This is a genomic window from Spirosoma arboris, assembly GCF_009754945.1.
GTDB lineage: Bacteria > Bacteroidota > Bacteroidia > Cytophagales > Spirosomataceae > Spirosoma > Spirosoma arboris.
The window spans coordinates 573364-804049 of record NZ_WPIN01000001.1 but is presented as its reverse complement, the minus strand read 5'-3'; the positions used below and the strand labels follow the sequence as shown (position 1 = coordinate 804049).

175 protein-coding genes and 2 pseudogenes (2 of these 177 running past the window's edge) are annotated in these 230686 nt (G+C 47.8%); 86 read left to right on the top strand and 91 right to left on the bottom strand.

The features are described from left to right. The 12 genes and pseudogenes from GO755_RS03230 to GO755_RS03175 form a co-directional block, all read left to right on the top strand. Positions 1-414: the 3' portion of a serine hydrolase gene (locus GO755_RS03230; protein WP_157583115.1), read on the top strand. It extends 960 nt beyond the left edge of the window; the window shows 414 of its 1374 coding nt (coding positions 961-1374); its start codon lies off the left edge, out of view; its stop codon occupies positions 412-414. A 29-nt stretch (positions 415-443) separates the two neighbouring features. Then, positions 444-614: a hypothetical protein gene (locus tag GO755_RS03225; RefSeq protein ID WP_157583114.1), complete on the top strand. Its 171-nt coding sequence runs from the start codon at positions 444-446 to the stop codon at positions 612-614. A gap of 9 nt (positions 615-623) precedes the next feature. Further along, on the top strand, positions 624-1805 hold the full coding sequence (locus GO755_RS03220) for a dipeptidase (RefSeq protein WP_157583113.1): 1182 nt from the start codon (positions 624-626) through the stop codon (positions 1803-1805). 186 nt (positions 1806-1991) lie between these two features. After that, positions 1992-5267, top strand: a complete 3276-nt coding sequence (locus GO755_RS03215; protein WP_157583112.1) for a S41 family peptidase — start codon at positions 1992-1994, stop codon at positions 5265-5267. Positions 5268-5287: 20 nt separating this feature from the next. Next, a complete protein-coding gene (locus GO755_RS03210; RefSeq protein WP_157583111.1) occupies positions 5288-6994 on the top strand; it encodes an N-acyl-D-amino-acid deacylase family protein in 1707 nt (568 codons plus the stop codon). A 16-nt stretch (positions 6995-7010) separates the two neighbouring features. Further along, positions 7011-8540, top strand: a complete 1530-nt coding sequence (locus tag GO755_RS03205) for a serine hydrolase (protein ID WP_157583110.1) — start codon at positions 7011-7013, stop codon at positions 8538-8540. Positions 8541-8597: 57 nt separating this feature from the next. Beyond that, on the top strand, positions 8598-10589 hold the full coding sequence (locus GO755_RS03200; protein WP_198174737.1) for an amidohydrolase family protein: 1992 nt from the start codon (positions 8598-8600) through the stop codon (positions 10587-10589). Between the two features lie 44 nt (positions 10590-10633). After that, the gene (locus GO755_RS03195) at positions 10634-12364 is read left to right on the top strand and encodes a serine hydrolase domain-containing protein (RefSeq protein WP_157583108.1); all 1731 of its coding nucleotides are present in this window, start codon (positions 10634-10636) and stop codon (positions 12362-12364) included. 39 nt (positions 12365-12403) lie between these two features. Next, positions 12404-14230: a CocE/NonD family hydrolase gene (locus GO755_RS03190; protein WP_157583107.1), complete on the top strand. Its 1827-nt coding sequence runs from the start codon at positions 12404-12406 to the stop codon at positions 14228-14230. Positions 14231-14475: 245 nt separating this feature from the next. Next, positions 14476-16623, top strand: coding sequence for an ATP-binding protein (locus GO755_RS03185; RefSeq protein WP_157583106.1), 2148 nt, complete (start codon positions 14476-14478; stop codon positions 16621-16623). A gap of 144 nt (positions 16624-16767) precedes the next feature. Then, on the top strand, positions 16768-18768 hold the full coding sequence (locus GO755_RS03180) for a response regulator (RefSeq protein ID WP_157583105.1): 2001 nt from the start codon (positions 16768-16770) through the stop codon (positions 18766-18768). Between the two features lie 31 nt (positions 18769-18799). Next, positions 18800-19240 (top strand): annotated as a pseudogene (locus GO755_RS03175) (VOC family protein). A 133-nt stretch (positions 19241-19373) separates the two neighbouring features. On the opposite strand, the gene GO755_RS03170 reads toward GO755_RS03175, so the two are convergent. After that, the gene (locus GO755_RS03170) at positions 19374-20129 is read right to left on the bottom strand and encodes an SDR family NAD(P)-dependent oxidoreductase (RefSeq protein ID WP_157583103.1); all 756 of its coding nucleotides are present in this window, start codon (positions 20127-20129) and stop codon (positions 19374-19376) included. A gap of 311 nt (positions 20130-20440) precedes the next feature. On the opposite strand from GO755_RS03170, the gene pta reads away from it, so the two are divergent. The 8 genes from pta to GO755_RS03130 all read left to right on the top strand — a co-directional run bounded on the left by pta (position 20441) and on the right by GO755_RS03130 (position 27756). After that, the gene (gene pta, locus GO755_RS03165) at positions 20441-22537 is read left to right on the top strand and encodes a phosphate acetyltransferase (protein WP_157583102.1); all 2097 of its coding nucleotides are present in this window, start codon (positions 20441-20443) and stop codon (positions 22535-22537) included. 22 nt (positions 22538-22559) lie between these two features. After that, the gene (locus GO755_RS03160) at positions 22560-23759 is read left to right on the top strand and encodes an acetate/propionate family kinase (protein WP_157583101.1); all 1200 of its coding nucleotides are present in this window, start codon (positions 22560-22562) and stop codon (positions 23757-23759) included. 159 nt (positions 23760-23918) lie between these two features. After that, positions 23919-24197, top strand: a complete 279-nt coding sequence (locus GO755_RS03155; RefSeq protein WP_157583100.1) for a type II toxin-antitoxin system RelE/ParE family toxin — start codon at positions 23919-23921, stop codon at positions 24195-24197. 14 nt (positions 24198-24211) lie between these two features. Continuing rightward, positions 24212-24541 (top strand): HigA family addiction module antitoxin, encoded by a 330-nt coding sequence (locus tag GO755_RS03150; RefSeq protein WP_157583099.1) that lies wholly within the window; start codon positions 24212-24214, stop codon positions 24539-24541. Positions 24542-24625: 84 nt separating this feature from the next. Beyond that, complete coding sequence (locus GO755_RS03145) at positions 24626-24919, top strand: hypothetical protein (RefSeq protein ID WP_157583098.1); 294 nt, start codon at positions 24626-24628, stop codon at positions 24917-24919. Positions 24920-24981: 62 nt separating this feature from the next. Next, on the top strand, positions 24982-25773 hold the full coding sequence (locus tag GO755_RS03140; RefSeq protein WP_157583097.1) for a polysaccharide deacetylase family protein: 792 nt from the start codon (positions 24982-24984) through the stop codon (positions 25771-25773). 154 nt (positions 25774-25927) lie between these two features. Further along, the gene (locus GO755_RS03135) at positions 25928-26965 is read left to right on the top strand and encodes an SDR family oxidoreductase (RefSeq protein ID WP_157583096.1); all 1038 of its coding nucleotides are present in this window, start codon (positions 25928-25930) and stop codon (positions 26963-26965) included. Continuing rightward, positions 26962-27756, top strand: a complete 795-nt coding sequence (locus tag GO755_RS03130; RefSeq protein WP_157583095.1) for a helix-turn-helix domain-containing protein — start codon at positions 26962-26964, stop codon at positions 27754-27756. The genes GO755_RS03135 and GO755_RS03130 overlap by 4 nt, the downstream gene beginning before the upstream one ends. A gap of 87 nt (positions 27757-27843) precedes the next feature. Here GO755_RS03130 and GO755_RS03125 read toward each other — a convergent pair whose 3' ends face one another. The 4 genes from GO755_RS03125 to GO755_RS03110 are packed head-to-tail and all read right to left on the bottom strand — an operon-like array spanning position 27844 to position 33330. Further along, positions 27844-28905, bottom strand: coding sequence for a glycoside hydrolase family 43 protein (locus GO755_RS03125; RefSeq protein ID WP_157583094.1), 1062 nt, complete (start codon positions 28903-28905; stop codon positions 27844-27846). A gap of 9 nt (positions 28906-28914) precedes the next feature. Then, complete coding sequence (locus tag GO755_RS03120) at positions 28915-30276, bottom strand: glucuronyl esterase domain-containing protein (protein WP_157583093.1); 1362 nt, start codon at positions 30274-30276, stop codon at positions 28915-28917. A 43-nt stretch (positions 30277-30319) separates the two neighbouring features. Continuing rightward, positions 30320-32287, bottom strand: coding sequence for a sialate O-acetylesterase (locus tag GO755_RS03115; protein WP_157583092.1), 1968 nt, complete (start codon positions 32285-32287; stop codon positions 30320-30322). Between the two features lie 14 nt (positions 32288-32301). After that, positions 32302-33330, bottom strand: a complete 1029-nt coding sequence (locus tag GO755_RS03110) for a LacI family DNA-binding transcriptional regulator (RefSeq protein WP_157583091.1) — start codon at positions 33328-33330, stop codon at positions 32302-32304. Between the two features lie 458 nt (positions 33331-33788). Here GO755_RS03110 and GO755_RS03105 point away from each other — a divergent pair, with 458 nt between their 5' ends. The 10 genes from GO755_RS03105 to GO755_RS03060 all read left to right on the top strand — a co-directional run bounded on the left by GO755_RS03105 (position 33789) and on the right by GO755_RS03060 (position 47405). After that, entirely contained in the window at positions 33789-35411 is a 1623-nt protein-coding gene (locus GO755_RS03105; protein WP_157583090.1) for a GH35 family beta-galactosidase, read from the top strand. 173 nt (positions 35412-35584) lie between these two features. Next, entirely contained in the window at positions 35585-36190 is a 606-nt protein-coding gene (locus GO755_RS03100) for an RNA polymerase sigma factor (RefSeq protein ID WP_157583089.1), read from the top strand. Between the two features lie 123 nt (positions 36191-36313). Then, on the top strand, positions 36314-37435 hold the full coding sequence (locus tag GO755_RS03095) for a FecR family protein (protein WP_157583088.1): 1122 nt from the start codon (positions 36314-36316) through the stop codon (positions 37433-37435). Between the two features lie 224 nt (positions 37436-37659). Next, on the top strand, positions 37660-41025 hold the full coding sequence (locus GO755_RS03090) for a TonB-dependent receptor (protein WP_157583087.1): 3366 nt from the start codon (positions 37660-37662) through the stop codon (positions 41023-41025). An 18-nt stretch (positions 41026-41043) separates the two neighbouring features. Further along, complete coding sequence (locus GO755_RS03085) at positions 41044-42540, top strand: RagB/SusD family nutrient uptake outer membrane protein (protein ID WP_157583086.1); 1497 nt, start codon at positions 41044-41046, stop codon at positions 42538-42540. Beyond that, positions 42537-43871 (top strand): hypothetical protein, encoded by a 1335-nt coding sequence (locus GO755_RS03080; protein ID WP_198174736.1) that lies wholly within the window; start codon positions 42537-42539, stop codon positions 43869-43871. The genes GO755_RS03085 and GO755_RS03080 overlap by 4 nt, the downstream gene beginning before the upstream one ends. Then, positions 43868-45286 carry a hypothetical protein gene (locus tag GO755_RS03075; protein ID WP_157583085.1) on the top strand — a complete coding sequence of 473 codons (1419 nt, stop codon included), beginning with the start codon at positions 43868-43870 and terminating at the stop codon, positions 45284-45286. Before GO755_RS03080 ends, GO755_RS03075 begins: the two co-directional genes overlap by 4 nt. A gap of 166 nt (positions 45287-45452) precedes the next feature. Next, positions 45453-46055 carry a TetR/AcrR family transcriptional regulator gene (locus GO755_RS03070; protein WP_157583084.1) on the top strand — a complete coding sequence of 201 codons (603 nt, stop codon included), beginning with the start codon at positions 45453-45455 and terminating at the stop codon, positions 46053-46055. Between the two features lie 97 nt (positions 46056-46152). Further along, a complete protein-coding gene (locus GO755_RS03065; protein WP_157583083.1) occupies positions 46153-46686 on the top strand; it encodes a YceI family protein in 534 nt (177 codons plus the stop codon). Positions 46687-46703: 17 nt separating this feature from the next. Continuing rightward, a complete protein-coding gene (locus GO755_RS03060) occupies positions 46704-47405 on the top strand; it encodes a DsbA family oxidoreductase (protein WP_157583082.1) in 702 nt (233 codons plus the stop codon). Positions 47406-47495: 90 nt separating this feature from the next. On the opposite strand, the gene GO755_RS03055 is transcribed toward GO755_RS03060, so the two are convergent. Further along, positions 47496-48173 (bottom strand): outer membrane beta-barrel protein, encoded by a 678-nt coding sequence (locus GO755_RS03055; RefSeq protein WP_157583081.1) that lies wholly within the window; start codon positions 48171-48173, stop codon positions 47496-47498. A 356-nt stretch (positions 48174-48529) separates the two neighbouring features. Here GO755_RS03055 and GO755_RS03050 point away from each other — a divergent pair, with 356 nt between their 5' ends. The 5 genes from GO755_RS03050 to GO755_RS03030 all read left to right on the top strand — a co-directional run bounded on the left by GO755_RS03050 (position 48530) and on the right by GO755_RS03030 (position 56400). Beyond that, positions 48530-51712: a SusC/RagA family TonB-linked outer membrane protein gene (locus GO755_RS03050; RefSeq protein WP_157583080.1), complete on the top strand. Its 3183-nt coding sequence runs from the start codon at positions 48530-48532 to the stop codon at positions 51710-51712. Between the two features lie 22 nt (positions 51713-51734). Then, entirely contained in the window at positions 51735-53198 is a 1464-nt protein-coding gene (locus GO755_RS03045) for a SusD/RagB family nutrient-binding outer membrane lipoprotein (RefSeq protein WP_157583079.1), read from the top strand. 28 nt (positions 53199-53226) lie between these two features. Next, entirely contained in the window at positions 53227-53742 is a 516-nt protein-coding gene (locus GO755_RS03040; protein WP_157583078.1) for a hypothetical protein, read from the top strand. A 923-nt stretch (positions 53743-54665) separates the two neighbouring features. Then, positions 54666-55070, top strand: a complete 405-nt coding sequence (locus GO755_RS03035) for a hypothetical protein (protein WP_157583077.1) — start codon at positions 54666-54668, stop codon at positions 55068-55070. A 97-nt stretch (positions 55071-55167) separates the two neighbouring features. After that, entirely contained in the window at positions 55168-56400 is a 1233-nt protein-coding gene (locus GO755_RS03030; RefSeq protein ID WP_157583076.1) for a helix-turn-helix domain-containing protein, read from the top strand. 22 nt (positions 56401-56422) lie between these two features. On the opposite strand, the gene GO755_RS03025 is transcribed toward GO755_RS03030, so the two are convergent. From GO755_RS03025 to GO755_RS03010, 4 genes are all read right to left on the bottom strand, one after another. Continuing rightward, positions 56423-57097: a DUF1963 domain-containing protein gene (locus GO755_RS03025; protein WP_198174735.1), complete on the bottom strand. Its 675-nt coding sequence runs from the start codon at positions 57095-57097 to the stop codon at positions 56423-56425. Between the two features lie 8 nt (positions 57098-57105). After that, on the bottom strand, positions 57106-58107 hold the full coding sequence (locus GO755_RS03020) for an ankyrin repeat domain-containing protein (RefSeq protein ID WP_157583075.1): 1002 nt from the start codon (positions 58105-58107) through the stop codon (positions 57106-57108). 9 nt (positions 58108-58116) lie between these two features. Further along, on the bottom strand, positions 58117-58479 hold the full coding sequence (locus GO755_RS03015) for a hypothetical protein (RefSeq protein ID WP_157583074.1): 363 nt from the start codon (positions 58477-58479) through the stop codon (positions 58117-58119). Between the two features lie 539 nt (positions 58480-59018). Beyond that, positions 59019-59669, bottom strand: coding sequence for a deoxynucleoside kinase (locus GO755_RS03010; RefSeq protein WP_157583073.1), 651 nt, complete (start codon positions 59667-59669; stop codon positions 59019-59021). 178 nt (positions 59670-59847) lie between these two features. Between GO755_RS03010 and trhO the strand changes: the two genes are divergently transcribed. Continuing rightward, positions 59848-60828 (top strand): oxygen-dependent tRNA uridine(34) hydroxylase TrhO, encoded by a 981-nt coding sequence (trhO, locus tag GO755_RS03005; RefSeq protein WP_157583072.1) that lies wholly within the window; start codon positions 59848-59850, stop codon positions 60826-60828. Positions 60829-60990: 162 nt separating this feature from the next. Here trhO and GO755_RS03000 read toward each other — a convergent pair whose 3' ends face one another. The 12 genes from GO755_RS03000 to GO755_RS02945 all read right to left on the bottom strand — a co-directional run bounded on the left by GO755_RS03000 (position 60991) and on the right by GO755_RS02945 (position 80183). Continuing rightward, a complete protein-coding gene (locus GO755_RS03000) occupies positions 60991-61950 on the bottom strand; it encodes a D-2-hydroxyacid dehydrogenase (protein WP_157583071.1) in 960 nt (319 codons plus the stop codon). A 139-nt stretch (positions 61951-62089) separates the two neighbouring features. Further along, positions 62090-63001, bottom strand: a complete 912-nt coding sequence (locus GO755_RS02995) for a sugar phosphate isomerase/epimerase family protein (protein WP_157583070.1) — start codon at positions 62999-63001, stop codon at positions 62090-62092. A gap of 19 nt (positions 63002-63020) precedes the next feature. Further along, positions 63021-64790: an L-lactate permease gene (locus GO755_RS02990; RefSeq protein ID WP_157583069.1), complete on the bottom strand. Its 1770-nt coding sequence runs from the start codon at positions 64788-64790 to the stop codon at positions 63021-63023. 79 nt (positions 64791-64869) lie between these two features. After that, the gene (locus tag GO755_RS02985; RefSeq protein ID WP_157583068.1) at positions 64870-67047 is read right to left on the bottom strand and encodes an alpha-amylase family protein; all 2178 of its coding nucleotides are present in this window, start codon (positions 67045-67047) and stop codon (positions 64870-64872) included. Between the two features lie 12 nt (positions 67048-67059). Next, a complete protein-coding gene (locus GO755_RS02980) occupies positions 67060-69246 on the bottom strand; it encodes a beta-N-acetylhexosaminidase family protein (protein WP_157583067.1) in 2187 nt (728 codons plus the stop codon). A 174-nt stretch (positions 69247-69420) separates the two neighbouring features. Then, positions 69421-71130, bottom strand: coding sequence for a GMC oxidoreductase (locus GO755_RS02975; protein ID WP_157583066.1), 1710 nt, complete (start codon positions 71128-71130; stop codon positions 69421-69423). A 162-nt stretch (positions 71131-71292) separates the two neighbouring features. Continuing rightward, a complete protein-coding gene (locus tag GO755_RS02970) occupies positions 71293-71853 on the bottom strand; it encodes a gluconate 2-dehydrogenase subunit 3 family protein (protein WP_157583065.1) in 561 nt (186 codons plus the stop codon). Positions 71854-71990: 137 nt separating this feature from the next. Then, positions 71991-73442, bottom strand: a complete 1452-nt coding sequence (locus GO755_RS02965; protein ID WP_157583064.1) for a RagB/SusD family nutrient uptake outer membrane protein — start codon at positions 73440-73442, stop codon at positions 71991-71993. A gap of 152 nt (positions 73443-73594) precedes the next feature. Next, positions 73595-77053 carry a TonB-dependent receptor gene (locus tag GO755_RS02960; protein WP_157583063.1) on the bottom strand — a complete coding sequence of 1153 codons (3459 nt, stop codon included), beginning with the start codon at positions 77051-77053 and terminating at the stop codon, positions 73595-73597. Between the two features lie 251 nt (positions 77054-77304). Then, entirely contained in the window at positions 77305-78435 is a 1131-nt protein-coding gene (locus GO755_RS02955) for a FecR family protein (RefSeq protein WP_157583062.1), read from the bottom strand. A gap of 115 nt (positions 78436-78550) precedes the next feature. Continuing rightward, on the bottom strand, positions 78551-79168 hold the full coding sequence (locus GO755_RS02950; RefSeq protein ID WP_317165781.1) for an RNA polymerase sigma factor: 618 nt from the start codon (positions 79166-79168) through the stop codon (positions 78551-78553). Between the two features lie 148 nt (positions 79169-79316). Beyond that, a complete protein-coding gene (locus tag GO755_RS02945) occupies positions 79317-80183 on the bottom strand; it encodes a tetratricopeptide repeat protein (RefSeq protein ID WP_157583061.1) in 867 nt (288 codons plus the stop codon). A 231-nt stretch (positions 80184-80414) separates the two neighbouring features. On the opposite strand from GO755_RS02945, the gene GO755_RS02940 reads away from it, so the two are divergent. Further along, positions 80415-81068, top strand: coding sequence for an NAD-dependent epimerase/dehydratase family protein (locus GO755_RS02940; RefSeq protein ID WP_157583060.1), 654 nt, complete (start codon positions 80415-80417; stop codon positions 81066-81068). A gap of 48 nt (positions 81069-81116) precedes the next feature. Here the strand turns inward: GO755_RS02940 and GO755_RS02935 are convergent, their stop codons facing one another. The 4 genes from GO755_RS02935 to GO755_RS02920 all read right to left on the bottom strand — a co-directional run bounded on the left by GO755_RS02935 (position 81117) and on the right by GO755_RS02920 (position 85709). Beyond that, positions 81117-82370 (bottom strand): threonine synthase, encoded by a 1254-nt coding sequence (locus tag GO755_RS02935; RefSeq protein ID WP_227686843.1) that lies wholly within the window; start codon positions 82368-82370, stop codon positions 81117-81119. 3 nt (positions 82371-82373) lie between these two features. Beyond that, on the bottom strand, positions 82374-83279 hold the full coding sequence (locus GO755_RS02930; RefSeq protein WP_157583059.1) for a LysR substrate-binding domain-containing protein: 906 nt from the start codon (positions 83277-83279) through the stop codon (positions 82374-82376). Between the two features lie 81 nt (positions 83280-83360). Then, a complete protein-coding gene (locus tag GO755_RS02925; RefSeq protein ID WP_157583058.1) occupies positions 83361-84506 on the bottom strand; it encodes an esterase in 1146 nt (381 codons plus the stop codon). A gap of 216 nt (positions 84507-84722) precedes the next feature. Next, positions 84723-85709, bottom strand: a complete 987-nt coding sequence (locus GO755_RS02920) for a phytanoyl-CoA dioxygenase family protein (RefSeq protein WP_227686842.1) — start codon at positions 85707-85709, stop codon at positions 84723-84725. A gap of 233 nt (positions 85710-85942) precedes the next feature. On the opposite strand from GO755_RS02920, the gene GO755_RS02915 reads away from it, so the two are divergent. The 3 genes from GO755_RS02915 to GO755_RS02905 all read left to right on the top strand — a co-directional run bounded on the left by GO755_RS02915 (position 85943) and on the right by GO755_RS02905 (position 89328). After that, positions 85943-86788, top strand: a complete 846-nt coding sequence (locus GO755_RS02915; protein ID WP_157583057.1) for an AraC family transcriptional regulator — start codon at positions 85943-85945, stop codon at positions 86786-86788. A gap of 137 nt (positions 86789-86925) precedes the next feature. Further along, positions 86926-87702 carry a 5'/3'-nucleotidase SurE gene (gene surE / locus GO755_RS02910; RefSeq protein WP_157583056.1) on the top strand — a complete coding sequence of 259 codons (777 nt, stop codon included), beginning with the start codon at positions 86926-86928 and terminating at the stop codon, positions 87700-87702. Between the two features lie 81 nt (positions 87703-87783). Then, positions 87784-89328 (top strand): GH3 family domain-containing protein, encoded by a 1545-nt coding sequence (locus GO755_RS02905; protein ID WP_157583055.1) that lies wholly within the window; start codon positions 87784-87786, stop codon positions 89326-89328. Between the two features lie 80 nt (positions 89329-89408). Here the strand turns inward: GO755_RS02905 and GO755_RS02900 are convergent, their stop codons facing one another. After that, positions 89409-90047: a LysE family translocator gene (locus tag GO755_RS02900; protein ID WP_157583054.1), complete on the bottom strand. Its 639-nt coding sequence runs from the start codon at positions 90045-90047 to the stop codon at positions 89409-89411. 132 nt (positions 90048-90179) lie between these two features. Beyond that, a complete protein-coding gene (locus tag GO755_RS02895) occupies positions 90180-90728 on the bottom strand; it encodes an NUDIX domain-containing protein (protein WP_157583053.1) in 549 nt (182 codons plus the stop codon). A gap of 250 nt (positions 90729-90978) precedes the next feature. On the opposite strand from GO755_RS02895, the gene GO755_RS02890 reads away from it, so the two are divergent. From GO755_RS02890 to GO755_RS02875, 4 genes are all read left to right on the top strand, one after another. Then, entirely contained in the window at positions 90979-92541 is a 1563-nt protein-coding gene (locus GO755_RS02890) for a M28 family metallopeptidase (RefSeq protein ID WP_157583052.1), read from the top strand. Positions 92542-92742: 201 nt separating this feature from the next. Continuing rightward, entirely contained in the window at positions 92743-93522 is a 780-nt protein-coding gene (locus GO755_RS02885; RefSeq protein WP_227686841.1) for an alpha/beta hydrolase, read from the top strand. 528 nt (positions 93523-94050) lie between these two features. Next, positions 94051-95799, top strand: coding sequence for a tetratricopeptide repeat-containing sensor histidine kinase (locus GO755_RS02880; RefSeq protein ID WP_157583051.1), 1749 nt, complete (start codon positions 94051-94053; stop codon positions 95797-95799). A 10-nt stretch (positions 95800-95809) separates the two neighbouring features. Further along, a complete protein-coding gene (locus tag GO755_RS02875; protein ID WP_157583050.1) occupies positions 95810-96589 on the top strand; it encodes a response regulator in 780 nt (259 codons plus the stop codon). Positions 96590-96767: 178 nt separating this feature from the next. On the opposite strand, the gene GO755_RS02870 is transcribed toward GO755_RS02875, so the two are convergent. Further along, positions 96768-97760, bottom strand: a complete 993-nt coding sequence (locus GO755_RS02870) for an amidohydrolase family protein (RefSeq protein ID WP_157583049.1) — start codon at positions 97758-97760, stop codon at positions 96768-96770. Between the two features lie 225 nt (positions 97761-97985). Between GO755_RS02870 and GO755_RS02865 the strand changes: the two genes are divergently transcribed. Further along, positions 97986-98993: a cation diffusion facilitator family transporter gene (locus GO755_RS02865; protein ID WP_157583048.1), complete on the top strand. Its 1008-nt coding sequence runs from the start codon at positions 97986-97988 to the stop codon at positions 98991-98993. Here GO755_RS02865 and GO755_RS02860 read toward each other — a convergent pair. From GO755_RS02860 to GO755_RS02840, 5 genes are all read right to left on the bottom strand, one after another. Next, positions 98990-99661 (bottom strand): Uma2 family endonuclease, encoded by a 672-nt coding sequence (locus GO755_RS02860; protein ID WP_157583047.1) that lies wholly within the window; start codon positions 99659-99661, stop codon positions 98990-98992. The two genes, GO755_RS02865 and GO755_RS02860, sit on opposite strands and share 4 nt — an antisense overlap. Positions 99662-99730: 69 nt before the next feature. Further along, positions 99731-102103, bottom strand: a complete 2373-nt coding sequence (locus tag GO755_RS02855) for a TonB-dependent receptor (protein WP_157583046.1) — start codon at positions 102101-102103, stop codon at positions 99731-99733. Positions 102104-102170: 67 nt separating this feature from the next. Next, positions 102171-103160 (bottom strand): DUF4249 domain-containing protein, encoded by a 990-nt coding sequence (locus tag GO755_RS02850; RefSeq protein ID WP_317165779.1) that lies wholly within the window; start codon positions 103158-103160, stop codon positions 102171-102173. Between the two features lie 128 nt (positions 103161-103288). Continuing rightward, positions 103289-104590: a Kelch repeat-containing protein gene (locus tag GO755_RS02845; RefSeq protein WP_157583045.1), complete on the bottom strand. Its 1302-nt coding sequence runs from the start codon at positions 104588-104590 to the stop codon at positions 103289-103291. 45 nt (positions 104591-104635) lie between these two features. Continuing rightward, a complete protein-coding gene (locus GO755_RS02840) occupies positions 104636-105619 on the bottom strand; it encodes a DUF4249 domain-containing protein (RefSeq protein ID WP_227686839.1) in 984 nt (327 codons plus the stop codon). Positions 105620-105623: 4 nt separating this feature from the next. Between GO755_RS02840 and GO755_RS41315 the strand changes: the two genes are divergently transcribed. After that, complete coding sequence (locus tag GO755_RS41315) at positions 105624-105776, top strand: hypothetical protein (protein ID WP_227686838.1); 153 nt, start codon at positions 105624-105626, stop codon at positions 105774-105776. On the opposite strand, the gene GO755_RS02835 is transcribed toward GO755_RS41315, so the two are convergent. The 6 genes from GO755_RS02835 to GO755_RS02810 all read right to left on the bottom strand — a co-directional run bounded on the left by GO755_RS02835 (position 105766) and on the right by GO755_RS02810 (position 113236). Further along, positions 105766-107070 carry a Kelch repeat-containing protein gene (locus GO755_RS02835; RefSeq protein WP_157583044.1) on the bottom strand — a complete coding sequence of 435 codons (1305 nt, stop codon included), beginning with the start codon at positions 107068-107070 and terminating at the stop codon, positions 105766-105768. The two genes, GO755_RS41315 and GO755_RS02835, sit on opposite strands and share 11 nt — an antisense overlap. Positions 107071-107255: 185 nt before the next feature. Beyond that, entirely contained in the window at positions 107256-108431 is a 1176-nt protein-coding gene (locus GO755_RS02830; protein ID WP_198174734.1) for a carboxypeptidase-like regulatory domain-containing protein, read from the bottom strand. 39 nt (positions 108432-108470) lie between these two features. Beyond that, on the bottom strand, positions 108471-109727 hold the full coding sequence (locus tag GO755_RS02825) for a DUF4249 domain-containing protein (protein ID WP_157583042.1): 1257 nt from the start codon (positions 109725-109727) through the stop codon (positions 108471-108473). Between the two features lie 19 nt (positions 109728-109746). Then, positions 109747-110775, bottom strand: coding sequence for a DUF4249 domain-containing protein (locus tag GO755_RS02820; RefSeq protein ID WP_157583041.1), 1029 nt, complete (start codon positions 110773-110775; stop codon positions 109747-109749). A 20-nt stretch (positions 110776-110795) separates the two neighbouring features. Beyond that, complete coding sequence (locus tag GO755_RS02815) at positions 110796-111788, bottom strand: DUF4249 domain-containing protein (RefSeq protein ID WP_317165778.1); 993 nt, start codon at positions 111786-111788, stop codon at positions 110796-110798. Between the two features lie 128 nt (positions 111789-111916). Then, positions 111917-113236, bottom strand: coding sequence for a Kelch repeat-containing protein (locus GO755_RS02810; RefSeq protein ID WP_157583040.1), 1320 nt, complete (start codon positions 113234-113236; stop codon positions 111917-111919). Positions 113237-113517: 281 nt separating this feature from the next. On the opposite strand from GO755_RS02810, the gene GO755_RS02805 reads away from it, so the two are divergent. From GO755_RS02805 to GO755_RS02795, 3 genes are all read left to right on the top strand, one after another. Further along, positions 113518-114567 carry a YheT family hydrolase gene (locus GO755_RS02805; protein ID WP_157583039.1) on the top strand — a complete coding sequence of 350 codons (1050 nt, stop codon included), beginning with the start codon at positions 113518-113520 and terminating at the stop codon, positions 114565-114567. Positions 114568-114604: 37 nt separating this feature from the next. After that, a complete protein-coding gene (serA, locus tag GO755_RS02800; RefSeq protein WP_157583038.1) occupies positions 114605-116524 on the top strand; it encodes a phosphoglycerate dehydrogenase in 1920 nt (639 codons plus the stop codon). A 94-nt stretch (positions 116525-116618) separates the two neighbouring features. Continuing rightward, positions 116619-117692 (top strand): aminotransferase class V-fold PLP-dependent enzyme, encoded by a 1074-nt coding sequence (locus tag GO755_RS02795; RefSeq protein ID WP_157583037.1) that lies wholly within the window; start codon positions 116619-116621, stop codon positions 117690-117692. Positions 117693-117786: 94 nt separating this feature from the next. Here the strand turns inward: GO755_RS02795 and GO755_RS02790 are convergent, their stop codons facing one another. From GO755_RS02790 to GO755_RS02780, 3 genes are read right to left on the bottom strand one after another with little or no spacing between them, the layout of a single operon-like run. Beyond that, positions 117787-118461 (bottom strand): hypothetical protein, encoded by a 675-nt coding sequence (locus GO755_RS02790; protein ID WP_157583036.1) that lies wholly within the window; start codon positions 118459-118461, stop codon positions 117787-117789. Positions 118462-118510: 49 nt separating this feature from the next. After that, positions 118511-119101, bottom strand: coding sequence for a hypothetical protein (locus GO755_RS02785; RefSeq protein WP_157583035.1), 591 nt, complete (start codon positions 119099-119101; stop codon positions 118511-118513). A 4-nt stretch (positions 119102-119105) separates the two neighbouring features. Then, on the bottom strand, positions 119106-120008 hold the full coding sequence (locus GO755_RS02780; protein ID WP_157583034.1) for a DUF6588 family protein: 903 nt from the start codon (positions 120006-120008) through the stop codon (positions 119106-119108). 128 nt (positions 120009-120136) lie between these two features. Between GO755_RS02780 and GO755_RS02775 the strand changes: the two genes are divergently transcribed. Then, positions 120137-122056: a sensor histidine kinase gene (locus GO755_RS02775; RefSeq protein WP_157583033.1), complete on the top strand. Its 1920-nt coding sequence runs from the start codon at positions 120137-120139 to the stop codon at positions 122054-122056. Here GO755_RS02775 and GO755_RS02770 read toward each other — a convergent pair. Next, positions 122035-122673, bottom strand: coding sequence for a response regulator (locus tag GO755_RS02770; RefSeq protein ID WP_157583032.1), 639 nt, complete (start codon positions 122671-122673; stop codon positions 122035-122037). The two genes, GO755_RS02775 and GO755_RS02770, sit on opposite strands and share 22 nt — an antisense overlap. Positions 122674-122799: 126 nt before the next feature. Here GO755_RS02770 and GO755_RS02765 point away from each other — a divergent pair, with 126 nt between their 5' ends. Continuing rightward, entirely contained in the window at positions 122800-123495 is a 696-nt protein-coding gene (locus tag GO755_RS02765) for a hypothetical protein (protein ID WP_157583031.1), read from the top strand. A 106-nt stretch (positions 123496-123601) separates the two neighbouring features. On the opposite strand, the gene GO755_RS02760 is transcribed toward GO755_RS02765, so the two are convergent. Next, positions 123602-124132 (bottom strand): DinB family protein, encoded by a 531-nt coding sequence (locus tag GO755_RS02760; protein ID WP_157583030.1) that lies wholly within the window; start codon positions 124130-124132, stop codon positions 123602-123604. Positions 124133-124191: 59 nt separating this feature from the next. Further along, the gene (locus tag GO755_RS02755) at positions 124192-124521 is read right to left on the bottom strand and encodes an endonuclease domain-containing protein (protein ID WP_157583029.1); all 330 of its coding nucleotides are present in this window, start codon (positions 124519-124521) and stop codon (positions 124192-124194) included. A gap of 201 nt (positions 124522-124722) precedes the next feature. Between GO755_RS02755 and GO755_RS02750 the strand changes: the two genes are divergently transcribed. The 3 genes from GO755_RS02750 (at position 124723) to GO755_RS02740 (ending at position 127029) form a co-directional block, all read left to right on the top strand. Continuing rightward, positions 124723-125178, top strand: a complete 456-nt coding sequence (locus tag GO755_RS02750; RefSeq protein ID WP_157583028.1) for a DUF4920 domain-containing protein — start codon at positions 124723-124725, stop codon at positions 125176-125178. A 62-nt stretch (positions 125179-125240) separates the two neighbouring features. Next, a complete protein-coding gene (locus tag GO755_RS02745) occupies positions 125241-125672 on the top strand; it encodes a hypothetical protein (protein ID WP_157583027.1) in 432 nt (143 codons plus the stop codon). Between the two features lie 79 nt (positions 125673-125751). Continuing rightward, complete coding sequence (locus tag GO755_RS02740; RefSeq protein WP_157583026.1) at positions 125752-127029, top strand: metal-dependent hydrolase family protein; 1278 nt, start codon at positions 125752-125754, stop codon at positions 127027-127029. Positions 127030-127072: 43 nt separating this feature from the next. Here the strand turns inward: GO755_RS02740 and GO755_RS02735 are convergent, their stop codons facing one another. From GO755_RS02735 to uxuA, 3 genes are all read right to left on the bottom strand, one after another. Continuing rightward, positions 127073-127939: an alpha/beta fold hydrolase gene (locus tag GO755_RS02735; RefSeq protein WP_317165777.1), complete on the bottom strand. Its 867-nt coding sequence runs from the start codon at positions 127937-127939 to the stop codon at positions 127073-127075. A gap of 9 nt (positions 127940-127948) precedes the next feature. Further along, complete coding sequence (uxaC, locus tag GO755_RS02730) at positions 127949-129361, bottom strand: glucuronate isomerase (RefSeq protein WP_157583025.1); 1413 nt, start codon at positions 129359-129361, stop codon at positions 127949-127951. Positions 129362-129443: 82 nt separating this feature from the next. Continuing rightward, on the bottom strand, positions 129444-130631 hold the full coding sequence (gene uxuA, locus GO755_RS02725; protein WP_157583024.1) for a mannonate dehydratase: 1188 nt from the start codon (positions 130629-130631) through the stop codon (positions 129444-129446). Positions 130632-130776: 145 nt separating this feature from the next. Between uxuA and GO755_RS02720 the strand changes: the two genes are divergently transcribed. From GO755_RS02720 to GO755_RS02695, 6 genes are all read left to right on the top strand, one after another. Further along, positions 130777-132153, top strand: coding sequence for an MFS transporter (locus GO755_RS02720; protein WP_157583023.1), 1377 nt, complete (start codon positions 130777-130779; stop codon positions 132151-132153). A gap of 19 nt (positions 132154-132172) precedes the next feature. Next, entirely contained in the window at positions 132173-133165 is a 993-nt protein-coding gene (locus GO755_RS02715; RefSeq protein ID WP_157583022.1) for a sugar kinase, read from the top strand. A 169-nt stretch (positions 133166-133334) separates the two neighbouring features. Then, on the top strand, positions 133335-134873 hold the full coding sequence (locus GO755_RS02710; protein ID WP_227686837.1) for a tagaturonate reductase: 1539 nt from the start codon (positions 133335-133337) through the stop codon (positions 134871-134873). A gap of 305 nt (positions 134874-135178) precedes the next feature. Beyond that, positions 135179-135787 carry a hypothetical protein gene (locus GO755_RS02705; protein ID WP_157583021.1) on the top strand — a complete coding sequence of 203 codons (609 nt, stop codon included), beginning with the start codon at positions 135179-135181 and terminating at the stop codon, positions 135785-135787. A gap of 198 nt (positions 135788-135985) precedes the next feature. Further along, on the top strand, positions 135986-138019 hold the full coding sequence (locus GO755_RS02700; RefSeq protein ID WP_157583020.1) for a gluzincin family metallopeptidase: 2034 nt from the start codon (positions 135986-135988) through the stop codon (positions 138017-138019). Positions 138020-138030: 11 nt separating this feature from the next. Then, positions 138031-139578, top strand: coding sequence for an MBL fold metallo-hydrolase (locus GO755_RS02695; protein WP_157583019.1), 1548 nt, complete (start codon positions 138031-138033; stop codon positions 139576-139578). Between the two features lie 171 nt (positions 139579-139749). On the opposite strand, the gene GO755_RS02690 is transcribed toward GO755_RS02695, so the two are convergent. Beyond that, complete coding sequence (locus GO755_RS02690) at positions 139750-140139, bottom strand: HIT family protein (RefSeq protein ID WP_157583018.1); 390 nt, start codon at positions 140137-140139, stop codon at positions 139750-139752. 85 nt (positions 140140-140224) lie between these two features. After that, positions 140225-140698 carry a transcription elongation factor GreA gene (gene greA / locus GO755_RS02685; protein ID WP_157583017.1) on the bottom strand — a complete coding sequence of 158 codons (474 nt, stop codon included), beginning with the start codon at positions 140696-140698 and terminating at the stop codon, positions 140225-140227. 307 nt (positions 140699-141005) lie between these two features. On the opposite strand from greA, the gene fmt reads away from it, so the two are divergent. The 3 genes from fmt (at position 141006) to GO755_RS02670 (ending at position 143593) form a co-directional block, all read left to right on the top strand. After that, entirely contained in the window at positions 141006-141929 is a 924-nt protein-coding gene (fmt, locus tag GO755_RS02680) for a methionyl-tRNA formyltransferase (protein ID WP_227686836.1), read from the top strand. Between the two features lie 83 nt (positions 141930-142012). Further along, entirely contained in the window at positions 142013-143002 is a 990-nt protein-coding gene (locus GO755_RS02675) for a polysaccharide deacetylase family protein (protein WP_157583016.1), read from the top strand. A gap of 90 nt (positions 143003-143092) precedes the next feature. Then, positions 143093-143593 carry a dihydrofolate reductase gene (locus GO755_RS02670; protein WP_157583015.1) on the top strand — a complete coding sequence of 167 codons (501 nt, stop codon included), beginning with the start codon at positions 143093-143095 and terminating at the stop codon, positions 143591-143593. A 118-nt stretch (positions 143594-143711) separates the two neighbouring features. On the opposite strand, the gene GO755_RS02665 is transcribed toward GO755_RS02670, so the two are convergent. The 7 genes from GO755_RS02665 to GO755_RS02635 form a co-directional block, all read right to left on the bottom strand. Beyond that, positions 143712-145811, bottom strand: coding sequence for a beta-galactosidase (locus GO755_RS02665; protein ID WP_198174733.1), 2100 nt, complete (start codon positions 145809-145811; stop codon positions 143712-143714). An 85-nt stretch (positions 145812-145896) separates the two neighbouring features. Further along, the gene (locus GO755_RS02660) at positions 145897-146826 is read right to left on the bottom strand and encodes a sugar phosphate isomerase/epimerase family protein (RefSeq protein WP_157583014.1); all 930 of its coding nucleotides are present in this window, start codon (positions 146824-146826) and stop codon (positions 145897-145899) included. 132 nt (positions 146827-146958) lie between these two features. After that, positions 146959-149298, bottom strand: a complete 2340-nt coding sequence (locus GO755_RS02655) for a glycoside hydrolase family 3 protein (protein WP_157583013.1) — start codon at positions 149296-149298, stop codon at positions 146959-146961. 194 nt (positions 149299-149492) lie between these two features. Then, complete coding sequence (locus GO755_RS02650) at positions 149493-151034, bottom strand: carboxylesterase/lipase family protein (RefSeq protein ID WP_157583012.1); 1542 nt, start codon at positions 151032-151034, stop codon at positions 149493-149495. Between the two features lie 13 nt (positions 151035-151047). Further along, positions 151048-151923 carry an alpha/beta hydrolase gene (locus tag GO755_RS02645; protein WP_157583011.1) on the bottom strand — a complete coding sequence of 292 codons (876 nt, stop codon included), beginning with the start codon at positions 151921-151923 and terminating at the stop codon, positions 151048-151050. A 105-nt stretch (positions 151924-152028) separates the two neighbouring features. Next, positions 152029-153189: an esterase gene (locus GO755_RS02640; RefSeq protein WP_157583010.1), complete on the bottom strand. Its 1161-nt coding sequence runs from the start codon at positions 153187-153189 to the stop codon at positions 152029-152031. Positions 153190-153256: 67 nt separating this feature from the next. Continuing rightward, positions 153257-154441 carry an esterase gene (locus tag GO755_RS02635; RefSeq protein WP_157583009.1) on the bottom strand — a complete coding sequence of 395 codons (1185 nt, stop codon included), beginning with the start codon at positions 154439-154441 and terminating at the stop codon, positions 153257-153259. A 369-nt stretch (positions 154442-154810) separates the two neighbouring features. Between GO755_RS02635 and GO755_RS02630 the strand changes: the two genes are divergently transcribed. Further along, the gene (locus tag GO755_RS02630) at positions 154811-156442 is read left to right on the top strand and encodes a glycoside hydrolase family 28 protein (protein ID WP_157583008.1); all 1632 of its coding nucleotides are present in this window, start codon (positions 154811-154813) and stop codon (positions 156440-156442) included. Positions 156443-156478: 36 nt separating this feature from the next. On the opposite strand, the gene GO755_RS02625 is transcribed toward GO755_RS02630, so the two are convergent. Beyond that, positions 156479-157288, bottom strand: coding sequence for a methyltransferase domain-containing protein (locus tag GO755_RS02625; protein ID WP_157583007.1), 810 nt, complete (start codon positions 157286-157288; stop codon positions 156479-156481). A gap of 260 nt (positions 157289-157548) precedes the next feature. Here GO755_RS02625 and GO755_RS02620 point away from each other — a divergent pair, with 260 nt between their 5' ends. The 5 genes from GO755_RS02620 to GO755_RS02600 all read left to right on the top strand — a co-directional run bounded on the left by GO755_RS02620 (position 157549) and on the right by GO755_RS02600 (position 164206). Beyond that, entirely contained in the window at positions 157549-159084 is a 1536-nt protein-coding gene (locus GO755_RS02620; protein WP_157583006.1) for a hypothetical protein, read from the top strand. 70 nt (positions 159085-159154) lie between these two features. Next, the gene (locus GO755_RS02615; protein WP_157583005.1) at positions 159155-159892 is read left to right on the top strand and encodes a hypothetical protein; all 738 of its coding nucleotides are present in this window, start codon (positions 159155-159157) and stop codon (positions 159890-159892) included. Between the two features lie 9 nt (positions 159893-159901). Next, a complete protein-coding gene (locus GO755_RS02610; protein ID WP_157583004.1) occupies positions 159902-161923 on the top strand; it encodes a CHAT domain-containing protein in 2022 nt (673 codons plus the stop codon). Between the two features lie 46 nt (positions 161924-161969). Continuing rightward, positions 161970-163391 carry a tetratricopeptide repeat-containing protein gene (locus GO755_RS02605; RefSeq protein ID WP_198174732.1) on the top strand — a complete coding sequence of 474 codons (1422 nt, stop codon included), beginning with the start codon at positions 161970-161972 and terminating at the stop codon, positions 163389-163391. 29 nt (positions 163392-163420) lie between these two features. Then, a complete protein-coding gene (locus GO755_RS02600) occupies positions 163421-164206 on the top strand; it encodes a toll/interleukin-1 receptor domain-containing protein (protein WP_157583003.1) in 786 nt (261 codons plus the stop codon). On the opposite strand, the gene GO755_RS02595 is transcribed toward GO755_RS02600, so the two are convergent. The 18 genes from GO755_RS02595 to GO755_RS02510 form a co-directional block, all read right to left on the bottom strand. Then, entirely contained in the window at positions 164179-165339 is a 1161-nt protein-coding gene (locus GO755_RS02595; RefSeq protein WP_157583002.1) for an aldose epimerase family protein, read from the bottom strand. The two genes, GO755_RS02600 and GO755_RS02595, sit on opposite strands and share 28 nt — an antisense overlap. Before the next feature lie 116 nt (positions 165340-165455). Next, entirely contained in the window at positions 165456-166154 is a 699-nt protein-coding gene (locus GO755_RS02590) for an L-ribulose-5-phosphate 4-epimerase (RefSeq protein ID WP_157583001.1), read from the bottom strand. Between the two features lie 90 nt (positions 166155-166244). Next, positions 166245-167786 (bottom strand): alpha-N-arabinofuranosidase, encoded by a 1542-nt coding sequence (locus GO755_RS02585; RefSeq protein ID WP_157583000.1) that lies wholly within the window; start codon positions 167784-167786, stop codon positions 166245-166247. A 135-nt stretch (positions 167787-167921) separates the two neighbouring features. Further along, positions 167922-169406 carry an L-arabinose isomerase gene (gene araA / locus GO755_RS02580; RefSeq protein WP_157582999.1) on the bottom strand — a complete coding sequence of 495 codons (1485 nt, stop codon included), beginning with the start codon at positions 169404-169406 and terminating at the stop codon, positions 167922-167924. 138 nt (positions 169407-169544) lie between these two features. After that, a complete protein-coding gene (locus tag GO755_RS02575) occupies positions 169545-171179 on the bottom strand; it encodes a ribulokinase (protein WP_157582998.1) in 1635 nt (544 codons plus the stop codon). Positions 171180-171431: 252 nt separating this feature from the next. After that, positions 171432-172133 (bottom strand): NUDIX hydrolase, encoded by a 702-nt coding sequence (locus GO755_RS02570; protein WP_157582997.1) that lies wholly within the window; start codon positions 172131-172133, stop codon positions 171432-171434. A 177-nt stretch (positions 172134-172310) separates the two neighbouring features. Continuing rightward, positions 172311-173333 carry a pectinesterase family protein gene (locus tag GO755_RS02565; RefSeq protein ID WP_157582996.1) on the bottom strand — a complete coding sequence of 341 codons (1023 nt, stop codon included), beginning with the start codon at positions 173331-173333 and terminating at the stop codon, positions 172311-172313. A gap of 62 nt (positions 173334-173395) precedes the next feature. After that, entirely contained in the window at positions 173396-174769 is a 1374-nt protein-coding gene (locus tag GO755_RS02560; protein WP_157582995.1) for a pectate lyase, read from the bottom strand. A gap of 122 nt (positions 174770-174891) precedes the next feature. Then, on the bottom strand, positions 174892-175314 hold the full coding sequence (locus GO755_RS02555; protein WP_157582994.1) for an OsmC family protein: 423 nt from the start codon (positions 175312-175314) through the stop codon (positions 174892-174894). A gap of 139 nt (positions 175315-175453) precedes the next feature. Further along, positions 175454-176038, bottom strand: a complete 585-nt coding sequence (locus GO755_RS02550) for a hypothetical protein (protein ID WP_157582993.1) — start codon at positions 176036-176038, stop codon at positions 175454-175456. A gap of 66 nt (positions 176039-176104) precedes the next feature. Then, positions 176105-178186, bottom strand: coding sequence for a glycoside hydrolase family 97 protein (locus GO755_RS02545; protein WP_157582992.1), 2082 nt, complete (start codon positions 178184-178186; stop codon positions 176105-176107). A 118-nt stretch (positions 178187-178304) separates the two neighbouring features. After that, entirely contained in the window at positions 178305-179321 is a 1017-nt protein-coding gene (gene fbp, locus GO755_RS02540) for a class 1 fructose-bisphosphatase (protein ID WP_157582991.1), read from the bottom strand. 207 nt (positions 179322-179528) lie between these two features. Then, positions 179529-180848, bottom strand: coding sequence for an MFS transporter (locus GO755_RS02535; RefSeq protein WP_157582990.1), 1320 nt, complete (start codon positions 180846-180848; stop codon positions 179529-179531). Beyond that, a complete protein-coding gene (locus tag GO755_RS02530; protein WP_157582989.1) occupies positions 180845-181513 on the bottom strand; it encodes a beta/alpha barrel domain-containing protein in 669 nt (222 codons plus the stop codon). Before GO755_RS02530 ends, GO755_RS02535 begins: the two co-directional genes overlap by 4 nt. Before the next feature lie 7 nt (positions 181514-181520). Then, the gene (locus tag GO755_RS02525) at positions 181521-182549 is read right to left on the bottom strand and encodes a sugar kinase (RefSeq protein ID WP_157582988.1); all 1029 of its coding nucleotides are present in this window, start codon (positions 182547-182549) and stop codon (positions 181521-181523) included. A gap of 12 nt (positions 182550-182561) precedes the next feature. Continuing rightward, entirely contained in the window at positions 182562-183992 is a 1431-nt protein-coding gene (gene uxaC / locus GO755_RS02520; RefSeq protein WP_157582987.1) for a glucuronate isomerase, read from the bottom strand. Positions 183993-184104: 112 nt separating this feature from the next. Continuing rightward, positions 184105-185760, bottom strand: a complete 1656-nt coding sequence (locus GO755_RS02515) for a UxaA family hydrolase (RefSeq protein WP_157582986.1) — start codon at positions 185758-185760, stop codon at positions 184105-184107. Then, a complete protein-coding gene (locus GO755_RS02510; RefSeq protein WP_157582985.1) occupies positions 185761-187290 on the bottom strand; it encodes a tagaturonate reductase in 1530 nt (509 codons plus the stop codon). It lies immediately after the preceding gene. A 278-nt stretch (positions 187291-187568) separates the two neighbouring features. Here GO755_RS02510 and GO755_RS02505 point away from each other — a divergent pair, with 278 nt between their 5' ends. Next, the gene (locus tag GO755_RS02505; protein WP_157582984.1) at positions 187569-188597 is read left to right on the top strand and encodes a LacI family DNA-binding transcriptional regulator; all 1029 of its coding nucleotides are present in this window, start codon (positions 187569-187571) and stop codon (positions 188595-188597) included. Here the strand turns inward: GO755_RS02505 and GO755_RS02500 are convergent. The 5 genes from GO755_RS02500 to GO755_RS02480 form a co-directional block, all read right to left on the bottom strand. Continuing rightward, a complete protein-coding gene (locus tag GO755_RS02500; protein WP_157582983.1) occupies positions 188594-189667 on the bottom strand; it encodes a dipeptidase in 1074 nt (357 codons plus the stop codon). The genes GO755_RS02505 and GO755_RS02500 overlap by 4 nt on opposite strands. A gap of 62 nt (positions 189668-189729) precedes the next feature. Then, positions 189730-190353, bottom strand: a complete 624-nt coding sequence (locus GO755_RS02495; RefSeq protein WP_157582982.1) for a hypothetical protein — start codon at positions 190351-190353, stop codon at positions 189730-189732. Between the two features lie 115 nt (positions 190354-190468). Beyond that, positions 190469-190894 (bottom strand): DMP19 family protein, encoded by a 426-nt coding sequence (locus GO755_RS02490; RefSeq protein WP_157582981.1) that lies wholly within the window; start codon positions 190892-190894, stop codon positions 190469-190471. Between the two features lie 54 nt (positions 190895-190948). Further along, entirely contained in the window at positions 190949-192064 is a 1116-nt protein-coding gene (locus GO755_RS02485; RefSeq protein ID WP_157582980.1) for a D-TA family PLP-dependent enzyme, read from the bottom strand. Between the two features lie 3 nt (positions 192065-192067). Beyond that, the gene (locus tag GO755_RS02480) at positions 192068-192544 is read right to left on the bottom strand and encodes a RidA family protein (protein ID WP_157582979.1); all 477 of its coding nucleotides are present in this window, start codon (positions 192542-192544) and stop codon (positions 192068-192070) included. 114 nt (positions 192545-192658) lie between these two features. Here GO755_RS02480 and GO755_RS02475 point away from each other — a divergent pair, with 114 nt between their 5' ends. Then, positions 192659-193057, top strand: a complete 399-nt coding sequence (locus GO755_RS02475; RefSeq protein WP_157582978.1) for a VOC family protein — start codon at positions 192659-192661, stop codon at positions 193055-193057. A gap of 35 nt (positions 193058-193092) precedes the next feature. Here GO755_RS02475 and GO755_RS02470 read toward each other — a convergent pair whose 3' ends face one another. Then, positions 193093-193752 carry a CoA transferase subunit B gene (locus tag GO755_RS02470; RefSeq protein ID WP_157582977.1) on the bottom strand — a complete coding sequence of 220 codons (660 nt, stop codon included), beginning with the start codon at positions 193750-193752 and terminating at the stop codon, positions 193093-193095. Positions 193753-193797: 45 nt separating this feature from the next. Continuing rightward, positions 193798-194496, bottom strand: coding sequence for a CoA transferase subunit A (locus GO755_RS02465; RefSeq protein ID WP_157582976.1), 699 nt, complete (start codon positions 194494-194496; stop codon positions 193798-193800). Positions 194497-194648: 152 nt separating this feature from the next. Between GO755_RS02465 and GO755_RS42130 the strand changes: the two are divergent. The 10 genes and pseudogenes from GO755_RS42130 to GO755_RS02415 form a co-directional block, all read left to right on the top strand. Beyond that, a pseudogene (locus GO755_RS42130) lies at positions 194649-194804 on the top strand (ATP-binding protein); the annotation flags it as partial. Between the two features lie 223 nt (positions 194805-195027). Further along, positions 195028-195753, top strand: coding sequence for a hypothetical protein (locus GO755_RS02455; protein ID WP_157582975.1), 726 nt, complete (start codon positions 195028-195030; stop codon positions 195751-195753). 2 nt (positions 195754-195755) lie between these two features. Next, the gene (locus GO755_RS02450; protein ID WP_157582974.1) at positions 195756-198527 is read left to right on the top strand and encodes a TonB-dependent receptor; all 2772 of its coding nucleotides are present in this window, start codon (positions 195756-195758) and stop codon (positions 198525-198527) included. A 114-nt stretch (positions 198528-198641) separates the two neighbouring features. After that, the gene (locus GO755_RS02445; protein ID WP_157582973.1) at positions 198642-199757 is read left to right on the top strand and encodes a DUF4249 domain-containing protein; all 1116 of its coding nucleotides are present in this window, start codon (positions 198642-198644) and stop codon (positions 199755-199757) included. A gap of 38 nt (positions 199758-199795) precedes the next feature. Next, positions 199796-200914, top strand: coding sequence for a DUF4249 domain-containing protein (locus tag GO755_RS02440; RefSeq protein ID WP_157582972.1), 1119 nt, complete (start codon positions 199796-199798; stop codon positions 200912-200914). 31 nt (positions 200915-200945) lie between these two features. Next, positions 200946-203399, top strand: coding sequence for a hypothetical protein (locus GO755_RS02435; protein ID WP_227686835.1), 2454 nt, complete (start codon positions 200946-200948; stop codon positions 203397-203399). A gap of 13 nt (positions 203400-203412) precedes the next feature. Beyond that, positions 203413-206001 carry a glycosyl hydrolase gene (locus tag GO755_RS02430; protein ID WP_157582971.1) on the top strand — a complete coding sequence of 863 codons (2589 nt, stop codon included), beginning with the start codon at positions 203413-203415 and terminating at the stop codon, positions 205999-206001. A gap of 185 nt (positions 206002-206186) precedes the next feature. After that, positions 206187-208334 (top strand): outer membrane protein assembly factor BamB family protein, encoded by a 2148-nt coding sequence (locus tag GO755_RS02425; RefSeq protein WP_157582970.1) that lies wholly within the window; start codon positions 206187-206189, stop codon positions 208332-208334. 14 nt (positions 208335-208348) lie between these two features. Continuing rightward, positions 208349-209236, top strand: coding sequence for an ROK family protein (locus GO755_RS02420; RefSeq protein ID WP_157582969.1), 888 nt, complete (start codon positions 208349-208351; stop codon positions 209234-209236). A gap of 68 nt (positions 209237-209304) precedes the next feature. Then, entirely contained in the window at positions 209305-210114 is an 810-nt protein-coding gene (locus GO755_RS02415; RefSeq protein ID WP_157582968.1) for a sugar isomerase domain-containing protein, read from the top strand. A 327-nt stretch (positions 210115-210441) separates the two neighbouring features. On the opposite strand, the gene GO755_RS02410 is transcribed toward GO755_RS02415, so the two are convergent. From GO755_RS02410 to GO755_RS02380, 7 genes are all read right to left on the bottom strand, one after another. Further along, entirely contained in the window at positions 210442-211980 is a 1539-nt protein-coding gene (locus tag GO755_RS02410) for a sodium:solute symporter family protein (RefSeq protein ID WP_227686834.1), read from the bottom strand. A 119-nt stretch (positions 211981-212099) separates the two neighbouring features. After that, positions 212100-213575: an acyl-CoA synthetase gene (locus GO755_RS02405; protein ID WP_157582967.1), complete on the bottom strand. Its 1476-nt coding sequence runs from the start codon at positions 213573-213575 to the stop codon at positions 212100-212102. 217 nt (positions 213576-213792) lie between these two features. Further along, the gene (locus tag GO755_RS02400; RefSeq protein WP_157582966.1) at positions 213793-216051 is read right to left on the bottom strand and encodes a TonB-dependent receptor; all 2259 of its coding nucleotides are present in this window, start codon (positions 216049-216051) and stop codon (positions 213793-213795) included. A 63-nt stretch (positions 216052-216114) separates the two neighbouring features. Further along, positions 216115-217437 (bottom strand): tetratricopeptide repeat protein, encoded by a 1323-nt coding sequence (locus tag GO755_RS02395; protein ID WP_157582965.1) that lies wholly within the window; start codon positions 217435-217437, stop codon positions 216115-216117. A gap of 129 nt (positions 217438-217566) precedes the next feature. Beyond that, complete coding sequence (locus GO755_RS02390; RefSeq protein WP_157582964.1) at positions 217567-219852, bottom strand: DUF4331 family protein; 2286 nt, start codon at positions 219850-219852, stop codon at positions 217567-217569. 25 nt (positions 219853-219877) lie between these two features. Continuing rightward, the gene (locus GO755_RS02385; RefSeq protein ID WP_157582963.1) at positions 219878-221629 is read right to left on the bottom strand and encodes a DUF4331 domain-containing protein; all 1752 of its coding nucleotides are present in this window, start codon (positions 221627-221629) and stop codon (positions 219878-219880) included. A 663-nt stretch (positions 221630-222292) separates the two neighbouring features. After that, complete coding sequence (locus GO755_RS02380; RefSeq protein ID WP_198174731.1) at positions 222293-222853, bottom strand: DoxX family protein; 561 nt, start codon at positions 222851-222853, stop codon at positions 222293-222295. A gap of 543 nt (positions 222854-223396) precedes the next feature. Between GO755_RS02380 and GO755_RS02375 the strand changes: the two genes are divergently transcribed. From GO755_RS02375 to GO755_RS41310, 5 genes are all read left to right on the top strand, one after another. Beyond that, the gene (locus GO755_RS02375) at positions 223397-224041 is read left to right on the top strand and encodes a TetR/AcrR family transcriptional regulator (RefSeq protein WP_157582962.1); all 645 of its coding nucleotides are present in this window, start codon (positions 223397-223399) and stop codon (positions 224039-224041) included. 324 nt (positions 224042-224365) lie between these two features. Then, on the top strand, positions 224366-227191 hold the full coding sequence (locus tag GO755_RS02370; protein ID WP_157582961.1) for a M14 family metallopeptidase: 2826 nt from the start codon (positions 224366-224368) through the stop codon (positions 227189-227191). Positions 227192-227461: 270 nt separating this feature from the next. Beyond that, positions 227462-227782 carry an ArsR/SmtB family transcription factor gene (locus GO755_RS02365; protein ID WP_157582960.1) on the top strand — a complete coding sequence of 107 codons (321 nt, stop codon included), beginning with the start codon at positions 227462-227464 and terminating at the stop codon, positions 227780-227782. Next, entirely contained in the window at positions 227779-228282 is a 504-nt protein-coding gene (locus tag GO755_RS02360) for an SRPBCC family protein (RefSeq protein ID WP_157582959.1), read from the top strand. The genes GO755_RS02365 and GO755_RS02360 overlap by 4 nt, the downstream gene beginning before the upstream one ends. 320 nt (positions 228283-228602) lie before the next feature. Then, positions 228603-230686: the 5' portion of a PAS domain-containing protein gene (locus tag GO755_RS41310; RefSeq protein WP_157582958.1), read on the top strand. It continues 886 nt past the right edge of the window; the window shows 2084 of its 2970 coding nt (coding positions 1-2084); its start codon is at positions 228603-228605; the stop codon falls past the right edge of the window.

The window sequence follows — 230686 nt, the reverse complement described above, 5'->3', positions numbered from 1 at the left end:
TTAACCAGTGGTACGTACCTGCCCCGGGAGGATGTATTTGTAGCTGTTTTTTCGAATTCGACAGCTAAAGATCCTGGTGAGATAGCCGAACGAATCGCTGCGTTAGCGTTGGGGAAACCGTTTCCGGCTGAAAGGAAGGTAGCTAGTAACGTGCTGGACGACTATGTGGGCGTGTACGAAGGGCCGTTTGGCGCTAACCCCAAGACTACGTTTACCATCACCAAAGAAGATAACCAACTGTTTGAGGAACTGACGGGCGGCATAAAAATGCCTATTTACCCGGAAACCGAAACGAAGTTCTTTTTCAAAGCGATGGATAGCCAGCTCGAATTTATCCGGGATGCATCGGGTAAGGTTGTGAAGCGAACGCTAACTTATGGTGGACAACTATCAGAAGCGAAAAAGATCAAGTAGTTAGTTCTATAGTTAACTATAGCTCACCCATGCAAACCCTGAAAACCGTTCGATTTCCCATGCCTACAGCGGGTAGCAAACACGTTGGGGATCAATTGCTCCTGCTATCTCAGAAAAAACTTAGAACGGCCCTATTCACCCAGGAGGCCGTACTGAAACATCTGGAAGAACGGGAGCAGGTACCCATTAATAGAAAGTAATTTACCACTATGATAACTCGCCGTGATGTAATCAAATCCAGTGTGGCCGCTACGGCCAGTGTACTGGGCATGCCCATGATCAATAAAGGATGGTTCCGGCTGTTTGCCCATTCCCCACAGCAGTATTCCGAACGAGCCATCCGACTGGTGGAGGAATCGACCGTAATCGACCTGCTGAATCAGTTTAGAGGGTATTTAAAAACACCCGCCGAACTGGGTAATCGCTGGCTCTCTAAGCCCGGTGCTTTTACGGAAGCCGATGCCCGAACGTATCTGGAATCGGGGATAAACGTATTTGCTCTGGGACATGGGGCCAAAGACTACGAAACGGGCCTTCAGTTCTTCGCCCGCTGGAACGGGTTCATTGCCGGATACCCGCAGTGGCTGCTGCGCATTGATTCGGCAAAATCGCTGGACCAGATTAACACGACCCATAAGATTGGCATCTTACTCAGTTTACAAACGTCGAGTCATTTTCGGTCGCCCGACGACGTCGACACCTTTCTGGGACTAGGCCAGCGGATTTCGCAACTGACCTACAGCGAGGCCAACCTGATTGGCAGTGGTTTTTTTGAACCACGCGACGGTGGGCTTACAGACTTTGGGGTAAGCATTGTTGAGCGCATGAACAAAGTGGGCATGGGTATCGATATCTCTCACTGTGGCGACCAGACAACCCTGGATGCACTGGAGCTATCTAAACAGCCTGTGCTTATTACCCACGCGGGCTGTCGGGCACTGGTTCCAAAATCCGCTCGTGCCAAAACCGATGAGATGATTCGCAAACTAGCCGCCAAAGGGGGTGTAATGGGGATTCCCTTTCTCCGATTTATGGTGCATGATCAGGAACCCGTAACGATAGAACACCTGCTGAACCACTTCGATCACGTGGCCCGACTGGTCGGTGTGGAGCACGTAGGCATGGGCAGCGATCAGGCACTGGATACCGACGACGAGTATCCGGAGGAGAATAAAGCCGTGGTTGCTCACATAAAAGGCCTCGACAAACGGGATCGCTACAGTCTACACCTAAGCGATAAGGGCCAGATTGGCATCGAGGCTGTAGACCACCCCAAACGGGTCTATGATCTTACTGAAGGACTAATCCGGCGCAAGTACAGTGATGCCAATATCCGGCTTATGCTGGGCGAAAATGCTAAACGAATACTGACGACCATCTGGTCGGTTTAGTAAGCTAATCCTTTATCGTCGTCTTTCTTTTTCAAGGCGATCAATGCTCAACTCGACTTCATTAAAGATGCATCAGATAACCTATGCAAACCAGACAACGGAAGCGAAGAAAACAAAATAGTGTATCTTTCTAATCATCAGCCCAATAGTTAATATAACCCTACTCATCTCCCAACTACATACACCATGTTAACCGTACAAAAAAGCATACTCGTCTGCCTAAGCTGGCTTCTATTCCAGACGTATGGGACCGCTCAGGCGCAGGGGACGCGCCTGTTAAGACAACCTACCATCAGTGCCACACAAATTGCGTTTGAATACGGTGGAGATATCTGGGTAACGCCTAAAAGTGGTGGCGATGCCAGACGAATAACCAGCACACCCGCTACGGAAGAAAATCCCCACTTTTCGCCGGATGGTCAATGGCTTGCCTTTAGTTCAAACCGGTCGGGTACGGCCCAGGTGTATATCGTATCCGCCCAGGGAGGCAGCCCTACCCGGCTTACCTGGTACCCGGCAGCATCGTATCCGCGTGGCTGGACATCAGATGGCAAACAGGTCCTCTACGCATCCAGCCGGGAGACTGCGCCTACGGGCTACAATCGAATGTGGACCGTTTCGGTTAACGGTGGCCCATCTGCCCTATTACCCGCTCCGTGGGGATTCGATGGTCGGTATGCGCCCGACGGTACTAAGCTAATTGTTGACCGGGTAAGCCGCTGGGATAGCGAATGGCGGCATTATCGGGGAGGGCAGAATACGCCCCTTCAGGTATTGGATCTGAAGACATTAGCCGAACAATCCATACCTACCGAAGGAAGTATTGACATTCATCCGATTTGGTTGAACGATGAGATCTATTTCCTCTCCGACCGTGACTTTATCATGAACGTGTGGGCGTATAATCCCGCTACATCCGCCGTGCGTCAGGTAACCAAGCTAACCAACGGTGACATCAAGTGGCTGGAAGGCAACGGCAACGAATTAGTGTATGAACACAATGGATATTTGCACCTGCTCGACCCCAAAACGGGGAAAAGCAATCAACTGGCTATTTCCGTAATCGGCGATTTCCCCTGGACCGAAACGCATTCCGAAGCGGTGACAAAATCAGCTTCGAATGCGTCTCTGTCACCAACGGGCAAACGTATTTTACTGGAAGCCAGGGGCGATATATTTACAGTACCCGTTGAAAACGGCGATCCCAGAAACCTGACCCGAAGCTCGGGTGCCGCCGACCGTAGACCCGTCTGGTCGCCCGATGGCAAATCCATTGCCTGGTTTTCGGATAAAGACGGGCAGGGTTATGCACTCTATGTTGCCGATCAGGAAGGCGTCAAAGAGGCCAAAAAGATTTCTATCGGTGAGAGTAAACTGGGCTGGAATCCAACCTGGTCGCCCAATGGTAAGTTTATTGCGTTCACCGATAATGCGGTACGAGTCAAGATACTCGACTTATCGACGAGTGCCATTATGACGATCGATACCGGTGGCAGTAACTTGGACCGGGATAACATGGGGCTGACCTGGGCGCCCGATAGCAAATGGCTGGCCTATGCTAAATCCGCTTCCAATAATTTCAGAAGTATTATGGTCTGGTCGGCAGACAGTAAAAAAACGCGGCCATTGAGTGATCCTATGGCCGATGCCATGTCGCCAGCCTGGGATTTGAACGGGCGCTACCTCTATTTTTTGGCTAGCACAAACACGGCCCTGGGTTCTGGCTGGGCCAATACCAGTTCGCAGCAGGCCAAACCAACCTTTGGCGCTTACATTACCCTGCTACGCCAGGATGAACCCAATCCGTTTCCGCTTAAAACCGATGAAGAGCCCGATAGCACCAGTAAGCCCGCTCTGCTTAGCCAATCTATAGAGACCGGCAAGCCCAAAACGCCTAAAAAGCCTGCGGCAAAGGACTCAACAGCGCTTAAAGCCAAAGACGTACGGATCGACTGGAAGTATCTGGATCGGCGAATCATTGCCATGCCAATTCCGGTTGGTAGCTATGATGCGTTACTGGCAGGGCCTAAAGGAACGCTGCTTATTTCCACAGGCAAATCGCTCAGCAAATACACCGTTGCCGACAAGAAGCTGGATGACCTGGTAAAAGCGGGCTCTGACTATGCTGTATCGGCTAATGGTGAAAAGCTGCTGTTTAAAGCGGGTACAAACTGGCGGGTCGTGTCGACGACGAAACCGCCAAGTACCACGGAGGGAACGGTGGCCATGAACCTACAGATGGAACTGAACCGGCTTGACGAGTGGAAACAAATCTTCACGGAGGCATGGCGGTACCAGCGCGACTATTTTTATGACCGAAACATGCACGGCAGAGACTGGCAGGCCGTCTGGAACGACTATTCACCGTTAATTCCTTATATCCGACATCGCGCTGATCTGACGTATCTGCTCGACCAACTAGGTGGCGAAACATCAGTAGGACATAGTTTTGTGTTTGGGGGTAATTATCCAGACCTGGACACCTCACGGGTTGGCGTACTGGGTGCCGATCTGATTGCCCTGGAGGGTCGCTGGAAGATCAAACGCATTTATACCACCGAAAGCTGGAACCCCGGCCTGGTAGCCCCGCTGGCTCAGCCAAACCTGAAAGTAGAAGAAGGCCACTATATTCTGGCGGTCAATGGACAACCCCTGACGGCCGATAAAGATCCGTATGAACTGCTGAACGGAACGGCTAATTTACAGACCATCCTGACGGTGAATACCAAGCCAACGCCCGAGGGGGCCTGGACGATCCGGGTGCAACCTACCACCCGGGAAAATGCCCTGCGGCAGCTTGCCTGGATCGAAGATAACCGGCGGAAAGTGGATGAATTATCCAAAGGGAAATTAGGCTACGTCTGGGTGCCCAATACGTCCGGAGCGGGCTTCAACAGCTTCAACCGCTATTATTTTGCTCAACAGGATAAGGAGGGGGCTGTCATTGATGAACGCTTCAACGGCGGTGGACTACTGGATGATTATATGGTTGATTTAATGGTACGTCGGCTACGGGCCTCCATCACGAATGAGGTCCCTGCCGGGAAAGCCATGCGGTTACCCGCCGGTATACTTGGCCCCAAAGTACTGTTGGTCAATGAACTGGCCGGCTCGGGTGGTGATTTCTTCCCCTGGATCTTCCGTCAACAGAAGGTAGGTCCACTCATCGGCACGCGTACCTGGGGTGGTCTGGTGAAATCGTCGGTTCACTACTCGTTTGTGGATGGCGGCTCTATGACGGCGCCCGACAACGCCATTTTTGATCCGATGGCGAAAAAATGGGTTGCGGAGAACACGGGAGTATCACCTGATATTGAGCAGAAAATTTCCGCCATCGCCGTCTCGAAAGGTCAGGATCTGCAACTCGAAAAAGCCGTTGACGAAGCGCTGAAATTACTACAGAAAGAACCCTGGCCGTCCGTCGTCAATCCACCCTACTCTACCCCTGCCAAGAAGCCATAAACTTATTCATACGCCTTTCTATGAATTCCAAAATACTCGCCCTCCTTAGTCTTGTTTTTTCATTCTCGCTGAACTGTCTGGGGCAAAATCGACCTTCTTCATCAACCACTTATGATGTACTCATTCGTAACGGGCTGATTTACGATGGTTCGGGCCAGAAACCCTACCGGGGTGATGTGGGCATCCGCGCCGACCGTGTCGTGGCTATTGGAAAATTGACTAGCGCCAAAGCTACTACTGTCATCGACGCCAATGGTATGGCTGTGGCACCCGGATTTATTAATGTGCTCTCCCACGCAGGGTTATCGCTACTAAAAGATGGGCGATCCATGAGTGATCTAAAGCAGGGAGTAACCACTGAAGTGTTCGGCGAAATATCCTGGGGACCATTCCGCCCCAACAACATACCCTTCCTGCAAAGTAGTTGGTTCAAGGAGTTTGGCCTAACGTGCGACTGGACAACCCTGGCGGAGTTTATGCACAAACTCGAACGTAAAGGCGTAACACCAAACTTTGCTTCCTATGTGGGTGCGGGCGAGGTGCGGATGATGGTTCTGGGTGAAAACGACGTAAAACCTAATCCAGCCCAACTGGTGCAAATGCAGACGCTGGTCCGGGAAGCGATGGAAGGTGGCGCGTTGGGCGTAACAACCATGCTTATCTATCCACCCAATACCTTTGCCGATACCGACGAACTGATTGCCTTGTGCCGCGAAGCCGCCCGGTATAAAGGCCGCTATATTGTGCATATGCGTAGCGAAGGTGACCGACTCGAAGAAGGTATTGAGGAGCTGATTCGGATTGGGAAGGAAGCGAAGTTACCCGTCGAACTGTATCACTTCAAAGCCAGTGGAGTACGAAACTGGCCCAAAGTCGATAAGGCCATTGCGCTCATTGAGCAGGCCCGAAAACAGGGGCAGGATGTAACCGCCAATATGTATACCTACACAGCAGGTGGTACGGGCTTAACCTCCTGCCTGCCTCCTTATGTGTTCAACGGTGGGTTTATGGCTGGCTGGAAACGCCTACAAGACCCCAGCGAACGCAGCAAGATCGCTCAGGAAGTACGCCATCAAACGCAGAAATGGGAGAATATGTTTGCCCTCGCCGGATCGCCCGACAACATTGTGCCGGCTGGTTTTGAGCAGGACTCACTCAAAAAATATGAAGGCAAAACCTTAGGGGAGATAGCCAAGATACGGGGAAAAGATCCCGTTGAAACCGTTATGGACCTGATTGTGCAGGACAAAAGCCGAGTTGGAACGCTCTACTTCCTGATGTCGGAGGAGAATATCAAGAAACAGATTCGCCAGCCCTGGGTCAGTTTTGGGTCAGATGCAGGTTCGGTGGCCGATACGGTGTCGGGCAAAGGGCATCCGCGTGAGTTTGGCAACTTCGCCCGGTTGCTGGGCAAATATGTCCGTGAGGAGAAGGTGATCCCGCTCGAAGAAGCCATCCGACGGCTTTCCAGCCTACCCGCTACCAATCACAAGCTGGCCAACCGGGGTTTCCTGAAACCTGGTTACTTCGCCGACGTGGTGATCTTTGATCCAGCCACCATCGCCGATAAAGCCACGTTCGAGAATTCCTTTCAGTATGCCGTTGGCGTACAGCACGTATTCATCAACGGCAAACAGGTGCTGAATAATGGCGAACATACCGGCGTGTTACCGGGACGGGCACTGTGGGGGCCTAGCTGGAAACCGGAAGCCAAAAAGATAAAGTAACGCCAAACCCAAAACTATGAATTGCGCTGAAATCAGCCAGTTACCAACCCAAATCAGTTCGTCAATTTTCATGAATAAACCCCTTACGCTCCTGCTCGTTTTCTGGCTAACCGGCTGCGTCACCCTTGTTGCCCAACCCACTCAGTATTCCAAAGACGTACTGTCAAAAATCCAGCAGGTTGAACAGCATTTAGCCCGTTACGTCAACCGCACACCAGACGACAAAGACTGGACACTGCAAGAGCGTATGAGCTATTACAAGATTCATGGCCTCAGCATAGCCGTTGTCCACAACTACCAGATTGAGTGGGCCAAAGCCTACGGCTGGGCCGATACGAGCCAATCGGACCGCCGAACCGCTCGCCCGGTTACGACCGAGACCCGTTTTCAGGCTGGTTCTATCAGTAAGTCGCTGAATGGCGTGGGGGTGCTGGCCTTAGTCCAGGATAAAAAAATTGATCTATATGCCAACATCAACAACTACCTGACCACCTGGAAATTCCCCTACGATTCGGTTTCCAAAGGCAAGATAATCAACACGGCCAACCTATTGAGTCACACAGCGGGACTGACGATTCACGGCTTCCCCGGTTATGGGATCACTAAAGATATTCCTTCCCTGACGGCGGTGCTTGATGGACAAAAACCAGCTAATACCCAAGCCGTTCGTTCTGCCTTTGAACCAGGACTGAAGTATCAATATTCGGGTGGCGGCACAACCATCTCTCAACTGCTGGTTATGGATGTAATCCATCAACCTTACGACCAGTATATGTGGGAGCGGGTGCTGAAGCCGATGGGTATGGTTAACAGTTCGTACACGCAGCCACCAATCGATGAAAGTCAGCTGGCAACGGGCTACTGGGCATCCGGAAGTGAAGTTCCTGGGAAGCATCATATCTACCCCGAACAGGCAGCCGCTGGACTCTGGACAACGCCAACCGATTTATGCCGCTATATTATCGAAACACAGTTGGCCTACCAGGGCAAATCCAGTAAGGTACTCTCGCAGAAAACAACCCGGTTGCGGCTTACGCCCTACGTGGATAGTTCGGCAGCGTTGGGGGTATTCATTGTCAAAAAAGGAGCGGATACCTATTTCTCGCATGACGGGTCCGATATGGGGTTTCTGAGCCTGTATTATGGAAGCCTGACCGGTGGCAATGGAGTAGCCATTATGGTCAACTCTCAAAACGGGGCTATTCTCGAAGAACTAGCGAATAGTGTGTCCACTGTTTATAACTGGAACGGTTTCTATAAGCCTATCATCAAGCAAACGGTGGCCGTCCCGGAAACTGTTCTCGACGCTTATGTGGGTGAATATCAGGGGACATTGGGAAAAAATATCGTCACCCGCACTGGCAATCAGTTGTTTTACCGGTGGACAAATGGAAATACGATGAAAATTTTCCCTGAAACCGAAACCCGGTTTTTCTTTAAAGATTCAGATGGTCAACTCGAATTTATCCGCGACGCGTCGGGTAAAGTTGTCGGTCGAAACATGATAGCGGGCGGGAAGGCAACTGAAGCAAAGAAGATTAAGTGACGCTACCCCGAAATGGATTCGAATATGCGATTTTTCAATACTCCAGACTATCCCTTTATGAAAGCCATCTTTACTCTCTTCCTCTTGTTGTCGATACCCTATTGCTTAGCAGCCCAGGCACCCACCGATACGCTACGCTATGTTGTACTGACGAACGGACAGTTGTCCGGTAAAGCTTGGCTACTACCACAAGGACACGACGTAACAGGATTTCTTACGTATAACGACCGGGGACGAGGCCCCAAACTGACAACACACTACACGTTGAACGACCAGCACATCCCACTAACACTTAACGTATCAGGAAACGATTATTATAAAAACGAGGTACACGAGACGTTTCGGCTGGCAGACGGGGTAGCCCACTGGAAAAATGCTGATGAAAAGAAAGACATACCCATAACGAAACCTGCCGTTTACGTCAGTAATGTCAGTGGCATGGACGCTATGCTGACTCAGGCGCTCTTTGCCGCCCCAAATCACACGGTTAATCTATTGCCGACAGGTCAGTCCGTTATGACCCAGATCCTGACACACTCGCTCAAAAATGGTCAACCCGTAACGCTCTGGGCCATTCGTGGTATTAACTATACGCCTACCTTGACCTGGCTCGACAGTAAGGGGTATCCGCTCGGCTCTATCGGTGATTTTTTTGTCACGATACGGGAAGGACTGGAAGCGGATATTCCTGAACTACGTCGACTGCAAAAAGCCGAAGATGGTAAATTTTACCGTCAGTTGGCCCGTACACTTCCTGAACCCATACCCCAAGGGTTGGTGGTCCAAAACGTAAACCTATTCGATGCGGAGAAAGCCCAACTGGTTCCTGCACAGACTATAGTGGTCAAAAACGGTCGCATTGAGCAGGTAGGTTCGGCAGCCTCCGTAAAAATTCCGGCAGGCTATCGGCTCATCAATGGCGCTGGTAAAACCGTACTGCCCGGACTATGGGATATGCACGTCCATTTCACCAACCCTACCGATGGTATTATCGAGGTAGCACTGGGGATAACGGAGGTTCGCGATATGGGCAATACCGACGCCTTGCTAACGCTTCGCAATCAGATTGACAGCATGCAGCTGATTGCTCCCCGGATTGCTGTCATGAGTGGTTTCATTGATGGGAAAGGGCCGTTCAGTGGTCCCGGCTTACGGGTTACTTCTGTAGAAGAAGGTATTCAGGCCGTTCGTGACTACAAAGCCAAAGGCTATCAGTCCATTAAGCTATACAGTTCCATCAAGCCCGAATGGGTAGCGCCTATGGCTGCGGAAGCACATCGGCTGGGGATGCACGTCATCGGGCACATTCCGTCCTACATGACTGCCGAACAAGCCATTGCCGCTGGGTATGACGAAATTACCCATGCCAACATGGTCATGCTGAATTTTCTGGGTGATACGTTGGATACCCGTTCGATGGGTCGGTTTACGAACGTAGCGCAGCGAGCGGCTGGCCTTGATTTAAGCGGTCCAGCCTTTGCCCGTTTTGTCCAGCTGATGCAGCAGAAGCACATTGCCTTCGATCCGACAGCGTCCGTTTTTGAGCAAATGTTCACGTCCGAATCCGGCCAATTTGACCCGACCATGGCGAGTGTTGCCAACCGATTACCTGGCCCTGTACAACGTACGTTATATGGTCAGGGTTTACCGGTACCAATGGGCATGGCAGCCACCTACAAAAAATCATTTGCTACCTTACTGGATGCCATCAAACGACTGCATGACGCCGGTATCCTGATGGTTGCCGGAACGGATAACTATGCTGGCTATGCCCTCCACCGCGAACTTGAATTGTATGTCCAGGCGGGTATTTCGGCCGCGCAGGCGCTGCAAATGGCCACCTACAATCCTGCCAAATTGAGTAATCGATTAGGGGATCTTGGTACCCTAACACCCGGCAAACGCGCCGATTTTATCCTGGTTAACGGCAACCCCACGCAACGCATCAGCGATATCCGCCGAGTGGATTATACGATAAAAGACGGAGTACTTTACGATAGTAAAAAACTACTAAACAGCTTGTCGATTCACCATTATTCAGAGCCGTAAAATAGGCAATGGTATAACTATTTATTCTTTAACCACTAACCTTCATGAAATCACTTATCCCCATTCTCTACACGCTTGCGCTCGTTTCCTACAGCGTTATTACACAGGCCCAATCCCCCAAGCTAGCTGCGAAAGCTGATTCGCTATTTGCGGAATGGAATAAACCCGGCAGCCCCGGCGCTGCTGTTGGGGTAGTATCCAAAGGGAAACTTATCTACGCCAAAGGCTTCGGTGAAGCGGACGTAGAAACGGGTGCGCCGATTGGTCCGGAAACCATTTTCCATGTAGCTTCGGTGTCGAAGCAGTTTACGGCTTATGCGATTGTGCTGCTGGCACAGGAAGGTAAACTATCCCTGGACGATGATATCCATAAATACCTGCCAGAAGTGCCTGACTTTGGCAAGACCATTACCATCCGGCACCTGATTCACCATATCAGCGGCATGCGCGACCAGTGGAATCTGCTGACAATGGCGGGCTGGCAGATGGACGATGTGATTACCAAAGAACACATCTTCAATATTGTGAAACGGCAACGGGAACTGAATTTTGATCCGGGTGCGGAGTTTTCGTATTCCAATACGGGCTATACACTCCTGGCCGAAATTGTGTCAAGAGTTGGCAAACAGCCGTTTCGGGACTGGATGGAGCAACGGATTTTCAAACCCTTAGGAATGACGAAAAGCTTATTTTACGATGACCATGAGCGCATTGTAAAAGGTCGATCCTACTCGTTCTATAAGCCTGACTCATCGAATACCTACAAGAAGAGTGTCCTAAGCTACGCTAATGCAGGCGCAACCAGTTTGTTCACAACCGTAAATGATTTGGCCCGCTGGATAGGCAACTTCCGCTCGCCTACCGTTGGCGATAAGGCCACTATGACGCAAATGCTGGAGCGGGGCCGCTTAACGAAAGGAGATACGCTGCCTTATGCCTTTGCTTTGTCGCACGGAAAGCACAAAGGGCTTGATTATTACGGCCATAGCGGGGGCGATGCGGGTTTTCGGTCGTTCATCTGCTATTTCCCCAAAGAGGATTATGGGTTCATTATCCTGAGCAATCTGGGTGAGTTCAATCCGGTTAAAAAGAGTTTGGATCTGGCCAGTATTTACCTGGCACCTTATATAAAAGAGGACAAACCGGTAGTTAAAGCATCTGCTCCGGCATCGACAACGGGCACCTATGCATTCAATCCAACACGCTTTGATCCGTACATTGGCGAATATGCCCTGACCGAGGATGCCGGTTTTACATTAACCTTTTCCCGAACGGACAACCATTACTTTGTGCGGCCGACCGGTCAGCCACAGTCAGAAATATTTCCGCTGAACGACTCCACATTCATGTCTAAAATAGTGGATGCACAGGTAATCTTTCACCACCCAACCTCAGATAAGGTAAACCAAATCACATTGGTACAAAATGGCAGGCATCCTGGTACACGGGTGAAACCTTCCTCAATATCCGCTGCTGACAAACAACAACTCATTGGCAAATACTACAGCCCGGAATTAGAGACATTTTACGCCATTACCTTACAGGCGGATACCCTAAAAATGGTTCATATCCATCATGGCGAAGCTACCGTAAGCATGGACGTCAAAAACCATTTGAAAGTACCCTGGTGGTTTATGTCGTCGGTAGATATTGTACGCGACTCAGCCGATCAGGTTATCGGCTTCCGAGCCTCAAACGGGCGGGTTCGTAACCTATGGTTCAGACGGTTGCCAACTGATTTTGGCACTGAAAAGGCGCCAACAGCTGCTAAATAATCAACTATGATTTTTCCTAAAAACAGGTCATTCTTCACCATGCGTTTACTTATTCTAACCCTGATTCTGTGCGGGCTAACCAGCGTTGTTACCTACGCCCAAGCTACTTCGGAAACGCGATATAATCGCCAGGAAGTGCTTATAACAATGCGCGATGGCATTCGGCTAAACACGGTCATTTTTACGCCCAAAACCGCCGACGAGCCGTTGCCATTTCTGTTTAGCCGGACGCCCTATGGCGTTGAGGGTGCGCCCTTCCCCGACCAGTCGCCATACACTAAAATCATGGCCGATCAGGGGTATATATTCGTAGCGCAGGACATTCGTGGGCGCTACAAATCAGAGGGAAAGTTTGAAATGCAGCGATTTTCGCGCAATCCGGAAAACCCCAAAGCTATCGACGAAAGTACCGATACCTATGACACGATTGAGTGGCTGCTTAAAAACATACCCAACAATAACGGGAAGGCTGGTATGTACGGCACCTCCTACGACGGCTGGACGAGCGTGATGGGGGCAATTGATCCGCACCCGGCACTGAAAGCAATTTCGGAACATGCCACGCCAGCCGATATGTGGATGGGTGATGATTTTCACCATCAGGGCGCGTTTCGGCTGAGTTATGGTTTTGAATATGCGTTTATGGAAGAAGCGGCAAAAACCGATACATTGTTTCCCTTCAATACCTATGATACCTACGACTGGTATCTGAAACTGGGACCGTTGGCCAACGTCAATAAAAAGTACTTTTTGGGGAAACTACCAACCTGGAATGACTTTGCCAGCCATCCTAATTACGATCAGTTCTGGCAAAAACAGGCCCTTGCCGGTCGCCTTGGCAGCCCGAAAGTAGCCATCCAGCACGTAGCAGGCTGGTGGGATCAGGAGGATTTTTACGGGCCAGTCAAAGCCTATCAAACCTGGGAGAAAAAAGATGATAAGCATCAAAATTATCTCATCGTTGGTCCCTGGAATCATGGCGGCTGGGCTTGGGGTGAAGGCCGTAAACTGGGTAACATCAGTTTCGATACAACTGCGTCCAGTACGTTTCGCCAGACCATGTTTGCGCCCTGGTTTGCCTATCACCTGAAAGGCAAGGGCGATGGCAAATTTCCCGAAGTGACCACCTTTCAAACAGGCCGGAACCAATGGAAAACCTATACCCAATGGCCCCCTGCCGGGTCAGTTAAGCGTAACCTGTATTTGCGGGCCAACGGGCAGCTTTCGTTCGATAAACCAACCGATGCCGCCGGTGTCGACCAGTACCTCTCCGATCCGGCCCATCCGGTACCGTACCGCTCCCGACCTATTGAACAAACCTACGGTCCCGGCTCACGCTGGTTCACCTGGCTGACCGAGGACCAGCGATTTGTCCAGAATCGACCCGATGTCCTTAGCTGGCAAACCGAGCCCCTAACCGAAGAAGTAACCGTGACCGGTACGTTGCTGGCCCAACTCTTTGCGGCTACGACGGGCAGCGATGCCGACTGGGTGGTCAAACTCATAGATGTCTATCCTGAAAGTTATCCAAAAGAGCCGAAGATGGCAGGCTATCAGTTCATGGTCGCTAACGACATCCTGCGGGGACGTTTCCATAAGAGTTTCGAAAAACCTCAGCCATTGCAGCCTAATAAAGTGGAAACCTTTACCGTCGATCTGCATTCGCTGGACCATGTATTTCAGAAAGGCCATCGCATCATGGTGCAGATACAGAGTACATGGTTTCCTCTGATCGACCGCAATCCCCAACGATACGTACCCAACATCTTTGAAGCCAAGGAAACGGACTACCAAAAAGCGATGCACTCGATTTCCCGATCCGCGACCTATCCCTCCCATTTGGAATTAAGCGTAATGCCGCATTAAGTATTTCGTAGGGTTACCGCTTTTGTTGTAACCTGGAATGTCTCAAACGGTATAGTTTTTGTCCCAAACGACATAGCCCCTCTATGCATAAGCCACTTATTTTGGAGTGGCTTTTTGCGTTCACCCTATCATTGAGTTACTGTCTTATCACCAAAGGTCATAGTGGCAAACTGACTGTGGAAAGTACAGAAAGACAAGGGACTGAATTTTGTATTACCCTACCCACTCGCGCTTAACTTTTTATTATGAAACCAACCTTACTCGTCAGCTTGCTATGTCTACTTTCCCTGATCGCTTTAGGGCAACCCGCCTTTCGTATCGACAACCTGATTAAGGATGGATTTTTTTTGGACAAAGGCTGGAAATTCCATGTAGGAGACAACCCCGTCTGGGCCAAGCCCAATTTCGATGACTCTCGCTGGGATACACTTAACCCAACTGCCCCATTCTCGAAACTACCTCAATTGACTCAAGCGGAACTGGGCTGGTTTCGTTTGCACCTGCGAGTCGATAGTTCATTACTTAATCAACCCTTAGCAATCGATGTTACGCCAATTGGTGCTACAGAAATTTATCTCAATGGCAAGTTAGTCCACATGGCTGGCCGAGTCAGTAAAAATCCAAACATTGAACGAACAGTTGCCGGGGACATCAGGCCGATCCATTTTGTCTTATCACAGCCGACCAATACCATCGCTGTTCGCTATTCACTTACCAGTAGCAATATTTATATTCAGGATTTGTCGCCCTTCTATTTACGGCTTCTTAGACCCGAAAGTTTTATTGATATTTTGTTTCATAATGGGTTTCCTGATGCTATCAAGTTTAGCTGCATTGGTGGGCTTGTTTTGATGTTATCGCTCATTCATCTATGCTTTTACTACTTCTACCGACAACACAAAGCGAACCTGCTGTTTAGTATAGCTCTACTGGTATTAGCCATTTCCCGTTTAATGTTTCCGTTGACCGGTCCAATAGTACTCTCCGTAACCTGGAGGACTATTACTTCTTTTGTTGTTAGCAATTTTCATATAACTGTATTTCCAATTCTCTTACTCCTGGCCGTTTATCACTACTTACAGCGACCTCACCAGCTCTTCTTCTGGCTACTTACCATTTCATACGCGCTCTACTGGGTCGCTATCATCGGGGGAATACGCTACTATAACCAACTGGCTCCTATCGGATTCGCCCTGGCCTTTGTGTCATTTCTGAATTACTTAGTTGTTAGTTATCAAGCCATTATTGCCTACAATCGACAAGCATACTTCCTGTTTTATGGTGGACTAGCTTTCCTGACAACAGCCATACTATTTTTGTCTATATCAGCCTTGTTTCCTGTTAACTTTGCCGATTTAACCCTGGAAGAGCAATATGGAAACAGTCTGATTGCGACACTAATGATGGTTTTAGAGGGTCTGCTCTATATAACCATTCCTGTTTCGGTTTCTCTGGCCTTAGCCAGCGATTTTGCGCAAACCAGTTTTTCGCTTCAACGAAAACTGGGTGAGGTAAATCAGCTTTCGCAGGAAAAACAGCAGATTCTGGCAACTCAAAATGAACGGCTTGAACAACAAGTCGAAACCCGCACGGCTGAGCTCAAAGCTTCTCAGGTTCAGCTCATTCAAAAAGAGAAACTCGCCAGTCTGGGCGAACTAACCGCTGGCATCGCCCACGAGATTCAGAACCCGCTCAACTTCGTCAACAATTTCTCAGAGGTAAGTGTAGAACTTATCGATGAATTGAAAGATGGCCCTTTTCGGCAGTTGCCGGAAGCAGATAAAGAATATGCCGAGGAAATTTTAGGCGACCTGACCAGTAACCTTCAGAAGATCCATCGACACGGCGACCGGGCCAGCAGCATCGTCAAAGGTATGCTCGAACACTCCCGTACTGAATCGGGTGAAAAACGACCCACCGACCTCAATAGCTTAGCTGATGAGTACCTTAAGATCGCCTATCATGGCCTCAGGGCTAAGGATAAATCCTTCAACTGTGAATTAATTACCGAATTTGAACCCACTCTGGAGCCAGTAGAAGTGGCCCCTCAGGAGATAGGCCGGGTGTTGTTGAACCTCTACAACAATGCCTTCTACGCTGTTGTCCAGCGACAGTATTTAGCCGAGGATAGTTATCAGCCAATGGTTCAAGTACAGACAAAACGGCTGGCAAACTACATAGAGATCCGTGTTTCGGACAATGGCACCGGCATTCCCGACTCGGTAAAAGCCAAAATCTTCCAGCCGTTTTTCACCACCAAACCTACCGGAGAGGGTACTGGGTTGGGTCTATCGTTGAGTTACGATATTATCACCAAAGGACATGGTGGAACCCTCACCGTAGAAAGCGCAGAAGGACAAGGGACAACCTTTGTGATTCAACTACCAATCTAGCCCAACCTCAGTCAACAGACACTCGATTAAGAAGCTACGCAAAGTCACACTCCAAAATTTTCGATGTTGTCCATGAAGTTGTTGTCATGTTAATAAACTCGATTATTTTTGTTAACCTTCCTCAAACCGTGACTTTGCTCCTTAATGACGACCAAAATTCTACTGGCTGATGACGAAAAAGATCTGGAAGATCTGTTCCGGCAACAGTTTCGCCAACAAATTCAGAATAAAACCTACGAATTCCTGTTTGCCCACGATGGTCAGCAGGCACTGACTATTCTGGAACAGCACCCCGACATCGATGTCTTACTCAGTGACATTAACATGCCTGGCATTGATGGGTTAACTTTACTCGCCAAAGTCCCTCTCGTTAATTCTGTTCTACGCACGGTTATTGTCACCGCCTATGGCGACATGCTCAATATCCGGACCGCTATGAATGAAGGGGCTTTCGACTTTTTGACCAAGCCCATTAAGTTCACCGACCTCAAAAAAACGCTGGAAAAAGCGATTCACTCGGCGGCTCAACAACGCGAAATGATTGAACTGAAGGTGATGGACGATATGAAAGCGCGTTTTTTTGCCAACATCACTCATGAGCTTCGTACGCCCCTTTCGCTGATTGTTTCTCCTGTAGACAACCTGCTCGAAACCGCCGAACTGCCTCCTTCTCATCAATATCAGTTAGCCATCGTTCAGCGCAACGCCCGTCAGCTATTACGGTTGTTCAATCAACTGCTGGATATTAACAAACTCGAAGCCAGGCAGATGGAACTTGTCAACGAGGTAGGTGATTTGCCCGAATTTGTGAGTCAAATCGTTGAGCTGTTCCGTCCCTCTACAGATATTAAACAACTGTCCTTAACGTATCAGACAGACCTGCCAGCTGGCAACTACCTCTTCGATTCGGATAAGTGGGAGAAAATTCTTTACAATCTGCTATCAAACGCCATTAAGTTTACGGAGACAGGAGGTATTACGGTCAGTCTAACCAAAACGCCAACGGCTGTTCAGCTAGTTGTCAGCGATACAGGTATTGGTATTATTCCAGAAAAACTTCCCCATATCTTCAACCGCTTTTACCAGGTCGGTGGTTCGGATGCTGGGCCACGTCAGGCTAATCAAGCCCTTCATCGAATCCACATAGGCATAGGTATTGGTCTGGCCTTAGTACATGAACTGGTGACCCGGCTGGGAGGCAGTATTCAGGTTTACCCACAGGAAACGGGTTCAGGAACCCACTTTTTAGTGGAGCTTCCGGTGCAACTGGCAACACCCGAACAGGAATATTACCCATTGACTCCGCCCTCTTTACTCCAATCCGCTCTGGCAGCCCCATTCACATCTCCCGGATTAGCCTATGAGTCTGAACTTAGTGAGTCAGACACAACACCCTTGCTGCTCATTGTGGAAGATAATACTGAACTTCGCGAGTTCATGACGACGGAGTTGATTACTACTTTCCGCATACGATCGGCATCCAATGGATATGACGGCTGGCAACTAGCCAAAGAAGAAATGCCCGACATTATCGTTACCGACCTGATGATGCCGCGCATGGATGGGTATGAATTGATTGAACAACTCAAGCTAAATCCTGAAACAGATCACATTCCGGTCATATTACTGACGGCAAGTTATGACCCCGCGAAGCGCTTAAAAGGGTTGACGTCGGGAGTCGATGATTACCTGACCAAGCCCTTTAGCATGAGTGAACTTCGACTTCGCTTACGAAACATGTTGAACCGGCAGGAAAAACTTCGGGAAACCTTCCGCAAACAGCTCGCTCAGCCCCAACAACCCCAGTCACCAGAGCCGTTAGATACTGTTCAGGAGCAGTTCCTAAGTCGCCTATATCAGTCGTTGGAAGGTCGACTCGATGATTCAACGTTGAGCGTCGAATGGTTGGCCGATGAGTTGGCGATGAGCCGGCGAAAGTTGTACCGTAAACTTCAGAGTTTATTGCAGTTGTCTCCTCACGATGTGATCCGTCAGTACCGACTCCGACGGGCTGTTGATCTGTTGCGGGCAGGGAACAATGTGTCAGAAACAGCGTATAAAGTCGGATTTGAGTCTCCCTCGTATTTCACCAAGCTCTTTAAGGAGTTTTATCAGCAGACTCCCACAGATTATGTGCAGCACTAAGTGAGTATACAACACGTAAACTGACAACAAAATGAATCAGAGACTGAGTGTTATTACTTTAGGCACAGATGATTTAGCCGCTATGAAGCGGTTTTACTCCGAAAAGCTAGGCTGGCAACCGGTGGCAGAAAATAAAGACATTGTCTTTTAAAAGATGAATGGGTTTCTGTTTAGTCTCTTCGACCGAAAAAGTCTGGCTGCTGGTGCTGGTGTATCGGCGAGTGAACATGGTTTCCGCTCATTCACATTCGCTTATAATGTTAGTTCGAAACAAGAGGTTGATCTATTATTTGACGAACTAAAAGAGAAGGGAGTAAATATGCTGAATGAACCGCAAGACACGCCTTTTGGCGGCTATTTCTTTTGTTTTGCGGATGTGGAAGACAATGTACTTGAAGTGGCCTATAACCCATACATTCCACTGGATGAAAGCGGTAATGCCATCTCTCACAATAACATTGATAATCTGTGAGTCTCAGTTAGATACGGCACTGAGTTTACTTACAGAAGTTGTCAAGAAAAGTACTTAGGAAGAAGGGGAAGTTGTTTTAGCTACCGAACTGGCTCTGGGTCAACAATAAATACGCCGTCAATAAAAGTGTTAATTACTGAGCCAGATAGCCGCCATCGATAGGGTAATACGAACTGGTCACGAATGAGGCCTTATCGGAGGATAGCCAGATTACCAATTCAGCTACTTCTTCGGCCCTTCCCAACCGGCCGATGGGGTGCAGACCGATCAGCATCTTCCTGACGTCATCGGACAATACGTTCAGCAAAGGCGTGTCGATATAGGCGGGTCCTACCGCATTGATACGAATGCCCCTGGCTGCGTACTCGATAGCGGCTGTCTGGGTCAGCCCCAGTATACCATGTTTGGCGGCTACATATCCCGGCGAATGAGCGGTACCAACCTGCCCCAAAATCGACGCCATATTGATGATTGAGCCAGGGGTGTTCTGGCGGAGCATGGCTTCCAGTTCGTATTTCAGGCAGTAAAAAACACTGTTGAGGTTTACGTTAATAATCTTCTGCCAGCCTTCCAGCGAATAGTCTGCAGTTAGGTTCAACTCACCGCCAATACCGGCATTATTGCAGGCTATATCGAGCTGACCAAATGACGAAACCGTCTCCTCAACCAGTTGCTGGCACTGTACCGGGTCGCCCACGTCGGCTTTGAAAAAACGGGCATTAACCCCTGCGGTTTTCAACTGCTCGGCCACCTGCTGTCCCTGAGCCTCGTCAATATCTGATAGCATTACATTCGCTCCGTGCTGACCATAAAGCAGCGCAACGGCTTTACCAATTCCAGAAGCAGCTCCGGTTACCAGAGCGGTCTTCCCTTGCAAGTCCTTATCCATAAAAAATTAGATTATCGTTTTCCTGAGCCCGCCTAAGTAAAACTGGCGTCTTAGCAAGTCAAAATAAGCCGTTTATCCAGCCATTCACTATGAGCAATTACAGGTATGGAATTGACAATAATCAGTCAAAGGCAACTGATTGTCAGTCATCTTTGCAACTTATTGAACACATTTCAATAGGTCTGTATAGGATATGGAGTGGAAGTCGAAGTAGTTATCCAGAACAGCCTTTGGCTTATTGTTTACTGAACATAAACCAATAATCTTTGCTTTTTATGGAATGCCTAGTGATTGTGATACTATAGAACGTTATGACAAAAGCAATTTTTATCGCTTCGGTGGAGCCCTACACCGGCAAATCATTATTGGCATTGGGCCTGGTCAACCGGCTGCTGGGTAAAACAAAGAATATTGGCTATTTTAAACCTATCATCGCCCAACAAACGCCCGGTCAGAAAGAAGTTCATATTGAAGCAATTCTGGACTACTTCGCCCTGCCTATCAGTTACGAGGATACCTACGCGTTCACCCGGCAGGAAGCCCTGCAACAAATGGAGTCGGAAGGCCGGAGCGACATGCTCAATACGATCATCAGCAAGTATAAAAAGCTCGAAGAAAGCTGTGACTTTACCGTCATAGAAGGCAGCGATTTTCTGGGTGAGGGAGTCGCATTTGAGTTTGAATCCAATGCCGCTATTGCCAAAAACCTGGGTGCTCCTGTGCTCATTGTCATCACGGGGGAGGGCAAATCAACGGCTCAGCTAGTCAGTTCTGCTCTGAGTACTCTGCAAGGGTTTGAAGGCCGGGAGGTGCAGGTGCTGGGTATTGTTGCCAATCGGGTCAAGGCGGAGCAGGTTGACGACGTTCGGGCGTTACTCCAGATGCAATTACCTACCGACATCCTGATTTCGGTAGTCCCCTGGGAAAAAGGATTGCAAAGTCCGACCATGAACGAAATCAGGAACGCACTGAATGCCAAGGTGCTTATCGGCGAAAGCCTCCTGTCCAATCAGGTCGATAATTTTGTTACCGGAGCCATGATGCTGCCCAACTTCCTGAATTACATCAAAGAAAATGTACTGATTGTAACGCCGGGTGACCGGGGCGACATCATCATTGGTGCCTTACAGGCGAATCTGTCGACCAATTACCCCAAAGTGGCGGGTATTGTCCTGACGGCAGGCACCGAGCCCGATGAACCTGTGACCCGACTCATTTCGGGACTTCAGACGGTTATTCCGATCCTGACCGTGCAGAAGGGGACCTTTGAAACCACGACCGCTATCGGCGGCATCCATTCACGCATAACGGCCGATAATCGAAAGAAAATCGAGCTGGCCATTACCGTGTTTGAAAAATATGTGGATACGAAGTCGCTGGACGATAAGCTCGTTACGTTTCAGTCGGAAGGCATAACGCCACACATGTTTCAGTATCAACTCGTTAAGGCCGCCAAGAGTCAGAAGAAACACATCGTTCTACCAGAAGGCAATGATGACCGTATCCTGAAAGCAGCTGCCCGCCTGATTGCCCAACATGTGGTTGAGTTGACCATTCTGGGCGATCCGACTGAAATTATGGCTTCCATCAAGCGGCTTGGCTTACAACTGGATACGAGTATGATCAACATCATTAATCCAGCCACATCCGAGTATTACGAATCGTATGCCGATACGCTTTATGAACTGCGCAAAACGAAACAGGTGAATCTCGATATGGCGCGGGACATGTTGCTGGACGTCTCGTATTTTGGCACCATGATGGTGTATAAGGGCCATGCCGATGGGATGGTTTCGGGTGCAGTTCATACCACGCAGCACACGATCCGGCCCGCCCTACAATTTATCAAAACCAAACCGGGTGTTTCGCTGGTATCATCGGTGTTCTTTATGTGCCTGCCCGAGCGCGTCGCTGTCTTTGGCGACTGCGCAGTAAATCCAAATCCAACCGCTCCGCAACTAGCCGAAATTGCCATTTCCTCCGCCGAGAGCAGCGCTCGTTTTGGCATTGAACCCCGTATTGCCATGCTTTCTTACTCTTCGGGTACCTCGGGCGAAGGGGAAGATGTAGAAAAGGTGAGGCAGGCCACGGCTATTGTCCGGCAAAAACGGCCGGATTTAAACATTGAAGGCCCTATTCAATACGACGCAGCCGTAGATCCGCTGGTGGGTCGCCAGAAACTGCCGGATTCAACCGTAGCGGGCCGTGCGAGCGTATTAATTTTTCCGGATTTGAATACGGGCAACAATACCTACAAAGCCGTGCAGCGGGAAACCGGAGCGCTGGCCATCGGCCCGATGTTACAAGGTCTTAACAAGCCCATCAACGACCTGAGTCGGGGGTGCACAGTCGATGATATTTTTAATACCGTCGTTATTACGGCCATCCAGGCCCAGGATAACCAATAATAATCGAAAGAGAATCTAGAGTATGCATATTCTTGTGATCAATTCGGGGAGCAGTTCGTTAAAATACCAGCTCTTCGCCATGCCTGCCGAACAACCACTATGTTCAGGACTGATTGAACGAATTGGTACGGAGGATTCGGTAATTCGCCACAAGATTTTAACCGGACAGTCTCCTCAAACTATTGAGCGTAAAGAGTCCATTGTCGATCACGCGGCTGGCCTTCAGCAGATGCTGAATTTATTGTCTGATTCGGACGTAGGCGTAATTCGGTCGCGGGATGAGATTACGGCGATTGGGCACCGGGTCGTACATGGTGGTGAATACTTTGCAAATGCCACATTGATTACGCCGACGGTTAAAGAAACCATAAAATCGCTCTTTTCACTGGCTCCGCTACATAACCCCATCAATTATGAATGCATCGAGATGGCAGAGAAAACCTTTCCCAATGCCAAACAAATAGCGGTATTCGATACGGCTTTTCACCAGACCATGCCCGAATACGCCTTCCGATACGCCCTACCAGACGCTTTATACCGGGACGAGAGCATTCGCGCCTACGGCTTTCATGGCACCAGTCATAAGTACGTCAGCCAGAAAGCTATAAGCTGGCTCAATAAGCCGGATGCCAGCCTGATTAGTATTCACCTCGGCAATGGATGCAGCATCACCGCCATTCAGGGAGGCAAGTCGATAGATACCAGCATGGGGTTTGGCCCATTAAGTGGACTGGTTATGGGCAGCCGATCGGGCGATATTGACCCGTCTGTTATTTTCCATTTACTAGCGAACGGCTATAGCTCCGATGAGGTGAGCAACCTGCTTAATAAACAGTCAGGCATGCAGGGACTTACCGGCTTCAGTGATATGCGGGATATTGGAAAAGCGGTGAATTCTGGTAGCGCAGCCGCAGCGTTGGCCTGTGAAATCTATGCCTATCGGGTCAGGAAATACATTGGTGCTTATGCCGCTATCCTGAACAGGCTAGATGCACTGATCTTTACCGCTGGCGTAGGAGAAAATGACAGTAGCATGCGCCAGCGGATTTGTAGCAACCTCGATTTTCTGAACATTCACCTCGATCCCCAGAAAAACAGCGCTCTTTCCGGCGAAATTCGCGCGATTCATACCGATGATTCACCCGTCAGGATTCTGGTCATACCCACCAATGAAGAACTTGAGATTGCCAATCAGAGCTTTGCGCTGTTGCACAACGATTGATCTACTTAAGACAATACAGCGGGGATACATTGTCCTCGGTCATAAACTGGACAGATTCAGCTATCCTCTGTTTTCAATGAAATATGTAATCTATTTTTCATTTTTCGACTCGTTATCAAATTTTCTGTAACTTGGCACGTTTCACGTTACTAGTGTGTTATGATTGTCAGTTACCGACATAAGGGTTTGGAGTTATACGCTACCAAAGGCGATCGCTCGAAATTGCATCAACCGCATATTCAGAAAATAAAAATTATCCTGACGCGATTAGATGCAGCTACAAGTCCACAAACAATGGATCAGCCAGGCTACAAATTTCACCCCTTATCAGGCAATTTAGCAGGCTTTTACTCCGTCAAAGTGTCGGGCAATTACCGAATCATTTTCCGCTTTGAGGGTGAGAATGCGCATGATGTGGATTATGTTGATTACCATTAAAAAAGTAAATAACTATGGCACTTTTTGATCCTGCCCATCCGGGCGAATTGATCCGCGAAACGCTCGACGGGTTACGTGAAGAAACGGGGCAAAAACTAACTGTGCAGGAAGTGGCCGATGGATTAGGCACTACCCGTAAAACGCTTTCTGCCATTATTAACGGCAAGCAAAGTGTAACGCCTGAAATGGCTTTGCGTTTAGGTACAGCTTTTGCGAACACAACGCCAGAATTTTGGCTGAAGGTGCAGGAGAATTACGATCTAGCTCAGGCACGGCGTAAAGTGGATACCAGTAAGGTACGGGTGTTCTGGAAGCCAAGTGGTTTGACTATACAATCTGTATAAAATTAGACCGTATCTCGTTTTGAAGACTGCGACATTCACGACGTGAACTATGTCGTTTACCCCTAAAGAAAGTAGCGGCTACCTATGTTCGACACCCCTCATCTTAATTTTCATTTCGCTGTCCGGCAACTCTGTGGACTGCCCGATGCGGCCGATGCCATCGATATTACCACGGCCTTCGTGAACGTTCGGAGGGAGATGCACTATTTGCTTGATTCCGTGGAGGAGGATGACGTAATACCTTATCAGCCAGCAGGTAGGCTCATTGAACAAATTTGTCAAACGGAGTTAGTTGCTTATTTGCGAGGTGATCGCTCGGCTCTGTCTCTGTCACGACTTCGTGACAAGGTACAAGAGGCAGAAAGGCTGTTGCCGTAACTAGAATCCACCTAATCCAACTCAAGAACTCATCTTGTTAAAAAATTACCCAAAAACCCACTATGCGAAAACTAGCCTTACTCACCTTATTGATACTTTCTTCTGCATTGACCTATGCGCAGAACGTATGGAACGGAAAGAAATGTGCCGTGGCACTCACCTACGATGATGCCTTGCTGGTTCACCTGGATAATGTCGTTCCCGTTCTGGATTCGTTTGGACTGAAGGGAACCTTCTATTTGTCTGGCTATTTTCCGGGTTTCGCCAACAATATATCTCGCTGGAAATCGGCAGCTAACAAGGGCCATGAGCTGGCCAATCATACACTGTTCCATCCCTGCGCGGGCGACCGTCCGGGTCGGGAGTGGGTGAATCCCAATAACGATTTAAGCAAGTATACCGTAAAACGAATGACGGATGAGATCAAAATGACGAATATTCTGCTCAAAACCCTCGACGGTCAAACCGAACGCACCTTTGCGTATCCCTGTGGCGATACCAAGATTGGCGACGTTGATTATTACAAAACCGTCGAAACTGATTTTGTAGCCGCACGAGGTACCAAAAGCGAGATGACGAAAATTACCGAAATCAATCTCGCCGACATCGGCGCATATGGCATCAATGGACAGACAGGCGAGCAGATGATTGAGCTGGTGAAACAGGCGCAGGCCAGCAATTCGCTGCTCGTCTTTCTGTTTCATGGCGTGGGTGGTGGACACTCACTGAATGTGGCGCTGGCTGAACACAATAAGCTAGTGCGGTATTTGAAGCAGAACGAAGCCACGATCTGGGTAGCGCCCTTTATCGAAATTGCAAAGTATGCCAAAGGGTATTCGTCGAAACAGAAGTAGGGCAATAAACTTCACGCTCAACAGAGCTATCAATTATAACAACCTCACTACAATTCTCCTTTTATTGGACTTCTCAACACAATAAACTTGGCCTTTACAACAAAGCATATCTTTCCGTTTTATACTGAACTTTGCAGCATAAAACGGAAAGGCAATGGAAAAAATAGAGACAGTTTTAGTGACAGGCGGGACAGGCTTTGTCGGCCTGCAAATCGTTCTTCAATTATTGCAAAAAGGATATCGCGTAAAAACCACGCTTCGCTCCTTAAAAAGTAAGGATAGCGTAATTGAAACGCTAAAAGCAAACGGAATTACATCAGTTGATAATCTTTCATTTGTCGAAGCCGAACTGACAAAAGATGACAACTGGGCCGAAGCAATGAAGGATTGCACTTATGTTTTGAGCGTTGCCTCACCTGTATTTTTTGACATACCCAACGATGAAAACGAAGCTATGCGACCAGCTATTGAAGGCATACTTCGAGTCTTAAAATTTGCAAAAAGTGCAGGTATAAAACGTGTAGTAATGACATCCAGTTTTGGAGCACTGGGGTTTAGTCATACAGATAAAAATACAGAAACAACAGAAGCTGATTGGACAGATCCGAATTTAAAAGGACTATCTGCCTACGAGAAATCAAAAGGATTGTCAGAACGTGCAGCATGGGATTTCATTAAGAAAGAAGGCGGAAATCTAGAATTTGCAACCATCAACCCTGTTGCTATTTTAGGACCATCATTAAGCAAACATATTTCGGGAAGTTTTGATATTCTTAACCATTTATTAGATGGCTCCATGAAGGTAGTACCGAATATCCCTCTAAATATTGTTGATGTTCGTGATGTGGCTGATTTACACATTCGTGCCATGACTAATCCTAATGCAAACGGCCAACGCTTTATTGCATCGGCAGATGGACAAATTTCAATGCCCGAAATTGCCCAATTATTAAAAAATAAATTTCCTGAGGCAGCCGCTAAAGTTTCTACCAAAATATTACCTAATTGGATTCTCAATTTTGCATCCTTATTTAGCGCACAGGCAAAAGCAGGTTCAATGCTTTCAAAAGTAAACCGTAATGTGAGCAATGCAAAGGCAAGGAAATTACTAGGCTGGACGCCAATTGCAACTATCGAACAAACTATACTTGCCTCCCTGGAAAGTATTAGTAAATACGGAATTATAAAATGATAGACACAAGCAAAGAACTCGTAGTTGACATCTTAACAGAGCAATTTATTCCAGACCACGTTTTTGTGTGTGTGGCAAAAGGAGCAATACGTTGTTTCGATGGACACAAGAACTATACGTTCAAAGCGGGTGACTATTGTCTGGCTCGAAAAAATAGGTTGGCAAGATATACTATTGAAAAAGGAATAGACGAATTTGAACCAATTATTGTATGTTTAGAAGAAAGATTTCTCAAAAGTTTTCAAGAAAAGCATAAAATAGAAACAGTAAACTTTAGGTCATCGGACACATTCATAAAAATAAATAAGAACAAATTAATCCCAAATTTTATACGTTCTCTAAAACCCTACTACAACAAAATAACAAAAATTGACCAGGCTTTTGAAGATGTTAAAAATGAAGAATTATTGATAATTCTATTACAAAATCAACCAGAGCTTGCAGGAATATTTTTCAACTACAGTATACCAGAAAAGATAGATCTGGAAGAGTTCATGAATCGTAATTACAAATTCAACGTAAGTATTCAGCGATTTGCTTATTTGACAGGTCGCAGTTTATCTGCTTTCAAACGAGATTTCAAAGCGATTTTTAACGAACCACCTAATCAATGGTTAGTAAAAAAACGTTTACAGGAAGCGTATTTACTGATCAACAAAAAGAATAAAAAACCATCTGAAATTTATCTTGATCTAGGCTTTCAGGACTTGTCGCACTTTTCATTCGCGTTCAAAAAACTGTTCTCATACACACCGACAGAATTAATTGCACGAAAGAATACCAGCCATTAATAAAACAAAGATGACCGCTATGGCAGCCATCTTTGCTCCGAGTCGACGCCTTACACTAGTTTCAAATTGGTATCACTAAAGAAACAATTACGGTGTAATCAGTTCAATCGATCCATCGGCGTTCCGTTTTAACTCACGCACTTTAATATTCCGCAGGTGGGTTTTTCCGGATAGCTCAACGTCGTGATAGAAAATATACCACTTCCCATTGAATTCAATAATGGAATGGTGAGTAGTCCAACCTGTCACGGGTTTCATAAAAATTCCCTGATAGGTGAAGGGGCCGTAGGGTGAATTGCTGGTGGCATAAGCCAGAAAATGCGTGTCACCGGTCGAGTATGAGAAATAGTATTTGTCTTTGTATTTGTGCATCCAGGCACCTTCAAAAAAGCGTCGATTATGATCACCGCCGAGCAGTGGTTTGCCGTCTTTGTCAATAATCTGAACGTCTTTAACCGGCTCATCGAACTTGAGCATGTCCTTGCTCATTCGAGCAACTTTGGCACTTAGGGCAGGCTCGTTGTCTTTTTTCAAATCTGTACTCGAGCTTTTGTCATACGTCCCGGTATACCATCGCTGAAGCTGACCGCCCCAGATACCACCGAAATACATGTACGTTTTTCCATCAGTATCTGTAAACACAGCCGGGTCGATGCTATAGCTGCCGGGGATGGGAGCGGGTTCAGCTTTGAAAGGACCCGTCGGCGATTTGCTGGTCGCGACACCGATTCGAAAAATATCTTCCTTATCCTTGACCGGAAAGTATAGGTAATACGTACCGTTTTTATAAGCGGCATCCGGTGCCCACATCTGCCGACCTGCCCAGGGAACATCCTTTATATCCAGCGCGACACCATGATCCGTTACTTTTCCGTTGATGTTATCCATCGAAAAGACGTGGTAATCCCGCATGTTAAAGTGGCCGCCTTCGTCATCCTGCGGCACATTGGCTTCAATGTCGTGAGACGGGTAGATATAAATCTTTCCATTGAATACATGGGCAGATGGGTCTGCGGTGTAGCTATCAGTAACCAGCGGCTTAGGATTAGCCGGGTCACGTTTAGTTGTCGTATTTTGGCAAATCCCTGTTTCAACGGCACCACAAATCAGGGCGATGGCCGCAAGGCTAACTTTATTCGAGATAAACATAGGGTGAGGTTATTTTAAATTCGGACCTGTCGTGTGCCCACCACTGTGCTGACGAAACGCAATGTCACCATCCACAAGAGCCGTTTCAATGGGCGGAAACTCCATGGTCCCCAGATCTTTTTTACCTAAGAGTTTGTAAACAGGACCGGCATACGCACCTCCCAAAAACATCCCTTTAGCATCCACCCAATTGCCTTCTACTTTAGGCGAACCTGAACTGATAAACACCGGACGCGGTGCGCAGAGGGCAACTAACTCATGCGCATCAACGGGCAAATCATTGGGAGTCAATGGACCAGCATACTTAATAAAATTGCCCGCCATCCAATGGTATTCGGCCGAGGAAGCAACGTTTTCAACTTGCTCACCGAATTTACGGCGATGAATCTTAACGCCACCCTCGCCTGATGAGCCTACAAAAGCAATGGCGAATCGGGGCTCATACGCCATCGTTACAATAGTAGCTTTCCCGTAGCGCGACAACCCTTCGATGCCCACCTTTTTGGCATTGACTGCTTTGTCGGTCTCAAAATAATCCAGCGCCCGGCTGGCACCCCACGCCCAGGCCCGTAACGCCCCCCAATCGTCGGGTTTGCGCGGCTGACCTTTGTTGACCAGACCAATGATGCCTTTGGTCAAACCAGCGCCATTGTCGGCCTGATAGCTCGTCGGGTATAAGATCGCGTACCCCCAGCCCTTGGCCAGGAGTTGCTGCTGCCAGGTGGGTTCAGGCTTGGTCGCTTGTGTGGCTGTGCCCGATGTAGCAGTTGTAGATGCTGGCATTCGAAAACCGGGTGGAAAGCGGAAGCCATAGCTCATCATGACAGGTACAGCACTGGTTGCGTTGGCGGGTGTTGAAAGCGTAAGTTCAATATCAACGTTGATCGACGGATAGGATGAGTTATCTACATGACCCACCAGATTCTTGGTAATGACCGGAAAATCGCCATTCATCTCCCTGGTTTCGCTGATTATTTTCCAGGTTACTTTCGGTATGTTCTTCGGAACGCGTCCATACATTTCCCGGTCGAAATCTTCCACGATTTCAGGCCGTCGTTCAGTCCACCACTGTTTGGTTGTAGTTACTTTCTTGCCATTTTTCAGCGTGAGAGGATCGGGCAGGCTGGTATAAGGTGTCGCCTGAGATTCATCGACATTAGCCGCATTGGGTGCGCTCGGATTGCCCGACGGGCCGGGTCGCAGTGAACTAATGTGCAATTGCTCCAGCATCTGGGCGTGGTCTGCCGCCGACTCTTTTTGGATAATCGCCTGAGCGGCCATAAAAGCCTTTCTCGCCGAATCGGGTTCCTGAGCGACGGCCGTCAGACTCATCAACGTGTAAACGATCAGGAGATAACTTGTCTTTTTCATGAGCTGAAAAGGTTGATGATTTAGGGAGTAGTAAGGGTTTAGTCTAAAAATCGGTTGGGCTTGTCGTAAAGGGCGATGCGGGCAGCCCTTCCTTATTGTACAAATTCGCACCTTCCGGATTATCGGCCCAGGCGTAACGCACTACAATCGGTTCAGTTATCTGGTCGCTCCAGACAATCACCTGATTGCCTTTCAGTTTGGCCGTCGCCCAGACAAAGTGTTTATCAGAACCGGCGATGGCAAACTGCTTTAGCTCCTCTCCGCCTTTAGCAATCAGGCCGCTACCGACATTGGAAAACGTAAGGGTAAGTTTATTCCCGTCCCGTTTCATGGATTGATAGAGTGGCCCGGAGTACACGAGATTCTTTTCTCCATAGGCCACTTTTTCAGCCGCCAGGGCGAGTCGTTGGCCGACTGTTTCTTTGTTCAATGGATGGATATCATTCCATTCACCCACGTCTATACTAACGGTCATCGCCGTATTCGGAACCGAGAGCGTTTTTAGCTGAGCTTCGCGTAATGCTGCCCATTGGCTCTCGGCAGGCTGATCGTTAGTCGGGAGATAGTTGGCCAGCTGAACATACAGAAACGGAAAATCACTAGGAGCGGCTCCCGTCTGATGCCATTTCTGCCGCCAGTCGGCAATTAAAGCGGGAAGAAGCTGGGCGTAGTCGGTTGCGTTACTCACATTGGCTTCTCCCTGATACCAGAGGGCACCTTTGATAGTGTAATTGACCAGTGGAGCAATCATGCCATTGAATAAGCCGCCGGGTTTGTACTGAAAAAACGTGGTACCGGGTAGCGGACCCATCATGGCACCCACCTGATACTGCCAATTGCCTTTGAGGTCAATAGTCTGACCATCAGCGATTAGTTCGTAGCGCTTATCGGGAATGAAACCACCTTTCCCATTCGTATTGATCACCCGTACCACCACCGTATTTTTGCCCGCTTTGAGCAGATTGGCAGGCAAGTCGTAGCGCCGGGGTGGATATTGGTAGCCTATTGTCCCGGCAAACACACCATTGACGAATACAGAATCGGCATCGACAATCCGACCCATGAATAGCTTAGCGGGTTTGTTGATCATACTGGCTGGCACGTCGATTTCTTTCCGAAACCAGACAACGCCATTCCCTTTTGGGGCACCCGCATCTTCCCAGAAACCAGGCAGTTGCATGCTTGGCCAGGCCGATGCATCGTAGGCTGGATTGGTCCAGTTTTTTTCACCCTTCCAGCCCTTGTCCTGCTGTCGCAACTGCGCATACCAAGCACGAATGGCCGACTGCTCGCTTTGCTGAATTCCCTTTACATACGTACTGTCTTTTACTTTCTCGGCTATGGCCAAGTGCGCAGGAAAGGCCTTCAGAGCCTCTTTACTCAGCCAGGCTTCAGCAGGAGTTCCGCCCACACTGGCATTAATCAATCCAATGGGTACGTGGTATTTTTCGTACAGGTCTTTCGCGAAGAAATAGGCTACAGCCGAAAAACGCATCACCGTCTGTGGACTAGCCGATTCCCAGCGTCCTGCCGGCGTATCCTCTAGTGGCCCCTGAAACGTATAGCGCATAGGCAAAACGAAATGCCGGATGGCCGGATAATTCGCCTGGGCAATTAGGTCAGCATAGCGCTCCTTAACCCGTTCCATGGGCAGTACCATATTCGATTGACCCGAACAAAGCCACACATCGCCAACCATAACATCATTCAGGATCAGTTGATTACTGCCTTTAATCTGCATCTGGTAAGGTCCGCCCGCTTTCATGGCGGGCAATTTGAGTGCCCACTTACCATCCTCTCCGGTTGTGGTAGTACCGCTTTGTCCGTTTAAGGTAATACTTACCGATTCACCGGCTTTGGCCCAGCCCCAGAGGTTCACGGGCACATCCCGCTGTAGCACCATACCATCACTCACTAAGCGAGGTAGCCTGACCTGACCAAAGGCTGTTTGGCAGGCGAGTAATAGTCCTAAGTAAAAAATTTGGAACCGGAATACAGCGTACGGTATCATAGCCAAATGAAACATCAGGCGAGTTTAACTCGTTGAGAAGAACCTCTGACAATCAGGTCGTAATTCAGCAGAATCGTATTGGTGGCACTCAGTCGCAATAAACCGTTCAGGTGGTTTATTAAGCTTTGTGCAGCGATTTCGCCCATTTCCTGACCGGGATAGTGAATAGTTGTCAGGGTAGGATCGATCACCAGCGAAACAGGGTCGTTATTAAACCCCACAACGGCAATGTCGTTCGGAATGGAAAAACCACTTTGTTTTAAAGCACCCATACAACTCACCGCACAAAAATCACTGGACACGAAAAGGCCATCGGGTGGTGTGGGCATCCGTTTAATATAAGCAGCAATGTCGAGACCGTCCTGCCGGGTCAGGTTTGTACTCCGCTCCAGCTCGTCTCCACCCGGCAGTCCATGCTCAAGCAACGCCAGCCTATATCCCTTAAGTCGGTCGGCATATACATTCCGTTTCAGGCTACCCGAAACGTGCATGATCCGCTTACAGCCCTGTTCTATCAAATGGATGGTCGCATCATAACCCGCCTTCAGGTTGTCGATAACAATGTTGGTGCAATTTTTCTGCTGAACGACCCGATCAAATAGAATCAGCGGAATGCCTTTTCGGAAAAACGCATTGAAGTGGTCAAGGTTCTCCGTGTCAGACGACAGCGACACCAACAGGCCATCAACCCGACTATCGAACATGGTTTTCGCATTCGTCACTTCTTTTTTTATCGATTCGAGCGACTGGCTGATAATCAGGTTGTAATTGCTCTCATTTACCACTTTTTCCATACCTGCCAGCACCGTCGACATAAAAGCGCTATCCAGGCGGGGGACAATAACGCCAATTGTATTCGTTCGTTGCCGCCGTAGATTGCTCGCAAACATGTTGGAGCGGTACCCCATCTCCAGCGCCTTACTGGTAATGATCGTTTTGGTATTGCTATTAATTGCAGGATGATCGTTCAGGGCACGGCTCACCGTTGCCGGAGAAAGCTGCAACTGTTTCGCAATATCATAGATCGTGACTTCCTTCTGCATTATCTAAGGTATGCTCTAGGTGAATGAGCAAAATACAACTTTATAGTTTAGCCCTATTGCAATCGGTTGATTTCAGGCAATTAGGTGCATAAACTACAGGTTTTAACAGTAATACTAAATCAGCTTACGTCCTGTTTTTAGGGACTAATTATCCTTGAGATCAATATAAATTCGGCTATTTTGCAATAATATGAAAAATAGCCGATTAAATTATTTTTAGGAAAGTTTGTTATGCAACCGATTGCTTTATGAATTTAATAGTAAGAACTTTATATATTGAAATTCTTGTGGAGCGGTATTTACACCCCTTGGCAGCTTTTCGTTTATCATAGGTTTGTGCCTACACCCTCCTGCCAGTTGGCAGGAGGGTTGTTTTTGAGCAGCTTTCGCGTGAAAACTGATTTTAGCTTACTTAGCTCCACCAAAATCTAACGCCCAGGAACCCTATATCTCCATTCATGATTCGTCTATATAGTCTGTTCAGTGTACTTTTCTTAGCCATCTCGGCGGTTGCACAATCGAGCATCAATCTGCCTCACCTGCAAAAGCAAGGATCAACATCGCAGTTGATCGTTTCCGGAAAGCCATTTCTGATGCTGGGTGGTGAGTTAGGCAATTCCAGTGCTTCAGACATGGAGTATATGAAACCGATCTGGCCAAAACTCCAGCAGATGCACGTAAATACGGTACTGGCCCCCATCTATTGGGAATTACTAGAGCCGCAGGAAGGCAAGTTCGATTTTACACTGGTCGATGAGTTGGTCAAAGACGCCCGCCAGCACCAGATTAAACTCGTGCTACTGTGGTTTGGCAGTTGGAAAAACAGCATGTCCTGTTACGTACCGGCCTGGGTCAAAACAGATACGAAACGCTTTCCCAGAGTTCAGACGAAGGCTGGGAAGGCCGTTGAAATTCTAACCCCGTTTGGTAAAAATAGTCTGGATGCTGATATAAAAGCGTTTAGTGCATTGATGCGACACATCCGCGAGACGGACGAGCGGCAGCAAACGGTTATTATGATTCAGGTCGAAAACGAGATCGGGATGCTGCCCGAAGCCCGGGACCATTCGGCGTTAGCCAATACGGCTTTTGATCAACCTGTCCCGAAATCACTCATTCAGCATTTACAGACCAATAAAGCGGCATTGGCACCAGCGGTTCGGAGCGCCTGGCAAACGAACGGAGCTAAGACAAGTGGCAATTGGGAAGCGGTATTCGGAAAGAGTCTGTCTACAGATGAAATCTTCATTGCCTGGCATCTGGCTCAGTATGCGAATCGGGTAACAGAAGCCGGAAAGGGCATCTATCCTATTCCCATGTTTGTGAATGCGGCTCTGAATCGTCCGAACGTAAAACCAGGTGATTACCCAAGTGGTGGCCCACTGCCGCATATCATCGACATCTGGAAAGTTGGCGCTCCCACACTGGATTTCCTCTCGCCCGACTTTTATAACCCCGACTTCAACTACTGGAACGACTTATATAGTCGCCCGGACAATCCACTTTTTATTCCAGAAATTCGTTTTGAGCCTGCCAATGCTGCCAGAGTCTTTTACGCTATCGGCCATTATGATGCGATGGGGTTTTCGCCTTTCTCGATTGAATCGACGGATAAACCAGCCGAAGGACCAATTGCCAAAAGTTATCATGTACTAACCCAACTTAGTCCGACGATTCTGGCACATCAGGGCAAAGGCGTCATGAATGGCATGTTATTCGACAAAAAGATGGCCATCGATACCGTTCATCTGGGCGGCTACACGTTTATCTGCAAACATGATTATACGCTGGGTTGGTCGCCGAAAGCAAAAGAGGATGAATGGCCGACAACAGGCGGGTTGATTATTCAGACAGGCCCTAACGATTTCACAATTGCTGGATCGGGAATTGTGATTACCTGCCTCTCCGATCAGCCCCAAACGCCGAACGCAGGCATTTTGCAACTGGACGAAGGGCATTACGTAGATGGAAAATGGAAACCCGGAAGACGACTAAACGGCGATCAGGATCATCAGGGGCGACACATTCGCATTCCGGTCGGGGACTATGGTATTCAGAAACTGACGTTATACCGATTCTAGAGACTATCTTAAGTTTTTACCGTTTACTTTAGCGACTCCTGAAACCACTTATGGAGCCGCACAACTTTTATGCGGCAATTCGAAAAAGGAATTTCTTCATAAAATTCATGAATATCATTATAGGCAGTAACTTTATAAAAATAATAATTTGATCAGCCCTAATCTGCATCGTCGTGATTAACCGATTACATGTTGATGCTCTATCGAATGAACAGCTCTGGGATGCCCTCAAACAGGACGATCAGGGTGCTTTTGCCGAATTGTATCAACGTCTGCACGCTACATTATACAGCTACGGGTATAAAGTAGCTGCCAATGCGACTTTGGTTGAGGACGCCATTCAGGATTTATTTGTCGATGTGTGGCGAATGCGCCATTCGAGTTCCAGCGCCAATTCGGTCAAATTTTATTTATTTCGGTCACTTCGGCGGAAACTGCATCTTTTAAGCGAAAAAGAGCATTGGTCCGAAACACCTTCGGCTCAGGTCGATATAACTTCGGTAGACAATTCGGCAGAACAACTGATGATTGGGCAGGAGCAGGAATCGCAGCTTATCCAACGCTTAACCTATGCACTAGCCCAATTACCACAGCGCCAGCAGGAAGTTGTGACACTGCGCTTTTACCAAAATTTTAAAACCAGCGAAATTGCCCAAATCATGGGTATTACCGAAAAGTCAGTTCGCAACACGCTTCAAAAAGCCCTGCTAAATCTTCGTGAACAGGCACCTTATCTCGCTCCCTTACTGGGCTTATTGCTTTTCTGGCTGCTCGCTTAGCGCCATTTCGGTTTGCTCCACTTCCTGTGAAAAATATTTCTGTAAAACCGAGGGGTCATTTTCGACATTTTACTCTCTTGTCTAAATAAGTACCCAAGCTCACAGATTTCGGGCTCAACCCTTATGGAAAACTACCCTAACTATACAGTTGAGGAACTGGCCCAGGACGATTTTTTCCGGCAATGGATTCAACATCCTACCGTTGAAACGGATGTATTCTGGGCGGATTTTTTGGCACACCACCCCGAAAAACAAGCGGATGTGGTATCTGCCAGCGCCTTGCTTAAAGCTGTAGAGAATGTTCAGGTGTTCCCTACCCTGGATCAGGGAGATCGCATGTGGGCAGGCATACAACGCCAGCTTCAGGAAGTTGAACCAATCGGCCAGGAGACGGAATCCCGGATTTACCGAATTGGTTTCTGGCAACCCTGGATGGCTGCAGCTGCTGTCCTGCTGATTCTTGGTTTTGGGTGGTGGTTCGTAACAAAACCAGTTACTACCGATCAGCCAGTGGCCCAGATAGAATGGTCATCAGAAGCGCAAAAACGACTCGTTGAACAAGTAAATAAGACGACTAAACCCCTAACGGTTCACTTAGCCGATGGAAGCCGACTTGTTTTACAGCCTCGCAGCCGGGTAAGTTATCCGCAACCATTCGATCCGGCTAGGCGAGAAATTCATTTAGAAGGGGAAAGTTTTTTTGAGGTTACTAAAAATCCACAACAACCTTTTCTCGTGTTTACGGATAAGCTAGTGACGCAGGTTGTGGGTACAAGTTTTACGATTAAAGCTATCCCTAAAACGGCACAGGTATCGGTAGCAGTTCGAACGGGAAAGGTAGCGGTCTATACACTAAAAGCCTTCCAGCAATCGCAGCGAAACCAGCAACAGCATCCTGGTATGTTCCTACTGACGCCTAATCAGCAGGCAGTCTTCGATGTAGCAAGTGAACGATTGACCAAACGGTTGGTTGAAGAACCGGTATTGCTTAAAGAGCCCAAAACGAGCCAGTATTTTGTCTTTGAAAATGCACCAGTCCATGAGGTGTTCCACAAACTGGAACAGGCTTACGGCGTAACGATCCAATACGATAGCACTGCCTTTGGTAGTTGTAATCTAACAGCACCATTGAGTAATGAACCTCTTTTCCAGAAGTTAGATATTATCTGTCAGACGATTGGCGCTACCTATGAAGTCTGGGATACCCGAATTATTATTTCAGGACCAGGTTGCCCACGCAAGTAGATTTTCTAGTGAACCCTAAACCAACCCTTATGAAAAAAAACGTACCCTGATCCAAAAAAAGAGCCAGATACCGGCTAATCCTGTTGGAAGCATGATTAACCCGGTAGCCGGCCTTAAGTAACGTCCCCTCCCTTTTCTGGCCTTGCGACAACCCTGAAATAGCGGGTACGGGATGTTTTTGCCCTTCGTTTTTCAAATCTATCAAGCAAAAACTGATTAAAAGTATGAAAAAATCCTGGGATTCCTTGACCCTGTTTACGCTTATGAAAATTACCTGTGTGCAGTTGCTACTGGCCATTATCTCGGTAGGCTTTACAGCAGCCCGTGACGGCATGGCGCAGGATCTGTTGAACCGTACGATCTCCGTTCAATTCGATAACAAGGATTTAAAAACCGTGCTTCATCGTATTGAGAAAGCCGCTAAGGTGAAGTTTACCTATGTCCCTCAACTGATCGAAACGGAGAATAAAGTGTCTATTCGAGCCACAAACGACCGACTTGAAGAAGTGCTTGACCGACTACTGAAACCCCTGAGTATCAGCTACCAGATTTCAGGAAATTATATTGTGCTCCGAAAAGAAACATCACGGGCCGAGCTAATACCCGCACCATCCGAATCACTTCGGGTAGATGATCTGATTATTACAGGCACAATAACTGATGAAAAAGGAAGTTCCTTACCGGGTGTCAGTGTATTACTAAAAGGGACACAGCGAGGTACAGTCACCGATAGCAAGGGAACCTTTCGGCTGGCGGTCCCGAATAACTCGGCTGTTCTGGTGTTCAGCTTCGTCGGCTACTTACCGCAGGAAGTGGCGATTGGGAATCGGGCTACCCTCGATGTACAATTGGCACCCGATAACAAGGCCCTGGGGGAGGTCGTTGTGGTCGGTTATGGCACTCGAACGAAAAGCTCCTTAACCGGCTCCATTGCGTCGATTAAAGCCGAGGAGTTGAAAGTAACACCAGTCGCCAATCTGGCTCAGGGTCTTCAGGGGCGAGTGCCTGGATTAGACATGCGCCAGAATTCTGGAACGCCGGGTGGTAATATCAGCGTACGGATTCGGGGTACTAACTCCATAAATGGCACCTCCGAGCCGCTCTATGTCATCGACGGTATCCAGATATCAGCAACGTCGGCAGTCAATGCAGCCAATCCGCTTTCTCAGATTAATCCATCCGATATTGAATCGGTAGAAGTATTGAAAGATGCTTCGGCTACTGCTATTTATGGGGCCAGAGCTGCTAACGGAGTGGTATTAATCACCACCAAACGAGGCAAAGACGGCGCTACCAATGTATCCTACGATGCTTATGTAGGTCAGCAGGAAACCACACGGAAGTTAGGAATTCTGAATGCTTCGCAGTTTGCCCAGTTAGAAAACGACACGTATAGTCCCACCGTTATTTACCCTAATCCTGGCAGTGTAGGTCAGGGAACCAATTATGTGGATTTAATTTTTCGGAAAGCGCTGATTCAAAATCATCAGCTATCGGTCACCAGTGGTAATAACAAAACTCAAATTGCCATGGGTGCCAACTATTTTAGTCAGGATGGTATCATTAAAAACACCGATTACAAACGGTATGCTTTTCGGGCTAATATCGACCATCGTATTAGTGAACGGTTTAAAGTTGGTACCAGCCTCTATTATACCGTCACGGATGAGGATCGGCTAAATGCAGGTGGTACGGGCGTAAATGTGACGAGCGCCCGCGAAGGAATTCTGGGCCGAGCGGTGGCAGCTCCTCCTACCCTGCTCCCGTTTCGTCCCGATGGTAGTGTGTATTCCTTTGCTGATCAGTTTAATGGGCGATACCGGGAAACGATCAATCCAATGGGTGAACTGGCAAAAAAAAATTATACTAACAGTAACCGACTTCTGGGTAACCTCTATCTCGAAGTAAATCTGGCCAAAGGATTAACCTATCGGGGCAGCTTCAACGTAGACCTGACATCCAGTTTACAGGAGCTTTATTCACCCCGATCGATTGTCGATTCAATTTCGCTCAATAATTCCGGGGCTGTTAATGGAAGTGCCAGTAATAATAGTTCGTACCTGAGAACGCTGCTGCATGAAAGCATTCTGACCTACAAAAATGTATTCAGTCAGCATCATGCGGTGAATGTTACAGTGGTGTATGGAACTCAGTCGGAGGTGCTTCAGAACAATAACCAGACGGCATCCGGGTTTGGCAACGATTTTACCGAAAACTGGTCAACGTCCAATGCCACCGTCTATGCCTTGTCAAGTTTACGAAATAAAAGCAGCCTGGTTTCGTATCTGGGCCGGGTTGGGTACGGCTATAAAGAGCGCTATTTTCTGGATCTGACAGCTCGGGTCGATGGCTCAAGCAAGTTCGGAGCGAATAACAAATACGGATTTTTTCCGGCCATATCGGGAGCCTGGCGGATTATCGAAGAGGATTTTATGAAACCCGTAAAATTCATTACTGATTTGAAATTACGAGCCAGTTATGGGATAACCGGGAATGCGGGGGCCATTGGACCCTATCAGTCGCTGGCTACCGTGAGTGGGCAAGGGTATAATTACAATTTCAATAATACAGTATTGACGGGTATCAACCCGAGTGGCATTGCCAACCCCGACTTAAAGTGGGAGCAGGCCACGCAGCTTGACATCGGAATCGATCTGGCTCTATTTAGTAATCGATTGACGGTAGTAGCCGATTATTACCACAAACGCACCGATAATTTACTCTTCACCAAAGCCGTACCGATGTCGTCGGGCTATACGACAATAACAGGGAATTACGGTTCTATCGAGAACAAGGGGATTGAGCTGGGCCTTAGTGGCAAGATTTTAACCGGAGCCGTCAAATGGGAAGCATCGGGCAATATTACCTTTAACCGCAACAAGGTATTGGCGCTGGATGGCATTCAGAATGAACTGGCCCTGTCGAGCTATTCGCTGTTAAAAGTTGGGTACCCGCTGGGTATTTACCGCACTTACATTCTGGATGGCATTAACCAGACGGGCGAAGCATTTCTGCCCGGTTATGACGCTCGAACGGGCGGATTTAAAATCAAGGATGTCAATGGCGACGGTAAAATCAGTACCGACGACCAGGTTATTGTTGGCAATGCACAGCCCAAGTACTTTTTCGGATTTTCCAGTTCGGTCAAATACAAAAATTTCGAGTTGAGTGGATTTCTTCAGGGAGTGCAGGGCAGTCGATTGTTCAATGGCTTTCGCTTTACATTCGAGACGCCTTCGGGGCAAGTCAATCTGTTGGAAGGAACGGCTAATCGCTGGTCGGCAACCAATCCCAATAATGAATATGTCAAACCCGCCCAAGGCACGAACCTACCCGTTGGTGATCGGTGGGTCGAAGACAATTCCTATATCCGGGTTAAAAATTTAACGCTGGCCTACAATTTCCCAAAAGTCAAATTCAGCAAGGGTATTCGGGCCTACATAAGTGGTAATAACCTGTTTACCATTACTAAATACCAGGGTTGGGACCCAGAGTCCAACAATTACGGAAGCTCGAATGCGCTGTTCTATGACAACGGTACCTACCCCGCGGCCAAATCATATGTGGTTGGTCTTCAATGTACTTTCTGATCTTAAACCCTACCTTTTATGAACCGATATTTTTTGAAATCCATCCTGGTGGCTCTGACTATGCTATTCTGTTGCAGTGCCTGTCAGAAATTAGACGAGGACGTGTATTCATCTGTAATCACGACCAATTTTTATCAAAGCGCACAGGATGCCGAAGCAGCTCTAACGGCAGCCTATGGTTCGATCAATGACCTGTTCGATCAGGCTCCGATGGTCTTTGCATCCGATTTTGCCGGCGACCAACTCTGGGTTAAACCCGTTGTTGGCCGGAACGTTTTTGCCTTATATAGTTACGATACCGATTATTCAGGCCCGAAAAGTTTTGGCCGAACAGCCGAGAGTCCTTATGGATTATGGCAATTCTGCTACAAAGGCATTGAAAACGCCAATTGGGTCATTGAAAAAGTACCCTCGATTACGATGGAAGTGAACCGCCGGAACGCCATTGTGGGTGAAGCGCTGTTTCTGCGGTCACTGTATCACTTTACGCTGACGAAAAGTTTCGGGGATGTCGTCATTCGGTTGTCGCCCAGTAAAAGCGAATCGGACGCGCTGGTTGCCAAAAGCCCCAAAGCCGACGTATACAAACAGATTTTTAAGGATTTGGACGATGCCATTACCAAACTGCCTTCGTATTCGGCCTCAACGATCAAAGGGCGCTCATCGAAAGAAGTAGCCATTGGACTTTATGCAAAAGCTGCGTTATATGCCGAAGACTGGACAACTGCCAAAGCGAAGGCCATTGAGGTTATCAACTCCGGGAAATATACATTGATGGCCAATGTAGTTGATGTGTTTGACGTAGAAAAAGAGGATTTGGCCCGGCAGGAGAACATGTTTGCCTTCGAGGGAGATTACAGCACAAAAGCACGTGGGACAACATTGATGGGTTTCTGCGGACCCGCTAATAGTGCCAGCCGGGATTACGGCAATATGACATTTGGCTCCATTTTCGCATTTCAGGCCTTTTTCGATTCATTCAATCCGATGGATAAACGAAGACAGTTAATGGATACTACCTATATCAGCGTAGCGGGAAAAGTGGTTCTACAAAAGGACATCACACCGTATACTGTAAAGGGTGTATTGATTAAGAAATACATGGATAAAAACTCCGTTGGAGCGAAAGGACGCAACAACGTACCGATGCTCCGGCTGGCCGATATTTACCTGATTGCTGCTGAAGCCGAGGCTCGTTTGAACGGCCCGACGGCGACGGCCTATCAGTATATCAATGCCATTCGGAGTCGGGCGGGACTAGCCAATCTTGGCACAGGATTGAGCAAAGATGACTTCATCAGTGCGGTTTTGCAGGAACGGAGTTGGGAGCTTTTTGCCGAAGGTGATCGCTGGTTCGATCTCACCCGAACGAATACATTCCTGACAGTCATTCCGAAAGCCGTTAATGAAGTCTACCCTGTGCGAACGCCCCAGGCCAAACATCGCTATTACCCTATCCCGCTGGATGAAATCAGGGCGAATCCCAAGCTCGAACAAAACCCGGACTGGAAATGAGACAGTGCCAGCCAAAACGGGGAATGACCCTTATGTTGCTGGTATTTCTTGGCCTTTGTTCCTTTCAGAAACTATCGTTGGCTCCCGAATGCCCCCCTCATTCAGGAACCAACGATAGCCTGAATATGGAAAAAGCGCACCAGGAAATCTGGCGTCGATTTGTTGATGAACACAACATCCTGATCGATTTTGCGGATTCTGCCGGAACGTTTGCTCGGCCTACTGCCGACGAGTTTCGCGAGAACAAGCCTAATGCACTGGGTTGGTGGACACCCACCGAGAATGGTTCCATGTTTAATGGGCTATATCTGGACGGCATTTGTCAGCGGTGGCTGCACCGTCATCAGGAAACCGACCGAATCAAGGCCCGAAAACTAGCTCAGGGGTTACTGCTACTGGCCTCCGTTGGCGACACACCCGGCTTCATCGGGCGAGGTGTGGCTACCGATGGCAAAACGCCCCCGTCAATGGGGTCGAATGACCAGACTTCACCCTGGTTTTATGGGTTATGGCGTTACCTGTATTCCGGCTTGCCTGAACCGGAAGAACGCAGGAAGATCATCGCCAAAATGATTGAGGTAGCCAACGCGCTCCAATCGACAGGCTGGCGATTACCAACAACGACTTATTCACCAGCACGTTATAGGAATACATTCGCTACGTTTAGTTGGGAAGGAGCACCCCGCTTACTGTTTATCCTCAAAGCCATGCATCAATTAACCAACGATGCCAAGTGGGATAAGCTCTATCGGGAAGCCGCCTACGAGACGGGGGGCGCTCCCCAACGCAGCCGTCTTCAGATATGCGCCGATGGAATGCTATTCGATATTCCAAAGCAATTTCGCTGGACAGGTGTAACAAGTACGGTCGATGTGCGAGCGTTGTGGGAAATGGAAACCGATCCTGCCCTGCGTGCCGCCTATGAGCAGGGTCTAAACGCCAGTGCTCGTAGTGCAGTCGTTGACGTAGCCCGTTGGCATTTGTTCGATAACAACGACCGGAAGCCTTTTCTGCACAACTGGCGCACGCTAAATCAGTGGTGGAAACCGCAGCATAGTGAACAGGATGCGCTGGATGTATCAGCCACACAACTTATCGAATTGGTCAAGCTATCTCCACGTCGTAATCAGGAACTTGGGCTTGTCCGCGAACCTTTGTGGATGGCCTGGATTGTGACGCTGGCTCCTGATACGACTCTTATTGATCCGTATCGAACCGAGATGCTGGGGGCAATAGCCCATTTTCAGTATGACCGCTTGGCTTACTCTCAGTTTTTCCCAGCAGAAACTGTATGGTTTCGTCTTCAGAAAAATGCAAAAAAAATACGATGAATATTTATTTTTCAGCTCGCTCGACCCTTAAATCCTCTAAAGTGGACTTCTTTCCTTTGCCAACAAAGCCCACTTTAGGGCATTTAATGGTAAAAGTCATTCATTCCCTGGTTTTGGGAATCAGCTTTTTTCTTCTTAATGCAGTGAGTGCACAGCCACCCAAACCTTTCGATCACGCGCTTGATCAGCAGATTGAGCAAGCGCGTCTGGAAATAAATCGACGTTTCATTAGCCCGCAATACAGTATTCTGTATGATTATGCTGGTCGAGATGGGAATAACTTCCTGCCCACACCCGATGAATGTAAAACCAACAAACCCAACGGATTGGCCTGGTGGTCGCCCATTGAAAACGGTGCCTTTTTCAATGGCATTTACCTTGATGGGCTATGCAATCGCTGGAAGATTAGTAAAAAGGAAGCTGACGCACGCGAAGCCCGGAAAGTAGCCGATGGATTGATCCGGTTAGCCACAGTCGGAAGTGTACCTGGATTTGTTTCGCGGGATGTCGCTTCCGATGGAAAAAGTCATCATGTAGCGGGTTCCGACGACCAGACCGGTCCCTGGTTTTACGGCATGTGGCGATACATTAAAAGTGGTATTCCTGATCGGACCGAACAAGAAAAGCTAATTAAGCTGATGGAAACCGTGGGGAATGCGCTGGAAAAAACGAACTGGCAGCTCCCCTGCGATCAGCAAGGGTACGGTTATCGGGGAAACCTAACCGATAAAGGTTGCCGGATTTCAGTTCGATTAGTGTTTATCTACCGAGCATTGTATGATGTCACTCAGCGTAAAAAGTGGATGGACGGTTATCATCAACGATTGAATGAAATTCCCGAAGGCGATTCCCTTACTCGTCTGGAGTTATGTTCGCAGGGTATCCTCTACGAAACGGCCAATCCCGAAAAAGGAAATAAAACGGAGAATGAATTCTGGATTACGGGCATTTCCCAGGCTAACTTAAAAGCATTGGTCGAACTGGAACAGACTCCCGGCATTCGCGAAAAGTTTCGGCAGGGCTTGAATCTGACTGCCGAAAAAGCAGCTTTGCATTTGTTACGATATAAAAACTTCGACAACAACCATGGGTTGAGCTTTAATGAAAACTGGCGGCTTTTGGATAGCTTATGGAAACCACAGCCCGACATTGCCACAACACTTGCCTTAGCTCTTCAACAGGGACGGGAATGGTCTAAACTATCGCCAGCCCGTGTTTATGAAGACAAACACATGCGCGAGCCCCTATGGGCCTGCTGGGTAGTACTGCTTTCGGGAAACAAACTATTAATCAAGCAGCATGAAGTAGTTCTCAAAAACGCCTTGATGCACTATAACTGGCAACAACTATACACATCTCGTTTTTTTGTCGTACTCCCGGCTTATTATGAGGCCAGATTGAATAGGCTATTTTAAAGTAAGTTATCTGGCGAACTGACTGTATAATTCCGTCCCCTAAAGGTCAGGTTAACAGCTTACTGCTATTAGATATCGCTAATGAATTGATCAACTCCCCGGCCAATCATGAACTTTCATAGCGGTAGAATAGTTAACACTGTTATAGATCCTAACAACATCCAAAATGGGAATTCTTGAGCGTAGGCAACGCCAGAAAGTAGAAGTGAAAACCAGCATCTTACAGGCAGCCTGGCAGCTGGTTCTGGAGGAAGGCTGGCAGGCACTGTCTATCCGCAAAATTGCCGATGCCATTGAATATAGTGTCCCCGTGATTTATAGTCACTTTGAAAATAAGGACGCTATTCTACAGGAATTTACCCGGGAAGGATTCCGATTGTTGGCCGAAGAAGTAATCCGCCAGCGAGACAGTCAGCCCGAAGCCAGCCAGCAATTAGAAGCAATCGCCAAAGGGTACTGGAATTTTGCTTTCGATCATAAGGAGTATTACCAGCTCATGTTCGGATTGGGGATTCCGCCCTGTGAGCAGGTCAATCAGGTTGCCGAAATGAAGCATTTTTCGGACGTACTTATTTCGGTCATTCAGGAAGCAATCAGTACCAGCAAACAACCTCAGGTCGATGCATTTCTGAAATTCCATACGTACTGGTCTATCCTGCACGGATTGGTATCCATTCAAATGATCGACCGGAATACAAGCGCTAATCCATGGAGTCAACTTGTCCTGCAAGATGCTATTGGTGGATTTATTAAAGCCTTAAACGGCTAATTTTTTTACCTTATTATTAACAGTGTTAGGATTTATATCACTGTAAGATAACAATCAATTAAACAAGTCAAATAACCTAAATTAGTTACTCACAAGTATGGCAACCACAAAATGGGTCGTAGACCCAATGCACTCCGAAGTTCAGTTCAAAGTAAAACACCTCGTTATTTCTACAGTAACCGGCACATTCCGGAATTTCGAAGGTGGTGCGACTACCGAACAAGACGATTTCGATGATGCTGAGGTTCACTTTTCTCTGGACGTAGCCAGCGTGGATACCAATCAGGAGATGCGGGATAATCACCTGAAATCAGCTGACTTTTTCGACGCGGATACGTATCCAAAAATTGCCTTCAAATCGACATCCTTCAAGAAAGTAGATGATGATGAATACGCCTTAACGGGTGATTTAACAATGAAAGGCATTACGAAAGCCGTGACACTCAAGGCTGAATACGGCGGAACTGCTAAGGATGCTTATGGCAACCAAAAGCTTGGATTTGAAGTTACTGGTAAAATTAACCGTAAAGAATTCGGTCTGACCCACAATGCCCTCACCGAAACTGGCGGACTAGCCCTTGGCGAAGACATTAAATTGATTGCCAATATTCAGTTGGCTCAGGCTGCCTAACCTAACGACTAACAACGATGGACGTAGAAATCTGGAGTGATGTCATGTGCCCCTTTTGCTACATCGGCAAACGGAAGTTTGAAAATGCATTGAGTCAATTTTCGCACAAAGATCAGGTAAATGTTGTCTGGAAAAGCTTTCAGCTCAATCCGGATATGAAAACTGAACCGGGTAAAAACATCAATCAATATTTGGCTGACATTAAAGGATGGAGCCTCGACGAAGCCAAACGTATGAATGACCGTGTCACAGCAATGGCCCGCGAAGTCGGTTTGTCCTACGACTTCGATAAAGCAGTTGTAGCGAACTCGTGGGATGCACATCGGCTTATCCAGCTGGCCAAACAACATGGTTTGGGTGATGCCGCTGAAGAACGGCTGTTCCGGGCTTATTTCACCGAAGGCCGCGACACTTCCGATCATGCTACGCTCCTTGAATTAGGTACTGAAATTGGCCTTGCTCCCGCCGATGTTGAACAACTGCTAGAAAGCAATCAGTTAGCAGAGGCTGTTAGCCGGGATATTTATGAAGCGCAGCAGGTAGGTGCACGAGGTGTCCCCTTCTTTGTATTGGATCGTCGGTACGCTGTGTCTGGCGCTCAACAACCCGAGACATTTCTGGGGGCTCTTAACACAGCCTGGACAGACTGGGAAAAAGCCAATCCTGTAGCTGTTCAGGCAGCCGATGGGCCCACTTGTACCCCCGGCGAAATCTGTTAATCCTTTTGCCGGTAACCAATAATTTTATTGAAGAAGCCCAGTGGCAGACTATTTGTCTGCCACTGGGCTTTATGATTTAGAAGCTTTTATTCAGAAAGTATACATTAGCTGCGTATTCAAGCCCACAGAATACGCATGATAATACTCATAATTTGGGTGAGCTTGTACATTGTAACTAAACCCAGGTTGAGCAATTAACGAGCAATGTTCACTCAGGCGATAAATGACGCCTATTCCCACTCCCGGCGTAATGATCACGGGCTTCCCGAATTTCACAGCTACCTCCTGACCATTTCCCAAATCAACATAACTTTTTGTGCGAAATCCCAGCGATGCTCCTACTGAAAAATAGGGAGAAAGCCGCTTAGTCGATGATTGATAATTGATCTGTAAAGGCACGCTATACGCAAATTCATCGCGATGTGTGTTCGTATAATTAACCGGAATCTTATTCCCATTCTCAGACAGATAACCTTTTACAGACAGAGCCTGACCCGCCGAAATACCTGCATTTACAGACCATTTAGGAGAGAACGCATACCGTGCCAATAAACCAAAACTATACCCGGAACTGTGCGAAGAAGTAATAATTTCCGTTGTGGGTAACTGAGCGATTGGGTCAGGAATTGGTGCAATCTGTTTAGAATCACTGTGACCATATGCATACCCTAAACTTACCGCCAAAGAGAATCTACTTTGTCCGAAAACGGGGCTTAGCCCGCTCAAAATACTTAGCCAGACGATAATAAAGCGAGATGTTGCTTTCATACGGTTGAGGGTTTCGATTCAAAAGTTTAGGATAGGATGCTTTTCGGGTAACTCAAACACGGGCTAATTTACCACCCGCCAATCAACGTTTAAGGTAACTAATGTAGTGCAAAACTGTTGTATTCTGTTTTGCTAACTACATTTTATTATCGGCTCGTTAACATACTATTAACAAGCCCCAATTCCCGCTAATGTTGAAGCTAGTAGCCTCCTCCTAGCGCAGCAGTCTGGTCTACAAAAAAGATAATCTTTATCGGGATTACCCAATTTCAAAATTACTCCCCCTTCATTTGGGAAAGTTGGTTGGGTGTCAACCGGCTGTCAATGTTCAGGATGTATTCAATCTCTACTCACACATGAAAAACACGCTACTATGTAGTTGGTTACTTATGGTGCTTTTTTCTGTGCCAGCGCTGGCACAGGATGTAGCTGTAAGCGGCCGTGTCACTTCATCAGAAGACGGCTTAGCCCTTCCGGGTGTAAGCGTTCAGGTCAAAGGAACAACCCGAGGCACCACCACCGATGCAAATGGTCGCTACCAGATTACTGTTCCATCTACAGCTCGGCTGATCTTCAGCTTTATTGGCTATACCAGTCAGGACGTAGCTGTAGGGAGTCAATCAACGATCAACATTGCGTTGGTTAGTGGTTCTCAGAGTCTCGACGAAATCGTGGTAACCGCCCAGGGAATCGAGCGCGACAAGCGATCGTTGGGGTACGCAACTCAGGAAGTAGGCGGTAATATTCTGGCTCAACGCTCTGAGCCTAACCTGCTCAACGCCCTTCAGGGTAAACTTGCCGGGGTTAGTATAACGGGGGCCAGTGGTGCGCCGGGAGCCTCAACAAACATTAACATTCGGGGTATCACCTCCTTTACAGGCAGTAACCAGCCGCTCATTGTGGTGGATGGGATTATCTTCAGCAACGACGTCAACCTCACGCAGAACACGCTCTTCGGTACACAACCCTCCAACCGGCTGGCCGACATCAACCCCGAAAGCATTGAATCACTTAACGTACTGAAAGGCCCCGCGGCTGCGGTTCTGTATGGGTCGCGGGCTTCGGCGGGTGCCATTGTGATCACGACAAAATCGGGTCGAAATCAGAATAACAAGACCGAAGTAACGGTCAATTCTTCCTACAACGTTCAGAACATATACGGTCTTCCCAAATTCCAGAATGACTACGGGCAGGGGGCGAATAACCTGTTTACAGCGAATTCGGCTAACTCATGGGGGCCCGCTTTCGCTGGTGGACCCGCTACCGTAACCAATACGCAAGGGCTTGTGGTACCTTATCAGGCGTATCCAAATAACGTAAAGGATTTCTACAAGCAAGGGAGCATCATCCAGAATTCAATCAATATTGCCTCTGGTGATGCAACTCGCAATTACATTCTTGCGATTGGCAATACGCTTCAGAATGGGGTTATCCAGAACTCAAAATTTAACCGCACCAATGTACAGCTAGGAGGTGAATCCCGTCTAAAGAATGGCCTGAAGATCAGCGGAACGGGCACTTACGTCCAAACCGTATCGACAGGCATTCCAGGCGGGAACGGCGCTAGTGCGTTTGGTCAGATCACCCGAATTCCCCGTAGCTACAATCTGCCTAATGAGCCCTATCAGGATGCGAATGGCAAAAGCATTTACTACTCAACGACCAGTAATAATCCCGAATGGAGTGTAAATAATGAGCGACTCGATAGTCAGGTGGATCGGTTCTTTGGCAACTTTCAAATCAGTTATGATATTACCAAATGGCTCAATGTGGCCTACCGGGTAACGGGCGACACCTACACCGACCGACGAAAATTAACTTTGCCTATTGGCTCAGGACGGTCGCCTTTAGGTGAAATTTCGCAGGACATTTTCTTCCGAAATGAATTGAACGGGGATCTATTGATTTCGGCCCGAAAAGACAATTTATTCCTGGATGGCCTGAATGCCAACCTGTTACTTGGCAATAACATCAATCAGCGAAAATCGCAGGAATCGCTGGTTGATGCCGCTTCGCTGACGATTCCCGGCTTTTATAATGTAGGGAACGGCTCCGTCTTTACCGGAAGCGGGGAATTCGCTACCAATCGTCGTCTGGTTGGCTACTACGGTCAGTTATCGTTGAATTACAACAATTATCTGTTCGTTGAATTATCGGGCCGGGCCGATCAGTCATCGACGCTGCCCAAAGCGAACAATACCTACTTCTATCCTTCGGCTTCGGTAAGTTTTGTGCCAACTGATGCCTTCAAGATTAATTCGGACGTCATTTCGTATGCTAAGGTCCGGGCCAGTATTGCCAAGGTAGGGCGCGACGCCGATCCTTATTTGCTTAATTCGGTGTATACAACAGCCCTTTATGGGAATAATGTGGCCAGCATTACTTTCCCCTTGCAGGCAAATGGCGGAAGTATTCCGGGGTTTGCAGTGAGTAGTCGGATTGGCAACAATAACCTGACACCTGAGTTTGTTACTTCCTATGAAGTGGGCATCAATCTTGGTTTCTTCAAAAATCGCCTGAGTATCGATGCATCGTACTTCGATTCGCACAGTAGGAATCAAATTTTCAACGTAGCTATCTCCAACTCAACGGGTTATGATACTCGGACGACAAACGTTGGGGAACTACGAAATCAGGGTGTCGAGCTGGTGCTAAATGCCACACCAATACGAGTGGGCGGCTTTAAATGGGATGCTACGTTAAATTATACACTGATCCGCAACAAGGTCATTTCGATTGCACCGGGGATTAAATCATCCAATGTTGGCAGTTCGGCAACGAATCTTGTTGGTTCGGGAGCCAATGCCTTCACCGGAATCATTCCGTCTATTTACGAAGGTTACCCATATGGTGTAGTGGTTGGAACGGCTAATGCACGGGTACAAAGCACTGACCCCGCTGGCTTGTATTATGACCCCACCGGCCAATATGCGGGCCAAAATGTCATCAATGGAACCTCCGGCCAGTTTGCACCGGGCATTGCGAACTCAGTTATCTCGAATCCGCAACCCAACTATACAGCAGGCTTGACCAACACCTTTTCCTACAAGGGTTTTGCATTGTCGGTGCTGGTTGATACCCGGCAGGGCGGTCAATTATACTCCTTTAGCGTGACCGATGCCAGGGCTAACGGCACCCTGTATGTGACGGGTCTCGATCGCGATCAGCCCCGAATTTTACCCGGTGTGATTCAGAATGCCGATGGAACATTCCGACCAAACAACATCCAGTTAAGTTCGCAGGTGTACTGGAATACAGCCCTAGGTGGACTGGCGTCGGAAGCCGCCGTGTTTGATGCAACCGTGTACCGGCTCCGCGAAGTAGCATTGAACTATACCCTCCCGAAGAGCTTACTGAGCAAAACACCCTTTGGAGCGATTTCAGTGGGGGTTAGTGGTCGCAATTTATTTTTCTATGCACCCAACTTCCCGGCTGATCCTGAAATCAATACCCAAGGAGCGGGGAACATTCAGGGACTGGATCTCAATGGTCCACCAAACACCCGCAACTTCGGCGGCAATATTCGGCTCACGTTCTAATCACTTTTTATTCGACTTACTCATGAACTTCATACAGCACAAACGCTATCTGCTCATTCCCCTGTTTTTGGGAATGGGTGCCTGTAGCAAATTTCTGGATGTTAACGTAACTCCCAACAATCCAACCTCAGTCACGCCAGCCGTATTGCTACCTGCCGCTCAGGCCGGAACTGCTTTTGCCAATGCCAACGAATTGAATCGCTTTTCCTCAACGCTTATTCAGCAGTTGGCCGGGGCAGCGAATAACCCGCAGAACTACGATATTTTCCAGACCAATGGGGCAGATATGGAAAATCAGTGGCGTTTTGAGTTGTATGGCGGAGCGCTCGTAAACTATCAGAAGTTGATTGAATTGGCTGATGCCAACAATGCGAAAGCCTATACAGGTATTGCCAAAATCATGAAGGCTTACACCTTCAGTATCGCCACTGATTTCTGGGGCGATGTCCCTTACTCACAGGCGCTACAGGGCGAATCCTTCACCGCTCCCCGCCTGGATAAGCAGGAAGACATTTATAAAGGGAATGCGTCGCTGGGGATTCAAAGCCTGTTCGATCTGGTTCGTGAAGGCGTCAAGGATCTTGATGCCACGTCGACGGTGAAACCTGGTGCCGACGATCTGATTTATGGGGGCGATCTGGATAAGTGGAAACGGGCAGGCAATACATTGCTGCTCAAATTTGCAACGACGATTAGCCGCAAAGAACCCGCTTTGGCAACCAGTGTGATTAATGAGGTACTGACGGGCAATACCTACATCAGCGCCAATAGCGGAGATATGAATTTCACATTTGGAGCTAGTGTGGGTAGTCAGGACCCGCGATTCACCTACACCGCTGTTAGTACATTTAAAGATGACATTATCCTCAGTACACGCTATTTAGCTCTACTCAACAGCCTGAATGATCCGCGTTTACCGATCTTTTTTACCAAGCCAGGCGCCAATTATGTAACGATTGATAACGGTTTCCGGGGAACACTGCCCGCACCAGTAACTAGCTGGTCACGCTATAATAAGTATGTAACCGGCAATAACGGGGAAGGTCCCGTACGATTGGCTACCAATTTCCAGCGGGCCTTTATTCTGGCCGAAGCTGCCTTACGTCTGGGAACGCCCGGCGATCCACAAGCGCTCTATACCGAAGGCATTAAAGCGTCGATGACACTGGCCGGACTTACGACAGATCAGATCACGGCCTACCTGGCGGCCAATCCAACCGTGGCTACCTTAACGGGTACCACCGAGCAGAAAATCGCCCAGATTATTACGCAGAAATACATCGCGTTTACGGGTAATGGCCTGGAGAACTGGAATGAGTACCGCCGGACAGGATACCCAGTTCTGCAACCTTCTCAAAACGCAGCTGGCATTGACGGCACCCGACCAGTTCGTGCCGTTTATATCAACAGTGAGATTCAACGCAATACGAATTTCCCAAATCCAGCTCCGCAATCAAATATCCGGGTTTGGTGGGATGTCGATTAATATTCATGACGATCAAACACTCAATTGAATGAAAGCAAATCTGATAAAATGCTTAGTACTGGTTTTGGTAGCTAGTAGCTGTTTCTCCTGCAAGGACGATTACGTCTACAGCGATCTGGTTCGCGATAATCGCCCGACGATTCCAGTAACGTTCCCTGGCACTACCAGTTACGGTTTCAATCCGTTCATTACCAGCTCTCTGGCGGCTGGTGGGCCTATCCAGTTTACGTTGTCGATACCGGCTTCGAGCGGTCGCACAATTAAGGAGATTACTAAAATTGTGGGCGGTGCAACAGGTATCAACATAGCTACTTTAAATGCGGCCACCGCCACAACGGCTTATAACGCAGCCCCCATAGCCGGTAGTGGCACAACAGTGGTGTTTACCACGACGATGGCGGATTTCAAGGCAAAATACCCGACGGTGGCCACGGCACCCGTTGCGTTGCCCAACTATACAGAAATCCAGTTCATCTTTCTGGTAACCTTAGATGATGGTACACAGATCGTACCCGAGCCGGTTCGAGTGCGCGTAGTAGCCTGATTCAGGCAGGCATTTGAAAACTGTTGACCTATTAAAACTGACTATTTTTTTGCAGGGCTTTCTTATAAAAATACCGTAGGCATGTAATCTTTGTAGAAAACGGTCAACCACCCTTTTCTACAAAGACCTCACCTCTACGAGGTTGTATTTTTTATGAGAAAACTCTGCTATTTTTTGTCATTCCGCCCCAGGAGGAATCCCAAGCTTGATTAATAAGGAATTTTGAGATTCCTCCTGGGGTGGAATGACAAAAAATAGTTATGAATTTTTGGGGAAATTTTCTTTAAAAGAATACTTTTCCTGCTTAACCAAACAGTTTTTTTCATTAAATAATTAAAACAATTTTAGCCTAAATAATAAAATATATTATTAATATAAAGTATAATCTTAACGCAGAGTTTACATACAGATAAATTATTTTCCACATACTTCACGCCTACTAAATACCTGCTAGTTTCATCAGTCAAAACTTACATATTTGTTAGCTCCCACTCGTGAAAACTCTCCTCTCTTCACCTGGCTGACCAATTAAGATCTCCATGAACTAGTTGTGCTTTACCTGTATGCTTACTACCTACTGGTAAACAGATTTTCATTATAACACATTGATAATTAGCAACTTAATATACACACTTAGAATTAACCTATTTATCTTCACTATCCTACAAGGTTTATAGATTCTGTAAACCAGCGTACGGCCGTCAATTCTTATACACTTCTAGACGAGTAAATTATAAGCCCCCAAACTTATATCGAGTCTATTTTTTCACTTCATCAACAGTAGGCATTTATAAGCCTTTACCGCTCTTGTATTATAATAACCATTTATACAAAAAAGCAAAAGATCTGATTAATACCTTGTCTTTTTGATGCTAGAAAAACGAATCCCTATTTATCTGTAACCTCTTTACGACAACACTACAATGAACACGATTATCTTAGCTCTGTTACTGGCATTTAGTTTCAGCTTAAGTGCGTCCGCAAATCCTGATCTTCCGCAGGCAAACAAAAAGAATCGACCTACTAAACTGGCTCGTTATCAGCTAGGCGCTTATCTAACGGCAGATGGGGCAAAGTTGCGAATAAATGTAGATAAGGAATTGGAAGGGCAGGTATATCTCCAGCTCCTCGATCATAAAGGAAAATTGTATTTTGATCGAATTCTGGATACAGGAGAATCATTTATACGGCTCAGCCTCGATTTAACGGATTTAACCGACGGCGACTACAAGTTAAAAGTATCCAATGGGCTTGAGATGGAGATTCGTGAAATTAAAATCACGACTAAACAGCCCACTACGCTTACACGCACACTCACTGTATTGTGAGTCCTTCAGGCCGCTGCTAAGGCTGGATAGCGTGAGTGCTATCCTGTTTCAATGATTCCCTTTAGCGCTTATTTATGACTAGTTGGTTACCTATCTAATGAACAAACCCGATCTTGATCAGTGGACAACAGCCTTTGCTCTGATGGCTTTTTTAGGGCTATTTATGGCACCTTTGCTTTTAAAACAGGCTGGCCAGCAGAAACACCAGATTCGCTATATCGTAGCGATTCTGGTGTTATTTTCAATCGTACTAATCTATTATGTACTCTACTGGAGCAACTATTTACAGTTTTTCCCTTACCTGAACAGGCTGGCAGAACTACTCTTCCTCTCGTTTGGGGTATTGTTTTATTGTTATCTCAAAGAGCTGCTTCACCAGCCCGTTTCGTCCCGTACCCGGCTGATTCATTTTCTACCTTTTCTAGTAGTCTCAGGCATCCATTTACTCCTGATTCTGTTGAACAGTATCCTGCCCGATTCGTTTTTTCAATCAACTCCGTTTTCGTACTACCGATACTTTTATAAGTCGCTTCCCTGGATTGTCCTCATCCATCTTTCGTTGTATGCAGTCGCCATCATTCGGCTTCAGCCATCGTTCCAAAGCTTACGGGAGGTTTCTCAATGGGCACGCTGGTTTAGTTTATCCTATTTAGGTTTTGTGCTAGCCAACTGGTCTTATCATGTCTTGGTGAACATGTCATTTTTTAACCGGGACTGGGATTATGCTATTTCCCTGAGTATGGCCATTTTTATTGGGCTGGTGGCGGTATTAGCTTATTTGCAGCCCCATATTTTCCAAACAAATCAGCTGCCCATTTCTGAATTAAGAGTACTTACGACCCCAACAGCCACATTCCCAGGGGTTAGACTAGCGACGGTTATTCCCCGTTCGTCTGTACCGACTCAGCCTGAAGTTCGCTATCGTCATTCGGGTTTACCTGCACACATAGCCCGCCAGTTTGCCCAGCAACTTCAGGAGCTGATGTGTACCGAAAAGCTTTATCATGACAATGAGTTACGGTTAGAGACAGTAGCCGAACGACTGAACATCAGCCGCCATCATCTCTCGCAGGTACTGAATGAGCAGCTAGGCATGAATTTCTTTGAATACATTAATTCCTTACGGATAAAAGAAGCCAGGGAGTTATTACAGCAGGTACCTCGTCAGCAACTTAATATTATCGAAGTGGCCTATCAGGTAGGTTTCAATAATAAAGTTTCCTTTAACAAAGCGTTTAAGCACTCAACCGGGCAAACTCCCAGTGAATTCCGGCGCTCGATGCAGGACAAACCCGATTATAATTGCTCGACCCCCGCCGATGAAAGCTAACTACTTGGGTTAAACACAGAAATCAGTAGGATTGCCAGGAGAATGTCCATTGGTCTGTTTTCTTTTCACTCCTGCCGAAATAGGCAACGCCGTTATCGCCCCACTGCCAGCGAGCTTTCTCCACGCTGTCAACTTGAAAGGCAAATTGGGGTTCAATAGCTGAAGTCCAGCTAATTTCGCCCTGAATCAGTGTTGGCCAACCGCCAAACTTGATTCCTTCGGCATTGGGAAACAGCTCAGAATAGTTATCCTCAAACCTGGCTGGCACGGGAATGGGGCAATCTTCCCAATGCGGAAAATCCTGCTCGATCACTTCAGGAATCATCTGCATTGGTTTGATGGGCGATGGCACTTTAAGTTGCGACAAGGGGACTAAGTCGTCGGTTGTTTTATACGCTCTGAGGCACCAGCTTGTGCCGTTTTCATCGCCATCAAGAGGTAGCTCACCCGAAGTAATAAAGACGGTAATTAACGCAATGTCATTGACAAGTTCCGGTTTGAATGCGAACTCGTCCAAATTAATCTGGCAGAGGGGAAGCATCGGTTTGCCGTTAGTATGAGGCCAGCTTTCCTCTGCGCTGGCTACCAGAACTTTCCCGATCCAGGAAGCCAGCGGGTTGTCGGTAGGACGAAAGCCACCAACCTTCATCCGAATAGCTCGTCGGGCAATCTGGTCAATAAACTGCTTCTTAGTCATAGCGGACTTTATTTCCCGGCTGACGCACTCATCGTTTTCAGTAAAGCCGTAAACGTTTCCGGCGTGTTATTCCGTTCGGTATAAATTTCGGCACTACGCTTAATCAAATCAGCAAATCGCTGATGCTGTGGACCTACAACCGTAGCGTCAGCTCCTTTCTCAAGAAGCAGCCTGCATACATCCCATAATTCTAACCGGGTTGCGGCCAACAATGCCGAATGGCCCGCCAACCAACTCGATGCCGTTGGCGGATAAACCGAATTAGGGTCGGCTCCGTGAGCTAGTAACAGCTTTATTTTCTCCTCTCGATCATAGTCATATTCCATGACGATAAACAGAATAGGCGTCGGAAGCTGCAATAGCCCTTTTGCATTCGGATTGGCGCCATTTTTCAAAAACCAATCCATCAAGACTGCCGAACTATTCCGACTTACCCGTGTATGAGTAGGTATGTGGCTTGAATCGGCGGTTTCGATCGCAGCTCCTTTGGCGAGTAAAAGCGACAGACAGGGTATGACCCACAGAGAATCCTGACTATATACGCCTTTAAGAGCTGCAAAATCAAGTAGTGTAATGTAATCAGATCCGCTTTCATTTAGCTGAGGAATAGGTTGCTGCAAGAGCATTTTAACCTGCTCAATGTCATGATCTGCAATGGCCTGGGCTAGTTGTCGGCGTTGTGGATCATGAAAATAATAGGTTCCATTCGCCTTTCCATCATCATTCTGCCTGGTTTGTCTGCTCATACTTGTCTGGCCCATCCAGTGAATAAGCCCTACCACGATAGGCAGAAGACCTAGCACAAAGACGATAATCCTGCTAAGCTGAAAGGGAAGGCAGTTTACACCAATCAGAATGACCAGCAGGATAAAACCAACGAAGAGATACCCTGCCGCCATGCCTCGTCCTGCGGCATCTGTACCAGACTGATTTAGGGTTAAGGAAGAATACGTGAGCAGAATGCCATAAATGATCAGGAATGACCAGTTAGCGATGGTAATGGCTTTCATTCGATACGCTTATACGTCGAAGGGTAACGCATACTCTCTGGAAATCACCTTAGATGAGCGCGTTTTTACCTCTACCTTCGCTTTGAGGGGCGAACCCAGCACCAGGTAATTTTTCACAAACTGATCCTGATAATACATCCAGGATTGGTCTTCCAGCAAATACTCATCCACACCTTTTTTAGAGGCTTGATACGCCCACCGCTCCACAATCAGTGGCTCATAGTTGATAGTGTTTCCCATGTAGAGAACCTGTATACCTGGCTGCGACTGGTTGCCTAGTTCGGTACAGCTTACTACCGTAATTGTTAATGATGATCCATCTTCCAGGTCTCTTACCGACCATTCGTCGATTACACTTTTTTCGTTTGCCATTGTCTTGTGTTTAGTTACGCTTAAGCGCTGTTTAATACAAAACAACATAGCCCGAAGAGTCAATCAATGTGAGAGTTAGTAACTGGTAGGAATGAATAAACAAGTAGTTGATTTAACAGGAACACTGCCCAGATTCACCTTGTGTAAACTATCCTTTACTACCGTTCCAGCGGGTATTCTGATGGTGCTATCGGGCCGCTATGTCTTCTAGTTGCTGAACTATATTTCTTACTGCTGCAATCCTTCCAGGTTAACGCGAACTATGAGTTTTTTTGACCGCGTAGGAGCTTAATCGAATTATAATCACCCATAAAATCTCGTAGTTCGCATTAGTTTACATCTTGTTTATCAATCAACTAAAGCAAATAACGCCTTTGTTATGCCTGGTATGAGTACCGGCTCTTTCACTTATTTTTGACTTATTTCTACTTTCCCGCAACAGACTCAGATGTCATTGCGTACAGAGTACATATAAGCTTTATTATGTAGTTCAAAAAAGCCGGGCTCCCTGAGTCCGGCTTTTTTTTAAGTTTCACAGGTTATCTGCTAACGTCGCTCATCCTGGCATCAACCTGACGAATTACTTCGGCAAAATCAGCCGGTTTATTCGCATAATCCAGCGCATTTACATCTAAAATCAACAGAGGTCCGAGGTTATATGAACCGGCAAATTCTTCGTAGAGTTGATTTAAATTACCCAGGTACTCATTGCTGATAGCCTGCTCAAATGACCGCCCCCGTTTCTGAATCTGTTTGCGAAGTTTGGGCAAATCGGCCCGGAGGTAAATCATCAGATCGGGGGGGCGAACCATACTCATCATATTCTCGAATAAGTTGCGATAGGTAAAATAGTCACGCTCGGGCATGGTGCCGTCCTGGTAGAGATTGCGGGCAAAAATAGAAGCATCCTCATAAATAGTCCGGTCCTGCACCATCGTATGCGCCTGACTACCAGGTGAGGCCGAATTAGCCTGCTGACTCACCAGGATCTTTTTCATTTGCGCAAAGCGACTATTCAGGAAATAGATTTGTAGATTGAACGCCCACCGAGGCATATCAGCATAAAAATCGGCCAGATAGGGATTCCCGTCGACGGCTTCGTAGAGTACTTCCCAGCCGTAGTGAGCGGCCAGTAATTCGGCCAGCGTTGTTTTGCCAGCTCCAATATTTCCTGTAATAGCGATATGCATGGATAAATAGATAAGTCAATAATTGCCAGTCTACCGGGCAATTTGGGGCAATAAATGTAGACAGTCAATGACTCTTGACCAAGATCAGGGAACTAATCATTGTTTTAATTTAATTTTGTAATTCAGAACGAACATTGAGCAGCACCCTTTCGCTCATTCACTCTTTCGCTCTTTAAAAATGAAACCGTACCGCGTTCTTCTATACTATATTTATTCGCCCATTGAAAACCCGGAGCAATATCGGGAAGAACATCATTTGCTGTGCATCCGCCTGAACTTACTCGGGCGCGTCATTGTAGCCCCCGAAGGATTGAACGGAACTGTCTCTGGCCTAACAGAAGACTGCGAAGCCTACATGGCCGCGCTCCGCGCCGACGCTCGTTTTGCGCACACGGAGTTTAAGATTGATGAATCGGACGGACATGCGTTTCAAAAGCTGCACGTTCGGGTGAAGGCCGAGATTGTTCACTCTGATTTAGGTGTCGATCCACTCAAGCAGACGGGTATTCACCTCGAACCAGAAGAGTTCAAGCAACTCAAAAATGACCCTGATGTCGTGCTGGTTGATATGCGGTCAAACTACGAGCACGAAGTAGGCAAGTTCAAAGGGGCCATTACGTTCGACATGGACAATCTGCGCGAACTTCCCGAACACATTGCCGAAATCGAGCATCTGAAAGGATCAGGCAAAAAAATTGTGACGTATTGCACAGGGGGCATCAAATGCGAGAAAGCCTCTGCTTATCTGCTTTCGCAGGGATTTGATAACGTGTATCAGCTTCATGGCGGCATTATCAAATACGGCATAGAAGCTGGCGGTGAAGATTTTGATGGCGAATGCTACGTATTTGACAACCGCGTAACGGTTCCGGTCAATCATATCAACCCAGTTGTCGTATCAACGTGCTATCGGTGCGGTACACTCACCAGCCGGATGATCAACTGCGCCAGCCCGGTTTGTAACAACCACATTACCCTCTGCGAGGATTGCGGTCATGACCATGCCGGAACATGCACCGATGCCTGCAAAGAAGATCCAAATCTGCGTCCTTACGACGGTACGGGCTATTACGGCAAGCAAACGCAGAGCTACTCCCCTATCCAAGGTTATAAAAGCCGTCAGGGTCAGAAGGTTGATGTGGTTATTAATAATGCGTAATCCATTATCAGCCCACTGCTTCAGCTGTGGGTATACGATGGTAATATATACATTAATGTGAACCGTTTCAACGGTTTATGCGAATGGCAAACCGTTGAAACGGTTCCAAATTTTACGGCATTTTTCTCCTCACCCACAGCTAAAGCAGTGGGCTAATATTCCTCACTTATTCACCACATTTACCGGCTCACCATCCAGAAATGCCGACAAATTCTGAACGGTAATATCCATCAATCGGGATCTAGCTTCGATTGTTGCCCAGGCTATATGGGGGGTAATCAGGCAATTCTTCGCCGTAAACAATGGGTTATCAGCGGCTGGCGGCTCTTTGGATAATACGTCGATACCTGCTCCGGCAATGACGCCTGTATTCAGCGCGTCGGCCAAATCCTGATCTACAATAATTGGCCCTCTGGATGTATTCAACAGGAACGCGGTTGGTTTCATCAAAGCCAGATTCTCTTTATTGATAAGCCCCTGCGTTTCTGGCGTTAGTGGACAGTGAATACTCACCACATCCGATTGTGTCAGCAGTTCGGGTACGTCAGCCCAGCTGAAATTAGGCCGATGTGACTGGTCTGTATGATGCCGTTTCGAACCGATAATATTCATACCGAAAGCCGTGGCTATATCACCGACTTTCTCGCCGATACTGCCAAATCCAATAATACCAATGGTTTTGCCAGCCAGCTCAACTAGTGGATAATCCCAAAAGCACCAGTCAATCGAGCTAGCCCATTTGCCTGCCCGCACGGCATCACTATGGTGTTTAACGTGTTGGGTTAATTCGAGTAATAAGGCAAAGGTCAATTGAACTACAGACGTTGTTCCATAACCGGGTACGTTACAAACGACAATCCCTTTCTGCTTCGCAACCTCTGTATTGATAATGTTATAACCCGTAGCCAGCACACCAATAAATTTCAAGACGGGGAGTTGCGTCAACAGGTCTTCGCCGAGGGGTGTTTTGTTGGTAAAAATGATTTCGGCATCTTTTGCCCGCTCCACTACCTGGTCGGCAGGAGTTCGGTCATATACTGTTACGTCACCAAATTTCTCCAATCCTTCCCAGGATAAATCACCTGGATTCAGTGTATACCCATCTAATACGACAATCTTCATTATTGAGTTTTTCTTGTTTATGATATTTATCCTCACCCCCGGCCCCTCTCCTAAAACAGGAGAGGGGAGCAGAACTCGCCCGTTTTTAGCCCCTCTCCTGTTTTAGGAGAGGGGTTGGGGTGAGGTGACTTTTAGAGGTCTACACCCGCGCCCAGGCTGCATTCAATGTCCGTTTGGCATTGGCAATTACGACATCGGGGTCTTCATCACCAAAAGGTTTTACTTCAAAGCTGACAATAGGTGGATTTTCTGTATTCAAATAACCGATGTCTAATAGGACTTTCAGGTAATGCGTCACTTCTGGCACGTCGTTTTCGCCATTTGGAAAACCGAAGCGTGGGTGGACATCGCCATAAGCAGGCATATCCGGGCTTTTGACGACGCAGTTGCCAATGTGGGCGTGCGTGATGTAATCTTTGACAGGCAAAAGTGATTCCTCAATCGTCTCGTGAATCAACGGAATGTGGCTCAAATCGACCATTAAACCGAAATGATCATGCTCTTTTCGAACTTCCTGCACGTAGCGTAAGGCCAGATCAGCGGGGCCGATCAACGATTTTTTATCGACATCATAATCAAACACTTCCAGCGAAATCTTCATATCGCCCTTACTTTTTGCATAGGCACAGATTTCATTGGTGGATTTTACGAGCAGCTCAAACGCTTCTTCTTTTCTGGACTCCTCATACTTCCCGCTCAGAAACGAGTAGCCTGTAGCGCCGATTTCATAGGCTTCATCAATACCTTCTTTTACATTAGCGAGCGCCCGTTGCCGCCCTTCTTCGTTGGTGTCATTCAGGTTTAGGCCTGTCGTTAGTAATCGGGGCTGTGCCGCATACGCCACCGTCATGTGCGACGATTCGAGCAGGCTTTTTACTTTTCGACGAACATCCAGGTCTTTGACGGTTGTAATTTCTATGGCCGTGAAATATTCATCCAACACAACTTTTTTAATGGTTTCCAGAACTGGTCCTTCGCCCTTCATGGTTTCGGGAAATGCCATAAAATGAACCAGGCCAACTTTCATGTAGTTACAAAGCGGTGCATTCATATCAATTCAGGTGCAATCGTTAATTTACTAAATCGGGAGTTTGTACTTTCTTTTTGGTAGTTGTCAGAACAGAAATGGCTATTCCGGCTAACAATACGCCTAATACGATCAGGTAAGTATAGCCTTTCGAGAGATCGGGGATAGCTGCGGCTTTCTTGCTGCCGAGCATTTCGTAGACTGGAATAATCCATTTTACGGCGTATGCCTGAGCCAGCACGATGAGGCAAATGAAACTCAGCATATAAAAACTATGCTTCACCGTAAAACGGAACAGTTCTGATTCTTTGCCCACCAGATTGCCCGCAGCCGCAGCTACAGCAATAGACTGGGGCGAGATCATTTTACCAACCACACCACCCGATATATTAGCCGCTACGGTTACGACCGGGTCAACGCCAATGGATTGAGCCGTAGCATATTGAAGCTTGCTAAACAACGCATTGGCCGACGTATCGGAGCCGGTAATGAAAACGCCCAGCCATCCCAGTACTGGGGCAAAAAATGGGAACAGGTAACCCGTATTCGCCAGCACTTCGGCCAGCGTGAGCGTAATGCCCGAATCATTCAGGATGTAGGCAAATCCTAACACTGCGGCAATCGTTAGAATCGGAAATTTGAGTTGGTTTAGCGTAGCACCAAACACTTGTACGCCCTCACCATATGTCAGGCCAACTAACGGAATAACGACCAAAGCAGCAATCAAAATAGCTGTCCCAGCGGCAGATAAGTAATTGAATTTAAATATTTTAGGTAGCAAACTCCCATCTTCTCCCTGAATAGCGTTGTGCAATCCAGGAAACTCAAACTGGGTCATTCCCGTCGAATTCAGTACGTCTTTAATCGGCTGAATACCCCAGGCGATTACCATAATGGTCAGCACAATGAACGGCGACCAGGCCCTGATAAGTTGCCCGTTTGTGTAGCTGATGTCGGTGTTAATTGTGGCAGCGGGTTCGTTGGCAAAACGCCAGATAGTCGTCGGTTTCCAGAAGCGCAGGAAAACCATAAGGCAGATAATCGAACCAAGTCCGGCAATCACGTCAGGTAATGCAGGGCCTAAAAAGTTCGACGAGAAGTACTGAAGGAAGGCAAACGAAATACCAGACATCAGAACTGCGGGCCATATTTCCTGCGCTTTTTTGAACCCAGCAATGATACTCACCAGATAAAAAGGCAGCATAATCGATAAAATCGGCAATGTTCGACCAACCATTTGCGAGATGGGTAATTCGGGAATGCCCGACACCTGTGAAGCCACCGTAATGGGAATCCCGATCGACCCAAAGGCGACCGGCGCGGTGTTAGCAATCAAACAAATACCCGACGCGTAGAGTGGATTGAAACCCAGTCCAACCAGCATAGCTGCCGTGATGGCAACGGGTGCTCCGAACCCGGCAGTCCCTTCCAGAAATGACCCGAACGAAAACGCAATCAATAACGCCTGTAACCGCCGGTCGGAAGTGATGGACGCCATAAAGTGTTTTATGATCTCGAACTGACCGCTTTTTACGGTGACATTAAACAGGAAAACTGCCATAGTCACCAGCCAGCAAATGGGAAACAAGCCATACACCGCCCCGTGCGCGGCTGACAACAGCGCTAACTTTATGGGCATTCCATAAACCAGAATGGCGATAACCATGGCCAGTCCTGTAGCGATCAGGCTGGCCTGATAGCCCTTCATTTTCCTGATAATCAGTGCCCAGAATATAAACAGAATGGGTACTGCCGCTACTACTACGGATAAAGTAATATTGTTAAACGGATCAATAACTTGTTTCCAGATCATGGTTGTATTCAGTTAATGAATTGATTTTCAATCTTCCATGGCGTCGGGTTCTAAAAACTGACACCACAGTCCTACTCAATTACGCCAAATCCAGCGCGACGATTTCGTGATCGAGAATCTTGGGTACGGATACGGTTACTTTGCCACCTTTTAGTTCAAACTTAGGCTTTTGGTCGCTCATAAGTAGCTTTACACCAGTCACTTTTGCGCCAGCGGGAACAGTAATACTGACCTGAGCATCTACAGGAATCAACTCCCGAAAAGGGCCTTTCATCATCATGGGGTTGGTCAGGTTTACCAGATGCACAGTCATCGAGTTAGCCTGCCGCCAGACATTGACATCGATCACGCCTGGCCCTGTTACGGCGGCAATGGGTTCTTCATCGAGTGCCCAGTTCACAACATTACTCAGCAGTTGACCATGATCGATGCCCAGCATTTGCCAGAACGAGCGATCCAAATCGCCGGGAATGTAGGCAACTCTCCCTTTGCCAACTTGCCGCAAGTATAGCTCCCGCGTATCGGTCTCCGCTACGCGTGGGTACACATCCTCCATAGGCAGGTCAGGATACGTAGGAATCAGCGTGATTGGGCTGGGGAACGTGGTCGTTGGCTTCACATCGACTTTATAAATCGCATTGATAATACGGGGCGTATCCTCCAGTCCTTTTAGAATCAGTTGCGTCTGGCTGTTTTTGGCGTCGTTGCGCAATTGCAAATAGCTGTTTCGCATCGGTCCCTCTACCTTCTGATCGTATGAAACACCGAATAAACTCGCCAGACCAAAATCGGATCGTTGCTTACCTTCTTCGTCATAGAGCGATGTTTCGAAGGTAGAGACAACGCTACCGCCATTATCTACAAACGCCTGTATCTGTTTGCATTGCGCGTCGGAAAGGGCCGCAATATTGGGCAAAATCAGCAACTTAAACCGTTTCAGATCTTCGGGTGTAAGCAGCCGGTCATTCACCATATCGAACGGAATACGGCTCTCGACAAGGGCGTGATACATGCCGTCCAGGTGATCACTGCTTTTCTGTTGCCACGGCTTGCCGCCGTAATTGCGGTCGGTTTGTTCCGAATAAACGACACCGACGCGCGACATCGAAGCCGTGTTACGAAGGTATTTCTCGTTTTTATAGTAACCTTCATACAGCTTGGCTACTGCTTCCATCCACCGTTTGTCGTAGATGTCGCCACCGAATTTTACAAAGCAGGGACGCATGCCGTTGGCCGTGCCTTCGGCTGCCCAAATCCGAATTTCGGCGTCGCTCTGTACAGAATCTTTCCATCGAAATTCTTCTTCAATTCCAATGCTAAATATCCCAATCAGTGGCTTCATACCCAGCGTAGAACGTAGTTCCTTGGCTCCTTTTCCATTGGCCCAGGGAGCGGTAAGTCCACGTCGCGCCTGTTGATCAGCGAAGAACAGATCGGCTTCTTTCCCGGTCATTACTTTGTCGGGGAAGCCATTGGGGATGAATCTTGCTGTCGGTTTTTGCTTACGGATACCCGCATCCCACACCGACCAGACTTCTCGCAAGCGCTTCATCCGCCAGTCGGCCCATTTGCGATACGTTGGGTCAAGTTTATCAACTGCTTTTGGTAATTCCAGACCGGAAGCCTTTTTGAAGTTACTCGTGCAGTGCTCGCAATAACAAATATCATGACCATGCCAGCGATTCGAGAAAATACCTTCGGGCTGAAAGTTCTGCATGATTTCCTGATTCACCTGGGTCATGAAATCAAAGTTATATGGCCCCAGTGCGCAGGTAACCCACAAATCTGGATTGGCCCAGTGACGGCGTGGTTTTCCATCAACGGTTACGGCAATCCAGTCGGGGTGTGCATCGTAAACATCCTGCCGGGCAGCATGAGGGTCGGTACGAAGCATAATTTTCATACCCTGTTTTTTGCAGCCTTCTACCAGATAACCCAGTGTATTGGAATTACCCATAAAATCGCTGCGGTGATGCAGGGGGATTTTAGTCGGATAAAAAGCAACGATGCCACCGGCGCTGAGCAGGGCTCCATCGGCATGAATCCGCTTGAAGTAATTGAGCCAGAAATCAGGGTCGTAATGGCCGGGATCTCGCTCAACAAAAGCAAGTTGCGCCCAGCGCATCGGCCCATCGAGCCAAAAGCCATCGGTTGGCGCTAGTACATTGGCAGATGGATTCGCCAGGACAGATGGCCCGGATAACGCATAGGCGCTTCCTATGAGACCGGTGGTTTTAATAAAATCTCTTCGTTCCATGATTTAGGGAAATTATGGCTCCTGTGCCAACGTAATGTCGCGCTGTACCTGCGGGAGATAGTTGCTCCACAGAAAGCGCTGGGAATCTTTATAGGCATTCTCTTTCGAGATATAGCCTTCGGTGTAAGGCACTTCGTGATAATGACTAGCTGTAATTTCGCTGACTTTTCGCCAGTGGGTTACGCATTGATTCAGGTAGGTTATTGCCTTCTGTTGCTGCATTTTGTCCTGCGAAAGTCGGTAGGTTTGAAGGGCTACGCCCGCCCGAAGTTTATCCGCAAAATAGCGGCTCAGATAGGACCAGGTTTCCAGATCTGCTAATTCACAAGCCAATGTTGGCGAATCGCCTGAGCGTAGTTGCTCCACCCGCTGAAGTACCGTTTTACTATCAGCATCCAGTAAATCGGCTAGTTGTAACGGTGTGATTTTTCCTTTTGGGATTGCCTTTTTTGCCAAAATCTGACTAACGTATTCCTTGATCGACAGATATGTTGGCTCTAAGGTGGAATGGTCGATTAGCTCGTTGATGGAAATAAACGATGACACGTTATCCTGAAAGCCTTTGCCAGCCGAAAAAGGAGCCAGAAAGCCTTCTGAATACAAGGTATAATCCCAGGTTGACCCGTAGAAAGAAGCCAATCGCAGCGGCATTTGACTAGCTGCCGAATAGGCTTCGAGCATTGGCTTGCCCGATTTCATCCCATAGCGATTCACGAAGGAGGCTTCGAATACGGCATCTGGTGTGGACGGATCATAAAGCAGGCGGCCCCAGAGCTGGTAAAACAGCCATTGTTTTTCAAATGCATACTCCCAGGTCCGGTGATTGCTGGTTATATGCGAATAATCCTTGGCTGGTATATAGCCCTCCGAACCGACAAAATACCCATTGACGTAAGGCGCTGTATTCTGTGCAATGTGCCGACGAATGAAATCGGGTTGTCCCCAGCGAAGAATGAAAAAATCCTCATTCCGAATCATCCACTGAATGCGGTAATTCGAGGGCAGTGGATTCCAGTAGCCATCGTCCCGCTTGCCCGAATGCGAATCATGCGTCAAGGCCAATGTGGGTGTTGAATGCCCATGCGACCAGTTGAATTTGATTTCGACCAGCGTCGTATCGGGCAACTGGGCATTATTGATCACTCGTCGCATTTCGCCCGGATCGGCGGAAAGTACCGAACGGTGGATAAACTTGACCGGTCGCTTAGCGGCTTTCATCCCAGCCACAATTGTTTCCTCCAGCCAGTCTTCACGATCTTTAGGTGTCATCTCTGGCAGGGTTGAATTGGTCCCGCTGAAATTGCTCATCCAGTCGGCCAGCGTGATTCCGATTCCGGCCAAGTCAGGATATTCATTGATGACCTGCGTAACCACTTCACGTGTATACCGTTTCACCACCGCCGACGTATCGTTTCGCTCTTTAACGCCATACGCCTTCGCGAACTCGGGCGAAACGGCAATGTTCCAGTTAACGATATAGGGTTCGATACCGCGCTCTTTCGCCATTCGGAACAGGCTTGTCCAGAAGCGTTTCCAATCCGCCATCTCGGTGGCCGAGAAGTTGTTGGCCTCCTGGAAGTTCGTTGGCTTCACCATGAAGGAGAACGGATGGATATTCCAGAGTGACAGGATATTAAAGCGATTTTCAGCCATTTGATCTAGCAATCGCTGCCAATACGCAAGATCACGACATACGTCTTTATGCACCTCCATCGCCGGACCCGATCGGTACGATGACCAGGGCAGATTAACTTTCAATGCACGAACTGTAAAATGCGGATTAACGACTTTGGGTGGCAGCGTTTTCCAGCTTTTCCCCATCTGAATCTGTTCCGCTACGTCCAGTACGCCATACATCGCTCCAGCCGCATCGACAGCCGTAATCAGCAGATTATTATTCTGGTAGCTAATCCGATATCCTTCTTCCCGAATAAACTGTTCACCCTGAGCGGATTCAACCGTAATAAAAACTCCGTTTACGTTGGTTCCGAGTGTAACCGGTACTTTCCGAACAGGCTGACCAGCTTTTTGAAGTGCCCTTTCCAAACGGCTTACCCCAAATTGAATCGGTTTGCTGGTGGTGTCGTAGGCAATTGTAAGCTGGGTTTTTCCATTCGTTGCCTGCGCGTAAGAGCCTCTTGGAAACGAGAAGGCGAAACCGAGAAAACAGATCCAATAAAGAATGTATTGCCTTTTCATGCAGGGCTATGGGTTTGCTCCCCTCTCCTGTTTTGGGAGAGGGGCCGGGGGTGAGGGAAATGCAGAGCGGCTCTGGCTTACCCTCACCCCAACCCCTCTCCCAAAACAGGAGAGGGGCTAAGACGTCAGAATTTAACCTACTTATCTATCAGGATATTTATTTAAATAGTCTTATCAAAGACTTCGCGCTTTCAACTGATCGACAGCATGCTTAGCAGCTCGTGCTGTGAGTGCCATATAAGTAATCGACGGATTCACGTTCGAGGCAGAAGTCATGGCTGAACCGTCGGTGACGAATACGTTTTTGCAGGCGTGAACCTGGTTGAACTTATTGAGTACCGACGTTTTGGGGTCTTTGCCCATGCGCGCCGTACCCATTTCATGAATACCAAGACCCATGTGCGCAACAGCATTGTCGTATGGAACTACGTTTTTGAAACCAGCTGCTTCGAGCATTTCGGCCCCGTCATTCATGATGTCTTTGCGCATAGCGCGTTCGTTTTCGCCAAAATCCGCATCGAACACAACTTTAGGCAAACCCCATTTATCGGTTTGGTCTTCGCTAAGATAGAAGCGATTGTTAGGATCGGGCAGCACCTCGCCAAAGCCGCTCAGGTTGATTTTCCAAGGGCCAGGCTGCGTCATTTTCGCTTTAAAATCAGCCCCAAAGCCCGTTTCGGCTCCACCCCGTGACCAGTCGGCCCGTGATGCGCCACCCTGATAACCGAATCCGCGGAGGTAGCCACGTTTGTCGCTGCCCCAGTTTCGGAAACGTGGGATGTATAACGCGTTAGGGCGGGCACCAAAATAGTAGTCATCTTCAAAGCCTTCAATGTCGGCCCGTGCGCCCACACTGAGGTGGTGATCCATCAGATTCCGGCCCAATTGATCGCTGTCGTTACCTAATCCGGTGGGGAAACGAGACGATTTGGAGTTCATCAGAATTGACGTAGACCCAATCGTACCCGCATTCAGGAAGATAATTTTGGCGTAAAACTCCCGAACCTCCATCGTGTTTTGATCAATCACCCGAACGCCTTTTGCCTTCTGGCCCTGGCTATCCAGCAAAATCTCTTTCACGATCGCATTATGAACAATCGTCAGGCGGTTGGTTTGACGGGCCGCCGGGATTGTAGCCGCCAGCGAACTGAAATACGCACCAAACGGGCAACCACGTGAGCACCGATTCCGAAACTGACAGCTAGCCCGTCCCAATGCGGTATGCCAGGGCTGGGGTTTGGTGAGATGGGCCACACGACCAATAGTGATGGGCCGATTCAGCTTCTGCCCTACTGATTTTTTCAAATGTAGTTCGGGAGCGGTCATGGCCATGGGCGGCAAAAACTGGCCGTCCGGCAAAACGTCTAACCCTTCTGCCTGACCGCTGACCCCTACAAATTTTTCGACATGATTGTACCAGGGCACGAGGTCGTCATAGCCAATAGGCCATTCGACGCCAAGTCCCTGTTTGGCATTGGCCAGAAAATCTTCGCGGTTCCAGCGATAGGACTGCTTTCCCCACAACAGCGATTTACCGCCCGTATGATACGCCCGTATCCAGTTGAATGGACGTTTCTGGATATACGGATTCTCGGCATCATTGGTGTACAGGTACTGTGTGCCCTCTCTGGCCGAGAAGTACATACTGGCATAATGCTCTTCTGCGGCAAGGTTGGTGATTTTACCCCGGTGCTCAAACTCCCAGGGGTCTTTCATCGCGGTTTTGTAATCCTCGACGTGTTTGAGTTCGTATCCTCGTTCGAGCATTAATACCTTTAAGCCCCGTTCGGTCAGCTCTTTAGCGGCCATCCCGCCTGTCATTCCTGAGCCAACAACAATGGCGTCGTATGTTTGTGCCTTTTCCGCTTTTATGTTCAGATTCATGTATTACAATGATTGAATTAGTGATTGACGACTAGTGGACTAGTGGTGTCAGGTTCTTTAACCTGACACAGCGAGGTTTCTCAAAACCTTTAAAGTAAGCTACACGAGGTTTTAGAAAACCTCGCGTGTCGGGTGTAAGTACCCGACACCACACATACTAGTTCACACTTGATTTCCGTACATAAAATCTTTCTGGCCGGGCTTGATTTTAATGGCCTCGAACCGACCGGGAATAGGCTGATAATCAAACGATGCTTTAATGCCTGCTTCGGAGGTGAAGTAGCCTAACAACGTAACTTCCTTGATGATTTGCCAGAATGACGGGCTGGTAGCACTGGGCGCAGAGCTGGCTTCAACCTGCTTCAATACGTCCGTCTGCTGGTCGGGTTTGAGCGTCAGGAAGTTTTTACTTTCCAGGTTACGAACACCGGCAATGAAAGCATCCTGCGCGGGCTTTTTGTAACAGTCGCGGAGCATCACATCCATAAATGCGGGTACGCCTACATCAATAGCCCCCGGTGTGTCGGTCTTGGGAATGATGATGTCGGAAACGCGTGCTACGATCTCACGTTGCCCATCGTCCAGCCTAAAGTCGGCGGTTTCAGGCCGAGTTTTTTGATCGTCAACGACCTGTTCCCACCGGCTCATGGCCATCAGTGTTGGCGCAGACAGGGTCCCTCCCATCAACCAGGCCACTCGTGCTACTGCTTCCCGTCTGTTCATCTGTTTTTGATTCAGTTATAATGACTTTTCGACAGGATTTACAGGATGAACAGGATTTTTCCGGCAAACCCAATCCTGTTCATCCTGTAAATCCTGTCAAACAAAATATGATACTAAAAGGCTTCAACGCACTTTATCTAATACCCCGTATTTTGCTTGATCTTGTCTTTATTGACATCAATCTGCGCCTGAGGAACCGGGAAGACTAAATTATTCTCCGTCAGTACGTTCACTAATCGAATCTGGTCTTTTTTGCCGTTCAGGACTGGAATAGCCCGGCCTGTTCGCACGAGATCATACCAGCGATGGCATTCAAACGCAAGTTCGACCCGGCGCTCCTGTTCGATAGCTAGGCGAAACGACGTCTGATCAGGAATATCGGTAGCTGTTTTAGCTTTTAAGCCTGCCCGAGTCCGAATTTGATTCAGATACGTAAAAGCCTCTCCGGCAGCCTGATAACCAACCTCATTTAAGCTCTCAGCATACATCAACAATACATCGGCATACCGGATGATGGGGATGTTGTTACCGTTATCGTTGTTCGTGGCGGGCGTATCAAAATACTTCTTAACGAAGTTGGCCGGAACAACCTGCCCGCTGGCGTTGACATACGAGATGGCCATCGAAATATCCCTACGTACATCGCCGGTTTCATAGGCTTTGTACAAATCCTCAGTGGGTTGATTATTTCCGCCACCGCTAAACGCAATGACCGAATTACCAGAGCTTTGAGGGGCAAACAGGTTCGGCCAGGGGTTTCCTTCCGCTGCTCCACCCGACTTATACTGCACATCAAACACCGACTCTTTGTGGTTTTTATTGCTCACTTTAAATACGTCGGCGTAGCTAGGCAAAATAGCGTACACATTCAGGTCAATCACTTCTTTCAACTTAGTAACTGCCTGCGCATATTTCTTCTGGGTCAGGTACACTTTTCCCAGCATGGATTTAGCCGCACCCTTCGTTGCCCGACCCACATCAACCCCGGTATATGTAGCAGGTAAGGCGGCCTCGGCTTCCGACAGGTCCTTTTCGATCTGTGCATACACTTCCGTTTTAGGGTTACGCGTGTAGGCATACCCATCATCGGGATTGTTGATCGACTTAGTTACCAGCGGCACATCGCCATACGTCTGCACCAGAATGAAATAAATCCAGCCCCGCAAAAATTTCACTTCACCGATGTAACGACTCTTGATGGCAGCATCCATTGTGATACCATCAATTTTATCCAGAATGGTATTGAATCGCGCAATGGCGGAGTAACTGTCATTCCATCGGCCAGAAATGTACGGGTTGGTCGTTTTGATGTAAAAGCGATCAAACTCGTCCTGATCGGTTATGGAACCAGAAGCCACGGGGATCGTATTATCTGACGCGATATCGCCGAATACGTAGCTGTTGCCGGCAATACCATCGGCTTGTAAAGCGGCATAGCTTCCACTAACGGCATTCTTTATATCGTCGCCCGTTTTGTAGAAATTATCGGTAGTTGCGTTCGCTATTGGTTTTAAGTCCAGAAACTGCTGGCTGCACGAGCTAAGCAAACCGATAATCAGTGTGCTCGCAAGGATTCTATATATCTTCATTTTTTTAAACTGATTAAAGGGTTAAACACGGAGAAACGGAGGATTTCACGGAGAACACAGAGACGTAAACGAATTATTACCAGTCAATTAATTATAAAAATCAACCCTGTGTTCTCCGTGAAATCCTCCGTTTCTCCGTGTTTAATTAAAAATTAGAATCCCACATTGATACCAAACGTGTAGGTTTTTGCAAGCGGATACGCGCCATAGTCAATACCTGCCGACAATGGCCCTTCGTAGTTACTTACTTCAGGATTATAACCCAGGTACTTTGTCCAGGTATATAGATTCTGGGCCGATACGTACACGCGCAGTTGCTGAATCTTGATCTTGTTCAACAGTTTTGTTGGCAGTCGATACCCCAGATTAACGTTCTGAATCCGCACATAACTCGCATCTTCGACCCAGCGCGACGATACGGCGTTGTTGTTCCCAGTGCTACGTTCGTTGGCCCGTGGTGTAATCCCATCGCCCGGATCACTTGCCGAACGCCAGCGATGCAAGGCCGTTGTCATCTGATTCTGATTGCCTTCCATATTGTCGTAATACCGGCGACCGATGTTAAGAATTTTGCTACCCTGCGTTCCCTGAATGGAAATATTCAGGTCAAATCCTTTATAGCTGAATGTGTTGGTAAAGCCATAAATGAAGTCAGGTTGATTGTTCCCTAAAACTGTACGGTCGTTCGCCGTGATCTTGCCATCACCGTCAATATCAGCGTATTTTACGTCTCCCGGTTTAGACGTAACGTCATGCGGATTCGCATCTAAATCGGCCTGATTCTGAAAAATTCCGATTTGCTTGTAGCCGTAGAAACTGCCGATAGGCGAGCCTATCTGAGTAATAGTTAAATCGGCCAGACTGCCACTTGTCGTCCGGATTGGGTCACCAGTTGGGCCGAGTTCCAGCACTTTATTCCGGTTGAACGAAAGATTGAATGTCGTATTCCAGATAAAGCCTTTGGTCATGTTGCGGGTATTGAGCGCAAACTCCATCCCTTTATTTTCCATCTTTCCGATGTTCTTATAAGCCGACGTGAAGCCCGTGAGTGAAGGTACGTTGACCGAAAGCAGCAGGTCTTTGGTAATCCGATGGTAATAGTCGACACTCAGATAGATGCGGTTATTGATCAGACCAACATCAATTCCGGCATCGAACTGCTGATTTTTCTCCCAGCCCAGTTTCGAATTACCCAGCGAAGACGGTGCTAATCCATTGACCAGGTTGTTGTTAAAGCTGTAGTTATCTGTTCGCAATTGCGCTACGTAGGGGTAATTATCTGAGAACGCATTATTTCCCGACAGCCCATAACTGACCCGAAGTTTAGTTTCTGAGATAGCCCGAATATTTTTCATGAACGACTCCTCACTCACGCGCCAGCCCAACGAACCCGCCGGGAACGTACCCCAACGATTGTCAGGTCCGAAAATGGACGACCCATCCCGACGAACCGACAGATTCGCCAGATATTTGCCTTTATAGTTGTAGTTGGCCCGAGCAAAATACGAGACCGATGCATTCGCCGTTTTGAACGACCAGGCGGTCGTCGTAGAACCGCTCGCGCTGGCATTCAGCGTCTCGACAACGTCGTTGGCATACGAGCTCCCCGAGGCACTGCTCGACTGAAACTTGGTCGAAGTGGCTTCCATACCGACCAATGCCTCAATGTTGTGTGCCGAATTAATGCTTTTGTTAAACCCAACTACCTGATTGAACAACCAGCTCATATTCTGGTCAGAGTAAACGGTTCCCATCGCCGTAGTGGGCGGCAACAGATTGCTCAGGGGCATTCTCGACGTACGGTACGTATTGCGCCGATTGTCGCTGAAATTCACGTTGGCCGATGCCCGATAATTGAAGTTTTTCAGGAAACCGTAGTCTGCATATATATTTCCAAGCAGATTTCCGGACAGATATGGGCTGCTGTATTCTGTAATATTTGCCAGCGGATTGGTAACACCTGGTAAATTGTAAGGTGCAGCCAGCGCCAGTTCCGACGAATAAGACCCATCGGCAGCATAAACAGGTGCCATTGGAATTGCCGATAGTGCTGCCGTAATAATCCCCTGATTAAACCACTGGTTTTCAGCCGTAACCTCTTGTGTGTTTTTAAAAGATGGGTTAAGATTCATCCCAACTTTTAACTTTGGCAACAGGTTTACTTCGACACTAGCTCGAAAAATGTACCGATTCAGTGACGATTTCAGGATAATACCATCCTGATTCAGGTAGCTGCCGCTTACCAGATAACGCGCTTTTTCGTTACCGCCAGAAACCGAAAGCTGATAGCTACTCATTTTAGCCCGTCGAAAAATCAGGTCCTGAAAATCGGTATAGGGCATATTCGCCACTTTAACCGGATCGTCGTAGTTGAACCAATCGAACAGGTCACCACGTGGATAGCGGTAGCGAAGGTAGCTCGCTGGTCGAACGCTATTTGGGTCTGTTGCACTGGCTCCCGGAACATTGTCCAGATAGGCTGTATTGGATGCTTCTTTGGCGAATTCAGCGTATTGTTGTGAGTTCAGCAGGTCTATTTTCTTCGTAATTTGCTGAAAGCCCGTATACACATCCAGATTCACATTCATGCGCCCTGGCTTACCTCGTTTCGTCGTGACCAACAGAACACCATTGGAGCCTTTTGATCCATAAATGGCTGTTGATGAGGCATCTTTCAGGACATCGATGCTCTCAATATCAACGCTGCTCAGCAATCCGAATACGCCCGAACCAACAATGTTTCCGTCGATAACGATCAAGGGCGACGTACCGGCGCTAATCGACCCAAAACCTCTGACTTTAATAGCGGGCGTGCTACCAGGAGCACCGCTCGTTTGCTGAATAACAACCCCCGGAATTTTGCCCTGCAATGCCGTTGCTACGTTGGATACCGGCATATCTCTAATTTCGCCCATCGGCACGGAGGCAATCGCTGCTGTTACGTCGGCCCGTTTCTGGGTACCATAACCCACCACCACGACCTCGCCCAATGCTTTGGTATCGACAGTTAGTGAAACGTTCAGGATAGTCTCGTTACCGACAATAACTTCTTTAGGCAAATAACCAACTGAGCTAAAAACGAGTGTGGTTTCAGTATCAGGAAGTTCCAGTTTAAACTGACCTTGCGCATCGGTCGTCGTCCCTTTCTGGGTGCCTTTGATCACGACGTTTACGCCAGGGAGTGTGCCCCCCGTCTGGTCACTCACAGTACCTGATACAAAACGCGCAACCTGTTCAATTGGAGCGACTATAGATGCCTGATCAACATCACTTGGAGCGGGTTTAGCCGGACGGTCGGGCCGGATGATAATCATGTTACCACTCACTTCATACACCAACTGAAGCGGTTTCAGGAGTTTAATCAAAACCTGCGAAAGCGGCTCGGATTGGCTTTTAACGGATATTTTACGATCCGACTGGATAATTTGTGAGCTGAATACAAAACGTGCATCAACCTGTTTTTCAATCTGATGCAGTACTTTTTTCACATTCTGACTCTCTACCGAAAGCGTAATTTTCTGGTCGAGAAGTTGCTGGGCTTTCCCATCACGTGCCCACGAAATTCCGGCTAGTGCACAGACCAGAAACCATTGGAGGAGGGTTATACGCATGATTCTTAAAAGCCTTTCATCTACAAAGCGTAGTTTTTGCATACATTTGTCATGTTTTGTTGGGTGAGCAAAAAAATTCAACAAAATCCCCCCAACCCATTCATTGTCAGTGAATGGCACGGCTTGTCAGGTCAGAAAATAGGGGGGACAATTCAGAGGTCAGCTATGCGTCAACATGGCTGACTTTTTTTATTGGAAGGGAGTACTCTTAATCATAGATTCACGAGGGGGTTAAGCGTTAGGAATTGGTATTATTGGCAACGTTGGCCGCCGGTAATCGTCACTTGATTGCCCTGAATAGCATATTGTGCTTCAAGTGCTTTACAAACAACGGCCAGTTTATCGTGAAAGGGTTGCCCCATCAGCGACGCTGATAAAGAGCATTTACCCAACATGGTTTCATCATAAACAATGTGAACGCCATACGCTTTTTCGAGCGTGCGAAATACCTCAGGTACAGGCGTTTCATCAAAATCAAAGGATTGTCTGGCAACAACCTGCGTTTCGGGTTGCGTAAAAACCCATCCACTATCCGGCATCCGAACCAATCGACGACTTTCTACTGAATATTCGGCACTCTGATTGGGCGTTAATACAAGACCCTCCAATTCAGGATCAGCCGCTTTTTTCCGAACAGAAGCTGATTCATCTAAGGCATAGACTGCTACCCGGCCCGTCTTTACCGCTACTTTTATGGGCTCGCCGGACTCTGGTGCATCGACCATAAAGCTGGTTCCCAATACTTTAGTGGCAATTCCATGCGTGTATACCAGAAATGGCCGGGCAGGATCTTTTACAATTTCAAAAAAGGCTTTCCCTGTTAAATAGACTTCGCGCTGCTGGAACGTATCTGGATAACTCAATCGACTGCCCGGTTGCAATACCACCGAACTGCCATCGCTGAGCAGAACGGTCAGGGGCTTATCAGTATCATTGCGTGCTTCTTTTGTTCCGGCCAAATTTGCCTTCTTAAACTGCTGGTAGCTTTCGGGTTGAACCATCTGCGTTTGACTATACCAATAGGCTCCCAAACCGATGCTGATTACCAGGGTTATCGAAGCCGCCATACGTAACCAGCCCCAAGTTGTTCCGGTGGTTCGAGTAAATGGCGTAGTTACTTTTTCTTCTTTTTCTGCCTGAACATGCTTCTGAATATATTGGCGCATCATCTCGCTTTGGGCGGCCGTTGGCTGCTGCTGACCCGTTTGCTCAACAAATACCAGAATGTACTGGCGGGCCATTTCCACGACTGGCTTCTTATCGGGATGGGCATCCAGAAACTGCTGCCAATAAGCATCCTGAGTTTCGTCAGGGTGCTTGACCCAGCGTATAAAATCCGGATCTTCCAGGAAGTCTGTCAGTACGTAGAAGGCTTGTTTCATAGCGGGATAAAAGAGTATCTACACAAGAAGTAATAGAATTATTCCCCTTCATTAAGAAAGAAGCAGAAGTCGTTCGATTGACCTCTTTTTTTGGAAGAAATTTTTCTGAAAATTTTTACAGGCTACATAATAGCCAGAAAATCAGGAGTGATCCGATGAGCCAGTTGCGATTTTGGCGAAGCGATGTAAGGGCGCGATGGATAAAATTACGCACTGATTTTTCATTGACATCCATCAGCTGAGCAATTTCACTGACGCTGAATTCGTCGTAATAATACAACGTGAGTGCTTCTACCTGGCGCTTGGGCAAATGGGTCAGCAACTCCTGAATCCGCCGACTCAGCAAGTCTCTGGATTCCTGCTCAATCTGCGTGGTTTCTTCAGTACCTGATGTTGGCGTCGAGTCATCATCGACAAGCTCATCGATGGTTGAGCCCGTCTGGTATTTTCCCTGCATCCGGTGAATCCGGCGCCGTAGTGAACGATACAGGTAAAATTTAATAGAGCCGATTTCCTCAGATAACGTGGCCCGCATCCGCCAGACGTCAATAAATACTTCCTGAACAGCATCTTCAACCAGAGACGAATCGGTGACGAGTTTGCTACCGTAGTTGTATAACGTACGGTGGTATCGTTCGAAAATGGCCGTAAATGCCGATTCATCCCCTTCGCGAAGGCTTCGCCAAAGTTGCTGATCGGTGGAATTGCTCCAGGAAGAATGTAAACTGGCCACTATGTGTTAGGCTACCTGTTATGCTGAAGGCTATAATTGGATAAACTTAATTATAGATGCGCAAAATACAATTAGTTTCTACGAAAGAGTTGAAAGCAATCATCAGAAGAATGCTCAAGAACGGATAGAAGCAGGTGCGTACTACGTATCAGCGGGCCAATTGCCGTTTTAATATTCCTCCGATAAAACTTCCGATGAATGTAAGAATAATTGATCCGTAGAGGCCAAATAATTCCAGATCACGAGCTCCGCTAGCTTGAGGAGTTATTGTAAAAAACGTGTAGCTAATCCAAAGGATTGAGGCCTGTAAAATTGCCAGAATCCATCCTTTTTTAGGCTCCAGAAACCCAATAACAGTCGCTGCAATGGCGGCTAGCAGGTAGGGTAAATGGATAACGCTCGTGTTTTTGATGACAATCAATAAAAGTGCACTATTGATCAAAATTACGATGGCGTGACTCAAGAGTTTTCGGTCAAAAAATACGCCTGCATCACCGCCTGACGTAGTGTTAACCGTGCTTTCAGATTGCCGTAGTGCATTGGCCCGCTCCAGGTCCTGCCGGGCTTCCGCAGTTTGCTGAAGCTGTTGCCGGGTGAGTCCGCGCCATTGAAATGCATCAGCCAGCAAGCCTTTTGAATGGAAGACCGCTTTGTCAAACTCCAGAAAAGCCTCAGCATAGTGCTGCTGATCGTATAAAATCTGGCCTATTTCTACATGCAAGTCAGCAACCGTATCGTCGTAGCTTTCTCCCGTTTTTAAGGCGTTGAGGGCAGTTGACAATTGACCCAAAGCGCGGTAACAGCGAGCCTGATACAGATAAGCCACGCTCGATGTTGGTTCTTTTTGAAGATATTGAGTAAAGAATACCAGCGCATCGTTGAGCTGACCAGTGTTGTACAGCTTAATGCCAACCTGTAATTTTTCAATATCCTTTTCAGACTTATTTCGTAAATCGGCGTAATAGCGCAGGTAGATAATATAACCAATGATGGCCGCTGTAACTAGTATTTCCATTTGCTGATCATGAAGTATTCAAGCCCTTTATGCCCTCAATTTATTCAACCTTCGGCTTACTTCTTTACGTTCAATTTGCTTACGCTTGTTCGTCTACGGTTGTAGACAGAACTGGCCGTAAAAGGCTGGACAAAGATAGAATGGAGCTTAGACAACTGGTAAAATTCAATTGTCATCGTTAAATGCTACATTAATCCGTTTTCTTTGGTTATCAGTATGAACAAGTCAATCATGCAACTAAAAATAATCATTACCGGAGCGACCGGCTTTGTTGGCGAAGGTGTATTACTGGCGTGCCTGGAGCACCCGCAAATCAGCGAAGTGCTGATCGTTAACCGCAGGCATTTAGCGTTGCAACATCCTAAGTTAAAGGAATGTATTGTGGCCGATTTTATGAATCTGGACGCCGTTAACGATCAATTAACCGGCTATGATGCCTGTTTTTATTGCGCAGGCATCAGTTCTGTTGGATTAAAAGAGGCCGCCTATACACACATTACTTACGACACAACCCTGCATTTTGCGAAGACATTGCTGGCACTAAACCCTGACCTGGTCTTCAATTTTGTGTCAGGCAGCCATACGGATAGCTCCGAGCAAGGGCGAATTATGTGGGCTAGAGTAAAAGGCAAAACCGAAAATGCGCTGATGAAATTGCCATTTAAAGCGGAGTACAATTTCCGGCCGGGCGGTATGAAAGCGTTTCCCGGCCAGAAAAATGCAAAAACGCCCTATAAATTGATTGTCGGTCTCATTGGTTTGCTTTCTCCGAAGCGGGTGGTTACGCTACAGGAAATAGGCCAGGCAATGGTCAATGCTGTCCTAAAAGGCTATTCGAAGCAAATACTGGAAATGGACGATATCAAAGCGTTAGCAAACGCATAGGCCAGCTATGAAAGTCACCGCAACGACGTAAAGCGAGATGAGGCTGACTTACCATTTGCCTTTCACATTATCCAGATACTTCTGACCAGAACCCGTATTTAAAAGCAGAACATGTTCCTGAGGCTGAAGCCACCCCTGACGTAGTAATTTCTTCGTAGCGGCCCAGATCGCTCCGCCTTCGGGAGCAACAAAAATGCCCTCGTGACGGCAAAGTTCGCTTACCCCTTCCAGCATGTCATCCTCCGAAACAGCAATGGCAGTTCCACCTGATTCGCGCAGTACACTAAGCATTAGTGGTTCACCAATCGGGCGTGGGACGGCCAATCCATTGGCTAGTGTAGGCTTACCCATGTATTGCTTACTGTTTGCCTGCTTCCCTAAAAACGTATCGACAACTGGTGAGCAATTTTCCGCCTGAACCGCCACCATACGTGGCAATCGCTGTTTTTTGGGTAACCATCCCAACATCTTCATTTCGTGAAAGGCCTTCCAAATGCCAATCAGGCCAGTTCCGCCACCTGTTGGATACATGATTACATCAGGCAACTGCCAGTTCAACTGTTCGGCAATTTCATAGCCCATTGTCTTTTTGCCTTCTAAGCGATAGGGTTCTTTCAGCGTCGATACATCGAAATAGGCACCGTTCTGGTTCAGTTCCTGCACTTTGGCCGCGCAGTCATTGATTAGTCCATCCACCAATATCAGTTTCGCATTATAGCCAATGCATTCTTCTTTAAAGGCATCTGGTGTATGGCGCGGCATAACGACAACGGCTTCTAAACCAGCTCTGGCGCAGTAAGCCGCCATGGCAACTCCTGCATTACCGGCAGTGGGAATAATACAGGCTTTTTCACCATTTTCTTTGGCTTTCGATACCGCCATGCATAGTCCTCTGGCCTTGAATGAACCGGTTGGATTAAGTCCTTCATCTTTCAATGTGAGGTGGTGCAGATCATGTCTACTGGCCAGACGCTTGAGTGCTAAAATAGGTGTGAAGCCTTCTCCTAAACTCACCTGATTTTCGGGCAGAATAACAGGCAGAAGTTCTTCATATCGCCAGAGCGACTTATTCCGCATGAGCAAGTCTGATTTCTGGACACTGCCAGCACCAATAACGTACTGGCATAGCAACGGGGCCTGGCAACAAACAGATAGGGTCTGGCGGATAAGTGCGTCATATACGGAGCCGCATTGTGAACAATGTAAGTCTCCTAAACGTGATGAAGTGATGGCGATGTTCATGGTTGTATTTTTCCGAAAAGTCTCGGTTACCAACGCATGAAGCAAATACCGTTTTGGCATGAGTTATTCCTTAATGGAATAATGCCGTTTCGTAAACTGAATAAATGTGGTGACCAGCCGGTTGTTTTCTGTCCCTTTTCGCTGGATAAAGTAGAAGGTTCGCTGAAGGGTCAAATCACGAATTGGGACTTCAACTAACTCGCCCGCAGTCAGTTCTTTCAGAATAGCTCGCTTCGGTAAAAAAGCCAGACAGGTGTCGGCAAGTACAAAGTTTTTCAGAGCTTCGGTCCCGCCAAGCCGGATCAGGATACGTAACGACGACAGGCTGATGCCTTTCTTGGTTAGCTCATCTTCAACCACAGCTAGGGTCCCTGAGCCGTTTTCCCGCACTGCCAGCGGAATGGAGGGTAAGTCTGTAATAGTCAGCGTTCGATCCCGCAGCGGGCTTCTCGCTGAACAAACGGCCAGTACGTCGTCGGTCATAAAGGGTGTATAGACCAGCGTGTTCAGTTGAGTCAATCCCTCCACGATGCCCACGTCAATATCATGAGCCAGTAAAGCATTTTGAATTGTATCCGAATTTCGGTTCAATACGCTGACCTGAATGGTATCGTAGCGATGCAGATAAGCCGAAAGCACGGGAGGCAACACATATAAGCTAATGGTTGTACTGGCACCAATAGCGAGTTTGGTCAGCGGCAGGAAATTTTCGTTAATCTGCTGAAGTTCCTGATGTAGCTCGTCCTGTAACTGCCCCGCTTCCAGCAGTTTAGCATACAGCGTCTGGCCAGCCTGGGTTAAGCTAATACTGGTCCCGTGCCGTTCAAATAACCCTGTTTTATAAAAATATTCCAGTGACTTAATCTGCTTGCTAATTGCCGACTGGCTCAGAAATAACGTCTGACTAGCTTTGGTAAAGCTCAGAAAACGAGCCACTTCCATAAAAATCAGATGGCGTGACGAGAGCATAATGGACTATCTTATGGGGCTGATATACAACTCCAAAGATAGTCCGTTTATGCCTGACTGGATTTACGAAACAATAGCTTTTCACCTAAACAGCAATGGTGCTAGATCGGTCAGGTTCCTCCGCCATACCATAAAGGTGTGGCCTCCTGGCGTCTCCACGTTTTTAAACTTGACGTTCTTTGCTGTCAGAAACTCCTTGAAGTATTTATTATTCTGGTACAGAAAATCATCAACTCCACAAGAAATCCATAATAGTTTCAATTGAGAATTAGCTTTCTCGTCCAGTTTGGGATACGTCTTTGCAAAGACGTCCATCATGGCTGTAACCTGTTCGGCAGGTGGAGTTGTTGTGGCTGGGTTTGCCGTAGCCGATGCTGGCGGACGAGGGCCACCCATCCCAACGGCGCTACTCATTCCGCCTACATAGGCAAACTGATCCAGGTGATTTAGACCGGTATAAAACGCCGTCCCCCCTCCCATCGACAAGCCAACAATAGCTCGTTGACTCCGATCTTTAGTCGCATTGTAGGTCTTTTCAATCGTTGGAATAATCTCCTGAATTACCTCGGCTGCGTATTTATCATTGCCTCCATAGCCCAGTGTGTTTACCATAATCATGGGTTTGGCCTTACCTTCGGCAATCAGGTTATCCAGAATGATATTGGCCTGTGCATTGACTATCCACGATAAAGCTGTACCTGTAGCTCCGTGCAACAAGAAAAAGACCGGATAAGGCTCTTTGCGCTTGGGATCGTAGTTAGGCGGCAGATACACGTAGTAGTCCCGGTCTTCGCCCATAACCGCCGACCGATATACCTTATGATCGACAGCCCCGCGGGGAACATCTTTGATCTCCCAGCTTAGCGAAGCAGGGCCCGGCATGTGCGCCAGACTCTGTCCATTGCACTGATAACAGGGTTTGGCAACGGGATTAGCAGGGTCGGGAATGCGAAGCCCGTCGACAACAAAGGCGTAATCATACACATCTGGCTCCAGTTTTTTGGTAAAGCTCCAGACGCCCTGGTCGTCTTTGGTCATTGTTTCCTTCGAAATCCCTTCAATATCAAGGATAACCTCTTTGGCATTCGGCGCACGAAGCCGAAATGTTAGTCCGCCGTCTGCGACTTCCGGTGATTTGATGGGCGGTAGGCGTTGCTGAGCCTGAAGCGTACATACCTGAATTAGCAGACTGAAAATAAGGATCAAACGATACTGTGCCTTCTTCATGGTTGATCTGTAGGGTCTAACAATGGTTGATAGCCTACAAAGCTCCACAAAGCCCTTAAACTACTTTTCGAGCTTGCCTCGCTTAAGGAGGATATAGCATAGTGTGACCCCTTCAGGGTCAAATGTTTATAGTGAGCGGGTATTTTCTATAAACATTTGACTCTGAATGGGTCATACAGATCGCATCAGCACAACCAAAAATCAAGTCTAAAATCCTTATTCCCAATTATCCAGCCCGAGCAGTTTTTTGCCTAGCGGAGATAGTTCGGCGGTTTGGTATCGTTCCTTTTCCCAGTTACGTGGGTCGCCAGGGAAGGCATAGCCTTCGGGTGCCTGCCGGTCACGCCAGGATGTAATGCGCCACTGCCGCAACGCTTCGTTATCTTCTTCAGCAGGCATCATCGAAATATATTGCGCCATTCTGACTTTGTCGGTCGAGAGATTTGGCCGTATACCGTGGGGTTCGGTACTGTTGAAAATCAGCAGATCGCCCGCTTCCATTTTTACCTTCACGAAATCAAAACCAGTGGTGTCGGGTTTGAAACGGTTCCGGTCGGCGGGTTGGGTGAGTTTCCAGGTATCATAAGTGCGATAGAGTTCGGGAATGCACTGGAAACCGCCCATATTTTCGTCGGTTTGATCGGCCAGTGCCAATACGCCCTGCACATTTTGCGGGCGGGTTTCGGGGTCGTAATCCCAGTGAATAAACCCTTTGAACTCATGACCCGGCCGAACCGGAAAATTTAGGTTAGCCCGGTCGATGGTTACCCATAATTTCTCGGTTCCCCAGATGTCAACGAATGCATCGTAAATGCGCGGATACTGTCGGTTATCCCACTCATACTGATGATTGTAAAGTTCGACCATTCCACTGTTGGTCAGCTCTTTCATTTTCATTTCGGCGCGGGGCGGTGCGTACCAGGTAGCAGGGTCGTTCGGGTCTTTTTCTTCAAACTCCCACAGGAAATTAGCAAGTCGCTCAGCCTGTTCTTTGGGCACGGCCTGTTTGATAACGATGTAGCCATTATGCTTCCAGAATTGCCAATCTTCTTCAGACAAAACACGTAGTGGCTTCCCGTTTGAGCGGTCACTTAAACTGATTTTGCTACTGGTGGCTGTCGATGGATTTCCCGGAATGTCTTTGTGCGCATTATCAGGAATCATAGTAGCTGTTGGGGTCATTGTGGGCTGCATTGTTTCCATATATCGTTAGGATGTTTCGTTGATTTTGTTGTAACAAAGGTAGTCTATACCCTTAGCTCATTTCCACAACAATGATGTCCATTTTTTGCACTATATTGCTCTTTGTTTAAGTAATCTATAAAATTTAGCACATATATAGGTAAAATTTGAGCCACAGAGATGCACAGAGGAGACACGGAGATACACTGAGATTTTACTTGTGTGCCTCTGTTCATCTCTGTAGCAAAACCCTTATGAAAATAGCCTTAGAACAAATCAACCCAGATGTTAACAGCTCCTTTCATATTCTGGAGACGCCCCGATTGAACGATGTTTTCTTATGGCATTACCATCCCGAATACGAAATTGTGTACATCACCGGGGCCAACGGCACTCGACACGTAGGCGACCATATTTCACGGTACGAAGGCAGCGATCTGGTTTTTATTGGCCCTAATATTCCCCACCTCAACTTCGATTACGGCGTTAAAACCGACCATCGAAAAGTAGTCGTGCAACTGAAAGAATCATTTCTGGGAAACCTGTTTGGTCAGGCTCCGGAGTTTGCCGCTATTGCCCAGTTATTTGAGATGGCTCGCGCTGGCGTATCCTTTCATGGCGAAACCAAACGGCGGGTTGGTGAACAATTAGAAATCCTGCCAGCCCTCCCACCCTTCGAGCGGTTAATGGCCCTGTTGACCATTTTTCAGCAACTGGCAACGAGCCAGGAATTAATTTCTTTACATGGAAAACCTGTAACCAATGCCTATAACCTGAACGAACAGCAACGACTAAAAAAACTCTATCAATTCATCGACGAAAACTACCAGCGCAAGTTCGAACTGGCCGAAGCCGCAGCCCTGACCAACCTGACAACAGCGGCTTTCTGTCGCTACGTCAAACGCATGACTCGCCTGACATTCACGCAGTTTCTGAATCAGTATCGCATCAATCAGGCGCAGAAATTGCTCTTACTCGATCATAACGTAACCGAAGCCTGCTTTGCCAGTGGATTTGAGAGCTTGTCGTATTTCAACAAGATTTTCAGGCGCGTAACCGGCGAAAATCCACTCCAGTTTAAGAAGCGCCATCGAGGCTAATCGCTATTTTCTTCCAACATCTTCACCCGTATTTGTGTAGTATTGCACAGAGAACGTCAGCAGTTGCCAGTCATCAGTCAATAGTGTTTTACCTATCCCTGACTAGCATCTACTGCCCGACAACCAGCAACTGATTTATGTCTGACCACAAGCCCCTGATTTTAGTTACGAACGACGACGGAATTACTGCCCACGGCATTCGTACGCTTGTTGAATTAATGAAACAACTCGGATCGGTGGTGGTGGTGGCCCCGAACAGCCCGCAATCGGGTATGGGTCACGCCATTACGATTGCCAACCCGATCCGGCTCTATCCTTCTGATATTTATGGCGATGTACCCGCCTATGAATGCTCCGGTACACCCGCCGACTGCGTCAAATTGGCCAAGCATCATGTTCTGAAAGACCGTGCGCCAGATTTGGTTGTTAGCGGCATCAATCACGGTAGCAATTCATCCATTAGTATTCTGTACTCAGGCACAATGTCGGCGGCTATGGAGGCAGCCATTGAGGGGATTCCAGCCATTGGTTTTTCGCTGGGTGACTTTACACGCCAACCCGATTTCTCGCATGCCTACGAGCACATTCTACGTATTGCCCGTAACGTGCTGGAACAGGGCATTAAACGCGGAACCGCTCTGAACGTGAATTTTCCGGCACGTTCGGCAGAACCGCTGAAAGGAATTCGAATTTGTCGGCAGGCGAATGCCAAATGGCAGGAGGTGTTCGACGAACGACGCGACCCGCACGGTCGTCGGTATTTTTGGCTGGCGGGTGACTTTGTCAATTTCGACACCCATGCCGAAGATACAGACGAATACGCCCTGGCCAATAACTACACATCTGTAGTCCCCTGTCAGTACGACCTGACAGCCTACAGCATGATGGATACGTTGAAGAATTGGAATTTGTAATTATTAATGATGAATGATGAATGATGAATGATTGCAAGAAAGGCCATTCATCATTCATCATTCATAATTCATCATTCAAACATGGCTCTCTTAGGTAGTATGCTTAAAAATGGCATTCGATTATCGAATGTCGTTCGGCTGCGGCAGTTTAATCCACTACGCCAGCAGCGAAAGGTATTTCGTAAGCTCATCCGAAAAGCGCAGTTTACTAAGTTTGGAACAACCTATCATTTCGATGATCTGCTCCGTTCGGTAGAGTTTGGGAACGAAGGAGAATTCTATCAGAAATACAAACAGCACGTTCCCATCCACGACTACAATAAAATGTTCGATGGCTGGTGGAAACAGACGTTGGCTGGCGAGAAAAACGTTGCCTGGCCGGGTAAAGTGAAATACTTTGCGCTCAGTTCGGGAACGTCGGAAGCAGCGACGAAATACATCCCCGTTACAAAGTCGATGTCGAAAGCCATTCAGCGAACCAGCATTCGGCAAATTCTTACCCTTGGCAAATACCAGAATCTACCGTCAACACTCTACGAAAAAGGGTGCTTAATGCTCGGTGGCAGTACCGATCTGAACGCTCGCGAGGGGCATTATGAAGGTGACCTTAGTGGTATTACCGCCAGCAAAATTCCTCTTTGGTTTGAACGCTTTTACAAACCAGGACGCGACATTGCTCAGGAAAAGGACTGGGCTTTAAAACTGGACGAAATCACCGAACAAGCTGCTGGCTGGGATATTGGCTACGTAGTGGGCGTGCCCGCCTGGATTCAGTTGTTGATGGAGAAAATCATTGCTCGTTACAAGGTCAAAACCATTCATGACATCTGGCCCAACCTGATGGTTTTCTGTCATGGGGGCGTGTCCTTTGAGCCGTATCGGGCGGGTTTTGAAAAACTTCTCGCCCACCCGATCACCTACATTGAGACGTATTTAGCCTCTGAGGGATTCATTGCCTACCAGACCCACCCAGACGCCGAAGGCATGCAACTCGTGCTGAACAACGGGCTATTTTTTGAATTTATCCCATTCAATGAGCAAAACTTCTCGCCCGATGGTGAATTGGTTGACAAGCCCCAAACCCTGATGATCAACGAAGTAGAAGAAGGCAAAGAATACGCACTTCTGCTATCGACCTGTTCCGGCGCCTGGCGTTATCTGATTGGCGACACCATCAAGTTTGTCAATAAAAAACGGGCAGAAATCGTCATTACGGGCCGAACCAAGCACTTTTTGAGCCTTTGTGGTGAACACCTCTCAGTCGATAACATGAACAAAGCGATTGAAATGGTATCCGAGGAATTGGGTATCTCAATACGTGAGTTCACCGTGGCAGGCGTTACCCACGATACCTTATTTGCCCACAACTGGTATATCGGTACTGACGATAAAGTGGATGCGACCGACCTCCGCAACCGAATCGATGCCAAACTGAAAGAACTAAACGACGATTACGCCGTCGAGCGTCGACATGCCCTCAAAGACATTACGGTGACGGTATTGCCCAACAAAACATTTTACGCCTGGATGCAATCTAAAGGCAAAATGGGCGGCCAGAATAAATTCCCCAGAGTCTTGAAAAAAGGGATGATTAAGGAGTGGGAAAGCTTTTTAAAAGATATATGAGGTATGATATAGGATGTATGATATAGCTGACGCGAAAGCAATACATCATACATCTTATATCATACTTCATACATATATCCTTACCAATTCAGTGCTTTCGACAACGGTTCCAGCAAGCGGGAATAGGCAATATTAGCGGCTCCGATGAGGAAAACGACACCGGTTGTACGGTTGAAAATCTTGACGACGCGGGGCGTAAAGAGTCGCTTGAGTCGGTTAGCATAGTACGCCAATGCACTCTCGGTGGCAAATACACCCACCAGCGCGGCAATCATGAACCCATATTGTTGGGCATCGGTATAATGTAGGTGCGACCGAATATAGGCCACAATAGCTACCCAGGCCACAAAATTGACCGGATTGAGCGCATTCAGGAAGAAACCGGTTGTGAAGTAATAGACGAAATTTCCAAACCGCGTCTTCGGATAAGCTAATCGGGGTGTTCCTTTTAGAATATTAACTAAACCCATGGCAACGAGAAATAACACCCCAACCGCAGCCATTATATTTTCAAATCCCTGAACCTTCGGGATGAAAGCCGTGCCCAGCAAGGCTGCCAGCACAAATAGAATGTCGCCGGTGATTACACCAAAAACAATCTTCATTCCTGATCGAAAACCATTGTCGACACTATTTTGAATCAGTGCAAAAAACACCGTTCCGAAAGTCAGGCAAAGGCCTACGCCTAATAGAAAACCAAATAGAATAGGTAAAAACAAGTTGGTGTCAAGTTTAAGGTGCCAAGTTCAACGTTTCAGCCAGACCGATGCGAGGGTTTGCATTGGTATCCCAGAATCAAACAGACAATCTGGATGAAACTTTGAAATGAAACTTGAAACTTGAAACTTAGTTTAAATTCCCCGCAACCGGGCTACGATCATCAGCCCGCTAACGCTGAGTGAATCGGTAATTTGGCTGGTCATTACCATCTCAACGGCTTCGGCCAACGGGAGTTTCCAGACACGCAAATCTTCAGTTTCTTCTGGGGCGTGTTCACCCTGAGACAGGTCTTCGGCGATGTACAGAAATCCCTCTTCGTCAGTGGCCGAATTAGAAGTGTGTATCCGGGCAATCTTCGTCCACGTTTGCGCTTCCAGGCCCGTTTCCTCTTTTAGTTCGCGCTTGGCCGAGTCAAGTGGATCAGTGCCGATGGGCGACCCACCTTCGGGAATTTCCCAGGAATATTCGTTCAGTGGATACCGATACTGTCCAACGAGGTAGGTATTGCCTTCCGCATCAATCGGGATTACACCGACCGCTTTATTTTTAAAACTAACGACGCCATAAATACCGGCTGTTCCAGAGGGGGTTATCACATCTTCATGCCGAATCGATAGCCAGGGATTTTCATATTTGACCGACGAATTCAGCGTCTGCCAGGGATTTTCAGTTGTGTTCATGCGTACAAAAGCGATCAATTCAGGCCAATGCGTCAACTTTAAAAAGTTGCTAAGTTATCACCTTTCGGCTATACCCTGCGCTCTCCTGTGTCTTTTCCCTTTTTCATGGGCCTGTTCATCAACGGCTTAGGCTCTAACAAATAGAATTAAACCATGAATTTATAGTGATTAATACAAAAAATAGAATTACGGAATCAACCGCTTTCTGCAAATCGGTTAACTTCGGGCTCTACCCTAACAATTATACTTCATGCAACACAAACTACTCTTAACCAGTCTGTTTCTGGGGAGTGCCTTACTCAGTTATGGACAGGATGATAAGCTGGACATGACCATGATCCAGAAAATTCGGACAGAAGGTCTGGAACATTCGCAGGTCATGGAAACAGCCTTCTACCTAACGGATGTCAACGGCCCCCGACTACAAGGCCCCGGTTTTATAAAAGCCGCCAACTGGGCCAAAACAAAGCTAACTAGCTGGGGTATACAGAATTCCCGTCTGGAAGCCTGGGGCGAATGGGGTCAGGGCTGGGGAGTCGAGCATAGTTACCTCGCGATGACTGCTCCGTACTATAAGACGATCATTGCTGTACCCAGAGCCTGGAGTGGCAGCACCAACAAGCTTCAATCCGCCGATATCCTCTACATAAGCTCGACTGACACGACAGCTTTGGAAAGCTATCGGAGCAAGCTCAAAAATAAAGTCATTTTGCTGGATCAATCGTTCAAGGGCATGCCTTCATTCAAAGCCGATGCTGATCGCTTTACCGACGAAGAGCTAACAAAAATGGCGAACGAAACTCCACCTGCACAACGGGCTGGCAATGACACGACCTTCCGCAGCCGGATTATGGCGATGCGCACCCAGAATGCCTTCAACCAGAAAATGCGCAAACTGGCGAAACAGGAAGGCGCCATCGGGATGCTCAATACAACTCAGAACAGTAAAGATGGCACTCTGTTCGTGAGTGGCGACTACGCCAATGCCGCCATCGGTGCTACACCCGACGATCTGGCCGATCTGTCGATAGCCGTTGAAGATTACATGACGCTCTGCCGACTCATGAAAGCGGGTATTCCCGTAAAACTGGAGCTGGACGTGAAGACCAAGTTTTACAAGGACGATACCAAAGGTTATAACGTACTGGCCGAAATTCCAGGCACCGATCCCAAATTGAAAGACGAAGTGGTTATGCTGGGCGCTCACCTCGACTCCTGGCATGCGGCTACGGGTGCAACCGACAATGCGGCTGGCAGCTCGGTGATGATGGAGGCCATGCGTATTTTGAATACTATTGGGGCCAAACCCAAACGAACCATTCGCATTGCACTCTGGAGCGGTGAAGAACAAGGTCTGCATGGTTCCAAAAACTACGTAACGAACCATTTGGTGGATAAAGCCACCAACAAGCTGACTAAAGAGGGAGAGAATATTGCAGCCTATTTTAACGTCGATAACGGAACAGGCAAAATCCGGGGCATTTATTTGCAGGGCAATCTGGCTGCCGGCCCTATTTTTCAGCAATGGCTGAAACCCTTCAATGACCTGGGTGCCACGACCATAACGCCAGCAAATACAGGCGGAACCGATCACCAATCCTTTGATCGGGTAGGGCTGCCCGGCTTCCAATTCATTCAGGACAAAATCGAGTACAATACCCGTACGCACCACACGAATATGGATACCTACGATCACCTGCAACCTGATGATCTGAAACAGGCGGCTACGGTTGTTGCCAGCTTTGTATACAACGCAGCCATGCGGGATCAGAAAATTCCACGTAAAGCTGTAGCCGCACAAGTGGCCAGATAAGGTTGTCAGTAGTAGTCGATTGGCTAGTTTTTGTCATTCCGACACCAGGAGGAATCTCAAGCTTGACTATTATGAAGCTTGAGATTCCTCCTGGTGTCGGAATGACAAAAAAATAATAATTACTTAATTATCAGACACTTGACTTTCATTTGCAAATTACGTTATCGCCTTATTCCAATTTATTTTTGGCTGTTCATAGGTTTGGCCAACTCTTCATTCGGCCAAAATACACCAACTACAAAGCCGTTCGTACTCGGTCATATTGATGCTATTTCATCAAAAGAACTAGGGGAAATCAGAACGTTAAATATCTATTTACCTGAAGGTTATTCGAAAGATTCGCTCTCCAAATACCCCGTTATTTATCTACTGGATGGCTCGGCAGATGAAGACTTCATTCATATCGCCGGATTGGTTCAGTTTGCTAATTTCCCCTGGGTTAATCTGTTGCCCAAGTCAGTTGTTGTTGGCATTGCCAATGTTGATAGAAGGCGCGATTTCACGTATCCGACAACGATTGAAAAGGATAAAAAGGATTATCCAACCACCGGACAATCGCAGCGATTTATCGCCTTTCTCGAAAAAGAATTACAGCCCTACATTCAAAAGACGTATAGCTCTAATCCCTCAAAAACAATCATTGGCCAATCGTTGGGTGGATTGCTGGCAACCGAAATTCTGTTTAAAAAGCCCACCTTATTCAATCAATACGTTATTGTAAGTCCGAGCTTGTGGTGGGATAATGAGTCGTTACTGGCGTACCAACCGGCTTTTTCTCAACCTGGTTTTCACCAAAAAACAACTGTCTTTGTAGCCGTTGGGAAAGAAGGGAAAGTTATGGAGACAGATGCTAACCGATTGGCAGACATGTTGAAAAAGGCGGCATCTGTGAAAACCGATTTCCACTACTTTGCTGATGAAAACCACGGGAGTATTTTGCATCTGGCTGTCTATAAAGCCTTTGAGCAGTTCAAAAAGTAACAGCCTACTTTCGTTACGATAAAAACCTCTTCAGCTAGTTCGGTTCAATTGTACGAAAATGCCGGGCTATCAATCACGCCTGAGATGCAGAAATTCCGTGCGAATTGGCTGGACGCGAAAGTGGTTAAGTAGCATAAGTACTCATCAACATTCTGACGACCAGCGCAATTCGTATCGACTTACAAGATTATCTGCATGATAGGCTATAGACTGTCGTAAGAAACAGTCAGGGGTGTTTGAAAAAATGGTGTGGATAGAATAATAAGTCATTGAAATATCAACTTCGTTTTCTCATTGGCATACAATTGAGGTATATAAGTTGACATTCAGGCACCTCAAGTTTAATAGTATTTTCAACACGTATTTCGTAGAACATCCCAGATAGGCTAATCTCTTTCCGTACGCCAGCAATTGCTTTCCGGGCTACTTATGAAGCAAAAAATGGCATTTACGAGATGGGTAGGCGGTTGAAAAACCTACTTTTACGAGTAGCCCTATCTAGCTACAGCTGGTTCTAAGCCGTATTTAATGAAATCGTACAGCAGCAAACTCCTCCTTTTCTTCATACTTATTTTCATCCGAATAAGTGCTGCTGTTGCCCAGATACCCACTAGTTTGCCTCTCCAGCCAGAAAAACTCGCCTATGCTCAGGAAGTTGAACGGGAAGCGATTTTAAAAAAAGACACTTTACTTTTTGCGGAAGCCTATTACTTGTATGGAAAAATACACGTAGCCGCCCGGGATTACCTGACCGCCAAGCGCTATTTCATGAAGTCGCTACGTATTGTCGAACAGAAGCATCAATTCGATAAAATCAGCAGAATTTATGCCCGCCTATCCTGGTTAGAACGGGAACAAACGAATCTGACGGAGGCACTCAACTATGCCCGACTTGCGTTGGTTTATGCCCGCACGAGTACGCCTAAAACCCTGCTGTCGGCCTATCAGTCTATGAGCGATGTCTATCTGTCTATTTGTTATGACAGTTTAGCCACCAATAGAAGGCATCCATTCCAAGACAGTCTGTTCTACTATTGTAAACGGGCCGAACAAATGGCTTACAGACTGAAAGATTCCATTAGTATAGCCGGCGAGTGCGGCATGCTGGGTAAAATTTACGGCTTCCAGCGAAATCCCCAGGCATTCCAGTACTATCAGCGAGCCTTACAAATACATACAGCGTTGAACCAAAAGAGTAGCCAGGCTATAATTAGTCTCCAGCTTGCTCGTACCTACTTACAATTCAATCAGCCTGATAGAGCCTATCCGCTGTTGCAGCAGGCAAGTGTAGTGTATAAGTCGTTAAATAGCAGGGAGTTTGAGATGGAGCGGGATTTGGTCAACACCTATATGCAATATTACCAACAGAAAAAAGATTGGCAAAAGGCGTTCGATCAATCATTGGTCGTTCGAGGCTATGAGCGCGATCAAATGACGGCCGACCGAAATGGAGCTGTCTCCCGGTTGAGTGTAGAATATGACACGGAGGCCAAAGAAGCGCAGCTTAAAAGTCAACGGAGAGAGTTGCAACTGAGCCTGGAAAACCAGCAAACGCAGCGTCGTTTTTTACTCTTGCTTTCAGTTTTGTTATTGGGAACAGCCATTGCGAGTGGGGCATTCTACTGGCTATCGCGAAAAAATCGACGACTTAGCCTTCATAATGCAGCTTTGGTACAAGAGCAAAATCACCGCGTTAAAAATAACTTACAGTTAATTTCCAGTCTGTTGAGCTTGCAGTCTAATCGCCTTGCCGACGAAAGCGCCAAAAACGCTGTGGAAGACAGCCAGCGCCGTATTGAAGTGATGAGCCTCCTCCAGCGCAAACTCTACGATGGTGAAAATCTCACTACAGTTCATGTAGCTGATTTCATACGGGAACTAACCGAAATGGTCTTACAGACATTTGAGATGGATCAAATCGAGACCACGTACCAAATCCCGTCGACCCTGACCCTATCAGCCGACTATGTCATGCGTATTGGGCTAATTGTGAATGAGTTGATCACGAATGCCTGCAAGTATGCCTTTCCTGAACATCCACACCCTACCCTACACATAGAGGCCAGTTTAGATAAAACTACCTTCCACCTGCGCGTAGCCGATAATGGAAAAGGATTCGAGATACCTCCATTGTCGTCAAAATCATTTGGTATGCGCCTGATTCAGATACAAGTGGAGCAATTATACGGTACGTATCAGTTTGACAACCAGGATGGGATGACGTTCACGATGTCGTTTACCCTGCTTCCTCCTTCGCCCAAGTGGCAAAAAATATAACACGGCTTATATGAAATCACTCAACATCCTGATCATCGAAGACGAGTTGGTGACGGCTCACGACATCCGGGAAACCCTGGAAAAAGCAGGCCATCACGTAACCGATATTGCGCGCAATTTAACCGCAGCCCTAACCTCGGCCCGTATCAACCCGCCCGACTTGGCTTTAATCGATATTCATCTGGAACACTCCACCGACGATGGAATTGATATTGCACAGCGCTTGCTGACCCAGCACACATTGCCCATTATTTTCCTGACGGGCCACTCAGAACAGCCCACGATCTCCCGAGCGCAACAGATGCGCCCAGCAGCCTATCTGCTTAAACCCTTTCGGCATAAGGAATTAGCCATTCAGGTCGAACTGGCTTACTACAATTATCAGGCAACCCAGGTCAACTCCGTTGATCCCTTTTTATCGGACAGTTTGTATCTACCTGTAGATCAGGGAAAAGGGTATGTGAAAATCAAAAAAAGCGAGGTACTTTACTTACAAGCCGACCGGGCCTATGTAGAGATCTACCTGATCCATGAAGAACAAAAGCAGGTTTTTTCGATGAATTTGGGATACATCGCTCAATTTTTTACGAGTGCTAATTTCTTCAGCCTTTCCAGATCTCTGTTGGTCAATCTGGATTTTGTAGAGCGAGTCGACAAAAATCAGTTTTATGTACAGGGGCGTAAACTGCCTGTTCCATTTCCAGAAAACAATCACAAACAGTTTCTGCAACGATTAGCTATCGTAAAAACTCCCCCTAAACGAGAGAACCCCATAATCAAATTTAGCTGAATGCCATTAGCACTGTATGGCTTCGAGTCGAAGCCGTTTTTTTCAAAAATGCTTTAGAAACGAGTGTTCTTTGTCATTCAGACCTTAGGAGGAATCTCAAACTTGACTAATGAGAAATTTGAGATCCCTCCTAAGGTCTGAATGACAAAAAAAACAGACGTAACTACCTAATCACTATCTATTTAAACTTGCTGGCATCTAATCGGAAAAAGCGTACGGCATTGTTGAAAAAAATGTCGCGCTTTTGATCGAACGACAGGAAATCGGCATTTTCGATCACACTCATTGAGGTTTCAAATAGCTTAGGCCATACCATAAAATCGGTGCCGTACAGAATCCGTTTGCCAAAGCCAGCCTGCACCAGGCGTTTGAGGTACGCATGGATTTCTGCCTGAGGATAGCTCCAGATGAAACCCGCCAGATCGACATATACATAGGCATTCGCGCCCATTAACGCGATCATCTCATCAGCCATCGGATAGCCTGCATGCATCACCCATATTTTCATCTTAGGGTGACGAGCCAATACATCTTCCAGCAAAAATGGACTCCCTAACGAAGCCCGATATTTTGCCTGGGTAAGATTGGCCATACCATTGCCACCCGTTCCCATATGAATGCCTACAGGAATATTCAACTTTTCGGCAGCCGCAAAATAGCCATCCAGCGACATATCGCTGGGCGATAAACCCTGGTACTGTGGAGCAACTTCGCCCATCACTTTATAAAAACCCGACGATAGCGAGTCTGTAAAGGCCTGTACAGTCATGTCTTTAGGCGAGCTGACCCCAATCCCTGGAATGACTCGGTCGGGGGCCGCTTTTTTCCATTTTCGTAGAATCTGGGGATCACCGTAGGCTACGATGGTCATGTTGAGCCGCTCCATCGTTTCCAATACCGCCTTCTCCATTTCCTCATCCGACTTGGCTGGTTTCAGTGGATCGACACAATCCTTATTCAAAAAAGAGCTCGTCTGCAAATTTTGGGTTGGGTCGCTGCCAGGCATATCTCTCAGGAACCAGGGACACATTTCAACGGCAAAGCCGGGGCTTACTTTCATAGCATGCACGTGCACATCAATAATAGGCAGCGGTTTACGATTGACGGCTTGTGCCATCAACGTACCGGCAGATACAACCAGGCAGGCAACTACCAGGACAAGTGTTTTCATAGGATAAAAATGGGAATTGTTAAGGGAAAAGCATTATTTATGCCTTTATGTCAAAAGTACATAAAGATAATTTATCTCAAAAGAGGATAAACTATTTTAATCCGGGCAACCAGCAGGTCTTTGGATGAAATGGCTATTTATGGCCACGTTCTATGGCAGGTCATACACCAACATTCCCCATACGAATGTTACCTTTGTGGTACGTAACACTTTTCATTAAGCTTCATGAGTGCCAGTCAACAAACGAAATACCGCTGGATGGGCATCTCGCTGGGGCTGAGCATCGTTCTGCTCGTTCTCAAATTCACAGCTTATTTTCTGACGTATTCAACCGCCATTCTGTCCGATGCGGTTGAGTCTATTGTCAATGTTATCGCTAGTGGTTTTGCCTTCTACAGCATCTACTTAGCCAGCCAACCCCGCGACCAAAACCACCCCTACGGGCATGGAAAAATTGAATTTCTCTCGTCGGGATTCGAAGGAGCCATGATTCTATCGGCTGGCTTAGTTATTATCTGGCAGGCTATTTTAAGCTTCTATGAGCCAAAAACCCTAAGTAATCTCGACTGGGGTTTTGCGCTGGTTGGGGTTACAGCTGCGGCCAATGCGTTTGTCGGCTGGATGCTTATCCGGTCGGGCCGCGAAACAGATTCGGCCGCCATGACCGCTGATGGAAAACACCTGCTTACGGATACATTCAGCAGTATTGTGGTCATGATTGGCGTGGCGCTGGTGGGATTGACCGGGAAACACTGGATCGATAGTGCCCTATCAGTCGGCCTTTCGTTCGTGATCATCTACAATGGATTTCAGATTTCGCGTCAGTCCATCGCGCGCCTTATGGACGAAACCGACATCCCCACGCTCCATCGGGTTGTTGATTTGCTGAACGCACACAAAGACCTGAACTGGATTGATGTGCATAACCTCCGCGTCCAAAAATACGGCGCCGATTTACACATAGACTGCCATCTGACCCTCCCCTATTACTGGGAGCTGCATCAGGTGCATGATGAGGTACATCATTTTGAAGACACACTCAAAGAGGGCTTTCAGGGCGAAGTCGAAATTTTTGTACATACCGATCCCTGCGAAAAAGAGTGCTGTCACTATTGCCGCGTAGCCGATTGCCCCGTTCGGGCGTTCGCCTTCGTCGACGACATTGAATGGACTGCCGAAAATCTGCCCTTGAATCAGAAGCACTTTGTGCCGGTATTAGCGCCGGGCGTTTAAGAAGCGCCTTTTATGAGCAGGTTGCGCAAGGCTTTCATATTTGCCGCCGTATCGAACAAGGCCCGTACTGGAATGGTAAAGCCCGCAATAGCATGGCTGGTTACCGTTTCTTTGATTCCAAACAATCCCGCCAACGCATATTCTTCCGTATCGGCATCAATACCATATTGCTCAATTGTTCGGCGAAGCGGGTCGATGATCCAATATTCAGCAACTCGGTGAGCGGCATAATCGGCAAATTTGGTCTCACGATCATTCTTTTCGGTGCTCTTTGAAAGCACTTCTGCAATAAAATCGGGGGCAGGGTAGTATAATTGATCGTCTGCAATCTGGGAGGCTTTAGCAGGCCCAAAGTAGCAAACGTCGGGCTCGTAGCTATTGCGGGTTAGCTCAACCAACGCCTTTTCAGCACGGACATAGCCAAGGTCACGATCGTTCACATAGACACTTAGCAGTGTCGCTAGAAACAACATCGCCGAATTATGGCGATCCAGCGCAGGTGAATGCACAACAATCTCTCCATTGATAAACTCAGCTTTTTTGTCCTCATCGAGCCATTCATAGAACGCCTGCCGTTTCTGATGTTCATTGTTCAGAATGGCCTGCGCCTGTTGTAAAATAAGCGGAGCCTGGGGCGTATCTAAAATTCGTAACAGCAGGTCGGACATGGTCTATTGATGACTGTTTATCAAAGATAACAGGTTACAGTCAGATAACGTGTCATCTTTAACTCATCGCTAATACGTAAAATTCCAGCTTATCGACGGAATAATGGTGCCAAAAACCGAAAGCTGATAGCTTTTCGTGGTGGTATTTACGCGCTGAAAATAAATAGAATAAGGGTTTTTGTGGGCATACACGTTATAAAACGAAATAGACCAGTTGCTGTAATGCCGCTGCCCCACTGTTCGCCGACCGTCTTTCGTGAATGACACATCCAGCCGATGATAATCGGGAATACGGTCGGCATTGCGCTGCGAGTAATCGAGCACTTTGGCCCCGTTAAGTCGGTAGGTGCCATCAGGGTATGTTGTCGGGCGACCGCTGGTGTACACGAAGTTGGTTCCAAATGTCCAGCCCCGGCTCCATTTCCATTGGGTGGCAATGGTCAAATTATGGGGTCGGTCAAAGGTAGACGGATACCAGTCGCCCCCGTTGATTTGCACACTCGGGTACGGACTGGGTACCCGCGCCAGCGTTCGGGAGTATGTATAGGCGATTAAACCCGTCAGCAATCCACGCGTTTTCTGGACACTTACTTCTACGCCATATGCTTTGCCCTGCGCCCGCAACAAATCCGCATCCAGTGTCGGGTTGAGCAACAGGGTGGCACCATTCCGGTATTCGACCAGATTCTCCAGCGTTTTATGATAGACCTCAACGGAGGTTTCGTACATGTTGTCGTTAAAATTGCGAAAGTAACCCACCGCAAACTGATCGGCCACCTGGGGTGGCACCAGCGCATCACTCACTTTCCAGAAATCGACGGGCGAAATAGCCGTTGTATTCGAAATCAAATGCAGAAACTGCCGGGTACGGTTGTAGCTCACTTTCAGCGAACTATTGGGTGTCAGATTCGCGCGAATCGTCAACCTGGGTTCCCACCCGCCGTAGTGAGCCAACGCCTGACCATTCCCGTAGCGCAACGTATCGGTAATGCTCTCACGGGTACGGGGTTGTCCTTCGGCATATTGATACGCCACCCCCGGCCCGACGTTGGTAAACTGTGCATACCGCACGCCCACCTGCACCGACAACACCCGAAACGGCGTCCACTCCTCCGAAAGGTAGCCCGCCCATTCACGAGCCTGCTCGGTCGGTAAGGTCTGAGTATTGATGTTCGAGTTGTCGCCAGTAGGTGCAATGGCTCCCGGCAGCAAACTATATCCCGTCAGCGAACCCCCGAATTCAAGTCGGTGAGTAGGTTTAGGTGTATAGAGCCAGTCGAGCCGGGCATCGCGCTGGCGGATGGTGGAGCGGTACCGATAGGTATTGGTAGAGGTCAGACCGTCTAAGAAAAAGCGGTAATCACTTTGGGTAGCTGTCAGGTTAAAGGACAACTGCGGGTTCAGCCGCTGACTCCAGCGGGCCGTCAACAGGGTGGATTGGGTGGTGTAAAGTGTATCCTGCGGAAATTTGAACGTATCGTAGCTACGATAAACCGTAGCCGATAGCTGACTGTCATTGGTCAGTCGATAGGTTAAACGCCCGTTCAGGTCGTAGAAAAACGCACGGTCTTTATTGGTGGGTTCGGGAAATAAACCCAGTATAAACGACGGATATGCAATACGACCACCCGCCAGAAAGGTTAGTTTTTTATTTTTCGAGGCTGGCCCTTGCACTAACAAGCGGCTGGTTAACAAGCCAATACCTCCATTTACGCTTACTCGGTCGGTTTCACCCGCTTTTGTGTTCATCAACAATAGCGACGACAATCGCCCGCCATAGGCCGCCGGAATACCGCCTTTATAGAGCGTTACATCCTGAATAGCATCCGCATTGAGGTTACTTAACAAACCCAGCAAATGGCTGGTATTGAACAAAGGCGCACCATCCAGCAATACTAAATTCTGATCGGTACGGCCACCCCGCACATTGAACCCACCTGCTCCCTCGCCTACCGTACTGACGCCCGGTTGTAAAGTCAGGGCTTTCAGAATATCGACCTCACCAAACACCACCGGAATATTGCGCAGGTTTTTCATATCCAGCCGTACCACACTCATCTGCGTAGCCGATACATTAGCATCGGGCGTGCGGCCCTTCACGTTGACTTCATCCAGTTGGCGGGTATCGGGATTGAGCGCTACTTCCATACGAATGTTAGCCCGTTCTATTTCCAGAAACCGGCTACGCGCGTAATAGCCTACGGCAGAAAACGTCAGGTTATACGGGCCGGGCAGCACCTGCATGCTAAAAGCGCCCGTGCTATCGGTGGTTGTGCCAGCACCCTGCTTTTTGTCATAAACCGACACATTGGCCAGCGGTTTATTCGTTACTCCATCCACCACTTGCCCGTAAATACGGAAACGAATTTGCGCCTGAAGCCTGGGCACGGCGATCAGTAGCAGGACACTTGCCAGAATAATACGAACGAAGAACTGGTGCATAGGATAAAAAGTAAACATGATATTAATTTACTACTTGAATTGTCTTAATAGACTAGCGTATTGCGTTTTAACGAGGTGGCCAGCCCTGAGGCTCTACCAGCAGGAATTGAGGAAAGTTAGTATAGCAACTACCCGTAGGCAGAATAAACCGTCGTTGAGATCGAATCAAAAACTTGTCGTAATTGATTGTATCACCGGGAATCGTCAGTCTTCGCTGACTGACGGCTGATGCCCCAAAAAAGCCCAGGGCTAGTTTAGTCGTGTCATCCACAGCCCGTACATTCCCTTCAATGGAGGCTGGTTGCGGATCGAACAGCGAACCGGTTCGCGTACGTTGCTGTTCAAAAAGTTGCCAATATTGGTAGGCAGCCTTCGTCAGCGAGAACTGGTTCACCTGGGCATACTGAGCACCAACACTATAAATGGGTGAACTAAAAACCACCCGGCCACTGATCCGATTCCCGTTGATGAGTGCGTCCGACAGCACGTCTGTTGGGGGGCCAACTGTTGGTACCCAGCATGAACAAGTACATCGTGGATCACTATTGTGCTGAGGGTCATACTTCACCCAGCGCCAGATATAAACCAGTGTCGACCAGCGGTAATAATTACCTAACTCGGGAGGATCTTTTGTGTCGATCAGCACATCATAAAAATCAGGCTGGCCCAGTTCGGATATGCCTCGCCGGTAATTCGCCCTGAGCGGATCAAGTACAGGAACAGGGTTGAGTCGTTCGGGCTTTGATTGATAGCGACTGCCGTCGGGCAAAGTGATAAGCAGTGTATAGGAACGACCAGGTTGCCCCACAAAACTACTATCACGTACGCCATAGTAAGCAGGTGCAAATGGGTCGGGCACAAGCCGCACCGTCCGACCCTGATCGTCTCGAATGACAACAAGGGCATCGTTGATGACTAATTCGGGCGGGGCCGGATTTGACGAGTTATAATAGCCCGTATACGTAAGGCGCACCCACGGAAACGGGCTATCAGTCACTAGCCCTTCTACGACCAATCGGCGTTCTGTCTGACGAATGGGAAGCTGAACTTCATTCACGCAGGAAAACAAGGTTATGACACAGAGGTACACTAAGGAGTGCAGAGATCCGCAGAGAAAGTCAATAAATCTCTGTTTATCTCTGTATCTACCTCTGTTTTCTCCGTGTTTAAAAACATTCTTTTTCATCATGGCACAAACTCCCAGAAATCCGTACAACCCACCAACCGAATCCCGCCCGCTGCCGTTGGCTGCTGTTCGTAGCCCCAGCCAAGCAATGTTCGCACAGGCAACTGCCCCACCGCCAGGTAGGTGCTGCCCGCGCCGGGATAATCAGTAACGTATTGCCAGTGATCCGTTGTGGGATCGTACTGCCATACATCCCGTAATGTTTCTTCATTTGCCGTAATACCGAGACCAAAATAGCCCTTACCGCCCGCCGTAAATCCGACGCCCTGGCTGCGGAGAGAACCCGGAAAATCGGCCCGTCGACTCCATTGTTCGCGCTCGGTATCGAACGCCCAAAGATGAATCTGTTGGCCAGGTCGCTGATTGACCACGTAGCCCGTTGTACCCAGGCGAAACGAGACCAGTGTTCCAGTCGGCTCGGGCAGATCAGGGCCTCGGTACTGATCCCAATTGCCCCAGCGAACCCAAAGCTGAGGGGAACCTCCCTCCGTGAGTTGATAGGCTCGCTTGAGCGTTGTAAAAAAACGCACCTCGCCATCCGGGCCAGCATAATACGGGGTTACGCCACCCATATCTTTCAAGTACAACCGTTGTCCAAGCAATAACTCGCTTATCATAAAGCCCAGCCCCTCGAATGTCTGATTATCTCCCACGGCCTCCTGCAACTGATAGCGAACAACACCATGACGCGGAGAGACAGAGGTTAAGTCTTTACTATCATACCATTTATTGTCGACCGCGGAATAGGTTAGCATTTGCCAGCTTTGGTCATTCTGATAGCGCCATATCGACAAATAATTAGCGGATTCTGATGGAGGTAAATTATCTTTATTGAGTGTACTACCGGCAAAATCGCCCCCAACTAAAGGCGCGTGCGTTAGGCGGATCCAACGCGGCCCATCTGAACGATGCGTATAAAGCCGCTCGACATTGACCGAATCCCCACCAGCGTTTCGAGTTGCGAACTGAAGCCGATAGGTTTGGCCACTTGTAAGACCAATTGCCCGGTAAGGGATTAGATTAAACAGATCCAATCGTCCGACAGCACCCGCACTCAACGAGAGCGGGCGCCCGCTGGCATTGAGCAGCGTTAATTTCCAGTCTGTGGGGTTAAATTCAAAGCCCGCTTTGACGACAAATTCAGCCTGATCAGACGCCACTGCCTGTGTACTAACCAGTGTTGGCGAAATGGTAGTCGACTCTCCGATTGCTATCAACGGCACCAGCGCGGGCGTTCTGCAACTGAGCAGGCCCAGGAGGCAAAGCCAACTGATTAGTACGCATGCAGGAATTTGAAACATAGACCGTCGATTCATTTCGCCAATTTTCTCAAATCGTGTGCCTATTTAGTTAGTTGTCCAATTTTCCAGTTCGGCATCCGATGGAACCACACTGCAATTGCCTTTAAACAAGCCGCCGTATCGAACAATAAACCGTCCATAGTTTATGGTATCGCCCGGAATTACCAACCGTTTCCGGCTAATAGTCGATGCCCCAAAATAACCCAATGCTACTATTGTCGTATCGGTCTGCTGATGTACGTTGCCCTCAATGGAGGCTGGTTGCGCATCAAACAGAGAACCTGTGCGGGTGCGTTGTTCCTCAAAACGAGTCCAGTACTGATAAGCCGCCCGCGTGAGTGAATACTGTTGTACCTCAACGTAATGCCTCCCGGTACCATAGATGGGCGCGTCCAGCACAGGCCGACGGCTAATGCGGTTGCCATTGATCAGTGCATCCGACAGTACATCGGTCAATGGCCCATACGTAGTAGTCAGGCAGGCATTTACCGTAACGCTCTCAAAAACTTTTGGTACGCCATTCTGCCAAATCGGTGAGTAAGCCAACGCCGACCATCGGTAATAATTCCCCGGTGTTATCGGGTCGCGGGTGTCGAGCAATACCCGATAAATTGACGGCTGCGGCAACCCAGATGCACCAGACTGGTACTCTGCTGTAAGCTGTTCGATAGGTGGCACGTCAGTTAACAGCTCAGGCGATGACACGTACTGGCGACCATCGTCGAGACGAATGTGAAGCGTGTACCGACGGCCTGCTTTTCCACGAAACGTAGTATCCCGAACGAAGTAATAAGCAGGCGCCAGTGGGTCTTGCCGTAATCGAACCGAATGACCCTGGTCATCATTAATCGTCACCACCGCCCCGTTCACAAGCAAACCTTCGGGTAATTCATAGGCTGAATTATAGCGACCCGAAAACGTCAGTTTAATCGAATAAGGGGGTGGATCGGTCGTAATAAGCCCTTCTACCACCAGGCGCGGTTCTACCTGTCGAATAGGTAATTGTAGTTCATCAACACACCCAGACAAGGTTATGACACAGAGATACACCAGTACGCCGGAGCGGGAGGATTTTAGCTGGCTTAGCAAACTCGTTGCCCAGCAAACAAATATCTCTGTGTATCTCCGTATCATCTCGGTGAATCTCTGTGTCATAACCCTTGTACGCTTCTTCATCATGGCGTAAATTCCCAGAAATCCGTGCAGCCTACTACCCGCGCGCCACCCGAAGGCGAAGCCTGGCTTTCATAACCCCAGCCTATATAAGCTTTCGTTGCGGTACCATACGAAATCAAATATCGATTGCCCTGACCGGGATAGTCGGTTATGTATTGCCACTTATCTGTTGCGGGATCGTATTGCCACAAATCGCGTAAACCACGTTCGTCCTCACCCGTAATGCCAGCTCCAAAGTAGCCTTTCCCGGCTATCGAAAAGCCTACACCCCAACTGCGCGCCAATCCGGGAAAGTCCGCTCTGCGAGTCCATTGATCAGTCGCTGGGTTATAGGAAAACACATGTATAGGCTGGCCTTCCCTCTCATTAACAACATAGCCAATTCCGTTGCAGGTAAACGTAGCCAGTGTGCCCGTCGCTTCAGGAAAATCTCGCCCGCGGTGCTGATCCCAATTGCCATCCCGAATCCAGAGTGCAGACGAACCGCCCTGGGTCAGAAAAAAGGCCTGGGTCAGGGTTGTAAAGAGTGCCACGTCACCGTCTTCACCTGCATAATCGGGTTTGAGGTTGGCGGGACTCGAAAACGTTTTCAGATAGATTCGTTTCTGAGCGGCACGCTCATCGTTCTGATAGCCCATTCCAAAAAATACATAATTCACCCCAGGAACGTCTTGCAGGCGAAACAACACCTGCCGATGCGCCAGAACATTCGCCTGTGGAAACAGAAGCCAGTTGTCCTGACCCGTCTGGTAAATAACCCGGCTACTGCTTTGCTCATCAACGTATCGGTAGAGTTGCAGACTGGTAGCCACGCCAGCCGGGTCATTTTCGGATGCGATGAGCATACCCGTAAAATCACCAGCATCGGCATCAAGATGCGCTAAGCGACGCCAGTTGGCCGGAGAGTGGTGCGTATACATGCGCTCCACCCGAAGCGTATCCCGTCCGTTGTAAAGAAATTGAAGTTTAACGGTGTAGGTTTGACCACTCACTAAACCCGACGCTTTTAGGGCATAAATGGAGAAGGTTTTCAGCGATTTGGTTTCACCGGATTCCAACTTTACAGGTTGGTCGTTAGCCGTCTGTACGGTCAGTAGCCAATCGGTCAACTTCAGCGACGGACTGCTTTTCACGATCACTTCCGCTGTTTCAGTACTCGTAGCCTGCACCGATACCAGCGACGCCCTGGATACAGCCTGACTTTCGGGGGTGAAAATCGCAGCCGGCTCGGGCGTAGTCTGGCAAGCTGACAACCCTATCAGACAGGCAAAGAACCAGCTATAGCAAAGTACATAGTGTATCATTAGCTATTTACACCTAAGTCATCAAGCAAACCTAACCTTAATCATTTGTATTCTATGTGACCCCATCGGGGTCAAATGCTTATAGTAAAGGCTCATTTGATATAAACATTTGACCCCATCGGGGTCATACAAGGCAGTATAATATCATCATAAACCTTGACACCGTTCTGAGCGAAAGCTCTAATTCAATCCCCTGGCTCATAATCAATCGGTAAGCTTTCTGCCATTAGTTCCCAGGTCCAGTACCCTTCAAAAAAGATGCGCTGAAGATCGAACCGACCGCTCGATTCCAATTCCACATTTGGTGCTAACATGCGTAGAAACGAACGTTGTGGGATAATGGCATACTTATTCTCCGGCGTCTCCCGATACTTCTGGTAATCAGCCGGTTCTCGCTTTAAAGCATACGTTACCTGAATCCAGTCGTTAAATGCAATAACCGGACGAAGCGCGGTTGACTGCACGCTATCAAGAATCATTTTATAGGGAGCCATCGGGTAAGCTACCTGTTTAGTTGAGTTCGTTAGCGAAGGAAAATAGGCCGTTGAGTCCGTGGGTAAGCCAATAAAACGACGCTCGCCAGCTCTATTTTTCTTCTCAGCAATCTGTTGAATCACAAAGCCTTCCGGAACTAATCGCTTCTGATACAGCGCCCGCATAAAGTGCATCAGCGACCCTAAATAAGCTTTTCTACGATTCGCTTTCCATTCTTCGGCCTGCTGTTGATTTTTGGGCGGCAATGGCTCAAAGAGCGGATAACCCTGATACGCAATACGCTGCTGGCCATAGTCGTACGTGAATTTATCCAGATGAAATTTCAACCGGTAACCCAAGGCACTATTCTCAATTAAAAGCGGTTCGGGAGCCGTAGCTTCCAACGTGGACGGAGAATCAACAAAGCGCAAGACGCTGGGGTTGAGCAATCGACACGCCTTCGCATTCTGGGTAACGCCAATAAAGTTATCTGTAAATAGCGCAATCTCTTTGGACCAGTCTCTCCGGCGATGCGCTTTTACGGTAATCTCGCCAAGGTTATTTTCGAGCGGTTTGAGAATAAACCGATAGGCTTTTACCTGTTGTGTTTGAAGCGTAGTTTTTAGGGTTGTGAAACCCACAAATGAAACAATCAGGTCAAACGTACCGGGGGGTAGATTCGTGAGGACAAATTGACCACTCGAATCGGTCAGTGTACCTTTCGATGTGCCCGATAAAAAGACGGTCGCGAACGGTAGCGGCTCCTGATTTTTGCCGCTAAACACATGTCCTTTGATCGTGAATTGAGCCCACACTGAATGAGTGAGCAGCAAGCCCAACACAAGAATCCATCGATAATTCGCATTCGGTGTAACGAGTTTTTTCATTGTAAGCATTTGATCACTACTGACCTCTACACTACTTCCTTAATTAGGCCAGCCAACGGGTTTATAGGGAGTTCGCTGGTCAAGCGGCCCACAAATTGCGGTGGGTGGGCGGGCGGGGCCGTTCATAATAAAGGTGGTAAATGATCGTCCTTCGGGCATGGGCAATCGACCATTGAGTGCATAAAACAAACCCGGTGATTTTGCCCCCTTTGAAATGTCATTACGTGGTAAATAGTACGGAAAAACAGCAACAGATGAGGCCGTAAAGTACCCGACAACAACTTCGCTCCGATTGGCCTGATTATGAATATTTCCGGCCAATGCCGTGGGTGGCGTATCGACAATACTACCCGTGTTCTGCGTTTGCTGCTGAAACAGATTGTAATACTGATAGGCGTCTTTGGTAATCGACTCCTGTCGGATATCGACCAGACAGGGGCTGCTCTGATAGAGTGGAATCTGGCCTACACTCTTCTTAACAATGATCCCTCCATTGGTAAACTGATCAGAAAAAACGTTGATGTAGTGACTATAAATAAGCTCCCAGCATTGGGTTCGGCAGGGATAATCAAATCGATTGTTCTGCAAGGATACATACGGGGCCGTTCCCGAGGGCGGATGAAAGCAGTCTTCGTAGGGTTGTGTCGATACCGAATAATAGTACGGGAAATACGTATTTGGCGGGAGTGGATCCAATTGATTAACCGTGTAAATACTTTCGTAACAGGTTCGGCACCAGCTCTGTTGCTCGTATAACTTCCATTCCCATCGGTAATAATTAGTGGTCTCGACTGGGTCAGTGAAATCAATAAACAGGTCATGACCAGCCGTATACAGATTATCGGAGAAAGGGGGAGAAATAGCTGTGGGGTTAAATTGAGCCGTTGCCCGGGTAATGGGCGGTACGGTCTGCATCACCTGCTGCGTAGACTGGTAGCGTGTACCATCCGAAAGGGTAAATCGGAGTTGATAGGCATGGCCCACCTGTCCTTTGAAATCGCTGGGTAGCTGATAACTGCCAGCCACCGTTTCATGGCAGGCAATCACCTGCGACGAATCCATGACGACCTCTACGCTGGCTTTTGTAATCGGCAGCGTTCCAAAGCGTCCGGTAACCGAATCGGCTCTGGATCGGTTCAGTCGAATGATTTGCGGCTCGGCCAGATCGGTGATTGTTCCATCCACCACGACGACATTGACTGTGCCAACCAACGTAATGTCTTCTGGATCAACACAACTCGTTAGCAGGCTGGTTATGCCCAGGCAAGCGAGTAGCCATGTAAAAATTGAACGCATACGTACTATAGTCAGTAATTTACCAATTCGTTGGCGGCCCCAACTGAGACAACGGAAAGTTGCCGGGACAGCTTCCAGGTGGAATAAACGCTTTGTTCAGCCGATTCAGGAACCGGTCATATTGAATCGTATCGCCTGGAATAACCAACCGTTGCCGACTCACGGACGATGCGCCAAAATAGCCCAACGCCAGCACCGTCGTATCGGCCTGCTGGTGTACGTTGCCCTCAATAGAGGCTGGTTGCGGATCGAAGAGTGAACCAGTTCGGCTGCGTTGCTCCTCAAAATGAGTCCAGTACTGATAGGCTGAACGGGAAAGTGAATATTGGCGTACCTCTACAAACTGTTTCCCGATAGCATAAACCGGCGAGTTAAACACAGATCGGTGGCTAATTCGATTGCCATTGATGAGCGCATCCGATAGTACATTGGTGAGTTCGCTGAAATAAGGTGTCCAGCATGAACAGACGCTACAGGTAGAATGCTGAGGATCAACGGTAGTCCAGCGGGGTACGTAACTATAGGTCGACCAGCGGTAATAATCACCCAACGTAGCTGGGTCGCGAGTGTCAATCAGAATGTTATACAGATCAGGCTGGCCGAAACTACCTTCTCCCCGACGATATTCGGCATAAACTCGTTCGATTGGGGCAACCGGAGCCAGCAATTCTGAAGACGACACATAGACTGTACCATCGGGCAATACCACTTTCAACGTGTATCGGTGGCCGGGCTGCCCCTGAAAACTAGGGTCACGCACCCAATAATACGAAGGTTGCAGGACATCCTGTTCGAGTTGTACAGTTCGGTCGCCATTGTCGGTAATGGTCACAACAGCCCCATTGATGATCAGTTCTTCCGGAAAGCCTCCCCCCGACGAATAGGCTCCCGATAAGGTTAATTTGATCGGGTAAGGGGGCGCTTCGTCGGTAATCAGTCCATCCACCACCAGACGCGGTTTTACCTGCCGAATGGGGAGTTGCACCTCATTCACGCAGGCGGTCATGAAGATCAGGAAACCCGCTAAAAGCCGTTTATACACTGACATTTGTTACCTACCATTTTGGCTTACCAACCTACGGGCGGGCCTAATTGAAAGATCGAAAAATTATCCGGACAATGACCGGGCGGAATAAATGACTTATTCAGTCGATTCAGGAATTTGTCATATTGAATCGTATCGCCCCGGACAACCAGCCGCTGTTTGCTCACCGACGATGCGCCAAAATAGCCCAGCGCCAACACCGTTGTATCGGCTTGCTGATGGACATTGCCTTCAATAGAAGCCGGTTGGGGATCGAATAGCGAACCGGTACGACTACGTTGTTCCTCAAAATGAGTCCAGTACTGATAAGCCGAACGGGTCAGTGAATATTGTCGTACCTCAACATATTGTTTCCCGGTGGCATAAACTGGCGAATTGAATACCTGCCTATGGCTGATGGTATTCCCATTAATCAGCGCATCCGACAGCACATTGGTTAACTGACTATAGTATGGCACCCAGCACGAGCAGGTATTACAAACATCCGTTCCTGATGAGGGCGGATGCTGAGGATCAAAACTTGTCCATCGAGGCACGTAGCTAAACGTAGACCAGCGGTAATAATCGCCCAACGTGGCTGGATCATGGGTGTCGATCAGGATTCTATACGAGTCGGGCTGGCCAAAGCTACCGTCTGAGCGTTGATATTCAGCAGAAATACGGTCGAGGGGGGCAACGGGTGCCAATAGCTCCGGCGACGATACATAGACAGTACCGTTCGGCATGACAACTTTAAGCGTGTAGCGATGGCCCGCCTGACCCCGAAACGTAGTGTCCCGAACCCAATAATAGGACGGCAACAAGGGGTCCTGTTCGAGTTGTACAGTTCGGTCACCATTATCCGTAATGGTCACAACGGCCCCGTTGATAATCAACTCTTCGGGAAAACCTCCCCCCGACGAGTATGCACCAGACAAGGTCAGTTTAATAGGATACGGTGGTGCTTCGTCGGTAATCAGCCCATCAACCACTAACCGGGCCGCCACCTGCCGAATCGGCAATTGAACTTCACTCACACAGGCAGAAAAGGTTATGACACAGAGATACACTAAGGAGTGCAGAGATCCGCAGAGAAATTTAATAAATCTCCGTTTATCTCTGTATCTATCTCTGTTTTCTCCGTGTTTAAAAACATCCTGTTTCATCATGGCACAAACTCCCAGAAATCCGTACAACCCACCTGCCGATACCCCAATGACCCAACAACGGTCTGACTCTCGTACCCCCAGCCTAAATAAGCCCGATTGGCGCCACTCCAGACAACCAGATAGCGATTGCCCTCACCAGGGTATTCTGTCACATATTGCCATTTATCGGTAGCAGGATCATACTGCCAGATGTCTCGCAATCCCTGCTGACTGGCGGCTATACCCAACCCAAAATACCCTTTGTCTTTCACCGAAAAACCAGCACCTCGTGTTCGCTGGGTTCCCGGAAAATCGGCTTTGCGTGTCCATGTATCCTTCTGCGAATCGTAGGCAAACAAATGCGGTGGGCTTCCCTGAACCTGATTAACCACATAACCGACTTCGCCAATACTGAACGTTGCCAGAATACCCGGCTTTTCGGGCAACGGAGCACGGGCTTCCTGGTCAAATTGCACATAAATTCCCCGCATGGCCGGTGAGCCATTATTGGTCAGAAAAAATGCCCATTCTGTGGTTGTGAAATAAGCTAGCTCACCATCTTCACCCTGGTAGTAGGGAAATACAGCACTGCCGCCAGCCGGAAAAACAGCGTATTGATCTCGTAGGTAGACATATTTACCCGGAAACAAGTCGTCCGTCTGATAGCCCAGTCCATAGAAATAAGATCGGTCGGTATTGTGCCCGTACAGGATATACTCAATCAGGCCTCGTCGAAGGGTTACATTCGGTGGTATGGCCGGGTAATACCACGAATTTTGCTGATTGCTAAAGAAGGCCGTTTGCCAGGTTTCGGCATCAACATAGCGCGTTACCCGAACCGAGTTACCCGAGCGATCGTCGGAGTAATCAATAATGGAGCCCGTAAAATCACCATTGTCAAAGGGCAAATGTTCCCGTCGTTTCCAGGGGTTATACGTAGCGTGGGTATAATCCCGCTCCAGCGTCAGGGTATCTTTCTGATTATACCGAAACCCCAACTGTATTTTATAGGTCTGCCCAACCGAGACGCCTGATAGTTTGAATATGCTTAAGCTAAATGGGTCATACAGTTTCGTGTCACCGGGTTCGAGCGTTAATGCCGTTCCCGAATTTGTCTGCGCCGTCAACCGCCAGTCGGTCGATTTAATGGCCGACGTCAGTTTAATGACAACCTCCGCCGTTGTTGCTCCGGTCGTCTGTACCGATACCAGCGCAGCCTGAGAGGGCAATACGGTTTTCGTATTAATGATAGTTGCAGGTTCGGGCGTTTGGGGCTTACATCGTAATAGGAGTAAACATCCGATGAGCAATCCAATGGCATTTTTAGTCAGGCGCATACAGTATTCTTCACAACGGCACAGCAAGATACGTTGGCCATCACAAATCAATTCAAAGAAATCTAAATTTTATTTTATCGAAATAGTTGTATTAATTCTTTTTATTTACCAATTTTGGTCCACTTACTGCTTCGGCAGTAGCCAACATTGCTTTTTTCAATTCAGGTTGTATTCAACAGGAAAGGCTGGTCGCCCTACGACCAGCCTTTTTTTATTGAATTTACCAAGCTTCTAACTGTCTGAACCCTTACCTTTGCGGCTTCAATCGCCCGCGTTCGGTAATGCCGCTGATTGCCCCATCAAGTTATGAGCCGCCTGCACGTTTGTGGAACGGCCACCTGCAAACTATCATTCCCTCGCTGTTCCGCAAGGTAGCGGTCTCCTACGTCCGCGAACGTATCGAAACTCCCGACGACGATTTTCTGGATTTGGATTGGGCTTTTAGTAGTGAAGAGTGTAGAGTGAAAAGTGAAGAATATTCTGCTGTTTATTCTTCACTTTTCACTCTACACTCTTCACTAAAACCTCTCGTCATCCTCTCTCACGGGCTGGAAGGAAGTTCAAAAAGTCCTTATTTGGCTGGAATGGTGCACCAGTTGACTAAATCACGCTTCGATTGTCTGGCCTGGCACTATCGGTCGTGTAGTGGTGAAATGAATCGGCAGCAACGATTTTACCACGTCGGTGAAACCAGTGATCTGCATCTCGTTATTCAACATGCCCTTTCAAAGGGTTATCAGACCATTTACCTGATGGGATTCAGCGCCGGAGGCAACGTAACGCTCAAATACCTCGGTGAACAGGGGAAGGCCTTGAATCCAGCCATAAAAAGAGCAGTCGTTTTCTCGGTTCCCATGTATTTAATGGGGTCTGCCAAGCGGCTTGAACAATGGGATAGTCTGGTGTACAATTACCGATTTAATCGAACCTTGAAACGAAAAGTATTGGAAAAAGCGGCCGTCATGCCAGGCGTTTTTCCGACCGAAGCCGTGCGGAAGGTACGGAGTGTTCGGGAGTTCGATAATACGTTTACGGCCCCCATGAACGGTTTTCAGGATGCAAAAGACTATTATACCCGCAGCAGCTCGCTGCAATTCATACCCAGCATTACGATTCCAACCCTGATTGTCAACGCGAAAAACGATCCTTTTTTATCGCCGGAATGTTTTCCGGAGACATTGGCTCGGGAACTAGCGAACGTCTGGATGGAGTTCCCTGAACACGGTGGCCATTGCGGCTTTCCGGCAAAAAATGAAGGTATTCAGGGTACCTACTGGTCGGAGAAACGGGCAGTTGATTTTTTGACAACACCTAACTTGAATTACCAATAAGAAGATCACCCATCGCTGCGACGGCGATATCCCAATCATGCTCACTAAACAGCCGAACGTCGGCACTGCCGAACAGACGTATTACATCATTGATTTCGATAGCACCTTCACGAAAGTAGAAGCCTTAGACGTGCTGGGCGAAATCTCCCTTATTGGTCGCCCCGACCGCGACGATGTCCTGAATCAGATTAAAGCTATTACCGACCGGGGCATGTCGGGCGAAATTTCCTTTACCGAATCACTTGTTCTACGACTCGGCCTGCTGAAAGCGCATCGTGACCAACTGCCTGCGCTGGTCGAAAACCTGATGGGCAAAATATCCGATTCGTTTCAGCGCAATAAGGAGTTCCTGACCGAAAATGCCAATAACATTTACATCGTCTCGAATGGATTTTGTGAATTTATTATCCCGATTGTAACCTCTTTGGGTGTTCGCGCTGACCACGTTTTTGCCAATACCTTCGTATTTGATGAATCGGGCCTTATTGTTGGTTTCGACCCTAAAAATCCACTGTCGGCTAATGGCGGAAAATCGCAGGTGATTCGAAATCTGAAGCTTGATGGCGAAGTGTACGTAATTGGTGATGGATACACCGACTACGAAATCAGAGCATCGGGACTGGCCAATCGTTTTTATGCCTTTACCGAAAATGTAATGCGGCCGCGCGTGGTCGAAAAAGCCGATCACGTAGCCCCTTCACTCGACGAATTTTTATACCATAATAACTTGAGCCGGAGCCAATCATACCCAAAAAGTCGGATTAAAGTGCTGCTGCTGGAAAACGTCCACCCAGTAGCCGTTCAGCTATTTGAGCAGGAAGGCTTTAACGTCGAAATTCGGAAAGGTGCTTTGGATGAAGACGAACTTATCGAAGCCATCCGCGACGTATCGATCCTGGGTATCCGCTCGAAAACGAATGTGACAGCCCGTGTTCTGGAGCATGCCAACAAACTCATGACCGTTGGCGCATTCTGCATTGGCACCAATCAGATCGATCTGGATGCCTGTACTCAAAAAGGCATCGCCGTTTTCAACGCACCCTACAGTAATACCCGCTCGGTAGTTGAGTTGGCTATCGGCGAGATTATCATGCTGATCCGGAGCATTGTGCTCAAGAGCAATTTGATGCACCTGGGTGGCTGGGACAAATCGGCCAAAAACAGCTTTGAGGTTCGTGGCAAGAAACTCGGTCTGGTTGGTTATGGCAATATCGGAACCCAATTGTCGGTCGTTGCCGAGGCCCTCGGCATGGAGGTTTATTTCTACGACATCGTAGATAAACTAGCTCTCGGCAATACCCGCAAATGCAAGTCGCTGGACGAACTGCTGGCCATTGCTGACATTATCAGCCTTCACCCCGACGGTCGGAAGGAGAACAAAAACCTTATCAGCTATCGAGAATTTTCGCTGATGAAAAACGGGGTTATTTTCCTGAATTTGTCACGCGGTCACATCGTTGATATTCCGGCGCTAGTCGATGCCATTGAGCGAGGTAAAGTTGTGGGTGCGGGTATCGACGTATTCCCGAACGAGCCCAAAACGAATAATGAGGAGTTCATAAGTGCGTTGCGCCGATTACCAAACGTCATTCTGACTCCGCACATTGGCGGTAGCACCGAAGAAGCGCAGGCCAACATTGGCAATTTTGTACCGGCCAAGCTACTCGAATACATCAATAACGGTAGTACTTATGGTAGCGTGAACTTCCCTGAGCTGCAACTACCTATGCTGAAAGGAGCACACCGACTGTTACACATACATGCCAACGTACCCGGTATTCTGGCCAAAATGAATTCTATTTTCGCCAAATACCACATCAATATTCACGGTCAGTATCTGAAAACCAACGAGCAGATTGGCTACGTAATTACCGACGTCGCCAAAGAATACGCCGACGAAGTGGTTGAGGAACTGAAAGGAATTGACAACACGATTAAGTTTAGACTACTTTATTAAAAGCGAAAGAGCGAATGAGTGAAAGAGCGTAAACGGACGCATCAGCCGGAATGCCGAACCATCACTCTTTCGCTCTTTCGCTCTTTCGCTCTTTATGAAAAACACCTACTTCACCCCCGGCCCCGCTGAACTTTATCCAACGTTCTACCAACATCTTCAACAGGCGCTGGATGATCAGATTGGCTCGATTTCGCATCGTAGCCAGAAGTTTCGGGATATTTATAAGTTTACCGACGAGCAGTTACGAACCCTTTTGAACATTCCGGCTACACACGGTATTTTCTTTACCGGCTCGGCATCGGAGGTATGGGAGCGTGTTCTTCTGAATTGCGTTGAATTTGAGAGTTTCCACGCGGTGAACGGTTCCTTTTCCCAAAAGTTTTATGACTATGCCAATGCCCTCAATAAGCATACGCATGTGGTCGAAAAGCCATTTGGAGAGGGTTTCGACGCAACAGATATCGAGGTGCCCGCCTATGCCGAACTAGTTTGCCTGACGCATAACGAAACCTCGTCGGGTGTGCAGATGAAGCCCACGGAAATCCACAAACTCAAGCGTAAATACCCCAAAAAGCTGTTTTGCGTGGATATGGTCTCGTCGGCCCCCTACCCTGACTTGGATTTCAGCATCATTGATTCCGCGTTTTTCTCGGTTCAGAAAGCCTTTGGTATGCCTGCCGGATTAGGTGTCTGGATTGCCAGTCAAACCTGTCTGGAAAAAGCCGAGCGCTTGCAGAAAACGGAGGATTTTACGATTGGGGCACATCATACACTACCAACACTCTGGAAGCATTACAAGGATTTCGAGACCCCGGCTACGCCCAACGTCTTGTATATCTATCTGTTGGGCAAAATCGCGGAAGATTTCAATCGGATTGGCGTTGATACCATTCGGAAGCAGACCGAAGAAAAAGCCAGGATGATCTATAAATTCCTGGAGAGTTCAGATGCATATGAGCCGTTCGTAAAAAAAGAACAACACCGCTCACAAACGGTGGTTGTGGCCACAACGCACAAGCCATCTGCCGAAGTCATTGCATCAGCCAAAACAGCCAATATGATTGTGGGTAGTGGATACGGCAAGTTCAAAGAGTCACAGATTCGCATTGCCAATTTTCCAGCCACATCGGCCGAACAAATTGCAGCATTGCTTGAGCAATTGAAGTAATCAAACTACTATTTTACTTAATGAAGCCCTGTCAGCATTAACTGATAGGGCTTCATTTTATCTTGTGCGTATAGCTGCGACTTAATGCCTGCCATTAGGGCAATACGACAAACTCAGCAGTTGCTGTGATTTTGTCATAGCCAGCTTCCAGAATGTATCGAAACTGCATAGGTCCCGGATTGACACTAGGTACTATAAAATCGTACTCACACCCTTTTACGCTTACCAGATACGTCCAGAAACCCGTATACGACGATTTTGTGTTTGGATAGAAGCACCCAATCCAGTCGCCACTGCCGGGTTTATCGCCAGGATACATATATCGAATTTTTACAGTTTGACCAACCCGCGCTGAATTCGGCGTAATGGTCAGTCCATAAGTAGTACTTCGCACACAACCACCAGCATTTGTTACGGCCGTTGGGGTAGTGGGATTGTCCATGCGCATCTGCAAGCGCTGGCGTTCCTCACCACCTCCCTGACCGTTACTGGCTACGACGATATTGATCGTTAGCTTCGAATCGGGGGCCGGGTTACACATAATGACGGCCGTATGAATGCCTTTAATACCGACCGAAAAAGCACCGGCGCTATAGTCGAGCCGATACCCCTCGTTTTGGAGGGCAGTTGCAGCGCGTCGGATACCTTCGTCGTAAGTAATGGCAAGAAGTTGCTGGCCCCGCGACCAGCCGGGAGCCTGTGCCCGTAATGAACTGGTTGATAAGGCGGCTATTGCACTATAAGCGATAATCAATAGGTAGCTTTTCATGATTTTAAAACACCAGGATAATGGGAAGTAAGTGGATCGCTTTCAGGTGTTAACAGGGAGGTCCCGCATCCTGCTGACCAATAAAGACATCAATGCAGTGTGTAAATTCAATTGCGTAATCAATTTTGACAGTGAGGGTAAACGAAGCCAGTTGCCCTTTGGGAACGGCCTCACCCTGAACACTTAACCGCAGATCGTCTGTATGCAGGCCCCTTAATAAATCCGTGATCTTCTGATTGATATCCTGCACACCACTAAAGGCCAAAAAGGCAGCAACCTCAAAGTTGGCTGTCGTACTAAGCGAGAATGCCTCCTCCCGCATCAATGTTCCTGATTTAAAGCCGATAATGTAGGGTGACTCCATAGCAACCGATGTCGCTTTGTTGGTTGGGTTGGGAGTTATATTAAAATTGACCCCACTGATCGTGAATTTTTTCACGATCACATCGTCATAATCCTGATCGAGGAGTCCATTTACGAGATTGGTAGCCCCCAGATAAGCGGACTGATTGAAGGCACCCGTTGTATTGATCTGATAGGTCAGGATCTTACTACCATGAACGGCTCTATTCTGGCGTATCCTAAAACAGCTACTCATGAGTAGAGCAATCAACACGAGGGCACAAAGCGATTTTTTCATGAGGTTATTGGTTTGATGATCCGAATCGAAAACCGATTGTTGTATAGCCTGTCAATGGTGCAGGGCCGCCCGCACCGGCTCCCAGCGAGAAGAACCCCAGCTGCGCGTGTAAGCCGATTCCACCCAGAAACGGCTGTTTGGTTTTCAGATTAGCGGCTATCTGTTGAGGGCTGTTATTTTCGGTGTAGGAATAGAGCACATCGAATGTGCCGGTCTGATAACCCGCCCACACAAAAGCGCCCAGGTGTTTGTTGCTCACGCCCGCCTGTATATAGGCAAAATGACTTTGCAGGGAGATGTATCGACCAATGTCTGATTTGTTATAGGCATAGCCTACATTGAGCACCAGGGGCGAATTCTTCAGAAAATACTGTCCGATATCATGACGAGCGCTCAGACCCAGAATTTGCAGTTTACCGAAATCACCCCCAAAATCGTAAGGAACCAATCGCAGCGACAGCTCAGTCCCCTTAATACCGCCAATGGTTAGTTGGGGGACGCCCCAGAGCAGATACTTCAGGGCGTAACCACCTGGAAAAACATAGGTCAGTCCATTCGTACCCGCAACCGATACCGAGTTATTTTCACCAACGATGGTAGGTACGATAGCCGTTTGTCGGGGTGCAAATGAGCCTTCGGTTGTGGCCGTAAAGGTTTTCTGGGAGGCCATTGGCATAGCACCGAGTCCTACCAGATTAAACCGGACATAAAAGCGATTTTCAATCCGAACCGAGGGTTGCAGGCCGGTATTCATACCCGAAATAACCAGATCGGCCAGGGGTTGCAGATAGCCCTCTTTGTTCTGCCCTACATACGCATTCAGGTACTCATTCACCGACTGGGCACACCCGAGTCGAGTGAAAAATAACAGCCATAGAATCAGGCTTCGTTGGCAAACGCTTTTCATTAGTTCAGTAGGGTAAGAGAACGCAGGTAATTCTACCGTTCGAGGCTGAAAATTAGGCAGTTAAATACCCTTCGCTCAATACCCTCAGGAGGGTATTTTTTGTAACTTACCCCGAATATTCCTAAACAATGAAACGGCTTTTTCGAAGAGGAGTAGGATGTGTAGCCCTGGCTGTCATCCTTTTACCTGTTTACGCGCAGGTGCCCGTGGAGGTGGGTAATCATTTCCATGAAGCAGTCCTGAGCCGACAAACCCAATTGCTGGAAGATTTAGCGAAACGGTTAACGATTCGTGAGGTCATCGATAAGCCCTTTACCGCCTATACAGGCCCATCTATCAATCTGGGTTTCTCAGATAGTTTCTACTGGGTTCGGTTCCGGTTGCACAACCCCGACTCAGTTCAGAAAGAGTTGTTGCTGGAAGTCGAGAATCCACATATCAACAAACTCAGGCTGTTCACACTGAGTCAGGGTCGTCTGAAAACCAGTATGCTCACTGGCGACCATTTTCCGTTTCACCAACGGCCGATCAATCACCCGCACTTTTTGTTTCCAATAACCGTGGCAGCCCACCAAACCATCACGGGTTATCTATGGGTCGATAAACACGGCGAACAGATACAGATTCCACTCCGGTTGTGGGATAAGGACTACTTTTCAACCAACGACTACAAGCTCTACTTGTTTGTTGGCCTGATGTTGGGTATTGGTGGTTTATACTGCGCAGTTAGTTTATTGGCCCTGCTTTTCTTCCGACTTCGGCTCACGCTGTATTACTTTTCGTACACGATCTGGGTATGGGTATTTCTGACAGCACACACAGGCTTTGGCTTTGCGTTTTTATGGCCTTATGCTACCTGGTGGACGAGTGCCGCCCGACCCAGTAGTACGATCCTGATCTATATTTCATCCCTGCTATTTATTCAGAATTTCTTTCGCCTGAAGCAATCGTATCCGTTTGTTTATCGATATACCCAAGTGGTTATTGGCATTCTGGCCACGCTGCTCATTATCCTCTGGTCGCATAATCCAGCGCTCGGGCTGTTCAAAAACTATTGGTACAACCCAGTGTACTACAGCGGAGAATGGTTGCTTCGCTTCATGATTGCTACGCATCTTGTCGCGACCATCTGCCTTTCGTCGGTGGTCTTTATCGGTTTATTCATCTATGCTAAAACCCGGCTGCCAGAAGGTCTTTGGGCTGCCATTGGGTATCTGATGATGCTACTCTCCGGGATGTCCATCACGTTAGTCCATGCGGGGTACTTACCCGATAACGATATCACACAGAACTTACCGTTGGTTGCCAATGCATTCGATACCATTATCTTATCATTCCTTCTGGCTAATCGATTCAAAAATATCTATCTGCAAAACGCACAAATCTCAGCCGAACTAGCCGAACAGCGCCAACGTAATGGAATTCAGTTACTGGAAGGGCAAATTATTGAACGAAAACGACTTTCGCAGGAGCTCCACGACGGTATCAGCCTGGCTCTGGGCAATATTCGTTTGCGACTTTCCATACTGGCCGAAAAGTTGAATGGTCAGCAGGCCGAAGCAGACTATTTGGTAGAAGCCCTGGGTGAAGTAGGACAGGATGTTCGGCAGTTTTCGCACGCACTGTCGCCTGTTTTGTTAGAGCGGTATGGGTTAATAGGCGCCTTACAAGAGCTTGTTCAGGATATACAAGACAGCCATCCCGCTCTAACTCTGACATTTGAATCGGATAGCCTGCCTAATGAAGACCTTCAACCTTTGGTTACGCAGACAATCTACCAAATTGCGCTGGAACTACTCAACAACGCCACCAGACATGCGCAGTCTCAACGAGTTATGGTACAGCTTACTCAGTCAGGTCGTGCACTCGTGTTAACTGTTTCAGACGATGGAATAGGTTATGCATTTCAAGAAAGTAGGGCGGGCATTGGTCTGCAAAATATCGAAGCCCGAGTCCAGCTGCTCAATGGTCGCTTTATGGTAACTCCTTTGCCTAAGGGGGTGAAGCATACAGTAGAGATACCGATTTATACCAAATTGTTTTCGTAGGCAAACTTCATCAGATCGGCATTGGTGTGCAAATGCAGCTTTCTGAAGATATTTTTCTTATGGGTATGCACCGTATGTTTACTGATAAACAACGTCTCGGCCAGTTCCTGTTCAGTAAGCCCCTGAGCTGTTAGGTGAATAATCTTTTTTTCCTGTTCAGATAGTGCAGCGATCTGTGCAAAATCAACTACATCGGCGAACTCATCGAGTGGGATAACACTGGTTTTGACGTATTTGCTCAGGTATATATTGCCTTTTCCTACCGTTGTCAACGCGTCTATCCATTCGGGTTTGGATGCGTCTTTTAACAGATAGCCTTTAATACCAACCTCCAATCCTTTTTTGAGCAATACTGTAGATTGATAGGCGGAGAAAACAATGATTTTTAGATCAGGGTGACGCAGCAATAAGTCGGGAATGAGATCAAGGCTGTTTTTGCCGTCGATATTCAAATCGAGAATCAATACATCTGGCAATGCCGTTGTGCAAACTGAAATGATTTCTTTGAGAGAGGTTGCGACACCAACCAATACATAGCCATCAATGCCATCGAGCATCAATCGAATACCATCGAGTACTACCGGATGATCATCGGCTACAACGATTCGGACAGGCATAGGGCAGAGCGAATAATAGGCTAAAATATACGACAGGAATCTGTATAGACGTATTCCATCAACAAACCTTATGCTTCATTCGTGGTTAATAGGGCAAGTATTTAATATACGCTCAACTCAACGACGATGAAAAAATTACTTACCCTCATAGTAGTATCGACAAGTTTGTCGATAGCTGGTCTGGCTCAGAATCGATCTGACTCAACAGACCGTTCGCAACCGCTCATCAACGAACGCACGAAACAGAATATGCGTCAAACGGCCACTCAGGCAAGTGATAAACTAGAGGACGAAATCGATAAATCGCTCAGTTATCAGGAAACCCACCAGTTAAGCTGGTTCGATCCAGGAAACGTTTTTCTTGGAGGAGGGATTGGGTTTGGCGCAACGAATGGGCAGGTTTACTTCGATGTGAATACGCGCCTTGGGTATTTCTTTCAACCTGGTTTTGCAGCGGGTTTACGTTATGATGCCGACCGGCTTGTGGGTAATAAGTATCACGCTCATCAGGTCGGTGCATTTGCCCGGTATTACCCTTTTCGGACGAGAATCAGCAGTTTTGTAGGGGCTAGTATAAACAGCGGACGCGAATTTTCAGAATCTATCCCGGCCGATGCCAAATCTAAATATACCAGCGTAGGCCTTGAACTGGGCGTTATGGCCTGGATTTTACACCGACTTGGTGCTGAGATCTCATACGAAAGCAGTTTTTACAATAAGATTGACCCAACCGTTAGCCGGGGTAAAGGTGGTCGCCTGAAATTTGGGGTCAATTATTACTTTGGTAAAGTAGGCAATCGGGGGCTGAAGCTCGCCCGGTAAGTTGGGAAATGGTCAAGGGTAGTCAGAGATGGTTAATAGTAGTCAGAGTGGTTAGGAGTGGTCAAGTGTAGTGTGTTGGTCGTAATCAACTACCAACTACTATTGACTACTTCTGACCATCTTTGACTACCTCTTGACCATATAGTAGTTTCAAATGGTGCTGTGTATGTATGCTCGTGAAGAGCAGCATTTCCTGAACCGTTAGCTTGCCAAGTGCTGGATGGGGTATACAATATGTAGTTAACTCCTGTTGTGACCAGGTTTCCATTGCGTCAATTAATGCCTGATAAATTCCGGCAAAACGTTGTACCATCTCACTTTTTCCTACCTGTATATCTTCGGGCCGTGGCGACATCGTAGCAGGAGCTTTAGCCCCCATTCCCAGTCTTTTCTCATAGGCCGACACTATTTCGGCGTAGGTTCTTGATGGCCAATCGGCATTTCCCCACTGCATAAGCACCTCGCGCGGGCCAACCATCAGTCGCGCCACAGGCCGGGCCGATAAGTACAAATGCTGCATCACCTCAGCCACCGACCATTTATCGTCGATTTGTTTCTGGAATTGCTCGTCTGATAGGCTGTTAACTGCGTTAATAAACGCTTGGCAGTCGGCAGCTAGATGTTGTTGGATTGTCATAGTTATGTTTTTAAAGCGCCCTCACCCCCAACCCCTCTCCCAAAACGGGAGAGGGGCTTTTATTGCAGATTCTCACGAATCTTTTGAAGTACATTATCTAGTTTGTTTAGAACATCGTTATTTGTGAAACGCATTACAGTTAAACCTAAGTCACAAAGTACCGCTTCTCGCTCTACATCACTGATTTGCGCTTCTGATGTGTTATGAACTGAGCCGTCAACTTCAATAACAAGCTTGTGCTCAAAACAGTAAAAATCAACAATAAAATGTCCAAAACTATGTTGACGACGGAATTTCACATTAGCCAAACGTCTTCCACGTAATTCATCCCATAGCACATCTTCTGCCTTCGTCTGGCTCTGTCGAAGTTCACGACGAAGTTCTTTCATAGATGATGTACTCGAAGCATGTTTCATAAATCTACTTTTTTATAGTAGACGCGAATACATAGAATAAGCTACACAGTAGCTTACAAAAAGCCCCTCTCCCAAAACGGGAGAGGGGTTGGGGTGAGGGAAAAGCAAAAATTAGTACTTTTGACTAAGCATACAAACTAAACAGAACCAAATTAACCAATCTTCTGAAAATCAATGAAACGTCTATTCTTTTTAAGCCTCCTCCTTGTCGCTTCAGTGGGTGCTTTTGCCCAGCAAGAAGTTAGTTATCATGGCAAAAAAATCACCGAAAAAGGTGCGATTCCGGCCACGCAGTTAGCTGCTAAAATGACGGACAAAACCGAAATGCCAGCTAAAGTAGAAGGTACGGTTGAGTCGGTTTGTAAAGTAAAAGGATGCTGGATGAAGGTTAAAACCGGCGATGGCCAGACCATGCGCGTAACGTTTAAGGACTATGGCTTCTTCGTTCCGAAAGACATTGTTGGTAAAACCGTAGTGGTTGAAGGCACCGCAGAAACGTCGACAACGCCCGTAGCCGACCTGCGTCACTATGCCCAGGATGCTGGAAAATCAAAGGAAGAAATTGCAAAAATTACGGAGCCCGAAAAAGCCCTGACCTTTGTTGCCGACGGGGTGATCGTAAAAAAATAAGTGAACCTTTCCAACCCTTTTTCTGGCGACCGTATCCTTGTAAGAAACAAATTACAAGTACTATGTTAGATTCAGTAAAATGGTTTTCTGGTTTTCTCATCGTTGGAGCAACACTCTTTTCATCCTGTAAATCGTCCGATTCTCAACCAACCGATCTTGTCTCTGTTGGCCTGCATCAATCAGCCCGCCTAGCGTCGGAAGTAGTTGTTCGGGTCGATTCGATTCAGGACAGCCGATGCCCAACAGGTGCTACCTGTGTTTGGGCTGGGCAAGCGAAGGTAAAAATGCTGCTGTCAAAAGATAAAGACTCTACCGCAGTTAGTTTAATCCTTGGCCCTAGCCTTAAGGCCGACTCAACGAAGCGGATAGATTCAACGAATGTTACGTTGAGTAATCAGGCATACAAGGTAATCCTTCGTGACGTTTATCCCTACCCGACCGTATCGACTCAGGGTCAACCCCAGGCAGCTGTTGTTCAGGTGACAAAAATATAAGGGTTCTTCAACGTCTTTTTGTATTTTGAGGGCTGTAACCACTGGTTACAGCCTTTTTTGTACCCAACCAACTTCATTTATGAAAAAACTATACCTGCTGGCGGGTTTATCGTTGCTAGCTTCTCCTCTATTTGCCCAACGGACACTCATTCACTGTGGAAACCTGTTCGATGGTCTTGGCAACAGCCTGCAGCCACAAATGACTGTTGTCGTTGAAGACAACAAGATTACAGCGGTTCAAAAAGGCTATACTACACCCGCAGGTCAGGATCGGGTGCTAGACATGAAATCGAAAACTGTCCTGCCTGGTCTGATCGATATGCACGTCCATCTGGAGATGCAAACCCGTCGGGGTGGGGCGCTAGATGGCTTTACAAGTAATCCAGCTGATATTGCCTATCGGGCAGCAGGTTACGCCAAAACAACCTTATTGGCAGGCTTCACGACGGTACGCGACCTTGGGGGATCTGGCGTAAACGTATCACTTCGAAACGCGATCAATGCCGGTTTGGTAGAAGGCCCGCGCGTATTGACAGTTGGTAAGTCTATTGCTACTACCGGTGGCCACGCCGATCCGACCAACGGTTACCGGAAAGATTTAATGGGTGATCCAGGACCAGCCGAAGGGGTTATCAATAGCCCGGAAGACGCACGTAAAGCCGTTCGGCAGCGCTATAAAGATGGTTCTGACCTAATCAAAATTACCGCAACCGGTGGTGTATTGAGTAATGCCAAAGACGGCTCTGGCCCACAGTTTACAGAGGAAGAAGTGAAAGCAGTTGTCGATGCAGCCAAAGATTATAGTTTTGCCGTAGCCGCCCACGCTCATGGCGCAGAAGGGATGAAGCGGGCAATTCGCGCGGGTGTACAAACCATCGAACATGGCACCTTAATGGACGATGAAGCGATTGAGTTATTCAAAAAACACGGCACTTACTACGTTCCAACTATCATTGCGGGTAAAACTGCCGCCGATTCGGCCCGGCACTTCGGCTATTATCCGCCTTTAGTAGTTCCTAAAGCTTTAGCGATTGGCCCAAAAATTCAGGCTACGTTTGGAAAAGCGTATAAAGCCGGTGTAAAAATCGCCTTTGGTACCGATGCGGGTGTTTACATCCACGGTTTCAACGCCAAAGAATTTGAATATATGGTGGAGGCTGGCATGCCAGCCGTAGAAGCGATCAAAGCGGCCCTGATGACTAATGCAAAGTTATTGGGAATGGATGCCCAGATCGGCTCTATTGAGACCGGTAAGTTTGCTGATATTATCGCCGTTGACGAAAGTCCGATTCAGAATATTAAAACACTACAGGCCGTCAAGTTTGTGATGAAAGACGGGAAGGTGTATAAGCAATAAGTGGTAGTGAAGCTGGCGCGGGGGACTACTCGCTCGCGCCAGACTATTCGCCATTGAGTATCAATTCTGTCACACGTTTAGCTTCTTCATGCTGAACCCAATGTGTGGCATCTTCAATAAACACGATACGCCCGTTATCGCACAGATCAATGCTGGGTTGAGCCATTTCTCGTTTCAGAAACTGATCCTGGACTCCCCAGATAAGTAATGTCGGCACAGTAACCCGGATGCTAGAGCGCCGGACGGGTGGTTTCTGGAACGAAGCCCGATACCAGTTAATCATTGCATTTGCAGCACCCGGCTGCGACCAGGCCGCTCTATATTGTTGTAAATCTGTCTCCGTGAATGTGCCTTGTCGGCTGCTGCGTCGCATTGTTTGAGCCAGGGAAGCCCAATTACTTAATCGGACGATTCTTTCCGGCAACCACGGCAACTGAAAAAAGCCGATATACCAGCTACGCAGCATCTGCCCCAGGTTTCTGCTGGCATACCGCTTCATCGCAATCGGATGCGGGACGTTCAGAACTACCAACCGTTCCACTCGCTCCGGGAACGAAACCGCCGTCCACCAGGCCACAGCCGCTCCCCAATCATGACCCACGATCACTGCTTTTTGCCGGTCTGCGGCATCGATCAGGCCAATCACATCTCCCACCAACGTATCCAGGCTATAAGAATCAATACCCGCTGGCTTATCACTGATGTTATAGCCGCGCTGGTCGGGTACCCAAACCCGGAATCCAGCCTCGGCTAAGGCATCAATCTGTTGCCTCCAGCCATACCAGAATTCAGGGAAACCGTGTAGCAAAATAACAAGCGGCCCATCTACCGGCCCAGCCTGAACAACATGCAGTCGAACGGGGGGCGAATCGGCAGATGGGCCGCTTGTTTCTATAAAGATGTGCGTCACAGATTCAACTTAAAAGCCGAAATACCGCTCGGCGTTGCGGTAACAAATATCCTGCACAATCTGACCAACCCAGGCAATGTCATTAGGGAGTTCGCCATTTTCAATCTCATTACCAAAAATATTGCACAGAATCCGCCGAAAATACTCGTGACGCGGGAACGACACAAACGAGCGGGAATCGGTGAGCATGCCTACAAAGGCGCTCAATAGTCCCATGTTCGAGAGCGCGTTGATTTGTTTCTCCATACCATCTTTCTGATCCAGGAACCACCAGCCCGATCCAAACTGCACTTTACCGCGTATCGAGCCATCGTTAAAGTTACCGATCATGGTGGCCATCACTTCATTATCAGCCGGATTCAAATTGTACAGAATCGTTTTGGCCAGTTGATTACGGTCGTCCAGCCCACCCAAAAAACGGGAAAGCGAGGCTGCTTGCGGAAAATCACCGATACTATCCCAGCCCGTATCGGGACCCAAGTCGCGCAGTCGGCGGAGGTTATTGTTGCGAAGTGCGCCCAGGTGAAACTGCTGTGTCCAGCCTTTTTCGTGATCCCACTCAGCAAATTGCACCAGCATGAAGGATTTAAATAGCAATACATCGGCTGGCGAAATGGCAATTCCTCTATTCAGGTGATCGAATATTCGTTGGATCTCGCCCACGGTGTACCGCTCCGCATAGATCACCTCCAAACCATGATCAGACAGTCGGCAACCCATTTCGGCAAAATAATCATGTCGGGATTTGAGCGCGTCGAGGTAGTGGGCTAACGTGTGGATTTCGGTATTCGTCAGCGCAGCTAGCTTCTGTACATAACCCCGAAACGCCACCGCATCATCAGCAGCCATCGCTTTGTCAGGGCGAAAAGCAGGCAGGACTTTTACAGCAAATCCATCCTGTATAATCTTCTTGTGGTGTTCGAGCGAATCAAGCGGATCATCGGTTGTACAAACCACGCGAACGTTGAAATATTGAAGCAGGTCACGAGCCGATAAATTGGGGAGTTGCTCGTTGCAGGTATCGTAAACCGAGCGGGCAGTTGCCGGATTCAACACATCGGTGATCCCAAAGGGATTTTTCAATTCCAGATGCGTCCAGTGATAGAGTGGATTTCGGAGGGTATAGGGGACTGTTTCGGCCCATTTTTCAAACTTCTCCCAGTCGGTTGCATTCCCCGTGCAATAGCGTTCATCGATGCCGTGAGTCCGCATTGCCCGCCATTTGTAATGATCACCGTAGAGCCAAAGCTGCGTAATGTTGTCAAAGTGCTTGTCGGAAGCAATCTGATCGGGTGGGAGATGGCAATGGTAGTCGATAATCGGCATTGGTCGGGCATAGTCGTGGTAGAGTCGACGGGCCGTTTCGGTTTGTAACAGAAAATCGTCAGACAAGAACGTGGGAGCGGGCGAGAATGTAGTCATGGTGGCAAAAGTAAAAGCTGGGTTGTTTCTCCCAGCTTTTACTTCTTTTTTTTGCTATTACTATAAAGTTGTCAGATTTCAATCAGAGTTTACTACTTGACAACCCCAGCATCAGCCCACGTAGTTCGGCAAGTCCACGCAAACGCCCAATGGCGGTGTAGCCCGGATTGGTACGCTTACCCGACGTAAGATCGTCAAGCATTCGGTGGCCGTGGTCCGATCGGAAGGGCATACGCAAGTCGGTTCTTCCTTCTTCCTCCCTCCTTTTCTGTTCCAGCAGCAATGCCCGCATGACACCCGGCATGGGTACGTCGCCTTCGAGGTGATTTGCTTCCTGAAAGCTATTGTCCGTATCGCGCTGCGTACTGCGCAAATGCACAAAGTGAATGCGAGGCCCAAGACGTTCTGCCATACCTACTAAATCATTATCAGGTCGAACCCCATACGAACCCGTGCAAAAACAAATTCCATTAGCTGGCGAATCGGCCGCGGCCAGTAATGCGCGGGCATCGGCTTCGGTACTGACAACACGAGGCAGACCCAGAATAGGATATGGTGGATCGTCGGGGTGGATGGCCAATCGAACACCCGTCGACTCTGCTACGGGTACAATTTCGCGCAGGAATGCATACAGGTTTTGCCGTAACTCGCGATCGCTCACGTCGGCATACATCGCCAGCGCATCCCGAAATTTCTCGACTGTATAGCTCTCTTCTGAGCCAGGTAGCCCGGCAATAATGGTTCGGGTCAATCGCTTTACCTCGCCATCGGTCATATGGTCAAGTTTGGCTCGTGCTAAGCGCTTCTGCTCATCGTTGTAGAGGTATTCGGCACCGGGTCGTTGAAGAATATATAGTTCAAAAGCTGCAAACTCCGTCGCATCGAATCGCAGCCCGGTTGAGCCATCGGGCATCGGGAAATCAAGGTCTGTACGAGTCCAGTCGAGTACCGGCATGAAGTTGTAACAGACCGTATCGATACCCGCCTGCGCCAGATTCGCAATGGATTCCTTATAGTTTTCGATATACCGCAGATAATCGCCCGTACGCGTTTTGATACCCTCATGCACGGGAATACTTTCGACAACCGACCAGGTCAGTCCCTGACTTTCGATATACGATTTACGCGCTACGATTTCTGATAACGACCACACCTCGCCGTTTGGAATATGATGCAGGGCTGTTACGATGCCGGTAGCACCTGCCTGCCGGACGTCATTGAGCGATACAGGATCGTTAGGACCGAACCATCGCCAGGTTTGTTCAAGCATATGTTAATTAGTAGTAAATAGTCGATCGTAAATGGTAGCTACCTGCAAAGATTAACCCCGATTGACTAACGACTGACAACTATTGACTTATTTTAGGAAAAAAAGCGTTCTTTGCTGCTTTTCTCCCTAAACTCTTCAATTTGTTTTGCAAACGCCAACTACTTCGGGCCGTTTTCGCTGGCGGATTGTTGCCTTGTTGTTTCTGGCAACGACAATTAACTACATAGATCGACAGGTATTATCGTTCACGATGACCGACGATTTATTTAGAAAGGAAATGCTCGATGTGTCGCCTAATTCCGCTGGTGCACCAACTATACTTACCAAAGAAGCCACCGACCGATTTAAGGTGTTGTACGGCGATGTCGATGCGGCCTTCAAATTTGCATATGCCATTGGTTTTTTGTTAGCAGGCTGGCTAATTGATCGTATTGGTACCAGGCGCGGCTTCTCGCTGGGCATTATTGTCTGGAGTATTGCCGCCGTTTCAACAACCTTTGTCGGTAATATGGCCGGGCTCCGGTGGGCACGGGCTTTTCTGGGCCTGGGTGAATCGGCTAATTTTCCTTCCTCTGTCAAAACTGTTGCGGATTGGTTTCCTAAAAACGAACGTTCATTTGCTCATGGGCTATTCAATGCCGGAACGAACGTGGGAATTATTCTAACAGCCCTTGTGGTCCCCTATTTGATTCTGCAGCTTGGCTGGCGCAGTTCATTTCTGATAACCGGTCTTTTGGGGTTTGGAATCCTGATTTTATGGTGGTTTACGTACAGCAAACCCGAACGTAGCGCCAGACTATCGGCCGAAGAGCTGGCTTACATTCGTAGTGATAACGAGAAAATTGTTCCCCGAACCGTATCGTGGGGGCATTTACTAGGCTATAAGCAAACCTGGGCGTTCGCCGTCGGTAAATTACTGGCCGATCCTGTCTGGTGGTTCTACATGTCGTGGCTACCCGATTTTTTCAACTCGAATGACGCCCTCGACCAGAAACTCGATCTCAAAAGTTTTGGCATGCCTTTCCTGATCATTTACGTTGTGTCAGATGCTGGCAGCATCTTTTTTGGCTGGCTTAGTACGCAGTTTATGAAACGAGGCTGGTCGGCAAACCGCGCCCGCAAAACAACTATGCTCATTTGCGCGCTCTGCGTCGTTCCTATCTTCTTTGCGGCACAAACCAGTAGCCTGGCCGTCGCTATCGCTCTTATTTCGCTGGCCACTGCTGCGCATCAGGGCTGGGCAGCCAATATGTACACCTTCGCTTCAGATCTTTTCCCGAAAAATGTAGTCGCATCCGTCAGCGGAATCGGCGGTATGTTTGGCGCAGTGGGAGGCATTTTATTATCCTTATTGGCCGGTCGTATCATTACCGCATTCGGTTATCTGCCTATGTTTATCATTGCCAGTTGCTCGTATTTGATAGCCTTAGTTATAATTCATTTAGTATTGCCGAAATTAGAGCCCGTCAAGGCTGAAGAATTAGAGAAAAGTAGCCATTGGCTAATCGGTAGCCGCTCCTAAATTATCCATTTCACGTTCGATGAAAATTATCACATTTGGCGAAGTCATGCTCCGGCTTAGTCCGCCGGGTGTTGGGCGATTTGCTCAAACAGACAACCTAAGCATGCACTTCGGAGGTACTGAAGCTAATGTAGCGGTATCACTGGCCCAATTTGGACTCCAGGCATTCCATGTCACACGCTTTCCGAATCATGCGCTGGGTCGGTCAGCTGCGGGCTACCTTCGCAAATACGATGTTGGCACGCAGCACATCCAATATGGAGATGGACGACTGGGGCTCTATTTCCTGGAAACTGGGGCTGGAAGCCGGGCCAGTCAAATTATTTACGATCGGGTCGATTCAGCTTTTTCACGTATAAAACCCGATGATATTGATTGGGAATCGATCTTACAGGGAGCCAGTTGGTTTCACTGGACCGGGATCACACCTGCCCTGTCGCAGGGAGCTGCCGACTGTTTATTAGCAGGTATTCAAACCGCCAATCGACTGGGCGTTCCTGTTTCGGCCGACATCGTTTACCGCAGTAATCTCTGGCAATATGGCCGTAGTCCGCAGGAAATTATGCCTGCCCTAACCGAAGGCTGTACGCTTGTGTTGGGGAGTAAAGGGCTCTTTTCGGAGCTTTATGGCGTCGTCGGCAGTACCTTTCAGGAGTCTGGACGTGCGTTAATGAAACGGTTCCCGAACGTTCGGTATATAACCGATACCAAACGCAACTCCGTTAGTGCGTCACATAATCAGTTATCGGCCAAACTGTTCGATGGACAGGTCGTCTATAAATCAAGAATATACGACATCCAACCGATTACGGATCGAATTGGTACGGGTGATGCGTATATGGCCGGCTTAATTTACGGCTTATTGAACTTCAATGATTTGCAACGGGCTGTTGAGTTTGGGGCAGCAGCATCGGCATTGAAACATACCATTCCGGGCGATGTGAATCTGGCGACAGTGGCCGAAGTTGATACGTTGGCCAATGGTGATAGTTCGGGAAAACTAAAACGGTAAGTAAGCAGACCAGTGTTGATTCTTTAGGTTCTATTGCCGCTCAATAGACTCTAAAGAACCAATAGATTCTAAAAAGCCTTGATTAGCCAAGTAGTTCGTATTATTGCTGAATTATGAAGAATCCAGCCATAACTTTCAATTTTAGATAATAGAAACTAATATCCAACTGATGACTGCATCGCAGATTGCCACCCACCCAACCATGGCTAAATTAACCCGTTCAACTCATCCCGCCCCCGTTTTCCCCGAAAAAATATTACAATTTGGCACTGGCGTTCTCCTTCGCGGCTTACCCGATTATCTGGTACAGAAAGCCAATGCTGAAGGACGATTTGGCGGCTCCATTGTGGTCGTGAAATCGACGGATAGCCAGACGAATGAATTTTCGGATCAGGATAATCTGTATACCGTGGCGGTTAGAGGGCTTCAACAAGGGCAGGCAGTTTCCGAAACAACGATTGTTTCAGCTATCAGTCGGGTTTTGGCAGCCCAAACTCAGTGGAAAGAAATTCTGATGCTGGCCCGGAACCCGAAACTTCAGATTGTTATTTCGAACACGACCGAAGTGGGGCTGGACTATGTTGAGGAAAGTATTTTTCAGCATCCTCCTCAGTCGTTTCCGGCCAAACTAACCGCATTTCTATATGAGCGATTCCGGAGCGTTGGCGGATCACGAGCCAAAGGGTTGATCGTTATTCCAACCGAACTCGTTACCGATAACGGTCTTAAACTCCGAGATGCCGTCGAGAAATTAGCTCAATACAATGAGTTGGGTAAACTGTTCACCAAATGGCTCAAGTTCCACGTTCGGTTCTGTAACTCGCTGGTCGACCGGATTGTAACACGCCCAACTCATGAAGCTCAACAGGCATTACAACAGGAAGTTGGCTACGAAGATGACTTATTGACCTTCACGGAACCCTATCATTTATGGGCCATTGAGGGCGATGATCGCGTTCGGGAAACGCTGAGTTTTGCCGATGCCAGCACCCCACAGATTATCATCGACGAAGACATTAACTTCTACCGGGAACGCAAGTTGCGGGTTCTCAATGGTACCCACTCCCTTACGATGCCACTGGGCTATTTGTTAGGACTGGAAACCGTTGCCGACGAAATGAGTCATCCGGCCATGAGCAAATTCGTTGAGTCGCTGATGCTTACCGAAATTGTGCCAACCGTACCTGATTATGGCATTCCGGGTATGGATAAAGCGGCTGTTGCACAATTTGCCAACGATGTACTCGACCGGTTCCGCAACCCAAATCTTGACCATTTGCTGTTGAACATCTCACTTCAGGAAACGGCCAAAATGCAATCTCGAAATGTAGCGACCATCCAGCGTTACTTTGAGCAATTTAATGCTGTGCCCAAACACATAGCGTTGGGGTTTGCAGCTTATCTGCTCTTTATGAAAGCGATTCGTGAGGAAAAAGGGCAGTTTTTTGGGGAGATTGCCGTTAACGGAGGCATCCTCACCTACCCCATTCGCGATGATAAGGCCGGTTATTTCTACGGCGACTGGAAGACCGTTAAAAACAATGTGCCAGCCACGGTACTAGCCTTTGTAAAAAGTGTACTCTCCGACGTGACGATCTGGAAAACGGATCTGGCCATATTACCCGGTTTTACCGAAGCCGTAGCCCAATACCTGAGCGCGATGTTAACCGCCGGCGTAGAAAAAACGTTGATAAAAGCGCTTGCGTAGCGTCTGATTAGTTAATTCTTTCTTGGTATTAAGTCAGCAAACAGTTCCTGTCAAACATAAATTGGCAGGAACTGTTTGTTTGATATATCCTAAAAAATCATCCGAATTTTTCATTTTGAAAAATAATACCTCAAGCTATCCATTCACTAGTCGACATGATAAAAGCTATTTCCTACTGGGCCAGGCGTCATGCTCGTCTGGCAATTTCCCTAATTATACTTGGTGAAATTTTTAACGGTTTCAATGGTGTTCTTCTTGGTGCTACTCTGTTAAACGAAGTTCCAATAAGTCTTCTGTATACGTGCATGCTGATCACGATTGGCATAGCTATTTATATTCAGCTTTACTCATCAACTACTTCTATATCATCCAATTACTGGGTTGGTCGACGGTGGCTGTTCGTCGCTTTTTTAAGCAATTTCCTGTTGTTTGGCTTATTGGGTGGAATATGGAATCAGCGTAGTCAAACAGTCCATCCAGCAGCTAGTGTCCTGGGTGGTCGGCGCATTGTGATGGTTAGCGATTCATTGTCACCAGCCGATTCTGTCCGTCGGGCAGCTCGCTCTGAACTAAAAGCTAGCCCACCCCCGTCCGACAAACAGACCGGTTCACGTGGATTATATATTGTACTCGGCATACTGGGTATCGTTGTCGCCTATACTGTTGCGGGGTTAGCCTGTAGTATTGCCTGCGCGGGCAACGGCTTTCTAGCACTACTAGCTCTTTATTTCGGTTTAGGGGGGATAGCTGGTTCCATCTATTATTTCAGCCGGGCAGCCCAGAAAACACCGAAACGTCGTCGCGACATGACGACCGATGAACGCCGACGCGATAGTCGGCATTTCTGGCTCCCCTGGGTTATTTTAATTGGAATTACGTCGGTGCTTGTGCTGATAGCGTCAATAAATAGGTAGGTCTGGCACGCTTATTATCTCTCAACAATCGGCAATTTACCCAATCAGGGCAGGTCGCCGGCTCCATCCATTTTCAGGTAATATTACCCTTCCAAATAGGGTAAATTCCCCATTGACTTTATAGAGTTAAAGACTAACCTTTGATAGGTATTTTGGTCATTATCTATAAGTCTAACTCCCTGCCTTAGGCTCTGCCTCATGAATACGCTAACTCCCAGTCAGTCTAAAAAACCTCCATTCCGGAAACTTCGGGGGTATTCATTCGATCCTGCCTTATCACTTAAAATAGACACTGCACCCATTAGCACTATTGTTTATAAAGTTCGGTGGGAAGATATAGGCGATCATGAAGGATGCCTAAAGCCAGGTCCTGTAGGCGAGTATGTCGAAGTAATCGACTATGATCCTACAGTCAAGAAGTTTTATACACCAGTCAACCTGAATGACCCATATATTCTGGCTCAGGATGGGCTGGACCCGAGCGAAAGTAACCCGCAGTTTCATCAGCAAATGGTGTATGCGGTAGCCATGACTACGATCCAAAACTTTGAGCGTGCCCTGGGCCGCAAAGTGTTGTGGGCTCCTCAACGACTTGCTCAGGTTACAGGTAAACGAACACCTTATGAAGAGTATATAGCTAAATTACGCATTTATCCGCACGCTCTCCGCGATGCAAATGCTTATTATAGTCCGCAAAAAAAGTCATTGCTGTTTGGTTATTTCTCATCAGCGCCTGCCGATGAAACCATTCAGATGCCTGCTTCATTGGTTTTTACCTGCCTAAGCCACGATATTATTGCCCATGAAACAACGCATGCCATTCTGGACGGGATGCATCGGCACTACAATGAGCCAACGAACCCGGATGTCCTGGCGTTTCACGAAGCGTTTTCCGACATAGTAGCCCTGTTTCAACATTTCACATTTCCCGAAGTATTGCTCAGTCAAATCAGAAAAACCAGGGGCGATTTAACTTCAGAAAACCTACTGGGCCAATTAGCTCAGCAATTCGGATCGGCTATTGGCAGTTATGGAAGTCTGCGCGACGCCTTGGGCGAAATTGATGAGGAGACCAAAAAATGGAAACCTAAAGTACCGAAAGCGAGCGAGTACAGAACCGTTATGGAGCCGCACGCCAGAGGTAGTATTTTAGTGGCAGCCGTTTTTGAGGCATTTACCAATATTTATAAAGACCGAGTATCCGATCTGATGCGCATTGCCTCGAACGGTACAGGTATTCTCGCTCAGGGCGAACTACCCCCAGATTTGGTCAATCGACTGGCCAGCGAAGCGGCAAAAGCGGCAGATCATGTGTTGCAAATGTGTATTCGGGCGCTCGACTATTGCCCACCTGTCGACATTACATTCGGCGATTATTTGCGAGCCATTATCACAGCTGATTCAGATTTGGTAGCTGATGATTCGCATAATTATCGACTGGTATTTATCGATGCATTCCGACGGCGTGGCATCTATCCGAAGGGAATTAAAACACTTAGCGTCGAAAGCCTACAGTTTGTTGCTGAACCTGTTCTGGGTCCTGATGCTCAAAACGCATTAAACGTGATCGGTGAATTTTTGCGGGGCTATCGCAACGAGATCATGTATGAACAGGACAGAAAAAAAATTTACGAAATCACCAAAAAACATATTGCGAGCTATACCAATATGACCAAAACTGGTCTACACGGCCAGATTCTGGAGAAACTTGACAATTCATTTGAGTTCGAGCAATTGACAGGTCTAATCCTAGATCAGGATTGGAAAAAATTAGGTGTTAATCCTTCCGGTGCTTCTTCGGACGATCCCTCTTTTCAGATCCAGAATCTACGGCTGGTATCGCGGGTTGGCCCCGATGGTGATCAGGTTAACCAGATTATCTTTTCGTTAGTGCAACGGTCCGGGGTTCGCATGAATGATGATGGCACCTTTGCTGGCCACTACACACCGGGGGTAGGTGAAGTGCCCGCGAATGGCTTTGAATTTCGGGGCGGGTGCACCATGATCTTTGATTTGGAAAAAGCCCAATTGAAATACGCGATTACCAAACCGCTGTTAAATACCGACAAACTAGCCTTTCAAATCCGGGAAATCGACACTGGCCGTGTCGAACAGCAATACGGCTATCAGAACAACGACACCATGATGGGCATCAGCGATTACAGTCACTATTTCGGCATTGGCGCTTCTGATGCACTAAATGAACCCTTCGCCTTCTTACACAGTCATTAATTGAATTGGTCATGGCTAAGCAAAAAGAAACCCCATCAAAAAGAATTACCACGGCCGAAGTGCGGATGTATCGCATGGGAACTGGCGACTGCTTTATTATCAAATTCTTCGCCGGAACCGATAATACATTTACCATGATGATTGACTGTGGTACATGGCAGAATGATAAAGAACATTTGACTGAGTTCATCACTGATCTTAAAACGTACGTTAACAAAACGATTGACGTATTGATTGTGACGCACGAGCACAAAGATCACGTATATGGATTTGAAGTATGTAGCGATCTGTTTCTCAATGATTTTACGGTTAAAAACATATGGATGGGCTGGACCGAAAACGACAATCCAGGCTCATCTGGCGGTCCATTAGGCGATCAGGTAAACGAATGGAAAAAGAAATTTGGGCAGCATAAGATGGCCCTCAGCATTGCGGCTCAACAGCTGACTACTATTTTCTCCGGTGAAGACCAACTAAAGCAGGCCCAGTCTGAGTTGAACGGAGTTGCGGCCCTGTCCATTCGTCAGGGCTTTGCCGACGTAGTGAATCAATTTGCCGAGTTACACTTATCCGCAACCGACAATGATGACGCGATCAATTATGCAGGTGGCCTGAAAGGGATGAACATTGTCAAAAAAAATCTTGCTAAAAATAACATCACCTATTTCCAGCCGGGGCAGATTATTGAGAATATTGAGCATGCAGAAGGCATCCGATTTTATGTCTTGGGGCCACCTACATCAATCGATGCGATCAAGACCGAGAGTGGTCCTGAAGGCGAAACCTACAGCCATAGCCACAATAGCGAAGGGGCCGATAATGATGCGTTTGCCACGGCTGTTTTGAATCTTGGTGTTCCACAGCCCCCAGCTAGTCTCTTCCCGTTCGATAAAAACTATGAACTCAATACAGCCGGGACTGCTCCCACTGCGATAGAAGCTATTTACGAAAAAGACGCCTGGCGAAGAATTGATCATGAGTGGCTGAACAGCGCCGGATCACTGGCGCTACGCATGAATAGTGCTACTAACAACCTAAGTCTGGCTTTAGCAATTGAGTTTGTCGATAGTGGGCGAGTCATGCTATTTCCCGGCGACGCGGAGTATGGCAGCTGGGATAGTTGGCACAAAATTAACTGGTCTGTAAAAGGCAAAGACGGCACAACACCACTGACAACGGCTGAGTTGCTAAACCGAACGGTTTTTTATAAAGTAGCTCATCACCTGAGTCATAATGGCTCGGCTAAGAAACGGGGGGTAGAGTTAATGAATCACCCTGATCTGGCGGCTATGGCAACCCTCGATTACGGAAAAATCAGTAAAGGCTGGAAAAATACAATGCCCAACCATGACTTAATTCAGGCCTTACTCACACGTACGAAAGGGCGATTAATGATTATGCAGGAAGAAGGGCTTTTTGTTGATCAGGCTGCGAGGCAAACCCCACTGCATGACAAAATAATAGAAACTCGTGGGCAGATGAACAGTACCGATAAAGCAGATTTTATTAGCTCCTATAAAGAGAATCGATTGTACTTACAGTTCACGGTAAAAGCGTAATTATCCCTATTGTATCGAATCAAGCCAGCTATGGCGTGCTCTCAATGTAGTGCCGGGCTTTATACTCGGCATCACGTTAGTTTACGGTAGGCAATCTCTCTATCATGAAAAGGCCGCTGCAACATCTAATCTGATTGATGTTGTAGCGGCCTTTTACCAAGCTCCGAAATTCTATAAAAACGCTCGAATCTTCTCTGCCGTTTCGGCAAGTTCAGCCTGAGTCGGCTTTAGTTTATTGTGAAAATTCATATCTGCCATGGAGTTGAGCGGAATGAGATGGACGTGTGCATGAGGCACTTCCAGCCCAACAACCGCTACCCCGATGCGTATACAGGGAATGGCTTTCTCAATAGCTGGAGCAATCTTTTTGGCAAATGCCATCAGTCCAAGGTACAGCTCATCATCCAGGTCAAATATATAATCGACCTCTTTTTTAGGAATGACCAGAGTGTGCCCCGTAGCCGTAGGCATCACATCCAGAAAAGCGAGGTAATCATCGGTTTCAGCGATTTTGTGGGATGGAATCTCACCCGCGACGATTCGAGAGAAAATGGAAGGCATAAATTAATGTAGAGTGAAGAATGTAGAGTGAAGAATAGGTTAGCTACCATTTACTCTTCACTCTACATTCTTCATTTTTCACTCCCTATCGGGCTATATCAATTACTTCAAATTCCAGCACACCGGCGGGTACTTTAATTTCGGCGGTTTCGCCAATACGTTTTCCCAACAAACCCTTACCAATCGGTGATCCTACCGAAATCCGGCCCGACTTCAAGTCAGCTTCTTCTTCCGAAACAAGCATATAGGTCATTTCAGCGCCGTTTTTCTTATTCTTGATTTTCACTTTCGACAGAACCGATACCTGAGAAGTATCAATCGTCGATTCATCCAGAATTCGGGCATTGGACAATACCTCTTCAAGCTTCGATATTTTTAATTCATGAAGGCCCTGTGCATCTTTAGCCGCGTCATATTCCGCATTTTCGCTCAGATCCCCTTTATCGCGAGCCTCGGCAATCTGGCGGGCAATTGCAGCCCGGCCTTTGGTTTTCAGATCAACTAATTCAGCTTTCAGCCGGTTGAGCCCCTCTTCGGTATAGTATGAAATTTTTCCCATGATACTTAAATACTTACTCGTTATTCACATTGGGTTTGGTGTGCTCCGTAAAAACAAAAAGAACGGTACACCGACCGTTCTGCAACCAAATTGGTTTTCTTTGCAGACGCGTCAGGGTTGCCGTCGGGTTTCCGAAGCAAACGGTTCAGGGTGATAAAAAATTGTTCGTCGCATAGGCTGAGCTATTTACCGGCCAATTAGAGACTGCTGCATTTGGAGCAACGCATTAGTGACACAAAAATAGAAATACTTCCCGGCTATATCAACATATAGCCACCAGGCTTAGCAAAAACTGATTGACTGATTCATGCCAAATTCGCTTCGTATTGTATTTATGGGCACGCCCGATTTCGCCGTTGCCAGCCTTCACAGGCTTCTGGGCGCGGGATGCCAGGTTGTTGCTGTTGTCACTGCTCCCGACCGTCCTTCGGGCCGTGGGTTGCAGTTAACGCCGTCGCCAGTTAAAAAAGCCGCCGAGGCTGCCAATTTACCCGTTTTACAACCCGAAAAACTCCGCGATCCCGCGTTTCTGGACCAATTAGCCAGCTATCAGGCCGATTTGCAGGTGGTGGTTGCTTTTCGAATGCTTCCCGAAGTTGTCTGGTCCATGCCTACCATTGGCACCTTTAATTTACATGGTTCGCTGTTACCGCAATATCGGGGAGCTGCCCCCATCAACTGGGCTATAATCAACGGTGAAACCGAAACGGGTGTCACCACATTTTTTATCGAAAAAGAAATCGATACCGGGCAGATGATTTTTCAGGATTACGAGCCTATCTATCCCGACGATAACGCTGGAACAGTGCACGACCGGCTTATGGAACGCGGGGCGAATCTGGTTTTAAAGACGGTTCATGCCATTGAAGCCGGCGAATATCCCCGCACTCCCCAGCCCGTTGCCAGCGACCTGAAACCAGCCCCAAAACTCAGCCGTGAAACCACCGAAATCAACTGGAATCAACCGGCGCATGCTATTCGCAATTTTGTGCGTGGCCTTTCCCCCTACCCGTCGGCCTGGACGCTGATCAACGGGAAAGTATTTAAAATCTACGATGTTTCGTTAGCCAACGAATCGCCATTTGCCGCTGAGCCCGGCCAGGCCCATTCTGACAACAAGAAAATGATTCTGGTTCGAGCGGCTGACGGCTGGCTTCAGATCAATGCCCTGCAAGCCGAAGGCAAACGACGCATGACGGCTGAGGAGTTTTTACGAGGGAATCGTCTTTAAACCTGGACTTACAGGATTTAACTGATTTTCTTGATTTCTAATGTACTGCTTTTACGAACCGAATCACCCTAAACCAATCATTCATGAAACTAGTCCTTACCTGCCTGTTGCTGACCATAATTAGTACATTATCTGCCAGTGCCCAAACCGAAACCTATGCGGAGAAGCTTGGTTTTCCAAAGGGCAAAAAAGTTATTATTTTCCACGTCGATGATGCGGGTATGAGCTATGAATCGAACGTAGGGACGATAAATGCGTTAGATAAAGGTATCGCCAGTTCGGCCAGTGTCATGATGCCCTGTAGCTGGGTTCCTCACTTCTTCGATTATCTAAAAAAGCATCCTACTACCGACGCTGGCGTTCATTTAACCCTGACCTCCGAGTGGAAAAATTATCGATGGTCGCCATTACTTGGTCGGGAGAAAGTACCGGGTTTATATGACGAACAGGGGAATCTATGGCCTTCAGTCGCGGAGGTTGTGGCTCATGCATCGGCCGATGAGGTAGAAGCCGAAATACGTGCCCAATTGGCACTTTATCGGTCGTTTGGCCTTCAGCCCACGCACATGGATTCGCATATGGGAACTCTCTTTGAGCCTAAATTTGTCACGCGGTATGCGAAAGTGGCTATGGAGGAAAAAGTCCCGATTCTGTTTCCGGGTGGCCATGCTTCCTTAATCATCAAAACCAATAAGGTTCCTGCTCAAATGCAACAATTGGCGCAACAGGTAGGCAAACAGCTTTGGGATGCGGGGTTACCCGTTCTGGACGATCTGGACGGCTCCATTACCAGTCATAACCTACCAGCCGGTGCCACCGATGAAGCACTACAGAAATTTAAAACCCAGAAATTTATTGAGCTACTAAAAACAGTACAACCCGGTCTTACCTACATTCTGATGCACTGCACGATTCAAACACCCACGTTTGATCAGATTAGTAGTTCAGGTCAAAGCCGCCAGGGCGATATGCTGGGCATCATGGACCCAGCCCTAAAAGCCTATGTCGAAAAAGAAGGTATTATCGTCACGACCTGGAAAGAGTTGATGGAACGACGGAAAAATGTTAAATAAGTTTCAGGTTTCAAGTTCGTTGTTCCAAGTTACTACGTGTTAACCAGGGACATTGAACCTGAAACCTGAAACTTTGAACCTGAAAAAACTTTGAAAATCAGTCTTATCTCCGCCGTTGCTGAAAATGGCGTTATTGGCCTTAACAACGACATGCCCTGGCATTTGCCAGATGATTTCGCCTTCTTCAAGCGTAAAACCAGCCATCATCCGATCATTATGGGCCGGAAATCGCTGGAAGCCCTGGGCAAACCCCTACCCAATCGGACCAACATCGTTATTACCCGAAACCCTGATTTTACGGCAGACGGCGTTACAGTCGTACATACGCTTACTGATGCAGTCGCCAAAGCGAAAGAGTCGGAGCGCCGAACCGAAGAAATTTTTGTGATTGGCGGTGCTGAAATCTATACGATGGCTTTACCAATTGCCACAACCCTTTACCTGACCGAAATCCACCAGGCTTATGAAGGGGATACCTACTTCCCTGCTTTCGATAAAAACGAGTGGCAAGAAGTTAGCCGACGACCGCACCCCGCCGATGAGCGACATGCGGTGGCCTTTGACTTTGTTGAATATGAGCGAGTGGGCTAATTTATTTTCTGTCATTTCGACGTCAGCAGAAATCTCAAGCTTCAGTATTAGTCAAGTTTGAGATTTCTCCCTTTAGTCGAAATGACAGAAAATCTAGCCGTCTCAATAGAAAATTAGCTTAGTTCTCTTCCACAATTTTCACCCCCCAGGGTTCCAACGGCATTACCGCATTTGGTGCAATTGCTCCATTGGACAGCAACTCTTTCCCAGCCTTATACGTGTAGGTCAATGACGCTGGAGTTGCCGAATAATTGAAGTAATAATGAATAGTTTTTCCCTGTTGATTAACGCCCGATTTAGTAATAAGTGGAAACGATAACTGTTGTTCGGCGCCCCATATACCTGCTTTTTTCACGGCATCTTCCAGTACTTTTTTCAGGATCGCATCGCTGGTTATACAGCCGATGTAGGTCGCTAAACCAGTGCCATATTTATTCTCGGTGATGGCCGCGTATTTGCCCCAAACCGGATGATCGTAGTAGGCCAATACACTCGCAGTGGTGGGCGTAATCAATTCCATCCAGGTCTTAACTACATTTTGTTCTTTGCCAACTTTATAAGGGTCGTCTTTCAGCGAAACCTGCTGTGGAATTGTAAACTGACTGTAATAAATACCACAGGCTTCATTGATAATACCCGGTTGACGCGTCGCTCTCACTTTTACGTTTTCGTCCGAGAAACCGCTTTTAAACGTGTAGACAATGTGGCCACCGTTTTTCACGAAGCGATTCAAGCGTTCCAGCAACGCATCCGAAGCAGCATACAAGGCAGGCACAATCAGCACTTTATAGCTCTCCAGATTCGTGCTGGTTGGATCAACAAAGTCAACACCAACATTCATCTCGTAGAGTGCATCGTACATGGGTCGCAACACATCGTTATATTTTTGCGAGGCACCCCAGCCAAAACTAAAGGCATTGAACGCGGTCAGAGCTTCGTTGCTAAATAGCATCGCTACGGCGTTTGTCTTTTTGAGGTTAACCAGATGGGAGCTGAGTTTCTCAAAATCACGACCAATGGTTTTAGCTTCGTCGTACGTAGGGTTCGGCTCAAAATCGTGGCTTAGTAAGCCTTTCCAGTAGGTTTCGGCTGAGTTATGGATGGAATGCCAGTGCCAGTATTCGAGCATATTTGCCCCCGATGCCAGATGACTGAACGCCTGCAAACGCAACTGTCCCGGATAAGGTACCCACTGCGGAAAACCCTGCGCTTCGGTTTCGAGAACCAGGTAATTTTTACCCCGGTTCGACGCATCAAGTTTCATAGAACGTGTCAGATCGCCACCCAACGAGATTTCAATACCAGTAAGCTTATCCTGCGTCGGGTGGTAAATGTCGATTCCTGCAATATCCATTGATTTAGCTGCTGCAAAATGATCGACATCGGCCTGAATACCATACGAATACCCCCGCCAATCAAGGTCAAAGTTCTGGGTAATAAATTGATCGGGGCGTTTGTATTCTCTAACGAGCGCGGCCTGCCAGGCTAAGTAATCTGTAACAAGTTTTCGTTGGAATTTCGAGAATTCTGCACTCAAGCTGGCGTTTATCGAACCTACCGTCGACGGGAAATCGGCCCAATTATTAATCCGGTTGCTCCAGTAATCCAGCCCATACGCTTTATTGATAGCATCCAGAGTTTTGTACTTCGTCTTCATGTACTGGACAAAAAGCGCCTGAACATTAGCTCCTGTTGTATTATAGTGCTTCGTTTCGTTATCGACCTGATACCCAATGATGGCCGGATGCCCCTTAACATGTTCCATGATCTTCCGGATAACCCGTTCGGCATGAAACCGGAAGTGCGTGTTGGTAATATCCATATTCTGGCGCACGCCATAGCGGTTCTGACCTTGTGGAGTTGTAGCCAGCACATCAGGATATTTTTTTACTAGCCAGGTCGGCACGGCGTAGGTGGGTGTTCCGATAATGACTTGAATACCTGCTTTATGCATGGCGTTCAACACTCGGTCAATGTGCGAAAAATCAAACACACCATCCTGTGGTTCTACCGTACTCCAGGTCGACTCGGCAATACGAACGACGTTAATGCCAGCCTCTTTCATCATCTGGATATCTTTGTCCAGGCGTTCATAAGGCATGTACTCATCATAATACGCCACGCCAAATAGCAGTTTATCCTGTTTAGGCGTTTGCGCTGATGCGAAACCGGTTAGAAGAAAAAGTGCAGCGGCAACGAAATAGCGGAAATTAGTCATTGGTTTTAGTAGGATAATCCATAAAAACACCTTCCGTTTCGGCAGTCCGACTGAAACGGAAGGTGTACTACACAAATCAGAAATCTTAAGCTAATCGGCTACCTTCCTGTTCCAATAAAGCTTTTGTTCGGCGAATACCTTCTTCTTCAGCCAGACTTTCGCCTTCAAACTCGACACCGATATACCCAGTAAAGCCTGACGCTTTTACCAGTTTCAACATCCGGCCGTAGTCGATCTTTGTTTCCTGTCCTTGTGCATTGAACCCGTAACTTTTTGCGCTGACACCGCCTTTGGCATAAGGCAGCATTTCGGTCACGCCTTTGTAACGATCGTATAGTTGATCGCAGGGTTTTTCTGAACTTCCCCAGTCATGCGACTGGCAGAAATTGCCAAAATCAGGCAAGAGACCACAATTGGGCTTGCCAACGCCCTTCGCCACAGACGCCATCCAGCTCCCATCCGACGAATGACCACCGTGATTTTCGGCCACGACATTGATACCCAGCGGTTGCAGGCGTTCGGCCAATCGTCCCATGCTCTCAATGGCTCGTTTACGAACTTCATCGGCAGCGTCTTTGCTTTGCAGATTCACCCGAATGGTTTTGCAACCTAAGAACTTGGCGGCTTCGGCCCAGGCGTAATGCCGTGTAATGGCATCGGCACGTTTAGCCGCGTCGGCATCCACCAGACTTCCAGCGGTGTCAATCATAATCAAGTGATTCACAACGCCCTCATCATGACTACGTTTGAGAAGTTCCTTGAGATAGGCTGGCTCGTTCTTCACAAACTGGTCGACATACTCAACTGCTGTTATACCAAAATCACGACGAGCCCTCGTTGGGAAATCGAGTGTAGTGGTTTCCTTTTTGAACAATGCCCTGTGCAGCGACCATTGGGCCAGGGAGATTTTAAAAAACAGAGGTTTTGCTGCTGCTAATGAGTCGATGGCGGGTATCAGTGGTAACGTAGCCAGCGTGCCAAGCTGCGCCAGAAAATGACGACGGGTTGTATTCATTTTAGAATTGAGGTTGTTTTGTCATGCTGACGAAGCCGGGCGGCCGGTGCCGAAGCATCTCACATTTTCCTAATTCATTATAAGGATATATTAAGATGCTTCCTTCGTCAGCATGACAAAAAATGCAATTACTTATTTCAAACTCAAAACTCCTTGCTTGTACTTAGCTGTGCGGGCATCCTGAATAACGCCTTTCCAGTTTAGGCCAAAGCCGAAATCGTAGACATGCCCTTCCGAATCGCGGTAGGATGTCATATCGCGGGGAACATCTTCGGCTTGGTTTTCTACCGTTTTCATGTCGGCGGGGAATTGCATGGGGAGTAATGCTGACGGTTCGTGGGCGCCCGTTAGAATGTCCATCAATGCCTGATCCTGTACACCAAAGTGAGCTAGAATTGCATTCGATTGAGCTTCAAATTCCTTAACAACAGTTGGATTAGAAACCTGAAGGGCCACAATTACCGGCTTGCCTTTCATCATGGCAACGGTCTCAGTCACCATCCCTAAGTCGGTGGTGTTGATCGTTTTGGCCGTTTTTCCATTGTATGTACGGTTCGTGAATTTCTCTAACGGATCGCCACCGGCAATGCTTGGATCACGGGTTCCCTGAGCGGTATAATCACCGTATTGCAAACTTACAGGAACATAACCTGTTCCACCTGCCTTCGCATCTGGAATACTGTATCCCCCGCCCGAATCCGGGCTTCGCATGAACACCAGCGCATAATCGGCTTCGGCAGGATTGTCCGTTACGTTAAAATATTTCTTGACGATATTCAGGCTAACAGGGTATTCGAGTTTTTCGGGAATATCCATACCCAGAAAGTTACGGCCCGCGGGCGTAAATCGTTTCGGTATATAAACCGTTTTGCCTTTGGTCAGGGGTAACGCTTTGGCTTTGTTTTTCAGCATCACAACCGATTCCAATTGCGTCTGATATCCTTCCTTCATAAACTCAGCCGTACCAACCGATTTCTGCGATACCTGTGGATCTAAATAGGGATTTTCGAACAGCCCTACCCGAAAAACATTTTTGAGAAGCCGAACCGCCGACTGTTCGAATCGTGTCCGCATGAATGTCTCACCATGATCCTTAACGCCCATTTTATAGGCTTCAATCACTGGTCCCGATTCGTTATTACCGCCAAACTGGTCGACGCCGTTCATCAGGATTTTGTAATGCCGTTGAGCAACCGATAATTTCTCAACACCCCACGACTTACCCGTCAAAAAAATATCGACAGCCGTTTCATCAGCCGTAATGAGCCAGTCAGTACAAACGACTCCGTCGTATTTGTATTTAGTACGTAGCAGATCGTGGATGATGTATTTGTTATAACTGTTACCTACGTTCTCGCCATACTTTTTGTCCTGCCCGTAGGAAATCGTGTAGTACGGCATCACGGCCGATGCCATGCCAGTTTTACCACTCAACTTGAAAGCTCCATTTAGAAACGGCAGAAAATGCGTCTGGAAATTCTTGCCGGGATAAACGGCGTATTTTCCATAGCCATAGTGCGCATCTCGTCCACCTTCGCCGGAGCCACCACCCGGCCAGTGTTTCACCATCGCATTCACACTATGGTAGCCCCAGCCGCCCGTAATTTCGTTGGCGCCGGTCGAGGTCTGAAAACCGTCTACATAAGCCCGAGCCATATCGGTTGCCAATTGAGGATCTTCACCAAACGTACCACTCACTCGGTTCCAACGGGGATCGGTCGCTATATCAATCTGTGGTGAAAGAGCGGTAGCGATACCCAACGACCGATATTCGGTGGCAGCAATCTGGCCAAAGCGTTTTACTAACTCAGGATTGAATGTAGCGGCTAACCCCAGCGAACCCGGCCACATCGAAATGGCACCACCCGCGCCCGCGTTAAATTCGGCATCAGCGCGTGTACCATGACGCGGGTCGGAACTGCTATTTATTGGAATCCCTAACCCCAACCCTTCGGCTAATGCCTGCGCATTGTTGTTCCATTCGGCAGCGGCTTCCGGACTTTGTACCGACGTAATCAGTACGTGACGGACATTGTCTTTGGTCAGAAATTCGCGTTGCTGATCAGACAAATCAGAAACTTTAGCCCCACTTTGGGCGAAGATTTTCCCGTTATATGTACCCGCAAACGGCCCGCCAGCTGCTGCCGGAATAGGCTGATGTTTGCTATAGAGCATTAGTCCGGCAATCTGGTCGATGGACATCTGAGAGGCCAGATCTTTAGCCCGCACATCGGCCGATAGTCGCCAGTCTTCGTACTTATCTAATTTGCCATTCTTGTTGAGGTCTTTAAAGGCAAATCCTTTGTCGGTCAGGAGCTTTACGCCTGATGCGGTTGCGTAGCCCAGTGTTTGGCCACCTTTGTTCGCAACTTTCGTCCAGTTACCCGACTTGGTTTCGGTCCAGTTCTGACCCAGTGCTACAGAGGCAGACAGCAGGCTTAGGGCAGTGATATAGATATTCTGTTTTCTCATAGGTTTTAACTAATCAATCCATCTTGTATTAGCCCGCCGTTTTAACGGTGGGGCAAGGCAAATTCGATCTCTGGTAATAACCGTTTCAACGGTTTCGGCCAGTTAAAAACCGTTGAAACGGTTATATACGCAATTATTGATTTCCTGTTTCCCACAACTAAAGTTGTGGGCTGATAGAATTTCGTCCAGGGTCTTTACTTCCCAACTCCATAATACTGTTCCCAGAACGCCAGTTGAGGCTTAGTGGGCAATGGCTGGCTCTGAATTGTTTTGTCCAGAATGAGTACGTTTTCGGCGGCTGGTTTGTACGCTGGCCAATTAGGTAAATTCTTTCCGTTTGGATTGCCTGTTTTGGCAAAGTTTACCCAGTACGACGACATCGCATCCGCAATTGTCTGATCGACAGGCTCCCAAGGACGGTGCAGGGTATGGAGGTTGTTATAGGCATAGACAATCTCGCCGGAGTGAAACGCGCCAAATTGCGATTCCGGCGTAGCAGCAGGCAGTTTGCGATTGAAATTATATACATAAACCGGAGACTTTCCGGCTTTCATCTGCATTTTGGCCCACGTATAATCCTGAATACCAAACGCTTCATCCCGACTACTTGCTTTCTGCGATTGAGCGGCTTCGTCTTCAGTTTGCGCAGGATAGACTTTTAGGTAATCGTCTGTCTTATCACCAAATCGTTTTTTTACCTGCTCTCGAAAAACCTCCGCTTTGGCAGGAGGGCCCGAAACGCGATCATCTTCATTCCAGCCCACAATGAGCGGAACGTCGTTCTGATGGCCCTTAGCGTAGATGTCAAAAATTGACTCAGGAACCACATAACCGTCGACAATAGGCGCACTTAAGCCACCATTTGCTTTAAGAATATCATCTGCCGATTTTGCCCGCAATTCGACCAGAGAACCAACATTCAACGATTTTGCGAATGTAACACCTTGCTCTTCAGCCCCCTGCAAAGTCAACTTCGGGCGGATAGGGCTCGCCACAAAACTACCCCCACTTTCAGCAATAGCTCGTTGGAAAAGACCTTTCGCTAAAGGCGACGCGGTTAGAAAATTTACGGCAAATGCACCCGCCGACTGTCCGGCAACAGTTACATTTTGAGGATCGCCCCCCAGCGCAGCTATGTTTTTCTGAACCCATTTGAGAGCCGCAATCATGTCCATCAACGCGTAATTACCCGACGCAGTATGGCCTGACTCCTGCGACAGTTCGGGGTGGGCCAGGAAGCCGAAAACGCCAAGGCGATAATTGATGTTGACGAAGACAACACCTTTTTTTGCCATGGCTTCTCCGTCATAAATGGGGCAGGCTCCTCCCCCACTTCGAAAACCACCGCCCGGAATAAAGACAATGACCGGGCGCTTTTCAGTAGCCGACTTCGCCCCGGTCCAGACATTCAGGTACAAACAATCTTCACTAATAGGCGATTCAGGAATCAGGAACTCCGACGACCAGTACATAAATGGTGCGGGCTTAGCCTGCATCGGGCTTGGTCCAAATGCCTGACATTTCCGAACACCGGCCCAATTCGCAACGGGTTGAGGGGCTTTCCAGCGCAAATTTCCGACGGGCGGAGCCGCAAAAGGAACGCCCTTAAAGACTCGAACATCACCCGCCTTGTTGAAGGCACCTTCCACCTGGCCATTCTCCGTTTTAATAATAGTTGGCTGCCCGAAGGTGGCGAAAGCAATGAGGATGAGGGAAAATAGGATGAGTGATTTCATAAGAGCTCATTTATTAAGGCGTCAGTGAGCCATTCCCTTTCAAAATTTTACTAAAAAACAGAATGTGATAAGGCAGTGAATTTTCCCAATAATCCCAGGTATGACCACCAGGATGCTCCGTATAATCGTGGGGTGTTTGATTATAGACCAGTCGGCGGTGCAGTTCACGGTTGGGTTCAATCAGAAAATCATCGACACCACAATCAATGATCAAAGGTAAGCCGTTGGCTTTCATCTTGTCGGACATATTAACCACCGAATTTAACGCATATAAATCAGGTGTTGCGCCAACTGGCCCCAGAATTCGCGCAAATTGGGGCGCAATCTGTTTGGCAAATTCTGGCGTAATTTTCCAGTGTGTTGCACTCAGGTCCAAAGCTCCGCTCATACTGCCAGCAGCGCAGTAAAGGTCCGGGTGGCGTGTCGACAGGTATAAGGCTCCGTGACCACCCATACTCAGGCCTGTAATCACCCGCCCTTTTCGGTCCTTGATTGTCCGGTAGGTATTATCAATTTTCTCGATTACCTCTTTGGTGATGTAGGTTTCAAAGAGGTTGTCTTTCTGAACGGGACTGTCTAAATACCCGCTAAGTGGCTCTCCTTCTGGCGTTACTATAATCAGGTTATATTGATCCGACAAATTCTGCAACAGCATTTTATCGGGCGTCTTACTAAGCCAATCGCTGAACTTCCCACTCCCGCCGTGCAACAGATACAGCACGGGATAGGTGGCCTTGCCTTTGGCATAGGAATTCGGTAAAACGATGCCTGCTCGCAGGTTTTTCTGCATAGCCGCAGACGGAATATCCAGCGTATCTACTTTGGCCGCAACTGAAAAGGCCGATATACTTAGAAGGATTAAGAAGAGGGAAAGTCGAATTGAGTTCATCTGTAAAAACCTCACCCTAACCCCTCTCCTATAACAGGAGAGGGGTTTTGCATGCCCTTGGGTGACTTGGGAAAGCATGATGATTCTGTACGAGCAACTGTTTAACTACTTAAATAGCATTGGCGTGTATTCATTGAGATACTGCCGCCAGTTAACCCAGGTATGTCCACCCGATGACTCTTTATATTGGTATTTGATGTTGTGTTTGTCGAGCATTGCCAGCGTTTTTTTGTTGGCTTCCATCACAAAATCATCTTTACCGATGGCTACCCAGAACAGCTTCTTGCCCTTGTTGAAAGAAGGATCATTCAACACTTTTGCATATTTCGTATCGGCTTCATCGGCAGTTGCACCAAAGAAACCCGAGCTGAATACACCCACATAGTTAAATAACTCAGGGCGCGTCAGGGTAACGTCCAGGGTTTGAAATCCGCCCATCGACAGACCCGCAATAGCCCTACTTTCGGGGGTGGTCAAGGTCCGGTAACTTTTCTCAACAGTAGGCATTATGTCTTTCAGCAATTCGCTGGCAAACAAATCCCGCATTCGGTTCATCGTATTCGCATCAGGCATACCCGTTTGAGGAGGCAGTGGCATACTGCCATTAGGCATCACTACGATCATGGGTTTCGCCTGTCCGGCAGCAATCAGATTGTCCAGAATAAACCCAGACCGACCGATGGTATTCCAGCCAGAATCATCATCTCCCCCACCGTGTAGCAGATAAAAGACAGGGTATTTGGTAGTTCCTTTTTCATACCCTGGTGGCGTGTAAACGTGCATCCGGCGCATCATGCCCAGCGTATTTGACGAGTACCAAACTTCCCGTACTTCGCCATGTGGAACTGCTTTATTGTCCTCAAAAGCGGTTTCGGGGCCGGTAATAGCCATCATGTTTTCCAGACTGCTGATACCTTGTTTGATCACTGGATTCTTGGGATCCATCGTCCGCACGCCATCCACCATCAAGGTGTACGAATAGTAATCGGGTTTCAGCGGTCCAATCAATACTGACCATACACCCTGATCATTTTTTGTTAGGCTAAGCGGCTTGGGAGTAGACTGAAAGTCTCCCCCTACCGTTACTTCGCTCGCTTTGGGTGCATAAATCTGGATCATTACCCGCTTATCGGCCAGTACATTAGGTGATTTTAGGGTATCGTTGGGCGTTGGTGTTCGTTGGGCCATTTGGGCCATCGCCCCCATTGACATAAATGTGGTGCAAAGAGCCAGCAAAATGCTGCGTGTATTGGTTGGCGTTTTCATAGGGAATAGAATTGGTTTTTAAAGATTTATGGTGACAGCGTAAGGCTCTGGTCTCTCGCCATCACAATCACTTCCGCCAGAGGTTTGGCAGCAGTTTATAATAAAGAAGATGGCGCCAGGTTGCCCAGTCATGAGCACCTTCACCGCCTACATAATAGTCATGATTGACGTTGTGCTTTTGCAGGGCTTCGTGTAGCGCCACTGCCCGTTTGCCAATCGTCTCTACTTCGCCGGTACCCTGCCCAACCAGTAAATAGTCAACTTTCTGATTGGCCGCCGGATCGTTCAGTAGAGCAGCACTCACTTTCTCGGTTTCTAAATCGCCAGCGCTCAATACACCGAATGAGCTAAACAAATCGAGATTCTTAAGGCCTACTAACTGCGTGTGCCGCCCGCCCATCGAGAGGCCAGCCAACGCACGGCCTTTACGATCAGCACGGGTACTGTAAGCCTTTTCTACGAAGGGAATAATCTGTTTTTTCAACTCCTCTTCAAACAGCGGGAAGGTTTTCTCGGTATGAGCGGGATCACTCCGATGAACAACCTGATTGTTAGGCATAGCAATCAGCATGGGTACCATTTTCCCCTCGGCAATCAGGTTATCTGCAATAAAATTGGCTCGTCCATCGAGTGCCCAGCCGGACGCCAGTTCGCCACTGCCGCCCACTAAATACAAGACCGGATATTTCTTTTTCACCGAATAACCAGGGGGCGTATAAACGTAGATCTCACGTTCGCCATTGAGCACATCAGAATGGTAAATATGTCGTGTTACAGCGCCGTGCGGCACAGGTTTGGCATCGTAATAGGCCGGGCCATCGCCCTGAACGACCAGATTACTATAACCCGGCTGGTCGTTGAAGCCAGTCAGTGTGTTGTTAGGATCAACGACCTGTACGCCGTCGATGATGAATTTATAGACATAAATATCCGGCTTGATCGGGCCAACTGTCAACGACCAAAGTCCGTCGTCACCCTTTTGAAATGGAATGGGGTCTTTTGCTTTTAAAGCCAGCAACATTGGTCCACCCGTTAGCATAACCTGTTTCGCATCGGGCGCTTTGAGTCGAAATGTTACGGTATGATCGTCACGAACTTCGGGGGAAATAACATTGGCGCCAAACGACACTAGATTCTGCGTGTTTTTCTGTGGATTCCAGTCCAGGTTGACGTGCGCCTGTTGGGCCATTGTCCAGTGACTTCCGGCCAACAGAAGGGCCGAAATCAGATAGTTGACTCTGTTGGTAGTCATTGTTTTTCCTTTGCGTCAAAAGTACGCAAAGAATTGTAGTGGTTATAAGTGTATGAAGATTTTTTTGCAGGTTTTGGAGATTTGATCAGTATCGTTTCTCCGTAAATGCAGTGCGGATTAGCGTAAAAAGCGAATCAGGAAACAGGAAGAATTCACCTAATATCTAGAAGAATTGCTTCGGCAGACAAAATCCTTTTTATTCAGGCTTATGTGTTGACAACGTTCCCGGCAACGATTGCGTAAAAAAAGGGCAATCTGTTCTTGAATGAGTACTGATTTTTGGGTCACTTTAGGGTAAAATCAGTGTCAGACAAACTAACCATTAGCTACATCTGGCTTGGATTGAGTTCTGCTTTCTCCCAATAACCAATGAAAAAACTATCTGGCTTAGTTGTACTTGTTCTCGCCACTGCTTTCCGCACAGCTCCTGATAACTCAACTGATTTACCCCAAATTCTCACGCCAACGTTCCGGAAAGACACGCTGCTTATCAGTAAGTTTGGAGCCGTAGCCGACGGGTTGACGCTCAGTACGGCTGCCTTTACCAAAGCCATTGAGCAGTGTAATCGCAATGGTGGTGGCGTTGTGCTGGTCCCGCGCGGATTATGGCTTACAGGTTCCATTGCGCTTAAAAACAATGTGAATCTCCATTTGGCAAAGGGTGCACTCGTTCAGTTTACTAACCAACGCGATGCGTATCCGTTAGTGAATACGACCTGGGAAGGTGAAGATGCGGTTCGAAATCAAGCTCCTATTTCGGGCACGGATCTGGAAAACATTGCCATTACGGGCGAGGGTATTCTGGACGGGGCCGGAGACGCCTGGCGGATGGTTAAGAAGAGCAAACTAACAGCTGATCAATGGAAAAAACTGGTTGCTTCAGGGGGCGTTGTGAACGACAAACAGGATTCGTGGTATCCATCAGCACAGTCGCTTAAAGGTGCTACGATGACAGTTAAAGCCGGGCAAGACCATTCTTATTATGAGGACATTAAAGATTTCCTACGTCCAAATATGCTGAGCTTAACCCGGTGCAAACGGATTTTACTAGAAGGCGTTACGTTCCAGAACTCTCCCGCCTGGTGCCTGCACCCGCTCCTATGCGAGAATATAACACTGCGAAACGTCACGGCTAAAAATCCGTGGTATGCTCAAAACGGCGACGGCCTGGATCTTGAATCGTGTCGGAATGGGTTGGTCGAAAACTGTTTGTTCGATGTGGGCGACGATGGCATTTGTATCAAATCGGGACGTGATGAGCAGGGTCGCAAACGGGGTGTACCAACGGAGAATATTATTGTTCGTAATTGTCGGGTTTACCACGCCCACGGCGGCTTTGTGATCGGGAGCGAAATGTCGGGCGGGGTCAAAAATCTGTACGTATCGAACTGTACGTTTATGGGAACCGATGTAGGTCTGCGTTTCAAAACGGCCCGTGGGCGAGGTGGCATTGTAGAAAATATCTTCGTCGATGGTATCGATATGACCGACATTGCGGGCGAAGCCATTCTGTTCGACATGTATTATGCTGCTAAAGATCCGGTGCCACAACAGGGCGAGAGCAATGAGCTACCGACTATTCCAGCGCAGCCACTGTCTGAAGCGACACCACAGTTTCGGTCATTCCAGATTCGAAATGTAACCTGCAAAGGTGCCGAAACAGGTATTATGATACGAGGTTTACCTGAAATGGCGGTGAAAGATATTCTGATTGAAAATGCGGTTCTACAGAGCCGGAAAGGATTAGTTTGCATAGAAGCCGATAACATTCGACTGAAAAACGTTACGCTGATTAGCCCAGCGAAAACGTTGATGCAAATTCAGAATAGCCATAATCTAACTTTCGACAACATTCGATATTTGGATAAGACCGATTTGCTGATGTACATCTCTGGCGACCGCTCGAAAGACATCAAACTACTGAACACGAATACCTCGAATGCAAAGAAAACGGCAGAAACAACGGCTGATGTTCCGGCTAATGTATTGACGATGAAATAAGCTCTCTACATGGCATCAGGTAATGGCAATTCGTATTTAAACTGGCTGTTGCGCTTCAATGGCCAGCATATACACGGTCATCGACTCCCCAATGGTGGCAATCCAGCTGTCATAATCGGCGATAGCTTGAAGGCGCTGATCTTCGGTGATATACCCTGCTTGAACCAACTGAGGACCACGCAGTTCGGCCACTTCTGCCCACAACCGACTAGTCACAGAAAAGTCCGGATCATCTCTTCTTGATACCTCAAATTGTGGCTCGACAGTTACCGATTCAAAACCAATATGGTGCATCATTGCCTCCAGGTGATCGGCAATGGCATTGTCGAATCCCGCATCCTGACGCCATTGGAGAAACACGTCGTAAAACGTTCGCATAGCTGCGGGTGGTTCGGGTGTCCAGGAAAGCTTTTCGTGGTTGAAGTCGAGTATGGCCAGGTATCCGCCGGGTTTAACAAACCGTTTCATATTGACAAGAGCGGCTTCAGGTTGAGCCAGCCATTGCAAGGTTCGCGCACAAGTAACCAGGTCAAATTGCTCAGTCGTGTCAAATGAATAAACATCTGCCTGCTGAAAGAAAATACCCGGCAAATTGCCCACATTCTGGTCTGCCTGTCGAATCAGATTTTCGCTGGGATCGATACCCAACACACGTCCTGTTGGCCCTGTTTTTTCGGCAATACTGCGCGTAATCGCCCCTGAACCACATCCCACATCGAGTACAGTCAGCCCAAGCTTTAAGTACTTCAATAAGTTTTTGTTGGCATTTTCAACCGTTCTGCGCTCCAGAACCGGGTTATAGCCTTTGGGCATCGTAGCTCGTTCGGTGATGGGTTGCTCTGACATGGGTAAAAAAGACGTAGTTGTGCAGTATTGCCTGAATTAGGAGTGCGAATATACTCTATCATACTGGAATGAACTTGATACCTATTCCAGTCTCAAGTTCCTTATCAATTAGTAATCACCTCATTAATAGCATCTTTACTACCGTTAGATAAAAACAGATCCAGTTGTTTTCAGGCACTTTATATTAATGAGTAAATAGAGGATCAAAGGTACTCCTCTCAGAGCAGTCGATCCACACAACACTAAGGAACCCACCACAAATGAGCCAGGATCTAGCCCCAAAGGTATCTCTCCAGGGAAGCGAAATCACCAATTGTTTTGTTGTGATGCCGTTTGGTCGCAAATCGTTTCGGGATGGGAGTGCCCGAACATATGATTTCGATAAGGTCTATCGGATCATTATTCAGCGAGCTATTCGTCAGGCTGGTATGCAGCCTATTCGGGCTGATGAGACCATTGGTTCGGCCATCATTCACGGGGCCATGTTTAAAGACCTTCGTGATCAACCCGTTGTTCTGGCAGATCTCTCACTGGATAATCCTAACGTTTTCTACGAGCTTGGTATTCGGCACGTGATGTCCAGCTCGGGCACCGTTCTGATTTGTGAAGAAGGCTCAACCCTGCCCTTTGATGTGAATCTGTCACGGGTTATTTTCTACAAATATGATGGGCAGAGCTTAGATTGGGAAGAAGTGGAGCGGATGGTTGAGAAACTGCAGGTCGCCTTACAGCAGGCTCGGCGAGGAGACCCAGACAGCCCGGTTCATGCCTTACTCGAAACGGTTTTTCGGGATAATAAAAAGTCTTCTTTAGGCGAATATGCGCCTGCAGGTGGATTTGCGTTACAAAAGGATCTACTAAAATATCAGAAACTTGTCGCTGACTTTTGGCAAAAGTCTGATACGAAATTTGAGGAGTTGTACGAGGAGCATATCACTACTGCTTTTGGCGCACGTGCACTTGGCTATTATTGTTTGGATCAGCAGGATACTTTACCTAAACAGGCAAACATGCTTGCGGCTAAGTTGGGCGGCTATGAACAGTATGATCTTGCTGTAATTCTTTTCGCAAAATTGCAGGAACAAGGAGAGCTTGGTTTCCACGATATTCTTAGATATGCGTCTGTGATTTCTGAGTTAAATCCAGATCTAGCCAGCGCAAACCGGGCAATTGAGATAGCTAAACAAGCGCTTCCACTAATCGAAAGCGAATTTGAAAATATACCATTATCTGAAAATATAGAAGCTTTAAAAGCGGAAGCTTTATACTACAGAAGTCTTGATGGCCTCTACCAGTGGAAATGGCAGTTCACAAACAACGATGATGACCTTATGCTAGCTATCAACACTGCTACCCATGCGATCAAACTGATGGAACAAGCCAGAACAATTGGCGACTATGACTATCCGGGTCAAATTGCGCTGGCACATCTCAGAGTAATGCTTCAGTTACGAATTCGGGATAATGATCGTAAGCGTATTGATATTGAAGGGCACCGCGATTCAATTCTTACGATAAAACCTAGTGGCAATGATAATAAAAAGAGTATCTCATACCTTAACTGGTATCAGACTATAACACTTGCTGATTCAGGCGAAGAAAAAGCGGCTCGGGAGAAAGCAATCGCCAACTATGGTAACGATGCCGTGTTAATGCGTGAGCGGGGTAATGAGGAGATCGGCAAACTACAGTACGTTCAAATTCGACGCCTTATTGAGCAATATTCTCCAGTGTTACGGAATCCATCAATCGTTGGCAGTATATCACAGATTTTACAGGTTGGACATAAACAGTAGATCAAACCGCATTCATAAAACAGTATTACCAATTCTTCAAATCAATTTAACCTTTAATCAAACTAATATCATGGGACTCGCAGCACAATTCGAAACGATTATTGAACGGCAGCTAAATGTACACGCAGCCTGGGTACCGATTACTGACCCGTTTAGGCTCGGTGATTATGGTCAAATTTCAGATGGTGTATTTCAAAAATTGGGAAATATTACCGATGACTTTGGGGTATCGTTTAATGTAGGAAATGGCAAAGATGTTTCCTTTAATTTTATTTCGGAAAAAACTGTTGTGGTTGATTTAGGTGCTGATGCTGGGGTTAATATTAACCCGCAAGCGGAAATTAAGGCGAATGTGACCTACAAATTCCAAAAAGATGAATCGTTCCTAATTAATGCCCCTATTATTAATGTTTCAATAATTGATAATGTCAACCAGGTAGCTATAAAACTTAAAGAAATCGACGGGTGGAAAAGGAAATTTATAGTTGTCTCTAAAGTGTATACAGCTAAAAATGCTCTGGTTATTGGTGCCAATGAGGGCGGAACGGAGGTTACGATTTCTGCTGATGGAAGTGGTTTAGAACAATTTAATGTTGGGGAAGCTTCTGTGAAGTTTAGTTTAAAAACAAATAAGAAGCTTGGCTTAGAGATTAAAGGGGAAACAGGTGTTATTGCCCTTGGGCTTTTTAAACTTAAATTAATAGGTGGAGGCCCTACTTTTCTTGGAGGAGAAGTCGAAGAAGAAGAAGAATCAAATGAAGCTCCATTTGAAGACCTTGATGGACAAAAATTATCTGAAGTAAATTGACTACTAGCTATGAATGAGCACAGTCAATCAGTGTACTCGTCGGGTAGTAATGCTATGGCTATAGAGTTGTTGCGGACGGGTACACCGCACAATCAGACCCTATCACCAGGGGTTACCTATCTAGCCTTGAGTGAAGATCAGCCACCGACCGAGTTCAGAATAGAACTGGAACAATATAAATTCTCGCGTTATCTACAACTTCTGCGTTATCAGGTTGGGATTAAGACCATACCGATTCAACTGGCAAAGGAGGCACTTCAAGAGATTATTACAAAAATTTTCGAAGGAATTCCAGCGTTACAGGCGAAAACCGGTTGTAATAACAGTTGGCTACATATTCGGTTAATCATGACTCCTCGGGAACTCGCTATGCTCCCTTTTGAGCTAGCCCTTACGCCCAATGGATTTCAGGGAGGACATGATGTGCCATTTCTAATGAATCCGCAACGTCTTACTACTATAACACGGGAGGTTCGCCAGGTTGCCCCTAAAAAATATAACTGGCCAGTCAAGCCTCGCATACTTTTTATTTGGGCTGAGCCCGAAACAAAAAGTACGACCCCTAATGATCCAGAAGATCCCAATGCAGTTCCTGCTGACAAACATTTAGATAAATTAAAGGAAGCTTTACGGCCTTGGGTTTGCCCCAACAAGAAGGAAACTGAACCAGAAGAAGACTATAGCCCGCTGATTACAGAGCTAAAAAATGCTACCTATTCTGAGCTTCAGAGTAAGGTTGAAGAAGCTGTCCAGCAGAATAGTCCCTACACGCATATTCACATCCTGGCACATGGTATACCCATAGCAGATCCCGATCTTGGTCCCCGGTTTGCATTGGCGCTCAAATTAGACAAACCAATCAGGAAAAAAGACATCTCAATATATACAGATGCAGTAGATGGATCTCGGTTAGCTGATGCCCTGCGTTGTGTGAATGACAACCAATTTTATAGTCCAGCAGTGGTAACCATTGCAGCCTGTGATGGGGGAAATGATGGAACTAACCTATTGCCAGGGGGAAGTATGGCCCATATCTTACATCAGTCAGGATTTCCTTATGTCTTAGCATCACAGTTTCCTCTTTCAATGGACGGTTCTGTGAAGTTGGTAAAGGAGTTTTATCCACGTATTTTGTTAGGAGAAGATCCGCGTACTGCCCTCTACTATACCCGCAAGGCTGTTAATTGCCCTGATATTCACGATTGGGCCAGCTTGGTAGCCTATGCTCGGTTCCCTGATAATTTTGAGGATCAGCTAGAAGACATTCAGCTCAAGATAACCTTAGAGATCATGAAAGTGGCTAACACCTGGACTGACTTCGCCTTGAAGGATACAGCAGGTATGGCAAAAATTGGTGAACGGGTCGAAGAAAAGTTGACTTATGCGATTACTAAACTTGAAAAGCTTCTTAGTCGCAATAAAGAGACGGCTGATAATCCAGCACGCATGGCTGAACATCTCGGTTTATTGGGTAGTGCTTACAAACGGTTAGCCGAATACTATTACAATCAGGGAAAGAGGCCAGATGCTGATTTGGAAGCATTAACCAAAAAGTCGCGGACAGCTCTTGAGAAAGCCAGAACGTATTATCAGCGTGGTCATGATTTAGTGCTCATCAATCACTGGACAGCGGTACAGTACTTATCACTAACAGCCATCCTTAAAGGAACACTACTTAATGAGCACGACCGATGGTGTGTAACATTATTTGCAGCAGAGAAAGACCTGGTCACTGCTAAGGGCGAGAGTCGAATTTGGGCGTTTGGTACACTGGCTGAACTGTATATGCTAAAGCCTTTTACAGTGAGGGCGGAGGAATTTGAGGCCGAAAAGGCCAAAGCACTTGAAAAAGCTGGTGACTATTTAGATGAGATTACCAACTCAGATTTTGCTTTTGCGAAGGAATCCACAGCCCGGCAATTCGAGCGGTATATCAAATGGTGGCCAGTGGCCTTTCCATCACCAATGGCCGACCAGTTGAAGGAGATGGCAGAACAACTGATAAAGCATCTGCCTCCATTAGCAACTTAATCATAGGCTACCACATACCATTTTTATTACTATAAATCCTACCAACATGCCTCAAGGAAATTGTTTCGTCGTTATGGGCTTCGGCACTAAGACCGATTTAGTCACAGGTCGACAGCTTGATTTAAATAAATCATATCGGTTACTGATTAAGCCGGTCGTTAAAAAAAAAGGATTAGTTTGTGTACGAGCCGATGAAATTCGCCATTCAGGGTCTATTGAGGCACAAATGTATCAAGAACTGCTAACTGCAGATTTGGTTATTGCCGATCTTTCAACGGCAAATCCCAATGCAATTTATGAGCTTGGTATTCGGCACGCGCTACGCCCGCACACAACGATAGTCATATCAGAAAATAAACTTACATACCCATTCGACCTCAATCATATACTAATCACCAGTTATACGCACCTCGGTGACAGTATTGATTTCGACGAGGTAATCCGGTTTCGGCAAGTCTTAGGGGATGTGATTGTTGCCGTATTAACAAAACAGGCAACAGACAGTCCAGTTTATACCTTTTTGCAAGGCTTAACTCCGCCATTTTTAAAAGCGAAAGTTACGCAGGCTGTCGCTGCAGCCGGGCAAGCATTAGAAGAAGTGGGGAATACGCTCAAAGAAGAGGTGACTAGCTCTTATGGCTCACCTGAAAAGGATCAAACTCTGGCCATGCTTATTCAGCAAGGAGAAGATGCTATTCGCGATAGCGATTTCGATTCGGCCAAGGTCTTTTTTAACAATGCGTTAAAAATTGACACAACAGCATCAGCGAGTAGGTATGGAGCAAATCCTCAGGATCAGTATATGGTTCAACGCCTGGTGCTTGCTACGTATAAGGCAAAAAAGCCAGATCCAGTATCGGCTTTAACTCAGGCACTAACCTTACTCGAACCCTTAAACCCTAAGGAGTCGAACGATCCTGAAACACTGGGTCTTGCTGGCGCAATTGAAAAGAGGCTTTTTGATTTAGAACAGGGAAATGATCATCTAAGTCGCTCGATTCGGTATTATGAACGAGGCTATCTTATTAAAGATGATTGGTATAACGGAATCAATTTAGCGTTCTTACTAAACCTACGGGCCGACAGTTCCATTTATCCGGCTAAAGTAGAGAAGATCGCCGATATCGTTTGGGCCAACCGCGTCCGCCGTGAAATTATTATTCTCTGCCAGGAAAATATAGACGCAATGCAGGATCAAATAAACCGAGCTCAGCAAAAAGCAACTGAAATAGATATGACTGCACGTGCTGAAATTGACAAATTGAAAGAAGACCAGTTTTGGTGTATGGCCACTAAGGCCGAAGCTCATTTTGGCTTAGGGGAACTAGATGCTTATCGGGAAGCACGATTGGCCCTCGAGGAATTTCCATCATCTGGCTGGATGCTCGAGTCGTTTGAGACCCAACTAAATAAACTCAGTAGCTTACTTGAGAAACAGGCTCCCCTACTGCAATCCATAAACGAATGATGAGCAACATTTTTTGTGAGCCGTAGTTTATGACAGGAGATACTGGCAATTTTCGCAATTACGATTATACTGATTACATTATAGCCTCGGAGAGAAGTCTGACAGAACGATTTCCGGAATGGGCCATCGGTATTCGTGAATGGAAAGCCCTGATTGAAGAGGCATCTACACTACCTGAAAACCCCTCCGACGAGAAACTTGAGCGTTTACAAGATAGATTATATGACCTTCGGCAAGCCGAAGGCATATATCCTGACGCTAGGCAGAAGTGCCCTCGTCTGTTTATTTCTCATCGTCAGGCCGATGGTACATGGGCATTACGAATTGCTTATCTGGCAACGCAAGTTGGTTTTACATTCTGGTTGGATATACTGGATCCAACGTTGACCAGTATTCCAGCTTCTGCTCACAAACTTGTCATTGCGGGTATTATTGAAATGGCGATCCTTAATAGCACGCATGTAATTGCAATCATGACTGACCAAACTCGGGGTAGCTTATGGGTTCCATATGAATACGGGCGAATCACCCGGTTACCAGCTAGCAATACAAAAGCAGCCGCCTGGCTTCATCCAGATCTTGCTACGAATGATTTTCCAGAGTATATGGAATTAGGCTTGAAGCATAGAACAGAAGCAGCTATCCTAAATTGGTTGCGAGCAGAATTGAGTACACTAATGCCAATCTCTCCTAAGTGTCGTACATCGATATTGATTTGGGACAATAGGGAGCCTCAAAAATTACCTTCCCCTGCTTTAAAGACTTATAAAACAGGGGAAGATACTTATTACTCTTTCTTAGACGAAAACTGGTAAATCGTTGTGGTTTTGTAGGTTTGGCCGGGTCGTAGTACCGTTGTTGGGAACGAGGGCTGGTTTGGTGAATCAGGATAATGTTCGGTTTCGAGGCACAGCGCGTACCGTTTTTTATAGGGGAATCCTTCACGACCCGTTACCGAACCATCCAGAAAATTACCGGTGTAAAATTGTACCGCTGGTTCAGTTGTACGAACTTCCATAACACGCCCACTGGTAGGCTCATAAACCGTAGCCGCCAATTTCAGCGAGTCGCCTGAACCATTTAGTACCCAACCATGATCGTAACCTCCGCCATACTTAATCTGCGTATCAGTCGAGTCGTTGATACGCGCACCGACTACCGTTGGCTTTGTGAAATCGAACGGAGTACCGGCCACAGGTTGCAGTGTACCCGTTGGAATGAGCGTCTTGTCGACCGGAATAAATTTATCGGCATAGAGCGTCACTACATGGTCGAGAACATCTCGTTTTGCCCCGCCAGTCAGGTTGAAGTAGGTATGATTTGTCAGATTTACTACGGTCGGCTTATCGGTAGTGGCTTGGTAATCAATCTTCAGTGCATTATCCTTTTGTAACGTATACGTTACCTCGACTGATAAATTACCCGGATACCCTTCCTCGCCATCTTTCGACGTATACTTGAGTTTGAGAGCGGGTTCATCGCCTTCAACAGGAGTGGCAGTCCAGAGTACTTTATCGAAGCCTTTCGTACCACCGTGCAGGTGATTACCGAAGTTGTTCGTTACTAATGTATAAGTTTTACCATCCAACGTGAATTTGCCTTTAGCAATACGGTTGCCATACCGACCGACTAATGCCCCAAAAAATGGATTATTTTTTACATAGGATGATAGTGAATCCAAACCTAGTGTAACATCCTCAAACTTGCCATTCCGATCAGGCGTCGTCAGCGATACAATGATTCCGCCATAGTTGGTGATGCTGGCGGTCATACCAGATGCATTATGCAAGGTGTATAAATCAGCCGTTTGGCCATCGGGCAACTGACCGTAGGCCGCTTTTTCAATGCCTGGTTTTTGCTCAGTCGTTTCTTTTTTGGAAGTGCAGGAATTCATGGTCACGCAACCCGTCAATAGGGCCAGGGAGAGAAATTGGGTCAAAAATTTCATGAACTAGTAAGGGGTTATATGTCACAGCGATGCATTGGAGATCCACAGCGAAATTCTATCGCTATAACGTGAGCTCTGACAATAAAGAGTCGTCAGCCCTATTCATACTATAAAGCTTAACACCCTTGTCCGTAATAGGCGTCTTTCCCATGCTTACGTTCGTAATGTTTCAGCCGAAGCGTGTCTTTAATACGGGGCGTATTGGGGTTAATCTGCAACGTCAGATAGGCCATGCGGGCTAGTTCTTCCAATACGGCCGAGTTGTACACAGCTTTCCCAGCGGTTTTACCCCAGGTAAATGGGCCGTGGTTCTGCAAAAGCACCATTTCCATTTCGCTATAAATCAATCCTTTCTCGGCAAAAGCATTGAAAATCTGATTGCCTGTTTCGTGTTCGTAATCACCCTGAATCATCTCGTCGGTCAGGGCGGGAGCACACGGAATATCCTGATGGGTGTGGTCGGCGTGGGTAGTTCCGAAAATAGGAATGTCCATTCCCGCTTGCGACCAGGCCACAGCATGCGTGCTATGCGTGTGTGAAATACCACCAATTTTCTCCCAGGTTTTGTACAGTAATGCATGTGTTTTGGTATCCGACGAAGGCCGCATTTTGCCTTCAACCACTTTCGCGTCGAAGTCGCAGATGACGATATCGGAGGCTGTCAGCTCGTCATAAGGTACGCCACTAGGTTTGATGGCAAAAACGCCCCGTTCGCGGTCAACAGCACTCACATTGCCGAAGGTAAACAATACCAGGCCCAACTTTGGTAGTTGCATATTGGCCTCGTAGCATTCTTCTTTTAAGGATGTGTACATAATTTAATTGTGAAAGAGTGAATGAGTGAAAGAGCGACTGGAGTGGAAATGATAGCTCAGCGCTCATTCACTCATTCACTCTTTCACTCTTTACAATTCCAACACTACTACCGAAACCGGCGGCAGTGTTACCGTTAGGTTGTCGCCGGATAGTTTGGCACCGTTGAAAGCTACCGGCTTGATTTTTGTCAGGTTCTCGAAGGTGTTATGATCGTGTACGCTGGCAGAGGTCAGGATGCGCCCCGTTAGTCCAGCGGCTTTTACTCCTTTCAAATCGACCGAAATCTCCTGCGGTTTGGTTGGATCGATATTGACCAGGGATACGTGGACTTTGCCCGCTTTATCGCGGGAAGCTGATACAGATACGGCGGGTAATTTTTGATTGTCCAGCGTAAAGTCCTCCGACTTTATATCAATGGGTAACATCGTCGCATCCTGATGCACGTTGTACATTTCCAGTACATGGTAAGTTGGTGTCAGCAGTAGTTTGTCGCCTTTGGTAAGGATAACTGCCTGCAACACGTTAATTGCCTGCGCCAGATTGGCCATACGGACACGTTCGCAGTGTTTGTGGAAAATATTGAGCGTGGCCCCAGCCAGAACGGCATCACGCATGGTATTCTGTTGATACAGGAATCCCGGATTAGTGCCCGACTCGACATTGTACCAGCCCCCCCATTCATCGACAACCAGCGCTATTTTCTTTTCCGGGTCGTATTTGTCCATTACGGCCGAGTGCTTCTCGATCAGCTCGTCCATCAACAGCGCTTGCTGCATTGTTTTAAAATACTCCTGATCGGTAAACTGTGTAGCTGACCCTTTCTTGCCATCGCCCCACGACAATACTGAATAATGGTGCATGGCTAGCCCTTCCATCATGCTGCCTGGAATATTTTTCATGAGCGTTTCCGTCCATGTGTAGTCGTTGTCACTAGCTCCCGACGCAATTCGGAAAATATGCTCCTTGCCCACGCGTGGATTCATGAACGTACTGTACTGCCGATAGATATTAGCGTAATAGTCGGGTTTCATGTTGCCGCCACAACCCCAGGCTTCGTTACCAACACCCCAATAACGCACATTCCAGGGTGCCTGACGACCGTTTTGCTGACGCAAGTTCGACATGGGACTGTCTTTCTCGAAATTGACATATTGCACCCATTCGGTCAGATCCTGCACCGTACCACTCCCAACATTGCCTGCCAGATATGGCTCCGTCCCCAACAACTCGCACATGTTAAGGAAATCGTGCGTACCAAAGCTGTTATTCTCCGTAACGCCACCCCACCAGGTGTTTACGATGGTTGGCCGTTTCGCTTTGGGACCAATGCCATCTTTCCAGTGGTAGGTGTCAGCGAAACAACCACCCGGCCAGCGAAGATTGGGAATCTTCATTTTCTTGAGCGCTTCAACCACATCCAGTCGAACCCCGTTTTTATTGGGAATCTTGGCGTTGCTTTCTCCAACATAAAAGCCGTCGTAAATACACCGGCCTAAGTGTTCGGCAAAGTGGCCATAGATATGGCGACTGATAACGTGCTTGCCTTCGCTGGCGTTAATTGTTACTTTATTCTGTGCCGTTGCGATCAGGCTGCTACCAGCAAAAAGGAGAGTCAGGAGTTGTTTTTTCATAGTGGAAGGTTGGGGGTTCTTGCTTGTCATTTCGACCGGGACGCGTAGTCGTCAGGAGAAATCTCAAGCTTGACTAATACGAAACTTGAGATTTCTCCTGACGACTACGCGTCCCGGTCGAAATGACAAAAAAAGCTACCGATAAGCAGCTTCGCTCCAGCGGAGTTCGTTTTTCAATTGGCGCAGATTGGTGTTACGATCAATTACTACGAGTTCAACACCGAAAATATCAGCAAAGTCTTCGATCTGATCTGTTGTCAGGTTTTGGCTATAGACCGTATGGTGGGCACCTCCCGCCAGAATCCAGGCCGCACAACCCGTTTGCATATCAGGCATTGGTTTCCAGATGGCGCGGGCTACGGGTAATTTCGGCAGGGCTTCGGGCACCTCTACTGCTTCTACTTCATTGACCAGCAGCCGGAAGCGGTTGCCCATGTCAATCAGCGAAACATTAATGGCTGGGCCCGCTGGCGCGTTAAATACCAATCGGACAGGGTCAGCTTTGCCACCGATGCCTAGCGGGTGAATTTCGCAAGTCGGTTTGCCAGCTGCAATTGACGGGCAAATTTCGAGCATGTGTGAACCCAGCACTAATGGATTCACCGGATCGAAATGATACGTGTAGTCTTCCATAAACGAGTTGCCTCCTTTCAGCCCAGCCGCCATTACTTTCATTGTGCGTACCATCGCTGATGTTTTCCAGTCGCCCTCACCACCGAACCCGTAGCCGTCGGCCATCAGGCGCTGGGACGGAATGCCCGGTAGTTGAGTCATGCCATGCAGATCTTCAAACGTATCGGTATAGGCCGTGAAGTTGCCATCTTTCAGGAAAGCCCGCATCCCGATTTCGATTTTGGCGGCATCGCGTAGCGAAGTATGTTGCGCTCCACCTTTGAGAAGCGAGGCCATCAGCGTGTAGCTGTCAGCATACTCAGTCACCAATTGGTCAATTTCAGCGTCGGTTACCTGATTAATAACCGCTACCAAATCACCAATACCGTGGGTATTTACCGACATGCCGAACGTCATTTCGGCGGCTACTTTATCGCCATCCGTTACGGCTACCTGCCGCATGTTATCGCCAAAACGAACCACTTTCATGGTTTTCAACTCGTAAGCTGCCACCGCAACCCGACTCCAGGATGCGATCTTTTCAATAACCGCCTGGTCCTGCCAGAATCCGACAACAATTTTGCGGTTCAGGCGCATCCGCGACATGATAAACCCAAACTCCCGATCGCCATGCGCCGACTGGTTGAGGTTCATAAAATCCATGTCGATGTCATTCCAGGGAATATCTCGATTGAACTGTGTATGCAGGTGAAGGAGTGGCTTTTTCAACACGGTTAATCCCCGAATCCACATTTTGGCGGGCGAGAACGTGTGCATCCAGGTAATGATACCGACGCAATTAGGGGCCACGTTCGCTTCCTGACAAATAGCGTAAATTTCGTCTGGCGTTTTGACAACTGGTTTAAAAACGACCCGAACAGGCACCTTTTCACCCAGGAAATTGGCAATGATTAATGAGTGAGCATCAACTTGTTTCAGGGTTTCTTCCCCGTATAAATGTTGGCTTCCGGTGACAAACCAGACTTCGAATTGTTTCAGATCGAGCATTGTAATTTTTGTTTTTTGTGGTGTCAGCTTCTTAAAGCTGACATGTGCGGTTTCTCAAAACCGTCTGAATAAATGTAAAACGCGGTTTTGAGAAACCGCTCAATGTCAGTTTTGAGAAACTGACACCACCGTGACAACTTAATGCCCTTCTACAAAGGCACCCAATTTCAAATACTTCTTATACAGTGCTTCGTATACGACCACTTTGTCGGACTGGGGCGTGTATTCGGCATCGAAACCGGACCCCATTGCGCGCTGGGCGGCTTCCATTGTGGGATGAACGCCAGCCGCTACCGCTGCACACATGGCCGCGCCCAGGGCACAAGCCTGATCGGCACTGGCTACCTGGATCGGCTTATTTAGTACATCAGCAAGGGTTTGCATCACAAAAGGCGATTTTTTTGCTACGCCCCCAATCGCAATTACTTTCTTGATCGGAACACCTTCTTCTAAAAAACGGTCGACAATGCTGCGTGAACCAAAGGCTGTTGCTTCTACCAGTGCTTTGAAAACTTTAGGTGCATCGGTACCCAGATTTAGTCCGGCAATGGCTGCCTTAAGTGTGTGGTTAGCGTCGGGGGTCCGGCGGCCATTAATCCAGTCGAGCGCAATCACATCGTTTTCCGTAACGGGCAACTTGGCGGCCTGCGTTGATAAATGTGGGATGAGTTGTTGGCTTAACGTATCGGCGGCATCCTGACCCAGCAACTCACGCACGGGACCCGTAATCAAGCGGGCGAACCAGGCATACACATCGCCGAACGCCGATTGACCAGCTTCAAGACCGAGCATTCCCGGCGCAACGGACCCATCCACTTGCCCACAAATCCCCCGGATGAGCCGATGTCCAATTTCTTCGTTGGGCGCCATCAGGATGTCGCAGGTCGAGGTGCCGATGATCCGCACAAAGGCATAGGGTTCAATCTCCGCACCAATTGCACCCATGTGCGCATCGAAAGCACCAACGCCGATCACAACGTTGGTTGAAAGCCCCAGTTTCTCCGCCCATTCTGGGGAGAGATGCCCCATTGATTGGTCAGAAGTATAAGTGTCTGTGAATAACCGGTCCCGTAATCCGCTAAGTAATGGGTCAAGTTTGGTTAGAAACTCATCAGATGGTAAGCCGTCGAACTCGCTATGCCAGAGGGCCTTGTGCCCAGCCGCGCAACGCGAACGTTTGAGTGTCAACGGATTGGCATTGCCCGTTAGAACTGCCGATATCCAGTCGCAATGTTCGATCCAGGAAAAGGCATGCTCTCGGATGGTTTCATCTACTCGTAAGGTTCGCAGCATTTTGGCCCAGAACCATTCTGAAGAATAAATACCGCCGACGTACTTGGTGTAATCCGTATCCCAATGATGCGCCAGGTTATTAATTTCCTCGGCTTCTGCGTTGGCGGTATGGTCTTTCCAGAGGATAAACATTCCACTCGGATTCTCGGCAAAATCAGGTCGTAGCGCTAACGGAAGGCCGGTTTCATCGACGGCGCAGGGGGTAGAGCCGGTCGTATCAATCGAAATACCGACGACTTGCTGGCGAACTTCAGCAGGAGCCTGGGCCAATGCACCAGTGATTGTAGCTGTTAACCCTTCGAGATAATCGAGCGGGTGTTGCCGAAACTGCGAGGTGGCCGGGTCGCAGTATAACCCTTTTTTCCAGCGCGTATATTCGTGAACGTGTGTTCCTACGGCTTCGCCCGTTTGTGCATTCACGACTAAGGCCCTGACCGAATCGCTACCAAAATCGACGCCGATAACGTATTGATTATTCATAGATAGAGTTACGCTGTATTGCTCAAAAACACAAGTTGAACAATAGTTTTAGGGGGTAGGAATCAGTGCATTATTAAATAGTGTATCTGTGACACAATATTACAGTACTTTTGTGTTATTTTCATGGAAAATGCAATTATTATTTGTTGCCATCGTCTAAAAGGCTCTAAATCCCCTGAAAGGAACTTTATTTATGAGTAATCAAAGTCTACTTCAGGGGATTTAGAGCCTTTTAGACCGTTTTTTAAAGAATCAGGAAAGCGTTAGTTCGGGGAAGAAACTAACGTAATCAGTAAGGTATTGCTGGTATTTCTCGGTGTTGAGTTTGTATAGCTTTCCCTTCTTGGTTACCGAATTTGTGTCTTTTTCTCCCGTATCGATCAGGAGTTCGGTCGACATAATTTTTCGACTGAAATTCCGGCGGTCAAGTTGGGTATTATAGATTACTTCGTACACTTTCTGAAGCTGCGGAATGGTGAACTTATCAGGCATGAGTTCAAATCCAATGGCATGTAAGGCTGCTTTGTAACGGAGTTGACGCAGTGCCTGTTCAACCATAGCGTTGTGGTCGAAAATCAGATCTGGTTTCTCAGCCAGGTTAATCCAATAGGCGTTGTGTGCTTTGATGGCGTTAATATCCTGCTCCTGAATGTTCACCAGCGCGTAATAAACCACAGAAATAGTTCGCTCAACAGGGTCACGCTTTACGGCACCAAAGGTTTGTAATTGTTCGAGGTAATTGTTAGTCAAGCCCGTCAGGTCATATAGAATGCGTTGGGCAGCCGCTTCCAGATCTTCCTGTTCATTTAGAAATCCACCCATCAGCGACCACTTACCTCGTTCGGGATCAAAGTTTCTTTTGATGAGCAGTAATTTCAGTTCTTCTCCGTCGAAACCGAAAATGATACAATCTAAAGCAACGAGAATGCGATTCGGGTGTGTATAGTGAATCATAGGGCAACGGGTAGAGAATGCTTCAATGTAGGCCAAAAAATGACACCGAAGAAAAGCGGGTCGCTATTCCTAGGTAGTGCTGTTTTCCTGATTAAGCTGACAACCCAGGGAATTATACTACTGAGAGGTACTTTTTAGTTTTACACAGACCAGTTTGCATTGTATTTACCCCCGGTATTACTTCGACTCCTTGCCGCGCTGACTGATCCTTGGCAACCAGGCTGTTTGGCCCGAGAAAATAGTGGACAGCGTATAATGCTGGGCCTCTTTAGCCGTAAGTTGCTTTGACCAGCTTGCCCGTTGAGTGGTGCTGCCGCCTGGCCCGGCACTTCCATATTCAGCGTAGAGTACCGTCTTTTCGTTGTCAGCGTTATCCCAATTGTCCCAACCTACCGGCAAAATATGACTACCCATATTGGTGCGAATAAAGATTGTTTTTGCGTAAGGACGCCAGGGACGACCCAGATAGACTTTTTGAGCGGCTGGATCAGTAGTGAGTTTGCAGTCGAAGAAAACAAATCCATAGGATTGATACGCTGGCGTAGCAGCTGCGGTGATAAATGAATCCGATAAGCTTTTGATGGTGCAGGATTGAAAAACGGAGATCGATTTGCCGAAAATAAAATCAGTTGTGCCTTCGATGAAGCAGTTTTCGTAATACTGTCGACTTCCTTCGGCAGCTGCATATAGCGTGTCCTGATTGCCTAACAGGAGACAGTTTTTACACACAAACCGGTCGCCTTCAACATGGAGCGCAACTGCCTGCCCAACTCTGCCAGCCGTGTTGCGAATGGTTAGATTTTCCAGAATAATGTCGGGTGCATCCACTAGCACTGTATAGGAATTGTAGGTACTGTATTTGTCTTTTCCCGTCCAGTCTTTTCCTCCCGGATATGCCTTCCCCGAATAGTCGTCACCTGTAATAATCACCCCTTCTTTGCTCTCTCCTATTACGTGGATGCTGGGTTTCCAGGATGGAATCACAAGCTTCTCGGCATAAACACCGTTTTTGATGTAGAGCGTTACCCGTACCTGCATATGATCGCGGAAGCTGTTGACGGCTTCCTGAATAGTTTTGAAAGTGCCGCTTCCATCCTGAGCAACCGTAAACGACACTGGCAACGTAGGGGATAATATCGCCTGGCTCCACGCCTGAGTGGTGCAGATCAATAAGCAGCTAATAAGCAGAAGTTGTTTCATTTAACAGGAAATAGAAAGTTCAACAATTTTACCCTTATCGGCCCAAGGTTGGTGACTCATCACTATTTTGCCGCTTTAGGGAGGAGTAATCCATTCAGATATACCTCAACATTGGTGTATTGCTCGTCGAGCTTAAACTGGCTGGCGTCTGCAGAACTAGTTGGGTCCAGACCATGGCTGGCTTCCCATTGGTCGGGTATACCATCGGAGTCGGTGTCGATTGGGGCTGATTCCTGTTTTAGAACTACCCAACCGCCAACGTCCTTTTGGGAGTCGATAATACCTTTTTGCTGGGAGCCAAAGGAAGCTACTCCGGCGCGGACGTCGTTGGCAATACGGGTGTCTATTGCATCGCGTCGATAACTGGCACCCGCTCCTTTAAGCACTTGTTCGTAAGTCTGCTGCGCTGTTTGTTCGGCAATACTTTCGACTAAAAAGGGCTGTTTTGCGATGGTCGAGTCAGGATGTTCGCATTGCACGCCACCAGCCAGGTTATTCTTACTGACGATGCTATCGCCTACCACAAAATTGCCGGTTACGTAAAATTGGCCGTAGGGTTGTAACGGATTAATGATTCGACTCTGGAGCTTCGAAGGCGTTGCCGGGCCGGGTTTATAATAATTATTGACCAGATTATGGTTGCCTTTTTCACCCCCATAGGCGCTGTTGATGCCCCAATTGTAGATGACATTGTTTCGAAAATCGACGAGTTCTCGTTGCGGTTGCTTGTGGTAACGAGATCCGCAGAAACGTGGCGTTCGGCTATTCTGATGAGCAATCAGGTTGTGATGAAACGAAGCGCCCAAACCACCCCAAATACCGCCATACCCGTGTGCGCCTTTTTCGTGAACCGACTTGTTCAAACTCTCAGCGATCAGGCACCATTGCATGGTAAAGTTTTCATTGTCATAAAACGAGGCACACTCGTCCGTTGCCCAACTCATGGAACAGTGATCAATGATAATCCGCTTCTGACGGAGCCCCGTAATGGCATCGTCCTGCTGCTTTGCTTCATCGCCCAGCCGAAACCGCAGATACCGGATAATGACGTTGTTGGCTTCAATACTAAGGTTATAGTTTTTCAAACAAATGCCATCACCCGGTGCCGACTGACCGGCAATCGTCAGGTTACCTTGTCTGATAAGGATTTTCGATTGTAAGGCAATCGTGCCGGATACGGCAAAAACAATAATGCGTGGTCCTCGTGTAGTAACGGCTTCCCGAAAGCTTCCGGGGCCACTATCGTCCAGATTACGGACAATAAGCACCTGACCACCTCGTCCACCAGAGGTGTATTTGCCAAAGCCTTCGGCTCCCGGAAACGCAAGGGGTTTTGCGAACCCGGATTGACTTTGTACTCGAAACGAAATGAAACAGTTTGTTATGAAAATAATTAGCAAGACGGTATGCCTGGTGAATTGTCTGGGTGGTTTCATTCGTTTAGTAGTATGCTCTAGTTTTTAACGCAAAGGCGCAAAGAAATGACGCAAAGATCGCAAAGAGTATTTCGTTGCGTTCTTTGCGCCAGTCTTTTGCGCCTTTATGTTATTTTTTGATACTACACCAACGTAGCGTCAACCGAGATTTTGGTATTGAACAGCTTCGAAATTGGGCAATTCTTCTCAGCATGTTCGACTAGCTCCTGAAATTTCGCCTGATCAAGTCCCGGCACACTGGCTTTAACCACCAAATGCGAGCTACTAATACTGGCGCTGTCAGTATCGAGTGTTATAGTACACTGTGTATCAATCGAATCGGCGGTGAAGCCTGCGCCCTGTATATTAAAGGCTAATTGCATAGAAAAACAACCTGCGTGAGCTGCCCCAGCCAACTCTTCAGGATTTGTGCCCACGCCGTCGGCAAAACGGGTATTGAAGGAGAATTGCGATTGGTTAAGTACCGTGCTGGCGGTAGAAACGGTTCCTTTTCCATCTTTGCCTGAGCCTGCCCAGTGCGCGGAAGCATTCCGTTTGATTTGCATACTGAATTACTGTTATAAAGTGAATGAACGTGAATCCGAAGACATTGCTCTGTCTCTAGTTGACTAAGACAAAATGGGGATACTTTGTTTGAAAAGTCAAATCACGAAGGAAAAGCAACCTACTCATTCACTTATCTATTTATTTTTTGAGGGGAAGTACGAAACTACCGTTTCTAAATTTAACCGTTTTCGCGTCTTGCGAAGTCAGCGTTACCTCAAACTTGCCTTCGATCACGTTCGCAGCTGTATCGGCTCGGGTAACTTCTATCCATCCGCTATTAGATCCCTGTGCCCGGTACGAGGCAAAAACCGCATCGCCACCGACGATTAACCCATAATTGGCACCTGTAATTGGCGAAGGTGTGCAACTAGTCAACCAGTTTACATCGTATTTACCAATGGTTAACGGCACTTTCTCGAAACTAAGGTATTGAGTTGTGTTACAGGGGCCAATGCAATTATAGGGCGCTGCTTTTCTGGCTCCTTTTGGGTAAGGCAACTCGTTTGAAAGATAGATGTTAAACCTGTTCGTCGTGCACTGATCGCCTGCTACAAGAAATGCTCTACTGGCACTTCCACTGGCATACCAACTAGAATCATTCAGCAATGCGGTGGCATTCTTAGGGCCATTAACGCCATCTGGACTGATAGTCGAGTCGTTGTCTGACCGTGAACAGGCCCAGATGAATACCAACAAGCAAAGAAACTGTATTCCATTTTTCATGGTCATGGCAAGTAAGTTGCCTGATAGACCCTGAAATGACTATGCGGGTTGGAATAAGTTACCAACTTACTGTTTGACAAGCTGAATGGCGCAGCCACCACCTTTTGCCAGGTGAATGGGCAACCTTGTTTTACTGTTCACAGGTATCTTTTCAATTTTATAGGCCTCCGGATTTGCCTGCCAGTCGGCAGTAGCAGCATCGCGGTAGATGGTGGCTTCGTACGTTTTGCCGGGTTCTAAGAAATCAAAGTCAATGGATATATCGCGGCTATTTTCGTCCGTAATCGCACCCACGAACCAGCTATCTTTTCCTTTGGTTTTGCGGGCAATAGTCAAATAATCACCCGGTTCTGCGCCTATAATTTTAGTATCGTCCCAGTCGACCGGTACGTCCCGAATAAACTGAAACGCATCCAGGTGTTTCTCATAGTTTTCTGGCAAATCGGCTGCCATTTGCAATGGACTGTAAAGCGTGATGTATAACGCTAACTGTTTCGCCAGCGTCGTACGAACGCGTGTTGTACGGGTACTGTCGAACTGGTTTAACTTAAACCGAAATAACCCTGGCGTGAAATCCATCGGGCCACCCAACATCCGGGTAAACGGCAGAATTGTGGTGTGTTCGGGCGTGATGCCGAGGGTGGGCGCGTTGTTGAATTCACTACCCCGCGCGGCTTCGCTTGCCATCCAGTTTGGGTAAGTTCGGTGTAGTCCGGTAGGGTGTGCCGATTCGTGGGAATCGATCATGATCTTGTACTGAGCGGCTTTTTCGGCCACTCGTTCGTAATGACCAACCATCCATTGGCCATCGTGGTGCTCACCTCGCGGAATGATCCGACCTACATAGCCCGTCTTTACTGTATTAATACCCTCTTTCACCATATACTGAAAAGCGGCATCCATCCGGCGCTCATAATTGGTTACAGAGCCGGACGTTTCGTGGTGCATAATGATCCGAACGCCCTTCGATTGTGCATAGGCAGTGAGTGAATCGAGGTTATAATCTGGATAAGGGGTTACGAAATCGAATACGTTCTCTTTCCAGTTGCCAAACCAATCCTCCCACCCTACGTTCCAACCTTCGACCAGCACGCCATCGAAGCCGTATTTAGCGGCAAAGTCGATGTACTTTTTCACGTTTTGCGTATTGGCTCCGTGTTTGCCACCCGCTTTTTCCCAGGTTGCTTTCCCGATGTGCATCTCCCACCACATGCCTACAAATTTCTGTGGTTTTATCCAGGACGGGTCGGCAATGGTCGAGGGTTCGTTCAGATTCAGAATCAGCTTGGAGGCCAGAATGTCGGTGGCTTTGTCGCTAACGATAATGGTTCGCCAGGGTGTTTGGGTGGGCGTTTGCAGATAGGCTTTGTTACCGACGGCATCAGGAACTAGTTGCGATGTAAGCGTCAACTTCTTCTTATCCACTTGCAGGTGCATGACCGGATAATTGAGTAAAGCTGCTTCGTAAATGCTGATATAAAGCCCGTCGCCGGTTTTGAACAGCAATGGCGTCTGGATGGCGTTGGGGCCAATGAGCGATTTCAAGGCCGTGTCTTTCTCTTTATTCGATGCGGTTACGGCATCGACTTCACTCAATCGGGTTGTATTGTAGAGATATTCGTTTGAATCGTAATCGCCAGGTTGCCAGAAGGTTTTATGGTCGGCAGCAAGTGCAAATTGCGTTTTTTCGTCGGCAACAACGAAATGTGTTAGAGCCGTTTGCTGCGGAAACTCGTAGCGGAAACCCACACCATCATTAAACACCCGAAACCGAACCAACACTTTAATTCCAGAGCTGCCTTTATCGGCCAGCGTAAGCGCCAGCTCTTTATAATTATTCCGAATCTGACTGACTTCGCCCCAGACAGGTTTCCAGGTTTCATCTTTGGCGGACGAATCTGCAGATGCAATCGTAAACTGGGTTAGCGATGCTTTCGGTTTGCTGAGTATAAATCCAACCCCCGATGGCTCAATGACCTTCTTGCCTTTGTACGAAACTTTATAGGTTACGCTGCCGGTTGGCGCATTATTGACCGAAAGGATGATGGCTTTATCGGGAGATGAAATTGAAATAGTCTGTTGAGCAAACAGAGAGGGGCATGAATAAAGCGCCCCAAAAGCGGCCAGTAAAAAACGGATTGGTAGCATCTTATCGGTTAGTAAACAAATGCGTATGAGACCGACAAGATAGCGTCTTTTTCAGACAGGATAAAACAGTGTTTTTTTTGTTTTCTGGCACGAGCATTCCCTCGTGCCAGAAAACAAGCTACTTCAGCAAATCAACTAAACTATCCACCATTACAGGCGCACCAATGTATAACGGTGTCCGCTGGTGCAGGCTATGTGGTTTAATATCAAGGATCGCCTGACGGCCCGAGGTAGCTAAACAACCTGCTTTTTCGGCCAGAAATGCTAAAGGGAAAGCCTCATAAAGCAGACGTAGTTTACCGTCTGGGCTTTTTCTTGTTGGCGGATACAGATAAATGCCCCCTTTGAGCAGATTACGATGAAAATCTGCCACTAATGAGCCAATATAACGGGCAGTGTACTGCTTCTTCCGGCAATCAGTCAGGTATTCCCGAACACCATCTTCATAACCGTCTACATTCCCATCATTGCAGGAATATATCTGACCTGTGCAGGGGCTATGAATGTCAGGATGTGACAGGATATATTCGCCCAGCGATGCATCGTACGTAAATCCATTGACGCTGTGGCCAGTGGTATACACCATGATAGTTGAGGAGCCATAAAGAATATAACCAGCCGCCACCTGCCGACGACCGCCCTGCAGAAAATCGTCTAACGTTGGCTCGGTGCCAATAGGCGTTACCCGCCGGTAAATGGAGAAAATAGTGCCAATCGATACATTCACGTCAATATTCGACGAGCCATCGAGCGGGTCCATTGCCACTACATATTTGCCGTGATTGTTACCCGTATAAATAATGTCTTCTTCTTCTTCCGAAATAATGGCGCAGGCTTCTCCACCGTTCGTTAGCGCCCGCTTGAAGCGAATATTGGCGATCATATCCAGTTTCTGCTGGCTTTCGCCCTGCACGTTCTGAATACCCATGCCACCCGTCAAATCGATCAGACCTGCCCGATTTACTTCACGATGGATGATTTTACCGGCCAGCGCAATGTCACGAAGGAGTTGTGATAGTTCACCTGTGGCATAAGGGAAGGCAGTTTGCCGGTGCATGATATACCGGTCGAGCGTTACCCCAACAGGTAAGGCCAGCGGGTGTGATGCTGTGATGTCGATTTGTTGTACGTCCATACGAATCGAAGAAGAATATAATGAATAGATAGTTTACAGATTAGATGGAGTTTTAAGTAGGTTTGGGCTTATTTGGACGTTTTATATAGGTTTATATAGAGGTAATTATATTTTCATTTTTGTCATGCTGACGAAGGAAGCATCTTAAGAATCCACAAGTCTGAAGATGCTTCCTTCGTCAGCATGACAAATTCTGAACTTCGACAGTTATAAAACAGGCTCCGATTCAGGAATGCCTAGATTAACAGGCTTCATGGTTGGAGTGAGTAAATGCATGACCAGCCAGGCCAGTAGATAGGCCGAGCCACACATCAGGAAGATAATGCCATAGCCACCCTGTGCATCACCCGCTTTCTTGTATGTATCCAGAATCCGACCAACGATCTCCGGAAAAATGATACCACCAATCGAACCCGCCATGCTACCAATGCCCACAATCGAGCTAACAGCCCGTTTTGGAAACATATCAGAAGCGGTGGTAAAGATGTTAGCACTCCAGGCCTGGTGAGCAGCCCCAGCCAATCCAATCAACGCTACAGCTCCCCAAATACCTGGCCCAAAACGAACAGCCATAACGGGTAGAACCAGAATAGCAAAGATGAACATCGCGGTTTTGCGGGCTCTCCAGACACTCCATCCCCGACTAATCAGAGCCGATGATAAATAGCCTCCACCGATACTGCCAATACTGACCAGCGTATACAGTACGGCCAGATACAGGTTCGGCTTTTTGGTGTCGAGGTGGAACGTAGTGGCGAAATAGTCCTGTAACCAGAACAGAAAAAACCACCAGATTGGGTCGGTCAGCATCTTGCCAAACACAAATGCCCAGGTCTGACGAACGCTCAGCAGTTTTGCCCAGGATACAGGTTTACCATGATCGGCGACATCGTCGGATGTGGTTTCGTTATCGCTGTGAATGTAGTCGAATTCCTCTTTCGAAAGTTTGGCCTGCCTGGCGGGAATTTCGTAGGTGAAGTGCCAGAAAATTAACCAGATAAAGCCGACGGCACCGGTGATGATGAATGCCATTTCCCAACCATAAACGCCCAGAATCCAGGGTACTAGAATTGGGGCAACTACTGCACCAATATTGGCCCCTGAGTTGAAAATCCCCGTTGCCAGCGCCCGTTCTTTCTTCGGAAACCATTCCGCTACGGTTTTGATAGCTGCAGGGAAGTTACCAGCTTCGCCCAAACCTAGTCCAATACGCGCAATGATAAAGCCAAACGTACTGGTTGCCAGGGCATGACCCATCGCTGCCAGACTCCAGAAAATAATGGAAATAGTATAGCCCATTTTGGTGCCGATGCGGTCTATAACACGCCCAAAAGCAAGTAAGCCAATGGCATAGGCTGCTGAAAAAACCTGTATAATACGGCTGAAATCCAGCTCCGACCAGTGGAATTCTTTTTCCAGCGCAGGTTTCAACAACCCAACTACTTGCCGGTCGAGATAGTTGATCGTAGTGGCAAAGAACAGTAGCGCTACGATAGTCCAGCGGTAGCTTCCCATAGGTTTATTCATGCGGGTTGTGGAATAAAAGGTGAAACAATCTGGACTAAAGCAGCCACGCGATCACGCAGAGCAGACGGATCAGAACTATCGCCGGAGAATAATTGAGAACCAATGCCTACTGCCGTAACACCTGCTTTGAACCAGGCTGTTAAGCTCTCGCTAGTTGGTTCGACACCTCCTGTTACCATCAGTTTCAAGGAAGGCATCGGGCCTTTGATGGCTTTAATGAAGCCCGGTCCAACCACGTTGCCCGGAAATACTTTCACCAGATCGGCACCCAGCAGGGTAGCCTGATAAATTTCGTTCAGCGTTGAACCCGCTGGCATCCAGGGGACGCCCTGAACCCGGCATACATCACCCACGGTGGGAGTTGTTACGGGCTGCACCACAAAGTCAGCACCGGCAGCTATGAATTTTTTGGCATCGTCGGCTGTCAGAATTGTACCGATGCCCAGCGCCATTTCGGAACAATTTTCACGAACGTAACTAGCTAATTGCGTGAAGACAGCCAGCGCCTTGTCGCCCCGGTTGGTAAACTCAAACACGCGCAGACCGCCATCGTAACAAGCTTGTACGATTGCCTGAGCGTGTTCGACATCAGGATGATAAAATACTGGTACAATCGGGTGATTGACAACCAGATTAAGGATTTCTTTTGGTGAGAATACGGGCATAGGTTATTTAGGTTAAAAAGATTGTGGTTTGTTGTCGTTTTGTTATATCGGCTACCGACTGACCTGTGGCGTCACCAAGTTCCTGCAACTTACCAAAAGCAGCGGCAGCAGCAAAATCAACAACTGCCTGCGGATCATGCTGATTGTAAAGTCCATAGATCAGTCCCGCCATGAAACAGTCGCCACTACCTACCCGGTCCACGACCGAATCAGTTACTAATTCGGATGAAACATACTGCTGACCGTCTGTATAAAGCGTTGTATAATACCGAAGGCCAGTCGGTGGTGTATCGAACCGGAACGTATTGGCCACGACTTTACAGCGTGGAAATTGTTTCTGAATTGCTTCCGACGTTGCCAGTGCATGGTCCAGGTAATCACTCTGTTGTCCTTTGGTATGGATAGCTTCATCGACCGGAATACCCAGCAAGGCATTGGCCGCCCAGATATTTCCCATCACAACATCGCAATACGCAACTATACCCGGCATGATGTCGGCAGGAGCCTTGCCATATTGCCATAGTCGTGCCCGGTGATTAAGATCGATCGATACGGTAATCCCTTTGGCAGAAGCCACAGCGACTAATTCCTGACAAGCTGCGGCAACATCGGCGCTTAATGCAGGACTAATAGCGCTGACATGTAGCCAACTCGTATCCTGCAAAACAGCATCCCAATCAACTTTACCAACCGCCAATTCCGAAAATGCCGAATGCGCCCGATCGTAAATTACACCCGCATTTTTGAGGTCGCTACCCTGCGGCAAGTAATAACTGCCAACACGTTGTCCAAATCGGACAATGCCCGATGGGTCAATCTCTTTATGAGCAACGTACCCAATAATGTCATCGGCTAATGAATTCTCAGGAAGAACCGTACTGTATTTTACGGGAACACCCCAATTGGCTAAGGCTGTGGCTACATTCAATTCTGCTCCACCCACAAATACAGGCATGGCCGTTTGCCGTATCCATTCGCCATTCGCGACTGGAGAAAACCGTAATAATAATTCGCCGAAGCAGCAGACTTTGGTCATAGTAAATTTCAATCAAACCGTCAACGACATGGGTTTATTGCTGAACCCGAAATAGGTTTTGGCGTTACCGTAACAGATGTTCTGCACAACCTGACCAGTCCAGTCCATATCGTCGGGAAGTTCACCGTTTTCGATGTCGTTGCCGAACATGTTGCACAGAATCCGACGGAAATATTCGTGACGTGGGTATGACAGGAACGAGCGCGAATCGGTCAACATGCCCACAAAACGGCTCAACAAGCCCATATTGGAAAGAGCATTGATTTGTCGCTCCATACCCTCTTTTTGATCTAAAAACCACCAACCCGATCCAAATTGTACTTTTCCTGCCACTGACCCATCGTTAAAATTACCAATCATAGTGGCGATTAGTTCGTTGTCATTCGGGTTAAGATTATACAAAATCGTCTTGGCCAGTTTGTCGGTTGTGTCCAGACGGTCGAGGAAACGGGCGAGGGCGCGTGCCTGTGCGAAATCGCCGATGCTGTCCCAGCCGGTGTCGGGACCAAGCTGCCGAAGCATCCGGCTGTTGTTGTTCCGAAGAGCGCCCAAGTGAAACTGCTGGGTCCAGCCTTTTTCCCAATCCATCTCAGCCAGATGCACTAGCATTGCCGATTTAAACTTTAATATCTCTAAATTCGATAGCTCGTCTCCCGAACGAATTTTGTCAAAAATGATACTTATCTCGGCATCGGTATAGTCTTCGGCGTAAATCTGTTCCAGACCGTGATCCGAAAGTTTGCAGCCCATTGCTGCAAAATAATCATGCCGCTGGCGAAGGGCTGCCAGAAAGTCGTTGAATGTCGTAATTGATACATTGCTGACAGTTTCCAGGCGGGCAACGTATAAATTGAATATTCCTGCATCTTCGACTGCCATTGCTTTATCGGGCCGGAAGGTTGGCAGGACACCAATCTCAAAACCTTCATCGGCTAATTTCTGGTGGTTTTCGAGCGAATCGACTGGATCGTCGGTTGTACAAACGGTTTCGACATTCATTCGGCGGAGCAGGTTCCGAACCGAAAAATCTGGCGACTGTAATTGTTCGGTACAGGCATCATAGATACGCCGGGCGCTTTTGCCATTAAGCGTTTCAGTAATCCCGAAATACCGCTGCAACTCCAGATGTGTCCAGTGGTAAAGCGGATTCCGAACCGTATAAGGTACAGTTTCTGCCCATTTCTGGAACTTGGCGAAATCGGACTGATTGCCTGTGCAATAGCTTTCGTTCACACCATTCGAGCGCATGGCCCGCCACTTGTAATGGTCGCCATAAAGCCAGATTTGCGTCAGGTTTTCGAACTGTTTATTCTCCGCAATCTGATCAGGCGGCAGGTGACAATGGTAGTCGATGATGGGCATCGGCTTGGCAAACTCGTGGTAAAGCTGCTGAGCTGTTTCGGTTTGCAACAAAAAATCGTCGTTTAGAAAGGGCTTTTTCATGGGTAAAGAGCGAAAGATTGAATGAGTGAAAGAGCGAAAAAAGTTGGAGAGCTAGGCACCACGTTGCTTGGATGGGACCAATTCGCTCTTTCACTCATTCGCCATTCACTCTTTATAACGAAACTCCCCGTTTCCAGGGAATGAAATCATCCTGACCGTGCCGGACGGCGGCTACTTCCAGATCACCATTAGCTACGCGAATAATGTGTTCCAGAATCCGCTCACCAGCCTGCTGAATGGTTTCCCCGCCATCAATGACGGTACCTGTATTTATATCAATGATATCGGGCATTCGGTTCGCTAAAGCCGTATTACTCGAAATTTTAATGACAGGTGTAATCGGGTTTCCAGTTGGCGTACCTAGTCCTGTTGTAAACAAAACGACCGTAGCGCCCGAAGCCACTTCTGCCGTTGTAGATTCGACGTCATTGCCGGGGGTACAAAGCAAATTCAGACCCGCTTTGCGGACAGGCTCAGGGTAGTCGAGCACCGCAACAACGGGCGAACTGCCGCCTTTTTTCGACGCTCCTGCCGATTTCATCGCATCAGTAATCAGTCCGTCGCGAATGTTTCCGGGCGACGGATTCATATCGAAACCCGAGCCTGCTTCTTTCGCCCGCTGAGCGTAAACATTCATCAATTCTCGGAACCGACTGGCGGTTTCGGCATCGACAGCACGGTCGCAAAGTTCCTGTTCAACTCCACATAATTCCGGGAACTCCGATAGGATGACCGTTCCACCCAGAGCAACTACAAGATCTGATGCATGACCCACGGCTGGATTGGCCGAAATACCTGAAAAACCATCTGATCCACCACATTCCAGTCCAATGACCAGTTTGCTAAGTGGAGCCGGTTGCCGAACTGCCGCATTGGCTTGCATGAGCCCGGCGAAGGTTTGCCGGAGCGCCTGACTAATCAGCGATTCTTCGGTGCCAACGGTCTGCTGTTCCAGCACAAACAACGGCTTGTCGAATTGCGGGCTCCGTTTCTGAATTTCTTCCTGCAACATGGTCACCTGAGCATTTTGGCAGCCCAGGCTCAGGACCGTAGCGCCAGCCACGTTCGGGTGGGTGATGTATCCGGCCAGCATCCCACACAGTGCCTGCGCATCTTGTCGGGTTCCTCCGCAACCACCATCGTGCATCAGGAATTTCACTCCATCAACGTTAGGGAATAGCTGAAACTGGCCACTAAGCGATTGTTCGGCGGTTTGTAAATCGGCCTGTAGGACTTCTTCAACGGTACGACCTGCCTGAACCAGGGCTTTCAGTTCCTGCGTTTGCCGTTGATACGTTTTCTTTCGACCATAGCCGAGATCATTGACCAAGGCTTCTTCAAGCACCTGTATATTCCGATTTTCGCAGAACACCAGCGGAATAACGAGCCAATAGTTAGCCGTTCCAACGCTTCCGTCGGAACGATGATACCCCATAAATGTCTGATTCGTCCACTGGTCAACAGCTGGCGGTGTCCATTGATAAGATGCCCCATGCAGATCATAACTGTTAGTTGCATGTTGCACATTGAACGTCGTCAGTCGGCCCCCTGCCGGAATGGCCTGCTTGGCTTTACCAACCAGTACACCGTACATCGTGATGGGATCGCCGGGAGCAAACGCATTAATCGCCAGCTTGTGTTTTGCTGGAATTGCCTCGGTCACCAGTATCGAGCTGCCTTCGTCCTGCACGCGTTCGCCCGGCTCTAAATCAGTAAGCGCGACCAGCACGGAGTCGTTAGGATGTATTTTTAAAACAGTCTGTTTCATTTATTTTGTTACGGTTTCAATATGATCGAAGTGAGCAGCTACCGTAGCCAATACATCGTTTTCAATCATCTGATTTAGATAACTGGCTACCGAATCGGCAAAACCCGGTAATTGACTTAAATCGTGATCCCAGAGCGTTGTATTCTGCAGCACTGTTTTGACTAATTCTTCCGGTGTCAGGCGTGCCCATACATCAGCGAAATAGCCAGCCTGAGCGTCCTGAATTGGGTATGTTTCACCTGCTCGTTCGCCATACCATACGCCATCTTGTTGCGATGTAGCCCGCATGAATAATAAATAAGCAGCAAAACCAAGCGTAATGTATCGGGGGGTTACATTTAATTGCTTGTAATAATGAAGCAAGGTTGGAATGTTGCGCATCTGCATTTTTGCAGAGTATTGCATCGTGATGGCCAGCCAACGGTGTTCGATGAACGGGTTTCTGAAACGATCAAGCACATGAAAACCAAATCGTTGGGCAATTTTCTCGTCAACCGTATACGGAATGCCCGGAATCAATTCGGCTAGCATCACACTACTCACGAATGCCGACAGGACTTCATCGTCCATCGCTTCCCGAACTGTTTCGAAGCCACTCAAATAAGCCAGTCCGCAACTCAGCGTATGTGTGCCGTTGAGCAAACGAAGTTTCAATTCGCGGAACTGGTCGATGTTGGGGCGGATGAAGATATTCTCGTCGGCCTTATGAAATGACAGTACATTTAGTACATGTTCATCACCTTCAATAGCCCACAATCGATACACTTCCGAAATAGTCAGTAGCTCATCTTCATAACCAAGTTGCTCACTGATAGCCTGATAGGTAGCAGCATCTGGACGGCCCGGTACAATCCGATCCACCAGCGAATTGCAACAGGTGTTGGCCGTTGTGAGCCAGTCGATAAAGGCCGCTTCCAGTGTATTTTGATGGGCTAGTTCGAGCAGAATGGCGGCTAACTTAGTGCCGTTATTTGGAATGAGTTCGGTAGGAACAATGACAAGTCCTTTCGTTGGGTCACCGTTAAAAGCCTGATAGCGAGCGTACAATACGGCGAGCAGTTTGCCTGGGAATGACTCAGGAGAAGACTGCCGAATATCGTCCTGAACCAGTTGAATACCGACTTCTGTCGTATTGGAAATCACAATGTGTAAATCGGGGCTGGTAGCAACACGTAGAATCTCATCCCACTGTTGTTTCGCCGACAATACGCGACTTATGGCCGAGCAAACCACATTTTCTTCAACCAGTTTCTTATTCTCCACACCCCGAATGCAGAGCGTATATAAATTATCCTGCCGGGCAAAGGCAGACATATCGCCCCCATCCGTCGATTTAACGACCACAATTCGTCCGTTAAAAATGCCCTGACGATTCGCTTTGTCAATCAAATAATCCGGTAGGCCACGCAACAGAACACCCGTCCCAAATTGTAATACCCGCTCGGGTAAATGCAGGAGTTGATCGGTTGGCAGGCTGACATCAGTGCTGGATTGAATCAGGGGAAGCGACTGGATGGATAAGCGATTCATAAGGACGGATGAAATAGATCAAAAATTGTCTTTTTTATGGAAACAGGGAAAGTCATCAACAGTAGTGGTTAGCAACTTGCCTTCCTAAGATTAACCAGGCTATTTGTTAATTAGAAACTTTTGGGGATATTTATTCACGCAAACGTTATCGGGAACGTTACCGAAAGCTACATATATTGCTTGAAAGCCTAAAAATGAGTAGTTGACCGGGTTTCTAAACTTATACCAATTACGTACAGATTAGTTGATACATTTTTGTACTTTACCAATACATTACTTTGGATGCGATTACAATAAAAGATATTGCGCGTGCCTTAAACCTATCAACCTCGACGGTCTCGCGGGCGTTGCGGGATAGTTATGAAATTAATCCTGAGACCAAACGGCTGGTAGTCGAATACGCAGCACGGTTCAATTACCGCCCAAATCCAATTGCCCTTAGTTTAAAGGAAAATCGAAGCCGGGTTATTGGGGTTATTGTACCTCAAATTGCCAATAATTATTTTTCACAGGTTATCAATGGAATTGACGCCGTTTCCTATAGCCGCGGGTATCAGGTTATCATTTTTCAAAGCCATGAGTCCTACGAGCGGGAACTATTAACGGTGCAACAGGCGGTTGCCCGAAAAGCAGATGGCTTACTTATTTCTCTGTCCGGTAGTACGTCGGATGTCTCCCATCTGCGCGATTTGCAGGAACGAAAACTACCCATTGTCCTATTCGACCGGGTCTCTAAAGACCTTGATTCGCTCTGCGTAACCGCCGATAATTTTACTGGTGCTTTTGCCGCTACTGAGCACCTGATTCAATCGGGCCGACGGCGCATCGCGCATTTAACGATTCCGTCCTACATCTCCATCACCCAGGAGCGGTTGGCGGGCTATCGGGCAGCCCTTGAGAAGTACGGATTACCTTACGACGAAAACCTGATACGGTATTCTGAATTTGGCCAGAACAATGTGGAACCCGTTGTCAACGATTTGTTGGACCAATCGCCGGATGCCTTCTTTGCCGCTGGCGACCGGTTGGCATTGGGTTGTCTGGCCGCTCTAAAAAAACGAAACGTGGCCATTCCTGAGGCTGTTTCGCTAATTGGCTTTACGAATACCCCCGTAGCCGATTTGCTGGCTCCCCCCATGAGCACAGTGGAACAGCCCGCGCTTGAAATTGGTCAGGTAGCCGCTGAGCAATTAATCGACCTGATTGAAGGTAAGCGAAAACTAGCCCAGCCTGGCATGATCAGGATTCCAACCCGAATGATTGTCCGAGAGTCGTCGCAGCCAGTTGGGAACATCCTACAAGTTTAGTTAGCCCAGACTCGTCGTAGAAACCGGAGCCAGTTGCCATGCATGACATTGGCAATATCCTCGTCGGTATATCCTCGTTGACGTAGTAAGTCGGGAATTTTCTGTAAGTCGGCGATGGTTTCCAGATCGTAGGGAGATTGCTCTTTTCCGAAGGCTCCGTCTAAATCCGAACCGATACCGATGTGAAGGGCGTTTCCGGCAAGCTGGCAAATATGATCTAAGTGATCAATCATCTTGGCCAGATTGCAGTTCATAGCTTCGGGGGTCGACTGGCCCCGTACCCAGCCCGGCACCATCATCCAGGCATCCAGTGCGCCCCCAATGACGGCATCGCGGGCAATAAGCTCACGCAGCTGTTCATCGCTAAACTGACGATTGTGATCGACTAAAGCCCGACAATTGTTATGACTTGCCCAAACCGGGCCCGTGAAAAAGTCGAGCGCTTCCCAGAAACTGTCGTCGCAAAGGTGAGTGGCATCCAGGATGATATTAAATCGCTGCATTTCCTGTAATAGCTCTCGTCCGGCCATGCCCATAAATCCTGTAGCATCAGTACCTTGCGCGTAACGACCCGGCCCATAGTGGGCAGGACCGATAGCCCGCAAGCCGTAGTTATAGGCCGTTTCTACGTAAGCAGGGGTTATAATCGAATCAGCCCCTTCCAGGCTCAGGATATAGCCCACGGGTTTTACGTCGTTGGGTGTACCATCATTCCAGAGCGCCAGATGTTTCTCCAGGCCTGCCAGATCGCGGATTTGCACCATCTCCCCGGCTGCTTCCATGGTTTTATACCAGATTTGCTGACCTTGCGTTTGTGCCCAGGCCTGTTCTGGCGATTGCCAGCCGGGTAGTGGATTATCGGGAGCAACAAAGCGGGCAATTTGCGTAGCGACCACCAAACCAATATTGCCTCGACGCAAATCGGGAAGCGATACGGTCCCCTTCGCCCGGTCTGGTTTATCGGTCATACCTAATTCGCGTTCGCGTAATCGCTCAACTGGCTGACGCAGGTCGCGGTTCCACTCCATCGCGTTCATACTTAAGTCGAGGTGGGCATCTACTGTAAACATGGGGTTGTCAATTTGGGGGATTTAATCCAGTTGAAACGTGACGCGAACTTAAGCAAAGCTCGTTATTTTGTGCAGGTAAAATTCTGTTGTATGCTGTCTAACGTTTTCCAGATAGCATGATCTGTTGGCTTTGGTGATGCTTCGACCAAAACGGCAGTTCGCTTTTGCTCCTTACAGTTTTTCACATGGATCTGGCAGTTCAAGGTTATAGCGCTTTGCCCCATGTAATCCAGCATCTTAATGGTACCGCTATACACATCAACTCCATCCGATGTTGTTTTTACTTTCTTAATCAGGGTAGTCGTCGGTACCGATTTACTTGCCAACATGGTCCGGTTCGCACTATTCTGCGCGATCAATCCAGTATAGTACGCTTTCAAATTCTCCTGTAAATCAGCAGCCGTGATCGCTGGTTTCCCTTCGAGCCACCACAGATAAGCGTACGACCAATAGTCTGCACTTGACCGTTTATCCCAACCAGGTGCAAAGCGGACTTCTTCAACACCTTTGTAGGGAATCTGGGGAGCAAACTCTATGGGAATCGAAAAACGCTCACTCGTCCAGCCAGTGGGTATTATGAGTGTATAAGGTGGTTTCCAGGTATGGAGATCAACTTTATTTGCTACACTCTGCCCGACTACATGCAGAGACAAAAGGCATAAGGCAATAACCAGTATATGTTTCATAGTTTCAGGAATAAAAATTCAACCTGGTAAATCTATGCTGGCATTTTCCGGCTACTGATCTTTTTAACGTTTGTTAAGTCTTTTTAACAAACGCAAATGAGCGATTAGTAAGCTTTCATGGAATTAAAGGTCCGTCTGGCTCTTTGTAAAACAGGGAATCTAATTTTGATAGCTCTCGATTTACTTGCTCATCATCTAATTCGTTTACCGCTCGATTTCTTAGTTTTTCAACCAGTTGGTTCTCGGGCAGATTTTCTGGATTGATTAAATGAATCGCTCGTTGAAGAATTTGGGCTGTTTGCGTTTTCCCTCTTTTCTTCAGGGCTTTTAGTGTCTCGAAACAGTCTACTCCCGAAGAATTAAAAAAGTACTGATTGAAACCGCCATTATCTACTTCTGCCACTAACTGTTCAATAGTAGCCTGAGGCTTCTGTTGGTAAAAATTGCTGGTTAGATTCGATTGGTCCTTGTTTTCTTTTGTGCAGCCAGCACTAAGGAAAATAAATAGCATCCCAAATGACATCCATTTTCCAGGCTCCATACGTTTCTACTGCCCTATTTATTTACCCAAGAAAAACCTCTTGTTATCCACTCTTTATACCGAAATTACTCGATCACGACTAACGGTCAGCCACTCGCCCGTGACGGTGCCACCTTCGATTGTATACCCACGTTCGTACAGCGCAACGGTTGGGCAAACGTGATTGGGTATACCATAAAATACATCGCCTACTTTATAGGAATGCCCCTCTCCTGCTTCCAGTACCAGATGTTCTTCACTCTGCCCGATAGCTTTTAAGTCGGGCGCATTCAGGAACGTGACCCGGCCGATTAAGTCACCCTCGGCTGCGACGGATTTATGCCCTAAATCGACACAGATTTTTGAGGAATCGGGTAATGAAATAACTCGTGCTACTACCAATGCGGCTGGAAGAAACGCCTGTTCGGGCAAAATAGTCTGGTAACCTTTATCCCAGTAAATAAACGTACCAGGGCTGCATTCGACATCTGGTCGTTTGGCATGAATCGGGAAAGTCGGGCTACCACCAATCACAATGACCGGCTTCGTGAATCCTCTAGCCGTCAGGGTTTCGCTTAACAGTTGCACCGGCCAAAAAGCGGCATCACACTCACTCGTCCGAATGGCCAGATTGGAATTACGAAGGTGCCCGTCATACGCGTGTAGCCCAACCGGTTGCACACCCGCCAGTTGATCAAGTTCGGTATAAAGCGTCAACACAGCTCCGCCCGGCGCAATGCCCGTTCGGTTCATCCCTACGTTCAGGTCAATATACACCGGCACAACCAGCCCAGCCGCCACGGCCAATTCCGAGAGCTCGCGGGCGGTGGTACTATTGTCTACCAGACAGGAAAAATGCGTTTCTGGATAGGCTTTCATTAACGCCAACAGGCGATGCATTTTGGCCTCATTGGGCTGATAAGCCAGCAACACATCAGGGGCACCAATCATAGCCAGCATTTCAGCTTCGGCAATGGTAGCGCACTTGAACTTCTGAATGCCCGCTTCCAGCAGCAACCGGGAAGCCTCCCGCGATTTGTTCGTTTTTACGTGTGGACGCAACCGGTTCACATCACCAATCGTGCTTTTTAGCAGGGCAATATTTTGTTTCACCCGGTCAGGATACAGCACCAACGCGGGCGTATCCAGTTGGGCAACGTCATCAATCGAATACCAGGGTGTTTGTTCCATCGGTCAGACAAGTTCAAATAAGGCTTCTACTTCAACCGGAATATTGTCGGGCAATGAACCCATACCCACCGCCGACCGTACACCGATGCCGTTATCCTGGCCCCAAACTGCGGCAAACAATTCGCTACAACCATTAATGACGTACGGATGACGACCAAAATCTGCCGTACAGTTCACCATGCCGAGCACTTTAATTACCCGCTTCACCCGGTCGAGACTGCCCAGATGGGTTTTAATGGTCGACAGGATGGTCAGGCCCACCTGACGAGCAGCCAGTTTTCCCTGTTCAATATCCATATCAGCGCCAATGCGACCAATAATCAGGCTTTTATCATCCTGAACGGGGCCATGTCCTGATATGTACAGGTATTTGCCGTCGATCAGATAGGGTTTATAAACTCCCAACGGCTGGGGAGCGGGTGGCAACGAAAGGCCGGTTTGCGCAAAGGCAGCTTCGGGCGATAAAGCGGAAATTTCCATACGAATTGGTAGTCAGTAATCCCTCTAGGCATAGGGTCTGCAAACTTAATCGAAACTCTGCGTCTGGTTGCTATATTGGCCCGTATTTACAAAACCATAGTTGGAAACAATCGCATGAAACAACGAATTGCTCACGTTGCCTTAGTCGTAGATGACTACGATGACGCCATCCGGTTTTATACACAAAAACTAAACTTCACCCTTATCGAAGACACGACCTTAAGCGAGACAAAACGCTGGGTATTAGTGGCTCCGCCTGGTTCGACGGAGTCTTGTTTACTATTGGCCAAAGCAGATAACGACGAACAACGAAGTCGGATTGGCAACCAGGCTGGTGGTCGTGTTTTTCTATTTTTGTTTACCGATGATTTCTGGCGCGACTACCACCAGATGCGGGCCAACGACGTTCAGTTTGTGCGATCCCCCGTCGAAGAAGCCTATGGAACGGTAGCGGTCTTTGCCGATTTATATGGGAATTTGTGGGATTTGCTGGAGCCGAAGAGTGTAGAATAATGGATCAGCCCACTGCTAAAACAGTGGGCTGATAACTAGTTAAACTGCATCTCCGGAATCGTCCCCTCTACGATCAATTTACCTTCTGTAGACCGCTTAACTTCATCGACTGTTACGCCAGGGGCGGTTTCCAGCAGCCTGAAGCCTCCTTCGGGTAAGACATCTAAAACCGCGAGTTCCGTCACGATTTTCTTAACACATTGTAAGCCAGTAAGCGGCAGGGTACAGGCTTTCAACAATTTCGATTGACCCGCCTTGTTCACGTGCTGCATTGCAACGATGATGTTTTTGGCCGACGCTACCAAGTCCATAGCCCCGCCCATCCCTTTCACCATTTTGCCAGGAATTTTCCAGTTGGCAATGTCGCCGTTTTCCGACACTTCCATAGCTCCCAGAATCGTAAGATCAACATGGCCACCCCGAATCATGGCAAAACTATCTGCCGAGCTAAAGAGCGACGAACCTGGCAGCATTGTAATGGTTTGTTTACCCGCATTTATGAGATCAGGGTCAACTTCATCTTCAGTCGGAAATGGCCCGATGCCCAGTAACCCGTTTTCGGATTGCAGTACTACGTTCATGCCTTCGGGAATGTAATTGGCGACCAGCGTCGGGATACCAATCCCCAGATTAACGTAATAGCCGTCACGTAATTCCTGCGCAATCCGGCGGGCAATTTGATGTTTGTCTAACATAATTGGTAAAAATTTGTCAGGGAGTGTCAGAAATGGATAGGCTTTTTATTTAAGCCTAATAGTTCGTTGCTCGATTCGCTTCTCGTAGTTATCACCCTGAAAAATCCGGTGGACGCAAATGCCCGGCGTATGAATCTGGTTTGGGTTGAGTTCACCCGCAGGTACCAGTTCTTCGACTTCAGCAATGGTGATGTTTCCTGCGGTTGCCATCATTGGGTTAAAATTGCGGGCGGTTCCTTTAAAAATCAGGTTGCCCGCGGTATCGCCTTTCCAGGCTTTCACCAGCGAGAAATCAGCTTTTAGCCAACTTTCCAGCAGGTACTGCTTTCCATCGAACACACGAACTTCTTTCCCTTCTGCCACTTCAGTACCTACGCCCGCCGGGGTAAAAAATGCAGGAATACCAGCTCCACCCGCCCGGATTCGTTCGGCCAGGGTACCTTGTGGTATTAGGTCAACAAGTAGTTCTCCCGACAGCAATTGTCGTTCAAACTCCTGATTTTCGCCTACGTAGGAGGAAATCATTTTACGAACCTGTCTCGTTTTCAAGAGCATGCCAATACCAAAATCATCGACACCCGCATTATTGGAAATGCAGGTCAGATTGTTCACGCCCGTTTTGAGTAAGGCCGCAATGCAATTTTCGGGAATGCCACACAGACCAAATCCTCCTACCATCAGCACAGCCCCATCGGGAATATCGGCGACAGCTGCATCGGCCCCAGCTACTACTTTGTTTATCATACACTTAAGTGTGTAAATCGACTTAAATTACCTTTATTGACGACACAATATAGCAAGGCAATCTTTTACAAGTTCCGTTCATTCCCCTTTTATAAAGTCCATTTGGTCAGTAGTTTAATTCTCTGTAGTTTTCCCTATGACTGCGCCTACAATTTCCAACCTTTTTCACCACCAAGCCTACAGATGAGGGAACGGGATTAGGACTCAGTTTAAGCTATGATATTGTGACTAAGGGACATGGGGTAACACTGACTGTAGAAAGCGTAGAGGGTGAATCCACTGAATTTGTCATCAATTTACCAGCGTAACTCTCTCTGAAAACCAGAAGCAGTTGCCATCAACTCCGAAAAATCAGCCAATTCGCTGGCGCGACTCCATTACGTCGTTCCTCTCAAAGTAGAATTGTGTTTATCCTGTTTTTTAGGTAAGGGTGCAAATTATCCTTTCCCAAAGCTGTTTTCTGCGCCCTGTGCGCTATATTTTGCGTCCGAATCGGCAACTCGAATTTTGCGTTTACGCTAACCAGACTCTATGCGCTTTACGATACTGATCCTTTTTATTCTCTCAATAGCCACTCGTGCAGTCGGGCAGGCACCCGTTCCCGACAGTTCGTTCGTGTTGGCTGCGAAAGATCAGGCGGTCCGTTCGTATGAGCGGACCATGTATAAGCAGGAGCATGTTTATGAAGGCAACGAGTACATTCCTCACGATCACCGGATAAAAATACACCCTTTTTTCCCCGTGGACAGTTTACAGCCGGGAACAATCGCCTACAATGGCGTGCAGTACCACGATGTACTGATGTTATATGACATTGTTCGTGATGAACTGGCCATTCAGCCGCCCGAAGGAGGTTATCGAGTTCGGTTAAACAATGACAAAATCAGCAACTTCTCGATCAAAAAACACCAGTTTGCCCGGCTTGTAGGCGACAGTGCATTGGGCTTACGTACAGGATTTTATGAGATTCTGTATAACGGAACGGTAAAGGTGTTGGCCCAGCGGGTAAAAACGGTACATGAAGATATTTCGAGCGGAACCTACAAAGCAGAGTATCTGGTGAAAGACCGCTTTTATATTCAGAAAGAAGGTGCTTACCACGAAGTAAAAACGAAAGGTTCTGTTCTTAGTCTGTTTCCAGATCAGGCAAAACCTTTGCGTAAGTACCTGCGTGCCAACAAGCTTAAATTCAACGAAGAACAACGCGAAGCGGCTATTACCCAGACAGCAAAACGTTATGAGGAATTAACGCATTAATTATGGTTCTACTCTACCGCACTACTTTCCTGATACTTATCCTGATTGGCATCAGGCCCTCCCTATTCGCGCAAACACCAGCCGACAAACCAATTCGGGGTACTTTCCAGAACATGCGTTTCGAGCAATTTGTCCAGGCCGTCGAAACGCAGACTCCCTACCGTTTCTTCTACAATACCGCAGATGTCGATAGCCTCGTCGTGGATATGAAGATTGAAAACCAGCCCTTGCGGACAGTGCTCCAGCAGCTTTTCAACGGAACGAAATACAGTTACGCCATTGATAAACAGAAGCGGGTTTATATCACGATTACCCGTCCCATTCGTACCGAACTGCCCATTGGATTCTTCCAACGGGGTGGTGGAATGACAGGATCTGACTCGACCTCCAACGCCTATCTGACCGAGAGCCAGAAAAAACTAGTCGAACCCGAAACGAAGGTGTATGAACTTGGAAAACGCACCAATCCCATCCGTCCGGGTCGCTCTACAGTTGCCGGTTTCGTTCGAAATGTAGCATCGGGTGAGCCCATTGTGGGAGCCGCTATTTACATTGATAATCCACGTATTGGCACTGTCTCCGACCAGTTTGGGTATTATTCGATCACACTTCCTCGCGGACGACATGAGCTTAAAATACGTAGCATCGGCCTTAAAGATACCCGTCGCCGGATTATCCTCTACTCCGATGACAAGTTCAATATTGAGATGGAAGATGACGTGATTGCCCTGAAGGAAGTCGTGATTGAGGCCGAGAAAGATAAAAACATATCGGGGCTTCAGATGGGGCAAGAACGGGTCGATATCAAAAGTATTAAACAAGTCCCCACCGCCTTAGGTGAAGCTGATCTACTCCGGGTTATTCAGACCCTTCCGGGCGTAAAAACCGTGGGCGAAAGCTCAACTGGCCTTAACGTACGCGGGGGCGCTACCGATCAGAACCTGATTTTGTACAACGACGCACCTATCTATAACTCATCGCACCTGTTCGGCTTTTTCTCCGCCTTCAATCCCGATATGATTAAAAGTGCCGAACTCTACAAAAGTGCCATTCCGTCACGGTTTGGGGGTCGCCTATCGTCGGTGCTGGATGTGCAGACGCGTGATGGCAACAAAAAGAAATTTGTCGGCTCTGGTGGGATTGGCTTATTAACAGGTCGGCTAACGGTCGAAGGCCCACTGATTAAAGAGAAAACATCGTTTATTGCTGGTATCCGTACCACGTATTCCGACTGGCTACTGAAGCAGGTACAAAATGCATCCTATCAGAAAAGTCAGGCGCAGTTTTACGACCTAAACCTGCACATTACGCACGAGATGAACGAACGGAATACGTTCTATCTAACGGGTTATATGAGTCAGGATAAATTCCGGCTCAACAGCGATACGTCATACCGCTATCAGAACCAGACCGCTACCCTGAAGTGGAAACACATCATCAACAATAAGTTATACAGCGTTTTTACGGGTAATTATAGCGGGTACAAATACAACGTGTCGAGCGACAAAAATCCGGTCAATGCCTATGATCTGGGCTTTTCCATCAACCAGACACAAGTAAAGGCTGATTTCAATTACTTTCCAACCAACCAGCACGCGGTTGATTTTGGCATTAGCTCAACCTACTACAAACTTTCGCCTGGTAACTTTCAACCCAAAGGAAGCGAATCCCTCATTCTGCCCGATGTGGTTCCTACTGAACAGGCGCTGGAAAGCGCGCTCTATATCGGTGACCGTTTCGACATAAATCCTCGCCTGTCGATTAGTGCCGGACTTCGGTATTCGTTCTACACCTATCTAGGGCCAGGTTCTGTGTATCAGTACGTACCGGGTCAGCCAAAAACGATCAATACCATTACAGATACACTAAGCTACGGCAACAATAAGTCAATCGTTAACTACGGTGGCCCTGAATACCGGCTGGCCATTCGGTATGGGTTGTCCAATACATCGTCGATAAAAGCCAGTTTCAACCGAACGAGACAATATATCCAGATGCTCTCGAACACCACGGTCATTTCACCAACCGATATCTGGAAATTGAGTGATCCGAACATTAAGCCGCAGATTGGTGATCAATACGCCATTGGTTTCTACAAAAATAACCGGAACAATACCATCGAAATGTCGGTGGAAGCGTATTACAAAACGATGCAGAACCGGCTGGATTATCGGAGTGGCGCTTCGCTGATTCTGAATCATCATATCGAAACCGACGTGGTCAATGCTGAAGGGCTGGCGTATGGAGCCGAATTCCTCATCAAAAAAATGACGGGCAAACTCAATGGCTGGCTGAGCTACACCTACTCACGAACGCTGTTACGAACGAACGATCAGCTTGGTAACGAGATCATTAATAAGGGAAGTTATTACCCAAGTAACTACGACAAACCGCACGACGTTACCATGATCGGCAACTACAAGCTTAACCGCCGGTTCAGTATATCGCTCAATTTCACCTATAGCACCGGGCGGCCCATTACATTGCCTATATCGAAATACGTAATCGACGGCTCGCTCCGGCTGTTGTATTCGGATCGGAATCAGTACCGAATTCCCGATTACTACCGTGCTGATTTAGCGATGAATATCGAAGGCAACCATAAGGTCAAGAAGCTGGCCCATAGTTCATGGACAATTGCAGTCTATAATCTGACAGGTCGTCATAACGCCTACTCGGTTTATTTCAAATCAGAGAATGGGCGTATTAACAGCTATCAATTGTCAATTTTCGGGAATCCGATTCCATCGGTCACGTATAATTTTAGATTTTAAGGGTATGACACAGAGCTGCACGGAGAAGACACAGAGATACACAGAGAATTCTTTAACCTCTTTTTCTCTGTGTATCTCTGTGTCTTCTCCGTGCAGCTCTGTGTCCCAATTTTTATGAAAAACTTTCCTATAAAATTCCTCGGCTGGTTAATGGTCTTGCTGGTTGGCGGTTGCGTTGACCCATATCGTCCGCCCGAAATTACGTCGCCTGCTAGCTATCTAGTAGTCAATGGCTTTTTTAATAGTGACCCAGGCACCACGACTACCATCCAGTTATCGCGCACCCAAAATCTGACCGATCCCAAGGCACCTACTGTCGAAACCAAGGCAGTGGTGACCATTGAAAGTGCTCATAAAGATGTCTATACGCTACAAGAGGGTACTGTCGGTTCGTATACGCTGACGGGTGTGACGCCCTCGGCCAATGAGACCTATCGACTCCATGTTAAAACGACGAAGGGGGCAGATTACTATTCGGACTATGTACCCGTTCTAACCACTCCGCCCATCGACAGTATCACCTATCATCCAGACAATGATGGGCTGCAAATCAATGTGAATACACACGACCCTAAAAACAATACGCGCTATTACCGGTGGGAATATGAGAGCACCTGGGAATATTTTTCTGATCAAAACTCGGCGTTTGAGCTAGTAAATAACAAGATTGTCAATCGCACGCAGAGCGTTTACCAGTGTTGGGGAAGTGAAAAGTCGTCAGATATTATCACTACGACAACAACGCGACTCAGCCAGGATGTTGTCAGCCAATTCCCGATAACCCATATTCCCAGCACATCTATTAAACTGGGGAGCAAATACAGCATTCTGATTCGACAGTTTGCTCTGACTCAGGACGGATATGACTACTATGACCAGTTGGCCAAAATAACGCAGAGTATCGGCTCAATTTTCGACCCGCAACCCTCTCAGATTACCGGCAACATCCACTCATCGGCCAATACGGGCGATATCGTGCTGGGTTTTTTCCGGGTCGGCACTGTCGAAAGCAAACGTATTTTCATTAGTAAAGCACAGCTACCTCCCTGGTATACCAACACAGGTTTAGGAACCTGCACAATCGATACGACAAAAGCTGGAGACGTGATTAAAGATCAACCGGGTGTCATCAATCTTTATATCCCAGGCTTATATCTAACTACAAGTCTACCCTGTATTGATTGCCGATTACGGGGAGGAGTATTGCAAAGACCTTCTTTCTGGCAGTAAAAGAGAGAACTGGATTCTATCGCATCCCAAATTAAGTAATGACAAAAAACGTATATATAAACGGAATTGTATGGGTGTTGTTCCTGCTAGTGGGTGGGTGCGTTGACCCGTATCGTCCGCCCGAAATTACCTCGCCTGCCAGTTATTTAGTGGTCAATGGATTCTTCAATAGTGCACCCGGAACTACCACCACCATCCAGTTATCGCGTACCCAAAATCTGGCCGACCCCAAAGTGCCTACGGCCGAAACCAAGGCTGTAGTTACTATCGAAAGTGCTCATAAAGATGTCTATACGTTAAAAGAAGGTGCCGTCGGTTCGTATACCCTGACCGGGGTAACTCCCTCAGCCAACGAAACGTATCGGCTCCATATCAAGACAACGACGGGAGCGGATTACTATTCAGATTACGTACCCGTTTTAACCACCCCACCCATCGATAGCGTTAGCTGGCACCCTGATAATGAAGGGTTACAGATCAACGTCAATACGCACGACTCCAAAAACAATACGCGCTATTATCGGTGGGAATACGATCAAACCTGGGAATATAATTCGGAGTATACGTCGGCATTTGAAATACTGAACAACAAGATTGTTGATCGCACAGTAAGTGTCTTTCGGTGCTGGGGTAGTGAAAACTCGTCCAATATCGTAACGGCAACCACATCGCGCCTTAGTCAGGACGTAGTCAGTCAGTTTCCGCTGGTTCATATTCCCAGTACGTCTATTAAACTTAGTGTCAGATACAGCATTTTGGTCCGCCAGTTTGCCCTAAGCCAGGACGGATACAACTATTATGAACAACTGGCCAAAATAACGCAGAGCATCGGGTCAATTTTCGATCCACAGCCTTCGCAAATCACGGGTAATATTCATTCGCAGACCGATGCCAACGATCTCGTACTGGGGTTCTTTCGGGTTGGAACCGTCGAAAGCAAGCGCATTTTCATTACCAAGTCGCAATTACCTCCCTGGTATCCAAATTCAGGGGTGGGGTCCTGCGATATCGATACGCTCGGTGGTGGGGATATATTACGAGATCGGCCAGGCATTATTGATCGTTACTCGCCGTTTCTGTACCTCACAACCCATGAAGACTGCCTCGATTGTCGGTTGCGGGGGGGCGTAATCAAAAAACCAGACTTTTGGGACTAAGACAATGATACGACTTATAACTGGCCATACAATGCACACAAAACAACAGTCCAGTCGTGTGACTCAACTGATTTTTCAGCCTCTAATCAGGTATTTCCTGGCTAGTCTGCTGCTGTTGCCCGGTCTATGCGTTTTCGGGCAGGCTACGGAATCGACGAATGCGCTGGTGCAGCCGTTTGATACCTACCGTCGGCAGGCGCTTCAGGAAAAACTATTTGTCCATACCGATCAGAGCTTTTATCTGATTGGCGAAAATCTGTGGTTTAAGCTTTATTACGTCGATGGCTCCTTCCATAAGCCACTCGATGTCAGCAAAGTGGCCTATTTGGAATTGCTCGATGCCGAGCAAAAGTCCGTTCTGCAAACCAAGGTATCGCTGACAACTAACGGCGGCAATGGTAGTCTGTTCCTACCAGCTTCTCTTCAGTCGGGCACGTATCGATTGCGTGCTTATACGAACTGGATGAAGAATTTTAGTGCCGACTTTTTCTTTGAAAAGAACCTGACTATTGTCAATCCATTTAAGCCCCTTGGCTTGCCATTGCTCAACGAAGTTGCGGAGTATGATATTCAGTTTTTTCCGGAAGGTGGCAACCTTGTACAGGGGCTTGCCAGTAAAGTAGCGTTTAAAGTAGCCGATGCATCGGGGCAGGGAAAGGCCGTTCGGGGATGGGTACTGAATGGGCAAAATGATACCCTTTCCCGCTTTACGTCCCACAAATTTGGGATAGGTTCGTTCATGGTTACGCCAACACAAGGCACAACTTTTCGGGTGCTGATCCGCGATGAAAAAGGCCGGACGTTTACTCGCCCTTTGCCTGCCATTCAGCCACAGGGATACACCATGCAGTTGACCGATGCGGGTGCAGATCAGCTAAAAATTACGGTTTCTACTAATGTCGATTCCCCGTCTACCGTCTATCTATTTGCCCATACCCGGCAGGCTATAAAAGCGGCCGAAATGCGGTCCATTCAGCGTGAAACAACCTTTCTGCTCGACAGGAAAGCACTGGGCGAAGGCATTTCACACCTAACGATTTTCAATGCGAATCGTCAGCCAGTTTGTGAACGATTGTACTTCAAGCGCCCAACCCAGCAGTTAACTCTTTCTCTGAAACCCGATCAGAATCAGTACGTCTCCCGTGCCAAGGTAAGCATCGACGCGTCGGTGCTGGCGCCGACTATGAAATCCAGTCAGGCTGCGCTATCGATGGCTGTGTACCGGATCGATTCCCTGGCTCCAGCCAGTTCAGGATCAATTCTGAGTTATTTATGGATGACTTCCGATTTGCAGGGCACGATCGAATCACCAGAGTACTATCTACAGTCCGAAACAGCCGAGATCGCGCAGGCGACCGACAATCTGATGCTGACGCATGGCTGGCGCCGGTTTCGCTGGAACGATGTGCTGTCAACATCATCACAACAAGCAGCTCAACAGCCGTTACTCCGGTTTATTCCTGAAGTCAACGGCCCTATTATACAGGGAACGGTAACTGACCCGGCATCAGGCAAGCCCATGCCAAACATACAGACGTACCTATCGACACCTGGAAAGCCCGTTCGCCTGTTTGTTTCCCACTCTGATTCGGCAGGCCGAATTAAATTTGAAATGCAGGATTTCTACGGACCCAAGACGGTCATTGTTCAAACAAATCCGGCGGATAGTCTTGCAAAACTGACCATAACTAGCCCCTTTGTCGATGCGCCCCCGGCTCCGAAGCTACCTGCTCTAACCATTACCGAATCGGAATCTGACCAATTGCTAAGCCGGAGTGTAGCCATGCAGGTGCAATCTACCTACTGGGGAGATCGAGCCCTTCAATATACCTACCCGACTGTTGACAGTGCCGCTTTTTACGGTCGCCCCAGCGAATCCTATCTGCTCGATGCCTACACGCGTTTCCCGCGCATGGAAGAGGTGCTGCGTGAGTATGTATTGGGGGTAATGCCTCGAAAACGCCAGGACCATTTCCGCCTGAACGTGCTAAACGGGCCCTACAGAACTATATTCGAAAACGCTCCCCTGGTAATGATGGATGGGGTGCCTGTGTTCGATATGGATAAAATCATTGAGTTCAGCCCATTGAAAATAAAGCAGTTAGATGTTATTACGAACTTCTATTACATGAGTCCGACCCTGTTCAATGGCATCATCAGTTTTATGACGTATAAAGGTGATCTGGCAGGTTTCCCTCTCGATACGCGTCTGGTGAAACTGGAATACGACGGGCTGCAACTGGAACGGCAGTTCTACTCACCCCGATACGACAGTGCCAAATTATTGGCTAGTCGCCTGCCCGACGCCCGCACACTCTTGTACTGGAATCCAAATCTGCAAACCAATGCCCAGGGCAAAGGCCATATTGAGTTTTACACATCAGATCAGCCCGGCACTTACCTTGTGGAAGTCAATGGCTTAACCAAAGACGGTGTTGCCGGAAGCCAGCAAGTACGGTTCGAAGTAAAAAATAGACCGGAGTAGAACCCTACCGTGCATGAAACACTCGTTTATCGCTGGTCTGTTGCTTGTTTTTCTGGCAGGCAACCTAGCCGATCTAAAGGCACAGCCTAAACTTTTAGTAACTAGCCAGACAGCCAAACCCTGGACGTATTGGTGGTGGATGGGGAGTGCTGTTAATGAAGCCGACATTACACATCAACTCGAACAGTTTGCACAGGCTGGCCTGGGAGGTGTTCATATCATTCCGATTTACGGGGTTAAAGGGTACGAAAACCAGTTTATTCCTTTTTTGAGCGATCGATGGCTAGCCGTTTTCGCCCATACCGTTCGCGAGGGAAAGCGGCTGGGTGTTGGGGTTGATCTGACAACCGGCACGGGCTGGCCATTTGGCGGCCCAGGGATAACTACGCCTACAGCCGCCAAGGTCTGGAAGGTGGAAAATGGAAAACTTATAACGGCTCTGACCAATCAGCAGGTGAAACGCCCCGCGCCGGGCGGTCAGGGATTGGTAGTCGATTATTTCAGTAAACAAGCCATTCAGTACTATCTGCAACGGTTCGATTCGACCCTGAATCGCTTACCCGAAAAACCACGCGCCGTTTATAACGACTCCTACGAAGTGTATGGAGCCAACTGGACCGATAATTTCCTGACCGAGTTTCGAACCCGACGGGGCTACGATCTCAACAGTCAGTTGGCGGCATTGCTGGATACATCCCAAACACCCGAAAGCATTCTCATTCATCAGGATTATCACCAGACACTCTCCGAGTTACTTCACGACGGCTTCGCGACAACCTGGGGCAATTGGGCCAGCAAAGCGGGTTATTTATCAAGAAATCAGGCACATGGCTCACCTGGAAACCTTCTCGATCTCTACGCTCAGGCCAGTATTCCAGAAACTGAATCTTTTGGTTCCAGTCGATTCCCGATTCCTGGTTTGCGTGTCGATGCCAATTATGAAGTTGATCGCTTTGGTACGCCCAATCCGTTGGCCATGAAATTTGCCTCGTCGGCAGCGCATCTATTGGGAAAACCGCTGATTAGTTCAGAAACCGGAACCTGGCTGGCAAACCATTTTCAGGTGTCGCTATCGCAGGTAAAACCGCAGGTCGATGAGCTGTTTTCGGCGGGTATCAACCATATTTTCTATCACGGCATCCCCTATTCTCCACAAGCCGAAGCTTGGCCCGGCTGGGTGTTTTATGCCTCAACAAACTACGGCCCCAGTTCTCATTTCTGGCCGCATCTGCCCCAACTGAATCAGTACATCGAACGATGCCAGTCGCGATTACAGACCAGCAAACCTGATAACGATGTGCTGGTTTACTTCCCTATCCACGATCTATGGGCAACGCGAGCTAAATCGGCGGGTGGCATTCATCAGCTAGAAGTCCATCATGTGGAGCAATGGCTACTCCCCCAACCTTTCGGGCAACTCTGTGAGCAGTTGACTCAGCATGGTTATTCGTTCGATTATGTTTCCGACGAATTGCTCAAGCGCCTGACAGTCACCAAACAGGGTGTTCGTAGTCCAGGCGGTGCAACGTATCAGGTTATACTCGTACCGCACAGCACGTATTTCCCCGAAACTACCCTCCGGCAACTGGAACGGCTGGCCCGGCTGGGTGCCCGCATTGTCTTTAACGGGCTACCACAACAGGCACCCGGTTTCCATAATCATAAGACCCGGTCAGCAGATGTTATCCAGCTTGGCAACGCTCTTAAGCAACTGAAAACTGTGACCGTGAGTACCGATGTATTCCATTCGTTGGCACAACTGGGTATTCGAGTGGAGCCGTGGGCAAGTGAAGGTCTATCGTTTATTCGCAAACAGCGGACGGGTCTTTCGAAGGGCACAACGCAGTATTTTATCACGAATTTAGGCAACCGATTTCATCAGAACTGGATTACACTCGCAGCAACAGGCCGTGTTAGCCGGTACAACCCACTCACGAATCAGACCGAAGTGTTGCCAGTTCGGACAGGCCAAAACGGTCGAAACGAGGTATTTTTACAGCTTGAGCCTGGTCAATCCTGTTTTCTGAATGCTAGTTCTGGAACACCTGTCTTTGCAGATGCAGCTACACAAAAACGGCTGGAAACCAGAGCAGAAGGTCAGCCTATCGAATTGAAAAATCCCTGGCAGATTCAGCTCCTAAACGGTCGCCCAGCCCTGACCGCCACAGCCACGTTACCAAGCCTGACATCCTGGACAAGTCTCTCCGATTCTGCCAGTTATTTTTCTGGTACGGCCCGCTACACCACAACCTTCGATTTACCGGCTGGCACCAACCCGTCGGCCTACAAGCTCGAGTTGGGCGACGTACGCGAAGTAGCTGATGTTCGGCTCAATGGTCAGCCAGTGGGCATAGCCTGGTGTATTCCCTTTCAATTACTTATTCCGGCCAGCTTACTAAAGCCAACTGGAAACAGGCTGGAAATCGACGTAACCAACTTATCAGCCAATTACATGCGACTCTATGATCGACAAAATCCCGGCTGGAAGAAATTTTACGATATCAACATCGTGGACATTCGTTATCGCCCGTTCGATGCGACGCGCTGGGAAGCCATGCCTTCCGGTTTGTTAGGGCCGATTAAGTTGACCAGGATGGAATAAGTGGTGTCGGTTACTAATAACCGACACTAGTAGGTTCTGAGAAACCTAAAATAGCAGATGTAAGCATCTGCCATTACAAAAGGGGACAGAAAAATCCTGTTTTATCCTGTAAATCCTGTCAAAAACTAATTCACTAATGCGTTATGCCAGACAGTATATTTAGAGGGTAAATGTCTCCTAATCCTATGAAACGATTTTTGCTTCCCTTGATCCTTCTGTCGGCTACTTTATTCATGGCCGCCAAACTAACAACCCAACTCGATCCTCCCGGTTCTGCCAGCGACTGGTCCGAATATTTAGGTGGTCCCGATCGCAACCATTACTCAACGCTTACGCAAATTGATACCACTAATGTAAGCCAGTTGAAAATGGCCTGGGAATACCATACGCTGGATTCGGGGCAGATTCAGTGCAATCCTATCATCAAAAGTGGCGTTCTGTATGGCATGACGGCAACTACACAGCCCTTTGCCGTCAATGCCGCTACGGGCGAGCAACTCTGGACACGAAAAGATACGACAACAGTACGGGCCTCTGCTCGTTCAGGCAGCACCAGCCGGGGAGTTACGTACTGGGAAAAGGGAACTGACAAGCGCATTTTATTTACCAATGGCGCCTGGCTTTACGCAATCGAAGCCGCAACCGGCAAGCCAGTCAACTCATTTGGCGATCAGGGACGCACTAGTCTGAAAGCGGGCTTAGGCCCAACGGCAAAAGACAAATCGGTTATCTCAAACACACCCGGCACGGTGTACGGCGACCTCATTATCATGCCAATGCGCCTTTCGGAAGGAGCTGACGCAGCCCTTGGTCATATTCAGGCGTTTAATATCCAGACCGGCAAACTAGCGTGGGTATTCCATACAATTCCTCAACCGGGCGAGTTTGGCTACGACACCTGGCCGAAGGATACCTACAAAAACACAGACGTAGGCGCTGCTAACAACTGGTCGGGGATGGCCGTAGATCGCCAACGAGGCATCGTATACGTACCAACTGGTTCGGCCGCGTTTGACTTTTATGGTGGTAATCGTCAGGGGCAGAATCTGTTTGCCAATTGTCTGCTGGCCCTCGACGCCAAAACAGGGAAACGGCTCTGGCATTTTCAACTCGTTCACCATGATATTCTGGATCGGGACGCCCCTGCCCCACCGAATTTAATTACAGTGACCCACAACGGAAAGCGTGTCGATGCTGTAGCGCAGGTCAGCAAACAGGGATATGTGTTTTTGTTTGATCGGGTAACGGGCAAACCCCTATTCCCAATCAAGGAAACGCCCATGCCAGCCTCTGATATTGAGGGCGAAAAGGCATGGCCTACCCAGCCCATTCCAACTAAACCAGCTCCCTATGCCCGGAATATATTGACCGAAGTAGACATCAGTCCACTGGCCGAAAATCGGGCGGAGTTACAGGCTACCTTACGCAAAAGCCGCTACCAGGGCGCATTTACACCGCTTAGCAAAGGAGGTACTATCATTTATCCGGGTCTGGATGGCGGTGCCGAATATGGGGGAGCCGCCGTAGATCCCGATGGCATTATGTACGTGAACAGCAATGAGATGGCCTGGTTGATTTCACTGAACAAGAAAATGTCCAGCGACCAGCTTGCTCAGCTTAGTCCCGGCCAGCGTGTATATACCACTACTTGCGCCCAATGTCACGGTGCTGAGCGAAAAGGCAATCCAGCCAGTGGTTTCCCATCGCTGGTCGATATAAACAAACGTCGAAACCGGGCTTTTGTTAACAATATCGTTTCGAACGGTAAAGGCATGATGCCTGCCTTTACCAGCCTGTCTGCCAAGCAGAAACAATCCCTATTGGCTTTTCTGTTCGGCGACGAAAGTCAGGAACCGGGCATGAACCACGATGCCGAACCAGGGCTTAGCAAGGCCGAGCAGGCAAAAACGAAGGTGCCTTACCAGATTTCTGGCTACAGCAAATTCCTGGATAAAAACGGCTATCCGGCGGTTCCTACTCCTTGGGGAACCCTGAACGCTATCAACCTGAACACGGGCGAATACGTCTGGAAAACGGTTCTGGGAAATTACCCGGAACTTAAGACCAAAGAACCTACAGGGTCAGAGAGTTACGGCGGACCAGTCATTACAGCTGGGGGTGTCCTCTTTATAGCGGGTACTAAAGATGGTTTATTCAAAGCTTATTCACGGAAAACGGGCAAGTTACTTTGGCAAACGAAACTCCCGGCAGCGGCTTTTGCCACACCCAGCACGTACGAAGTGAATGGCAAACAATACGTCGTTCTAGCCTGTGGTGGCACTAAGTTAGGAGCCGCCAAAGGAGATAGTTACGTCGCTTTTGCTTTGCCCTAATTTGCTTTATCAACATGAATCATCAGGCCATAGGCATCGACTTAGGCGGCACTCGGATTAAGGGCGTACTCATCGACGCACATACGGGCGAGGTTTTACAGAAACGAATCACCCCCACCAACGACGGGGAAACCAATAGCTGGAAATCGGTTATTGCTCAGACCGTGCAGGAACTGAAGGCCACAACGAAGGAACCCATTTTAGGGGTGGGATTAGCCGCACCGGGATTACCCAATACCAATAATTCAGCGATTGCCTGCATGCCCGGTCGGTTACCCGGTCTGGAAGGATTCGACTGGGCCGAGTTCCTAACTGAACGGGTCTGGGTACTGAACGACGCCCATGCCGCGCTTATGGCGGAGGCCCGTTTCGGTGCCGCCCGAACCGTTGCCAACGCGGCCATGCTCACGCTGGGTACGGGCGTAGGAGGTGGTCTGCTGGTTAACGGCCAGTTATACCAGGGCTTTTTTCAGATGGCTGGACACCTGGGTCATATGGCCGTAGATGCTGATAGCGACCAACTTGATGTAACGAATGCGCCCGGCAGTTTAGAGGATGCCATTGGCAATGTAACTGTCAGCCGACGGTCGTATGGCCGCTACAAAAGCACGCATGAATTGCTTGATGGGTATGTACAGGGGGAGCCACTGGCAACGCTCGTGTGGCTCACGTCTGTACGGCGGTTAGCCGTGGCGCTGGCGTCTATTGCCAATTCCTTTTCACCCGAATTGATTATACTCGGTGGAGGAATTACGCAGGCTGATGATGCCTTATTTACCCCCTTACAAACCTTCATGGATTTGTTTGAATGGCGGCCAGGCGGCAAAAAAACAACCATTTGCAAAGCTCATTTTGAAGACTGGGCCGGCGCCATCGGGGCCGCGGCTAGTTTTCAAAATTAATTGTTTCAAGTTCCAGATTCCAAGTTTACTGTATGGAACCTGAAACTTGAAACCTGAAACTTAAAACAATGAACTCATCACTCACCTCCCAATACATTCAAAAATCCAGAGCGATTCTGGATACCGTTGAACAACAATCCGAAGCCATTCAACAGGCAGCTCAGTGGTTTAGTCAGACAATTCTGGCCGGGCGAATGGTGCATCTGTTTGGTAGCGGCCACAGCCGTATTATGGTCGAGGAAATGTGGCCCCGCTATGGTTCTTTTCCGGGATTCAACCCCATTGTCGAACTATCGCTCTCCTTTCATAATCTAGTCGTGGGGGCAAATGGTCAACGACAGGCTATGTTTCTGGAAAATGTGCCGGGTCTGGCGCAACGCATTTTGCGAAACTATGATTTGTCGGAGCAGGATTCGGCTTTGGTGATTTCGTCCAGTGGCTGCAATGTCGTTCCCATCGAAATGGCTGAATTGTTTCAGGAACGGGGCGTTAAAGTTGTGGCCCTGATTACGAAACAGCATGCCGATAAGAGTATCAGCAAACGTGCCGACGGTAAAAAGCTAAGTGATTTTGCGGATTTAGTATTGGATACGGGTGCGTCTATGGGCGATGCGATGGTCGCGGTTCCGGGTCTGGATACGCCCGTTTCACCAGGTTCAACCGTGGGAGGAGCCGTTCTGGTGAATTGCATCAAGGCCGAAGTAGCGGGTTTATTGACCCAGGCAGGACAGCCACCTAAAGTACTTTCAGCAGCCAATGTTGTAGGCTCCGAACGGGCGGTATCTTTATTCGAAAGTGCGTACGATGAACACGCCCACCGACTGGCTAAACTCTACGAGCGAGTTGGTTTCCCGTCCTATGTTAGTGAACCAAAATGACTATCTATCGACGTCCAGCGCTTCAACTCTTAGGTTGGAGTCTTTTGATAACCGTCAGTCTCAATCATTTTATACTGAATCAGAATCCGTTTCTGGGTTCTGTCTGTATAGGCCTTTTATTGATAGCCGTTATCAGTCAACTCGTCCGTTTGCGAAAACATGGAACTGTTTACGTCGGTGTTTTTCTAATTTCTCTAGTACTGCTAACCGCTATTCTCCTCTATATTGATGGGCATATTTTCAGCCTTCCCAGGCGTTATTATAGCATTATATAATTCGATTCGCTGATTGTAATCACTTTATTCAGCCAACTACTCCGTATTCCCCTCACCCAGCCACAGCTTCTCCCGTTCCGAACACCACACTCAAATGTTCCTGATCGGGTTTGCGGCTAACGGTGAGTTTGCTGGCGATTAGGTAGACGATGAATGAGGCAATAAACGCGGGAAAAACCTCATGGACATCAGCTAAGGCTTCGTAATTGGGCCGAACGCCAAACCGCCAGATTATATTGACCAGGATGCCGGTTATCATGGAGGCCACTGCACCGAGATCAGTACCCCAACGAAAGTACAATCCACCAAAAATCGTCGGGAGGAAACTAGCTACATAAACCGATCCGGCAAAGGCCGATAACTCCACTACTCCCGCCGGAGGAAACAACGTGAAGTAATAAACGACAAGGCAATAGAGCAACATGACCAGCTTGGTACGGGGAATGATTCGCTCAGCAGGCATTGGCTTCCAAACATTCCAGATGTCTTTCACAAGCGTGGTACCAACGACCAGCGTTACGGAAGCCAAAGCCGCCATGCCAGCTGCAAAAAGCCCCATCAGGCAGATACCGCTAATGAGAGGACTATCGAATTTCTTGAGCATGAACCCCACTACTTCATCGGTATTCTTGACGAGGTAAGCTGCTTCTTCGGTCGTTACCATACCATGCACTAGTGCGCCAAGACCCATAACGCACACCAGCGAAACACCCATAAAAATAGGCGTCCAGGTCATGGCGAATTTCATGCCCTTCCGGTCTTTAACAGTATAAAACCGAATGAGCAACTTGGGTTCCGAGATCTGTTTCATCCCCACCGAAAGTCCGATCCCAGCAATGTACAGAAACGACGTCAACTGCCCGAAGGTAACCAGACCATTGCCGATGGGTGTTCCTTTTTTAGATACATGATCGACGTAGGCAATTTTAGCCATCAGCACATCGTACCCACCAACGTATACAAACGGCAGCGCCAGCATCAGAATAGCCACCGCGAACATCAGTATACCCTGCACGGCGTCGGTCCACATAATGCCATACATACCACCCGCCACGGTATAAAAGCAGGTAAAAAATAGCATAAAGGCCGCGCCGTAGGCGTAAGGCACATCAAGAACAGACTCGAGCAAATGGGCGATTCCTTTGGCGATACCCGTCATGTACCAGATCGTTGCGAACAAAATAATGAAGGCCGACAAGATCCGAATACTCCGGGAAAGTGGACTTTGATACCGAAGCTGAAAATAGTCGGGAACGGTGAACGACTTGAGCCGGATGCTTTGATTGCGCATTCGGGGGCCGAGAATCATCCACGAAATGACACAGAAAACGGCCCAGAAAAGCCCAACCCACGTCCACGATAATCCGTACCGAAACGATTCTCCCGCTTGGCCAATGTAGGTGTTGGTGCTAATGAACGTCGAGAAAAAAGCCAGCGAGACCACCCAGCCCGGTATTCTTCGGTTGGCCAGGTAGTATTCACCTACGGTTTTAGCCGCTTGCCGTTGGAGATACCAGCCGAGGGTGATAATCAGACCTAAGTAAACCACCATGCAAAGCAAAACGGTGGCGTGATTGGCGAAGTAGGTCATTGGTTAGGCTTTTTTTCGTCATCCTGCACATCTATTTTCATGAATTGCACAGCAATGGCATTCACGATCATGATGACCAAAATGGCCCAATACGGAAAGGCAGTTAAGAAATCCATAAATCAGAAAAGCTGTTTGAGATCGTTTTTGGTCACTTTGCCCATTGCATTGCGCGGTAGCTCAGCAATTATGCGATATTGACGGGGCACCTTATAGGGCGGCAATTGTGTCCGAATCCAGGTGTTCAGTTCGGCCAGATCAATCGGTTGGGCAGCTACCAAAACGGCGGCTACTGTTTCGCCCCATTCGTCGTCGGGAAGGGCAATAACGCCACAATCACCAACGGCCGGATGCGTCCGTAACACCTCTTCAATTTCAAGCGCCGATAATTTATAGCCTCCCGATTTGATGATATCGATGGAACTTCGACCAAGAATTTTATAGCTGCCTTCATCCACAACAGCTACGTCGCCCGTACGAAACCAGCCGTCATCGGTAAATGCATCGGCAGTAGCCTGAGAGCGTTGCCAATATTGGTGAAATACTGTTGGCCCTTTCACCTGAATTTCGCCCGGTTGTCCGTCCTCAACAGGCTGATTATTATCATCTACCAATCGAACCCCCACGCCTATCAGCGGTTGCCCGATATGCCCAGGAATCCGTTGTCCTCGGTATGAATTGCTGATAGCCATACCAATTTCGGTCATGCCATAGCGTTCGAGCAGTACCTGTCCACTAACCCGCTCCCAATTTTGCATGACCGTAACCGGTAGCGCAGCCGAACCAGAAACCATCAGTCGGAAAGTCTGCATAGTAGCCGTCAGCGCTTTCTGCTCCTGATCAGGCAGATTTTCCCAATACGCAATCAGCTTAAAATAAATAGTCGGAACGGCCATAAACAGGTTAATAGCCCCCTGTTGAAAAGCATCAAATACGCCAGCTGCCGAGAATTCGGGCAAAAACTCACAGCAGGCTCCCGCCCATAATGCACACCCAATTACGTTCACAATGCCATGAACGTGGTGCAGCGGCAGTACGCAAAGAATATGGTCCGTTGATTGCCATTCCCAGGCCGTAATGAGCGATGTTATTTGTGCATCCAGATTAGCGTGAGTGCTGACAACTCCTTTTGGCAAGCTGGTGGTGCCGCTTGTGTACAGAATCATCGCCTTCCGCTCAGGCTCAAGATCAGGCAACGTTCCAGGCAGGTATTCCTCGTCCTGTTCGAGTTCGATAAACTGGAGATTTTTGGCTTCGGCAAGGGGCCTGACAATGGAGGCATAGCGCGAAGAGGCTACGATTATCTCGGCTGCCGTATCGGTAATAACATAGTCGAGTGAAGCTGTTGGGTAGGTCAGACAAAGTGGTACGGCAATGCCACCGGCTCGCCAGATCCCCCACTGTACCCGGACATAGTCGAAACCCGGCGTAACCATAAACGCGACTCGCACCTCCGCTAAATCGGCCTTACCATTCAGCAATCGTTGAGCAAATTGGCTCGACTGATCCAGCAACTGGGTATAGGTATAGGATTGCCCATCAGAAATAATGGCCGTATTACTCAAATGAGCCTGGGCCTGCCGGACGAGGTTTAGCATGTAGCAAACAGGGTTTAGCCAGTAAAGATCAGTCGCTACTACTCCTACTATCTTTAGTTAGAATCTGGATTTGCTCGTTGCTTTTTTCGTTAAACACATAGGTCTGCCTAGCTCCCCTCTCCCGTTTTGGGAGAGGGGCCGGGGGTGAGGGGAAACGCCAAGCCGCTCCAATTTACCCTCACCCCAACCCCTCTCCCAAAACGGGAGAGGGGCTTAACTACCAGAAAAACGTCAAACTCAACCGGGCGAAAAACGGAGTGCCGGGTGTGAAGTGTATTTCCTCAACGGGAGCCGCTTCACCTTTTAATCGACTTTCGGTGTCGAACTGAGTTTCCTTCCAGCGGGTATTGAGTAAGTTCTGCACCGATAAACCGAGGGTGTAGTTTCGCTTAGCGTAGTTCGCTTGCATATCCGTCACGAAATAACCCTGGGCCACAACGGAGTTGTCTTCATTGGCCGGCCGATTCGCGATGTAGCGATACCGTAGCGAGCCGCTTAATCCATAGTGCGTTTGCAGCGATAAGCCACCTGTCGATGTAAATGTTGGCGCGAGAGGCAGATAATTCTGACCAGCCTCTGCATCAATCGATCGGGGTTTGGCTGTGTTCAGGTCCAGATCGGCGTACAGGGTTTTGGTAAGCTGGTATCGCACCGATAGATCCACACCCATTCGGCGTGACCGACCGCTGGGTTCTACGACGCCTTCATCACCCACATAGACAAACTCCTGTTGCAGCCACAAATACCAGGCAGCGGCATTTACGAGAAGTTTAGGAAATGGTTTGATAATAACGCCCAGGTCAGAGCCATAGGCAGCGGGCAAAATCTCCCGACCATTTTGGGCTGTTACAACCCGTGCATCGTTGGAGTGAAAACCCTTGCCCGTATTAAGGTAAAGCTGAACGCGCGGATTCAGGGTATAATACAAATTCAGCTTGGGCGATACGATAGCCTGCGTAGCGTGTTTGGTTGTTACGGGCACCGCCAGCAAATTTTCGTATTGGCTGCGAAAATAATCCACCCGAACACCCGCATTGACCATGAAGCGGGCCGAAACCTGAATTAGTTCATCCGCATAAAGTGCCGCGTTGATTTCGTTGATATTGCCAAATTGGATTGGGTTCAGCGTTTCAACGCGGTTTTTCGTATGTGACAATTCAGTATGGTGAGTGATGTCCTGCCGATACTGCGCGCCCAGGGTTGTTGTCCAGTGGGTTTTGCCGATGTTCGTTTCAGTGGAATAGCTGCCGGTGTAGCCGAATAGATTCCGGTGTTCTTTTTGCCGAATCTGATCGCCGTTGACGGTATCTTCCTTGAAAAATGTAAAATTGGAATACAGCTCAAAATTGTAATTACTGTAGAAAAACTGATTTTTGATCACATGATTCCGGGGCGTTACCGTTACAAGTTGAGCGTTAACATTTGTTCGGCTGGTTTCGCCCCCTTCAGTGGGATCAATGGAGCCGAAAAAATCCGTCAATCCGGAAGCTACAGCCCGATCAGGAATTTGTCCCGAGTGATTCCATTTACTCCAGAATGTCGAACCGGTTAAGGTTAAGTTCGTGTTGGCAGCTAAGTGCCCGTGGTATTTCCCGACAACGTTCAATCGTTTGAAATTCTGAGGATTATCGAAATACGAATTGGTATATGAATACTCCGATGCCAGATAAGCCGACTGATTTTTCGCCTTTCCCCGCTCGCCCAGCAAATCCAGTCCAGCCACTGCGCGGTAGGTATCGTACTGCCCGGCTTCCAGCTTAACAAACGAGCGATCAAGGGCTGTGCGTGTTCTGAAATCAACCCAACCGGCCGTCGTCAGGTTGCCTTTATCGGCGCGGTAAGGCCCTTTCTTGAAATCGACGCCTTCAATTAATTCGGGAATAACGAAATGTAAATCGGCATAGCCTTGCCCATGAGCATGCGAAACCATGTTGACCGGCATCCCATCGACTGTCAGGCGAATATCGGTGCCATGATCGAGGTCGAAGCCGCGTAGGAAAATCTGCTCGGCCTTGCCCCCACCCGCATGTTGACCAATAAACAAACCCGGCACCATCCGCAAAATCTCCTGCGAATTGGTAATCGGTCGGAGTTTAATATCCAGACTGCTAATCAGTTGCTGGTCGTGCGCCCGCTGCGACGATACAACAACTTCGCTCAACTCTACCGATGTCGCGGCCATAACGATGTTAACGGTTGTTGTCTGATCATCCAGCACTGTCGCGGCCACTATCTGCGTCTTAAAACCTACATGCGAGAGTTCAATTTTATAGGGAGATGCCACCAGACCATCGAATCGGTACTGCCCCAACTCATTGGTTATGGTCGCTTTACCAAGTCCCGTTAGCTGCACGGTAACGCCCGACAGCGGTAAATTAGTAGCCTGATCACACACTTTGCCAGCTATATGACCCAGGTGAGCATAAGCTTGCAGGCTTGCCAATAGAAAGAGCAGCGATAGAATTTTCGTCCACATACAGGTATGCAAAGATGGTCGAACTGGATTAAACTCTAGCCAATCAACGTGCGTTTTATAGGCTTAGAGCGTGAATTTCGGGTTCGTTTTCCGGGCAATTGCCACTAGTTTATCGCGTTGTCCAGCGTTCCCCAGAGCCAGTTCAATAGCCCCTGCCTCTTGTAATAATTCCGGGTCTTTACTGCCAGTACGCAAGGCTATCTGCATATGTTGCTGTGCATTTTTAAGATCATGCTGGTTAAAATAAACCCAGGCCAGCGCATGATTGACATCAATGTTTTTAGGCCGTTTTTTGTACTCAATCAATCCATAAATTTTTGCAGAATCTAACTGCCCCGCCTTTGTATAGAGTTTACAGAGTTCGAGGTCAACGGCATGACCAGAACGGGCATCCTCATCCAGCATTCTGGCTACTTCTGCGAATTTTTTCCGGGCTTTTTCCTGATTACCCTGTAGCGCGTAAATTTCTGCCATTTGCTCATGGAACGAAAATTCGGGCATGATCTTAGCCGCTTTTTCCAGAGTAACCAACGCCTTATCATATTCTTTTCGGGCTTTCTGAATCCGGGCCTGACCAGCCATCGCGAACGCATAACTGGGTCGCATCACCAGTATACCGTCGTACTGTTGTTCGGCATTATCCAGTTGACCGGTTGTTTCGTATAAATGCCCCAGGATGTTTTTACTCCAGCACTGGGGCTCTGAACCGGGCAAACCAGCCTGAACAGCCAGTTTCATGGCGGCAATCGAACTGGGGTAATTCCCGTAGATTTCGCGCAGGTACGAAGCCCGCGAATAGGACTCCAGTGAGGGTTTCAGCGCCTGCATTTTATCCGACATGGCAACGGCTTCTTCATAATTTCCCAATTCCACATTGGCATCGACCAGTACGCCATATACATACGCATTACTTGGGTTAATCTGCCGGGCTTTTTCGGCTAGTTCACGCGCTTCGGCAAACTGGTGCTGCGACATTTTTACGGATGCCTTAAATGTTGTAGCCTCAAAGTTTTTAGGGTCCATAGTCAACACGCCATCCAGAATTTTCAGGATAGCCGGGTAATAGTACGGGTGTTCTCCCGTAATCCGGGCTTCGGCCAGATAGATCACAGCCATCTGCAACCGAGGCTTTATATCGTTCGGTTCCTTCCTGATTTTCCCATTTAGTTCGGCAACCTTTTCTTTTGTCCGCTGCCACTCAATGGCCGAAGCTAATTCACCCCGACGTTCAAAAAGGGGTGGTATATCCATAGTAGACGTGGTTGTCGTTTCGGCTACTGTCTTCTTTTTGTCAGTACAACTGTTCAGTGTAAGCAGCGCCAGGGTTAATAAAGCGAGTAGGCCCATTACAGGGATGTGCTTGAACGTAGGTATTTGGTTTTTCATGACAAGTAAAGGGATTTGTGATTAGGTCTATTGTTGGATTCAGGTTCTGTGGATTTTACCCCCTAAAAAACAGAGGACTTACCATGCCCTTTAGGGGATAAAATCGACAGAATCTTAGCTTACACTTATTTAGTGACGTATTACTTTTATCGTTTTACGCTCTGTTGGGGTGACCGCCTGGAGGAAGTAAACACCGGGTAATTCACCCAACCGGACTACATGGCGCTCAAGGCTACCCGCTTCGCTAATCGTCTGCTGACCAATCAATTGGCCTTGACTATTCGATAGGCCAAGTCGAAGCGATTGCCCAACAGCTCCCGTTACTTCTACTGTAACCTCGTTGTTTGTGGTTGGATTACCCAGCAAACGAAGCGTCAACGGCTCCGTCTTTTCGGTCCCAATACGGGCACCACTACAACGATCGCGGAAATTGAAAGTGTAGGTCACTTCAGAACCGGGATCACCCACGTAACGAGCCTGTATTAGAATAGTACTACCATCTCTGCGCTTTTCACCCTCAATTTGCCGATTGATGTTGGTACTCCAACCACCGTTAACGGCACCCGCAGCCTGATATTCAACAGTTCGATTAGGATCACCCCCAACACGAGCGAAGACCATACCACCTGTGAGACAGTCGTAATTCTGTACGGTTACCGACAGTGGTTTCGCCGTATTTTGATCTGGCCCTACATACCCTCGTCCAATAAATCCGCGCCAGGGGTCCTGAACAAATGGGAAACCTGCTTTCAGCGTTGTGTCATTCTTGGTTACGCCAGCATTGAATCCTAATACTTTACCTAAACTGGCGGTAACCGGACTCGGACTCACACCAGGCGTAAAGTCATCGTACCACAATCCAATGGCGGCCAATACCACCCCACCTACTGCCTGCAACTCAATCGTAGTCACATCATCCTCTAACCGCCGACCATTTGGAAAACCATCCATGTTAGGAATAAACTGCAAGTTCGGATTGATATAGGTCGCATCGGTTAGGCCCAATACCGCAGCGCCTACCAAACCCAGCGAACTAAACTTAGGATCACTGCGAGGAGTAGCCGGAACCGCCATGTTCAACCGGAGCATGTCGCCCAGCGTTGGCAGGAAGTTATGAATGAAGGGTTTACCGGCTGCCAGTGGATTACCGGCTTTGCCCGTTGCCAGTTGATAAGGCTTTAGATTAGGCACGCCTGTGTAGAAAATGGGCAGCAAATCAACGGCTCGTGGGCTGGTAGCATTTGGAAGCAATACACTGCCAAAAGCGGCTTCGGCCAGAGCCGTACCATCTAAAGCCGCATTACCTTTCAGACTAAATAGGCCTGGCTGACCATTGCGGAAATCAAACGCGCCTAAGGACTTCGATTGAATCCGCAATGCCGACAAACCGGGAACGGCACTACCAAACTTGGAATCGTCCATATACAGAGCCAATTCGGGATTGGTAAAATATTGAGCAAACTGGAGATCATTTTTGTTATACGGTGTGAATGAGTTCCATTTGTCTTTCATGCCCACAGGAATGACCGCTTCATTGGTGAGGGGCATACCCAGGCGCGACACCTGAACCCAACCGCCATCATAGCCCACATCTCCCCCGTTGTAAATAGTTTTCAGCTGACGACGGCTAGAGGAAGCCCATACCCCAATTACATAATCAGGATCGAGAATATTGGCCGACTGTGCTACTGATTTACCATTTTTTTGAAGTGTCGATACGGGTACTTCGATCGCTATCGTATGACAATTGAAATGGTATAAGGCGTCACGTGCCTGCCCGGCAGGTCGGAAGCCACCAACATCGAATGCGCCCCCTAAATCGACAAAGAACGGATCGTCAATCGGGCCACAGAAAATTCGCTCACCTGTCGAAGCCGTAGTAATGGCTTTGGTTGCCAGTGCATTATACGAAGCTGCTCCCAGACCGACGGTCTTATCCTCAATAGAACGGGGACCAATGTTAGCGGGAGGCACGACTCCATTGCTGATAATCGTCGTCCAGCTTTGTCCACCATTGGTGCTGCGTTCGCAGGTGTAGGTCGTTTTTTGATTTTGCTTACCGAGTCGGATGTTGAAAAACGTAGTTGGATCTTCATTCATGATCGAGAATGTAAACCGATACGTAATATCGTCGCCGGGTGTAGCTACGTTGTTCTTGACGTGAATTTCGTACCGGATATTCTCCCCGAATGAATACCAGTTAGGGCCACCTGCCGGATCTTCAAATGGAATATAGTTCGCGATCAGGACAATCTTTTCCGCGTCTGTTGGACTCTTAAACGCATACACGTCCGTATTATCAGCGAGCGGATCGCTGGAAATTAGCGGGGCTTCGCGGTGCGATGAAGCTATCGACTGACGATATGGTATATACGTCAATACCATTGTCAGCAAAATGAGAAGTATCTTTTTCATGAGTATTGCTAGAAGGTTGACGTGATTAGAATTTGGTCACTTTGGTATAGTTAAGACCACGCCAGGGAGTTTGCACATAAGGGAAACTCGCTTTCAGGGTCGTGTCGTTCTTAGTTACACCAGCGCTAAACTTCAGCACATTCCCCAAATTGGGAGTCACAGGTGATTGGCCCGGTACAAAATCATCGTACCACAATCCAATGGCAGCCAGTACCACACCACCCACCGCCTGCAACTCAATCGTAGTCACATCATCCTCTAACCGCCGACCATTTGGAAAACCATCCATATTAGGAATAAACTGCAAGTTCGGATTGGTATAGGTCGCATCGGTTAGGCCTAGTACCGCGGCTCCTACCAAACCCAGCGAACTAAACTTAGCATCATTGCGAGGAGTAGCCGGAACCGCCATGTTCAACCGGAGCATATCGCCTAGGGTTGGCAGGAAGTTGTGAATGAAAGGTTTACCAGCTGCCAGTGGGCTACCGCCTTTGCCAGTTGCCAGTTGATAAGGCCGCATGTTAGGCACGCCTGTGTAGAAGATCGGCAGCAAATCAACGGCTCGAGGGCTGGTAGCATTTGGAAGCAATACACTGCCAAAAGCGGCTTCGGCCAGAGCCGTACCATCTAAAGCCGAGTTGCCTTTCAGGCTAAACAAACCCGGCTGACCATTGCGGAAATCAAATCCGCCTAATGATTTGGTCTGAATACGAAGCGCTTTCAACGACGGAACAGCCCCGCCGAACTTGGAATCGTCCATATACAGAGCCAGTTCAGGATTGGTAAAATACTGAGCAAACTGGAGATCGTTTCCGTTATAAGGCGTCAGCGTATTCCATTTATCTTTCATGCCTACAGGAATGACCGCTTCATTGGTGAGGGGCATACCCAGGCGCGACACCTGAACGTATTCGCCATCATAACCTACATCACCCCCATTATATAAAGTCTTAATCTTTTGACGGCTTGCCGATGCCCATACGCCAATCACAAAGTCAGGGTCGAGAATAGTCGACGCCTGAGAAACGCTCTTACCGTCTTTTTGCAATAGGTTGACAGGAATCTTCAAGGCAATCGTATGGACATTATAGCGAGCCAGTCCATCTTTGGACGGATTGACCGAATTGCCATCGGGCCGGAAATTACCCGCATCGAACGCGCCCGCCAGATCAACAAAGAACGGATCATCGGCAGGTCCGCAGAATACTTTCTCTCCCGACGATGCCGTTGCAATAGACTGTTCAATGAGGGTGTTGTACGAAGTACCTAACCCAAGTCCCGGTGTGTCGATCGAGCGTGGTCCAATGTTGTAGGCGGGCACCACGCCGTTACTCACAATAGCGGTAAACGGGCCACCATTTACGCTTTTTTCGCAAATGTAGGTGGTTTTCAGATTCTGCTTGCCGAGTCGAATGTTGAAAAACGTGCTTGGGTCTTCGTTGTTTCTGGTGAACGTAAACCGATAGGTAATATCATCGGATGCCGTATTCGCTTTGTTTTTGATGTGAATTTCATATCGAATTCGCTCACCAAACGTGTAGTAATTGGGGCCACCTTCGGGCAGCTGGAAGGGAATGTAATTGGCGATAATCGTGATCGTATTCGGATCGTCGGGACTTTTGAACGCATAAACATCCGTGTTATCAGCCAGTGGATCATTCGAGATCAACGGGGCTTCACGGTGACTGGACGCATAACCGCCAATCGCAAGCAGCAACAAGGCACCACTCAGGAATAAAATCCTAAGTCGGCCAGAGCACAAAGAAAACGTGCGCATAGCATGATTGTGTTTAAAGATGAAAAAATTGCACTAAAGAAAAAGGGTAAGGCAATAGCGCTCCATAACAAGAATTACTTGCTAAGGCGACTGAAAATCATGAAGGTGCGTTGAGAAAGCCGGCAATTAGGGCCGGAGAGAAGCGTACAATAATCGTATCCCTAGGCGATACGAGCAAGAAGAAACTACAGGAAATTCGGGAGACTAGCGTATATTTTTTTCATACTTCATTCAGAATGGTCAGGGGTTAGTTATGGAAATCAAACGTATATACTCCTAGGACGAGAAAATAGTTTTAGCAGGTTTGAAAAGATTTTCTAACATTAGCACGACGGTATATTCGCCAACCAGATCAAGTTATTTTTTCACGAATAAGCTGGTCAATTTTTCAAAAATAAAGAGTAAATAAAAGCTTGTTAAATAGGGAAGTTTAACCAGTTTTAAAGGCAATAAATAGACTTTAGCTTAACCGAAAAGTGTGCGATGTTGTAAACTGAATTTCTTTGCAGTCTTTGCGAATTTACCTTAGTGTTCGTTGCGGTTAATTTGAAAAGTTCAAACAGGCCTCCACCATAGTCAAGTAATCAAAATTAATGTCCATATAGACACTGGCAATTTAGAGTCTTAATTGTGGTCTCTGTGGACACTAGTTTTAATCTTCCTTTATATAGTAGCCTCTAGTTGCCGTACACTACGTTGCACTTTGGGTACTCGCTTACCAAGTGCACTGCGAAAACTCTGTGGTTGGGCAACAATACGGGCACCCGTCCAGGTAGACGCGATCACCATACCCGCTGCCACTAAAATAATATCCTTGATAATATATTGGGCAGCCAGAGAAGGGGCATGCAGTGGTCCAGGAAAGAGTTCGCCCGGAAAGATGACTAAAGGTGAAATAGCGCCAATCATTTGGGCGGCCATCAACCAAACTCCTACCCGAAGGAACCGACCACTAATAAAGCAAATTCCGATAATCGACTCTAAACCAGCAACAAAATCCATCGCACTCCGCCCCGACAGCACGCCAAACGTCAGAATAGTCGTTGTTCGCGTAGCTAAATCCTCAATAGGGCTGATACCAGGAAAAAACTTCAATAACCCAAATCCCAGAAAAATCAACCCTAAAGAAATCCGTAATAATGCGATACTATGCGCCACCAGCCAGCGGTTCATGGCTGTATCTAGTTGGTCGAAACGGTCAAAAAGGCTGATTACTGTTTTCATAGCGTTGAGTAGGGTGTGTCGAAGAAAAGGACCCCATATCTACATCTACGCACTTGAGCCCTAAAACAGATTTAGGAAATTTTTTCTAATGATATTATTATAATATGTTTTTAAGTTCTAAAACAAGTTGATACTGGCAAAAGCCCAACCCCGTTAAAACAGGCAGGAAAGCCCCCAAAGCTGCTTTCCCTCTAGAAATTCGATGAAATGATAGCCCTTTCTTCAGCGTATTTTCCCCTCTGGCTAGCTATATAAATAGGCCCGTAAAGTCCCAGTCAATTACAAAAAAATACGCCTGCACACCACTTTTTGAAATCCATCCAATAGCTCTCTTACGTTAGTATATGTAGAGCACGTCATCAATCAATGTTGTACTATGATTAAAAAACCGTTGGGCTCTTTTCTAGTCCACTGATACGGACTAGGTTAACTTTTCTTTCAATTACATTAACACAACACAGTTGATATACATGATGAGAATATATACTGAACAGTCAAATTAAATTTAGTAAAGACTGCTTACTAGTTAATATATTTTAAATCATGGAAAACAAGTCACAAGGCGATATCAAAGTCAAGCTTCTTACTGCAGCCTTGTATTTATTTAATCGTTTCGGTTTTGTTAATGTCCGACTTCAGCATATTGCCGACGAAGCCGGTGTTAGTGTTGGAAATCTGGCCTATCATTTCAAAACAAAAGATGCCCTGATTGAGACCGCCTATCAATCAATTCTACATACGCAGGAAAAATTGGTAACCGATTTGCACCACACTCCTCTCTTTAACACAATTGATGAATACATAAGAAGCACGTTTTATTTTCAACAGCAGTATAGTTTCTTTTTCACGGATACTCTGGAGCTTATTCGGGCATTTCCTTCCCTTAGACAGAAGCACCGAAAGCACCTCGACTGGAAAATTATGCAAATTGACTGGCTGCTGAAGGCTACTATATCCAGGGGTGCTTTACACGATCCAGCAGAGCCGGATTCCCTGGTTTTGTTAGCCCATCGGTACGTGATGATGACCGAAAGCTGGATGAATTTTGAGCGAATGCGGGGCATAGATGCCAGTAAGCTAGAGATAAAGAACTACCGACTTGCCCTGTGGTCGCTATTGAGCCCTTATTTTACTGTCAAAGGAATACAGGAATTTCAACTCCTTACGTCCACGACCAACATCGACTAGCCAATCTTCCTGCCAGTATTTCTACTTATGCTAACCTTCTCACTACCCGTTCTTTCGGTAGTACCAATAGGCTTATTCGTTTAAAGTAACGACAGCCTTCTTCGTAAATCCTTACCGAACTGTTACCGCTATTTATAGAAGATAAAGAAGATTATATTTGAATTAATGGGTTATTGAAAATTTTATTCTTCCTGGATACCCGTTAATAAAATCCGATAAATTATATTGAATTCCGTTCTAATCTATATCCTTTGGTGCTCTAACCAATTGAAACTGCACACCCCTAAACTAACTCGTATAAAACCCCAACTCAATTCATCAACAATGCGTTATTCTACTTACTCAGTCCTTGTTATGCTGCTGATCAATCTGAGCACAGCATTAGCACAGACAATCCCCTCGCCCAAGGAACATTTTGGTTTCGACATCGGCGACGATTATCAACTCGCGACCTATACCCAAACCGAAGCTTATGTAAAGAAAGTAGCTGCGGCTTCTGACCGAACAAAGCTGATGGATATTGGGCTGACCGAAGAAGGCCGTCATCAGTTCATGCTGATTGTCTCGTCGCCAGCCAATTTAAAAAATTTGGCTCGCTATCAGGAAATTTCCCAGAAAATGGCGCGCGCTGAAGGTCTCACCGACGAACAGGCCCACGCTATGGCCAACGAAGGCAAAGCCGTTGTCTGGATTGACGGTGGTTTGCACGCGACCGAAACCGTTGGTACGCATCAGCTCATTGAAACCATCTATCAATTGGTGAGCCGGAAAGACCCCGAAACCATGCGCATTCTGGACAATACCGTTATCCTGCTCACGCACGCCAATCCCGATGGTCAGGAGATCGTATCGAACTGGTACATGCGCGAGTCCAAACCCGAAAAACGGTCGTTGGATAACCTGCCTCGGCTGTATGAGAAATACGCTGGTCACGATAACAACCGCGATTTCTTCATTATGAATCTGAAGGAAACCCAAAATATCGGTCGGCAATTGTTTGTCGAGTGGTTTCCTCAGATCATGTATAATCACCACCAGGCCGGTCCAGCTGGGTCTGTGCTGGCAGGGCCTCCTTACCGCGACCCGTTCAACTACGTTTTCGACCCATTAATGGTGACGGGTATAGATGCCCTCGGCGCGGCCATGATCAACCGGATGAATGTAGAGAATAAGCCGGGCTATACACGCCTGGGTGGATCGGTTTTCTCAACCTGGTACAATGGCGGGTTGCGTACCACCACGCACTTCCACAACATGATTGGTCTGTTAACGGAAATCATCGGTAATCCAACGCCCGAAGAGGTTCCACTCGTGCCCAGCCGTCTGATTCCCAATGGAAATACACCATTTCCGGTTACCCCTCAGAAATGGCACTTTAAGCAGTCGATCGATTATTCGGTATCGCTGAATTATGCCGTTCTCAACTATGCTTCGCGCTATCGCGATGAATTGCTGTTCAATATCTATAAGATGGGCAAGAATTCCATCGAACGCGGCAGCAAGGATTACTGGGGGCTTTCGCCAAAGAAAATCGACGCGATCAATCAGGCGTTTCAGTCAGATACAAAGAAACCAACGTCGACTTCTGCAAACGCGGCTCTGGCGCAATACGGATTTATTCCTCGCGGAGGTGGTATGCCGATTAAATACTACGATACGATCATGAAGGCCCCTGTCCTGCGCGATCCTCGTGGTTTCATCATTCCGGCCAATCAACCTGATTTTGCTACGGCGGTTAAGTTTGTCAACGCGTTGATTCGTACGGGCATTCAGATTCAGCAGGCTACCGCCGATTTTACTGTGGCTGGCAAGAAGTACCCAGCCGGTTCGTACGTCGTGAAATCCGATCAGGCGTTCCGTCCGCACTTACTGGATATGTTTGAGCCACAGGATCACCCGAACGATTTCCAATATCCAGGTGGACCTCCCGTTCGGCCTTACGATGCCGCTGGCTGGACACTGGCTTACACCATGAATGTTCAGTTCGACCGTATTTTAGATGCTTTCGATGGTCCATTTAAGAAACTGCCCTATGGTGAACTTCAGTCGCCCGAAGGCCACGTAACAGGGACTGCTGGTGGCGGTTATCTGCTTAGCGCTAAGGCCAACAACTCATTCATTGCCGTAAATGATCTGCTGGCATCGGGTATCGATGTATTCCGTTTGCCAAATGGTGTGGGTGGAAAATCGACCGTAGAATCGGGTGCATTCTTTGTTCCGTCTTCGGCTAAGGCCAAGTCGATTCTGGACAAATCGGCTAAAGATTTAGGTATCGAAGTGACCGGTATTGCCAAAAAGCCAACCACTTCAATGACTAAAGTGTCGCCCATGCGGATTGCCTTGTGGGATACCTACGGCGGCTCAATGCCATCGGGTTGGGTGCGCTTCCTGATGGAGCAATACCACTTCCCAATGAAAGTGATTTATCCTGCCGATATCGATGCGGGTGATCTACGGAAGAAGTTTGATGTCATTATCTTCGTAACACGCGCTATTCCGCCAGCTACGGGTGCCGATAATGACATTTTCAGAGGTCTTGAGCGCGAGCCAAAAGAAGAATCGACACCGGCTGAATATCGTCCGTGGTTAGGCAAAATCACAGCTACCAAGTCGATCCCACAAATCAAAGCCTTCCTGGAATCCGGCGGATCGGTAGTAACGATTGGTACTAGTACCAACCTGGCCTATCATCTGAAATTACCAGTTAAAAACGCCCTTACCGAAATGACCGCTGCGGGTACGGAGCGCCCCTTACCGAACGAGAAATACTACATTCCTGGTAGTGTGTTACGCGTAAATCTGGACTCAACCCAACACGCCACTTGGGGTATGCCTACACTGACCGACGTGTATTTCGATGCTAGTCCAGTGTTCAAAATTGCTCCTGAAGCCATTGCCAAAGGCATTGTAACACCACTTGCCTGGTTTGAAACCAGCAAGCCGCTACGTAGTGGCTGGGCGTGGGGACAATCGTATTTACAGGATGGTGTAGCAGCCTTTATGGCACCCGTTGGATCGGGTAAATTCTACGCCTTCGGACCAGAAATCACCTTCCGGGCACAAGCACAAGGAACGTTTAAACTGCTCTTCAACCAGCTTTACGGCTCGGGCAAAAGTGGTTCGCAAGGCAGCGATGTCGTTAGCGAGTAATAGCCTCTCTTAAAGTAAAATTACACTTCTTCAACAACTAAAAATTAGTAATCGCGTCCAGTGTCACATTCAATTTAGATGTGATGCCGGGCGCGGTTTTCTTTTGGATAAAGCTACGTGCTGTGATCGTTCGCCATAGTATTCACTGATAATTCACAACACTTCCGGCAACTTTTCGATTATAACAAAAAATGATTGAAAAGCTTTTGTGCAACCAATTAGTTGCTTATATTTGCAACCGATTAGTTGCACAAATAACTCAGATGATCAATGAGACGGGATGTTTTTCAGGCTATTGCCGATCCGACAAGGCGGGCTATCCTATTACTAATTGCGGCTCAGGCAATGACACCCAACGCCCTTGCCGAACACTTTGATACCACTCGACAAGCGGTTTCCAAACATCTACGCATATTGACAGAATGCGAACTGGTGAAGCAGGATCATAATGGAAGAGAAATTTACTACCGACTTGAGGTAACTAAAATGAAAGAAATTGATAAGTGGCTCGACCAATTCAGGAAACTGTGGGAGAGTCGCTTCAATGAACTTGACAATGTATTATTAACCATTAAAAACGACAAAAAATGAGCACCAACTTAGCGTTTGATTTTTCTGTAAATAAGGAAAATAGCACAATCGAGGTAAAGCGAGAATTTGCCGCCGAACTCCCCTTAGTATGGGATGCTTACACAAAGAGCGAGATTCTCGATCAATGGTGGGCCCCGAAGCCCTGGAAAGCACGAACAAAAACAATGGACTTTAGAGAAGGCGGCCATTGGCATTACGCCATGGTAGGCCCAGAAGGTGAAGAGCATTGGGCCTGGGTTGATTACCAGCGTATTCAAACTCAAAAAAAATTCACAGGTCTCGACGCTTTTGTCGATGCAGAAGGCAATCTGAATAAGGATTTACCCCGGTCAACCTGGGAAGTAACGTTTTCAGACAAAGGACCTGTAACGCTTGTGGAACTTCACATTTCCTATGACGATTTGGCTCAACTTGAGGCAACCCTGCAAATGGGCTTTAAAGAAGGTCTGGCAATGGCTATGGAAGGCCTGGACGAATTGCTCCCTTCGTTGAAAAAATAAGCTAAAGTTGCTGAATGCTAAAGCGGTGCTTGATAAGTCATATCTGGGTGATATGACTTATCAAGCACCGCTTTAGCATTCAGCAAACTATTCACCATAACCAATGCCAAGAATAAACGTAAAAGATTAACGCTACTTTCTTAATTGATAATCAGCAATCTGTGCAATGCCCTCTTAAGATATATATGTGATGTTACCAGAGTGGACTGCAAAAGTGATGGACATAGTGTTTCTTTAGCCGATTATAAACTTACTATTAATGCATTGCTTGAACAGTCAAGCTGATTAAATGTTAATTTACCAGGCAATTCTACCATTCCATGACCGGTAAAAACTCGCTTACTAGTGAAGAGAATGCGCATAACCCAGCCAGATCTTACTCGTTCCTGGCTGGGGGTGGCGAAATGGGAGCCTTAACCAGGGCTCTTGACTGGTCGAAAACTGCCCTAAATACCCCTGATACCTGGCCACAAAGTCTGCGAACTACACTGAGTATTCTTCTCAACTCAAAGTTTCCCATGTTCCTGTTTTGGGGAGAACAGCACCTCTGCTTTTATAATGATGCCTATCGACCTAGTCTGGGTAATGAGGGGAAACATCCCTTAGCATTAGGGCAGCCTGGGGATCAGGTATGGCCCGAGATTTGGGACTTCATCAAGCCCTTAATCGATCAGGTACTTTCTGGTCAGGAAGCTACCTGGAGCGAAGACCAGCTTCTGCCTATTTACCGAAACGGGAGGCTTGAAGATGTCTATTGGACTTTTAGTTATAGCCCCGTCAGTGACGAATCTGGAAATCCTGCCGGCGTATTCGTAACCTGTACCGAGACGACCCAAAAAGTAAAAACCTTTGCCCAGCTCATCGAAAGTAAAACCCAGCTGGAGTTTGCCATTGAAGCGACTGAATTAGGTACATGGGATTTAAATCCGGTCACTGGAAAATTCATTGGTAACGATCGATTGAAAGAGTGGTTTGGTCTGCCTCCAGAGGCCGAAATACCCCTAACCTGGGCCATTGACGTCATTGCTGAGAAGGATCGGGAACGCGTTGCAACAGCTATTGAACGGGCACTGGAGTATAGCTCCGGTGGCCACTACGATATTGAGTACACCATCCTCAATCCAACTACCCAGCAGTCACGCATTGTAAGAGCCAAAGGAAAAGCATGGTTTCATGATGATCAGACATCGTACCGCTTCAATGGTACGCTTCAGGATATTACCGAGCAGGCCACAGCCCAAAGGAAGGTGGCGGAAAGTGAACTGCAATCACGCAGTTTGGTAGAACAATCACCAGTACGTACGGTGCTGTTAACTGGTGAGGAGATGATTATTACCCGAGCAAACGAGCCAGTCCTGAGAAGTTGGGGCAAAGATGCCTCTGTGATTGGCAGGCCCTTACTGGAAGTTCTACCCGAGATGCAGGGACAACCATTCCCGAAACTACTGGCCGACGTGTACGCAACTGGCAAACCTTACACAGCTTCTGATGCTCCGGTCACCTACATCCGGGATGGTTTGAAGGATGTCTCCTATTATGATTTAACCTATCAGCCCATGCAGACGACATCGGGAGTTATTTATGGTGTGTTATCAACCGCTGTAGATGTAACCGAGAAGGTGAAAGCTCGAATGAGGCTAGAGGAAAGTGAACGAAAACTGCGCAGCATCATTTTGCAATCGCCCGTGGCCATGAGTATTTCCAGGGGCGCATCTCACATTGTAGAGATTGCCAATGAGCGCATGTTTGAAATCTGGAACAGGAGTCCTGAAGCTATACTGAATAAACCCATCTTTGAGTCATTGCCAGAGGTAAAAGGACAGGGTTTTGAAGCGCTACTCCATCATGTATATACGACTGGCGAAATCTACCGTGCCAATGAGTTACCGGTAACCCTGTCCAGAAATGGTGAACTCAGGAAAATGTATCTCAATCTCGTGTGTGAAACGGTGCGGGAAGGGGATGGAACGATATATGGCCTTATGCAGGTAGCCATTGACGTAACTGAACAGGTAATAGCCCGTCAGCAGATTGAAGCCGCCGAATCCACCCTTCGGAATGCCATCGACCTCGCCGAATTAGGTACCTGGAGTTACGATATTGCCACTCGCAGAATGACCTATTCTCAACGGATGCTGGACTGGTATGGATTTGATAAACCGGTGGTACCAATTGAGGAGATGATTGACGCGTTTGATGTGCCGGATCAGGCACGTCACAAACGAATACCAGACCACTTCGTCTGGAACGACGAAGGCGTTGTTGACGATGAGCACGCCATTATCAATCACCGCACCGGCATACAATACATTATTCACTCTGTTGGTAAGCGGATCGAGAACGACGCTGGCATTGCAGTACGCATAGAGGGTACATCAAGAGACGTGACTTTGGAGCGAAACAT

Coding starts and splice junctions, on each gene's coding strand:
- GO755_RS02565 (WP_157582996.1), bottom strand. CDS start 173,333: ATGAAACAACTTCTGCTTATTAGCTGCTTATTGATCTGCACCACTCAG.
- GO755_RS03120 (WP_157583093.1), bottom strand. CDS start 30,276: ATGAAAAAGACAAGTTATCTCCTGATCGTTTACACGTTGATGAGTCTG.
- GO755_RS02465 (WP_157582976.1), bottom strand. CDS start 194,496: ATGATAAACAAAGTAGTAGCTGGGGCCGATGCAGCTGTCGCCGATATT.
- GO755_RS02370 (WP_157582961.1), top strand. CDS start 224,366: ATGCGTTATTCTACTTACTCAGTCCTTGTTATGCTGCTGATCAATCTG.
- GO755_RS03140 (WP_157583097.1), top strand. CDS start 24,982: ATGCGAAAACTAGCCTTACTCACCTTATTGATACTTTCTTCTGCATTG.
- GO755_RS02605 (WP_198174732.1), top strand. CDS start 161,970: ATGCCTCAAGGAAATTGTTTCGTCGTTATGGGCTTCGGCACTAAGACC.
- GO755_RS02400 (WP_157582966.1), bottom strand. CDS start 216,051: ATGTGGACGAAAATTCTATCGCTGCTCTTTCTATTGGCAAGCCTGCAA.
- GO755_RS02860 (WP_157583047.1), bottom strand. CDS start 99,661: ATGTCCGACCTGCTGTTACGAATTTTAGATACGCCCCAGGCTCCGCTT.
- GO755_RS02615 (WP_157583005.1), top strand. CDS start 159,155: ATGGGACTCGCAGCACAATTCGAAACGATTATTGAACGGCAGCTAAAT.
- GO755_RS02645 (WP_157583011.1), bottom strand. CDS start 151,923: ATGAACTCAATTCGACTTTCCCTCTTCTTAATCCTTCTAAGTATATCG.
- GO755_RS02435 (WP_227686835.1), top strand. CDS start 200,946: ATGCACACAAAACAACAGTCCAGTCGTGTGACTCAACTGATTTTTCAG.
- GO755_RS02620 (WP_157583006.1), top strand. CDS start 157,549: ATGAGCCAGGATCTAGCCCCAAAGGTATCTCTCCAGGGAAGCGAAATC.
- GO755_RS03220 (WP_157583113.1), top strand. CDS start 624: ATGATAACTCGCCGTGATGTAATCAAATCCAGTGTGGCCGCTACGGCC.
- GO755_RS02980 (WP_157583067.1), bottom strand. CDS start 69,246: ATGAAAAGGCAATACATTCTTTATTGGATCTGTTTTCTCGGTTTCGCC.
- GO755_RS02470 (WP_157582977.1), bottom strand. CDS start 193,752: ATGTTAGACAAACATCAAATTGCCCGCCGGATTGCGCAGGAATTACGT.
- GO755_RS03080 (WP_198174736.1), top strand. CDS start 42,537: ATGAGACAGTGCCAGCCAAAACGGGGAATGACCCTTATGTTGCTGGTA.
- GO755_RS02530 (WP_157582989.1), bottom strand. CDS start 181,513: ATGCCCGTATTCTCACCAAAAGAAATCCTTAATCTGGTTGTCAATCAC.
- GO755_RS03085 (WP_157583086.1), top strand. CDS start 41,044: ATGAACCGATATTTTTTGAAATCCATCCTGGTGGCTCTGACTATGCTA.
- GO755_RS03145 (WP_157583098.1), top strand. CDS start 24,626: ATGTTCGACACCCCTCATCTTAATTTTCATTTCGCTGTCCGGCAACTC.
- GO755_RS03000 (WP_157583071.1), bottom strand. CDS start 61,950: ATGAAGATTGTCGTATTAGATGGGTATACACTGAATCCAGGTGATTTA.
- surE (WP_157583056.1), top strand. CDS start 86,926: ATGTCTGACCACAAGCCCCTGATTTTAGTTACGAACGACGACGGAATT.
- GO755_RS03090 (WP_157583087.1), top strand. CDS start 37,660: ATGAAAAAATCCTGGGATTCCTTGACCCTGTTTACGCTTATGAAAATT.
- GO755_RS03180 (WP_157583105.1), top strand. CDS start 16,768: ATGACGACCAAAATTCTACTGGCTGATGACGAAAAAGATCTGGAAGAT.
- GO755_RS03105 (WP_157583090.1), top strand. CDS start 33,789: ATGATTCGTCTATATAGTCTGTTCAGTGTACTTTTCTTAGCCATCTCG.
- GO755_RS02395 (WP_157582965.1), bottom strand. CDS start 217,437: ATGAAAAACCAAATACCTACGTTCAAGCACATCCCTGTAATGGGCCTA.
- GO755_RS02545 (WP_157582992.1), bottom strand. CDS start 178,186: ATGCTACCAATCCGTTTTTTACTGGCCGCTTTTGGGGCGCTTTATTCA.
- GO755_RS02415 (WP_157582968.1), top strand. CDS start 209,305: ATGAACTCATCACTCACCTCCCAATACATTCAAAAATCCAGAGCGATT.
- GO755_RS02705 (WP_157583021.1), top strand. CDS start 135,179: ATGCTGATCACGATTGGCATAGCTATTTATATTCAGCTTTACTCATCA.
- GO755_RS02970 (WP_157583065.1), bottom strand. CDS start 71,853: ATGAACAGACGGGAAGCAGTAGCACGAGTGGCCTGGTTGATGGGAGGG.
- GO755_RS02975 (WP_157583066.1), bottom strand. CDS start 71,130: ATGAATCTGAACATAAAAGCGGAAAAGGCACAAACATACGACGCCATT.
- GO755_RS02635 (WP_157583009.1), bottom strand. CDS start 154,441: ATGACTACCAACAGAGTCAACTATCTGATTTCGGCCCTTCTGTTGGCC.
- GO755_RS02745 (WP_157583027.1), top strand. CDS start 125,241: ATGTTAGATTCAGTAAAATGGTTTTCTGGTTTTCTCATCGTTGGAGCA.
- GO755_RS03215 (WP_157583112.1), top strand. CDS start 1,992: ATGTTAACCGTACAAAAAAGCATACTCGTCTGCCTAAGCTGGCTTCTA.
- GO755_RS02700 (WP_157583020.1), top strand. CDS start 135,986: ATGAATACGCTAACTCCCAGTCAGTCTAAAAAACCTCCATTCCGGAAA.
- GO755_RS02525 (WP_157582988.1), bottom strand. CDS start 182,549: ATGACCAAAGTCTGCTGCTTCGGCGAATTATTATTACGGTTTTCTCCA.
- GO755_RS02625 (WP_157583007.1), bottom strand. CDS start 157,288: ATGTCAGAGCAACCCATCACCGAACGAGCTACGATGCCCAAAGGCTAT.
- GO755_RS02495 (WP_157582982.1), bottom strand. CDS start 190,353: ATGAAACATATACTGGTTATTGCCTTATGCCTTTTGTCTCTGCATGTA.
- GO755_RS02785 (WP_157583035.1), bottom strand. CDS start 119,101: ATGAAAAAATCGCTTTGTGCCCTCGTGTTGATTGCTCTACTCATGAGT.
- uxaC (WP_157583025.1), bottom strand. CDS start 129,361: ATGACTACATTCTCGCCCGCTCCCACGTTCTTGTCTGACGATTTTCTG.
- GO755_RS02965 (WP_157583064.1), bottom strand. CDS start 73,442: ATGAAGATATATAGAATCCTTGCGAGCACACTGATTATCGGTTTGCTT.
- GO755_RS02875 (WP_157583050.1), top strand. CDS start 95,810: ATGAAATCACTCAACATCCTGATCATCGAAGACGAGTTGGTGACGGCT.
- GO755_RS02690 (WP_157583018.1), bottom strand. CDS start 140,139: ATGCCTTCCATTTTCTCTCGAATCGTCGCGGGTGAGATTCCATCCCAC.
- GO755_RS02640 (WP_157583010.1), bottom strand. CDS start 153,189: ATGAAAACGCCAACCAATACACGCAGCATTTTGCTGGCTCTTTGCACC.
- GO755_RS02375 (WP_157582962.1), top strand. CDS start 223,397: ATGGAAAACAAGTCACAAGGCGATATCAAAGTCAAGCTTCTTACTGCA.
- GO755_RS02905 (WP_157583055.1), top strand. CDS start 87,784: ATGGCTCTCTTAGGTAGTATGCTTAAAAATGGCATTCGATTATCGAAT.
- GO755_RS02500 (WP_157582983.1), bottom strand. CDS start 189,667: ATGTTTACAGTAGATGCCCACCTCGACTTAAGTATGAACGCGATGGAG.
- GO755_RS03020 (WP_157583075.1), bottom strand. CDS start 58,107: ATGAAAGCCATTACCATCGCTAACTGGTCATTCCTGATCATTTATGGC.
- GO755_RS03115 (WP_157583092.1), bottom strand. CDS start 32,287: ATGATACCGTACGCTGTATTCCGGTTCCAAATTTTTTACTTAGGACTA.
- GO755_RS02610 (WP_157583004.1), top strand. CDS start 159,902: ATGAATGAGCACAGTCAATCAGTGTACTCGTCGGGTAGTAATGCTATG.
- GO755_RS02835 (WP_157583044.1), bottom strand. CDS start 107,070: ATGATACACTATGTACTTTGCTATAGCTGGTTCTTTGCCTGTCTGATA.
- GO755_RS03150 (WP_157583099.1), top strand. CDS start 24,212: ATGGCACTTTTTGATCCTGCCCATCCGGGCGAATTGATCCGCGAAACG.
- GO755_RS03045 (WP_157583079.1), top strand. CDS start 51,735: ATGAACTTCATACAGCACAAACGCTATCTGCTCATTCCCCTGTTTTTG.
- GO755_RS02855 (WP_157583046.1), bottom strand. CDS start 102,103: ATGCACCAGTTCTTCGTTCGTATTATTCTGGCAAGTGTCCTGCTACTG.
- GO755_RS02440 (WP_157582972.1), top strand. CDS start 199,796: ATGACAAAAAACGTATATATAAACGGAATTGTATGGGTGTTGTTCCTG.
- GO755_RS02365 (WP_157582960.1), top strand. CDS start 227,462: ATGAGACGGGATGTTTTTCAGGCTATTGCCGATCCGACAAGGCGGGCT.
- GO755_RS02630 (WP_157583008.1), top strand. CDS start 154,811: ATGAAAAAACTATCTGGCTTAGTTGTACTTGTTCTCGCCACTGCTTTC.
- GO755_RS02555 (WP_157582994.1), bottom strand. CDS start 175,314: ATGCAAATCAAACGGAATGCTTCCGCGCACTGGGCAGGCTCAGGCAAA.
- GO755_RS02820 (WP_157583041.1), bottom strand. CDS start 110,775: ATGTCAGTGTATAAACGGCTTTTAGCGGGTTTCCTGATCTTCATGACC.
- GO755_RS03010 (WP_157583073.1), bottom strand. CDS start 59,669: ATGCATATCGCTATTACAGGAAATATTGGAGCTGGCAAAACAACGCTG.
- GO755_RS02740 (WP_157583026.1), top strand. CDS start 125,752: ATGAAAAAACTATACCTGCTGGCGGGTTTATCGTTGCTAGCTTCTCCT.
- GO755_RS02450 (WP_157582974.1), top strand. CDS start 195,756: ATGGTTCTACTCTACCGCACTACTTTCCTGATACTTATCCTGATTGGC.
- GO755_RS02585 (WP_157583000.1), bottom strand. CDS start 167,786: ATGAAAAAACAACTCCTGACTCTCCTTTTTGCTGGTAGCAGCCTGATC.
- GO755_RS03065 (WP_157583083.1), top strand. CDS start 46,153: ATGGCAACCACAAAATGGGTCGTAGACCCAATGCACTCCGAAGTTCAG.
- GO755_RS02780 (WP_157583034.1), bottom strand. CDS start 120,008: ATGAAAAGCGTTTGCCAACGAAGCCTGATTCTATGGCTGTTATTTTTC.
- GO755_RS02425 (WP_157582970.1), top strand. CDS start 206,187: ATGAAACGATTTTTGCTTCCCTTGATCCTTCTGTCGGCTACTTTATTC.
- GO755_RS03040 (WP_157583078.1), top strand. CDS start 53,227: ATGAAAGCAAATCTGATAAAATGCTTAGTACTGGTTTTGGTAGCTAGT.
- GO755_RS03200 (WP_198174737.1), top strand. CDS start 8,598: ATGAAAGCCATCTTTACTCTCTTCCTCTTGTTGTCGATACCCTATTGC.
- GO755_RS02990 (WP_157583069.1), bottom strand. CDS start 64,790: ATGATCTGGAAACAAGTTATTGATCCGTTTAACAATATTACTTTATCC.
- GO755_RS02920 (WP_227686842.1), bottom strand. CDS start 85,709: ATGGAAACAATGCAGCCCACAATGACCCCAACAGCTACTATGATTCCT.
- GO755_RS02925 (WP_157583058.1), bottom strand. CDS start 84,506: ATGAAGAAGGCACAGTATCGTTTGATCCTTATTTTCAGTCTGCTAATT.
- GO755_RS03205 (WP_157583110.1), top strand. CDS start 7,011: ATGAATTGCGCTGAAATCAGCCAGTTACCAACCCAAATCAGTTCGTCA.
- GO755_RS03060 (WP_157583082.1), top strand. CDS start 46,704: ATGGACGTAGAAATCTGGAGTGATGTCATGTGCCCCTTTTGCTACATC.
- GO755_RS02660 (WP_157583014.1), bottom strand. CDS start 146,826: ATGAATACAACCCGTCGTCATTTTCTGGCGCAGCTTGGCACGCTGGCT.
- GO755_RS02985 (WP_157583068.1), bottom strand. CDS start 67,047: ATGGAACGAAGAGATTTTATTAAAACCACCGGTCTCATAGGAAGCGCC.
- serA (WP_157583038.1), top strand. CDS start 114,605: ATGCTCACTAAACAGCCGAACGTCGGCACTGCCGAACAGACGTATTAC.
- trhO (WP_157583072.1), top strand. CDS start 59,848: ATGAAACCGTACCGCGTTCTTCTATACTATATTTATTCGCCCATTGAA.
- GO755_RS02710 (WP_227686837.1), top strand. CDS start 133,335: ATGACTGCATCGCAGATTGCCACCCACCCAACCATGGCTAAATTAACC.
- GO755_RS03155 (WP_157583100.1), top strand. CDS start 23,919: ATGATTGTCAGTTACCGACATAAGGGTTTGGAGTTATACGCTACCAAA.
- GO755_RS02445 (WP_157582973.1), top strand. CDS start 198,642: ATGAAAAACTTTCCTATAAAATTCCTCGGCTGGTTAATGGTCTTGCTG.
- GO755_RS02380 (WP_198174731.1), bottom strand. CDS start 222,853: ATGAAAACAGTAATCAGCCTTTTTGACCGTTTCGACCAACTAGATACA.
- GO755_RS02895 (WP_157583053.1), bottom strand. CDS start 90,728: ATGAACACAACTGAAAATCCCTGGCAGACGCTGAATTCGTCGGTCAAA.
- GO755_RS02760 (WP_157583030.1), bottom strand. CDS start 124,132: ATGACAATCCAACAACATCTAGCTGCCGACTGCCAAGCGTTTATTAAC.
- GO755_RS03210 (WP_157583111.1), top strand. CDS start 5,288: ATGAATTCCAAAATACTCGCCCTCCTTAGTCTTGTTTTTTCATTCTCG.
- GO755_RS03075 (WP_157583085.1), top strand. CDS start 43,868: ATGAATATTTATTTTTCAGCTCGCTCGACCCTTAAATCCTCTAAAGTG.
- GO755_RS02945 (WP_157583061.1), bottom strand. CDS start 80,183: ATGGAAATACTAGTTACAGCGGCCATCATTGGTTATATTATCTACCTG.
- GO755_RS02890 (WP_157583052.1), top strand. CDS start 90,979: ATGCAACACAAACTACTCTTAACCAGTCTGTTTCTGGGGAGTGCCTTA.
- GO755_RS02665 (WP_198174733.1), bottom strand. CDS start 145,811: ATGACTAATTTCCGCTATTTCGTTGCCGCTGCACTTTTTCTTCTAACC.
- GO755_RS02810 (WP_157583040.1), bottom strand. CDS start 113,236: ATGCGCCTGACTAAAAATGCCATTGGATTGCTCATCGGATGTTTACTC.
- GO755_RS03030 (WP_157583076.1), top strand. CDS start 55,168: ATGAACAAACCCGATCTTGATCAGTGGACAACAGCCTTTGCTCTGATG.
- GO755_RS02455 (WP_157582975.1), top strand. CDS start 195,028: ATGCGCTTTACGATACTGATCCTTTTTATTCTCTCAATAGCCACTCGT.
- GO755_RS02775 (WP_157583033.1), top strand. CDS start 120,137: ATGAAACGGCTTTTTCGAAGAGGAGTAGGATGTGTAGCCCTGGCTGTC.
- GO755_RS03160 (WP_157583101.1), top strand. CDS start 22,560: ATGCATATTCTTGTGATCAATTCGGGGAGCAGTTCGTTAAAATACCAG.
- GO755_RS02420 (WP_157582969.1), top strand. CDS start 208,349: ATGAATCATCAGGCCATAGGCATCGACTTAGGCGGCACTCGGATTAAG.
- GO755_RS02430 (WP_157582971.1), top strand. CDS start 203,413: ATGAAACACTCGTTTATCGCTGGTCTGTTGCTTGTTTTTCTGGCAGGC.
- GO755_RS03225 (WP_157583114.1), top strand. CDS start 444: ATGCAAACCCTGAAAACCGTTCGATTTCCCATGCCTACAGCGGGTAGC.
- GO755_RS02870 (WP_157583049.1), bottom strand. CDS start 97,760: ATGAAAACACTTGTCCTGGTAGTTGCCTGCCTGGTTGTATCTGCCGGT.
- GO755_RS02960 (WP_157583063.1), bottom strand. CDS start 77,053: ATGCGTATAACCCTCCTCCAATGGTTTCTGGTCTGTGCACTAGCCGGA.
- GO755_RS02995 (WP_157583070.1), bottom strand. CDS start 63,001: ATGAATGCACCGCTTTGTAACTACATGAAAGTTGGCCTGGTTCATTTT.
- GO755_RS02595 (WP_157583002.1), bottom strand. CDS start 165,339: ATGAAATTTTTGACCCAATTTCTCTCCCTGGCCCTATTGACGGGTTGC.
- GO755_RS03125 (WP_157583094.1), bottom strand. CDS start 28,905: ATGTTTATCTCGAATAAAGTTAGCCTTGCGGCCATCGCCCTGATTTGT.
- GO755_RS02750 (WP_157583028.1), top strand. CDS start 124,723: ATGAAACGTCTATTCTTTTTAAGCCTCCTCCTTGTCGCTTCAGTGGGT.
- GO755_RS02405 (WP_157582967.1), bottom strand. CDS start 213,575: ATGCTAAACCTCGTCCGGCAGGCCCAGGCTCATTTGAGTAATACGGCC.
- GO755_RS03015 (WP_157583074.1), bottom strand. CDS start 58,479: ATGGCAAACGAAAAAAGTGTAATCGACGAATGGTCGGTAAGAGACCTG.
- GO755_RS02715 (WP_157583022.1), top strand. CDS start 132,173: ATGAAAATTATCACATTTGGCGAAGTCATGCTCCGGCTTAGTCCGCCG.
- GO755_RS02880 (WP_157583051.1), top strand. CDS start 94,051: ATGAAATCGTACAGCAGCAAACTCCTCCTTTTCTTCATACTTATTTTC.
- GO755_RS02575 (WP_157582998.1), bottom strand. CDS start 171,179: ATGAATAATCAATACGTTATCGGCGTCGATTTTGGTAGCGATTCGGTC.
- GO755_RS03050 (WP_157583080.1), top strand. CDS start 48,530: ATGAAAAACACGCTACTATGTAGTTGGTTACTTATGGTGCTTTTTTCT.
- GO755_RS03055 (WP_157583081.1), bottom strand. CDS start 48,173: ATGAAAGCAACATCTCGCTTTATTATCGTCTGGCTAAGTATTTTGAGC.
- GO755_RS02510 (WP_157582985.1), bottom strand. CDS start 187,290: ATGAATCGCTTATCCATCCAGTCGCTTCCCCTGATTCAATCCAGCACT.
- pta (WP_157583102.1), top strand. CDS start 20,441: ATGACAAAAGCAATTTTTATCGCTTCGGTGGAGCCCTACACCGGCAAA.
- GO755_RS02930 (WP_157583059.1), bottom strand. CDS start 83,279: ATGCTCTCGTCACGCCATCTGATTTTTATGGAAGTGGCTCGTTTTCTG.
- GO755_RS02385 (WP_157582963.1), bottom strand. CDS start 221,629: ATGCGCACGTTTTCTTTGTGCTCTGGCCGACTTAGGATTTTATTCCTG.
- GO755_RS03135 (WP_157583096.1), top strand. CDS start 25,928: ATGGAAAAAATAGAGACAGTTTTAGTGACAGGCGGGACAGGCTTTGTC.
- GO755_RS02480 (WP_157582979.1), bottom strand. CDS start 192,544: ATGGAAATTTCCGCTTTATCGCCCGAAGCTGCCTTTGCGCAAACCGGC.
- GO755_RS02795 (WP_157583037.1), top strand. CDS start 116,619: ATGAAAAACACCTACTTCACCCCCGGCCCCGCTGAACTTTATCCAACG.
- GO755_RS03110 (WP_157583091.1), bottom strand. CDS start 33,330: ATGCAGAAGGAAGTCACGATCTATGATATTGCGAAACAGTTGCAGCTT.
- GO755_RS02515 (WP_157582986.1), bottom strand. CDS start 185,760: ATGAAACAGACTGTTTTAAAAATACATCCTAACGACTCCGTGCTGGTC.
- GO755_RS02590 (WP_157583001.1), bottom strand. CDS start 166,154: ATGTACACATCCTTAAAAGAAGAATGCTACGAGGCCAATATGCAACTA.
- GO755_RS03130 (WP_157583095.1), top strand. CDS start 26,962: ATGATAGACACAAGCAAAGAACTCGTAGTTGACATCTTAACAGAGCAA.
- GO755_RS03035 (WP_157583077.1), top strand. CDS start 54,666: ATGAACACGATTATCTTAGCTCTGTTACTGGCATTTAGTTTCAGCTTA.
- GO755_RS02935 (WP_227686843.1), bottom strand. CDS start 82,370: ATGCCAAAACGGTATTTGCTTCATGCGTTGGTAACCGAGACTTTTCGG.
- uxaC (WP_157582987.1), bottom strand. CDS start 183,992: ATGAAAAAGCCCTTTCTAAACGACGATTTTTTGTTGCAAACCGAAACA.
- GO755_RS02600 (WP_157583003.1), top strand. CDS start 163,421: ATGACAGGAGATACTGGCAATTTTCGCAATTACGATTATACTGATTAC.
- fbp (WP_157582991.1), bottom strand. CDS start 179,321: ATGGACGTACAACAAATCGACATCACAGCATCACACCCGCTGGCCTTA.
- GO755_RS02830 (WP_198174734.1), bottom strand. CDS start 108,431: ATGAAAAAACTCGTTACACCGAATGCGAATTATCGATGGATTCTTGTG.
- GO755_RS02485 (WP_157582980.1), bottom strand. CDS start 192,064: ATGGAACAAACACCCTGGTATTCGATTGATGACGTTGCCCAACTGGAT.
- GO755_RS02845 (WP_157583045.1), bottom strand. CDS start 104,590: ATGTTTCAAATTCCTGCATGCGTACTAATCAGTTGGCTTTGCCTCCTG.
- GO755_RS02770 (WP_157583032.1), bottom strand. CDS start 122,673: ATGCCTGTCCGAATCGTTGTAGCCGATGATCATCCGGTAGTACTCGAT.
- GO755_RS02390 (WP_157582964.1), bottom strand. CDS start 219,852: ATGAAAAAGATACTTCTCATTTTGCTGACAATGGTATTGACGTATATA.
- uxuA (WP_157583024.1), bottom strand. CDS start 130,631: ATGCTTGAACAAACCTGGCGATGGTTCGGTCCTAACGATCCTGTATCG.
- GO755_RS02650 (WP_157583012.1), bottom strand. CDS start 151,034: ATGAAATCACTCATCCTATTTTCCCTCATCCTCATTGCTTTCGCCACC.
- GO755_RS02825 (WP_157583042.1), bottom strand. CDS start 109,727: ATGCGTTCAATTTTTACATGGCTACTCGCTTGCCTGGGCATAACCAGC.
- GO755_RS02360 (WP_157582959.1), top strand. CDS start 227,779: ATGAGCACCAACTTAGCGTTTGATTTTTCTGTAAATAAGGAAAATAGC.
- araA (WP_157582999.1), bottom strand. CDS start 169,406: ATGCTCGATCTGAAACAATTCGAAGTCTGGTTTGTCACCGGAAGCCAA.
- GO755_RS02695 (WP_157583019.1), top strand. CDS start 138,031: ATGGCTAAGCAAAAAGAAACCCCATCAAAAAGAATTACCACGGCCGAA.
- GO755_RS02915 (WP_157583057.1), top strand. CDS start 85,943: ATGAAAATAGCCTTAGAACAAATCAACCCAGATGTTAACAGCTCCTTT.
- GO755_RS02765 (WP_157583031.1), top strand. CDS start 122,800: ATGAAAAAATTACTTACCCTCATAGTAGTATCGACAAGTTTGTCGATA.
- GO755_RS03170 (WP_157583103.1), bottom strand. CDS start 20,129: ATGGATAAGGACTTGCAAGGGAAGACCGCTCTGGTAACCGGAGCTGCT.
- GO755_RS02475 (WP_157582978.1), top strand. CDS start 192,659: ATGAAACAACGAATTGCTCACGTTGCCTTAGTCGTAGATGACTACGAT.
- GO755_RS02790 (WP_157583036.1), bottom strand. CDS start 118,461: ATGAAAAGCTACCTATTGATTATCGCTTATAGTGCAATAGCCGCCTTA.
- GO755_RS02570 (WP_157582997.1), bottom strand. CDS start 172,133: ATGATTCACTATACACACCCGAATCGCATTCTCGTTGCTTTAGATTGT.
- GO755_RS02755 (WP_157583029.1), bottom strand. CDS start 124,521: ATGAAAGAACTTCGTCGTGAACTTCGACAGAGCCAGACGAAGGCAGAA.
- GO755_RS03190 (WP_157583107.1), top strand. CDS start 12,404: ATGCGTTTACTTATTCTAACCCTGATTCTGTGCGGGCTAACCAGCGTT.
- GO755_RS02655 (WP_157583013.1), bottom strand. CDS start 149,298: ATGAGAAAACAGAATATCTATATCACTGCCCTAAGCCTGCTGTCTGCC.
- GO755_RS02955 (WP_157583062.1), bottom strand. CDS start 78,435: ATGAAACAAGCCTTCTACGTACTGACAGACTTCCTGGAAGATCCGGAT.
- GO755_RS03195 (WP_157583108.1), top strand. CDS start 10,634: ATGAAATCACTTATCCCCATTCTCTACACGCTTGCGCTCGTTTCCTAC.
- GO755_RS02805 (WP_157583039.1), top strand. CDS start 113,518: ATGCCGCTGATTGCCCCATCAAGTTATGAGCCGCCTGCACGTTTGTGG.
- GO755_RS03095 (WP_157583088.1), top strand. CDS start 36,314: ATGGAAAACTACCCTAACTATACAGTTGAGGAACTGGCCCAGGACGAT.
- GO755_RS03185 (WP_157583106.1), top strand. CDS start 14,476: ATGAAACCAACCTTACTCGTCAGCTTGCTATGTCTACTTTCCCTGATC.
- greA (WP_157583017.1), bottom strand. CDS start 140,698: ATGGGAAAAATTTCATACTATACCGAAGAGGGGCTCAACCGGCTGAAA.
- GO755_RS02940 (WP_157583060.1), top strand. CDS start 80,415: ATGCAACTAAAAATAATCATTACCGGAGCGACCGGCTTTGTTGGCGAA.
- GO755_RS02560 (WP_157582995.1), bottom strand. CDS start 174,769: ATGAAACCACCCAGACAATTCACCAGGCATACCGTCTTGCTAATTATT.
- GO755_RS02410 (WP_227686834.1), bottom strand. CDS start 211,980: ATGACCTACTTCGCCAATCACGCCACCGTTTTGCTTTGCATGGTGGTT.
- GO755_RS02490 (WP_157582981.1), bottom strand. CDS start 190,894: ATGGAGCCTGGAAAATGGATGTCATTTGGGATGCTATTTATTTTCCTT.
- GO755_RS03025 (WP_198174735.1), bottom strand. CDS start 57,097: ATGACTAAGAAGCAGTTTATTGACCAGATTGCCCGACGAGCTATTCGG.
- GO755_RS02535 (WP_157582990.1), bottom strand. CDS start 180,848: ATGAATAAACCTATGGGAAGCTACCGCTGGACTATCGTAGCGCTACTG.
- fmt (WP_227686836.1), top strand. CDS start 141,006: ATGCCAAATTCGCTTCGTATTGTATTTATGGGCACGCCCGATTTCGCC.
- GO755_RS03070 (WP_157583084.1), top strand. CDS start 45,453: ATGGGAATTCTTGAGCGTAGGCAACGCCAGAAAGTAGAAGTGAAAACC.
- GO755_RS02865 (WP_157583048.1), top strand. CDS start 97,986: ATGAGTGCCAGTCAACAAACGAAATACCGCTGGATGGGCATCTCGCTG.
- GO755_RS02675 (WP_157583016.1), top strand. CDS start 142,013: ATGAAACTAGTCCTTACCTGCCTGTTGCTGACCATAATTAGTACATTA.
- GO755_RS41315 (WP_227686838.1), top strand. CDS start 105,624: ATGACACAGAGATACACCAGTACGCCGGAGCGGGAGGATTTTAGCTGG.
- GO755_RS02550 (WP_157582993.1), bottom strand. CDS start 176,038: ATGAAAAATGGAATACAGTTTCTTTGCTTGTTGGTATTCATCTGGGCC.